General features: G+C 62.6%; 183 protein-coding genes and 3 pseudogenes. 81 read left to right on the plus strand and 105 right to left on the minus strand.

What is annotated here, in order from left to right; translation table 11 throughout:
• Both AC6R19_RS06665 and AC6R19_RS06670 read left to right on the plus strand, forming a co-directional pair.
• A pseudogene (locus AC6R19_RS06665) lies at window positions 1-140 on the plus strand (IS256 family transposase); the annotation flags it as partial.
• Between the two features lie 546 nt (window positions 141-686).
• Window positions 687-1,244 carry a hypothetical protein gene (locus AC6R19_RS06670; protein ID WP_500579012.1) on the plus strand — a complete coding sequence of 186 codons (558 nt, stop codon included), beginning with the start codon at window positions 687-689 and terminating at the stop codon, window positions 1,242-1,244.
• A gap of 283 nt (window positions 1,245-1,527) precedes the next feature.
• Here AC6R19_RS06670 and AC6R19_RS06675 read toward each other — a convergent pair whose 3' ends face one another.
• The 8 genes from AC6R19_RS06675 to AC6R19_RS06710 all read right to left on the minus strand — a co-directional run bounded on the left by AC6R19_RS06675 (window position 1,528) and on the right by AC6R19_RS06710 (window position 11,483).
• Complete coding sequence (locus AC6R19_RS06675) at window positions 1,528-1,764, minus strand: hypothetical protein (RefSeq protein WP_500579013.1); 237 nt, start codon at window positions 1,762-1,764, stop codon at window positions 1,528-1,530.
• 421 nt (window positions 1,765-2,185) lie between these two features.
• Window positions 2,186-2,620: an SRPBCC family protein gene (locus AC6R19_RS06680; protein WP_500579014.1), complete on the minus strand. Its 435-nt coding sequence runs from the start codon at window positions 2,618-2,620 to the stop codon at window positions 2,186-2,188.
• A gap of 445 nt (window positions 2,621-3,065) precedes the next feature.
• On the minus strand, window positions 3,066-5,648 hold the full coding sequence (locus AC6R19_RS06685) for an autotransporter family protein (RefSeq protein ID WP_500579015.1): 2,583 nt from the start codon (window positions 5,646-5,648) through the stop codon (window positions 3,066-3,068).
• Window positions 5,649-7,050: 1,402 nt separating this feature from the next.
• Complete coding sequence (locus AC6R19_RS06690) at window positions 7,051-8,238, minus strand: low temperature requirement protein A (RefSeq protein WP_500579016.1); 1,188 nt, start codon at window positions 8,236-8,238, stop codon at window positions 7,051-7,053.
• A 52-nt stretch (window positions 8,239-8,290) separates the two neighbouring features.
• The gene (locus AC6R19_RS06695) at window positions 8,291-9,214 is read right to left on the minus strand and encodes a pirin family protein (RefSeq protein WP_500579017.1); all 924 of its coding nucleotides are present in this window, start codon (window positions 9,212-9,214) and stop codon (window positions 8,291-8,293) included.
• Window positions 9,211-9,780, minus strand: a complete 570-nt coding sequence (locus tag AC6R19_RS06700; RefSeq protein WP_500579018.1) for an NADPH-dependent FMN reductase — start codon at window positions 9,778-9,780, stop codon at window positions 9,211-9,213. Before AC6R19_RS06700 ends, AC6R19_RS06695 begins: the two co-directional genes overlap by 4 nt.
• A 152-nt stretch (window positions 9,781-9,932) precedes the next feature.
• On the minus strand, window positions 9,933-10,556 hold the full coding sequence (ycaC, locus tag AC6R19_RS06705; protein WP_500579019.1) for an isochorismate family cysteine hydrolase YcaC: 624 nt from the start codon (window positions 10,554-10,556) through the stop codon (window positions 9,933-9,935).
• A 66-nt stretch (window positions 10,557-10,622) separates the two neighbouring features.
• Complete coding sequence (locus tag AC6R19_RS06710) at window positions 10,623-11,483, minus strand: pirin family protein (protein ID WP_500579020.1); 861 nt, start codon at window positions 11,481-11,483, stop codon at window positions 10,623-10,625.
• Window positions 11,484-11,616: 133 nt separating this feature from the next.
• On the opposite strand from AC6R19_RS06710, the gene AC6R19_RS06715 reads away from it, so the two are divergent.
• Window positions 11,617-12,522: a LysR family transcriptional regulator gene (locus tag AC6R19_RS06715; RefSeq protein WP_500579021.1), complete on the plus strand. Its 906-nt coding sequence runs from the start codon at window positions 11,617-11,619 to the stop codon at window positions 12,520-12,522.
• Window positions 12,523-12,526: 4 nt separating this feature from the next.
• Here the strand turns inward: AC6R19_RS06715 and AC6R19_RS06720 are convergent, their stop codons facing one another.
• Entirely contained in the window at window positions 12,527-13,927 is a 1,401-nt protein-coding gene (locus AC6R19_RS06720; protein ID WP_500579022.1) for a YadA-like family protein, read from the minus strand.
• A gap of 147 nt (window positions 13,928-14,074) precedes the next feature.
• Entirely contained in the window at window positions 14,075-14,515 is a 441-nt protein-coding gene (locus tag AC6R19_RS06725; RefSeq protein WP_500579023.1) for a VOC family protein, read from the minus strand.
• Window positions 14,516-14,593: 78 nt separating this feature from the next.
• Here AC6R19_RS06725 and AC6R19_RS06730 point away from each other — a divergent pair, with 78 nt between their 5' ends.
• Complete coding sequence (locus tag AC6R19_RS06730) at window positions 14,594-15,757, plus strand: aminotransferase class V-fold PLP-dependent enzyme (protein ID WP_500579024.1); 1,164 nt, start codon at window positions 14,594-14,596, stop codon at window positions 15,755-15,757.
• 105 nt (window positions 15,758-15,862) lie between these two features.
• Window positions 15,863-16,570 carry an SIMPL domain-containing protein gene (locus AC6R19_RS06735; RefSeq protein WP_500579025.1) on the plus strand — a complete coding sequence of 236 codons (708 nt, stop codon included), beginning with the start codon at window positions 15,863-15,865 and terminating at the stop codon, window positions 16,568-16,570.
• Between the two features lie 144 nt (window positions 16,571-16,714).
• Here the strand turns inward: AC6R19_RS06735 and AC6R19_RS06740 are convergent, their stop codons facing one another.
• A complete protein-coding gene (locus AC6R19_RS06740) occupies window positions 16,715-18,037 on the minus strand; it encodes a metal-dependent hydrolase family protein (RefSeq protein WP_500579026.1) in 1,323 nt (440 codons plus the stop codon).
• 333 nt (window positions 18,038-18,370) lie between these two features.
• On the opposite strand from AC6R19_RS06740, the gene AC6R19_RS06745 reads away from it, so the two are divergent.
• A complete protein-coding gene (locus tag AC6R19_RS06745; RefSeq protein WP_500579027.1) occupies window positions 18,371-18,985 on the plus strand; it encodes a glutathione S-transferase family protein in 615 nt (204 codons plus the stop codon).
• Window positions 18,986-18,996: 11 nt separating this feature from the next.
• Here the strand turns inward: AC6R19_RS06745 and AC6R19_RS06750 are convergent, their stop codons facing one another.
• The 4 genes and pseudogenes from AC6R19_RS06750 to AC6R19_RS06765 all read right to left on the minus strand — a co-directional run bounded on the left by AC6R19_RS06750 (window position 18,997) and on the right by AC6R19_RS06765 (window position 24,424).
• Window positions 18,997-19,293 carry a cation:proton antiporter regulatory subunit gene (locus AC6R19_RS06750; RefSeq protein ID WP_500579192.1) on the minus strand — a complete coding sequence of 99 codons (297 nt, stop codon included), beginning with the start codon at window positions 19,291-19,293 and terminating at the stop codon, window positions 18,997-18,999.
• A pseudogene (gene rimK, locus AC6R19_RS06755) lies at window positions 19,270-20,193 on the minus strand (30S ribosomal protein S6--L-glutamate ligase); the annotation flags it as partial. The pseudogene rimK and the gene AC6R19_RS06750, both read right to left, overlap by 24 nt.
• 64 nt (window positions 20,194-20,257) lie before the next feature.
• Complete coding sequence (locus tag AC6R19_RS06760; RefSeq protein WP_500579028.1) at window positions 20,258-23,074, minus strand: M16 family metallopeptidase; 2,817 nt, start codon at window positions 23,072-23,074, stop codon at window positions 20,258-20,260.
• A 255-nt stretch (window positions 23,075-23,329) separates the two neighbouring features.
• Window positions 23,330-24,424, minus strand: coding sequence for a Glu/Leu/Phe/Val dehydrogenase dimerization domain-containing protein (locus AC6R19_RS06765; RefSeq protein WP_500579029.1), 1,095 nt, complete (start codon window positions 24,422-24,424; stop codon window positions 23,330-23,332).
• Window positions 24,425-24,780: 356 nt separating this feature from the next.
• Here AC6R19_RS06765 and AC6R19_RS06770 point away from each other — a divergent pair, with 356 nt between their 5' ends.
• Window positions 24,781-26,745, plus strand: coding sequence for a VacB/RNase II family 3'-5' exoribonuclease (locus AC6R19_RS06770; protein ID WP_500579030.1), 1,965 nt, complete (start codon window positions 24,781-24,783; stop codon window positions 26,743-26,745).
• 195 nt (window positions 26,746-26,940) lie between these two features.
• Window positions 26,941-28,401, plus strand: a complete 1,461-nt coding sequence (locus tag AC6R19_RS06775; protein WP_500579031.1) for an aminoacyl-histidine dipeptidase — start codon at window positions 26,941-26,943, stop codon at window positions 28,399-28,401.
• Between the two features lie 801 nt (window positions 28,402-29,202).
• Here AC6R19_RS06775 and AC6R19_RS06780 read toward each other — a convergent pair.
• Entirely contained in the window at window positions 29,203-29,664 is a 462-nt protein-coding gene (locus AC6R19_RS06780) for a YccF domain-containing protein (protein WP_500579032.1), read from the minus strand.
• 256 nt (window positions 29,665-29,920) lie between these two features.
• Between AC6R19_RS06780 and AC6R19_RS06785 the strand changes: the two genes are divergently transcribed.
• Window positions 29,921-32,308, plus strand: a complete 2,388-nt coding sequence (locus AC6R19_RS06785) for a TonB-dependent receptor domain-containing protein (protein ID WP_500579033.1) — start codon at window positions 29,921-29,923, stop codon at window positions 32,306-32,308.
• A 90-nt stretch (window positions 32,309-32,398) separates the two neighbouring features.
• Here the strand turns inward: AC6R19_RS06785 and AC6R19_RS06790 are convergent, their stop codons facing one another.
• Window positions 32,399-32,956, minus strand: coding sequence for a hypothetical protein (locus AC6R19_RS06790; RefSeq protein ID WP_500579034.1), 558 nt, complete (start codon window positions 32,954-32,956; stop codon window positions 32,399-32,401).
• 162 nt (window positions 32,957-33,118) lie between these two features.
• Between AC6R19_RS06790 and AC6R19_RS06795 the strand changes: the two genes are divergently transcribed.
• Window positions 33,119-33,907, plus strand: a complete 789-nt coding sequence (locus tag AC6R19_RS06795) for an isocitrate lyase/PEP mutase family protein (protein ID WP_500579035.1) — start codon at window positions 33,119-33,121, stop codon at window positions 33,905-33,907.
• 41 nt (window positions 33,908-33,948) lie between these two features.
• Here AC6R19_RS06795 and AC6R19_RS06800 read toward each other — a convergent pair whose 3' ends face one another.
• Window positions 33,949-36,000, minus strand: a complete 2,052-nt coding sequence (locus AC6R19_RS06800) for a glycoside hydrolase family 97 protein (RefSeq protein WP_500579036.1) — start codon at window positions 35,998-36,000, stop codon at window positions 33,949-33,951.
• 124 nt (window positions 36,001-36,124) lie between these two features.
• Here AC6R19_RS06800 and AC6R19_RS06805 point away from each other — a divergent pair, with 124 nt between their 5' ends.
• From AC6R19_RS06805 to AC6R19_RS06820, 4 genes are all read left to right on the plus strand, one after another.
• Entirely contained in the window at window positions 36,125-36,793 is a 669-nt protein-coding gene (locus AC6R19_RS06805) for an HAD family hydrolase (RefSeq protein WP_500579037.1), read from the plus strand.
• Window positions 36,794-36,833: 40 nt separating this feature from the next.
• Complete coding sequence (gene ybaK / locus AC6R19_RS06810) at window positions 36,834-37,334, plus strand: Cys-tRNA(Pro) deacylase (protein ID WP_500579038.1); 501 nt, start codon at window positions 36,834-36,836, stop codon at window positions 37,332-37,334.
• A gap of 42 nt (window positions 37,335-37,376) precedes the next feature.
• Window positions 37,377-38,369, plus strand: coding sequence for a recombination-associated protein RdgC (rdgC, locus tag AC6R19_RS06815; RefSeq protein ID WP_500579039.1), 993 nt, complete (start codon window positions 37,377-37,379; stop codon window positions 38,367-38,369).
• Between the two features lie 113 nt (window positions 38,370-38,482).
• Window positions 38,483-41,089 carry a S8 family peptidase gene (locus AC6R19_RS06820; protein ID WP_500579040.1) on the plus strand — a complete coding sequence of 869 codons (2,607 nt, stop codon included), beginning with the start codon at window positions 38,483-38,485 and terminating at the stop codon, window positions 41,087-41,089.
• A gap of 12 nt (window positions 41,090-41,101) precedes the next feature.
• Here the strand turns inward: AC6R19_RS06820 and gnd are convergent, their stop codons facing one another.
• A complete protein-coding gene (gene gnd, locus AC6R19_RS06825; protein WP_500579041.1) occupies window positions 41,102-42,622 on the minus strand; it encodes an NADP-dependent phosphogluconate dehydrogenase in 1,521 nt (506 codons plus the stop codon).
• A 356-nt stretch (window positions 42,623-42,978) separates the two neighbouring features.
• Between gnd and AC6R19_RS06830 the strand changes: the two genes are divergently transcribed.
• From AC6R19_RS06830 to AC6R19_RS06880, 11 genes are all read left to right on the plus strand, one after another.
• Window positions 42,979-43,455, plus strand: a complete 477-nt coding sequence (locus AC6R19_RS06830) for an HAD-IA family hydrolase (RefSeq protein ID WP_500579042.1) — start codon at window positions 42,979-42,981, stop codon at window positions 43,453-43,455.
• Between the two features lie 17 nt (window positions 43,456-43,472).
• Entirely contained in the window at window positions 43,473-43,760 is a 288-nt protein-coding gene (locus tag AC6R19_RS06835) for a DCC1-like thiol-disulfide oxidoreductase family protein (RefSeq protein ID WP_500579043.1), read from the plus strand.
• Between the two features lie 103 nt (window positions 43,761-43,863).
• Entirely contained in the window at window positions 43,864-44,928 is a 1,065-nt protein-coding gene (locus AC6R19_RS06840) for a TerC family protein (RefSeq protein WP_500579044.1), read from the plus strand.
• Between the two features lie 45 nt (window positions 44,929-44,973).
• On the plus strand, window positions 44,974-46,068 hold the full coding sequence (locus tag AC6R19_RS06845; RefSeq protein WP_500579045.1) for a PaaI family thioesterase: 1,095 nt from the start codon (window positions 44,974-44,976) through the stop codon (window positions 46,066-46,068).
• 36 nt (window positions 46,069-46,104) lie between these two features.
• Window positions 46,105-46,626, plus strand: a complete 522-nt coding sequence (locus tag AC6R19_RS06850; protein WP_500579046.1) for a hypothetical protein — start codon at window positions 46,105-46,107, stop codon at window positions 46,624-46,626.
• Window positions 46,627-46,775: 149 nt separating this feature from the next.
• The gene (locus tag AC6R19_RS06855) at window positions 46,776-47,312 is read left to right on the plus strand and encodes a DUF2058 domain-containing protein (RefSeq protein ID WP_500579047.1); all 537 of its coding nucleotides are present in this window, start codon (window positions 46,776-46,778) and stop codon (window positions 47,310-47,312) included.
• 6 nt (window positions 47,313-47,318) lie between these two features.
• Window positions 47,319-47,870, plus strand: a complete 552-nt coding sequence (locus tag AC6R19_RS06860; RefSeq protein ID WP_500579048.1) for a DUF1415 domain-containing protein — start codon at window positions 47,319-47,321, stop codon at window positions 47,868-47,870.
• A 53-nt stretch (window positions 47,871-47,923) separates the two neighbouring features.
• Window positions 47,924-48,349 carry an MAPEG family protein gene (locus AC6R19_RS06865; protein WP_500579049.1) on the plus strand — a complete coding sequence of 142 codons (426 nt, stop codon included), beginning with the start codon at window positions 47,924-47,926 and terminating at the stop codon, window positions 48,347-48,349.
• Between the two features lie 136 nt (window positions 48,350-48,485).
• Window positions 48,486-49,421 (plus strand): alpha/beta fold hydrolase, encoded by a 936-nt coding sequence (locus AC6R19_RS06870; RefSeq protein ID WP_500579050.1) that lies wholly within the window; start codon window positions 48,486-48,488, stop codon window positions 49,419-49,421.
• 134 nt (window positions 49,422-49,555) lie between these two features.
• Entirely contained in the window at window positions 49,556-50,509 is a 954-nt protein-coding gene (locus AC6R19_RS06875; RefSeq protein WP_500579051.1) for an MlaD family protein, read from the plus strand.
• The gene (locus tag AC6R19_RS06880) at window positions 50,506-51,114 is read left to right on the plus strand and encodes an ABC-type transport auxiliary lipoprotein family protein (protein ID WP_500579052.1); all 609 of its coding nucleotides are present in this window, start codon (window positions 50,506-50,508) and stop codon (window positions 51,112-51,114) included. Before AC6R19_RS06875 ends, AC6R19_RS06880 begins: the two co-directional genes overlap by 4 nt.
• Window positions 51,115-51,117: 3 nt before the next feature.
• On the opposite strand, the gene AC6R19_RS06885 is transcribed toward AC6R19_RS06880, so the two are convergent.
• Window positions 51,118-51,666: a cytochrome b gene (locus AC6R19_RS06885; RefSeq protein ID WP_500579053.1), complete on the minus strand. Its 549-nt coding sequence runs from the start codon at window positions 51,664-51,666 to the stop codon at window positions 51,118-51,120.
• Window positions 51,663-52,535, minus strand: coding sequence for a patatin-like phospholipase family protein (locus AC6R19_RS06890; RefSeq protein WP_500579054.1), 873 nt, complete (start codon window positions 52,533-52,535; stop codon window positions 51,663-51,665). The genes AC6R19_RS06885 and AC6R19_RS06890 overlap by 4 nt, the downstream gene beginning before the upstream one ends.
• 166 nt (window positions 52,536-52,701) lie before the next feature.
• On the opposite strand from AC6R19_RS06890, the gene AC6R19_RS06895 reads away from it, so the two are divergent.
• From AC6R19_RS06895 to AC6R19_RS06905, 3 genes are all read left to right on the plus strand, one after another.
• A complete protein-coding gene (locus AC6R19_RS06895; protein ID WP_500579055.1) occupies window positions 52,702-53,151 on the plus strand; it encodes a hypothetical protein in 450 nt (149 codons plus the stop codon).
• Between the two features lie 36 nt (window positions 53,152-53,187).
• A complete protein-coding gene (locus tag AC6R19_RS06900) occupies window positions 53,188-54,534 on the plus strand; it encodes a tetratricopeptide repeat protein (RefSeq protein ID WP_500579056.1) in 1,347 nt (448 codons plus the stop codon).
• Window positions 54,535-54,611: 77 nt separating this feature from the next.
• Window positions 54,612-55,946, plus strand: a complete 1,335-nt coding sequence (locus tag AC6R19_RS06905) for a mechanosensitive ion channel family protein (RefSeq protein WP_500579057.1) — start codon at window positions 54,612-54,614, stop codon at window positions 55,944-55,946.
• Between the two features lies 1 nt (window position 55,947).
• Here the strand turns inward: AC6R19_RS06905 and AC6R19_RS06910 are convergent, their stop codons facing one another.
• Entirely contained in the window at window positions 55,948-57,381 is a 1,434-nt protein-coding gene (locus AC6R19_RS06910; protein WP_500579058.1) for an RtcB family protein, read from the minus strand.
• A gap of 15 nt (window positions 57,382-57,396) precedes the next feature.
• Window positions 57,397-57,816: an archease gene (locus AC6R19_RS06915; RefSeq protein ID WP_500579059.1), complete on the minus strand. Its 420-nt coding sequence runs from the start codon at window positions 57,814-57,816 to the stop codon at window positions 57,397-57,399.
• A 168-nt stretch (window positions 57,817-57,984) separates the two neighbouring features.
• Between AC6R19_RS06915 and AC6R19_RS06920 the strand changes: the two genes are divergently transcribed.
• From AC6R19_RS06920 to AC6R19_RS06930, 3 genes are all read left to right on the plus strand, one after another.
• Entirely contained in the window at window positions 57,985-58,683 is a 699-nt protein-coding gene (locus AC6R19_RS06920; protein ID WP_500579060.1) for an esterase/lipase family protein, read from the plus strand.
• Window positions 58,684-58,688: 5 nt separating this feature from the next.
• Window positions 58,689-59,162 (plus strand): GNAT family N-acetyltransferase, encoded by a 474-nt coding sequence (locus tag AC6R19_RS06925; protein WP_500579061.1) that lies wholly within the window; start codon window positions 58,689-58,691, stop codon window positions 59,160-59,162.
• Window positions 59,163-59,267: 105 nt separating this feature from the next.
• Window positions 59,268-64,265 carry a C39 family peptidase gene (locus AC6R19_RS06930; RefSeq protein WP_500579062.1) on the plus strand — a complete coding sequence of 1,666 codons (4,998 nt, stop codon included), beginning with the start codon at window positions 59,268-59,270 and terminating at the stop codon, window positions 64,263-64,265.
• Window positions 64,266-64,323: 58 nt separating this feature from the next.
• Here the strand turns inward: AC6R19_RS06930 and AC6R19_RS06935 are convergent, their stop codons facing one another.
• The 17 genes from AC6R19_RS06935 to cysM form a co-directional block, all read right to left on the minus strand.
• Window positions 64,324-65,796 (minus strand): PepSY-associated TM helix domain-containing protein, encoded by a 1,473-nt coding sequence (locus AC6R19_RS06935; RefSeq protein WP_500579063.1) that lies wholly within the window; start codon window positions 65,794-65,796, stop codon window positions 64,324-64,326.
• 8 nt (window positions 65,797-65,804) lie between these two features.
• Window positions 65,805-66,362, minus strand: a complete 558-nt coding sequence (locus AC6R19_RS06940; RefSeq protein ID WP_500579064.1) for a hypothetical protein — start codon at window positions 66,360-66,362, stop codon at window positions 65,805-65,807.
• A 187-nt stretch (window positions 66,363-66,549) separates the two neighbouring features.
• On the minus strand, window positions 66,550-68,652 hold the full coding sequence (locus tag AC6R19_RS06945; RefSeq protein WP_500579065.1) for a TonB-dependent siderophore receptor: 2,103 nt from the start codon (window positions 68,650-68,652) through the stop codon (window positions 66,550-66,552).
• A gap of 334 nt (window positions 68,653-68,986) precedes the next feature.
• Window positions 68,987-69,322, minus strand: a complete 336-nt coding sequence (locus tag AC6R19_RS06950; protein WP_500579066.1) for a DMT family transporter — start codon at window positions 69,320-69,322, stop codon at window positions 68,987-68,989.
• 67 nt (window positions 69,323-69,389) lie between these two features.
• The gene (locus AC6R19_RS06955; protein ID WP_500579067.1) at window positions 69,390-70,958 is read right to left on the minus strand and encodes an AbgT family transporter; all 1,569 of its coding nucleotides are present in this window, start codon (window positions 70,956-70,958) and stop codon (window positions 69,390-69,392) included.
• Window positions 70,959-71,108: 150 nt separating this feature from the next.
• Window positions 71,109-72,116, minus strand: coding sequence for a tryptophan--tRNA ligase (locus AC6R19_RS06960; protein WP_500579068.1), 1,008 nt, complete (start codon window positions 72,114-72,116; stop codon window positions 71,109-71,111).
• A 355-nt stretch (window positions 72,117-72,471) separates the two neighbouring features.
• Window positions 72,472-73,587: a tRNA-queuosine alpha-mannosyltransferase domain-containing protein gene (locus AC6R19_RS06965; protein ID WP_500579069.1), complete on the minus strand. Its 1,116-nt coding sequence runs from the start codon at window positions 73,585-73,587 to the stop codon at window positions 72,472-72,474.
• Between the two features lie 122 nt (window positions 73,588-73,709).
• Entirely contained in the window at window positions 73,710-74,591 is an 882-nt protein-coding gene (locus AC6R19_RS06970; RefSeq protein ID WP_500579070.1) for an NAD(P)-dependent oxidoreductase, read from the minus strand.
• 101 nt (window positions 74,592-74,692) lie between these two features.
• The gene (locus AC6R19_RS06975; RefSeq protein ID WP_500579071.1) at window positions 74,693-75,490 is read right to left on the minus strand and encodes an undecaprenyl-diphosphate phosphatase; all 798 of its coding nucleotides are present in this window, start codon (window positions 75,488-75,490) and stop codon (window positions 74,693-74,695) included.
• A gap of 14 nt (window positions 75,491-75,504) precedes the next feature.
• On the minus strand, window positions 75,505-76,239 hold the full coding sequence (tsaB, locus tag AC6R19_RS06980) for a tRNA (adenosine(37)-N6)-threonylcarbamoyltransferase complex dimerization subunit type 1 TsaB (RefSeq protein ID WP_500579072.1): 735 nt from the start codon (window positions 76,237-76,239) through the stop codon (window positions 75,505-75,507).
• A 158-nt stretch (window positions 76,240-76,397) separates the two neighbouring features.
• Entirely contained in the window at window positions 76,398-77,093 is a 696-nt protein-coding gene (locus AC6R19_RS06985) for a hypothetical protein (RefSeq protein WP_500579073.1), read from the minus strand.
• Window positions 77,056-77,427: a hypothetical protein gene (locus AC6R19_RS06990; RefSeq protein ID WP_500579074.1), complete on the minus strand. Its 372-nt coding sequence runs from the start codon at window positions 77,425-77,427 to the stop codon at window positions 77,056-77,058. The genes AC6R19_RS06985 and AC6R19_RS06990 overlap by 38 nt, the downstream gene beginning before the upstream one ends.
• A gap of 59 nt (window positions 77,428-77,486) precedes the next feature.
• Window positions 77,487-78,485 carry a ferrochelatase gene (gene hemH / locus AC6R19_RS06995; RefSeq protein ID WP_500579075.1) on the minus strand — a complete coding sequence of 333 codons (999 nt, stop codon included), beginning with the start codon at window positions 78,483-78,485 and terminating at the stop codon, window positions 77,487-77,489.
• Window positions 78,486-78,608: 123 nt separating this feature from the next.
• The gene (gene adk, locus AC6R19_RS07000; protein WP_500579076.1) at window positions 78,609-79,262 is read right to left on the minus strand and encodes an adenylate kinase; all 654 of its coding nucleotides are present in this window, start codon (window positions 79,260-79,262) and stop codon (window positions 78,609-78,611) included.
• 249 nt (window positions 79,263-79,511) lie between these two features.
• Window positions 79,512-80,324, minus strand: a complete 813-nt coding sequence (gene mazG / locus AC6R19_RS07005; protein WP_500579077.1) for a nucleoside triphosphate pyrophosphohydrolase — start codon at window positions 80,322-80,324, stop codon at window positions 79,512-79,514.
• Window positions 80,325-80,520: 196 nt separating this feature from the next.
• The gene (gene relA / locus AC6R19_RS07010) at window positions 80,521-82,767 is read right to left on the minus strand and encodes a GTP diphosphokinase (protein ID WP_500579078.1); all 2,247 of its coding nucleotides are present in this window, start codon (window positions 82,765-82,767) and stop codon (window positions 80,521-80,523) included.
• Window positions 82,768-83,658: a cysteine synthase CysM gene (gene cysM, locus AC6R19_RS07015; RefSeq protein WP_500579079.1), complete on the minus strand. Its 891-nt coding sequence runs from the start codon at window positions 83,656-83,658 to the stop codon at window positions 82,768-82,770.
• A 193-nt stretch (window positions 83,659-83,851) separates the two neighbouring features.
• On the opposite strand from cysM, the gene AC6R19_RS07020 reads away from it, so the two are divergent.
• The gene (locus tag AC6R19_RS07020; protein ID WP_500579080.1) at window positions 83,852-86,788 is read left to right on the plus strand and encodes a response regulator; all 2,937 of its coding nucleotides are present in this window, start codon (window positions 83,852-83,854) and stop codon (window positions 86,786-86,788) included.
• 26 nt (window positions 86,789-86,814) lie between these two features.
• On the opposite strand, the gene acpS is transcribed toward AC6R19_RS07020, so the two are convergent.
• From acpS to AC6R19_RS07060, 8 genes are all read right to left on the minus strand, one after another.
• Window positions 86,815-87,246: a holo-ACP synthase gene (gene acpS / locus AC6R19_RS07025; RefSeq protein WP_500579081.1), complete on the minus strand. Its 432-nt coding sequence runs from the start codon at window positions 87,244-87,246 to the stop codon at window positions 86,815-86,817.
• Window positions 87,236-87,985: a DNA repair protein RecO gene (gene recO, locus AC6R19_RS07030; RefSeq protein WP_500579082.1), complete on the minus strand. Its 750-nt coding sequence runs from the start codon at window positions 87,983-87,985 to the stop codon at window positions 87,236-87,238. Before recO ends, acpS begins: the two co-directional genes overlap by 11 nt.
• A 22-nt stretch (window positions 87,986-88,007) precedes the next feature.
• Window positions 88,008-88,997 carry a GTPase Era gene (gene era / locus AC6R19_RS07035; protein WP_500579083.1) on the minus strand — a complete coding sequence of 330 codons (990 nt, stop codon included), beginning with the start codon at window positions 88,995-88,997 and terminating at the stop codon, window positions 88,008-88,010.
• Window positions 88,994-89,710: a ribonuclease III gene (gene rnc / locus AC6R19_RS07040; RefSeq protein ID WP_500579084.1), complete on the minus strand. Its 717-nt coding sequence runs from the start codon at window positions 89,708-89,710 to the stop codon at window positions 88,994-88,996. The genes era and rnc overlap by 4 nt, the downstream gene beginning before the upstream one ends.
• Window positions 89,703-90,143 (minus strand): DUF4845 domain-containing protein, encoded by a 441-nt coding sequence (locus tag AC6R19_RS07045; RefSeq protein WP_500579085.1) that lies wholly within the window; start codon window positions 90,141-90,143, stop codon window positions 89,703-89,705. The genes rnc and AC6R19_RS07045 overlap by 8 nt, the downstream gene beginning before the upstream one ends.
• A 45-nt stretch (window positions 90,144-90,188) precedes the next feature.
• A complete protein-coding gene (gene lepB, locus AC6R19_RS07050; RefSeq protein ID WP_500579086.1) occupies window positions 90,189-90,950 on the minus strand; it encodes a signal peptidase I in 762 nt (253 codons plus the stop codon).
• Window positions 90,951-91,000: 50 nt separating this feature from the next.
• Window positions 91,001-92,806: a translation elongation factor 4 gene (gene lepA, locus AC6R19_RS07055; RefSeq protein WP_500579087.1), complete on the minus strand. Its 1,806-nt coding sequence runs from the start codon at window positions 92,804-92,806 to the stop codon at window positions 91,001-91,003.
• Between the two features lie 158 nt (window positions 92,807-92,964).
• Complete coding sequence (locus tag AC6R19_RS07060; RefSeq protein ID WP_500579088.1) at window positions 92,965-94,359, minus strand: DegQ family serine endoprotease; 1,395 nt, start codon at window positions 94,357-94,359, stop codon at window positions 92,965-92,967.
• Between the two features lie 171 nt (window positions 94,360-94,530).
• On the opposite strand from AC6R19_RS07060, the gene mpaA reads away from it, so the two are divergent.
• The 8 genes from mpaA (at window position 94,531) to AC6R19_RS07100 (ending at window position 102,992) form a co-directional block, all read left to right on the plus strand.
• Window positions 94,531-95,265, plus strand: coding sequence for a murein tripeptide amidase MpaA (gene mpaA / locus AC6R19_RS07065; RefSeq protein ID WP_500579089.1), 735 nt, complete (start codon window positions 94,531-94,533; stop codon window positions 95,263-95,265).
• Window positions 95,266-95,581: 316 nt separating this feature from the next.
• The gene (locus tag AC6R19_RS07070; protein WP_500579090.1) at window positions 95,582-97,225 is read left to right on the plus strand and encodes a multicopper oxidase family protein; all 1,644 of its coding nucleotides are present in this window, start codon (window positions 95,582-95,584) and stop codon (window positions 97,223-97,225) included.
• Between the two features lie 263 nt (window positions 97,226-97,488).
• Window positions 97,489-98,691 carry an aminotransferase class I/II-fold pyridoxal phosphate-dependent enzyme gene (locus tag AC6R19_RS07075; RefSeq protein WP_500579091.1) on the plus strand — a complete coding sequence of 401 codons (1,203 nt, stop codon included), beginning with the start codon at window positions 97,489-97,491 and terminating at the stop codon, window positions 98,689-98,691.
• On the plus strand, window positions 98,684-99,232 hold the full coding sequence (locus AC6R19_RS07080; RefSeq protein ID WP_500579092.1) for a DUF6190 family protein: 549 nt from the start codon (window positions 98,684-98,686) through the stop codon (window positions 99,230-99,232). Before AC6R19_RS07075 ends, AC6R19_RS07080 begins: the two co-directional genes overlap by 8 nt.
• Window positions 99,189-100,856, plus strand: coding sequence for a dihydrodipicolinate synthase family protein (locus AC6R19_RS07085; protein WP_500579093.1), 1,668 nt, complete (start codon window positions 99,189-99,191; stop codon window positions 100,854-100,856). Before AC6R19_RS07080 ends, AC6R19_RS07085 begins: the two co-directional genes overlap by 44 nt.
• Entirely contained in the window at window positions 100,853-101,104 is a 252-nt protein-coding gene (locus tag AC6R19_RS07090; RefSeq protein ID WP_500579094.1) for a Rieske (2Fe-2S) protein, read from the plus strand. The genes AC6R19_RS07085 and AC6R19_RS07090 overlap by 4 nt, the downstream gene beginning before the upstream one ends.
• A gap of 127 nt (window positions 101,105-101,231) precedes the next feature.
• A complete protein-coding gene (locus AC6R19_RS07095; protein WP_500579095.1) occupies window positions 101,232-101,663 on the plus strand; it encodes a DoxX family protein in 432 nt (143 codons plus the stop codon).
• Between the two features lie 273 nt (window positions 101,664-101,936).
• Window positions 101,937-102,992: a methyltransferase domain-containing protein gene (locus tag AC6R19_RS07100; protein ID WP_500579096.1), complete on the plus strand. Its 1,056-nt coding sequence runs from the start codon at window positions 101,937-101,939 to the stop codon at window positions 102,990-102,992.
• Between the two features lie 145 nt (window positions 102,993-103,137).
• Here the strand turns inward: AC6R19_RS07100 and AC6R19_RS07105 are convergent, their stop codons facing one another.
• Complete coding sequence (locus AC6R19_RS07105; protein WP_500579097.1) at window positions 103,138-103,824, minus strand: glutathione S-transferase family protein; 687 nt, start codon at window positions 103,822-103,824, stop codon at window positions 103,138-103,140.
• A 130-nt stretch (window positions 103,825-103,954) separates the two neighbouring features.
• On the opposite strand from AC6R19_RS07105, the gene AC6R19_RS07110 reads away from it, so the two are divergent.
• The gene (locus tag AC6R19_RS07110; RefSeq protein ID WP_500579098.1) at window positions 103,955-104,866 is read left to right on the plus strand and encodes a LysR family transcriptional regulator; all 912 of its coding nucleotides are present in this window, start codon (window positions 103,955-103,957) and stop codon (window positions 104,864-104,866) included.
• A 9-nt stretch (window positions 104,867-104,875) separates the two neighbouring features.
• Here AC6R19_RS07110 and ycjG read toward each other — a convergent pair whose 3' ends face one another.
• From ycjG to rpoE, 5 genes are all read right to left on the minus strand, one after another.
• Entirely contained in the window at window positions 104,876-105,829 is a 954-nt protein-coding gene (ycjG, locus tag AC6R19_RS07115) for an L-Ala-D/L-Glu epimerase (protein ID WP_500579099.1), read from the minus strand.
• A 43-nt stretch (window positions 105,830-105,872) separates the two neighbouring features.
• Window positions 105,873-106,340 (minus strand): SoxR reducing system RseC family protein, encoded by a 468-nt coding sequence (locus tag AC6R19_RS07120; protein WP_500579100.1) that lies wholly within the window; start codon window positions 106,338-106,340, stop codon window positions 105,873-105,875.
• Window positions 106,341-106,354: 14 nt separating this feature from the next.
• Window positions 106,355-107,296: a MucB/RseB C-terminal domain-containing protein gene (locus tag AC6R19_RS07125; RefSeq protein WP_500579101.1), complete on the minus strand. Its 942-nt coding sequence runs from the start codon at window positions 107,294-107,296 to the stop codon at window positions 106,355-106,357.
• 13 nt (window positions 107,297-107,309) lie between these two features.
• On the minus strand, window positions 107,310-108,011 hold the full coding sequence (locus AC6R19_RS07130) for a sigma-E factor negative regulatory protein (RefSeq protein WP_500579102.1): 702 nt from the start codon (window positions 108,009-108,011) through the stop codon (window positions 107,310-107,312).
• Window positions 108,012-108,121: 110 nt separating this feature from the next.
• Window positions 108,122-108,736, minus strand: a complete 615-nt coding sequence (gene rpoE, locus AC6R19_RS07135; protein ID WP_500579103.1) for an RNA polymerase sigma factor RpoE — start codon at window positions 108,734-108,736, stop codon at window positions 108,122-108,124.
• A 187-nt stretch (window positions 108,737-108,923) separates the two neighbouring features.
• Between rpoE and nadB the strand changes: the two genes are divergently transcribed.
• On the plus strand, window positions 108,924-110,531 hold the full coding sequence (nadB, locus tag AC6R19_RS07140) for an L-aspartate oxidase (RefSeq protein ID WP_500579104.1): 1,608 nt from the start codon (window positions 108,924-108,926) through the stop codon (window positions 110,529-110,531).
• A gap of 76 nt (window positions 110,532-110,607) precedes the next feature.
• On the opposite strand, the gene AC6R19_RS07145 is transcribed toward nadB, so the two are convergent.
• Window positions 110,608-111,060: a protein YgfX gene (locus tag AC6R19_RS07145; RefSeq protein WP_500579105.1), complete on the minus strand. Its 453-nt coding sequence runs from the start codon at window positions 111,058-111,060 to the stop codon at window positions 110,608-110,610.
• Window positions 111,035-111,280 (minus strand): FAD assembly factor SdhE, encoded by a 246-nt coding sequence (locus tag AC6R19_RS07150; protein WP_500579106.1) that lies wholly within the window; start codon window positions 111,278-111,280, stop codon window positions 111,035-111,037. The genes AC6R19_RS07145 and AC6R19_RS07150 overlap by 26 nt, the downstream gene beginning before the upstream one ends.
• Before the next feature lie 115 nt (window positions 111,281-111,395).
• Between AC6R19_RS07150 and ygfZ the strand changes: the two genes are divergently transcribed.
• Complete coding sequence (gene ygfZ / locus AC6R19_RS07155) at window positions 111,396-112,454, plus strand: CAF17-like 4Fe-4S cluster assembly/insertion protein YgfZ (protein ID WP_500579107.1); 1,059 nt, start codon at window positions 111,396-111,398, stop codon at window positions 112,452-112,454.
• Between the two features lie 209 nt (window positions 112,455-112,663).
• On the opposite strand, the gene ung is transcribed toward ygfZ, so the two are convergent.
• The 5 genes from ung to AC6R19_RS07180 all read right to left on the minus strand — a co-directional run bounded on the left by ung (window position 112,664) and on the right by AC6R19_RS07180 (window position 116,138).
• Window positions 112,664-113,386, minus strand: a complete 723-nt coding sequence (gene ung / locus AC6R19_RS07160; RefSeq protein WP_500579108.1) for a uracil-DNA glycosylase — start codon at window positions 113,384-113,386, stop codon at window positions 112,664-112,666.
• Between the two features lie 114 nt (window positions 113,387-113,500).
• Window positions 113,501-114,100 (minus strand): uracil-DNA glycosylase family protein, encoded by a 600-nt coding sequence (locus tag AC6R19_RS07165; protein WP_500579109.1) that lies wholly within the window; start codon window positions 114,098-114,100, stop codon window positions 113,501-113,503.
• Between the two features lie 19 nt (window positions 114,101-114,119).
• Window positions 114,120-115,088: an esterase-like activity of phytase family protein gene (locus AC6R19_RS07170; RefSeq protein WP_500579110.1), complete on the minus strand. Its 969-nt coding sequence runs from the start codon at window positions 115,086-115,088 to the stop codon at window positions 114,120-114,122.
• A gap of 14 nt (window positions 115,089-115,102) precedes the next feature.
• On the minus strand, window positions 115,103-115,585 hold the full coding sequence (locus tag AC6R19_RS07175; protein ID WP_500579111.1) for a YajQ family cyclic di-GMP-binding protein: 483 nt from the start codon (window positions 115,583-115,585) through the stop codon (window positions 115,103-115,105).
• 16 nt (window positions 115,586-115,601) lie between these two features.
• On the minus strand, window positions 115,602-116,138 hold the full coding sequence (locus AC6R19_RS07180; protein ID WP_500579112.1) for a YaeQ family protein: 537 nt from the start codon (window positions 116,136-116,138) through the stop codon (window positions 115,602-115,604).
• 111 nt (window positions 116,139-116,249) lie between these two features.
• Here AC6R19_RS07180 and AC6R19_RS07185 point away from each other — a divergent pair, with 111 nt between their 5' ends.
• The 5 genes from AC6R19_RS07185 (at window position 116,250) to AC6R19_RS07205 (ending at window position 120,986) form a co-directional block, all read left to right on the plus strand.
• Complete coding sequence (locus tag AC6R19_RS07185) at window positions 116,250-116,864, plus strand: LemA family protein (protein ID WP_500579113.1); 615 nt, start codon at window positions 116,250-116,252, stop codon at window positions 116,862-116,864.
• An 18-nt stretch (window positions 116,865-116,882) separates the two neighbouring features.
• Window positions 116,883-117,629 carry a TPM domain-containing protein gene (locus AC6R19_RS07190; protein ID WP_500579114.1) on the plus strand — a complete coding sequence of 249 codons (747 nt, stop codon included), beginning with the start codon at window positions 116,883-116,885 and terminating at the stop codon, window positions 117,627-117,629.
• Window positions 117,629-118,240, plus strand: a complete 612-nt coding sequence (locus tag AC6R19_RS07195; protein WP_500579115.1) for a TPM domain-containing protein — start codon at window positions 117,629-117,631, stop codon at window positions 118,238-118,240. The genes AC6R19_RS07190 and AC6R19_RS07195 overlap by 1 nt, the downstream gene beginning before the upstream one ends.
• A gap of 4 nt (window positions 118,241-118,244) precedes the next feature.
• Window positions 118,245-119,114, plus strand: a complete 870-nt coding sequence (locus AC6R19_RS07200; RefSeq protein WP_500579116.1) for a PDZ domain-containing protein — start codon at window positions 118,245-118,247, stop codon at window positions 119,112-119,114.
• 264 nt (window positions 119,115-119,378) lie between these two features.
• Complete coding sequence (locus AC6R19_RS07205) at window positions 119,379-120,986, plus strand: DUF4139 domain-containing protein (protein ID WP_500579117.1); 1,608 nt, start codon at window positions 119,379-119,381, stop codon at window positions 120,984-120,986.
• A gap of 326 nt (window positions 120,987-121,312) precedes the next feature.
• On the opposite strand, the gene lysS is transcribed toward AC6R19_RS07205, so the two are convergent.
• The 10 genes from lysS to AC6R19_RS07255 form a co-directional block, all read right to left on the minus strand.
• On the minus strand, window positions 121,313-122,803 hold the full coding sequence (gene lysS / locus AC6R19_RS07210) for a lysine--tRNA ligase (RefSeq protein ID WP_500579118.1): 1,491 nt from the start codon (window positions 122,801-122,803) through the stop codon (window positions 121,313-121,315).
• A gap of 100 nt (window positions 122,804-122,903) precedes the next feature.
• A protein-coding gene (prfB, locus tag AC6R19_RS07215) for a peptide chain release factor 2 (protein WP_500579119.1) occupies window positions 122,904-123,999 on the minus strand; the annotation gives its coding sequence in 2 pieces (ribosomal slippage) (window positions 122,904-123,926 and window positions 123,928-123,999; 1,095 coding nt in all).
• Window positions 124,000-124,184: 185 nt separating this feature from the next.
• Window positions 124,185-125,285, minus strand: a complete 1,101-nt coding sequence (locus tag AC6R19_RS07220) for a permease (RefSeq protein ID WP_500579120.1) — start codon at window positions 125,283-125,285, stop codon at window positions 124,185-124,187.
• On the minus strand, window positions 125,278-125,673 hold the full coding sequence (cueR, locus tag AC6R19_RS07225) for a Cu(I)-responsive transcriptional regulator (RefSeq protein WP_500579121.1): 396 nt from the start codon (window positions 125,671-125,673) through the stop codon (window positions 125,278-125,280). Before cueR ends, AC6R19_RS07220 begins: the two co-directional genes overlap by 8 nt.
• Before the next feature lie 65 nt (window positions 125,674-125,738).
• A complete protein-coding gene (locus AC6R19_RS07230) occupies window positions 125,739-126,206 on the minus strand; it encodes a hypothetical protein (protein WP_500579122.1) in 468 nt (155 codons plus the stop codon).
• Window positions 126,207-126,244: 38 nt separating this feature from the next.
• Window positions 126,245-126,880 (minus strand): LysE family translocator, encoded by a 636-nt coding sequence (locus tag AC6R19_RS07235; RefSeq protein WP_500579123.1) that lies wholly within the window; start codon window positions 126,878-126,880, stop codon window positions 126,245-126,247.
• Window positions 126,880-127,797 carry a DMT family transporter gene (locus AC6R19_RS07240; protein ID WP_500579124.1) on the minus strand — a complete coding sequence of 306 codons (918 nt, stop codon included), beginning with the start codon at window positions 127,795-127,797 and terminating at the stop codon, window positions 126,880-126,882. The genes AC6R19_RS07235 and AC6R19_RS07240 overlap by 1 nt, the downstream gene beginning before the upstream one ends.
• A 128-nt stretch (window positions 127,798-127,925) precedes the next feature.
• Entirely contained in the window at window positions 127,926-129,665 is a 1,740-nt protein-coding gene (gene recJ / locus AC6R19_RS07245; protein ID WP_500579125.1) for a single-stranded-DNA-specific exonuclease RecJ, read from the minus strand.
• Between the two features lie 17 nt (window positions 129,666-129,682).
• Entirely contained in the window at window positions 129,683-131,077 is a 1,395-nt protein-coding gene (gene thrC / locus AC6R19_RS07250) for a threonine synthase (protein WP_500579126.1), read from the minus strand.
• Window positions 131,078-131,300: 223 nt separating this feature from the next.
• Window positions 131,301-132,617, minus strand: a complete 1,317-nt coding sequence (locus AC6R19_RS07255) for a homoserine dehydrogenase (protein ID WP_500579193.1) — start codon at window positions 132,615-132,617, stop codon at window positions 131,301-131,303.
• A 393-nt stretch (window positions 132,618-133,010) separates the two neighbouring features.
• Here AC6R19_RS07255 and AC6R19_RS07260 point away from each other — a divergent pair, with 393 nt between their 5' ends.
• The 3 genes from AC6R19_RS07260 (at window position 133,011) to aspA (ending at window position 136,449) form a co-directional block, all read left to right on the plus strand.
• Window positions 133,011-134,024 (plus strand): type I asparaginase, encoded by a 1,014-nt coding sequence (locus AC6R19_RS07260; RefSeq protein WP_500579127.1) that lies wholly within the window; start codon window positions 133,011-133,013, stop codon window positions 134,022-134,024.
• A 40-nt stretch (window positions 134,025-134,064) separates the two neighbouring features.
• Window positions 134,065-134,880 (plus strand): helix-turn-helix transcriptional regulator, encoded by an 816-nt coding sequence (locus AC6R19_RS07265; protein ID WP_500579128.1) that lies wholly within the window; start codon window positions 134,065-134,067, stop codon window positions 134,878-134,880.
• 102 nt (window positions 134,881-134,982) lie between these two features.
• Entirely contained in the window at window positions 134,983-136,449 is a 1,467-nt protein-coding gene (gene aspA / locus AC6R19_RS07270) for an aspartate ammonia-lyase (protein ID WP_500579129.1), read from the plus strand.
• A 43-nt stretch (window positions 136,450-136,492) separates the two neighbouring features.
• Here aspA and AC6R19_RS07275 read toward each other — a convergent pair whose 3' ends face one another.
• The 7 genes from AC6R19_RS07275 to ffh all read right to left on the minus strand — a co-directional run bounded on the left by AC6R19_RS07275 (window position 136,493) and on the right by ffh (window position 142,397).
• Window positions 136,493-137,242 (minus strand): DsbC family protein, encoded by a 750-nt coding sequence (locus tag AC6R19_RS07275; RefSeq protein WP_500579130.1) that lies wholly within the window; start codon window positions 137,240-137,242, stop codon window positions 136,493-136,495.
• A gap of 140 nt (window positions 137,243-137,382) precedes the next feature.
• Window positions 137,383-138,288 carry a site-specific tyrosine recombinase XerD gene (gene xerD, locus AC6R19_RS07280; RefSeq protein ID WP_500579131.1) on the minus strand — a complete coding sequence of 302 codons (906 nt, stop codon included), beginning with the start codon at window positions 138,286-138,288 and terminating at the stop codon, window positions 137,383-137,385.
• A 381-nt stretch (window positions 138,289-138,669) separates the two neighbouring features.
• The gene (rplS, locus tag AC6R19_RS07285; protein WP_500579132.1) at window positions 138,670-139,020 is read right to left on the minus strand and encodes a 50S ribosomal protein L19; all 351 of its coding nucleotides are present in this window, start codon (window positions 139,018-139,020) and stop codon (window positions 138,670-138,672) included.
• A gap of 114 nt (window positions 139,021-139,134) precedes the next feature.
• Window positions 139,135-139,902, minus strand: a complete 768-nt coding sequence (gene trmD, locus AC6R19_RS07290) for a tRNA (guanosine(37)-N1)-methyltransferase TrmD (protein ID WP_500579133.1) — start codon at window positions 139,900-139,902, stop codon at window positions 139,135-139,137.
• Between the two features lie 2 nt (window positions 139,903-139,904).
• A complete protein-coding gene (gene rimM / locus AC6R19_RS07295) occupies window positions 139,905-140,456 on the minus strand; it encodes a ribosome maturation factor RimM (protein WP_500579134.1) in 552 nt (183 codons plus the stop codon).
• A 22-nt stretch (window positions 140,457-140,478) separates the two neighbouring features.
• On the minus strand, window positions 140,479-140,718 hold the full coding sequence (gene rpsP, locus AC6R19_RS07300) for a 30S ribosomal protein S16 (protein ID WP_500579135.1): 240 nt from the start codon (window positions 140,716-140,718) through the stop codon (window positions 140,479-140,481).
• A gap of 284 nt (window positions 140,719-141,002) precedes the next feature.
• Window positions 141,003-142,397 carry a signal recognition particle protein gene (ffh, locus tag AC6R19_RS07305; protein WP_500579136.1) on the minus strand — a complete coding sequence of 465 codons (1,395 nt, stop codon included), beginning with the start codon at window positions 142,395-142,397 and terminating at the stop codon, window positions 141,003-141,005.
• 181 nt (window positions 142,398-142,578) lie between these two features.
• On the opposite strand from ffh, the gene AC6R19_RS07310 reads away from it, so the two are divergent.
• Window positions 142,579-143,379 (plus strand): cytochrome C assembly family protein, encoded by an 801-nt coding sequence (locus tag AC6R19_RS07310; RefSeq protein ID WP_500579137.1) that lies wholly within the window; start codon window positions 142,579-142,581, stop codon window positions 143,377-143,379.
• A gap of 102 nt (window positions 143,380-143,481) precedes the next feature.
• Entirely contained in the window at window positions 143,482-144,765 is a 1,284-nt protein-coding gene (locus AC6R19_RS07315; protein ID WP_500579138.1) for an HlyC/CorC family transporter, read from the plus strand.
• A 25-nt stretch (window positions 144,766-144,790) separates the two neighbouring features.
• Here the strand turns inward: AC6R19_RS07315 and rnhB are convergent.
• The 15 genes and pseudogenes from rnhB to rpsB all read right to left on the minus strand — a co-directional run.
• A pseudogene (gene rnhB / locus AC6R19_RS07320) lies at window positions 144,791-145,411 on the minus strand (ribonuclease HII); the annotation flags it as partial.
• Window positions 145,412-145,496: 85 nt separating this feature from the next.
• On the minus strand, window positions 145,497-146,624 hold the full coding sequence (gene lpxB / locus AC6R19_RS07325) for a lipid-A-disaccharide synthase (RefSeq protein WP_500579194.1): 1,128 nt from the start codon (window positions 146,622-146,624) through the stop codon (window positions 145,497-145,499).
• 133 nt (window positions 146,625-146,757) lie between these two features.
• A complete protein-coding gene (lpxA, locus tag AC6R19_RS07330; protein ID WP_500579139.1) occupies window positions 146,758-147,537 on the minus strand; it encodes an acyl-ACP--UDP-N-acetylglucosamine O-acyltransferase in 780 nt (259 codons plus the stop codon).
• Window positions 147,538-147,636: 99 nt separating this feature from the next.
• Window positions 147,637-148,074, minus strand: a complete 438-nt coding sequence (gene fabZ / locus AC6R19_RS07335; RefSeq protein WP_500579140.1) for a 3-hydroxyacyl-ACP dehydratase FabZ — start codon at window positions 148,072-148,074, stop codon at window positions 147,637-147,639.
• Window positions 148,075-148,157: 83 nt separating this feature from the next.
• Window positions 148,158-149,219, minus strand: a complete 1,062-nt coding sequence (lpxD, locus tag AC6R19_RS07340; protein WP_500579141.1) for a UDP-3-O-(3-hydroxymyristoyl)glucosamine N-acyltransferase — start codon at window positions 149,217-149,219, stop codon at window positions 148,158-148,160.
• Between the two features lie 19 nt (window positions 149,220-149,238).
• The gene (locus tag AC6R19_RS07345) at window positions 149,239-149,754 is read right to left on the minus strand and encodes an OmpH/Skp family outer membrane protein (protein ID WP_500579142.1); all 516 of its coding nucleotides are present in this window, start codon (window positions 149,752-149,754) and stop codon (window positions 149,239-149,241) included.
• A 70-nt stretch (window positions 149,755-149,824) separates the two neighbouring features.
• A complete protein-coding gene (gene bamA / locus AC6R19_RS07350) occupies window positions 149,825-152,407 on the minus strand; it encodes an outer membrane protein assembly factor BamA (protein ID WP_500579143.1) in 2,583 nt (860 codons plus the stop codon).
• Between the two features lie 177 nt (window positions 152,408-152,584).
• Window positions 152,585-153,940 (minus strand): RIP metalloprotease RseP, encoded by a 1,356-nt coding sequence (gene rseP / locus AC6R19_RS07355; protein WP_500579144.1) that lies wholly within the window; start codon window positions 153,938-153,940, stop codon window positions 152,585-152,587.
• 163 nt (window positions 153,941-154,103) lie between these two features.
• A complete protein-coding gene (gene ispC, locus AC6R19_RS07360) occupies window positions 154,104-155,312 on the minus strand; it encodes a 1-deoxy-D-xylulose-5-phosphate reductoisomerase (protein ID WP_500579145.1) in 1,209 nt (402 codons plus the stop codon).
• Window positions 155,313-155,398: 86 nt separating this feature from the next.
• Window positions 155,399-156,244 carry a phosphatidate cytidylyltransferase gene (locus tag AC6R19_RS07365; RefSeq protein WP_500579146.1) on the minus strand — a complete coding sequence of 282 codons (846 nt, stop codon included), beginning with the start codon at window positions 156,242-156,244 and terminating at the stop codon, window positions 155,399-155,401.
• A gap of 68 nt (window positions 156,245-156,312) precedes the next feature.
• Window positions 156,313-157,092: a polyprenyl diphosphate synthase gene (uppS, locus tag AC6R19_RS07370; RefSeq protein ID WP_500579147.1), complete on the minus strand. Its 780-nt coding sequence runs from the start codon at window positions 157,090-157,092 to the stop codon at window positions 156,313-156,315.
• Window positions 157,092-157,649 (minus strand): ribosome recycling factor, encoded by a 558-nt coding sequence (gene frr, locus AC6R19_RS07375; protein ID WP_500579148.1) that lies wholly within the window; start codon window positions 157,647-157,649, stop codon window positions 157,092-157,094. The genes uppS and frr overlap by 1 nt, the downstream gene beginning before the upstream one ends.
• Window positions 157,646-158,383 carry a UMP kinase gene (gene pyrH, locus AC6R19_RS07380; RefSeq protein WP_500579149.1) on the minus strand — a complete coding sequence of 246 codons (738 nt, stop codon included), beginning with the start codon at window positions 158,381-158,383 and terminating at the stop codon, window positions 157,646-157,648. Before pyrH ends, frr begins: the two co-directional genes overlap by 4 nt.
• 156 nt (window positions 158,384-158,539) lie before the next feature.
• Window positions 158,540-159,403, minus strand: a complete 864-nt coding sequence (gene tsf / locus AC6R19_RS07385) for a translation elongation factor Ts (RefSeq protein WP_500579150.1) — start codon at window positions 159,401-159,403, stop codon at window positions 158,540-158,542.
• Between the two features lie 139 nt (window positions 159,404-159,542).
• Window positions 159,543-160,289 carry a 30S ribosomal protein S2 gene (gene rpsB, locus AC6R19_RS07390; RefSeq protein ID WP_500579151.1) on the minus strand — a complete coding sequence of 249 codons (747 nt, stop codon included), beginning with the start codon at window positions 160,287-160,289 and terminating at the stop codon, window positions 159,543-159,545.
• Window positions 160,290-160,632: 343 nt separating this feature from the next.
• Here rpsB and map point away from each other — a divergent pair, with 343 nt between their 5' ends.
• The 9 genes from map (at window position 160,633) to AC6R19_RS07435 (ending at window position 171,433) form a co-directional block, all read left to right on the plus strand.
• Window positions 160,633-161,403: a type I methionyl aminopeptidase gene (gene map / locus AC6R19_RS07395; RefSeq protein WP_500579152.1), complete on the plus strand. Its 771-nt coding sequence runs from the start codon at window positions 160,633-160,635 to the stop codon at window positions 161,401-161,403.
• 303 nt (window positions 161,404-161,706) lie between these two features.
• A complete protein-coding gene (locus AC6R19_RS07400) occupies window positions 161,707-164,430 on the plus strand; it encodes a [protein-PII] uridylyltransferase (RefSeq protein ID WP_500579153.1) in 2,724 nt (907 codons plus the stop codon).
• A gap of 11 nt (window positions 164,431-164,441) precedes the next feature.
• Entirely contained in the window at window positions 164,442-164,582 is a 141-nt protein-coding gene (locus AC6R19_RS07405; RefSeq protein ID WP_500579154.1) for a hypothetical protein, read from the plus strand.
• Entirely contained in the window at window positions 164,579-165,751 is a 1,173-nt protein-coding gene (gene dapC / locus AC6R19_RS07410; RefSeq protein ID WP_500579155.1) for a succinyldiaminopimelate transaminase, read from the plus strand. Before AC6R19_RS07405 ends, dapC begins: the two co-directional genes overlap by 4 nt.
• Window positions 165,752-165,848: 97 nt before the next feature.
• Window positions 165,849-166,517, plus strand: a complete 669-nt coding sequence (gene nth / locus AC6R19_RS07415; RefSeq protein WP_500579156.1) for an endonuclease III — start codon at window positions 165,849-165,851, stop codon at window positions 166,515-166,517.
• The gene (locus AC6R19_RS07420; protein WP_500579157.1) at window positions 166,514-166,858 is read left to right on the plus strand and encodes an ArsC family reductase; all 345 of its coding nucleotides are present in this window, start codon (window positions 166,514-166,516) and stop codon (window positions 166,856-166,858) included. The genes nth and AC6R19_RS07420 overlap by 4 nt, the downstream gene beginning before the upstream one ends.
• A 106-nt stretch (window positions 166,859-166,964) precedes the next feature.
• Window positions 166,965-167,996: a 2,3,4,5-tetrahydropyridine-2,6-dicarboxylate N-succinyltransferase gene (gene dapD, locus AC6R19_RS07425; protein ID WP_500579158.1), complete on the plus strand. Its 1,032-nt coding sequence runs from the start codon at window positions 166,965-166,967 to the stop codon at window positions 167,994-167,996.
• Window positions 167,997-168,222: 226 nt separating this feature from the next.
• A complete protein-coding gene (gene dapE / locus AC6R19_RS07430; protein ID WP_500579159.1) occupies window positions 168,223-169,356 on the plus strand; it encodes a succinyl-diaminopimelate desuccinylase in 1,134 nt (377 codons plus the stop codon).
• Window positions 169,357-169,447: 91 nt separating this feature from the next.
• Window positions 169,448-171,433, plus strand: coding sequence for a prolyl oligopeptidase family serine peptidase (locus tag AC6R19_RS07435; protein WP_500579160.1), 1,986 nt, complete (start codon window positions 169,448-169,450; stop codon window positions 171,431-171,433).
• 60 nt (window positions 171,434-171,493) lie between these two features.
• Here the strand turns inward: AC6R19_RS07435 and AC6R19_RS07440 are convergent, their stop codons facing one another.
• From AC6R19_RS07440 to AC6R19_RS07450, 3 genes are all read right to left on the minus strand, one after another.
• Entirely contained in the window at window positions 171,494-171,877 is a 384-nt protein-coding gene (locus AC6R19_RS07440) for a hypothetical protein (RefSeq protein WP_500579161.1), read from the minus strand.
• Window positions 171,870-172,421 carry a flavodoxin gene (locus AC6R19_RS07445; RefSeq protein WP_500579162.1) on the minus strand — a complete coding sequence of 184 codons (552 nt, stop codon included), beginning with the start codon at window positions 172,419-172,421 and terminating at the stop codon, window positions 171,870-171,872. The genes AC6R19_RS07440 and AC6R19_RS07445 overlap by 8 nt, the downstream gene beginning before the upstream one ends.
• A 311-nt stretch (window positions 172,422-172,732) precedes the next feature.
• Window positions 172,733-173,212, minus strand: a complete 480-nt coding sequence (locus tag AC6R19_RS07450) for a Spy/CpxP family protein refolding chaperone (RefSeq protein WP_500579163.1) — start codon at window positions 173,210-173,212, stop codon at window positions 172,733-172,735.
• A gap of 168 nt (window positions 173,213-173,380) precedes the next feature.
• Between AC6R19_RS07450 and AC6R19_RS07455 the strand changes: the two genes are divergently transcribed.
• From AC6R19_RS07455 to AC6R19_RS07465, 3 genes are all read left to right on the plus strand, one after another.
• A complete protein-coding gene (locus AC6R19_RS07455; RefSeq protein ID WP_500579164.1) occupies window positions 173,381-174,115 on the plus strand; it encodes a response regulator in 735 nt (244 codons plus the stop codon).
• Window positions 174,115-175,488, plus strand: coding sequence for an ATP-binding protein (locus AC6R19_RS07460; protein ID WP_500579165.1), 1,374 nt, complete (start codon window positions 174,115-174,117; stop codon window positions 175,486-175,488). The genes AC6R19_RS07455 and AC6R19_RS07460 overlap by 1 nt, the downstream gene beginning before the upstream one ends.
• A 97-nt stretch (window positions 175,489-175,585) precedes the next feature.
• Entirely contained in the window at window positions 175,586-176,266 is a 681-nt protein-coding gene (locus AC6R19_RS07465; protein WP_500579166.1) for an SRPBCC family protein, read from the plus strand.
• Between the two features lie 74 nt (window positions 176,267-176,340).
• On the opposite strand, the gene rluB is transcribed toward AC6R19_RS07465, so the two are convergent.
• The 5 genes from rluB to AC6R19_RS07490 all read right to left on the minus strand — a co-directional run bounded on the left by rluB (window position 176,341) and on the right by AC6R19_RS07490 (window position 180,973).
• Window positions 176,341-177,198, minus strand: coding sequence for a 23S rRNA pseudouridine(2605) synthase RluB (gene rluB, locus AC6R19_RS07470; protein WP_500579167.1), 858 nt, complete (start codon window positions 177,196-177,198; stop codon window positions 176,341-176,343).
• Window positions 177,195-178,220, minus strand: coding sequence for an SMC-Scp complex subunit ScpB (gene scpB / locus AC6R19_RS07475; protein WP_500579168.1), 1,026 nt, complete (start codon window positions 178,218-178,220; stop codon window positions 177,195-177,197). The genes rluB and scpB overlap by 4 nt, the downstream gene beginning before the upstream one ends.
• Before the next feature lie 64 nt (window positions 178,221-178,284).
• Window positions 178,285-179,238: a segregation and condensation protein A gene (locus AC6R19_RS07480; RefSeq protein WP_500579169.1), complete on the minus strand. Its 954-nt coding sequence runs from the start codon at window positions 179,236-179,238 to the stop codon at window positions 178,285-178,287.
• A gap of 95 nt (window positions 179,239-179,333) precedes the next feature.
• The gene (locus AC6R19_RS07485; RefSeq protein WP_500579170.1) at window positions 179,334-179,957 is read right to left on the minus strand and encodes an L-threonylcarbamoyladenylate synthase; all 624 of its coding nucleotides are present in this window, start codon (window positions 179,955-179,957) and stop codon (window positions 179,334-179,336) included.
• Between the two features lie 128 nt (window positions 179,958-180,085).
• Window positions 180,086-180,973, minus strand: a complete 888-nt coding sequence (locus AC6R19_RS07490; protein WP_500579171.1) for a PHP domain-containing protein — start codon at window positions 180,971-180,973, stop codon at window positions 180,086-180,088.
• A gap of 252 nt (window positions 180,974-181,225) precedes the next feature.
• Here AC6R19_RS07490 and AC6R19_RS07495 point away from each other — a divergent pair, with 252 nt between their 5' ends.
• The 10 genes from AC6R19_RS07495 (at window position 181,226) to AC6R19_RS07540 (ending at window position 191,268) form a co-directional block, all read left to right on the plus strand.
• Complete coding sequence (locus AC6R19_RS07495; protein ID WP_500579172.1) at window positions 181,226-181,969, plus strand: VC0807 family protein; 744 nt, start codon at window positions 181,226-181,228, stop codon at window positions 181,967-181,969.
• A 43-nt stretch (window positions 181,970-182,012) separates the two neighbouring features.
• Complete coding sequence (locus AC6R19_RS07500; RefSeq protein WP_500579173.1) at window positions 182,013-182,312, plus strand: YciI family protein; 300 nt, start codon at window positions 182,013-182,015, stop codon at window positions 182,310-182,312.
• Window positions 182,313-182,338: 26 nt separating this feature from the next.
• Window positions 182,339-183,019, plus strand: a complete 681-nt coding sequence (locus AC6R19_RS07505; protein WP_500579174.1) for a TIGR04211 family SH3 domain-containing protein — start codon at window positions 182,339-182,341, stop codon at window positions 183,017-183,019.
• A gap of 151 nt (window positions 183,020-183,170) precedes the next feature.
• On the plus strand, window positions 183,171-183,749 hold the full coding sequence (locus AC6R19_RS07510) for a peptidylprolyl isomerase (RefSeq protein ID WP_500579175.1): 579 nt from the start codon (window positions 183,171-183,173) through the stop codon (window positions 183,747-183,749).
• Window positions 183,750-183,752: 3 nt separating this feature from the next.
• Complete coding sequence (locus AC6R19_RS07515; protein WP_500579176.1) at window positions 183,753-184,511, plus strand: pyridoxine 5'-phosphate synthase; 759 nt, start codon at window positions 183,753-183,755, stop codon at window positions 184,509-184,511.
• Window positions 184,512-184,513: 2 nt separating this feature from the next.
• The gene (locus tag AC6R19_RS07520; protein ID WP_500579177.1) at window positions 184,514-185,374 is read left to right on the plus strand and encodes a Rossmann-like and DUF2520 domain-containing protein; all 861 of its coding nucleotides are present in this window, start codon (window positions 184,514-184,516) and stop codon (window positions 185,372-185,374) included.
• A gap of 34 nt (window positions 185,375-185,408) precedes the next feature.
• Complete coding sequence (locus tag AC6R19_RS07525) at window positions 185,409-186,191, plus strand: TrmH family RNA methyltransferase (protein ID WP_500579178.1); 783 nt, start codon at window positions 185,409-185,411, stop codon at window positions 186,189-186,191.
• Window positions 186,192-186,318: 127 nt separating this feature from the next.
• Entirely contained in the window at window positions 186,319-188,874 is a 2,556-nt protein-coding gene (locus AC6R19_RS07530; protein ID WP_500579179.1) for a S8 family serine peptidase, read from the plus strand.
• 200 nt (window positions 188,875-189,074) lie between these two features.
• Window positions 189,075-190,130, plus strand: a complete 1,056-nt coding sequence (locus tag AC6R19_RS07535; RefSeq protein WP_500579180.1) for an OmpA family protein — start codon at window positions 189,075-189,077, stop codon at window positions 190,128-190,130.
• A gap of 121 nt (window positions 190,131-190,251) precedes the next feature.
• Complete coding sequence (locus tag AC6R19_RS07540) at window positions 190,252-191,268, plus strand: OmpA family protein (protein ID WP_500579181.1); 1,017 nt, start codon at window positions 190,252-190,254, stop codon at window positions 191,266-191,268.
• Between the two features lie 374 nt (window positions 191,269-191,642).
• Here AC6R19_RS07540 and AC6R19_RS07545 read toward each other — a convergent pair whose 3' ends face one another.
• Together AC6R19_RS07545 and AC6R19_RS07550 are read right to left on the minus strand one after the other, a co-directional pair.
• Window positions 191,643-192,293, minus strand: coding sequence for a hypothetical protein (locus tag AC6R19_RS07545; protein ID WP_500579182.1), 651 nt, complete (start codon window positions 192,291-192,293; stop codon window positions 191,643-191,645).
• On the minus strand, window positions 192,247-193,680 hold the full coding sequence (locus tag AC6R19_RS07550) for a winged helix-turn-helix domain-containing protein (RefSeq protein ID WP_500579183.1): 1,434 nt from the start codon (window positions 193,678-193,680) through the stop codon (window positions 192,247-192,249). Before AC6R19_RS07550 ends, AC6R19_RS07545 begins: the two co-directional genes overlap by 47 nt.
• A 193-nt stretch (window positions 193,681-193,873) precedes the next feature.
• On the opposite strand from AC6R19_RS07550, the gene AC6R19_RS07555 reads away from it, so the two are divergent.
• The 6 genes from AC6R19_RS07555 to AC6R19_RS07580 all read left to right on the plus strand — a co-directional run bounded on the left by AC6R19_RS07555 (window position 193,874) and on the right by AC6R19_RS07580 (window position 201,502).
• Window positions 193,874-195,052 carry an alpha/beta hydrolase-fold protein gene (locus tag AC6R19_RS07555; RefSeq protein WP_500579184.1) on the plus strand — a complete coding sequence of 393 codons (1,179 nt, stop codon included), beginning with the start codon at window positions 193,874-193,876 and terminating at the stop codon, window positions 195,050-195,052.
• A 23-nt stretch (window positions 195,053-195,075) separates the two neighbouring features.
• On the plus strand, window positions 195,076-195,618 hold the full coding sequence (locus AC6R19_RS07560; RefSeq protein ID WP_500579185.1) for an alpha/beta hydrolase-fold protein: 543 nt from the start codon (window positions 195,076-195,078) through the stop codon (window positions 195,616-195,618).
• Window positions 195,619-195,898: 280 nt separating this feature from the next.
• A complete protein-coding gene (locus AC6R19_RS07565; RefSeq protein WP_500579186.1) occupies window positions 195,899-196,144 on the plus strand; it encodes a hypothetical protein in 246 nt (81 codons plus the stop codon).
• Between the two features lie 430 nt (window positions 196,145-196,574).
• Entirely contained in the window at window positions 196,575-198,056 is a 1,482-nt protein-coding gene (locus tag AC6R19_RS07570) for an adenylate/guanylate cyclase domain-containing protein (RefSeq protein ID WP_500579187.1), read from the plus strand.
• 10 nt (window positions 198,057-198,066) lie between these two features.
• On the plus strand, window positions 198,067-199,101 hold the full coding sequence (locus tag AC6R19_RS07575) for a hypothetical protein (protein ID WP_500579188.1): 1,035 nt from the start codon (window positions 198,067-198,069) through the stop codon (window positions 199,099-199,101).
• A 640-nt stretch (window positions 199,102-199,741) separates the two neighbouring features.
• Complete coding sequence (locus AC6R19_RS07580) at window positions 199,742-201,502, plus strand: SLC13 family permease (protein WP_500579189.1); 1,761 nt, start codon at window positions 199,742-199,744, stop codon at window positions 201,500-201,502.
• Window positions 201,503-201,732: 230 nt separating this feature from the next.
• Here the strand turns inward: AC6R19_RS07580 and AC6R19_RS07585 are convergent, their stop codons facing one another.
• The gene (locus AC6R19_RS07585) at window positions 201,733-202,779 is read right to left on the minus strand and encodes an ATP-binding protein (protein ID WP_500579190.1); all 1,047 of its coding nucleotides are present in this window, start codon (window positions 202,777-202,779) and stop codon (window positions 201,733-201,735) included.
• A 533-nt stretch (window positions 202,780-203,312) separates the two neighbouring features.
• The gene (gene guaA, locus AC6R19_RS07590) at window positions 203,313-204,890 is read right to left on the minus strand and encodes a glutamine-hydrolyzing GMP synthase (RefSeq protein ID WP_500579191.1); all 1,578 of its coding nucleotides are present in this window, start codon (window positions 204,888-204,890) and stop codon (window positions 203,313-203,315) included.
• Between the last annotated feature and the right edge of the window lie 291 nt (window positions 204,891-205,181).

Below are 205,181 nucleotides of genomic sequence, written 5' to 3' on the forward strand. Positions count from 1 at the left end.
ACAGCTTACTCAAACTGCTCTATGCCGGTATACTGAAAGCCTCCGAGCGATGGACGCATCCGATTCAGAACTGGAACCTGACGCTATCACAGCTGACGATCCACTTCCCGGACCGCCTGGAGAAATACATCAGCCTGTGAGGCTATTTGGCTGACACAGAGTTTTGAACACCCTCACTTTTCTTCCAGTTACGGGAATGACAACCCATTAATGAAATTCCAGCTTCCTATAAACGTCGATCAGCGATTCGTGGAAGTATAAATATCCTATCAGCAGGAGATTGCAGAACCCGCCCATTACGAAATGGCGTATATATTAAAATCAGACGATACACAGATCTCTTCATGTCATGTCATGTCAAACTTATTATCCACCCCCTAGAAAGCCGCTATAAAAAATAGGACAAAATAAACAAAACAGCCCATTAAAAACAATCTCTTTGACCAAAAACAATTAATAATAAACCCCCACTTTTCATTAAAAATGCCAACCAAATATCAGTTTATGTCGCAATTTGCTCTCGAATAAAGTTGTTTTGAAGATAAAATTACTCACTGTCGAAGAGTAAATTGAATTATGAACCTTTACCTTCGACAGAAGTGCTCTCGCCCTATATTCAATGTATATGCAGTCGCAAAGCCCGCATTGAATTTCCATCGAATCAACAGCCAAAAGGAGAAAACACCATGAAATCTAAAAACCAAATAAATCCATTCTTAGGGTTTTTATTTCTTATTTTATCCCTTTCTACATCACTTTCAACTAACGCTCAAACTGTCGATGCTTCCTGTGCATTAGGTGATGTCACACTTAACTTTAACCCTAACCTTACGTTGACCACTATTTCGACAGATATAAATGGCTCTGGACGTGTCGAAGGCTGCATTTTTGCGTCAGACCAATCAGTACATACCGCAGTTATTAATGAGGTTCAAGGGGTTGGAAATCTATCGTGTCTTTTTAACGGGGAATTGAGTGGGACAGCTCTAGTCACCTGGGATGATCAAGTGACCAGCAATATAAATTGGGAGTCTGCACAGATTGAATTATTCAATATTGAACTCGGCGTGCCGTCAGTACCCCGAGTTTTCATTCTGCAAGGCGAAGTAGAATCGGGACGATTTGCAGGAAGTATTCTCACTCTCAGCTACAATGATATTCCGGAGCTTACCTATCTCGACTGTCTATTCGGAGGACTAGAATCTATAAGTGGCCCAGTAACGGCGCAATTTTTACAGCAATAGTAGAATTGATGCTGTCAGAAGCGGGATGTAACAACCTGTTACCAATGGTTTTCATCTCTTAAAAACATATAAATGGAGATACCTTATCGCCAGCGGTTAAAAAGACAGTCGATAAGGATCTCCCCTGACGGAATGCCTTATTTATACAAATCCATTACAGAGAAAGAAGGACATCTACTCACTGGTTAAGACACACTGGAGCCAGTATGGAAATCGAATGTGGCCACGCGCTCAAGGAGCTATCTAAGGATCTGGTGCACCCCAGTATGTGCCACAACAGATTCTACTTACCCCCATACAAACATCTGGTTTCTGGCACGCAGCGATAAAGACCGTGGATTAAACTGACGATCTTTACTCTACCACCAAACAAGGATCCTGCGCCTATAGTATCTTCACCTTTATTATCAGAAATTCTATAAATATCGAGAATACTCAACGTAGAAACGCCAATTTTTTCAGTCAATCCGGGTGAATTGAGGTAATACAGCGGGTTTAGAGTCGGCGCAACTACTGTCATGACAGCCCCATTTCCGTCAAATGCTCCAGATTTAATGGAACCGGTAAACGTAACAATAGCCCGGCCACCGACGTAGCTCGACGTTCAAGTAAATATAAAAACAGATTTTGGAAATCTGTAAATCAAACCTTGTAACTGCTTTCGATGTCTCCGCAAGCTTCGTGTCCAAGGTCATAGAGTGGCATAACCGGTTCGAGAAGTGGGAGGAAATCTGTGCGCAGGCATCCATAGCGTTGTGCACTACCTGCTCGAATAGGCCGAGACCGGCAATTATTTGTCGGTGTTGATCGGCTCGGTCAGCTTTCACGATTATCGATTCACTGGTCAGAATCGCCCCAAGGATCTACAGGTTGTAGGTTTTCGGCAGGCAGAGACCGCTGCCCCCTTGTCACCAGCCTCGAGTAACACGATATTGTAATTATTAATAAAAATCGTCGTTTTCAATCTCAAGCTTGATACTTTCCATTGCCTGCTCGTGTGCATAGACCACATTTTCAACTGTGAAATCTATGAGAGCAACATTGGCCTCGAAAACGATTTTTTCCGTAACCAGGGTGCCACTATCAACTGCAGTGAATTCGACCTGTTGGTGAGTAACTATATTGGGCAGTGTCCAGCTATCAGTCTGGTAGCTATAGCTGCCCGGAGAAATCCTTTGCCGAACATGGGTCTCGTTGGTTGTGGGAATTCCCGCAACCGGTATCACCTCAATCGCAGTAAAGTTTCGGATCTTCACGCCATTCTGATTGGCATACTCTTCGTGCTCAATCACGTCTGTAAGGAAAGGATGGTGTCCAATATGGTTACTGATGTCTGAATAGATCGAAAAAACCTGTTCGATAGGTGCATTGATCACGCCGCTGACTACGGCCGTTTCTGACCGGCGAAGAGATAGCGGGAGGGGCTAACAATGTGTTCATGAGCTCTGTAGTAGTGCCAGGCTAATTGCCAATCCGCGGCATAAAGTTCGTCCGGCTTGCTGGCAGCGGAAGCTGAAATGCTTGCCCACAGAGCCAGCGTGACAGCCCCAACCCAAGAGGAAGGGAACATACGGGGGCGCATACAATCACCTGAAGTTACAAATCACCCGATCAATATAGAAGAAATTAACACTGCGATTACTGGGGCGGCGGCCGAGTAGGCCTCAGGTTATTGTTATATTTGCGCTGGCACCTGGCTTTCGCATGCTCCATGGCATCGGCGCCTTTTGTAGGCAGCCGGTGTCGATCGCCACTGTTCATTTCTACACCCCGGCTAACGTGCAGTAGCTGAAAGCCACCGCTCGCTTTGCTCGCTCTCGATCACCAACTGCTTCTGAAGCCGAGCTGGGCCTCCAACGTATGGGAGCTGGTGTTGCTGGTACCCTGCTCATAGCCAAGGCTCCCGTAGAGGGTGGTGCCGGTGGAGAATTGCAGACTGGCGCCCAGATTGAACTCAAGCCAAGTACTGTCCAGCTCCGCGGTAAAAGGCACGAAGCCGGCGGCGGAAGACAAGCGGGTTTCCGGCTCTCCTTCGAACTCATGCCACAGGCTCAGCCTTGCCCAGGCGGTATAACGTTGCGGCGCGACACCCCAGGTGCGCGCCAGGCGCGGACCCAGGCGCGCTGCCAGCGAGTCCAGTTCACGGTAGCGCACTCGGGCGAAGCCATCGTTGAAGTTGTCGAGGTCTTGGTCCTGATACACCAACTGCGCCTGTGGCTCCAGTATCCAGCCGTCGCCGAAGCCCGAGGCATAGCCTGTCTCCAGCGAGGCGGCCAGGCCCCTACCGGCCGTATCGCCCGTGCGCAAACCGGGGATGCGGCGCTCGGCGTGCATCTCCAGCTCGTAGCGACTGGCCTGCAGTACCCCGTCCAGGTACCAGCTGTCGACACCGGGCCCGCTGCCAAACCAGGTGCCATACGCGCCGAGGGAATAACTGTCGAGATCGATGTCGCCAGCGCGGAAGCTGGCATCGTCGGGCCTGTCGTGATCCACATCGGCGTCGGCACGACCGGCGGCGATGTACAGGCCGGCCTCGGTACGGCTAACGGTATTGCCTGCGCGGTATACATCGACACCCAACTGCAGTGCGCCCAGGTCGTAGTCGAAGCCGGGGCCCTTGCCCCAGATTCCGCGGTCATCGCCACCGTGCTCGCCGTCGCGACCGATAACCCGCGCCCAGACCCGGCCGGACATTTCGGCAGGCAATTCCGGCCGCGCGGCGTTACCGCCACGGCGCTCGTGCAAGGTATCGAGCAATTGACGTGAGTAGATCAGCGCCAGCGCAGGTGCGCCGGTGTACAGCGACACTTCCTGGCGGTAGTTAGCCGTGGGGACAGGCTCGGGTCCAGGCTCGGGTCCAGGCTCGGGTCCGGGCTCGGGTCCGGGCTCGGGTCCGGGCTCGGGTCCGGGCTCGGGTCCGGGCTCGGGACCGGGCTCGGGACCGGGCTCAGGGCCGGGCTCGGGCTCGGGTTCAGGGCCGGGCTCAGGTTCCTCCAGTGTCGAGCGCAGGAACCAGCTCTCCTCCGATCCGGCGCTGATACCGCCGCGATAGAGGGTGTATTCGTAGGGGCCAGCCAGCAGCGCGTTGCCTTGGGTGAAGGCGCCGGCACTGGTGGTGGCACCATTGACGGCGTCCACTACCAGTATGCCGTTGCCGGTGGTCAGCGCGCCCTCCCCGCCCACCTGGCGGATTTGCAGGCTGCTGTTACCGCTGGCCCTGCCACCGTCGATCACGAGCAGATCGGACGGCGAGCCGTCGCCGCCGAGAAAGGTGTTGAGGGCGACGAAACTGCCGGGGCCGCCCACATAATTCGATACCAGCAGCCGGTTGCCGATGCCGCTGCCGGCGATCTGGGCCAGCGCATTGTTGACCAATCCGCTGTTAATGATGAAATCACCCTTGGCTCCGCCTGCGAAAACCGGGGCGGCATCGGCGACGGCAATAGTGCCGTCATTGGTCACGGTTCCCGTCACGCTGCCGTAGCCGCCGAGGGTGGCGCCGGCGGCTACGGCACCGCCCCCACCGCCGGAAATGGCCGCATCCATATGACTCGCATCGCCCACCGCGAGTGTGCCCTCGAGCACCCTGGTGCTGCCGGAGTAGGGGTTGTCGCCCAGCAAGATAACACTGCCACTGCCGCGCTTGGTGAGCCCGCCCACACCACTGAAGGCGGAGGAAGCATCAGTGGCTACCGTAAAGCCGTTGTCGTCGACAGTTAAACCGCCGGATTCGATATTGAGTTCGGTTCCGGAAAAGCCAGTGACGAAATCGGCATTGTCGGCGAGGGCGCGCAGTATGCCGCCGTCGAAGTTGACTTGGGCCGCGCCGTCGCCAGGCATCAGCGACGAAACATCCAATACGCTGTCGCTGTTCACATCGATAGTGCCGTTACTGCCCGCTTCCGTTGCGACGGCCAGGCCATCCTGCACGGTCCAGACTGTGCCATTTTGCAAGGTAACGCCGAAGCTACTTCCGTCCTCCGTCATGGCCGCCCCGGTGAGTGTAGAGGTATTGGCGGTCAGGTTGAGCGTGCCGGTGTTGATCACCTCGAACAGCACCGTGCTGCCGCTGATGGACGAACCGGTGACGGTCGCGTCCAGGATTCCGCCCACCACCCCGATGCCAGAGGTCTGCTCCGATATCAGGATCGCGTTTTCGAGGGTCACCGTATTAGTTCCCCCGCTACCGCGCAGGGCGTTGGCACTTGCTCCGGCAGCGGTGATCGAGCCGCCGTCGACGTTGAGCGTGCTGCTGCCCGAAAGCTCGGCGCCGTGCGCGAAGGCTCCGCTGGCCGCGACGTCGGTATTGGTCAGGGCTGCAGTGCTATTGGAAAGCAACAGCAGGCCAGTTCCATCGCTGGTGACCGAGCTGTCCGCCAGTGAGAGCCTCGCATCATCTTCCACCAAGGCTCCAAACACGCCGCTATTGGCTCCCTGAATGGTCGTGCCGGTGGCCGTGAGCGTGGAGCCTGCCCCCTTGGCGAAAAGGACAGGCTGTTTATAACCAGAACCTGTCACCGAGCCGCCATCCAGTGCCATGCTGGCGGCAAAAAGTGCCGCGGCACCCCTCGATCCGCTGAGGGTAACACCCGACAAGGAAATTTCGGCTCCACTGCCAGCCACAGCGCCGTAGCCGGCAAAACCTGATCCCGTTCCCGCTCCCGTTGCCGTAGCTGCCACGGTGGAATCGGTGACAGTGATCTTCGTGCCGATGCCCGAAGCGATGAGCCCGTCTCCATGATACCCGGACGCTTGAATCGTGGATCCGCCGAGGATGGTGACCGTTCCTCCGCGCAAGACATAAGCCCCGCACGCATCCACGCCCGAGACCTGAATCGAGGAGTCATTGGAGATGGTGATGCTTCCCCCCCTCGTCGCTGAAACCCCGTGTGCGCTGTCTCCTCCAGTGATTATGTCGAGAGGGCTGAAACTTTCGATGACTCCATTATTGAGCGCATACAAGCCGATACCGTCAACCCCGATAGCAGTGCCGGTATCTATGGTCCCGCTCGCGGTTTCGGTAGTGCCATCGGCCACGACCTGCTGAGCCATCAGCGACTGCGGTGCGGCGGCCGCCAGAACCGTGACGCCGACAAGCACGGCGAAGTACAGGAGCCCGGCACTGAAAGTTCGGCGGTGGGGAGCTGCACCGTAGGCAGCCACCAGGATTCTGTGCGGTGTGTCAACAGACGCTGAAGTAGAACCGTACATCATTTAACTCCCTGTAGTGACCAGAACAGGGAGGCACTCGGGTAGCCCACGGGGCGCTGACCGGACAATCACCTTCCTGAGATGCGACTAACCGGGAAACCCGCAGTAAGCTGTCCCGGCTATGCTAAACCAACCTTGATTTTTAAGTATTCTAGCCACGTTCTTCTGTCCCTACTCCATCACATGGGGATTAACCCACCTGGCACTTTCCCGGGGAACCTCTTCCACCGGCCTCGATTCCATTATGTGTGTCCGGCAATGGAAATTCCCAAAATATATAGAACGCTCTTAATAAAAGTTTTTGAGATAAAACCATAGCCGCTCCGTACAGAAGCAATTTCCAGTAGGCTTTCCAGTAGACAGGAAGCAGTCACCCCGCCTGACCACCAATGGCCGGCGGCATTGCTATCGGGGTGTCGTCACACCCTGTCGACAATCCGCCAGTACAATAAATTCCGGCGCGCGCACGTATCCCCGAAACTCAAGGCCCGGACGTTGCGGCGCGAACATATTGCGGCGGACATTACCGGGGGGGGCGATGTTCCGCGCGGTGAATTGCCGGGCCCAGAATGAGCGAGATCACGAGAAGTGCAGGCTAGCCACCTTTTTGATACCGGGCGGCGGAGACTACCAGCGTCTCGCGAACGCCCACCAACACCAGAATCGCGGAAGCAATGGCACCCAACACCACCGGTGGCATCCACAGGGCACAGGGGATCAGCAGCAACAACAGCAGTATGCCCAAGTAATGGGACAGGGGATGGCTGCGAAATATCAGCCACTTGAACAGTATATTACCTACCAGGTAGATGCCGGCACCGCCGACGATAGTCCAAATCACTTTCCCCGGTGTATGGCCTAGCGGGTGCGCCAGAACAAACTCGTCTGCCGCGGCAATGATCACTATGCCGGCGATGATCAGGAAGTGCACATAGGTGTAGACCAGCCGCCCCACCGCGCCTGTGTCTTCCATCTCGCCGAGCTTTTCGCTGGCGTGTTCGGCGGCCAGGTTGAAATAGATCCACCACATGGCCACGGTGGCCACGAAGGCGCTGACAAACGCGGTGACGGTGGCGGCATCCCAGTCCAGGTCGGCAAAGGTGGAACCGCTCACCAGCAGGGACTCACCCAGGGCGATGATCACCAGCAGGCCACAGCGCTCGGCCATATGTTCACCGGAAATGTCCCACTCGGCGCTGCTGGAACGCCCCAGGAACGGCACATAGAAGGAGGTCATCGCCGAGGCGTATTCCACCAGTACCGCCGCCGACCACCAGAGCAGGCGGGCCGACTCATCCGCGAGAGCGCCGGCAAGCCACAACAGTGCCGAGGCGCCGAACCACACCGCCATGCGCACGAAGGTACTGTGCACCTGCGGTCGCTGCCGGCGACACGCCAGACACATGAACAGCGTCCTGCCCAGCTGCATGAAGATATAGGCGCAGGCGAACATCAGAGCATAGTCGTCGAAGGCGTGGGGGATGGCGATCGCCATCAGCATACCGGCCAACATCATCGCAAACAGCAGCAGCTTTACCGGCACCTTCTGCGGATCGAGCCAGTTGGTGACCCAGGTAGTGAAAACCCAAACCCACCAAACCGAAAGCAGGATCAGAAAAAAGCTGTACACCCCCAGGGGATCGGGATGCTCGATCAGCACATGGGTGGTCTGGGTAATCGCGTAGACGAACACCAGGTCGAAAAACAGCTCGACGAAATCGACCTTGTGCTCCCTGGCCCCACCCTTGAGGCGGAACAGGCCCCCGGACAATGCAGTCAACATACTCAAAATTCCCAAGTCATTCTGTTATGTATTTGAGCACCCGCGGTCGATCTCAGTCGCCGCCCGGGAAGGGAATAAACTCCTCGGTATCGCCCGGCACTTTCGGAAAGCGCCCGGATTTCCAGTCGCTGATTGCGGACTCGAGGCGCGCGTCAGTGGCGGCGACAAAGTTCCACTCGATCCGCCGCGGGCCAACACTCTCACCGCCGATAACTGCAATGCGGCTCTCCTCGCCGGCCTCCAGGACCACACCCTCTTCGGCGGCGAAGATTCCCATCGCGTGCGCCGGAATTTCCATGTCCCTGGCCTTCACCGCGCCACTGGCCACATACACCGCCCGCTCGGCCGCCATCGGCAGTTCGACCGACTGGCCCGGCTGCAGGTGCATCTCCACATACAAGGTTTCGGCGAAGGTCTTAACCGGGGAGGTGACGCCGAAAGCGCTGCCCATGATCACCCGCGCGGCGGCGCCGTCGACCGTCAGCGACGGAATCGCCTCCGACGGGTAGTGGTGAAATTCCGGATCCATCTCGGCGTACTGATCCGGCAGTGCCAACCACAACTGCAGGCCGTGCACCCGGTGCGAGGAATCCCGCACAACCGGGCGTTCGCGCTCGGAGTGCACGACGCCACTGCCGGCAACCATCAGGTTGATATCCCCCGGGCGTATTACCTGCTCGCTGCCGAGGGAGTCGCGGTGGAGGATTTCGCCCTCGAACAGGTAGGAGACGGTGGCGATATTGATGTGCGGATGCGGGCGCACGTCGATACCCTCGCCCGCCAGAAATTCCGCCGGCCCCATGTGATCGAAAAAGATCCACGGCCCCACAGCCTTGCAGGCGGTATTGGGCAGACAACGGCGCACCGAAAAACCGCCCAGATCTTTGTCTTTGGGGTGAATGACCATTGTCAGGGCGCCGCACCCCTGCTCCAGCCGGCACTCCTCCCGTTCAAGGTCTTTTTCCAGGGTACTCACTGCTTCGCCCCCCGCTTCAGTCGATCCGTCCACTCGCATAGCGCCGCCATCTGCTGGCGAACGAAGTCGCGGGTCATGTCGTCTGCCAGCGCGCCGTTGGCATCGAACTTGTGCTGCGCCTGGGCGATCATCACCTCCGGCTTGTTGATAAAGTGCACATCCAGGTAGACCAGGATCTGTCGCAGATCGTAGTGCGCGCGCACGCCGCCCAGCATGCCCATGCTCGCGCTCATCACCGCGGCAGGCTTGCCGGCCAGCGGCTGCGGCGACTGCCGGGAGACCCAGTCGATGGCATTCTTCAGCACACCGGGAATCGAGTAGTTGTATTCCGGTGTGGCGAACAGCACCGCGTCCGCCGACTGGATGGCGTCGGACAGGCGCGCCACCGCGACGGGTACTTCCCGGTCGGCCAGTTCCTGGTTGTACAGCGGGATGTCGGCGAGATCGGCGATCCGCAGCTCAACATTCTCCGGCGCCAGTTCGCCGGCCGCACGCAGTGCCGCCGTGTTGTAGGAATCAGTGCGCAGGCTACCGGAAATACCGAGAATGCGAAGTTTGTCGGACATGGCTCTTTCCTGTTCTTTTAATCTACAGACAAGACAGAAGCCCGGCAGCGAAGCACGCTGCCGGGCCAACTATTCACCCGGCAACCACAAGGGTTGCGGGCTTAGTATAAAGCCACCCGCCTCAGCGGCGGATGATTTTTCCGAGTGGGTTATCACTCGCCCTTGAGGGTGGTGTAGCTGGTAATCAGATTGCGGTAATCCGGAATATGATTGGAGAACAGGTTACCCAGGCCCTCGATATCGTTGCGCCAGTCGCGGTGCAGCTCGCAGGCGGCGCCGAACCAGGTCATCAGCTGGGCACCGGCGGCGGACATACGCTCCCAGGCCGCATCGCGGGTGAGCGGGTTGAAGGTGCCGGATGCGTCGGTAATCACGAAAACTTCGAAGTCTTCAGCCAGCGCCGACAGGGTCGGGAAAGCCACGCAGACCTCGGTCACGACACCGGCGATGATCAGCTGCTTCTTGCCGGTCGCCTTGACGGCTTTGACAAAGTCCTCGTTGTCCCAGGCGTTGATCTGACCCGGGCGCGCGATATAGGGGGCGTCCGGGAACATCTCCTTCAGTTCCGGCACCAGCGGACCGTTGGGGCCGTCCTCGAAGCTGGTGGTGAGAATGGTGGGCAGGTCGAAGTACTTGGCCGAGTCGGCGAGCGCCAGTACATTGTTCTTGAACTTGTCCGGATCGATATCCCGCACCAGTGACAGCAGGCCGGCCTGGTGGTCTACCAGCAGTACCGCTGCGTTGTCTTTGTCGAGTCGTACATAGGGTTTGCTCATGGGTTTCTCCTTCGGGGGTTGGTATGCCGACCAACAGCCGGCATCGTTTGAAAAAGCTAGCCGGCGTTACCGGCCGCCGAAACGACCGCGGCTGAAATCCTCGATCGCCTCGACGATCTCCTGCCGGCTGTTCATGACGAAGGGCCCGTGGCCGACAATCGGTTCATCGATCGGCCGGCCGCTCAGCAGCAGCACCTTGGCGTCGCTACTGGCCCGTATGGACACCTGTTCGCCCTCGCGGCCGAGCACGGCCATCTGCGCCGCACCGGCCTCGGCGACGCCGTTGACCGACACTGTGCCGTCCAGTACCACCAGCGCGGCACTCCAACCATCGGGCAGCGAAAACTCGGCGGTGCCGCCACAGGATAGATGCAGATCCCACACCTGCATCGGTGTGAAGGTATTTGCCGGCCCGGCAGCGCCGGCATATTCACCGGCGATCACCCGCAATTCGCCGGCCGCATCCGGCAGCGACACCTGCGGTATATCCTGCGCGAGGATCGCCTGGTAACCGGGCTCGGTCATCTTGTTCCGCGCCGGCAGGTTGACCCACAACTGCACCATTTCCAGGGTCCCGCCGGACTCGGCAAAGGCGGGCGAGTGATACTCCTCGTGCAGTATCCCTGCGCCGGCGGTCATCCACTGCACGTCGCCGGGCCCGATAACACCGCCTTCGCCGGTGGAGTCCCGGTGGGCCACCTCGCCGCGGTAGACAATGGTCACCGTCTCGAAACCGCGGTGCGGATGCTCCCCGACACCGCGGCGGCGGGTGGTTGGCGCGAAATCCGCCGGACCGGCGTAGTCCAGCAGCAGGAAAGGGCTCAGTTGTTCGGCGTGGGTCTGATATGAAAACAGCGAACGCACCGGAAAGCCGTCGCCCACCCAGTGCGGGCGGGGAGCGCTGTAGACACCGAGGACCTGCTTCATTTCTCAACTTCTCCAGTGGCGGCCGGCATTGGCCGAATCGATGGAGGCAGGATAGTTTTGCAACACCAGAGGTGCTAGCCTGCAGTTTTACACCTCAGTGTCTCAAATTTGGAACAGTAAATGGGCTGGCGCTATGCAGGACCTGAATGATCTCTATTACTTCGTACAGGCCGTTGACCACGGCGGTTTCGCCCCCGCCAGTCGCGCACTGGGCATCCCCAAGTCCAAGCTGAGCCGCCGCGTCGCCGCACTGGAGGAGCGCCTGGGAGTGCGCCTGCTGCAGCGCAGCACGCGGCACTGTTCGGTGACCGAGATAGGACAGACTTACTACGAACACTGCAAGGCGATGCTGGTGGAGGCAGAGGCGGCGCAGGAGGCCATCGATTCGGTGCGGGCGGAACCCGCCGGGGTGATCCGTATGACCTGCCCCATCGCCCTGCTGCACGCGCACATCGGCGGAATGCTCGCAGACTTCTTGGTCCGCTACCCGAAGATCACCGTGCACCTGGAGGCCACCAATCGCCGGGTCGACCTGTTGGGCGAAGGCGTCGACGTGGCCCTGCGCGTGCGCCCTCCCCCGCTGGAGGACAGCGACCTGGTAATGCGCGTGCTCTCCGACCGCGGCCTCTGCCTGGTCGCCAGCCCAAAACTGGTAGAAAGGTTCGGCGAGCCGGCTGTGCCGGCTGACCTGAACGGCTGGCCGAGCCTCGGGCTCGGGGTGCCGCAGCAGAGCTACAGCTGGACCCTGTACGGCGAGAATGGTGCCGAGTCGAGCATCTACCACAATCCGCGCTATGTGACGACGGATATGATCGCGCTGCGCAGTGCGGCTGTCGCCGGCGTGGGTGTGGTGCAACTGCCGATACTGGTGGTGGAGGAACAGTTGCGCAACGGGGAACTGGTGAGGCTGCTTTCCGGCTGGTCGCCGCACCGGGACATCATCCACGTGGTCTTTCCATCCCGGCGTGGGCTGTTGCCTTCCGTGCGCGCCCTGATCGATGCGCTAATCGACTTCTATGCCTCCTTCGAGGAGGATTGAGCGGCTAGAGATCGAAGCCGACACCGATCCCCGCCGAGGATACACCGCTACTGAAGGCGCCGCCGAAGGTCACATAACCCCGCTTCGAGATGGGGCGGCCGTAGCCGATCGACACCGCATTCTCGCCCTCCTGCCAGCCGGCGCCGATGGCAATCCGGCCGCGACAGCTGCGCCAGTCGCGCGGATCGGCGCAGCGGTTGGTGGCGCTATTCGCCGAGACCTGGCTCATGGCCGCCGCCATGGCGCCGGTGCGGTTGATGTTTTCATCCAGCCGGTCGATCTGCCGCTGCTGCCGGTCGAGGCGGTTGCCCAGCTCAATGACATTGTTTTCCATGTTCAATATCCCCTGCAGCTGCTGGTCGGTATAATCCTTTGCTTCCTGCAGCGTCGCATTGAGCTGTCGGACGTTGACCGCGTCGGTATCGTCCTCGCCGTCCTGCACGTTGGTGACGCGGCGCTCGTTGCCCGCGCTACCCACAGAGACGGTATTCTCCTGACTGGCGACAGATCCCCTGCCCAGGGCGACGGAATTGTTGGCGTTGACCTCGGTCCCGTAGCCCAGGGCGGTGCCGCCGGGGGCGGTGACACTGGAATCCGCGCCCACCGCCACAGACTCGATGGCGCCGCTACTGATATTGGCGTTGGCCCCAACGGCGGTGCTGCTGTCCGCATTGACCCGTGCATTGGCACCGAAGGCGGAATCCTTGGCGCCCGCCGCGAGACTGTTCTCGCCGAAGGCAGTGGCGTCATCGCCGGTGGCGGCACTGCTTTCGCCGCCGGCCAGCGCGTTGGCGCCCTGCCGGGTGCCCAGGTGCACTCGATCCTCTATTTCCAGCAGCGCCTGATCGGCGTCCGCCTGGGCATTGTCGGCGGTGGTCTGCGCCTGATCCGCCTTGTCCTCCACCACATTCAACTGGTCCAGGTTGACGGCGTCGGTGCCGTCCACGCCCGGCGCCAGGCCGGTGATGCGGTTGCCACTCATACTGGCGTCGCTGTCGAAGGTCGCCGGCCCCTGTATATCCACGCCGGCCTCGCCGCGAATGGTAACGGTATTGGTGCTGGTGATATTGGCGCCACCGGCGCCATCGCCGCGCATTGTCGCGGTGCCGTCCTTGTCGATGCGGACCTCGCCGGTGGCATTGCCGGGATAATTAGTCGGCGTGCCCGACTCGGCGCCATTGGCCATACCAACTGCCACGTCCCCGGTGCAGGTTTGATCGCCGGTACCGGCATAGCCCAGATTGCGCCCCTCAGCGGTCCCCTCATCCGGCCCCGGACAGATCACCAACTGGCCACTGTCGGCCCGCGCGACATTCGAGACAGCTCCCAGCGAGGTGACCCACAACAGCACTGCGGCAAGCAAAAAATCTTTTGCCAGTGCCCGGCAACTGGTTATACGCGGCATTTTGTTACACTCCCTGTGAACAGAATGGTGGGAGTGTAGTTCAATTTTTACGGGTCGGGCCGGCAGCCCGACCACCTTCCACACCGCGCCAAGTCGGGAGCTAAAGGGGCAATCCACGACCGCGCACAAGCGGATTCAGGCTGCGGATCACCACTCCCCGACATTTCCCATGGACGCCCAGGGCTCCTGCGGTTCCAGCGGCTCGCCCTTCTGCAGCAGCTCGATGGAGATGCCGTCCGGCGAGCGCACGAAGGCCATATGGCCGTCCCTTGGCGGCCGGTTGATGGTGACACCCCCATCCATCAGCCGCTGGCAGATTGCGTAGATATTGTCCACGCGGTAGGCCAGATGACCAAAATTGCGCCCGCCGCTGTAGGTCTCCGGATCCCAGTTGTAGGTCAGCTCCAGGCAGGGGGCCTTCTTCTCCCGCGCCGTGTCCGCGTCGCCCGGCGCGGCAAGAAACACCAGCGTAAAGCGCCCTTTGTCGTAATCCTTGCGGCTGACCTCCTGCAGGCCCAGCTTCTCGCAATAAAATTTCAACGACTCTTCCAGGTCCGATACGCGTACCATTGTGTGCAGATATTCCACGCCTCTACTCCTTCCTTTTCCCAGCCACTACAATCGCGGCACAATTTAAAAGATCCAGTTTGCTGAAACCAGAACCAAATGTATCAGAAATACTATTCACAATTTTTACAGGCGCCCAGCGGCGGTTCCTCCCCGATGCTGCACATGGCGTGCCACTCCCACCACTACTGGCCGGACGTCACCCTGGACGCGGTGCAGCAGTACTGGCGCGACTCGGCCCTGCTGGCCGACGACAAGTGGGGGCCCATCTTCGAGGAGAAGATCCCCGCCTGGCAGAAAGCCGTGGCGAGTGTGCTCAACCTGCCGGACCCGGACCGCATCGCCATTGCGCCCAACACCCACGAGCTGGTCTACCGCCTGATCAGCGCCTTCGACCTGACGAAGCCGCTGCGCATCCTCACCACCGATGGCGAATTCTACAGCTTCGCCCGCCAACTGCAGCGCCTGGAGGAACTGTCCAATGTCGAGGTGACCCGCGTTGCCAAGGAGCCCTACGCGACCCTGGCGGAGCGCTTCGAACAGGAGCTGCACCGCGGCGACTACCACTTGGCCTATGCCAGCCAGGTCTTCTTCGATTCCGGTGTGGTATTCCCCCAGCTGCTGCAGATAGCCGCGCGCAAGCCGGTGCGCACCGAGTTTGTGATCGACGGCTACCACGCCTTCTTCGCCCGCCCGATAGACCTGGGCGAGATTGCCGACAGGGTTTTCTTCACCGCCGGCTCCTACAAATACCTCGGCGCCGGCGAGGGCATGTGCTTTATGAGCATCCCCGCCGACTGCCAGCTGCGCCCGCTGAACACCGGCTGGTTCGCGGAACTGGAGGAACTGGAGAACCGCGCCGACCGGGTCGGCTTCGGCGACAACTGGCTGCGCTTCGCCGGCGCTACCATGGACTACTCCAGCCTGTACAAGGGCCTGGCGGTATTCGAACTGTTCGGGCGGGAAGGCATCACGGTGGAGAAGATCCACGACTACGTGCTGGCCGCACAGAAGCACTTCCTCGACACCATGGATGCCGCCGGCCACCCGCTGCTGAACCGGGACAAGCTGATTTACCACGACCTGGAAAACGGCCACGGGCACTTCTTTACTTTCGACTGCGGTACCGCGGAGAAATCGGAACAGTTGCAGCGGGAACTCAAGTCCCGCGCCGTACTGAGCGACCGCCGCCAGCGGCTGCTGCGGCTGGGCTTTGCGATTTATCACCGGGAGGGGGAAGATTATCGGCAGGTGTTCGGCTGACGGGGTTCGGGAACCAATCCGCTCAGCCTGTGTTCAGAATACAGCGATTACAATCCCACCCACTGTTTTCACTAAGTTTCTAGAACAACCAACAAGGAAAATGTCATGAAGGTTGTAAAAATTTCCACCATCGCCCTGCTCGCGCTGCTCGCCACCGCCTGCGGAGGCGACCGCCACCCCGCACAGAGCGGCACACTGGTCTCCATCTCCGCCACCGGCGAAGCGAGCAAGGTGCCGGACGTGGCCAATATCTCCGCCGGCGTGGTAACCGAGGCGGAGGACAGCGAACAGGCGATGCGCGATAACGCCGTGCAGATGGAGCAACTGATGAAGGCGATCAAGAAAGCCGGCATCGATGACAAGGACGTGCAGACCAGCGGTATCAGCCTGTCGCCGCGCTACGATTACCAGCAGGGCCGCAAGCCACAGATCACCGGCTACCAGGCCAGGAACACCGTCAGCGTCAAGGTGCGCAAGCTGGAGAAACTGGGCGAGGTGCTGGACACCCTGGCCGCCGCCGGCGCCAACCAGATCCACGGCCCCAGCCTCGAAATCGGCGAACCGGAACCGGTGATGGCCGAGGCGCGCAAGCAGGCGCTGGACAAGGCCCGGGGCCGCGCCGAGACCTATGCGGAGTCCCTGGACATGAAGGTGCGCCGCATCGTCAGCGTTTCCGAAAACGGCGGTCCCGGCATTCCGCGGCCGATGATGCGCGCCGAAATGGCCGCGGCAAAGGCGGACGCAAGTACACCGGTGGCACCGGGGGAGACCACGTTGACGGTGAATCTGGACCTGGTTTTCGAACTGAAGTAACCTTTCCAAATGCGGAATGCGGAACGATGAATGCGGAATGCGCGCTAGACATTATGCACACTGTCTGACATATCGTCCGCGCCCGTACTCCCGGAATAACAGCTTGACAGCAAAGCGCAGGCGGCAGAATCTGTCCGTATTTCCTCATTCCGCATTTACAAACACCTTCCCGTCCTTCATCACAAACTGCACCCGCTGCAACTCGGAAATATCCTCCAGCGGATTGCCGGCCACGGCGATGATGTCCGCCTTCTTGCCCTCGCTGACACTGCCCAGTTCGTCCTGAACCTTAAGCAGTTGTGCCGCATTCCAGGTGGCGCTGCGGATGGCGTCGGCAGGGGTCATGCCACCGGCAACCATCAATGCGAATTCGCGCGCATTGTCGCCATGGCGACTGACGCCGCTGTCGGTGCCGAAGGCGATTCTGACCCCGCGCTTGTAGGCGTTGGCAAAGGTATTCTGGATCAGCGGCCCTATGGTGGCGGCCTTGCTGCGCACCATATCCGGGAAGAAACCCTCCAGCGCGGATTTCTGCGTGACCCACTCGCCGGCCATCAGCGTCGGCACATACCAGGTGCCGTTGCGCTTCATCAGCTCCATGGTCTCGCCATCCATATAGGTGCCGTGCTCTATGGAGTCGACGCCGGCGCGGATGGCCCGGTCCATGCCCTCCTTGCCGTGGGCGTGCACCGCCACGGTAAAGCCGTAGTCCTTCGCGGTGGCCACTATCGCCTCCAGTTCGTCGGCCATGAATTGCGGATTCTGGCCGCTCTTGGCCACACTGAGCACGCCACCGGTGGCGGTGATCTTGATCAGGTCGGCGCCGTCCTTGTAGCGCTGGCGCACCGCCTCGCGGGCGCTGGCCGGGCCGTTGACCACCCCCTCCGCCGGGCCCGGGCTGCCCATCAGGTCGCCGCGGTATCCGTTGGTGGGGTCGGCGTGGCCGCCGGTGGTGGCGATGGACTTGCCGGCGGTAAAGATGCGCGGACCCTCGATGGTGCCGGCCTCTATCGCCTTGCGCAGGCTGACGGTGACATTCCCGCTGTCACCCAGGTCGCGCACCGTGGTGAAGCCGGCCTGCAGGGTGCGCCGCGCCGTGTCCACCGCGCGCAGGGTGTAGTCGGCGGGATTCCAGGTAAAGGTCTCCATATAGGTGCGCGGGCCGTACTCGTAGGCCAGGTGGGTATGCATGTCCATCAGCCCCGGCAGTACCGTGTAGTTGCGCAGGTCCACCAGCTTTTCCCGGTCGCGCTTGGCGAAGCCCTTCTGCACCGACTCTATGCGGCCGTCGACGACATGGATTGTGCGATTTTCCAGCAGCTTGCCGCTCTCGCTGTCAAACAGCCTGCCGGCGTAGATGGCTGTCGCCTCAGCCAGTGACTGGGCGCAGAACAGGCCGCTGCAAATTGCCAGCAGCGCGGCGGCGGCGCGGTTGCGGAGGTTGCCCCGATTGGTACTTGTTGTCATTGTCCCACCCGTTAAATCCAACTTAGAGTCGTATAGCTTTTAAAAGACTCAAGTTCCGGTGTTCACGGGGACGGGGATTGGTAGCCCCGCAGAGGCGGCCTCGAGCGGCCCCACTGCCGGTGGTTACCTGGCAAAAAACCTCATCGGTAAACATTTGCCAGGTAACCACCGGCAGCGGGGCCGCGCACAATACCAGCCGGGGACTCTCCGCCCCCGTTGTGAACGTCGAAACTGGAGTTTTTAAGTTGCACAATCTACCCCAAGCGCCCCCCCAACCCAAGGGAAGAGTCCCAGGGGAAGGGGCCCCAGGCGAAGAGTCGAGAGGAAGCCCCGATGAAAATCTACGAATACGCCAGCGCCCCCAACTGCCGCCGGGTGCGCATGTACCTGGCCGAGAAAGGCATAGCGGACGTGGAATATGTACCGGTGGACCTCGCCAAGGGCGAGAACCTCACCGACGAGTACCGGCGCCGCGACATCAACGCCAAGGTGCCGGTGCTGGAGCTGGACGACGGCAGCTGCATCGCCGAATCGGTGGCTATCCAGCGCTACTTCGAAGAGCTGCAGCCGGAGCCGCCGCTGTTCGGCCACGATGCCAGGGAAAAGGCCCTGGTGGAGATGTGGAACCGCCGCGCCGACTTCAACATGATGCTCAATGTGGGCATGTGCTTCCAGCACACCTCCGGCTTCTTTGCCGACCGTATGGCCGTATTCCCGGACTACGGCGAGGACTGTGGCAAGAAGGTACTGAAGTTTTTCGAGGTGCTGGATCAGCACCTGGCAGACAGCCAGTACCTGGTGGGGGATTACTTCTCGGTGGCCGATATCGGCATGCTTTGTTCACTGGACTTCGGCAAGGTGGTGAAATTGCGGCCGGACCCGGAGAAGCACCCGAACCTGATACGCTGGCGCGAGCAGCTGAGTGCTCGGCCGAGCGCCTCTGCATGAGAATCCGGGGTTCAGGTCGAGGAGCCGGCATCGCCACCCAGAGTCGAGATCTCCGGGCGGCGCCGGCGCCTCGTCTTGGCCGGGACCATGCCCCGCATGGCTTCCAGCCTGCCGAAGCAGAGCAGCTTGTCGTTGGGCTCCAGCACCCGCTGAGGCCTGGGATTGGGTATTGCGGTGGCGCCCCGGTACAGGGTCAGCACATTGATGTCATGTTCGTACAGCTTCGTCTCCGCGATGGTACGGCCGACGAAATGTGACCCCTCCGGTACATAGATCTCGCCGACACCGTACCCCTTGCTGACGGTCAGCCGCTGGCGCACATCAATTTCCGGGAAATCCACATGAGCGGCAATATACTCGATTACCGCGCCGGCAACGTCCAGTCCGGTGCAGCGCTCGATCCCCTCCAGCCCGGGAGACGAATTGACCTCCATAATCTGCGGGCCGCTGCTGCCCTCCAGCATATCCACTCCAGCCACCTGCAGCCCCATGATCTGGGTGGCGCGAACAGCGGTTTCCATATATTCCTCAGACAACGACACCTGCTCCGCAATACCGCCCCGGTGCACATTACTGCGAAACTCACGCCCCTGCGCCACCCTGCGCATGGCCGCCACCACACGATCACCCACAACAAACGCGCGAATGTCGCGCCCTTTGCTCTCGGCGACGAATTTCTGGATCAGCACATTCTGTTTCTGGCTCTGCAGCAACTCGATGATGGCCTCGGCGGCCTCCACCGACTCCGCCAGTAAGACGCCGATCCCCTGGGTCCCCTCAATCAGCTTGATCACCACAGGTGCGCCGCCCACGCGCTCGATGGAGGGCAGCACATCTCTCCTGTTGTGCACGAAGGTGGTACGGGGAATGCCGATCTGATGGCGGCTCAGAAGTTGCAGGCTGCGCAGCTTGTCCCGGGAATTATTGATTCCGTGCGCGGTATTGGCACAAAAGACATCCAGCTCCTGAAATTGCCGGACCACTGCCGTACCGTAGTAAGTGATGGATGCACCGATACGCGGCAGTACCGCGTCAAAGTCCTCTAGCCGCTTCTGGCGGTAATAGAGATCCGGCGCTCCCCGCTGCAGCTCGATGGCGAACCTGATGGTATCGAGCACCGAGACATCGTGCCCGCGATGCCGGGCCGCCTCCGTAAGGCGCCGGGTGCTGTAGCAGTCGGGGCTTCTGGAGAGAACGGCAAGCTTCATAAAAGTCGCCTTTTAAGCGGGGAGGCCGCCGTTGGCAGACAGCGGGGCCACCGGCCGGTTCCCATCAGGGCTCCTGGCCGAGGACCTCCACCGGCCCGATATCCAGCGCCTCAATATCTTTTTGGATCTGATCCAGGTCCCCGACAATCACCCAGATAAACTGCTCCGGCGCGAGGAACTCCCGCGCCGAGGCCTCCACCTGCTCCTTGGTCAGAGCGGAGACCCGCTGCGGGTACTCGGCGATATATTCCGGCGGCAGCCCCTTTTCCAGCTGCCAGGTGATGCTGGACAGTAACTGCCCCTTGGTCTGGAAGCGCGCGCTCTGCTTGAGCACCTCGTCGTCGCGGTAGTCCGCCAGCTCATTTTCCCGCACCGGCTTGTCGCCGAGGTAGCTGCGGTATTCCTTCAGCAATTCCTCGATCGCCGGCGCCGTCTTGTCGGTCTGCACCGGCGCGAAGAGGATATAGGGGCGCTGGCCATCGGTATCCATGGATACGGCGCGGGCGCCATAGGACCAGTGCTTGTCCTCGCGCAGGTTCATATTCACCCGCGAGGTGAACTTGCCGGCAATGATGCTCGCCATCGCATCGAAGGCCTCAGCGCCCTCCGGCTGCCAGGGCGGCATCACCAGGCCGGCCATGATGTAACTCTGCTGGGCGCCGGGACGGTCGAGCAGATACACCCTCGCCTGCTGCGGCCGCTCCACCGCCGGCACCTGCACCCTTGCCAGCTCGAATTTCGGTGCCTTCCAGTCCGCCAGTGCCTGATTCAGCAGCGGCTCTATCTCCTTCCGGGTGACGTCACCGACGATAGTCAAGGTGGCGTTGTCCGGGCGCACCCAGGTATTGTGGAACTGCACCAGGTCGTCGCGGGTGACGGCTTTGACACCCTCGACGGTGCCGGAACCGGTCAGCGGCGATCCGTAGGGGTGCTGCTCGCCGAACAGCAGCGGCGGCAGGGTGCGCAGGGCCAGCCCCTGGGGCTGGGCCTTCTCCTGGGCTATGGCGTCGAGACGGTTGGACTTGACCCGGGCCAGGTCCTTTTCCGGGAAGAGCGGCTCCAATACCACCTTGGCGAACAGCTCCAGCGAGGGTTCCAGTTGGGCCTTCAGGGCACTGAACGTAATGCTGTTGTAGTCCAGCCCACTGCCGGCGCCGATGCTCGCGCCCAGCTCCTCCTGGCGCGCGCTGAACTGCAGCGCATCCAGGTCGCCGGCGCCCTCGCTCAGCATGCGCGCGGCGATGGAGGCCAGGCCCGGCTTGTCGCCATCCGCGGCGGCGCCGCTCCTGAACTGCAGGTTCATAAATACTGCCGGCGTGTCGTGGCGTTCCGCCAGCACCACTCTGAGGCCGTTATCCAGGGTGAACTCCTTCTGCTGCGGCAGCTCCAGGTCCACGGTCTTGTCCACCGCCGGCAGTGCACTGCGGTCCACGCCCTGCTCCGCCGCCGAGTATTTTCCCTTGGGCTTGATGACCAGCGTGTAGCTGTTCGGCTTCAGCCAGCGACTGGCCACATCCTGGACCTCCAGCGCCGAAACCTCGGCATAGTCCTCCAGGCCGTCGATCAGGGCCTTGGGATCGCCGTAGTAGAACTCCGACTGGGCCAGGATGTCGCTCTTGCCGCCAAAGCCGCCGATTTTCTCCAGCCCCTTTACCAGGCTGGCGAACTCGCTCTGCTTGATGCGGCGCAGCTCCTCGGCGTCCACACCGCTTTTGGCGAAGTCGCGCAGCTCCTCATCGAGCAACTTCTCCACCTTTTCCAGCGACTGCCCGGGTTTGACGTCCACCACAATGATCAGCTGCCCCGCCAGCTGGCGCCCGTAGTAGAAGGCGCTCACATTGGTAGCCACCTGCTCGTCGCGCACCAGGCGGCGGTATAAAAGGGAGTTCTTGCGGTTGGCCAGCAGGGAGGTGATCAGGTCCAGAGCGTCCTCCTCCTCACTGCCGATGGCGGGCACATTCCAGACTTTGTAGATACGCGTCTGCGGCACCTGGTCGAACATGATCTCGCGCTTGTTGACCTGGGTCGGCAGCTCCCAGCTCTTCAGGCGCGGCTGCACCTCGCTGCTGGGGATATCGCCGAAATACTCCCGCGCCTTGGCCATGGCCTCCTCTACGGAGATATCGCCGGCGATCACCAGTATCGCGTTGGCCGGCTGGTAGTAGTCCTGGAACCACTTTTTCACGTCCTCCAGGCTGGCGTTGTCCAGGTCCTCCATGGAGCCGATCGGCGTCCACGAATAGGGATGGTAGGGAGGGAAGGTACTGCTGGCGATGGTGTCGAAAGCCTGGCCGTAGGGAGTATTCTCCCCCTGGCGCTTCTCGTTCTTCACCACCCCGCGCTGCTCGTCCAGTTTCTCCTGGGTGATGGCGCCGACAAAGTGGCCCATGCGGTCCGATTCCATCCACAGGGCCATATCCAGCGCGCCCTTGGGCACCGTCTCGAAATAGTTGGTGCGGTCGTTGTTGGTGGTGCCGTTCATATCGGTGGCACCGGAGCGCTGGAAGGGCTCGAAGTACTCGCCCGGGTAATTCTCCGAGCCGTTGAACATCAGGTGCTCGAACAGGTGCGCAAAGCCGGTCTTGCCGGGCAACTCGTCCTTGGAGCCCACCTTGTACCAGATATTGATCGCCACCACCGGCGCCTTGCGGTCCTCGTGCACTATCACGGTGAGGCCGTTGTCCAGCACCTCCTTATGGAAGGGAATCTCCAGCTTGGGAGGCTCCACATAGGCTTTCTTGTCCGCCGCTGCCGCGCGGCTGCTGGCGGCGGCTTCCTTGTCCACCTTCATCGCGCGGTGGGACTCCCCCTCCGGCTTGCCGCAGGCACCGAGGAAAAGCGTGCAGAGGAGAAGGCTGATAGGAACACTGCGCAGAGTCATGTTGTTATTCCCTGAAAATGACCGGACTTCGAAAAGCAAAGTGTAGGCAATTATAGGAGGAGGATGTCACGGAATTCGCCGGGAACAAATTTGCGCAACCGCAGGCTGCCCGCACAGCGGGTGAGGCGCAGGGATGCGCCTCATAAAAAAATGGGCACCGAAGTGCCCAAACAAATACATCACAGAGAGAAGCGATGATGCAAATCGCTCGAGGGGAGAAATCGTTGCGCAGAGGCGCAGGCCCCTGCTCAAATATTAAGCGGCTTCCGAGTCAGTTTTTTTTAGCACATCCTCGTGCCCGAAGCGCTCTTCCGCGATGCGGTCGGCCACGTGGGCGGTGGTCTCACCGCTCTCTTCGGCACGCTGGAAAATTTCCTTCATGGTGGTGCCAATGGTCTCGATGTGCATTTTCACCTGCGCCGGATTGTAACTCTCTGTCGGCTCATGGCTGCCCAATTGCTGGTAGTAGACGTCGATGATGCCACCGGCGTTGATCACATAGTCCGGCGCATAGAGGATGCCCTTCTCGCGCAGAATCGCGGCGTGGCGCTCTTCCGCCAGCTGGTTGTTGGCGGCACCAGCGATAGCGCCCACCTTCAGGCGGGAGATGGTGTCGTCGTTCAACACCGCGCCCAGCGCGCAGGGGGCGAAGAGGTCTGCGTCCAAGTCGAAGATTTCGTCGGCGCCGACGGCAGTCGCGCCCAGCTCATTCACGGCGCGATCGATGTTGTCCTGGAAAATATCGGTCACAAACAGTTCAGCGCCCGCGTCCTTCAGCAGCTTGGCCAGGCGGAAGCCGACATTGCCCACGCCCTGCAGGGAGACCTTGAGGCCGTTCAGGTCGGCCTTGCCCCAGCGGTGCTCGACCGCAGCCTTCAGGCCGACGAATACGCCATAGGCGGTGGACGGGGACGGATCGCCGCCGTGCTCGGACTCGGCGATCAGGCCGGAAACGAACTTGGTGCGCTCGCCGATGATATGCATATCCTCGACGCTGGTACCCGAATCCTCGGCGGTGATGTAGCGGCCGCCCAGGGTATTGATGAAATCGCCCATGGCGCGCAGCAGCTCGGGGGTCTTGTCCTTGCGCGGGTCGCCGATGATCACGGACTTGCCGCCGCCCAGCTTCAGGCCGGCCATGGCGGATTTGTAGGTCATACCGCGGGAGAGGCGCAGCACGTCCTTCAGGGCCTCGCCGTCATCGGCGTAGGGCCACATGCGGCAGCCGCCCAGTGAGGGTCCCAAATTGGTGTTGTGCACCGCAATAATCGCCTTCAGGCCGCTTTTGGCGTCCTGGTAAAAAGCCACTTGTTCGTGCTTGTCGTAGGCGGGATGGGAAAAAATACTCATTAACTGTTCCTCTCCGGAGACCGGTTCTACAGCTGGGGAACAACCACAGCCCTTATCTGTTTTATCGGAAGGTAGATTATATCCACCTCACGCAGACAAGGTTTGCAAATTTTGCACAGCAACACGATATAGGGGCTAAATTATCACCAAATATGCCCTAAATTAGGATGGCGGGTCACGCAGGAACACAGTTGACACCCCGGTCATCGATCCGGGGGTGGCGATTCCCGCCAAGCTGCATGGGTCCTGCGACCAAGGCAGTGTAAGGTGGCCCGAGCGCGTTACCCCGCCTTCACAAGGGTCTGGTAGAATCCGCGCCCACTATTGACCCCAGATGACCCGCAGGGACTGTTTAGATGCTGAATGCCGACGCGCTACAACAACTCAAACAACTGAAAACCAATATCCGCTCCAGCAAGGAGTTCGCCGAGGGCCGGGTGCGCGGCAGCAACGGCAAGTTCGGCTTCGTGGTACTGGATGACGGCCGCGAGGCCTTCCTGCCGCCGGCGGAGATGGAGCGCGTCTTCCCCGGCGACCGGGTGCGTGTCAGCCTGAATGAAGAGGACAAGGGCAAGCTATCCGCGGAACTGGACGCGCTGCTGGAGAGCGAACTCAAATACCTGGTTGGCCAGTATGTGCAACGCGGCCAGGGCCATTTCGTGCAGCCGAGCGAGAACGGCCTGAGCCGCTGGATATTCCTGCCGCCCAAGGCCCGCGGCAAGGCGCAGCCGGGCGAATTCATCGCCTGTGTGATCAACCGCCACCCGTTCAAGGACGGCAAGGCCCAGGCCAGGGTCGAAACGGTGATCGGCAAGCCTGATATGCCCGGCATCGAGCACGCCTTCGTCGTTGCCCAGCACCAGTTGCCGGAACAGTTCGGCCAGGAGGCGCAGAAGCAGGCGGAAGAGATCAGGGGCAAGCTGGAGTCCGTCACCGCAGGGCGTCCAGACCTGTCCGAACTCGGCTTCGCCACCATCGACGCCCCCTCCACCCTGGACATGGACGACGCCCTCGCGGTCACCAGGCGAGACGGCGGCTGGACCCTGCATATCGCCATCGCCGATCCCTCCAGCCTTATAGAGGAAGGCAGCCCGCTGGACCGGGAGGCCTTCAGGCGCGCCCACAGCCAGTACCTGCCCGGCGAAACCCTGCCGATGCTGCCCCGCGACCTGTGCGAGAACCTCTTCTCCCTGGTTGCCGGGGAGCTGCGCCCGGTGCTGGCAGTACACATCGACATCGACGGCGACGGCGGCATCGGCGACAGCCGCTACGAATTCGCCGCCATCCGCTCCCGGCACAAACTGAGCTACGAGCAGGTCAGTCGTTTTATTCAAGATGGAGAGAACGAGGGCGACGACAATGCGGTGCCGGAGGAGCAAAAGGAGTCCCTGCGCAACCTGGCCGACCTGAGCGCGGCCCGCGCCTCCTACCGCGCCGGCCACTCGCTGATCATGGAGGACAGGCCCGACTACGCCATCTACCTGAACGACAAGCGCAAGATCGAGCGTATCGTAAAGCAGGAGCGCAACGTCGCCCAGCGCATGGTCGAAGAGGCCATGCTCGCCACCAATATCTCGATCGGCCGCAAACTGGCGGAAATGCAGCAGGGCTGTTTCTCGGTGCACCTGGGCTTCCGCGACGAGCGCATGGGTGAAGTGAAGAGCCTGCTCAAGGAAACCCTGCCAGAATATGCCGAGAAGGACCTGCACCAGCTGGAAAACTACCTGGCCCTGGTAAAATTCCTGGAGACCCACCACGAGCCGCAGATGCAATACCTGCTCGCGGTGCTGAAGCGCATGCTGCGCCCCGGACAGCTCGACAACAAACCCGGCGCCCACCTGGGCCTGGGCCTCGAGGCCTACGCCACAGTCACCTCGCCGATCCGCAAATACAACGACCTCCACAACCACCGCGTGCTGCGCGCCGCCGCGGAAGAACGGAAAGCCAAAGCGCTCGGTGACGAGGATATAGAGTCCCTGCAGGACAGCCTGATCCGCGGCCGCCAGGCCAACCGCGCCCTGGAGCAATGGCTCTATGCCCAGTTTATGAAGGACAAGAAAGGGCAGGAATTCACCGGCAGGATCACCCTGGTCAACGGCGCCGGCCTGGGCGTGCGGCTGGACGAGAACGGCATCGACGGCTTCGTGCGCCTGAACGGCGACAAGAAAAACCTACCGGAATTCGACGGCAAGCACCTGAAACTGACCCATAACGACAAGACCTACCAGCTGGAGCAGCAGGTCACCGTCAAGGTCGCCGCAGTGGATGTGGACAAGCGCCGCATATCGCTGGAGCTGGTGGACGCTGCCAAAGCCGAATAATCTTCACCTACCGGGAGCACTCCGCTCCCCCTGGACCCCGGCCTTCGCCGGGGCGACGCCGGAACCTCAGTCTCGTCGTTCCGGCGCAGGCCGGAACCCAGATATCCCCGCGGCTTCCGGCCGGCACTGGGGCCGCAGCAAAACTGTGCCCCCGGTGACAGCCAATCTCATAAAGAAACAACTCTCGAGGCCCCGATGAGCAATATCGCCGAACTGAACCCGAACCCGCTCTGGAAACACTTCGCCAAACTTTGCGAAATCCCCCGCCCGTCCAAACACGAAGAAAAGGTGGTGGCCTACATCATCGACTTCTGCAAAGAGCGCGGCCTTGATGTAAAGCTGGACAGGATCGGCAACGTCATCATCAAGAAGCCGGCCACCCCCGGCATGGAGGACCGCAAGACCCTCGCCCTGCAGAGCCACGTAGACATGGTGCCGCAGAAAAACGCCGATTCGGACCACGATTTCCTCAAGGACCCCATCCGCCCGCAGATTGACGGCGATTGGGTCACCGCCACCGGCACCACCCTGGGCGCAGACAACGGCATTGGCGTGGCCGCAATACTGGCCCTCCTGGAAAGCACAGACATCCCCCACCCTGCCCTGGAAGCCCTGCTCACCATCGACGAGGAAGCGGGCATGACCGGTGCCAAGAACCTGCAGCCCGGCTACTTCGAGGCCGAGCTGCTGCTGAACCTGGACACCGAGGACGAGGGTGAACTCTACATCGGCTGCGCCGGCGGCGTGGACGTGAACGTGCAGCTGCCCTGCTCCGCCGAGCCGGTACCGGCAGGCCACAAGGCCTTAAAGCTGAGTGTGCGCGGCCTCAGGGGCGGCCACTCCGGCCTGGATATCGACAAGGGCCGCGGCAACGCCAACAAGATCGCCAACCGTATTATCGACGCGGCAAGCCGCGAGATCACCGAACTGTGCATCGCCAGCCTCGACGGAGGCAGCCTGCGCAACGCCATACCGCGGGAATCCTTCAGTGTCGTCACCGTACCGGCGGAACACGCGACGCGCCTGATGGAAATCGCCCTGCAGGAAACCGCGGTGATCAAGGCCGAACTGGACAACGAAGCGAAGCTCGACATTGCGCTGGAAGCCACCGAGACCCCGGCTACGGTAATGGACAGGGAGACCCAGCAGAAACTGATCCGCGCCATCCGCTGCTGCCCCAATGGCGTCGAGCGTATGAGCACCGCGCTGGAAGGCATCGCCGACACCTCCAACAACCTGGCCCGCGTCGTCACCGAAGACCGTCATGTGCGCATCCAGTGTCTGGTGCGCAGCCTGTCCGACAGCGCCCGCGACCAGCACGGCCTCAACGTCGCCGCCGCCTTCGAACTGGCCGGCGCCCAGACCTCACTGGACAACGCCTACCCCGGCTGGACGCCCAATCCACAGTCCCCGCTGCTGGCAATGATGAAGGATGTATACAAGGAGATGACCGGCGAAGAGCCTGAAGTAAAGGTCATCCACGCCGGCCTCGAATGCGGCCTGCTGGCCAAGCCCTATCCCCATTGGGATATGGTCTCCTTCGGCCCCACCATCCGCCGGGCGCATTCGCCGGAGGAGCGGGTGCATATTGAGAGCGTGGGGAATTTTTGGGAGTACCTCCTGAAAGTGGTGCAGGCTATTCCAGAAAAGCACTGACCTCCCTATTATCAGCCCCGCGCCAAAGCTGCCGGGGCTTTTTCTACCCTCAGCCCATATACAAATATTCCCGCGACAAAATCCCACAGCATAGATCAAGCTCTTGGCACAAAAGCAACCCAACCTGCCTAACGAGACTTTTCATCACTCCCAATGGAAAAAAGATTTTTTTTCGCAATATTTGCTAAATAGGAAGAACAAAAATCTCACCCCCTGGTCACAATGACGCATATTTCTGTACAAGGAAGCTTCGATAAAAAAACTGGCTGTTCTGAGCATAATTTTTCCAACCCTTGCCGTGGCTGACGTGGACTCCCAGTTCGGCTTGGGGCTGGGTACCCAGTATGGCGGTTTGGCGGGAATAAAATATTCTGCGACCATAGATACCGACAAAGTTTATCTAGGCGCCGGCCTCGCGAGTCCGTCAGGCGACAGGAACAAGGAGTACGGGATTACACTTGGCTGGGAAAAGGCGCTCACAAACAAGCACGCCCTTGGACTCGCTGTAAGGACAAAAACGTGAAGGAGACGGATATGGCTACTACTGGGATTCCGATGCAACACCTCCAGCCCATATTCCGATGAAGAAACGCTATGAAAGCTTTATCGCTGCCACATATACCTACTACTTCAACAAATCCAGTGAAGCAGGCTTTCTAACCGGCTTTAGCGCAGGGAAGACATAAACCGCGGCAGGGATAGATATGGATACCGCGAAGGCCCGTATTTTGTCCATGCACGGAAAGCACAGGATTCTGACGCTGTTAAAGAAAGCGGACCGGGAGTGCAGAAGGAAATAATTTAGCGGCTCCCACGAATCCCCGCCACCTGCACTTCGGCATTGGCCCTGCGCGCCGCCGCGGCGACCTCCAGGCTCACAATCGTTTTGCCGATCGGCCACAGGGCGATGCCGGCCAGTTTCAGGTGCTGGATGCCGAATGGGATCCCGATAATAGTAATAAAGCAACAGAGCGCACTGCACAGATGGCCGAGCGCCAGCCAGATGCCGGCGAAGATAAACCAGATAATATTGCCGATCGCACCAAGCGGGCTGGTGCCAATATCTCCCCGGTTCGACAGCTCCTCCCGGTTGATCGCCTCGCGTCCGAACGGCAGGAAGGTGAACTGCCCTATCACGAAACAGGCCCTGGCCCAGGGCAGGCCGACGATGGTAATGGCGGCCACTACCCCGGCAAGCCACCACATCAGGCCCATAAACACACCGCCCAGGATAAACCACAGAAAGTTTCCGATAGCGCGCATTTTCCTCTCCCTTTGCCTCTGATCATTTAGGGGATGGCAATCAGGCCCATAAGCCCGCCGGCTCCCACCCTCCCGCATCAATATTTCCGTAACTTTAAATTCACCGAAGTGTAAAAAACAAGTCATCACATCGAGGCATTGTACCCCCGCGAATAATCGGGGCGGTCAAAAACAACAATCACCGGGCACAGCCGTTGACGGATATCCCCAGACTGCCATTGGATTCGCACCACCAAAATATAATCAGGGCATTCCGATGAAGACCACAAAGAAATACCTGGCTTCCGCCATATCACTAACAACCGCGATGGGCGCCGGCCACCTGGCCGCGCAGGAAAACAGCAACAAGACACAGGACGAGAAGCTGGAGGAAGTGGTGGTGCTGGGTACCGGTACCACCTTCAACAGCAGCGCCGTGACCGAGCCGATGCTCAGGCAGCAGTCCACCATCACCAGCGTCAACGCGCTGATCGATAACCTGCCGGGTGTATCCGTGAACGAGGGGGATACCTACGGCTTCGACGACTGGTCGACTAACATAACCGTGCGCGGTTTTGCCACCAGCCTCGACGAGCAGCAGATAGGCACCACCATCGACGGTATCCCCAACGGTGGCTCCGGCTACGGCGGCGGCTCCAAGGCCAACCGTTTTGTCGACCCGGCCAATATCGGCGGCATCGAGGTGTCCCAGGGCACCGCGGATATCGCCTCCCGCTCCCACGAGGCACTGGGCGGCACCATCGACTACAGGACCGACGACCCGCTGGACGACAGCCGCACCCGCGCCGAGATGTCCCTGGGTGAGTTCGATGCGCAGCGCCTCTACCTGCGCTACGATACCGGCACCTTTGCCGGGAATACCAAGGCCTGGATCTCCTATTCCAACCAGCAGGCCACCGACTGGATTACCGAAACGGCCGAGAACGAGCGCGAGCACATCGCCGCAAAACTGGTGGCGACCTACCCGGCCGGCACCGTCAAGGGCTATGTGTCCTACGATGATATCCACGAGGACAACTACCAGCGCCTCTATTCCGATGCGCAATTCGAGCAGTTTCCGGACACCGATTTCCTGACCGGCGAGTGGACTGGCATCCCCTACGTCGACCAGCTGTACCGCCGAGGCTGGTCCACCCTGCGGGAAAACCTGCTGGCCTACGCCCAATTCGATTTCGATATCACCGACACATTGAATGTGCGGGGCGGCTACTACTATCACAGCAATGAGGGGCGCGGCGACTGGCTGCCACCCTTCCTGAAGGACGTAACCAACGACGGCGACAACGGCCAGTCCGAGTTCCTCGGCGGCACCAGGGCCACAGTGGATGGGGAGTTCGACCAGTTCTATTATGTCGACGCCAACGGCAATGCCCTGACCCCGATCGAGGGTTGTGAGTCCTCCATCGTCACCATCTACGGCCCGGCCGGTTCGGACTACGATCCCAGCTGCTATCCGGCCGGCGCCATTCCGGTAATGTCCTACCGCCACACCCACTACGAGAAGGAGCGCTACGGTTTCACCTTCGACTTCACTCATCAAAGTGAAATCGCGGGTCTGCCCAACGAGCTGCGCGGCGGCTACTGGTATGAAGACGCCACCCGCGACGAACACCGCGACTGGCACAAGATTACTGATGCCACCCGGGGCCACGGATTCGACAGCGAGCCCTACTGGGTGCAGTATGACCGCAGCTACCCGCAGGAAACCCACAAGTGGTATTTGCAGGACTCGCTCACCGTCGACAGTGTCACCCTGAGCCTGGGCGCCAAACAGTTCCTGGTGAATGTGGAGCGCGAGGACCTGTTCCACCAGACCCTGGACGCCTCGATAGACTCGGATTCCGACCTGCTTCTCTCCGCAGGCCTGATTTGGGAGACACCTATGGAGGGTACAGAGGTGTTCGCCGGCTACGCCGAAAACTACAAGGCCATCCGTGACGATATTCTCGAGCGCCCGGAGTCAGACCTGGACAATATCGAGCCGGAAATTTCGGAGACGGCCGAACTGGGCCTGCGCTACGCCGGCAATGCCCTGTCGGCCACCGCCACCTATTTCCAGAACGACTTCGACAACCGCATCATCTTCTTAAGCAACGATACCGCCGCGGGCCCCGACTACGATATCGGCACCGAGGGCACCTACTTCAATGCCGGCGGTATCGAATCCGACGGATTGGAACTGCTGGTCAACTATGATCTCGCTAACGCTCTGGACCTCAACGAGGCATTCAACCTCTACGCCTCCTACACGATGATCGATGCCAGCTATCTCGGTACCGGCGACCCGGCCGTGGACGAAGCTCTGGGAATAGTACCGGGCAACGATGTGGTCGGTATCGCAGACCAGCTGTTTGCCGTCGGGCTGGACTGGACATCGGAGCGCTTCTACGGCGGCCTTTCCGCCAAGCTCACCGGCGACCGCTATGTAGACCTGGACAACTCCTGGACGGCGGAATCCTATGTAGTGGCCGACGCCTACCTGGGGCTCAACCTCTTTGGTGCCGGCGACTATCTGAGCGGGCTGAATCTGAACCTGGTGGTGAACAACCTGTTCGACGAGGAGTACCTGGGCACCGTGGTTACCAACGGCGCCTGGATAGGTGCGCCGCGCACTGCCTCCCTCTCTGCCACTGTCGACTTCTAAACCGTTCGGTCACCAGGAGTGAGAACGGCGGCCGGGGTCCTCCCCAGCCGCCGTTATGTATTGGAGATCCGAGGCCAACGGAACTCCACGTTAAGGCGACCTGACCAGTCCCCGGTCAAACACAATGCTCCAGGCGGGACCAAAGACAAACCAGAAAAAGACCAGCCCCTGGAGGATGCCGTCCCAGTCGGAAAGTGCCGTGCTGTTACCGGGCGAACTTACCAGCAGGGCCATCAGGCGGAGCAAGACGAAGGTCATCGCACAGGCCGCCAGGGCCCTCCCCCACAGCTTCAGCTCGTAGAGCAAATTGCCCCAGCCATGGGGCGGTGCCTTGGCCGGCTCGGGTCCACCGGCAAATCGATGGGCGAAACGCGCATCCGCCCAGCCGATGGCCCGCCGCCCAAAGGCCAGCGAAAAGCCGATATAGGCCGCCGCCAGGCCGTGGAAGAATGTCGCCTCGGAGCCGTTGCGCAGATCGACGGCAGTGGCAACCAGCAGGATAAAGTCGATCACCGGCGTGCTGTACAGCAAGTAGAGGCCAGTTTTCTGCCATCCGAATATATAGCGCGCTACCAACCCCAGGAGAAGAACAACCCAAAACGCGATCTCGCATCCCAGGATAAGCACTAGCAGAATATTTTCTGTCATCTGTTGAACCACTGACTGAACGGATCCTCCGCCAAGGATACCGCAGAGGCCGGCGATTTGGAGGGGCAAGCGATTTACTGTTCAGGTCCGAATATGGCCAGTCGGCGAGGAGAAGCGGCCGTATCTTAAGTCGCGTACGACACCCCCGAACAAGGACTTTACATGATGAACAGATACGAACAGCTCAGGTCTCTGCACACTTCCGGTGAAATACTGCTCCTCCCCAATGCCTGGGATGTCCCCAGCGCCCTCGCTTTTGAAAATGCCGGCTTCGATTTTATCGGCACCACCAGCTGGGGAATCGCGGCCGTTCTGGGGTACAGGGACGGGGAGCATATCCCGTTCAACCAGATGTTCACGGTGGTGGAGAGGATACTGAAGTCCTGTAACGCCATGGTGACGGTGGATATGGAGTCGGGTTACTCGGAAGATACCGATACCGTCATCGCCCATATCGGCAGGGTCGCCGATGCGGGAGCCGTGGGCATCAATCTGGAGGACTCTCTGAAGAATACCAGCGGCCGGCTTCGCGCCACAGATCAGCAGTCCGACATTATCCGCGCGATAAAAAACTCCGTGGCAACTGAGGACGGCCCGCTCTTCGTCAACGCGAGAACCGATACCTTTATCGCCGGAAGCGACCCGGAACGCGCCCTGAGGGAGACTATCGAGCGGGCGCAGGCCTATGCGGAGGCCGGCGCCGACTGCCTGTTTGTCCCCTTCCTGAGCGATGAAACTTTCATTGAAGAACTTGTCCGCAGCTGCCCCCTGCCCGTCAATCTACTGGCGCTGCCGGGGGCTGCGGACATGAAGAAACTGCAGGCACTGGGCGTCAGCCGGCTGAGCCTGGGCAACGGCGCTTACGATGTCGCGGTAAAGCGGCACGAACAGCTCGCCGGACAGCTTAGAAATACCGGCTCGGTCGGGCTGCTGTTCGAGGAGAAGCCGTAAGCTTGAGCAGCCCCGGTGTGCCGGGGCCGCCATTCCCGCCGCTAGTCGACAGCGCGAAAGCGCACCGCTGCCCCGCCACTGCGCGCGAGCTTTAGCTGCAGCCAGTCGCCACTGGTAACCGTCTTGCGCTCGATCTCCACATCGTAGGGGTTGCTGACCCAGTCGGCCTCGACGCCGTCGCGGTAGATCTGCGCCTCGTACTTGCGGCCGGGGGCGAGGAAATCCAGGGGCAGGTCCAACTCGCGGGCCTTTTCGTCGGTCAGGGCACCGAGGTACCAGTCGTCACCGCCGCGCTCCCGGCGGGCGAAGGCGACATAGTCGCCCACCTCGCCGGCGATGGCCCGGCTCTCTTCCCAGTCCGTGGGCACGTCGACGATAAACTGGAAGGCGTCGGGCCTGGCCTCGTAATTCTCCGGCAGGTCGGCAGCCATCTGTATCGGACTGTAGAGCACCACGTAGAGCGCCAGCTGCTTGGCCAGCGTGGTCTGCGGGCGGTTTTCCGCATCCAGGCCGCCGTTGAAACCCATATCGAAGATACCCGGGGTGAAATCCATCGGCCCGGACAGCAGGCGCGTATAGGGCAGTATCGCCGTGTGCTCCGGCGGGTTGGGCGGCGAGCCCCAGGCGTTGAACTCCTGGCCCCGGGCGCCCTCGCGGGATATCCAGTTGGGATAGGTGCGGCGCAGGCCGGTATCCTTGACCGGTTCGTGGGTGTTGATGCTGATCCCGCGCTTGGCCGCCTCGGTGACACTGCGCAGGTATTCGCCCACCATAAACTGGCCGTCGTGCCACTCGTTGCGGGCAATGCCGTTTTCGTCGATGCGCTTGATATTGCCGCCGTCCGCCACGTAGCCGGTCTTGACCTGGGTGACGCCGTGTTTTTGATACAGGTCATAGGCAGCAGCCATCTGTTTTCTGTAGTTGGTCACGCTGCCGGAGGTCTCGTGGTGGCCGATCAGGCGCACGCCTTTCTGGCGCCCGTACTCGGCGACCTCCTCCAGGTCAAAATCCGGGTAGGCGCTCGTGAAACTGAAGAGATCCCCGTTCTCAATCCAGTTGCCGTCCCAGCCGATATTCCAGCCCTCTACCAGCACGCCGTCGAAGCCGTATTTCGCCGCAAAATCCATATAGCGCTTGGTCTCGGCGGTGGTGGCACCGTGCTTCTCGCCGGACTCCCAGCTCTTGTCGCCGATATGCATGGCCCACCAGATGCCCACATATTTGCCCGGCTGCACCCAGGAGACGTCGCCCAGTTTGTTCGGTTCATTCAGGTTGAGGATCAGATCCGAGTTCAGCAGCCCCACCGCGTCGGCGGAGATCTGCAGGGTACGCCAGGGGGACTTGAACGGGGCCGCGGCCTTGACCAGGGTGCCATCGTACCAGGGCACCAGCGCCGCCTTCAGGGTGCCAGGGCGGCGCTGGTCCAGGGTCATGGCCGCGTAGTCCACCAACGCCGCCTCGTGAATGCTGAGGTGCGCGCCCGAAGGCAATTTGAAAGTAAAGGGCGTGTGGGCGCGGTCGACGCCGTGCAGCGGCGTGGTGTTGTAAAGATATTCGTAGCGGTTCCAGCCCCGGGACGGAATCCACCAGGCGGTGGACTTGTCGCTGCCGGCGATACGGAACTCGGTCAGCTCATCGACGATCTCCACCGGGCCCAGGCCGCGCTGTTCGGGAACTTCATAGCGGAAGCCGACACCGTCGTCGAAGACGCGAAAGCGCAGGGCGAACTCACCGGCCGACTTGTCGGCGCGGGCGAAATTGACTCTCAGTTCGTTGTGCCTGTCGCGCACCAGCCTTCTCTCGCCCCAGGGCTGCTCCCAGCTGCTGTCGGCGGACGCGCGATCGCTGCCGGAAATCTGCAGCGCCTCGGAAAAAGGCTTTCCCTTCCTGAAAACCAGGCCCAGGCGCGAGGGCTCGATGACCGTCTCCCCGCGGAACTTCACGCTGTAGCGGGGAATGCCCTGCTCGTCACTGACGTTGAGTTCGATAGCGCCGTTCGGGGAAGCTACCTTGAGCTCGCCGGCCGTCGCCGGGGCGCAGACGGCGAAAATGAGTATCCCGAAATAGAGGCCTATAGTCCTGAAATACAGCATTGTTATTGGTCTTCCTGGCAGTGGAACCGGAAAATCGTTTATAACACAGGGGTGGGGGCCCAGCCTCCGCCCGGGTCTACGCCCCCGTCAATACTTGTGCATCAACTTCGACTACAGGTGTCCCTTGTCCATCAAAGCCATCCTCTTCGACCACGACGGAACCCTGGTGGACTCGGAGCCCGCCCACTTCAGGATATGGAGACAGGTGCTCGCGGGCTACGGTGTCGACCTCAGCGAGCGGCAGTATGCCGAGCACTATGCCGGCGTACCCACCCGCGCGAATGCGCAGGATGCGATTTCGCGCTTTTCCCTCGCCGAGACGGCGGAAGCCCTCGTCCGGCAGAAAGCGCGGGCAATGGGCGAGTTCCTGTCCAGGGAAGCCTTCCCGCCGATGCCCGACGCGCTGCAGATAGTCCGCCGCTTCCACGCCCTCGGCCTGCGGCTGGCCATAGTGACCGGCTCGGACAGCGAGGTGGCCGTGGCCACAACGCGCACCTATTCCCTGGAACCGCTGTTCGAAACCATAGTGGCCGGCAACCATGTGCAGCGCAACAAGCCGCATCCGGATGGATACCTGTTGGCAATGCAGCGCCTCGGTGTCACGGCCGGTGAATGCCTGGCCATAGAGGATACCGAGCACGGCCTGAAGGCGGCTACCGCGGCGGGCATCACCTGCCTCGCGGTGCCAAACGCCATGTCCAGGCACCACGACTTTTCCGGGGCCGCAGGCACCTTCGGCGGGCTGGCCGAGGTCGAGCGCTGGATCAAGGAAAACTATCTCAGCCGCCGCTGAATACCGTGCCCTCTTGAATTCCAGCAATATCGAGACAGCTATGACGCCGGGAATCAACATCGCCAGGAAAGCCAAAATAGCCCACAGGGTCCACGAGTACTCACACGATCCATCCAGTGATTCCTATGGGCTGGAGGCTGCGGAAAAGCTGGGCATCGAGGAACCCAGGGTTTTCAAGACACTGGTGGTGTGCCTCGACGGCAAGGAGCTCGCCGTCGGCGTTGTCCCCGTATCTGCAATGCTGAGCATGAAACTGGTGGCCAGGGCCGGCGGGGCAAAGAAGGCGGCCATGGCCGACAGATCGGCGGTGGAGAGATCGACGGGTTATGTCCTGGGCGGAGTCAGCCCGCTGGGACAGAAGAAGCGGCTGAAAACTTTTATCGACACATCGGCCAAAAACTATACAAGCATTTTTGTCAGCGCCGGGCGCAGGGGCCTGGAGATTGAACTGAGCCCGGATGACTTGCAGCGACTGACCAACGGCACCTTTGTCGAAATATGCCAAGCCGACCCTGGCCGAGCCTCCCCCGTTTCCGCATAATTGCCAGCCGCTCACCAAAAACCGAACAAGTGGCCCGATGTAATGTGGTTTAAGAATCTCCGCGTCTACCGCCTCACCAAAGAATTCGCCCTCACTGCCGAAAATTTGAACGAACTGCTGGAGCCGCAGGCCTTCGTGCCCTGCGGCAGCCAGGATGCGGCCCGCTACGGCTGGGTGCCGCCACTGGGGCGCCACGGCAGCCAGTTGGTGCACGCCGCCAACGGCTGCCTGATGGTCTGCGCCAAGAAGCAGGAGAAGGTGATCCCGGCCGCAGTGGTCAACGAAAAGGTGGAGGAGATGGCCCAGGCCATCTCCGAAAAGGAGGCCCGCCAGGTGGGCCGCAAGGAGCGGCAGAACCTGAAGGACGAGGTGCTGCTGGAAATGCGCCCCAAGGCCTTCGCCCGGTCGCGCCTGCAGTACGCCTATATCGCGCCGAAAGACGGTTGGGTGGTCGTGGACGCCTCCTCGGCCTCGGCCGCTGAGGAACTGCTGGAGAACCTGCGCGAAGCCATCAGCAGCCTGGCGGTGGTGCCGCTGGCGGCGAAGAACCTGCCCCAGCAGACCATGACCCACTGGCTGAACGCGCCCGAGGCCCCGTCCCAATTCGACTTCGGCCACGAGTGCGAGCTGCGCGATCCCAAGGACAGCGGCAGCGTGATCCGCTGCAAGAACCAGGACCTCTGCGCGGAGGAGATCCACAACCACCTGGTGGCCGGCCTGCAGGTGCACAAGCTGGGGCTGGTCTGGCGCGGCGGGGTCGAGTTTATCGTCGACGACCAGCTGGCGATCAAGAAACTGAAGTTCAGCGACGAGTTGATTGAGAAGGCGGACAGCGCCGACACCGAAAGCGCGGCCCAGCGCTTCGATGCGGACTTCTCGGTGATGACCCTGGAAATCTCCGCCCTGCTCAGGGACCTGCTGGCGGCCTTCGGCGGCGCCAATACCGAGACTGCCAGCGTCGAGGAGATAGTGGCCCGGGCCAGCCGCGCCGAGGCGGAGCAGGCGGCCAAAGAAGTAGAGGAAGTGGTCTTCTAGCCCCGATCAGTCATGGCGTGCGGTTGAGCCGAGGTCGGGCATTTGGGATCATCTGCCGACGGTCGCTGTTGAAACGCCACCCGATAGACCAAGACAGATAATTCCCGGCCTCCATGAAACTGCTCACCCGACTCCTGCTCGCCACCCTGCTCCTGTCCCTCACCGCCTGCGGTGGCGGCGGAGGCGGCGACTCCTCCCCCTCTTCCACCCAGGACGGCGGCAGCAGCGGTGGTGGCGACACGGGCGGCGACCAGCCCGGAGGCGACGGCAGCGGCCCGCGGATCGCCGGCAGCGTCCACGCCGAGCTCTTCAGCGATACGGATTCCGACAGCAACGATCCCCAGGCACCCTCCACCCCCAATAACGGCCCCGCCGAGGCCCAGCCCCTGGGCAATCCGGTGGTACTGGGGGGATTCGCCAGCGCCGAGGGCAGTGGCGAGGCGACACACCGCTTTCAAGACAGCGGCGACACCGACGACTGGTTCAGCCTGTCCCTGTCCGAGGGCCAGAGCATCCGCCTGACCGTGCATGCGCACAAGCCACTGGCGCCGCTGGAAAACGACCTGGATCTCTACCTCTACAGCCCCACCGATACCAGCGAGCCAATGGCCTCAAGCACCGCCGGGATCACCGGCGAAGAGTCCATCCGGGTGTCGGTGAGCGGCGACTACCTGCTGCGGGTGCAGGCCGTGGCGGGAATCAGCGGCTACACGCTGCAGATCGACAGCAGCGACGACCGTGGCCTGCTCTCGTCGCCCTCGGTGAGCGACGACTTCGCCCCCGGCGAACTGATCGTGAAATGGAAAACCCAAAGCGACGGGCTGCGGCCGCAGGGCCACAGGGCCGGGCTGCCGCGCCGCCACCGGCTGGCCGGAACCCTCGCCGAACCGCCGCGGCTGTCGCCACTGCAGCGAACCCACCCCCGCGCCAGCGCCCGCACCCTGGAGAAACTGCGCACCCTGATGGAGCTGAAGGCCCTGCAGGCAGATCCCGATGTGGAGTACGCGGAGCCCAACTACCGCTACCAGGCCCTGCGCAGCCCCAGCGATCCCCTCTACCTGCGCCAGTGGCACTACCGCAGCATCCACCTGCCCGAGGCCTGGGATATCACCACCGGCAGCGGCGATGCGATCGTCGCCGTACTGGATACCGGCATCTTCAGCGCCCACCCGGACTTCAAGGACAAGCTGGTACCCGGCTACGACTTTATCAGCGACCCGGACAGCGCCCGCGACGGCGACGGCATGGACGACAATCCGGAGGACGAGGGCGACCTCGCCCTGCAGAACCGCAGCTCCTGGCACGGCACCCACGTGGCCGGCACCGTCGGTGCGTTGACCGACAACACCAGCGGCGTCAGCGGCGCCGGCTGGCAGACTCGCGTCATGCCCCTGCGGGTGCTGGGCGTCTCCGGCGGCAACAGTTTCGACACGGCCCAGGCGGTGCGCTACGCCGCCGGCCTGCCCAACGACTCGGGGAAGGTGCCGGCGCAGAGAGCCGGCGTGATCAATATGAGCTTCGGCGGCCCCGGCTTCTCCCAGACACTGCAGGACGCCCTCAGCGCGGCCCGCGCGCAGGGTGTGATACTGGTGGCCGCGGCGGGCAACGACAACAGCAGCACCAGGGTCTACCCGGCGGCCATGGACGGGGTGATCGCGGTCAGCGCCACCGACTTCAACAACGACAAGGCGCCCTACTCCAACTCCGGCGACTGGGTCGACCTGGCCGCCCCCGGCGGCGATATGACCGCCGACGCCAATGGCGACGGCTTCAGCGATGGCGTCCTGAGTACCTATGTGGAGGAAGGCGCAGCGAAAACCGCCAGCTACGCCAGCCTCCAGGGCACCTCCATGGCCAGCCCCCACGCCGCCGGCGTCTTCGCGCTGATGAAGGCGGCCAATCCGGCGCTGACACCTGATGATATAGACGCGCTGCTGATCGACGGCCAGCTCACCAGTGACCTGGGCGATCCGGGGCGCGACCCGATCTACGGTCACGGCCTGCTGGACGCCTACCGGGCGGTGCAGGCGGCCGGACAGGAGCCCACTCAGCCGGTGATCCGGGCCACGCCGGAGGAGCTGAATTTCGCCAATATCCATGAAGTGCTGGAGGTGAAGATTGAAAACATCGGCGCCGATGGCGCCTCCCTATCCGGCAGCCCCCAATTGGGCGCCGACTGGATCACCGGCGTGGAAGCGGTATCCGTGGACCTCAACGGCTTCGGCACCTACAGCGTCAGCGTGAATCGCAGCGACTTGCCCGACGGCATCTATAACAGCGAAGTGGTCTTCCCGATGAGCGGCACCGAAGACGACTTTCGCCTGCCGGTCAATATGCAGGTGGGCCAGAGCAGTAGCGGCCACTACGCGGGGCACCTGTATATCCTGCTGCTGAAACCGCTCGGCAGTGGCGAGTACGAAACCCTGCAACAGCTGGACCTCTCCACCGACAGCGGCGAATACCCGTTCGAATTCACCGGCCTGGAGCCCGGCGACTACGCCGTCGCCGCCGGCTCCGACCTCGACGCCAACGGCACCATCTGCGATCCGGGCGAGGCCTGCGCCATCTACCCCGCCAACGGGGAGGGCAGTTTCGCCCTGGACGGGGACCTGCAGGGGCTCAGCCTGGTCGCCAGCTATTTCGGCAACGCGGAGGCCAGTGCCAGCAGCGCGGGCAGCGACGGCGGGCGCCTCGGGGGATTCAAGATCCTGCGGGACTGAGCACTCGGGAAATCAGACCTCCACCACCGGCCGCCCCGGCTGGCTCCACTGCACGTGGTACTTCTGCCCCTCCGGGCGATCGACCCGCGAGAAGGTGTGCGCGCCGAAGAAATCCCGCTGCCCCTGCAGCAGGTTGGCCGGCAGGGATTCCATGCGGAAAGCATCGTAGTAGCTGAGCGCCGAGGACAGCGCCGGCACCGGAATGCCGTTCAAGGTGGCGTCGGCCACCGCGCGGCGCCAGTTGCCCTGGTGCTCGGCGATCTGGCCGGCGAAGAAGTCGTCCAGCAGCAGGTTGGACAACTTCACATCCCGCTCGTAGGCGTCGCTGATGGACTGCAGGAAGACGGCGCGGATAATGCAGCCGGCGCGCCAGATGCGCGCTATCTCGGCGAAGTTCAACTGCCAGCCCTGCTCCCGCGCAGCCAGCTTCATCAGGTCGAAGCCCTGGGCGTAGACACAGATCTTGGCGCAGTAGAGGGCGTCGTGCAGCTGGTCGATGGCCTCGGCGCGCCCGGCCGGCTCGATCGGCTCCACAGCCGGCCCCTGCAGCTTCTTCGCCGCGCGCGTGCGCAGCACCTTGCGGGTGGACAGCGAGCGGGCGAATACCGCCTCGGCGATACTCGGCGCCGGGCAGCCCACTTCCAGGCTACTGACCGCGGTCCACAGGCCGGTGCCCTTCTGTCCGGCGCGATCGAGGATCACATCCACCAGCGGCTGGCCGGTTTCCGCATCCACCGTGGCCAGCACCTCGGCGCTGATATTGATCAGGTAGCTGTTCAGCGGCCCTTTGTTCCACTCCCGGAACACCGCGGCGATATCCGCCGGCGACATATCCAGCGCACTGCGCATCACATGGTAGGCCTCGCAGATCATCTGCATATCGGCGTACTCGATGCCGTTGTGCACCATCTTCACATAGTGGCCGGAACCGATGGGGCCGATATAGGCCGCGCAGGGCTCGCCCTCTTTCACCGGATTGCCCGGCTCGAAGCGCTCTATCGGCTGCCCCGAGGCCGGATCCACCTTGGCCGCGATAGCGTGCCACACCGGCTCGATACGGCTCCAGGCGTAGGGATCGCCACTCGGCATCAGCGAGGGCCCGAAGCGCGCTCCGACTTCGCCGCCGGAGACGGCAGTGGTGAAGAAGATCAGCTTGCCCTCGTAGCGCCCGCAGCGCTCCACCGAGTCAGTCCACAGGCTGTTGCCGGTATCCACGACGATATCGTCGGCCTTCAGGCCCGCGTCCAGCAGCTTGTTGCAGACATCGTCCACCGGCGCACCGGCGGGTACGGAGAGGATCACCAGGTGCGGCGCCTTCACCTTGGCCAGCAGCTCGGTGTAGGAATTGCAGGCCAGCACCCGCGGTGGCTGATCGCCGCGCTCTTTTTCGTCCTGTTCCAGCAGCGCATTGAGTCGGTTCTGATCCAGGTCGTAGGCACAGACCCGGTAGCCGTTGTCGGCCAGGTTCAGGATCAGGTTCTTGCCCATCACCCCGGCGCCGATAAAGCCAATATCGCATAGTGAATCGGACATGGATCTCTCCGCAAAAGTCGTCGTGCTGCTGTCAGGGGGCGCGGAGTATAGCAACCGGGGCCCGGGGGCGGGAGGCCAAATATTCGCCAGCAGAGATGACTGGGAGACGGTAGAAAAGCGCCCAAACGCGGCACTTAGAGAAATATCCCGCTTACCGTCGCCTACGCACTATTTAGTAACGAAGAGAGGCTCTGTTCCGCGCTTTTGCCCCACTACTCCCAATTGCGGGAATAGTTCGCTATCCTCGGTCAGAACGGGCCGGTCACGGCCAAATTCACCGAATTGCTGAGATTTGAACGGGGAGGGATTCGGGCGAGGAATTCGTCCGGCAACTGAAGATTGATCTGGGCCTAGAAGTGAGTACCGCAGAAATCATAGAGCAGTTCACTCAATGGCCCACAGGACTCTATTACAGAGCTCACGAGCTGCTGCTCAATCTGAAAAAATCCTGCCGTCTGGCCGCACCCACCAATACCAATGTTCTGCACTGGCCACGACTGGTCAACGAATTCCATTTGCGCAAATACTTTACCGAGATCTTTGCTTCACACCAGATAAAGCTGGCCAAGCCGGGTCCTCGCGTCTTCCTCCACGTAGTCGCTACCCTGCCAGTGGCACCGGAGCGGATACAGTTCTTCGACGACAATCCGGACAATGTGACCGCAGCTAATGAGTTGGGCCTTATCAGTCACCAGGTTTCCTCCATGGCGCAAGTCGAGCGGCAACTGTTGGAATTCGGCTTGCTCGCTAAAAGGGCGTTGAAAAAATGTGCGAAAAACCGACAATCAGAGTCTACTTCAACTCCGCCTGCCCGGTATGCAAGGCCGGTATAGAGAGCCAGAAAGGCAAGATGGCAGGCTGTCCGGTGGATTGGAACGACGTACACCTGGACAACGCACTGGTAAAAGATGTGCACGCCGACCTGGAATTGGTGCGCGAACGGCTGCATGTAATCGATGAGAAGGGCGAGCTGCAGGTGGGCTGGGACGCGTTTATCGCCATCTGGCGCAACTCGCCGGGAGAGGAGTATAAGGCCAAGCTGTTCGGCCTGCCGGTCATCAGGCCGCTGTTCAGTGCCTTCTATAAGCTTTTTGCCAGGGCCCTCTATCGCTGGAACCGCTCAAAGAGTCACTGGTAGTGGGCCCGGGATAGGACTGCGCACTTTCCCGCCACGTGTGCGGCACCGGCATCTCGTCTATATACAGGCTTTGACCCGAAGCGACGGAGACGCCACACCCGCCATGATCTGGATCTGGATCGCATTCATCGGCTTCGTGCTGCTGATGCTGGCGCTGGACCTGGGAGTATTCCACCGCAGGGCCCATGTGGTCGGCCTGCGCGAGGCGGCCCTGTGGTCCTCGGTGTGGATCGCCCTGGGGCTGGCCTTTTCCGTCTTTGTCTACTTCGCCTACGAGAGCAAACTGCTCGGACTGGGCACTGAACCGGATGCGGTCGACGGGCTGCTGAACAGCGGGTCCAAAGCCACCCAGAAGTACCTGCTCGGCTATGTGGTGGAAAAGTCCCTCAGCGTGGACAACATCTTCGTTATCGCAGTGATCTTCGACTACTTCTCGGTACCGCGGCGCTACCAGCACCGGGTGCTCTTCTGGGGCATTCTCGGCGCCCTGGTGCTACGCGGGCTGATGATCGCGCTGGGGGCCAGGCTGGTGGCGGAGTTCCACTGGATACTGTACCTGTTCGCGGTCTTCCTGATACTGACCGCGCTGAAGATGCTGCTGCTCGAGTCGAAACCCGCGGAGCCGGGCCGCAATATAGTGGTGCGCCTGGCGCGGCGAATTCTTCCCATCACCGACAAGCTGCACGGGCAGCGTTTTATCCTGCGCGCAGGCTCGGAGGCGTCCCGGCAGGGCGCGGAGCCCGGTGAGGCTCCCGAGCCGGACCCGGTCGTCGACAGGGCCAGCCCCGGCGCCCTGCTGCTGACGCCGCTGGCACTGGCGCTGATCGTCGTGGAGACGAGCGACGTGATTTTTGCCGTGGACTCCATCCCCGCCATCTTCGCGATCACCGCCGACCCCTTCCTGGTGTTCACCAGCAATGTGTTTGCCATCCTCGGCCTCCGCTCACTGTATTTTGCCCTGGCCGGCATAGTGGCCAGATTCCGCTATCTGAAGACGGCGCTGGCCCTGGTCTTGATGGTGGTTGGCGTGAAGATGCTGCTCGCGGACTGGCTGGAACTTGCGGTAGGGGAACACTTTAATCTGTACTTACTGGTGGTGGTGCTGGCCATTCTGGCGGCGGGCGTCGTGGCGTCACTCCTGGCTGAGCCGCGCAGCAAAAAGCGATAGCAGTGGGGCAAACGCCGGGAAACGGGAGAAGGGATTGGAGGTCGTATGGACTACATCACCGACGAGCGCCACCGGGGCGCCATTGGCGACCTGCGCGCCCTGCGGCAACCGGGGCTTGAGACCTTCAAGCGCTATATTCACTGCGACCTGCCCGCCCCGCCAATCTGGCGCCTGACCGGCATGCTGCCCACCGAAGCCGGACTCGGAAAGGCGACCTACTCCATGCCCGTCACCCCCTGGCTCGCCGACGGCACCGGGATTTACTGGGGCGGCATCTACGCGCTTTTCGCCGACTCACCGCTGGCTGCCGCTATCTGGACCACCCTGCCCGCGGGCAGGGTCCTCATCACATCGGAACTGAACATCTCCTACGTGCGCCCCATGAGCGATGACACCCGCAATATCGTCGGCCGCGCGGAAACCGTGCACTCGGGCAGCCAGGTGGGCCTCTCCACGATCGAGATCACCGACCAGGACGGTCGCATGCTGGCGTTCGGCAGCACTCGCTGCCTGATCGCGGATTTCCCGGCCGACCCGGACGAGAAGCAGGAGGAACCGGACCTGGGGCCCACGGAGCCGCCGGACCCCTTCCTGCGCGAGCCGCCGGAATCCGACTTCTGCAAGCTGAAGGAAATCGGCGACCTGGTGCCGATCGAGCTGCAACGGGCAACCATCGAAGAGGATCGCACCCACCCGATATGGCTGCTGACCGGTTACCGCGCCACGGAAATCGAAGACGGCTGCTGCAAGGCCAGCATCCCCAGCTCCCCCTGGTTCTCCCACGGCAGCTTCTCCATTTACGGCGGCCTGCTGGCCTGGGCCGCGGACTTCACCATGGGAGCGGCAGTCTACTCCACCCTGCCGGCGGGCGACATATTCGCCACCCTGGATATGCATATCCGCTTTATCCGCCCGGCCAAAATCGACAGCGGCGACCTCAGCCTGACCGGCAGGGTCCACCACCGCGGCCGGCAGCTGCGGGTCTCCTCCTGTGTCATCGAGGACACAGACGGCAAGCGCGTAGCCATGGCCACCTGCTCTGCACTGGTGATTCCCGGCGGCGCGCACATGCTGGCCGAAGGCAGGAAAGCCGAGGAGATCATCGCCAGCGCGACTGCGAACAGATCCAAATCCGGGTAAAATGCCGCCGCCAACCGAGCAGGCGGGAGCCATCCCTTGATTTCGATTCGACGCTGCCCGATTCCGGAAGACGCCCTCCTCAACCGCTACCGGAAGCCCGGCTGCTACGCCGATTGCTATATGACGGATATCCCCGCTGGGATCTCGCAGGAGCAATATGTAGCGGCCTTCTACACCACCGGTATTTTCAAGCTGGAGCGGCTGATTCTGCAGTGGGCCCTGTCCCGGCCGTCCACGGACGAGGAGGCGGGGCGGCTGGCCGCAGGTAGTATCGACCAGTTCGCCGCCTGGCGCGTCGAAGGGCGCGCGGACAAGCAGCTGTTGCTGTGCGACATCCTCGGCCGCACCCGCTCCTGGCTGATGTCGGTACCGAGGCAGGGCGACGGCGGCCGGGGCACGCGCCTGTTCTTTGGCTCGGCAGTTGTGCCGAAAACAGACCCCGGCACCGGCGCATCCGCTCTCGGCCCCGTGTTCAGCACCCTACTCGGCTTCCACAAAATCTATTCGCGCCTGCTGCTGGCTGCGGCCGGGACGCGGCTGAAGGCCCTGGCTAGCTGAGTGCGGGCGCACCCTGCAGGGCGCCCTCGGTACCAAAGGAGTGCCGACATCGGCTAAAATCCCGCGATCAGCTGGCCCCTCTCCGCGGCAACCGCCGTTCACGGGCCTCCCGGCGATTGCCACCGCACCATGAATTCGCAGGTAACACCATGTCCTCACTGCAAGATCAACTGCTGAAAGCCGGACTCGTCGACAGCAAGAAAGCCAAGCAGATCGGCAAGGAAAAGCGCAAACAACAGAAAGTTGCCAAGAAATCCGCGCAGCCCCAAGTGGATGAAACCAAGGCGGCGGTCCAGCAGGCCCGCGCAGAGAAGGCCGCCAGGGACCGCGCCCTCAACGCCGAGCGCGAGGCCGCCGCGCAGCAGAAGGCCATAGCCGCGCAGATCGTGCAGATGGTCGCCAATAACAAGCAGCCCAGGGGCAACGGCGATGTCGCCTACAACTTCACCTTCGACAAGAAGATCAAGACCATCCATGTCAGCGAGGCTGTGCGCGACCACCTGGCCGCGGGCCGGCTGGTGATCGTCGGCCTGGACGAGCAGTTCGAGCTGGTGCCACGGGTGATCGCCGACAAGATCGCCGAGCGCAACGCCGATATCGTGGTGCAGCCGGCAGCGGACAGCGCGGCAATGGACGAGGACGATCCCTACGCGGACTACCAGATTCCCGACGACCTGATGTGGTAAGCGCCCTTGTCAGCGGAGCAGCAGGTAGTCGCAGCGGTACAGCAGTGGCTCAGGGAGGTGGTGGTGGGCCTCAACCTCTGCCCCTTTGCACGCAAACCGATGCGCGCCGGGCAGATCCGCTTTGCGGTCAGCGAGGCGCGAGACGACGAGACATTGATGGCGGAGCTGCTGGAGGAAATGCGGCGGCTGGACAGCACTCCCGCCGGGGAACTGGAAACCACACTGCTGATCATTCCCCGGCACCTTCAAGACTTCGCCGACTACAACCAGTTCCTCGACCTGGCGGAGTGGCTGCTAGAGACGCACGGCTACAGCGGTGTCTACCAACTGGCCAGCTTCCACCCCGATTACCAGTTCGCCGGCACCCGCCCGGAGGATGCGGAGAACCTGACCAACCGCGCCCCCTATCCGATACTGCACCTGCTGCGCGAGGCCAGTATCGAGCGTGTGCTGGAGAAGTACCCGAATCCTGAATCCATTCCCGGGAACAATATCCGCCGGGTTGAGGACTTGAGCGAAAAGCAGAAACGCGCACTGTTTCCCTATCTGTTCCGTTGATCTTCCCCGCCATAAGTCGACACACGCAGACCAAAGAACAATAAGAGGCCAGCATGCCCACTCAAAGCCCCATCCTAGCCCCGGTCGTCGCCCTGGTAGCCTGGTCTCTGTTCATGTGGCTGTGGATGTACGCCACCCGCCTGCCGGCGATTAAAAGGGCGCATATGAGACTCGATCCCCGGGCTCCACGCGGCGAGCAGATGAGCGCCCTGCCCGCCCGGGTCCGCTGGAAGGCGGACAACTACAACCACCTGATGGAACAGCCCACCATCTTTTACGCCGTCGCCCTGTCCCTGGCGCTTTTGGGGGAAGGTAGCGGTATCAACCTGGCGCTGGCCTGGGGTTACGTCGGCCTGCGGGTAATTCACAGCCTGTTCCAGTCCCTGGTCAACAGGATCGAGGTGCGCTTCCTGATCTTTTCCCTCTCCACGCTGATACTGATCGGCTTGACCGCCAATGCGTTAACTGCTGTTTTCTGATCATTTGTCATCTACCCGCAAGGGTCGCCCATCGAATGGCACTTTGTTGCGCATGGTGCACCGACAGCTACACTAGCGGAAATGCACAGAAATGTATGCGGACAAGATATCTTGTCCGCAGCCAAAGAATTCCAGAGTGACTAGCAATCTGTTCAGCGATGCGCCCGCCCTGCCCGGGTGGCTGGAGGAACAACTGCCATTCCGCCGCAGGATGTATGTTGGCGGCGACTACAGGATGCACTTTATCGACGAGGGCTCCGGCCCCGTGGTGCTGATGCAGCACGGCGATCCAATGTGGTGCCACCTGTGGCGCAAGGTCATCCGGTTATTGTTGGCTGCCCAACCGGTCCGGGTCATAGCCCCGGACCTGATCGGCATGGGATTGAGCGACAAGCCCCGCGATCCAAAGGTGCACACACTGGAGTTCCACGGCCGCCAGCTATCCGACCTGATCCGCGCGCTGGACCTGCGGGATATCACCCTGGTAGGACAGAATTGGGGCGGCCCGGTGACTGGACTGGCGGCGGCGATGAACCCTGAGCGCATTGCCGGCGCCGTGTATTCCAACACTTACATGCGTCAATTCAAAAAGGATCTGAAGCTGACGCCGTTCTTCCGCTTTGCCAATATACCGGTGATTGCCGACGTGGCATTTCGCCTGTTCAACCTTCCGATACCACTTTTAAGCTGGGTCCAGGGAGACCCCAAAAGTATCGGCCCGCGGGAGAAGCGCGCCTATCGCTACCCGCTGCGCGCCCTGCGCGACCGCAGCGGGCCGCTGGCCCTGACGCGCATGGTTCCCACCAGCCTGGAGCATCCCTCCATTGCCGAGTTTGCCATAGTGGATCGGTGGGCACGGGCGTTCGCCGGTCCGGTGGAACTGGTGTGGGGATGCAGGGATCCGATACTGGGCGACGCCTGGCGCGGAAACCTCAGGGTATTTCCCCATGCTAATGTGACCAAAACCGATGCCGGACATTTTATTCAGGAAGAAAAGCCAGAAGAAGTTGCGTATGCGATTCAGCGGGTACTTGCGGCAGACACACTATTTACCCGCCCGCCCAGAACATAAAAGATAAGAAATCCGATTCGCGGCCTTCCGGTAAAGCAACGCAGTTGTCGGCATATCCATTTGTCGGGTTGCGACATGATCTAGACTTGGAATGACCGCAATTCGGGCCAATCATACCTGCCGAGGAACGCTCGATGAACATCAGCATAGCGAACCAGGCAAGATTGGCATTTGCGCTCACGGTGCTTCTCGGCCTCGTGGCGGGGTCGGTCTGGTACTACCGGACATCCGGCCGCTACACGACCTACCAGATTCTCACCCAGGATCCCGTGTCCGGGCTGATTGCCGATGCCCCCGTCGAGTTCCATGGCGTGGATGTGGGGAAGGTAACCAAGGTCGAACTCACCGGTCCCCGCTCCGTGCGCATTCTGCTCGACGTCGAGAAAGACGCGCCCGTCACCAGGGCCACCGTCGCCACCATCACCGCACGTGGGCTCGCCACGCGGGGGTTCACCGGCTATGTCTACATCCTGCTGGAAGACGTCGGTGCGGATCGGGACCCACTCACCGCCGCGCCCGGCGAGCGCTATGCGCGGATACCCGCCACCCCATCCCGCTCCGTGAACCTGGATACCGCGATCAGCCAGGTCAATCAGAACGTGCAACTGCTGACGGAATCGCTGCGCTCCCTGCTGGACGAGGAGACCATCGCGTCGCTCAAGCAAGCAGTGGACCATTTGCAGCAGGTCAGCCGCATGCTCGTCGAGAACCAGGAGAGACTCAGCAGGATCATCGCCAACACCGAGCAGGCGAGCGGCCGACTCGGACCGCTGCTGGATTCCAGCAACGACACCGTGAACGCACTGCGGCAGGTCAGCCGCATGCTTGTCGAGAACCAGGACAGGCTCGGCTCGATTATCGCGAACACCGAGCAGGCGAGCGGCCGGCTCGGACCGCTGCTGGATTCGGGCAACGACACCGTCAACGCACTCCAGCTCCAGGTCCTGCCTGAGGCGTATCGGACGATAGCCAAGCTGAACAGGCTGACCAACTCGATGAACCGCTTGATGGTCAGGATCAATCGCGACCCATCGATTCTCGTGCGCGGCAGCACCCCTCCGCCTCTCGGCCCGGGCGAATTCCAATGAGAGCAAACGGCTGCGGTACCCTGTTGGTTGCACTCGCCGCGGCAGCGGTTTCCGGCTGCACACTGTTTTCCCCGGTGGAAAACGACATCCGGGTGGAGGTGATCAACAAGCTGCCGCCCGAACTCCCCAGGCGGGAAACGCATACCGCGACGCTGCTGGTACTGCCCCCCGTAATCAATCCTGTGTACGACACCGTGCAAATGGCCTACAGGACCCGGCCGTACCAGGTTGACTATTTCAGTCGGCACGAATGGGGCGCGTCACCTGCCCGGATGTTGCAGCCCTTGCTGGTCCGAACGCTGGAGAACACCCGCTACTTCAGCGCAGTACTCACACCGCCCTACTTCGGCCCGTACAGTTATGCGCTGAGGATGGAGATCCTCGAGCTTACGCAGGATTTCATCTCCGATCCGGCAACCCTGCATCTTTCCCTGCGGGTGCAACTCGCCGATGGCGTATCGAACCGGATCATCGCAAGCCAGGCGATATCGCTGCGCGAGCCCATGCTACAGGAGACGCCCTACGCCGGAGTCGTGGCGGCCAACGATGCCACTGCGAAAGCCCTGCAGCAGGTGGCCGGATTTGTGCTTGAGAAGATGCCCTGAGCGCTAGGGCAATATCTTTTTCAGGGTATCATCCCGGAAAAAGAAATGGTGCCTTAATGCCGCTCCGGCGTGCAGCATAATGAAGACGATCAATGCAAAGCCCAGCCACTTGTGAATTTCGATGAATGCACGGAACAGGTACTCATCGCGCGCAATGAAATCCGGTAGCCTGATACCGAAGAAGTACACCGGGATGCCCGCGGCGGAGGACATCAGCCAGCCGCTGATCGGCAAGGCGAGCATCAAGGCGTAAAAGGAAAGATGGACAAACCGCGCAGCCGCCTTCTGCCAATCAGGAAGATGCCCGACCAGCGCCGGCAGCACATTGCCAAGGCGCCACGCCAGTCGTACCGCGGCCAGCCCAAACGCCAGTATGCCGTATTCCTTGTGAGAGAGAATAAGCAGGATTTTTTTCTTGTTAAATCCGACATCGGGCAGGCCGCTCATGTAGAGCCCCTGCACGATGAGCGCAATGAGCAATGCCGCCATAAGCCAATGCAACGCAATGGCCACGGCGCCATAACGGCGATTCGTGTTCGTGAGCCTTGTCATCGACCGTACCGGTCAATCAGGTACTGTTCGCGCAGATGCTCCAACCCCGATTCCCGGCCGCACTGATACCCCCGCTCCAGCAACTCCACTTCGCGGGTAAAGCGTTTCACCGGAAATTCCGCCGGCGGTGCAATCGCGGTTACGCGACAATCCCGCGGCGGCGACTGGATAAAATCCAGCGCCCGGTTGTAACGCGCCGCCCGACCGAGAACCGCTTCAAACAGTCGCGCGTGGTCGCGGAAAAACCGCTGCATCAGTTTCGGCGTCGGGCTCACCCGTTTCCGATAGCCGAGGGGCCGCGACAGCACCACGGTGATGTCCCGCGCGCCCTGTTCGTAGGCCCTGATCACCGGGATGGAATCCGCCAGCCCCCCGTCGGTCATCGGTTCGCCATCGACCCGCGGAAAATCTCGGTAAAAGAGCGGAATGGCGCAGGACGCGGGAAACACCTCGTGCATATTCTCCGCCGTCACCTCCAGGTAGCGGGCCAGCCCGGTATCGACACTGGTAGTGACCGCATAGAGCGGCACCGCATTATCGAGGTAGCGCTGGACGTTCAGGGGCACATCGCCGTAGGAGGCATGCCATAGCCAGCTGACATCGCAGAAGTGCCCCCCTCTCAGGTAGCGCCGCCAGTTGATGAAATCTGCCCGCCGCGCATGATCCAGCAGAATCCTGCGGCTGCGGCCGTGGTCTCCCGCCAGGTAGCCGATCAGGTTGGTCGAACCGGCGGAGACGCCGATCGCAAAATCGAACGGCAGATAGTCCGACTCGATAAAGGCGTCCAAAACCCCCGCCGCGAAGATGCCGCGCATTGCGCCGCCCTCCACCACCAGGGCAGATCGATAGCTGTTGTCGTCTTTAACCATCTCCGGCCTCTACAGCAGCAATTCCAGTCACCTTACCCAGGCCATTGTATAGATAACGTTCAAAGAATTTCCAACCAGTTTTACTGGCTTTTCCGCTCGAATCCGCGCCGGGCCATGTGCTTTACTCTTGGGAGGACTTCCCGAACAGGCATACGGAGGTGAAGCCATGAAATCGAGCAGAAACTATTTGCTCGTGGGGCTGCTGGCCCTGTCCGCTGCGGGCCAGACACAGGGCACAGGTGCCGGGAATTTACTCTTCGGGGGCGGCGGCAATCTCGCCACCTTTGGCGGCACCATCAGCGGCGAAGGCACGGCGACATACAGGGTGAGCGCCACGGCCGGGCAGCATTTGCACGTGATTCTACAGACGGACAATGCCAGCAATCACTTCAATATTTACGCGCCGGGAATGGAGCCCGGCGACGAGGCCCTGTTTACCGGCTCCGTTGAAGGCAATCACTATTCCGGGGTTGTGCCGGCGGATGGCGTCTATACGATTCAGGTTTTCCTGCTGCGCGACGCCGCGCATCGCAATGAATCGGCCAATTACAAGCTGCGGGCAGTACTGAAACCCCAGAGCAAAGCCGCCGCACCGAAAAACAGCAAAAGCAGCTGAATCCCGACCCGGATATCTTCGGCGGGGAAAAGAATCATGCTCACTGACCAACAGGGCAATGCTCTGCCCGGCGCCTCGGCCGACGCAGTAGACCTATACGGCGAGGCGCTGACGTCTTTCAACCTGTATCGCGGCGATCCCTTCGTACCGCTGGAACAGGCGATCCAGGCGGCGCCGCAGTTTGCGATGGCCCATATCCTCAAGGCGTATCTCTACGCCATCGCCACCGAGCCCGCCGCCGCGCTGGCGGCGCAGAAGGTCGTCGTGCAGGCACGGACCCTGCCGCTGAACGAGCGCGAGTCGTCCCATATCGCAGTGCTCACACATCTGCTCGCCGGCAACTGGAGCCGGGCCGCCGAGGCGCTGGACTATCACAATGCGCAATACCCGCGGGACCTGGTCGGCATCCAGTGCGGCCACCTGCTGGATTTCTACCGCGCCAGCGCCCGCGACCTGCGCGACCGTATCGCGCGGGTGCTGCCCCACTGGTCCGCAGAGGTGCCCGGCTATTCGATACAGCTGGGCATGTATGCCTTCGGCCTGGCGGAATGCGGCGACTACGGGCGCGCCGAGGAGTACGGGCACTCGGCGGTGGAACTGGAGCCCTTCGACTGCTGGGCCCACCATGCGGTGACCCATGTGCTGGAAATGCAGGGGCGCGCCGGGGAGGGCGTCGACTGGATGGAGGAGCGGGAGCCCTTCTGGGCCGGCGAGGACAATTTCTTCCGCGTGCACAACTGGTGGCACAGGGCCCTCTACCATTTGGACCTGGGCCAGGAGGAAGAGGCACTGGCCATTTACGACGGTCCGATTCGCGGTCTGCAGAGCGACCTGGCTCTGGACCTGGTGGACGCCTCGGCCCTGCTGTGGCGCCTCGCACTGACCGGCCGCGACCTCTCCGACCGCTGGCGGGAACTGGCCCGGGCCTGGGAGCAGCACGCCGACGGCCGCCACTATCCCTTCAATGACTGGCACGGAGTCATGGCCTTCCTGGGCGCCGGGCGCGACGAAGAAGTGGAGAAAATCACCAATACAATCCGCGCCGCGCGCAGCAACGATAACGAGGTGGCCCAGTGGGCCTGGCACACGGGCCTGCCGCTGATCGAGGGCTTCACCGCCTTCTGGCGCGGCGACTACCTCAAGGCGGCGGAACAGCTGCACGGCGCCCGCTACATCGCCAACAGCTTCGGCGGCAGCCACGCCCAGCGGGACATCATCGACTGGACACTGACGGAGGCGGCGCTGCGCACCGGGCGGAAGGATCTGGCGGAGGCCTTTGCCAACGAGCGCCTGGCGCTGAAACCCCACAGTGAGATCAATCGCCGCTTCCTCTACCGCGCCACTGCGCCGGAAAGTCCAGGCGGGGGCGGAAAACTCGCCTGATACACCCTTCTATACTTTGCCCTGCGCGACCGATCAAATGGCGTGATCACAAACCCCGGGAAAGGAGTCCGATGGCCATGGCCTATTGGAAAAGTGCGCGGGTGTTCCTGCTGCTGGCGATCACCGCGAGCCTGGCACTGCAGGCGCGCGGCCAGGAGGCGCAGCAGGCGGACAAGTCCGCACCAGATGTCCCGCCGGCGGTGATCAACCCGGCCATCGAAAGAGATGAGCTGGGCCTGCGCCTGATCCCCCTGTCCAACGACGAACTGGCGGTCGTGGCCGAGGCCTGGTTCCGTCTGTTCAAGGCGAAAGCACAACAGGTGGTGGAGGCCCAGCTGGCTGCCGCGAGTGCGCCCGAGGAGTCGGCGCAGGCGGCGCGGGAGCGGCTCCTGCAACTGTCCGCCGAGCGCGCCTCGATCGGTGATGCCCTGTCCATGGTGCTGTCCAGCTGGGAGAGCAAGGGGGGCGAGGCGAAAAAAATTGCCGAGTATCGCACCTACCGCCTGGCGGTCGCCGCGGAGCAGACGAGACAGGCGGATCTGCCCACCCTGTGGGAGAGTTTTCGCGATTGGCTCTTTTCTGCAGACGGCGGCCTGCGCCTGGCGAAAAAACTGGGCATATTGCTGGCCGCCCTGCTGGTGCTGCTGGCCGTTGCGCGCCTCGCCGGACGCTGGGCCAAGCACCGTGCACACCGCTCGCCACGGGTCTCGCAGATGCTGGAGGAATTTCTCGAACAAGCGGTTTTCTGGTTGCTGCTGGTGATGGGCCTGCTGCTCGTGCTGGGGGCGCTGGGCGTCAAGGTGGCACCGCTCTTTGCGCTGTTTGGAGGCGCATCCTTTATCGCCGCATTTGCAATGCAGAGCACCCTCAGCAACCTTGCGTCAGGTCTGTTGATCATGTTCAGCCGCCCCTTCGATGTGGGCGACTTCGTCGATATCGGCGGCGTTGCGGGCACGGTGAGATCGGTCAGCATGACTTCGACCAAGGTAGTTACCCCCGACAACCGGGTGATCATAGTGCCCAACGCCAATGTCTGGGGCAATGTGATCACCAACACCACTACCGCAACCCGGCGGGTGGACCTGACCTTTGGCATCGGCTATCGGGACAGTATCGACAAGGCCCAGCGGGTGCTCGAGGAAACCGTTAGAAACCATCCACTGGTACTGAAGCACCCGGAACCCGTGATCGAGGTGGGAGAACTGGCGGCCAGTTCGGTGAACTTCATCGTGCGCCCCTGGACGATGGGCGACGACTACTGGACCGTCTACTGGGACCTGACCCGCCAGGTCAAGGAAGCCTTCGACAGGAACGACATCTCCATTCCCTTCCCGCACCAGGAAATTTACGTGCGCGGTGGAAACTCGCCCTTCTCCCCGTCCGCAGCAATGGAAAAGCCCGGGAAAGGCTGACTCACCCTTTTATGCAAAGGCGCGGCTCCATGCGCGCCACCTTCTTTGCCAGGCCCGCCTTCTCCGCCGCATCCACCACCGCGCGCACATCCTTGTAGGCGCCGGGCGCCTCCTCGGCCACGCCGCGCATCGAGGGGCTGCGGATAAAGATGCCGCGGTCCGCCAGCTCGTCCACCAGGGCGCGCCCCCGCCACTGCCTGGTGGCCTGGTGGCGACTCATGGCGCGGCCGGCGCCGTGGCAGGCGGAATTGAAGGACAGCTCGGCGCCGGCTTCCGAACCGGCGAGGATATGGGACTCGGTACCCATGGAACCGCCGATCAGCACCGGCTGCCCCACCGCGCGTAGCGTCTCGGGAATTTCCGGATGGCCGGGACCGAAGGCGCGGGTGGCACCCTTGCGGTGCACGTACAGCTTGCGTTTGCGGCCTTCCACCAGGTGGTTTTCCACCTTGCAGGTGTTGTGGGACACATCGAACAGCAGCGTCAGGTCCGCCTTCGGCAGCACGTCGGCGAATACCTGCCGGGTCAGGTGGGTGATGATCTGGCGGTTGGCCAGGGCGCAGTTGATGCCGGCGCGCATGGCGCCCAGATAGGCCTGGCCCAGTTCGGAGTTGATCGGCGCACAGGCCAGCTCCCGATCCGGCAGTTCTATGCCGTGTTGGCTGGCGGCCAGCACCATATATTTCAGGAATTCGGTACCTATCTGGTGGCCCAGGCCGCGGGAGCCGCAGTGGATAAATACCACCGCGTCGTTTTCCTCCAGGCCGAAGGCGGTGGCGATGCGCGGGTCGTAGATCTCCGCCACCCGCTGCACTTCCAGGTAGTGGTTGCCGGAACCCAGGGTGCCCATCTCGTCCTGCTGCCGCTTGCGCGCGCGCGCGGAAACCTCCCCCGGATCGGCGCCGGCCATGCAGCCCTTCTCCTCGATATGCTCCAGGTCCTCGGGGTTGCCGTAGCCCTGCTCCACCGCCCAGCGGGCGCCGCCCCGGAGCATGGCCGTCATCTCCCTGTCGTTCAGGTGAATGCGCCCGGTACTGCCGACGCCGACGGGAACATTCCTGAAAAGCGCATCCGCCAGCTGCTTCTTGACCGGCTCTATGTCGTCGATATTGAGGCCGGTGCGCAGGGCGCGCACGCCGCAGGAGATATCGAAACCGACGCCGCCGGCGGATACCACGCCGCCCTCGTCGGGATCGAAGGCCGCCACCCCGCCGATGGGAAAGCCGTAGCCCCAGTGGGCGTCCGGCATCGCATAGGCCGCCTGCACTATGCCCGGCAGGCTGGCCACGTTGCACAGCTGCTCGAACACCTTGTCGTCCATGGCTTTGATCAGCGCTTCATCGGCGTAGATGATACCGGGGACGCGCATCTTGCCGACCGGATCTATGCGCCAGCTGAATTCGGATTCGCGCTTGAGGGGGTATTCGTCACTCATATTCCTCACCTGCCGTCACACGTCGATCACGCATTGCGCCAGCCAGTCGCCGTTTTCCTGATCCGCTACCTTTAACGCCGTGTAGGTCGCGCCCTTCACCTCCACCGCGGGGCTGTGCTTCTCCCAATCCACCTTCTCGCCCCAGGCCCTGCCGTCGAGGCTATCGCCGTCGATGGTCACTTCAAAGCGGGAGAACAACAGCTTGCGCGTGGCCATCTCATAGACCAGCGCATTGATCCAGTCCACCAGCAGGATTTCCGGATCGCCGCCCTCACAATGGATCTCCACACACTGCTGCGGCGCCACCGACTCCAGGTCGGTGACCGTTGCCGTCAGCGCCAGCGCCACCTGCTCGAAGGCCTGCGCCAGGGTCTCGCCGCTGCCCCGCAGGCCCATATCCGCCTCGTGGCTGAAGTGCTCCCAACGACCAGTCACACCGAGTCCCATCCGATTCGTCCGCACACTTCAATGGAATCTAGTTGAAGCCCACCGCTTGTAAAGCGTGCAATTCACTGCCGTTCGCGGATTGCATGGATTTCATTCAACTTGGCAAGCAGGCCCCCGCTCCGCATACTTGTCCCGTTTTTCCAATAGGGCAGAACCATGAAGAAGACCCTCGCACTGCTGTCGCTTTCGCTGCTGTTTTTGTCCACCGGCAGTCACGCCGCCTGCGTCATTCTGCTGCACGGCCTGGGGAAGTCCGACGCATCCATGGGCAAACTGGAAGCCGCCGTGGCCGGGGCCGGGTTCACCACCGTCAATGTCGACTATCCGTCCACCGACCACCCGATCGAGGAATTGGCCGGCCGGACCATAGCGCCGGCGCTGGACCAGTGCGAGGGGCACGACGAGGTCAACTTCGTCACCCACTCCATGGGCGGCATACTGGTGCGGCAATACCTGAGCCGGGTGCCGATCGAAAACCTCAACCACGTGGTCATGCTGGGGCCGCCGAACAACGGCAGCGAGGTGGTGGACCGGCTGGGCAATTTCCCCGGTTTTCACTTTATGCTCGGCGACGCCGGCCTGCAGCTGGGCACCGGCGAACTGAGCGTCCCCAACCGCCTGGGTCCGGCGAACTTCGATCTGGGCATCATCGCCGGCACCCGCAGCATCAACCTGATACTGTCGCAGATGATTCCGGCTGCCGATGACGGCAAGGTCTCGGTGGAGAGCACCAAACTGGAGGGCATGAAGGACCACCTGGAGATGCCGGTGACCCACGTATTCATGATGAAGAACGACAGGGTGATAGCACAGGTTATCCACTACCTGCGGCACGGCCGCTTCAAGCGGGACTGAATGCCATGGCTATTCGCTGGCACTGGTCGACCTTCGACCAACTGACCCGGGACCAACTCTACGAAATCCTGCGCATGCGCCAGGAGGTCTTCATCGTGGAGCAGGAGTGCGCCTATCAGGATGCGGACGGCAAAGACACCTGCGCCTGGCACCTGTGTGGTTGGAATGGCGGGTCGGACTCACCCGCCCTGCTCGCCTATCTGCGCGTGTTATTTCCCGGTAAAAAATACGCGGAGCCGTCCATAGGCCGCGTGCTCACCGCGGCCTCGACGCGCGGCAGCGGCCTGGGCAGGGAGCTGATGCGGCGGGCGATAGAGAACACCGAACGCGAATACCCGAATACCCCAATCCGCATTTCCGCCCAGCAGTACCTGGAGCGCTTTTATGGCGGCTTCGGCTTCGAGCGGGTATCCGATCCCTATGACGAGGACGGCATACCGCATATTGAGATGTTGCGCGGGGCAGCAGCGATAAAATAAGGTATAAATTCCACAGTGCTATCGGCAGCCACCGCACGAACCAGCGCCGGCTGGCCATAATAAAAAGGGGCTCGCTGTGCCAGGGCCCCAAAAGCGGAAGTAAAAATGGAATTACTGGACAGCCGGGCTGCCGCCCTCCCGCTGGGCGAACAGCTCGATAACTATTCCAACCTGTGCAAGCGCGGCCTCTACCTGGACGCCCTCGCCGCCGCCGAGCGGGACTGCGGTCCCCTGGAGCAGTGGCAGCACACGGAGCTGCGCATTCTCGCCGTCAAGGCACTCAATCACCTGGGGTTGCGGCGTTCGGCGGACGCGATCGTCTTCCGCACCTGGAGAAGGAACAATGGCGACCCGTTGATCGTGCCCTATTACCTGCAGGCGGTTATGGGCCGCAGGGGGCCGCTCGACGCCTGGGAGCTGTACCAGCAGCTCGAGAAAGCGGGCTTCCCCGACGGGGTCGACCGCGCATACCTGCTGTGCATCGAGGCCGATATCCTCTCCAGCTACCGGGATTTCGCCACTGCCGACCGCCGCCTGCAGGAGGCCGGAACACTGGACGACGGCAACTGGATCAAACTCCGCCGGGCCCAGCTGTTGCAGGAGGCCGACCAGCACGAACAGGCACTCGAACTCTGCGGGCAGATTCACAGCGGGGACCCCGCCTATATCGGCGCGGCCCACACCTACGCTGCGCTCCTGCAGCGCAACGATCAAGGCCAGCGAGCCCTGGAGCTGCTGCTGCCCTATTGGGATAGCTGCCAGTCCCTACTATTGGGCCGGCAATTGTGCCAGCTGGCCACCGAACAGCGACAGTTCGATACCGCCCGTCGCTGCCTGGAGAGAATGGAGCGGCTGATGGCCCGACGGGGCTGCCCGAAATACCTGCGCCGGGAGCAGGACAATTTATGGGCGGATTACCACTGCGCGCGCGGCGACTACGATGCCGCCCTGCCCTACCTGGAGCAGAAGGACTTCTATCGGGAACGGGTTTCCGAATCGATCCGCCAAAGGGGAGACGACAGCCAGCGCAGGATACTGCCGCTGCCCTATATCCAGCAGCGCCATATGACCTGCGCGCCGGCCAGTATCGCCACGGTCCTGCAGTTCTGGGGCCAGGCCGCGGACCAGGATGAAATCGCCGAGGCCATCTGCTACAACGGCACCTCCAACTACGACCAGCGCGCCTGGCTCCTCGAACAGGGCTGGCACCTGGCGGAATTCGACCTCAACTTTCCCCAGCTCAAGCAGCTGATCGATCTCGATATTCCGGTACTGCTGACCACGGTGGAGCCGGGCAGCGCGCATCTGCAGGTGATCGCCGGCTACGATCGCGCCATGGGCACCTACATACTGCGCGACCCCTCCCACCCGCGCCTGCAGGAAATGCTGATCGAAGAGGGCGAACGCTACTACGCCTCCAGTGGCCCGCGCTGTATGGTCGTGGTGCCGGCGGCAAAGGCGCAGCTGCTGGAGAACCTGGAACTGCGCGCTGCACCCCTGTACGACGACACCTTCCTGCTGCGACGGGAACTGAACAAGCACCGCTACAGCGCCGCCCTCCCCATTGCGGAGCGGATGCGCGTGCGGGATCCCCGGCACCGCCTGACACTGCACGCACAGCTGGACCTCGCCTACTACACCCAGGACGACGGCAGAATCCTGCAGCTGACCGAACGGCTACTGGAGCAGTTCCCGCAGGACGTCAACCTCCAGTTGGGAAAAATACAGACCCTCTCGCGCCTGAACGCCGCGCAGAAATCCCTCGACTATATGGAGGCGCTGGAAAAAGACGGCGAGGCCCACTTCCTGATCCGCAGCCGTCTCGCCGACAGCCTGCGCTTCGACCACCGCAACAGCGGTCGGGTGGCAAAACTGCTGTCCACACTGCTGCGACAGAACCCCCTGCACGCGCAGACACTCTACCAACAAGCCGGCTTTCTCTGGGATTGCGGCGAACACGAGCGGGCCTGTGCCCTCTACCGATTCGTCACCTGCCTGGAGGAGACCAGCGAGGCCTACGCCAGCAGCTACTTCAAGGCGGAGCGCTACCTGAAGCGCACCGATACGGCCCTGGAATTCCTGCGCGACCGCTTCAAGCGCTTCGGCAACAAGTCGGCGGGACCGGCGATCTCCCTGTTCAATGCCCTGGACGCACTGGAGCGGGCCGGGGAGGGTCTGGAAATCCTCCGCAGCGGCATAGAGCAGCGCCCCGGGGACGGCGAGCTGATGCTGTTTACCGCGCGCCGCCTGCTCTACCTGAACCGTGTCGCCGAAGCGGAGGAGCTCACCAACAGGGCCCAGCCTTTCGCCAACAGAAACCGACACCTGGAAGTGGCCGCGGAGATCTGCGCCCACCGCCAGCAGAGGGACAAAGCCATAGCCCTGTGGCAGGAAATACTGGAGCGTGAGCCGCTCAATTACGACGCCTGCAGCACAGTGGTCCGCCTGTATATCGAACTGGACAAGTACGACCGGGCCATCACCTTCCTGAATAAAAAAATCGAGGAGTACCCGGGCAACTACCAGCTGCAGCGCATGCGCCTGAACTCGCTGGCGGACGAGGAAGTGAAGCGGATTGAAGACTGCTGCCTGCAGCTGATCGACAGCCACCCGGACGACAACTGGGCCTACGTCAGGCTGGCCTATATCTGCTCGCAACGATCCCGGCCGGATGACGCCCTGAAGTATGCGCTCGAAGCCACACGCATCTCCCGCACCGACAGCCAGGCCTGGGCCCAGCTGGGCCAGGTGCACCTGCTGCGCGGCGAACGGGGCGCGGCCGCCGAGTCGTTCAAGCGGGCCATAGCCCTGTCCTGCGACTGCACCTCGGCTTTCGCGCCTCTGTTGCAATGCGCCCACGGCCTGGAGCAGAAAAGGGAACTGCTCGCCTATATCCACGGCGAACTTATGCGGCAGGTCAGTTTCGGCGACGGCGTGCTCTGTTACCAGAGCATCGCCCGCGAGTGGCTGCCCGCCGAAGCACTGCTCGACTTCCTGCACCTGGCCCTGCAACAGCGCCCGGATCTCTGGCACTGCTGGCTGGCACTGGCCAACGGCTACCGGTACCAGGACAACCTGGTGCAGGCTCAGGCAACGCTGCTCACCGCGATCAAACGCTTCCCCCTGCTGCCGCGCCTGCATCTGGAACTGGCCGAAATACTCCGCCTGCGCGGGGACCTGGCCGCAGCCGAAGAGCGACTGCGGCAAACCCTGGAACTCAACCCGGACTGGGCGGATGTGCACAACAAACTGGCCGACCTGCTCGAATTCCAGGGCAAATACCCCGAGGCCATCGAGACCCTCGAGACCGCCATCCGCCGTATTCCGGGCGACGCCATCCCCCGCGGCTATCTGGCGGATCTGCTGTGGCGGCGCGGTGAGCGGCAACGCGCCGTCGACGAGGTGGTCAAGTGTATCGAGCTGGCGCCCTTCTACGGCTGGGCCTGGCACAAACTCTGCCAGTGGTCGCGGGAAACCGGGCACGACGACGTTGCCGGAAAGCGCATCGCCGCAGCGCGGCGGAGTTTTCCCAACAGCGCCCTGCTCGCGCGGGTGGACGCGGAGTTCCGGCAGGATCCGCGGGAGAAGGCCGCGGTGCTGGCGGCCTTCGCCAACGTCCAGCCGCAGAATATCGATATCGCCTGCCGCCATATCGAGGCCCTGAGCGATTGCGGTGACTTCGAGCAGGCGCAGCGGCTCTGCGATGCCGACTACTGGAAGGGCGAGGTACCCATCGAAATCCGCGCGCGGCGCGCCTGGCTCACCAGGCAAGAGGGTCACATCCCCCGGGCCATCGAACAGATTCGGGAACTGGCCCGGGAGGCGCCCTACTTCTACGAGGCCTGGCGGCTGCTGGCCAACTGGGCTCTGGACTGCGACGACAAAGAAACCGCCCGCGAGGCGCTGAGCCAGTGCCGGGCACTCCACCCCAACGACGCCTCGGTACTGACCTTCGTCGCCGAGGGGCTGCAGCGGCTGGAGGAAAACAGCGAGGAAACCCTTGCGCTGCTGGCCCGGGCCTTCGAACTGGAACCTTCAGACCAGTACAACAGCCTCACCTACCTGGACCAGCTGATCGAGAACAGGGACTGGCCCAGGGCCCGCGAGGTACTGGACCTGATCAAACTGCACAGCGAAGATGCCTTCGTGCTGACCCGCGAGCTACAGCTGCTCGCCGCCGAGGAGCGCAACGGCGAAGCGCTGCTGCAAAACTGGTCGCAGCTGCTGGTACACGAACAGAGCAATGACTGGGTGATTCACACCGCCTGGAAAGTCCTGACGGGCAGTAAACTGGAGAAGGCCGCGAGCGAAAAAATCGAGGCACTGCGTAGGGAGGATCAAGCCGTACACCCCTGCGCCGGCTACTGCCTGGCAAAACACCAGTTGAAGCGGATGCGTTTCAGGAAATTCGAACAACAATTCCAGAAGCTGCCCCAGGCAGACGCCTTCACCCAGCGGGCCCTGGAGCACTACCTGGATCTGCTGGCGCGCCGCAACGAAAAGCCCTCGGCCCGCTTCGCCCCCAGACTGGAAACGCTGATCGCCGCCGACACCGTCAACTGGGGTACCTACGGTATGCTGCTGGCCCGGCAAAGCCAGTGGTTCAAGGCAAAGCAGTGGTTTTCCCACTGGCGCCGGCACCCGGAGCCCCGCGCCTGGATGCTCTACTTCGCCAGCCTCTGCTACCGCCAGTGCGGCGATTACAAGGCGGGGGTCGAGACGATGGCCGCTGCCTACCAGCTACAGGACGACAACTACCGCGGCGACATCGTCTGCCTGCATACCCTGGATATGCTGCTCGCGGGCCATCCGGAAGCGGCCAAAGTGCTGCAGAACTACCACCTGAACGAACTGGACCCACCGGCCCGCTACGCCCTGGCCCTGTGCCAGGTCCTGCTGGCACTGGGTGACGGGGATTTTGTCGACCGCTTCGGCCAACTGGGCCCCAAGCTGCGCGAAGCCCAGTACTATTACCAGAAAACCGGCAACATCGAGGCCGCGCAGCAATTGAAGCGCCGTGCGCACGCGCGGCTGAAAGGAACAATTCGGCTGACCGGCCTGAAGAGACTCTTCTGGGGCTGGAGGCTGTCGAACCATTTTTAAATGCGCGAACGCCGCCTGCACCCCCAGCTGCGTCGACAACTGGTGCCCCACCCTTTCCTCAAACCGCCAGGCCATCCCGGGCCACTTCCGCGGCCTTGACTCCCGCTCCCTGGCGATAGCCCATCCATACAAACCAGGCCGCCAGCAGCAGCGCTACGGCATTTACGGCCAGCACGTAGCCCAGTCCAAACTGCGCAGGATAGAGCAGCCCGTGCGCGATCACCAGCAACAGCAGCAGGCCGGCGCTTCCACACTTGAGCAGCATCGCACTCCGGGTTTCATCCCGCAGCCACAAGCAGAGCCCTAGGCACCCGGCCAAGCCGGCCAGGAAAAGCGCGATGGGGGACAAATTTCCCAGCACACTGCCGAACGCGGCCAGCGCAATGGCCACTGGCGTGCCCCAGACGCCCGCGCACCAGAGGTCGTTGATCCAGTCGCGCCCGCCGCGACGGGCGAGCCAGATATTCACGCCGGTAACCGAGACCACGGTGAGTGCGATCCCCAGCAGCAGGTAGGCCAGCTTCACCCAGAAAGTCGCCCCCTCGCCGCCGAAATGGCCGAAGTGGATGCGGTAGACGGAATACAGGATCTGGCGCCCGGCGATGCCGTCGGACAATCCCTGGTGGTTAATGAATTTTCCGTCCGCGCCGTAGCGGTAGATTTCCGAGTAGACCAGCCGCCCGGGCAGGCTTGCAGCGATCTCGAGGAATTGCTCGCTGGTATTGGGCTTCTGCACCACCAGGTAAATCGGCTCGGCGTCGGGTACCCGCTGTTCCAGGTCCGCCAGTGCAGCCGCCACATCCACCTTCTGCACCGGCGCCTCCATCACCGGATCGCCGCCGTAGATGTCCGCGATCAGCGCCTCGCGGTCGCCGCCGTAGTAGGCGGGCGCGGCCACCAGCACCAGCAGTCCCGCCAGGCCGAAGAAGGCACCGGTCAGCGCGATCATCAGGTGGAACGGCAGGCCCCAGACCGACAGGCGGTTGTGGATATCCACCTGTTCCAGGCGGCGCGAGCCGCCCAGGCGGAAGCGGAAGGCGTCCTTGAAAATACGCGGGTGCGCCAGCAGGCCGGAAATGATCAGCCCCAGCAGCATGGCACCGAGGGCGCTCACCAGTATCAGGCCGATGCTCGACGGCAGGTGCAGGTAGTAGTGCAGCTCCATCAGCATATGTGCCAGGCCCTCCCTGGGTTCCGGCCCCAGGGAACCGTCCTCACGCAACAGCCATTCCCCCTCCCCGTCGGACAGGTGCATGCGCCGCTCGTGATCGGTGGGGAGCACCACATACAGGGATTCCGGCAGTTGCTCGCGACTGCCCAGGTAGTCGTCCAGTGCGGTTTCTATGGTAGTGCTGTCGAACTCGCTGAACTCCGCCACGTCGGGCTGTTCCCAGCGCTGTATCACATCCTTGAACACGACCAGTGCACCAGTCAGGCAGACCAGGTACATCAGGAAGCCGATCACCAGGCCGACCACCGAGTGGGCGGAGAGGGAGCTTTTTACCAGTGCTGGGGAAGGTTTGAGCTTCATGGGAACACTCACACAAAAAGAACGGCTGCGGCAGCCGCCGCAACCGCAAGGAGAATCAGGGCATTGCGGGCGAGATGCGCGCTCGCGCAGACCCACACGGAGACAGCACCCCAGGCCAGAGGATATGCGAGAGCGGCGAACGTCATGCGATTGCCGGACACAAAGGGCAGGAAGCCGCTCAAGGCGACAGTCGCCAGGCAGGTGGCGGCACAGGCCAGGGGCCCTGCCGCCATAAAGGTGCCCAGCTTGTGCCAGCCGGAGGTATCACCGAGCGTATCCGCCACGACGCCGTCGCCATTGCGTGCCGGCTTGACTTCTCGACGCTCGACACCGAAGGCACAGACTGCCCAGGCAACGAGGCTGACAGCGATCAGCGCATAGCTGGTGCCGAACTCGCCACCCGCCGCATTCGCCCACACCAGAATACCGGCGAGCATTAACAGCCAGCCGGCAACAACGGAGAAGTTGCCGAGCAGCTTCCGGCCGCGCCAAGAGCGCCACAACAAAAACACACCGACGCTGCAGAGCAATGGCGCCAGTGCATTCATCCATAGGGAAGGTGTCATTTAATTGTTTGCCTTAAATTAACTACTCACCCTCGGGGCTCGAAAACAATACCGAAATCTGATGCGAAGGCCCTGCTATCGGTGGCCGTCCGGGAAATGTTTGCCGATCAGGCTTTTTCCCGGACGGCCACCGATAGCAGGACCGCCCAGACCTCGGATTAGTGCCACAGGGGTGAGTAATTACGCCTTAAAAAGTGTACCTGGCCTCCGCCGTTACGTAGCGGCGCTCACCGTAAAAACAGTCTCCCCGGTACAGACAGGAGGTAGTGTGAATCTCATCAGTGAGGTTCTTGGCGTTCAGCTGGAATTTCCAGCTCTCCAGTGTATAGCCAATGGTGGCGTCGTACAGGGTATAGCTCGGGTTGTCCGTAGGGAAGACGTCCGTCGGGATGAGCGGGTTAAGGCTGGTGCCGGTATAGCTCTCGCCCACATGGCGTACGCCCAGGCCCAGGTTCAGCCCCGGAACCCAATCGCTGAATTCGTAATTGCCCCACAGGGAAAACTGCTCTTCCGGCACCGCCACCAGTGCCTTGCCCAGCTCGGTGGGAATGTTGCTGCGGCTGACTTCGGTATTGGTGGTGCTGTAATTGGCAATCAGGTTGAAATCCCCCCACTGGCCGCTGGCTTCCAGCTCCACGCCGTCGATGGTGACCTCCCCTGTCTGTATATCGAAATCGGGATTTTCCGGGTCAGGGGTCAGGCGGTTTTTCTGTTTGATTTCATAGGTGGCAGCGGTAAACAGCAGATTGGTGCCGTCGGGCTGGTATTTGACACCCACTTCCACCTGCTCTCCTTCTATCGGGTCGAAGGGTCGGCTCTCACTGTCGGCACCGCTGACAGGCTCAAAGGATTCGGTGTAGCTGGCATAAGGCGAAATGCCGATGTCGAAAGCGTACATCACACCGAAGCGCACGGTGGTTGCATCGTCTTCCTTCGAGGCTCCGCCGGCAGTTCTGGATTCAGCCTTGTCGCGGCGCAGGCCGCCGGTAAAGATCCAGTTGGAGAGTTTCACCTGGTCCTGAACGTAGAAGCCCAGTTGCTCGGTGGTGGTTTCCGGCAAATCCAGGGGCTGGATTTCCTCACTGGGCAGATTGCCGTAAACCGGGTTGAAAATATCGATTACTCCACCGGCGCCGCGCACGCTGATGCGGTCGTTGTCGATGGTTGCGTCCTGACTGTCGAGACCAAAGGAGAGCTGGTGCTCGAACGGACCAGTGGTGAATGTGCCGGTGGTGCGCAGATCAAAAATCAACAGGTCGCTGCTGGCATCGCTCATATAGACGGTGCGCGAGATCTGGCTGACATTCGGGTTGAGGCGGTTCAGGTCGAAATCCGCATACATGGAGTTGTAATCCACCTCGCCTTCGGAATAGCGCAGGCTGGCATTGATCCCCCAGTTGTCGTTGAGACGGTGATCCGCCCACAGGCTGTAGGCCGTCTGCTCCGTGTCGTACTTGTCCCAGCCCGGTTCGCTCAGGAAGGTGTCGGTGGGTATTTCACCATTCACATTCTCGATACGGGTACCGCCCCAGGGCAGGAACGCAGTGGAAGTGCCGGTTTCGTCGTTCTGGTAGCTGGCCAGGAAGGTAATCTCGGTATCCGCACTCGGGCGCCAGGAGATGGACGGCATCAGCAGCAGGCTGTTGTCCTCCACGTGGTTGACCTGGGCTTCCGCATCGCGCTGGTAACCCACCACGCGGTAGAGCCACTTCCCCTCGCCGTCCAACGCACCGGTGATATCACCGGCAATTACCTTGCGGTCATAATCGCCCGCCTGCACCAGAACCTCGCCGCCGAAATCGCTCCGCGGTCGCTTGGACACCAGGTTCACGATACCACCGGTGGATCCCTGGCCGTAGAGTACCGAAGAAGGCCCCTTCAGTACCTCCACCCGCTCAAACGCATAGGCGTTCGCGCGGGCGCCGGAGTAGCTGCCAAAAATGGACTGCAGACCGTCGATAAAGATCACCGGGTCCACGCCGCGCACCGTGGACCAGTCGCCGCGGGCGTCGATGCCGTAGGTACCGCCATTGACGCCGGCAAAGTGCTGCAGGGCATCCTGTACTGACTTGGCCCCGATCTCATCGAGGAATTCCTTGTTGCGCAGGGATACGGAGAAAGGCGTTTCGGTAACCGGCACATCCAGCTTGCCGATGGAAGTCTGGCGCGACAGGTTCAGCTCGCCGGTCACCGCGACCTCTTCCAGGTTCTCCTGCTGCCCGCTTCCTGTCTGGGCCAGGGCTGTGCTGCTGGCGGCCGCTACGGCCAAAGCCAGCAGTGAGCGGCTCAATGCGGAAGTTGCATTTTGACCAAAAGAAGGGTGATTGCGAGCGGTACCCATGGCGATCCCTCAGTAACGGTGAAGTAAATAATCAAGCGGCCGCCGGAACTGCGGCCACTGCAGACTGCAATCCTAATAGGAATCGTTATCACTTGCAAAATTATTGGAGCTCTCTTTGAGATCAACGTCGCCCGCATGCGACCTGTGCTAGCGAAAAGCTCAATCTCAGGAAGTCGCCTATTTATTAACCAAGAAACCAGCAGATATTGCTGGCGACGAGCCGGAACGGCGAGAGTGAAACAGGGCTGTGTCTACAACATTGGCATTCAGCCAGGAAGCAGACTCAATGGCTGACCGTTCTGGAGAAAACGTTGAGCACCACCACGCCGGCGACAATCAGCCCCATGCCGATCAAGGCCGGGAGATCCGGTATCTGCTTGTAGACGGCCGCCCCGGCGATGGCCACCAGCACAATGCCCAGGCCGGACCAGATGGCGTAGGTAACGCCCACCGGGATGGTGCGCAGCACCAGCGTCAACAAGTAAAACGCTATACCGTAGCCCGCCACGACGATCAGCGACGGGAGGGGTTTGGTAAATTGCTCAGTGGCTTTCAGCGCAGTGGTGGCTGCGACTTCGGCGACTATGGCGATGGCCAGGTACAGGTAGGCTGTTTGCATTGTTTCTCCCTGTCCATAGAAGCCGGGGGCCATCCGGCCCCCGGTCACAGAGACTCTGACCGGTTACTCAGGGGTAGGTGTAGCTGGCCTGCAGCCCCAGCGGAAATCCCAGGGACCAGTAGGCCACCAGGAACAGGGACCAGCAGAGCAGGAACACCAGCGAATAGGGCAACATCATCGACACCAGGGTGCCGATGCCGGTGCCCTTCACATAGCGCTGGCAGTAGACCACCACCAGCGGGAAATAGGGCATCAGCGGCGTGATGATATTGGTGGAGGAATCCCCCACCCGGTAGGCGGCCTGGGTCAGGTCCGGGGAGAAGCCGATCTGCATCAGCATGGGCACGAAGATGGGGGCCAGCAGCGCCCACTTGGCCGACGCCGAGCCGACGAACAGGTTGACGAAGCCCACCAGCAGGATGATACCCATCAGGGTCACCGGGCCCGGCAGGTTCATGGCCGCGAGCAGGTTGCCGCCCTCCACCGACAGCAGCGTGCCCAGGCCCGAGCGGGCGAACTCGGAGATAAACAGCGCGCAGAAGAACGCCATCACGATGTAGTAGGCCATGGAGCTCATGGTCTTGGACATCGCATCGATCACGTCCTTGCTCTTCCGGAAAGTGCCGGCGGCATAGCCGAACACCACGCCGGGGATAATAAACAGCAGGAAAATCAGCGGCACGATGGACCTCATCGCCGGGGCCGCAAAGGACGCCAGTTGTCCCTCGGCATCGCGCATGGCGGAAGTTTCGGGCAGCATCCAGGCCACCAGGCCGGCGATACCAGCCACCATCACCGCCACCGACAGGTAGAGCGCCCTCTTCTCGCGTCCGCCCAGGTCGTGCATCGCCGGCATATCTTCCTCGTCGCCGTCGATAGCGACACTTTTCAGGCGCGGTTCAATCACCTTGTCGGTCAGCCACCAGCCCAGCAGGGTGATCACCAGGCAGGAGGCGGAGGTGAAGAACCAGTTGTTGAGCGGGTTCACCTGCATGTCGGTGTCGACGATCTGCGCCGCCGTCTGGGTAAAGCCCTGCAGCAGCGGGTCGATTGCTGAAGGGACGAAGTTGGCCGAGAAGCCGCCGGAAACGCCGGCAAAGGCGGCGGCGATACCGGCCAGCGGGTGGCGCCCGGCGGCATAGAAGATGACCCCGCCCAAGGGAATCACCAGCACATAGCCGGCGTCCACCGCCGTGTGGCTGACGATGGCCACCAGGATGAGCATGGGCGTCAGCAGCAGCTGTGGCGTCACCGCCAGCAATTTCTTCAGCACCGCGTTGATAAAGCCGCTCTGCTCCGCCACGCCGACGCCGAGCATGGCCACCAGCACCACGCCCAGAGGTGCGAAACCGGTAAAGGTGGTCACCATGCTGGAGAGGAAGCGGGCAAACTCATCGCCGGAGAGCAGGTTGTTCACCCGGATGGCCTCGCCGGTGGCCGGGTGCAGTGTGTCGAAGCTGACACCGGACAGCATCCAGGACAGTCCCCAGACAACCACCATCAGGATCAGGAAGAGCACCGCCGGATCCGGCAGCCGGTTGCCCACCACTTCGATAAAGTTGAGTGCCCGGTCAACCCAGCCGCTTTTGGCGATGCCGTCGTTGGCCGAGCCGGGATTTGCCTGAATGTTTTCCATGATTTATCCCCGTTGTTATTGGATTTTCTGATTATTTCTTCGTAGGAGCGGCGGGGCGGCCATCCGCCGTTGGCCGCGATCGGGCTTTGCAAATAGCAGCCGAAGATCGCGGCCAACGGCCGCTCCTACAGAGGGGGGCTTCGGCAGCTGTCAGCCGATCTTGCGGATACCCACCGCGTGGCGCAGCTGCTCGATAAAGGGCGCCGCATAGGCGCGGGCCTTTTCGGCGCCCTTCTCCAGTTCCACCTCTATCTGCGCCGGGTTCGCCAGCAGTTCGTTGTAGCGTTCTCGGGCCTCGCCTATCTGGCCGTTGATCAATTCGAACAGCTGCTTCTTGGCCTCGCCCCAGGCAATGCCCTCCTCGAAGGCTTTGCGCATTTCCGCTGTCTGCTCTTGTGTGGCGAAGGCCTGCCAGATCTGGAATACGGTGGAGGTATCCGGGTCCTTGGGCTCGCCCGGCTCCAGCAGGTTGGTCACAATCTTGTTGATATGCTTCTTGAGCTGCTTTTCCGGCAGGAACAGCGGGATGGTGTTGCCGTAGCTCTTGCTCATCTTGCGGCCGTCGAGACCGGCGAGCACGGCCACGTGGTCGTCCACCACCGCCTCCGGCAGGGCGAAGTGCTCGCCGTAGTGGTGGTTGAAGCGCTGGGCGATATCCCGGGCCATCTCGATATGCTGTACCTGGTCCCGGCCCACCGGCACCTTGTTGGCATTGAACATCAATATGTCCGCGGCCATCAGTATCGGGTAGCTGTAGAGGCCCATGGTGATGCCGAAATCCGAGTCCTCGCCGTCGGCGCGGTTGGCATCCACCGCCGCCTTGTAGGCGTGGGCGCGGTTCATCAGGCCCTTGGCGGTCATGCAGGTGAGCAGCCAGGTCAGCTCGGGGATCTCGTGGATATCGGACTGGCGGTAGAAGACCACATTGTCGGTATTCAGCCCCAGGGCCAGCCAGGTGGCGGCGATCTCCAGGGTGGACTGGTGCACCTTTTCCGGTTCCTGGCATTTGATCAGCGCGTGGTAGTCGGCCAGGAAGTAGAAGGACTGGTTCTCCTCCTGCTGGCTGGCGGCGATGGCGGGACGGATGGCGCCCACATAGTTGCCCAGGTGGGGGGTGCCGGTGGTGGTGATACCGGTCAGTACGCGCTGCTTGGTCATAAATCCTTCGTCTTCCGTGCTGCATTCTCGGGAAATGAAGGGCGAATAATAACCTTTTCGCGGCTGGGGTTGTATGGGCGGGTATTGCGGGACTCGGGGCTCGGGACTCGGGACTCGGGACTCGGGACTCGAATCAATTATGTCCCATCATGTAGGAGCAGCCGTTGGCCGCGATCGGTGCCTGCTCCGGGCCACCGAATTCAAAGACTTCGATCGGCCCTGTCACCGGTGGCCCTCCGGGAAAAAGCCTCATCGGCAAACATTTCCCGGAGGGCCACCGGTGCCAGGGCCTTGCTATGTTGCCACTCGAATAGTGTCGAGGCTTCTCGGAGCCGATCGCGGCCAACGGCCGCTCCTACAGGCGGTGCCCCCTTCCCGCCACCAGGTTGGCAAGCAGCTCGCGGTAGTCGGCAGCCAGGTTCGTCCAGCCGAGGGATGTCACATCCGGGACCTTCAGCTGCTCGCCGCGCTCGATCCTGTCGGCGCACTGGAGCATGGCCTTGCTCAGGTTGGCCGCGCAGGACTCCACGTCATCGGGAAAGTGATAGCCGCTGCGGCCGAGCCATTCGGGGTAGGCGAGGCTGTCCGGCACCAGCGGCTGGCAGCCGGCAGCCACCGCCTCCAGCACCGCCAGGCCCTGGAAATCGTGGCGCGCGGTGGACAGCACCGCGTGGCTCTGGCGCAGCAGGCGCCGGTAGTCCGCCGACTGGATCTGGTAACCCCAGGCCCCGAGCGCGTCGTGTTTCTGCAGCAGCTTGCGGATCTGCGCAAACTCGGACGGCTGGCGGCGGAACTGCTGGCCGACCAGGTGCAGGGTAAAGGGCCTCTTGTGCTGTGCGAAGCGGCGCAGCGCCGCCAGCAGTATGTCCGGGCCCTTGTCGTACTCCCAGCGGTGGTTCCAGATAAACGTCGGTCTGCCCGGGCGCTCCCCGGGTTCGGCAAATACCGCCGCCTCCAACGGCACCGGCAGCACGCGCGACTTGCGATCTATCTCCGCGCAGAGTCCCGGCGGCACGCAGTCGGGAAAGCGCTTGAGCAGTTCCGTTGCCCCTTCGAGCAGGGTGCGGCGGTTGTAGTCGGAATTGAACAGCAGCAGATCGCCGGCGAGTGCGGTGTAGATATTCAGCAGCTGCGGCTCCACCGACTGGAAGGCGTCCTCGCTGACGGGATAGGCGAACTGGTTCTCATGGAAGTAGACAGCGGTGGGCACGCTGGCAATCTGCGGCACCAGGCCGCGCAGGGCCGCCAGGTCGGTCATCGAGGTGGCGACGACCAGGTCCCAGGGCCGGCGCAGGGTTTCCTGCGCCTCCCCCCTGCCCCAGCTGAGGCTGTTGCCGCGGATACGCCAGCTGAAATAGCGCGGCGGCAGGGTGAGTAGCGTCCACTGCCATTCCGGAATGGCGGCGACCAGGCCGCGGCGCCAGCGTTTGTGGCTGTCGGCATCGTAGGCGGAGAGCAGCAGGACTTTCATGACTGAATCAACTCTATGCAGGAGCGGTCCGGCTGGGAGCGGCCGATGTCCGCGATCGGGCGCAGTTTAAGGCCCGGACAGCGATCGCGGCCATGGGCCGCTCCTGCAGCGGAGTGTAAGTCTCAGTCGAAGGAACGCACATTGGTCAGCCGCGCGAACAGGCTGGAGGTGTCCCAGCGCCCCCCCCCCAGGGCCTGCACTTCGCTGTAGAACTGGTCCACCAGGGCGGTGACCGGCAGCAGGGCGCCGTTGCGGTTCGCCTCGTTCAGGACTATGGCCAGGTCCTTGCGCATCCAGTCCACCGCGAAGCCGTGTTCGTAATGGCCTTCGAGCATGGTCTTGTAGCGGTTTTCCATCTGCCAGCTCTGGGCCGCGCCCTTGGAGATGACGTCGATCACCTGCTCTGCATCCAGTCCCGCGGCCCTGGCGAAATGCAGGCCCTCGGCCAGCCCCTGCACCACACCGGCGATACAGATCTGGTTGACCATCTTGCACAGCTGGCCGCTGCCCACCGGCCCCAGCAGGTTGACGGCGCGGGCGTAGCAGTCGATCAGCGGCTTTGCGCGTTCATAGTCGGCCTCGTCGCCGCCCACCATCACGGTCAGGGCCCCGTTTTCGGCGCCCGCCTGGCCGCCGGATACCGGTGCGTCCAGGAAGCCGATGCCTTTTTCTTTGCCTATGGCGGCCAGCTCGCGGGCCACGTCGGCGGAGGCGGTGGTGTGGTCGACGAACAGGCTTCCGCTGTCCATGCCGGCAAAGGCGCCCTGCTCTCCTGTCACCACCTGGCGCAGGTCGTCATCGTTGCCGACACAGGCAAATACGATTTCCGCTCCAGCTGCGGCTTCCGCCGGCGTCGCACAGGCCTCCCCCGCATAGTCCGCCAGCCACTGTTGCGCGCGACCAGCTGTGCGGTTGTAGACGCGCACAGAGTGGCCGGCCCTGGACAGGTAGCCCGCCATGGGATAGCCCATGATCCCCAGGCCGATAAATGCGACTGTTGCCATTTGGTTGCTCCTGTTTTTCGATTCGATCGTTCGTGTGGGAGCTCCGGGTCGCCGGCCAGCCCCCTCCCCCGGCCCCTCCCCCGCAAGCGGGAGGGGGGAGCTTAAGCGAGCAGCATCCAGATCAGCGCCGCACCCAACAGCAGGCGATAGATCGCAAAAGGTGCCATGCCGATACGGCTGATAAATTGCAGGAAGAAGTGAATGCACAGATAGGCGCTGATAAAGGACAGCACCGTGCCCAGCAGTATGTCGGCCCAGGCTACCTGCTCCAGTGACAGCAGGTCGAAGGTCAGCAGCATGGCGCTGAGCGCGATCACCGGGATTGACATCAGGAAGGAGAAGCGCGCGGCGGCCTCTCGTTTCATGCCCAGCATCAGGCCGGCGGTCATGGTGATGCCGGAGCGGGAGGTGCCGGGGATCAGCGCCAGTGCCTGGGCCAGGCCGATCAGCAGCGCCTTTTTCCAGTTCAGCTGGGCCAGGGTCTGGGTGCGCATCCCGCGCACATCCGCCCACCACAGCAGGACACCAAAGCCGATAGTGGTGGCGGCGATCACCGCGGCGGAGCGCAGATGGATCTCGATAAAACCCTTGAAGGCGAGCCCGGCCAGGCCGGCGGGAATGGTGGCGAGTACTATCAGCCAGGCCAGGCGTCCTTCGTCGGTAAAACGGTTGTTCACCAGGCCGCCGAGGCCATCGCGCAGCAGCGCCCAGACCTCGTGGCGGAAATACAGCACCACCGCCAGCAGCGAGCCGAAGTGCACGGCCACGTCGAACGCCAGCCCCTGGTCCGGCCAGCCCAGCACCTCCTTGGGCAGGATCAGGTGCGCGGAGCTTGAGATGGGCAGGAATTCGGTCAGGCCCTGGATCAGGGCCAGGATGACAATCTGAAATATTTCCATGGGAATCGCTTCAGCTACTTCGAGCGGATTTTTTGTCGTTTTTGCCAGGTGATTTCGTTGCGCAGGTACAGGGGCTCCAGCGCCTCCGCAGCCACGGCGGCGCCATTCTGCCAGAGGGGCAGCGCCAGTTCGGCGACATCCCGCGCGTGGATCGGGGCCTCGATTACGGTTTCCGCCACCGGCGCTTCCGCGAAATCACTAGGCGCCGCGGCCCCTGAAAAATAGTGCCAGCCGGGACCGGCGCCGTACAGCGGCTGCGGCAGTTCGCCACCAGCCTGAGCCTGCCGCAGCCGCTGCACCAGTTGCTCCGGATCCTGCACCGCTTCCGGCCACAGGCTGTCATTGGGCGCCTCGGCGGAATAGGCACCCCAGTAGACCTGGTGCATGCGCGCATCCAGTGCCGCGACAATGGGGGCCGACCGCCACCGGGGCCGCGCCCTGCGCGCGCCGGCCGCCAGGGCGGCGAGGCTGGAAACGGGTATCACGGGTTTGTCGGCAGCAAAGGCCAGCCCCTGGACACAGCTGATGGCGATGCGCAGCCCGGTAAAGGAGCCGGGGCCACGGCTGACCGCCAGGGCATCCAACTGGCCAAGGGAAAGCCCGGCTTCCGCCAGGACCTGGTCGACCATGGGCAGGATCCGGCGGGTGTGGTCCCGCTCCGCCCGCACGAACTGTTCGCTGGCGTGCCCGTCGCAGTGCAGGGCCACGGAGCAGGCTCCGGAGGTGGTGTCCAGGGCGAGAATCTTCACAATACACTCGGTCGAATACGGAAAGGGGCGAATTGTGTCACGGTCGACGCGGCGAGTCATGTGCAATGCGACCGCCGCCCCAAAAACGACGGAACCCCGGCAGGGCCGGGGTTCCGGGAAGATCGAAGGTGCCACCCGGTGCGGGTGGTACCCGTGCGCTAGGACTTCTTGGGCGGGCGGCCGCGACGGGCAGCCGCCTTCCTGGCGGCCGTCTTCTTGCCAAATGTCCTCTCGGCCGCAGACTTCGGCGGGCGACCGCGGCGCGCCGACTTCTTGGCGGTGCCCTTTTTGGCCGCCGACTTCTTCGGGCGACCCGGCCCCTTGCCGGCGGCCTTCTTCTTCGGGCGACCGGCCTTCTTCTTGGCCGGAGCCTTTTTCTTCGCGGCCCTTTTCGCTTCCTTCTTCGCCTCGGCCTTGGCCTTGGCTGCCGCCTTCTTCTCTAGGGCCTTGGCCTTGGCGGCGGCCTTCTTGGCCGCGGCCTTGACTTTGGCCTCCGCCTTTTTCTCCGCCGCCTTTATCTTCTTGGTGTCGGCCTTGCTGCGGGCCTTCTTCCAGCGGGCCTCGAACGCCTTCACGGCCTTGGCCATATCCTTTTCCGCCTTCGCGGAAAGATCCTCGGCCATTTCAGAAATTTTCTGCTTGGCCGCCGCTTCAGCCTGGCGCACCGCATCCATCGCCTTGGCCTTGGCCAGATCCACCTTCACAGAGGCTACCTTGGCGCGTAATTCTTTTGCCTTGGCATTGGCGCTGGTCAGAGATTTTTTCGCTGCAGCGGTACCGCTTTTCTGCACCCTGGCGCGCGCCTTGGCGACGCGATCAAGCTGCGCATCCAGCGACTTGGTCGCCGCATCCACCGCTTTCTGCGCCCTGGTAACGGCCGGGGATACCTCTGCCGGTGCCTTTGCTTTCACCGCGCGTTTGGCCCGCGCTTTCTTTTTTGCTACTCGTGCCATCCTTTGTCTCCTCTCTGAATAAGAAGAAGTACATCCAGAAGTGTGCTGGCGATATTGCCGTTTTGCTACTGAAGAAAAGCCGCCGCAGAGGCAACCTTTGATGATTCCAGAGCAGGTTGCATCGTTTAATTGGATGCAACTGTATCAAAGTTAATAAAAAAAACCCGCATTGCAAGAAAAAAGGGCAAAAATGAGAAAATTTTTCTTGAAAAGTACGGCCTTTTTGCCAATTCACCCCGCAGATTCATTTTCGGGTGGGGGTGAGGGGCAAATATTCTGAGGTTTTGGCGGGTATTAGGGAGCGGGGGGCAATCTTTGCCCGGCGATCGCGGCGAGCGCCTCGATATGGTCGCGGCGCAAATTCAATGCGGGGATATAGTGATATTCCTTCCCCCCTGCATCGAGAAAATTAGCGCGATTCTCTACCGAAATTTCCTCCAGGGTCTCCAGGCAGTCAGCGGAGAAGGCCGGGCAGATGACATCGACACTGGCAATACCATTTTTTCCCCACTCCACCAGCGTCTTGTCGGTATAGGGTTGCAACCACTCCGCCTTGCCAAAGCGGGACTGGAAGCTGATCTGCCACTGCTCCTCGCCCAAATCCAGCTCTGCGGCCAGCTGTTCGGCGGTTTCGCAACACTGCTGGTAGTAGGGATCCCCTTTGCGGATATTGGCTTTGGGAATACCGTGAAACGACAGCAACAGCTTTTCCGCTGGCCCGCGCTTCTCCCAGTGCTCCCGCACCGAGTTTGCCAGGGCGCGAATATATAAAGGATGGCGGTAATAGTCGCGAATCACGCTGATATCCGGAATATCCCGGCTGCGCCGATAGATTTGCGCCACCCGATCATAAATCGCAGCAGTGGTGGTGGCGGAATACTGCGGATAGAGGGGAAAAACGATAAAGGACTCAAATCCTTCCCGGCGCATGCGCTCGACAACAGACTCCAGGTCCGGCTGGCCGTAGGTCACCGCGTGGACAACGGTAATATCGGGCCGCTTATCGGCCAGGTGCTCCTGCAGTAGTTCCGCCTGGCGGCGGGTGTAATAGAGGAGTGGCGAACCCTCTACCGGCGCACCGTCGGCACTGCGATTCCAGATGTCCGCATAAGCCGGTGCGATGCGCCGCGGCCGCAGGGGCAGTATCAGGCCATGCAGAATCGTCAGCCACAGGGGGCGGGGAATCTCCACCACGCGCGGATCCGAGAGGAAGTCGCGCAGAAACTTCCGTACCGCCGGAACGGTCGGTTCCGCCGGCGTGCCCAGGTTCATCAGAATAACGGCTGTGGACATACATTGGATCCGTTGGCGTTTTGAGCGGGGAGATATTACCTGCAACGGCGTCGACTTGCTAAAGCCCCCTACAAAAAAGGCCCCCATCAGGGAGCCTTTTTGCGCAATTCGGGGATTGCCGGATCAGGACAGGGCCTCGAAGACCTTCTCGCGGATCTCGTCCATGGAACCGATGCCCATCACCTTGCTGTACTTCGGTGCGCTTTCCGGGGAGCGCTCCGCCAGTTCGCGGTAAAAACCGACCAGTGGCTCTGTCTGCTCGTGGTACACCGCCAGTCGCTTGCGCACGGTTTCCTCGGTGTCGTCGCTGCGCTGGATCAGGGGGTCGCCGGTGACATCGTCCACACCTTCTTCCTTGGGAGGGTTGTAAACGACGTGATAGACGCGGCCGGAACCCTCGTGGACGCGGCGGCCGGACAGGCGCCGGACGATCTCTTCATCATCCACGGCGATTTCCAGTACGTGGTCGATGGCGATATCCGCATCCAGCAGCGCCTGTGCCTGGGGAATGGTGCGGGGGAAGCCATCGAACAGGAATCCGTTGGCACAGTCCGGTTCAGCGATGCGCTCCTTGACCAGGGCGATGATCAGGTCGTCAGAGACCAGTTTACCGGCCGCCATAATATCCTTGGCCTGCAGTCCCAGCGGAGTGCCCGCCTTTACAGCGGCGCGCAGCATGTCACCGGTGGAGATCTGCGGAATGCCGAATTTCTCTGTAATGAACTGAGCCTGAGTGCCCTTGCCGGCCCCCGGCGCCCCCAAGAGAATGATTCGCATAGTCAGATAGCCTCCCCAGTATTATCGGCATCAGTGCCAATGGGCCAATGCCCGCGGCGCCAAAAGAGCGCTACCTTACACGCTGGCCCACTATTGGGCAAGGCAGGGAAGACGTGGTCCGCAGGTGGACATTTGTAGTTAAACTACCGAGCGGTCGGTGGATAAGCACTAGGCGCATCCGCCACGATTGGTGGATGCGCTTGACGCTTATTCACCCTACCCACATATCCCACAATCACTGACCACTCGTCACTCACCACTCTTCGCTTGATCCCAGAGTCGGTCCAATTCCTCCAGGCTGGCGTCCGCCGGCTGGCGACCCTGTTTCCTTAACCCGGACTCCACCACATTGAAGCGGCGCTCGAACTTGCGATTGCAGTGGCGCAGGGCGGTTTCCGGATCCACTTTCAGGTGACGGGCGGCATTGACGCAGGAGAAGAGCAGATCCCCCAGCTCCTCGCGAGCGTGTTCCAGGTTGTCCGCCGCTATTGCCTCGCGCAGCTCGGCGATTTCCTCTTCGATCTTGTCCAGCACGCCGCCGATGCTCGGCCAGTCGAAGCCCACATGGGAGGCGCGCTTTTGCAGTTTGGCGGCGCGGGTCATTGCGGGCAGGCCCCGGGCCACACCCTCCAGCGCACCGCCCTCGCCCTTGGCGCCGCGCTCGGCGGCCTTGATCGCCTCCCAGTTCTCCTTGACCCGGACCTCATCGATCGCCTCGCCCCGGTTGTCGCCATAGAGTTCCCCGCTGGGGAAGACGTGTGGGTGGCGGCGCAACAGTTTGCGCACCAGGGTGTCGACGATGCGGGAGAAGTCGAAGTGGCCCTGCTCCCTGCCGAGCTGGGCGTAGAAGATGACCTGGAACAGCAGGTCGCCCAGCTCCTCGTGCAGATGCTCGAAATCCTCCGCCTCTATCGCCTCGGCGACCTCGTAGGCCTCCTCGATGGTGGAGGGGACTATGGTGGCGAAACTCTGCTTCAGGTCCCAGGGACAGCCGCCGTCGGGATTGCGCAGCTGGGCCATCAGGTGGAGCAGGTCTTCGACCGTGTATTTTTCTGGTTGCATGGTAATCGCTCCCTGTTGCCAGTAAGAGAGGCCGGGGCGGCCCTGCTACCGGGGGCCATTTGGGAAAAAGCCTCATCGGCAAACATTTCCCAAATGGCCCCCGGCATCAGGGCCTCGGCATCAGGCTCTGGCATTCTTTCCCGGGTCCCGGGTCCCGAGTCCCCAGTCCCCAGTCCCCAGTCCCCAGTCCCCATCATCAATGCAGTATCCGCCGCTTGGCCGAGGCCACATTGGGCAGCTGGTTGATGCGGTGCAGCACCCGGGAGAGTTCCTCGAAGTTGTGGATCTCCGCGGTCAGCACCATGTCCACCGTGTGCTTGTGCTTGTTGGAGCGGGTCTGCATGGCGGTGATATTGATGCGCTGGCTGTCCAGCATGGTGGTGATGTCGCGCAGCAGGCCGTGGCGGTCGTAGGCCTCGATCATGATTTCCACCGCGTAGAGTTCCCTGGGCTTTTCCGCCCATTCCACCTGCAGCACCCGCTCATACTCCTCGGCCTGCATGCGCAGCATATTGGCGCAGTCCTTGCGGTGAATGGAGACACCGCGACCGAGGGTGATATAACCCATGATGTCGTCACCGGGCAGCGGGTTGCAGCAGCGGGCGATATGGGTCATCAGGTTGCCGACGCCGTCGATATAGACATCCGCCTTGCCCTCGCCGCGGGCCACCGGCGCGGTCAGGGAGGGCACCGGCTCGACCCGATCGACTTTCACCATGCGCTGGGCGGCGTTCAGTACCTGTCCCACGCCGATATCGCCGGCACCGACGGCCGCATAGAGATCGTCCAGGGAGTGCATGTTCAATTTCCTGGCGAGCTTCTCGAAGTCGAAATCGATCAGCGCCAGCTGCTTGAACTCACCGTCGAGGATGCTGCGGCCGTCGGCGACATTCTGGTCGCGGGCCTGTTGCTTGAACCAGTGAATGATCTTGGCGCGGGCACGGGAGGTGGTGATATAGCCCATGCCGGCGGAGAGCCAGTCGCGGCTCGGCGCCTCGCGCCTGCCGGTGAGTATCTCCACCTGGTTGGCGGTCTGCAGTTCATGGTTCAGGGGCACTATGCGCCCGTCCACCTTGGCGCCGCGGCAGCGGTGGCCGATTTCGGTGTGGATCTTGTAGGCGAAATCCAGCGGCGTGGCGCCGCGGGGCAAGTCCACCACATGGCCGTCCGGGGTGAAGACATAGATGCGCGTGTCCACATCGCTGGACTGCAGGTCGTCCTGCAGCGGATTGCCACCCACCTCCTCGTGCCAGTCGAGCACCTGGCGCAGCCAGGAGATTTTCTGCTCGTAGCTGTCCGCCCCTTCCGACTTCCGGTCGGTACCCTTGTAGCGCCAGTGGGCGCAGACCCCGTACTCCGCCTCCTCGTGCATGGCGACAGTGCGTATCTGTACCTCGAGCACCTTGCGCTCCGGGCCTATCACCGCGGTGTGTAGGGAGCGGTAGCCGTTCTCCTTCGGCGAGGCGATATAGTCGTCGAACTCGTTGGGGATGTTGCGCCACAGGTTGTGCACTATGCCGAGCACCGCGTAGCAGTCGCGCACCGTGGGCACCAGTATGCGCACTGCGCGGATGTCGTAGACCTGGGAGAAGCCGATATTCTTGCGCCGCATCTTGCGCCAGATGCTGTAGATGTGTTTCGCGCGACCGTAGACCTCGCCTTCGATATCCGCCCGCGCCAGCTCATTGCGCAGCAGTTCCAGTACTTCGTCGATATATTTCTGCCGCGCCAGGCGTTTCTCGTCCAGCAGCCTGGCAATCTGCTTGTAGTCGCTCGGCTCCAGGTAACGGAAGGAAAGATCCTCCAGCTCCCACTTGATATGGCCGATCCCCAGGCGGTGGGCGAGCGGCGCGTAGACGTCGGCCACTTCGCGGGCGACCCGCCGGCGCTTGGCCGGCTCGGCATTCTTGGCCGCGCGGATGGCGCAGGTGCGCTCGGCCAGTTTGATCAGGGCCACGCGCACATCGTCCACCAGCGCCACCAGCATGCGGCGGATATTCTCCGAGTGTTCCTCCACTGCGATGCTCTGGCCCTCGGAGCCGGTGTCGGCGCTGCGGCTGCGGATCGCGGCCATGCGCAGCACGCCGCGGATCAGCTTGGCCACCGTCTTGCCGAAGGCCTCCTCGACGGCCTTCAGCGGCAGGCGCTTTTCCCGCACCGCGCGATAGAGCACCGCCGCACACAGGGCCTCGGCGTCTATCTGCAGGTCGGCGAGTATCTCGGCCATCTCCAGGCCGGTGCGGTAGCTGCTGGCGCCCTCGGCCCAGATATTCTCCGCGGCTATGGCCCGCTGCTCCGCCTCGGAGCTCATCTCGGCAGCGCGGCGCAGGGACACCAGGGCACCGCCGTCGAGGCCGGCCAGCGTCTGGATATGGCGCAGCCAGGACTCGAGGTCCAGTTCGCCGTCGCCGCCGACGGAGTGGTGTTTTCTTACTTGAACCATCTACTTATCAAACAGGCCCGAAGACAGGTAGCGATCTCCCCGATCGCAGATGATGGCGACAATGGTGGCGTTCTCCACCTCCGCCGACAGGCGCAGGGCCCCGGCCACGGCGCCGCCTGAGGAGACGCCGCAGAATATGCCCTCCTCCCGCGCCAGGCGGCGCGTCATGGCCTCCGCCTCCGCCTGGTCCATATCGAACACCCGGTCCACCTCTCCGGGCACGAAGATCTTCGGCAGATAGGCCTCGGGCCAGCGGCGGATCCCCGGGATGCTGGAACCCTCGGTGGGCTGCAGGCCGACGACCTGGATCTCGGGGTTCCGCTCCTTCAGGTAGCGGCCGCAGCCCATGATGGTGCCGGTGGTGCCCATGGAGGACACGAAATGGGTGATGCGCCCATTGGTCTGGCGCCAGATCTCCGGCCCGGTGCCCTCGAAATGTGCGCGCGGGTTGTCGTCGTTGGCGAACTGGTTCAGCACCAGGCCGCGCCCTTCCGCCTGCATTTGCAATGCCAGGTCGCGCGCGCCCTCCATGCCCTCTTCGGTGCTCACCAGTATCAGCTCGGCGCCGTAGGCGCTCATGGCCGCCTTGCGCTCGTCGGTGGCGCTCTCCGGCATGATCAGGACCATGCGGTAGCCCTTGATGGCCGCGGCCATGGCCAGGGCTATGCCGGTGTTGCCGCTGGTGGCCTCGATCAGGGTGTCGCCGGGTGCTATCTGGCCGCGCGCCTCGGCGCGCCCGATCATCGACAGCGCCGGGCGGTCCTTGACCGAACCGGCCGGATTGTTCCCCTCCAGCTTGAGCAGAATCGTGTTGCTGGTCTCGCCCTGCAGGCGTTGCAGCCGCACCAGCGGCGTATTGCCTACGCAGTCGGCAATCGTGGGGTAATCCATAGTCGATCCGGTAGCAGATACAAATAGGTGCGCCATTCTACCCGCCAGACCGGGCCCTGCGAACCTCGGGTATATACCTATTCGTTAGTGCGATATTCTGCCGAGCCCGGGATACTACACCCTGACCCGGTGCAATATCCTGGCTGGAGGCGTAGAATCGGACAAAAATAAACCAATCAAGCACCCCTTAGCCATGGCTGTATCCAAGCTCCCCCAGCCGGCACCGGATTCGCCGCCCCGCCTGCGCTCCCTGCGCGCGATCCTGTTCCGCTTCACCCTGGCGCCAGCGCTGGTGCTGGCGCTGGTGCTGGGAGTGGTCTTCACCCTGCAGCAGATGCACGACCGCCGCCAGCTGCTGCTGAGCCACGGCCGCGCCAGCGCCGAGCAGCTGGCGGAGCTGATAGAGCTCACCGATGGCCAGCCCCTGGAACTGCGCATGGAGTGGCTGGACCAAAGCCTGCTCACCCTGATGCTGGAAAAGGACATGGTGCGCTCGGTGCAGATCTATTCCACCGAGGCCGCCCCGGGCAAGCCGCTGGATGCGGATACCGGCCTGCGGTTGCTGGCCTCAGTCGGCCCCAGGCCGCGGACTCCGATCAGCGCGGAAAACCTGGGCGAGCGCGAGGCCTTTGTCTTCGAGAGTGACGAGAGCCTGCAGGTCCTGCAGCCCCTGAAGGGACAGCCCCTGCACTGCTGGATCGCCATAGAACTGCACCGCCCCTATTTCCTGGTCGGCACCTACCAGGTGGTGCTGATCGGCCTGCTGGGGCTGATCATCTGCACCCTGGCGGCGCTGGTGTGGTCGGTGTTCCTGTCCGAGCGCATTGCCCACAGCCTGGCGCGCCTTGGTCACACCCTCGAGGCAATAGGTCGCGGCCAGTTTCACCGCCGCGCCGAGGAGACCGACAATCGGGAGCTGAACCGCCTGGCGGGACAGATCAACGAGATGGCGGCGAACCTGTCCAGCTACCAGCAGGAGTACAAAGCCAACCTGCTGCAGTCGATGGAGGACCTGCGCCAGTCCCTCGACAGCATGGAGGAGCAGAACATCGAACTGGATCTGGCGCGCAAGAAGGCGCTGGAGGCGAGCCGGGTCAAGTCCGACTTCCTCGCCAACACCAGCCACGAGATACGCACCCCGCTAAACGGCATCATCGGCTTCACCAACCTGCTGCTGAAGACGGATATCGACGAACTGCAGCAGGACTACCTGCAGACGATTCTGCGCTCGTCGGAAAACCTGCTCACCACCATCAACGACATCCTGGATTTCTCCCGCATAGAGTCCGGCAACCTGGTGCTGGACCATATCCCGATGAACCTGGGCCAGTTGCTGGAGGAGACACTGCAGATACTGGCGCCCTTCGCCTACGAGCACCGGCTGGAGCTGGTACCACTGATCGACACCCAGTTGCCCGGCACCCTGGTGGGCGACCCGCTGCGCATCAAGCAGATACTGACCAACCTGGTGGGCCACGCCGTGCGCAGTTCCGAGGACGGCAATATCCCGGTGCGCATGAGCGTGCAGAGCGGCAGGGATTCGGAGCTGCTGGTGCGCATCAGCGTCACCGACCTGGGCAACCGGATCGACGAACAGGGCCGCCGCGAGCTGCAGCAGCTGCTCGGCGGCAAGACCCGGCAGCAGAACCAGCAGATCAGCTCGAGCGGCCTGGGCCTGGCCATTGCCCGCAGTCTGGTGGAGCGGATGCGCGGCAGCATTGGCATCGACGAGGCCGCCGGCGGCGGCTGCACCTTCTGGGTTCACCTGCCGCTGTTGCTGGAGCGCAACCGCTCCTTGCCGGTGCGCGACCAGTTCCCCGGCTGCCGCCTGCTGATCGCCGATCCCAACCGCATGACGCGTATGCAGGTGGCGCAGATGCTGAAGTACTGGCAGGTGGAACCCATCGAACTGGGAGACACCGACACGCTGCAGCCGGCGATCGAGCAGATGTGGCGCCACGACGCGCTGCCGGATGCGGTGATCATCGACACCGCCATCGCGAGCGCCGGCGGCGACCCGGGCAATGGAGAGTTCGACCTCTTCATCAGTAACATCCAGCAACTGGTGGACACCTACCAGTGCCGGGTCATCCTCCAGGGTTCACCGGTAGAGCTGCGCCGCTGCTATGAGCAGTTGCGCACCCGCGTGCTCACCTTCCTCGGCAAGCCGGTCACCCGCGACAATCTGCTGCGCGCGCTGAAGCGCGCGGCGCCCCAGCAGGGCCAGGGCCAGAGCCGCCCCAGCGGCGCCCACCCGGCGCTGCCCTGGCCCGCGGCGCCGCGGGTACTGGCGGTGGACGACCACGAGGCCAACCGGCTGCTGGTGGGCGAGCTGCTGCGCGCCCAGGGCATTGAGGTGACGGTTGCGGCCAGTGGCCAGGAGGCCCTGGCGCTGTGGCAGCAGGCCCGGGATCAGGAACAGGGTTTCGACCTGATTTTCATGGACATCCAGATGCCCGGCATGGATGGCATAGAGGCCACCCGCCGCATCCGTGAAAAAGAATCGGGAGAGCAGGCATCGGGCCGGCGTATCCCGGTTGTCGCCCTGACCGCCCACGCCGGCGCCGAGGAAAAGGCGCGGCTCCTCTCCGCCGGCCTCGACGACTACCTGAGCAAACCGGTCAGCGAGGCGCAGCTGTCCCATATGATCAAGCGCTGGATGAAGATTCTGGCCCCGGCGGCACCTGAGCAGGGAATGTTCGAAAGCCCGCGCCTGGTGGATATCGGCGAGAGCCTGAGCCTCAGCAACAACGACGCCGGCCTGGCCCGGGACATGCTGCAGATGCTGGTCAAGGGGCTGGCATCCGACGAGCAGGAACTGAACCGGCTGCACAACGCCGGCGACCACCGGGGCCTGTTCGAACTGGTACATCGCCTCCACGGCGGCTGCTGCTATTGCGGCGTGCCGCGGCTGCACGGGGCCACTTCGAGGCTGCAGGAGGAACTCCGCCCGCTGCAGGAGCGGGAATCCGCGCAGATCAACGACAGGAGTGTGGAAGCGGTAGCGCGGGAGATCCGCGCGCTGCGGGAGTGGGCCTCGGAGCAGGATCTGGACGCGCTGTTCGGAGTATCGGGACTCGGGGACGCGAGCAAAGCCCCCGCCATCGACGAGCCTCTCGCCCGCGATTGAACACCGCAAAGCGGACAAACTCCCACTCAGCTGGAATCCTGCCCCCCGAGTCCCGAGTCCCGAGTCCCGAGTCCCGTTTTTTCAAAAACCACAAACGCCAGCGCAAAGTCCTTCTCGTCCGACAGGCTGAGATGGATTCTCCCCACCCCCATCGCCTCCGCCCGCGCTTTGGCCTCGCCGGACAGGAACACCTGCGGCGCCTCGCCCCTGCGGCGCCTCACTTCGATATGCTGCCAGGAAATACCGGCACCGATTCCGGTGCCCATCGCCTTGCCCAGTGCCTCCTTGGCGGCAAAGCGCTTGCACAGGTAGGCGGCGCGGTTCGGGATCGCCAGTTCGTAAAAAGCCTGCCGCTCCCCCGCCGACAACACCCGCTCGACAAAGCGGTCGCCGAAACGGCGCCAGGCGGATTCGATACGGGTCAGGCTGCAGATGTCGGTGCCGATACTAACGATCATTGTTGTTGTAAACCTGTCTGAAAAGTTCGCGGCTGGCGAGCGGCCTGTCGCCCAGGAGCGGTGCCAGCAACAGGCGGGCCAGGCGCTTGGCGGTTGCCAGCAGTTCACGCTCGATACTGCCGCGCTGCACCGCCTCCTCCAGCGCCAGCAGGTCGGCGCCGGAGAACTCACCGGTCCGCTCAACGCCCCTGCGGAGGACCGGTACGAAGCCGGTTTCGTTTTCCAGCCGGTAGCGACCATCGGCGGACACGGGGCCCTGGCTGTGGGCGCAGTAGTTCAACTGGGGACAGCTGCCGAGTTCGTACAGCAGTTGCAATTCGAAACGCCGCAACGGCGCTTCCAGTTGCTCGGCGCTGCTGCCATCCAGCTTCGCCAGGGCCTGCAGCAGTTTCTGGTAGCAGGCGAATATTTCGTACTGCGCCTCCCCCACCGCCAGCAGCCGCACCAGCAGTTCATTGGCGTAGAGGCCGGCATAGACCGCCCTGCCCTTCAGCCACAGGGCGCTGCCGGCGTTTTCCACCGGCCCCAGGGTCTTTAGGTCTCCGCGGCCCAGCAGGCTCACCAGCAGCGGCGCGAAGGGCTGCAGCGACTGGGCGCGCCGCTGCTTGTCCCGCCGCGCGCCGCGGGCGACGCAGCCGATGCGGCCGAACTCCGGCGTCAGCAGTTCCAGTATCAGGCTGGAGTCGCGATAGGGGCGCGAGTGAAGTATGTAGGCGGGCTGTAGCGGCTGCTGTTTCATACCCAGGGAAAATAAATCCGGTCTATTCGTCCCGGTAGCCGAGGCTGCGCAGGGCGCGCTCGTCGTCGGACCAGCCGGATTTCACCTTGACCCAGAGGTTGAGCATCACCTTGCTGTCGAACAACCGCTCCATGTCCTGGCGCGCCTGGCTGCCGATCTGCTTGATGCGCTCGCCCTTGTTGCCGATGATGATGCGCTTTTGACCTGAGCGCTCCACCAGTATCGCGGCGCTGATATGCAGGACACTGCCTTCCTGGGCGAACTCCTCCACTTCCACGGTGACCTGGTAGGGCACCTCGGCGCCCAGCTGGCGCATGATCTTTTCGCGCACGATTTCCGCGGCGAGGAAGCGGGAGCTGCGGTCGGTGATCTGGTCTTCGGGGAAGAAGTGCTGGCCCTCGGGCAGGTGTTCCAGTATCACATTTTCCAGTGTGTCCAGGTTGATGCCGCGCAGGGCGGAGATGGGTACTATCTCCGCCTTGGGGTGGCTTTCCGCCAGGGCCTGCAATTGCGGCAGCAGTTCGCCCTTGTCCTCCAACTGGTCCACCTTGTTGACGGCGATGATTAGCGGGCATTTGATGCCTCGCAGCTTGTCCGCCACCAACTGGTCGCCCTCGGTCCAGCGGGTGCGCTCCACCACGAACACCACCGCATCCACGTCGCGCGCGGCGCTGGCGGCGGCGCGGTTCATATAGCGATTGATGGCCCTGTCCTGGTCGGCGTGCAGGCCGGGGGTGTCCACGAAGATGATCTGGTTGGGCCCCTGAGTCTTGATGCCGAGCATATTGTGGCGGGTGGTCTGCGGCTTGCGCGAGGTGATCGCCAGCTTCTGCCCCAGCAGATGATTCAGCAGGGTGGACTTGCCCACATTGGGGCGGCCGACGATGGCGACATAGCCACAGCGGGACTCGGGACTCGGGACTCGGGACTCGGACGCGGCAGAATCTTGCGACCCGCGTCCCTCCCCTGCCCGCGACCCGGCACCGGAAGTCTTCCCACTCTTTTCGCTCATTTGGAGTTCTCCTTCCCGAGTCCCGAGTCCCGAATCCCGAGTCCCGTCAGTTTTTCATAGGCCTCAGTGGCCGCTGCCTTCTCCGCCGCCCTGCGATTGGCCGCTTCGCCGCGCACCGGCTGGCCCAGACCGCTGACTTTACATTCCACGATAAATTTCTGCGCGTGCTCGACGCCGGCGATATCCACCACTTTATATTGGGGCAGTGGCTTACCCCGCGCCTGCAGCCACTCCTGCAGCCGGGTCTTGGGATCCTTGGCGGTCTCCAGGGAGAGGTTCTGCAGCCTGGGGGCGTACCAGGCCAGAATCCGCTCGCGGGCGGTCTCCAGGCCGGCGTCCAGGTAGATGGCGCCGATCAGGGCCTCCACCGCATCGGCAAGAATCGACGCGCGGCGGAAGCCGCCGCTTTTCATCTCGCCCTCGCCGAGGCGCAGGCAGTCGCCCAGTTCCATCTCCCGTGCCAGTTTGGCCAGCGTCTCGCCGCTGACCAGCTGCGCGCGCAGGCGGCTCAACTGCCCCTCCCTGCCCTGGGGGAACTGTTCGAACAGGGCGGCGCCTATGGTGAAGCCGAGTATGGAGTCGCCGAGGAATTCCAGCCGCTCGTTGTTGCGGCTGCCGTGGGAGCGGTGGGTCAGCGCCAGTTCCAGCAGGTCCCGGCGCTCAAAACTGTGGCCGAGGCGCCGGCACAGGCGCTCCAGGGAAATGTCAGTCACGTTTGCGGAATTGCTCCAGGTCTACCAGCGGTTCGCAGCAGAGTTCCGGCTTGGCGGTGTTGAGCTGCTTGTCGAACTTCATGACCACGTCGATGTTGTGGATCAGCGGCTGGCGCAGTTCGTAGTCGACGCTCACCAGTACGCTGTCGGCGCCGCGGATGACCTGCACCGCCTCGGTGGGCTCACCGCGCACATTGTTGATCAGGAAGAAGCGGTCCAGTTCTTTCTTGATATCCCCGCGGGACATGTCGCGCAGGCCGGGATTCTCCGCCAGGTTGCGCAGGCCCTCATCCACATAATAGGCATCGATATAGGCCGGCCCCATCTTGGACACGCAGGTCAGGATGAAGCCGAATACTGCCACAATCAGCATCCAGCCCCAGTAGCTCATGCCCCGCTGGCGGATGAGAGAAGAATGGAGTTGCCCACCCATGGTCTTTGCCCTCGATAGTTATTGCTGTAATTGATTCGATTGCGGTTACTCGATGGTGCCCACGCGCTTGAAGCTGGGCAGGCTCAGCAGTTTGTCCCAGTGCATCCAGATGGCGAAGGCCTTGCCGACCACGTCCTGCTCGGGCACAAAGCCCCAGGCACGACTGTCGAGGCTGTTGTCGCGGTTGTCGCCCATCATAAAGTAGTGGCCCTCGGGCACTGTGGCACTGAAGTTGCTGTAGCGGCTCGGCGCTATGTCTCTCGCCATCAGGTGGCGGCGACCGTAGATTTCCTCCCACATCACTTCCACCTGCGGGCTGGCCGGCGGCAGCACCTGGATCAGTTCCTGCGGGGCGCGCTCGCCGTTGATATAGAGCACATTGTTTTTCAGCTCGATTTTATCGCCGGGCAGGCCTATCACCCGCTTGATGAAGTAGGTGTCGTTCATGTGCGGCGGGAAGAACACCATCACGTCGCCGCGCTTCGGCTCGCCGATATCCACCACCTTGGTGCGCGACACCGGCAGGCGCAGGCCGTAGGCGTACTTGTTCACCAGGATAAAGTCCCCCACCTGCAGGGTCGGCACCATGGAGGCGGACGGGATCTGGAAGGGCTCGACGATAAAGGAGCGCAGCACGAAGACGATCGCCAGTACCGGGAAGAAGGACTTGGCGTACTCCACCATTACCGGCTCTTCCGCACCGGCTTTTTGCCGGCGCCGGCGTGCGAAAAACAGGCTGTCGACCAGCCAGATACCGCCGGTGATGATCACCAGCCAGAGCAGAATCAGGGGGAAATTAATATCCATTCACTATTCTCTGTTGTCCCTCAAGACCATCCGCAGGGCGCACGGGCGCCCTATTGGTCCACTTTCAATACGGCGAGGAAGGCCTCCTGCGGCACCTCCACGCGGCCCAGCTGTTTCATGCGGCGTTTGCCCGCCTTCTGTTTTTCCAGCAGTTTTTTCTTGCGCGTCACGTCGCCACCGTAACACTTGGCGGTGACGTTCTTGCGCAGCGCCTTGACCGTGGTGCGCGCTACCACCTGGCCGCCGATGGCGGCCTGGATGGCCACATCGAACATCTGCCGCGGAATCAGTTCTTTCATTTTCTCCGCCATGGCGCGGCCCTTCTGCTGGGCGTTCTCGCGGTGCACGATCAGGGCCAGGGCGTCCACCCGGTCGCCGTTGATCAGGATATCCAGGCGCACCAGTTTTGCCGGGTCGAAGCGCACAAAACTGTAATCCAGCGAGGCGAAGCCGCGACTCACGGATTTGAGGCGGTCGAAGAAGTCCATCACCACTTCGCTCATCGGCAGTTCGTAGCGCAGCGATACCTGGCTGCCCACATACTGCATGTCTTTCTGGATTCCGCGTTTCTCCACGCACAGGGTGATGACGTTGCCCAGGTACTCCTGCGGCACCAGTATATTGACCTCGGCGACGGGCTCGCGCATCTCCGCAATGCTGCCCGGGTCCGGCAGGCGCGACGGGTTGTCCACCGAGACCACTGTCCCATCGTTCATCTCCACCTCGTACACCACGGTGGGCGCGGTGGTGATCAGGTCCAGGTCGTACTCCCGCTCCAGGCGCTCCTGGATGATCTCCATGTGCAGCATCCCGAGGAAGCCGCAGCGGAAACCGAAGCCCAGGGCGTCGGAGGTCTCCGGCTCGAAGAACAGCGAGGCGTCGTTCAGGGACAGCTTGTCCAGGGCATCGCGGAAGGCCTCGTAGTCGTCGGAGCTGACCGGGAAGAGGCCGGCGTAGACCTGCGGCTTCACCTTCTGGAAGCCCGGCAGCATGGCCACCTCCTCCATGCCCTTGGCGTGGGTCAGGGTATCGCCCACCGGGGCGCCGTGGATGTCCTTGATACCGGCCACCACGAAGCCCACCTCGCCGGCGCGCAGTACACCTGTTTCCTTGCGCTTGGGGGTAAACACACCGACGCTGTCCACCACATGGGGACGGCCGATGGATTTGGTCACTATCTTGTCCTTGTTGCGCAGGGTGCCCTGCACCACCCGCACCAGGGACACCACGCCCAGGTAGCTGTCGAACCAGGAGTCGATGATCAGCGCCTGCAGCGGCGCGTCCACGTCGCCTTGGGGGGGCGGCACCAGGCGCACCAGGTCCTCCAGCACATCCTCGACTCCCAGGCCGGACTTGGCGCTGCAGCGGGTGGCCTCGGTGGCGTCTATGCCGATGATGTCCTCGATCTCCTCCGCCACCTTGTCCGGATCCGCCTGGGGCAGGTCCATCTTGTTCAGGACCGGGATCACCTCCAGGCCCTGCTCTATCGCGGTGTAGCAATTGGCCACCGATTGGGCCTCCACGCCCTGGGCCGCGTCCACCACCAGCAGCGCGCCCTCGCAGGCGGCCAGGGAGCGGGACACCTCGTAGGAGAAGTCCACGTGACCGGGAGTGTCGATGAAGTTCAGCTGGTAGGTCTTCCCGTCGCGCGCGGTGTAGTCCAGGGTCACGCTCTGGGCCTTGATGGTGATACCGCGCTCCCGCTCCAGGTCCATGCTGTCCAGCACCTGCTCGGCCATCTCGCGGTCGGACAGGCCGCCGCAGACCTGGATAAAGCGGTCTGCCAGGGTGGATTTGCCGTGGTCGATATGGGCAATAATGGAGAAATTGCGGATATGGGAGAGATCTGTGGCCACGTGAGGGATGAAATCCTTTGAAAATCAACTCGTTAGCCGGCAGACGTGCCGGCTGTGTGGCGCAAGTCTATCAGAGTGAGTGGTGAGTGGTTAGTGGGTAGTGGCGAGTGAAGCCGCCACCGACCACTAACCACTGATCACCGACCACTCACCACTGATCACTCATCAATCTGGATGGTGCGGAAGGTAGGCTGGCCGGCGCGGAAGAAGCGGATCGGCAGCAGTTCGTCGGCGGGCAGCTCCTCGACCACCTTGCCGTAGTCCTTCAGGTCGGCCACCTCGTCGAAGCCCAGTTGGGCGATGATGTCGCCGCTGCGCAGGCCCGCCTTGGCACCGGGCTTGCCGGGCACCACCTGCTTGACCAGAACCCCGGAATCCACGCCCCAGCGCTGCTTGAGCGTATCGGGAATCTCGTCGACGACCAGGCCCAGGCGCCCGCCGACGTCGGTGGTCGGGGCGGCCTCCGCCTGCTGCTCACCCTCCTCGCCGGGCAGGGCACCCACGGTCACGCGTACCGTCTTGTGCTTGCCCTCGCGCATCAGGTCCACTGCCACTTCGCTGCCGGGACGGGTCCGGCCGACCACGTGGGGCAGATCGCCGGAAACCATGATCTTGTCGCCGTCGAAGCGGGTGATGATATCCCCCACCTTGATGCCCGCCTGGGCCGCCGGCGCGCCGGCCTCAACTTGCGCCACCAGGGCGCCACTGGGCTTGCCGAGGCCCATGGCCTTGGCAAGGTTGCGGTCCACATCCTGGATGCCGACGCCCAGCCAGCCGCGGTCCACCCGGCCCTTCTCCTTCAGTTGGGCCACCACATCGCGGGCCAGGCTCGCTGGAATGGCGAAGGACAGGCCGATGGAGCCGCCGCTGCGGGTGTAAATCTGCGAGTTGATGCCGACCACCTCACCGTCCAGGTTGAACAGCGGGCCGCCGGAGTTGCCCGGATTGATGGCCACATCCGTCTGGATGAAGGGTACATAGTTCTCGCGACTCTCGTTGGGGATGCTGCGGCCCATGGCGCTGACGATACCGGCACTGGCGGAATAGTCGAGGCCGAAGGGCGAGCCGATGGCCACCACCCATTCACCGACCTTCAATTCCTCCGAATCGCCCCAGCGGATCGCCGGCAGGTCCTCGGCGTCGATCTTCAGCAGCGCCAGGTCGGAGCGGGTGTCGGTGCCTATCACTTTGGCCTCGTATTCGCGGCGGTCGGTCAGGGTCACCACCACCTCGTCGGCACCGTCCACCACATGGTTGTTGGTGACCACATAGCCATCCTCGGAGATGATGAAGCCGGAACCCATGCTGGCGACCGGGCGCTGCTGGCGACGGCGCGGCTCCAGCAGGTGGCGGAAAATATCCGGGATTTCCTGCTGGTACTGGGGCGGCTGGCCGCCGCGGGCCACATGGTTGCGCTCCACCGTGTTGATTTTCACAACCGCCGGGGAATTCTGTTCTATCAGGTCGGTGAGTTCCGGCAACCCCCGGGCACAGGCAGCCGCCGATATCAAAAGACACAGAGCCAACAAAAACTGCGTACAGCGTGTAACCATAAATTTGTTACCCCTAATGATCCCTTCTACTATGCAATCAGTGGTTATTCATCCCCCGCCGGGGTCCCACCCCAGAGATAGGGGCGGCGACGGGGACAATCAAGATAGTTCTTAGTGGCGTTTTGGCCACAAAAGTTCTCTCATCTGTGTAAAACAGTGTAAAGGGCCGCCATGTCCACACTGCGCCCCCGCACCGAACGCGGCCACTTCAGCCACCCCCGCATACAGTACGGGCAATCCGAGCTGGGGGCACCCCTCTTCTATTTCCCGGCCCAGAGCGGCACCGGGCACGGCCTGAGCGGTAGCGGTCATGGACTTGTGATGGCCGGCACCCACGGTGACGAGGTGGCCGCCGTAGTGGCGCTGTCCTGCGCGCTGCGCTCGCTGCCGCCGGAACTCTTGTGCCATCACGTGATACTCGCCGTCAACCCGGACGGCTGCCAGCTGGGGCTCAGGGCCAATGCCCGCGGCGTGGACCTGAACCGCAATTTCGCCACCGCCGACTGGGACGGGAGCGGTACCGTCTACCGCTGGAACAGCGAGGCGGAGGAGCGCGACGTGCGCCTCGGTACCGGCAGCGGCGCAGGTTCTGAAGCCGAAACCCACGCCCTGTGCCAGCTGATCGAGCAACTGCAGCCGGCATGGGCGGTATCCATCCACGAGCCCCTGGCCTGTATCGAGGACCCCGACGGCAGCGCCCTGGGGCAATGGCTGTCCCAGAGCCTGCAGCTGCCACTGGTGACAGATGTGGGTTACCTGACTCCCGGCTCTTTCGGCACCTGGTGTGCCGAGCGCAGGCTACCCTGTATTACGGTGGAACTCCCCCCCGTCTCCGCCGACGCCGCCAGTGAGGATTACCTGGACACACTGATAAGGCTGCTCGGCGAATCCCACCCCGCCCGATAAATCCATCATTTCAAAATCTGCAAGCGGCATTTGCAAATTTCAAAAGCGGCTTGTCATGTTTTTAATAATTTAATTCCGCAAAATAGCCCGGCCATTAAGAATAGATCATCAATAAAATTCATTTATGGGACTGACGCTCCATTTTTGGGGCGGACATTTTACCAATGGCAACCGGAAGTGCAGAGGGCATCAGCTCCACTGCCGCTAAATAATTAAAAATTCAGTTCAGGAGGAACCAGTGAGCTTTCACTGCAAAATGATATGGGGGGTCGGGGGTCTACTTTTTTGGCTGTCGGCACAGGCGAGTGCGACCCAGATGGGAAGCCCCATTTCGGACTACCGAGCCGAGCTGTTGTCGGCCATCGATTTTATCGAAACCACCGCGCCCGCCAATTTTTCCCCGGCGGATCCCGTCAATTACCAGCACCCGCGGCTGCCCCAGGCACCGGTGATCCGCTCCAGCCCCGATACCGGGGAGCTGCGCGCGGAGCTTATCGCCGCCTACGCCAGCCACAGCTTCACTACCTTTCGCAACGGCGAGGCGGTGACAAAACAGCTGCAACTGCGCAGTTACAATGGTGCGCAGATGGGCCCGACACTGGTGGCGCGCCCCGGCGACACATTGAGAATCCGCCTGGTCAACCAGTTGCCGGCAGAGGCACACCCGCCTCACTGCAACGCAGACGGGCACTGCGAGCACAATGTACCGCACAACTTCAACACCACCAACCTGCATACCCACGGCCTGCATGTGGACCCCACCGGCCGCGGCGACAATGTCTTTATCAAGCTCGCCTCCGGTGAGGCCTTCGACTACGAAATCCACATCCCCGAGGACCACGCCGCCGGCACCTTCTGGTACCACGCCCATATGCACGGTGCCTCTTCGGTGCAGGTGGGCAGCGGTATGGCCGGAGCCCTGATCGTCGAGGGGGACTACGACAGCATCCCGCGATTGCGTAGCGCCGACCAGCGCACAATCCTGTTCCAGGAAATCGCCTTCGACGAAAACGGCCGCATCGAAAACAACCAGACCTTTGCCCCCACCGCCTGGGATGACCAGGCCACGGAGCGCGGCTGGCATATCTCTCTGAACGGCGCGGTGATGCCGGAGATCCGCATCCAGCCCGGGGAAATGGAACTGTGGCGCCTGGTGCACGCCGGCGTGCGCAAGTTGCTCAACCTGCGCCTGGTGCCGGCCTGCAACGGCCCCGCAGTACCGCTGGTGCAGCTGGCGGCGGACGGCATCCCCTTCCGGAGCAAACGCCTGGCCGGGGACCGCGGTGTTTTTCTCGCCCCCGGCTACCGTAGCGATATCGCCGTGCGCGCCTTCCGTCCCGGCGTCTACTACCTGGTCGACACCCTCGACCCGCAGGCGGCCCCCGAGTTACCGGCCGGCTACTGCGACAGCCAACGGCTCGATGCACCGCTGCTGCTCGACGATCGGGCGCAGAGCATTCTCGCGCGCGTGGTTGTCGGCGGCCGGCCGCGCCCCATGTGGTTGCCAGCCAACGAACAGTTGGCCGCACTCCAGCGCCCCGAGTCCGTCGCCGACAGTGAACTGGCAGCGGAGCCGCAGTTGGTGGAGTTCGATATCGATATCAGCGTCGATCCCTGGGTGGGCCTGATCAACGGCAAGCCCTACGATCCGAGCCAGCCGCGGCTGCTGAAACTGGGAGAGGCGCAGACCTGGTACCTGTCCTCGGTCTTCTCCCACCACCCCTTCCACATCCACGTCAATCCCTTCGAAGTCATAGAGCGGGACGACAGCGGCAACATCGTCGACCGCTACTGGAAGGACACCATCAATGTGCCGCAGTTCGACCCACTGAACCCGGCGGACACCCTGATCGAGGCGCGCATGCGCTACGCGGACTACGCCGGCGCCTTCGTCACCCACTGCCATATTCTCGATCACGAAGACCACGGCATGATGGAAAAAGTCGTCATCGAACCCTGACAAAAAATAAAAAGACGTAACTACTCGCGCCTCAGAGCCCGGAGAAGAATGCCAGTGTCAGATGCGAAGGCTCCGATGCCGGGGCCGTTTGTGAGAAACGCCCGCGGCTGGAAACTGCCCGATGAGGTTGTTGAGCAAACGGCCACTGGCAGCGGGGCCGCCCTGGCCTCTCTTACTGGCAAGGAGCGAGTGGGCCAAACTTTTCATTAACTCCGCCGCGGCCTGTCCCTGGCGCGGCGACCTTCGTCACCAAGGAGGACGCCATGTCCATGTTTATCGACCTGTCCCGTGAGACAGCCCCGAAAGTGGTAACGCGTAAGGAAGACATCACCCAGCACGAAATCGAGGCGCTGAAGACGCGCTTCAACCTGGCGGATGCCCACACCCACCAGAGCCAGAGCCCGAGCCAGCGCGAGATAGTCGCCAGCCTGCCCGACCTCTGGTACCAGGCGGAAAACCAAACCCAGTACCAGAGCGAACAGGAATTCATCGAGACCTTCTACGGTTTCCACGGCCAGCACACGGCGCTGCAGCGCCGGGACGAAATCTACCTGGTGTACGCGGCCTCCATCGCCATGCACATCACCGCCACCTACCTGCGTAAGCAGCGCATGAGCGTCGGCCTGATCGAGCCCTGTTTCGACAACCTGCACGACCTGATGAAACACATGGAAGTGCCCATGTCGCCGCTGGATGAATCCCTGTTCCGGGACACTGCCGCCATCTACGACAGGTTGGTGGAGCAGGCCTCGGAGCTGGATGCGGTAGTGCTGGTGGACCCCAACAATCCCACCGGATTCAGCCTCTTCGCCGAGGGGCCGGCTCCCTTCCTGGAGGTGGTGCGTTTCTGCAAGGACCACGACAAGCTGCTGGTCCTGGACCTCTGTTTCGCCGCCTTTATGCTCGCCTCGGGCCAGGAGCGCTGCGATGTCTACGCCATTCTCGAGGACGCCGGCATCCGCTATATCGCCATGGAGGACACCGGCAAGACCTGGCCGCTGCAGGACGCCAAGTGCGCGACCATCATGGCCAGCCGCGATCTCAACGAGGATATTTACAACATCCTCACCAGTGTGCTGCTGAATGTCTCGCCCTTTATCCTCAACCTGGTCACCCGCTATGTGCAGGACAGCGGCGCGGACGGCTTCGCCTCGGTGCGGGACCTGCTGGAAACCAACCGCGCCCTGGCCAGGGTGAAGCTGGACGGCGGCCTGCTCAGCTACTGCGAGCCGATGGTGAAAACGAGCGTGGCCTGGTTCCGTATCGAAGACCCCGAAATCTCCGCCGACGAACTGCAGGCCTACCTGCAGCAAAAGCACATCTATGTGCTGCCGGGCAAATATTTTTACTGGCACAACCCGGAGCGGGGCCAGCGTTATATCCGCATCGCTCTGGCGCGCAAGCCGGAAATCTTTGCCCAGACCATGGACGCGATGCGGGGCGCGCTGGAGGCCTACCGTGACTGAAGAAATTCCCGTGATCGACGCCGGTGTATTTCTCGGCATGCACCACAGGGACAAGGCGCTGCGGCACAAGTCCCTGGCGTTCTTCCGCAGCCACTACGGCCGGCAGGTGCGCATGAACTTCGAGCAGGTTGGCATCTGCGACGCGGTCATCTGGAAGCAGTCCCGCCAGGTGCAGGACGACTACTACCCGTTTATGGACAGGCTGCACAGCGACATGCAGATACTGCGCGAGGGCTATTGCCCGCGCGTACTGGCGCTGGCCTCAGGCGACTCGCGCCTGCGCGGCCTGCGCCCGGACCGGGCGCTGCTGGCGGCACAGGTACTGTGCAACGACTGGACGCTGTTCACCCATGACCCCGAACTGCGCACCCTGCCATTTCTGCGGCCGCGGCTGGGCGACTTCTCAACGCTGAGCGAGTCGCTGCTGTTCCCGCCGGCACTGGAAGCGCTCTACCAATCATCGAAGGTCTACATACACACGGACAAGGACTGGGAAAATGTCGAGACAAGGTATCTTCATCCCCTTGATCACCCCGCTTGATCACAGCGGTACCGTCTGCCGGCAGAGCGTCTGTCGCCTGCTGGCGCAATCCCGCCATCTGGCTGCCGGTTACATCCCGGCGCTGACATCCGGCGAGGGCTGGAGGCTCAGCGCCTCCCAGTGGGAGGCGATGGTGCGCTACACCCTGGAGGAGGCCGGCGATAGGAAAGTGATCGCCGGCGTAGAACGGCCCAGCACCGACGAGGTGCTGGAATATGTCGCCCGCGCCGAGCAGTTGGGCGTGAGCGCGGTAATGATCACTTCCCCCTTCGGCGCCGACGTCAGCCAGGAGGAGATATTCGCCCACTACCGGCGGGTCCACGAGGCCAGCAAGCTCGAGATCTACATCTACAATGAGTCGGCCCTGTCCGGCAACGAGACTGCCTTCGACACGCTGCTGGCCATCGCCGAACTGCCGCGGGTGCTGGGCATCAAGGACTCCCCCGAGGGGGAGCGCTGCCCGGCCCAGGTCGACGAGCTGCGGGCCCGCGGCCTGGCCTACTACATCGGCTGGGAGAATCGCCTGGCGGGCGGACTGGCCGCCGACGGCAACGTGGTGTCCCTGGCCAACCTGGAAGCCGCCCTCTGCCGCACCGCCCTGATCGCCCCGGGGCCCGCAGTGCAGGAGGAAATAGACCGATTGAGCGAGACCTACAACCTCTTCGCCGAGGACTGGTACCGCCACGTGAAGCGGGAACTCAGGGCCCGCGGCGTCATCTCCTCCGCCCTCTGCGCAACAGAGAGCGGGGGTGGCGATGATCGTGGCGAAGTGCCCGGACAGAAACAGCTCTACCTGTACAACCGCGCACGTATCCAGGACCCCCTGGGCACGGACCCGGCGTTACTCGCCTTCGAGCAGCGATGGATCCAAGGCTATCTCGACAGGCTGCCGCCGGAATCCGCCGGCGACCTGCCCACCCTGCGGGGCAAACTGGCCGAACTGATCGACAGCGAGCAGCGGGAAATACCGGACAGCGCCGACTATGTGGCCAACCGGATGTCGCGGGAGGAATTCCGCATCCTGGTGCAGGAGTTCGCGGTGGACGGGTTGACCGAGGCGCAGTCTTTCTACTATGTGCTGCCACGTCTGGCGTTCGAGGCACAGATGCCGATGCTGCGCATCATGATCGACGAGTTCGGGGCCGGCAATCCCAGGCGGGCCCACACCAGCCTGTATATCCGGCTGCTGCAGGAACTGGAGATGCCCACCGAGCCCGACGCCTACTTCGAGCAACTGGAGCCGACCAGTTTCGCCTTTGTCAATCTGTTCTTCTGGCTGGCACAGCGCGCCGACGATCCCTCCTATTTCGCCGGCGCCATCACCTATCTGGAAACGGCGATTCCCGCTTTCTTCGAGTGCTATGTACAGGCCTGCACGCGCCTGGGCATTTCGGCGCACCACTACTACAGCGAGCACCAGCATATCGACGCCTTCCACGCGCAGGAGGGGCAGCGCCTGCTGCGGGCCATGGATGCCACCGGCACCCTCAACGCCGCCAAGGCCTGGGCTGGCGCCCAGTTGGCCAGTGCCGTGACCGCAGACGCCTTCGAGAATGCTGTGCGCAAGGCGCGCCGGTACTGCGCTGTCGCGGTGGAAGAAGCACTGGAGGAGGTAGCGCAATGACGGAGACGGACGACTTTCGCGAAGAGGGCAGCTTCACGGTGCGCCTGGATGGCGAGGAGTACTGCCTGCCCCGCTACTGCCCGCACCGGGGCGGGCGACTGGACTACGGCCACGTCAACCCGCAGCGCAAGACCGTTACCTGTCCGCTGCACCACTCGGTTTTCGACCTGGAGACCGGCGAGCAGCTGGGCGGGCCCGCATGCGGGCGACTGGCCGTGGAGAAAAAAATTGCGGAGGCCAGTGAGTAGTGACAGGCAAGCCGGCAATTTTCCGCAAGCCGCCCTTGCAACTTTTTGGAATCCCCCGGAGGTGACTGCGGCGCTAAACTGATCGCCATACATTTGTCACCCGAGCAACAAACCAAGGAGACTTTAGATGGACCAACTATCCAAACAGGACCAATTCCTGAATTACGGGGCCCTGCTGCTGCGGGTATCCCTGGGCATAGTGCTGATCGCCCACAGCCTCTACCTGAAACTGGTGGTCTACACCCTGGGCGGCACGGCCCAGTTCTTCACTTCCATCGGCCTGCCGGCCTGGCTGGCCTACGTAGTGTTCCTGCTGGAGGCGGTCGGCGGCATCCTGTTGATCCTGGGCTACAAGGTCAGGACTGTGGCGCTGGCGATGATTCCGGTCCTGCTGGGCGCCACCTGGGCCCACTGGTCCAACGGCTGGCTGTTTACCGCGGAAAACGGCGGCTGGGAATACCCGCTGTTCCTCGCCGCCATGTCCGGTGTGGTGGCACTGATAGGCGCCGGCTCACTGGTTTTCGTTCCCGGTGAAAAACACAGCCTGAAGCTGGCCTAACCACCACTTAATTAATACCCAAGTTTCGGAGTTCACAGGGGTTGGCAATGCCGGAGTGAGATGGCTTCGAACGGCCCTGCTGGCGGTGGTTACCTGGCAAAAAACCTCATCGGTAAATATTTGCCAGGTAACCACCGCCAGCAGGGCCTTGTGCAGTGCCACCGGGAGTGTCCCAGACCTCGATATGAACCTCCGAAACTTGAGTTAATAGCCCCCCCATTTTTCCGGCAGCCCAAGCTGCCGGCTTTTTTCATGGATTTCAGGAGATCCGGAATGAGCAATTACAGCGCCGAACAGGTATGGCTGCCATTTTCCGAGACATTGCTGGACTGGGATGAAGAGTTTCACCAGTTGATGCTGGACGATCAACTGCGCATGGATGCCTATCGCGCGGCGATACACGACGCGGTCAAACCCGGTGACATTGTGCTGGACCTGGGCACGGGCACCGGCATTCTCAGCCAGTGGGCACTGGAGGCCGGCGCCCGCTATGTGTACGGCATAGACCTGAACGCCCCCATCCTCGAGCAGGCGGTGCACCGCATCTGCAAGGCGGGCTTCGCCGAGCGTTTCGAGCCGATCAACAAACTCTCCTACGACGTGGCGCTGCCACAGCGGGTAGACCTGCTGATCTCGGAGATCATGGGCAATATGGCCGACAACGAGGATTTCCAGCCGATTCTGCAGGATGCCATAGCGCGCTTCCTCAAACCCGGCGGCACCGCCCTGCCCTTGTCCACCGACTCTTTCCTGGTGCCGGTCGCAGCTGCCGATGCTCACCGCAACCTGCGCGATGGCAGTATCCACACCCTCGGCTCCCGCTACGATATCGAGGCGCTCTACAGGGAGAAGGGCATCACCTCGCGCTTCAACCTCTACTACGATGCGATCCTGCCCGAACGGCTGTACCTGGGCCGGCCACAGCGGATGAGACACTACGGCGGCACCTGGGACCAGCCCTCCGAATACAGTGTCGACCTGGATTTCCCGATCGAAAGCCCCGGCACCCTGACCGGTTTCAAATCCTATTTCATCGCGCAGCTTACGGCGACGGTTCCGCTGGATATTTCCGGCGGCGATATCGAGGGGCGCAAAACCTCCGACAGCTGGAAGCACGCCTACCTGCCCATAGAGCAACCGATCGAGGTTTTGCCGGGCGACCGGCTGCGGGTGAGTTTCAGCCGCAGTTACCCGCAGGAGGCCTCCGCCTTCCGCCAGGTCTATCGCTGGCGCGGATGGGTCGAGCGCGGGGGCGCGGTGGTAGGGCGCTTCGACCAGTGTATGGATGAGTTGCTGCTGCGGGAGCAGACAGAAATGGCGCTAAGCTAAGCCAAGCTCCCCTCTTTTCCAGGCTGGCACCATGCAAGGCCCTGCTGCCGGCGACCACCCGGCAAATATTTACCGATGAGGTTTTTTACCGGGTGGCCGCCGGCAGCAGGGCCGATCGGAGCCCTCCACCTGTCGGCACTCAGGTTCAGGCGGTGGCCCTGTCCTCCGCTTCGATCCTCCGGCTGATAACACTGTCGCGGCGCAGCAGGAAATCCTTCAGCAGCGCTGGGTAGTCCTCGCTGACCGCCGCGCGCACCGTCGCCCGCGCGGCCAGCTGCTGCCGCCAGGACTGCACCTGCGGACAGGCCTCGAACAGGCCCCAGGGCAGATAGCGGTCGAGGGTGTCGAAATAGCGGAAGATGGGGCCATAGGCGGCGTCGACCATGCAGAAGTCCGCGCCGGCAAACAGGGGGCCCGTCACCACCTCCTCCAGGCGCTGCAACTTGTCGCCGATCACCTGCACGCACTCCATAAACGCCTCCTCGCTCTTGGCGTTGTACAGCCGCGCAATATCGTTCAGCAGCTGCGAACCGAATTCGATCCAGGAGCGGTGCTGTGCCTTGAGCAGCGGATCGGCCGGGTGCAGCGAGCCCGGGGTGATTTCGTTCAGGAATTCGCAGATGACCGCGGACTCGAACAGCACATTGGTCTTGTCCACCTGCAGCAGCGGCACTTTGCCCAGCGGTGACAGCGCCAGGAACCAGTCCGGCTTGTTGCCCAGGTCCACGTAGATGCGCTCGTGAAGGATGCGCTTCTCTTTCAGGGTGATCACCGATCGCTGCACATAGGGGCACAGGTGATGGCTGACGAGAACCAGGTTGTCGTAATGCATGGCAATCCCTCCGGCTTGGCCTGTTTCATTCAAACAGGCAGGGTATGGCTTGACGCCGGGAGCCGGAACCGCAAAATCTGCAAACCGCGTTTCCATCATTGCGCACTGAAAAAGGGATTGTGAACGAAAAATGGAACTGACAGACCTGAACTGGAGCGATCTCAAATTCTTTCTCGCGGTGTCCCGCTGCGGCTCCCTGGCGCGGGCGGCGGACAAACTCGGGGTCACCCACTCCACCGTATTCCGCAGGATCAACAGCCTGGAGAGTACGGTGGGCGTCAAGCTGTTCGCGCGCCTGCCGGAGGGCTACCGGCTGACGGATACTGGCCGCGAGGTGATGGACCATGTGGAAGCCGTCTCAGACCGCATCGACGAATTGCAGCGGCTGCTGGACAATCGCGACGACAAGCTGAGCGGTGTGATCAATGTCACCGCGCCCCACAACCTCGCCTACCGCTACCTGCCCGGCTACCTGGCCGAATTCCGCCAGCTCTACCCGGATATCCACGTCAACCTGCTGGTGGGCAACAACGACCTGAACCTGTCCCGCCGCGAGGCCGACCTGGCGATAAGGGCCACCTCGGCGCCGCCGGAACACCTGGTCGGCTGCAAGCTCTTCTCGCTGGCCTGGGGCGCCTACACAGCGGAGGGCTACCTGGAAAGACACGGCGCGCCAGCCGGCGAGGCAGAGCTGCGCCAGCACGCGGTCATCTCGTCCCACCAGGAACTCCTGCGCCTGCCGGCCTTCGACTGGGTCGAGCGGCAGATACCCGCAGAGCGGATTGTCGCGCGGGCCAGCGACCTGATGGCCATGTCGGCCCTGGCGGAAAACGGCATCGGCATAGCCCTGCTCCCGGACGACCAGGCCAAACCCCAACTGCAGCGCCTGTTCACCTTTGCCCCCGGCAAGACCAGTGACATCTGGGTGCTCAGCCACCCGGACCTGCGCGAAAACGGCCGGCTGCAGCTGTTCAAGACATTCGTGATCGAGAAATTCCGGGCAGACCCGGTATTCAGGGAATTCGGGATAGCGGCCGGCTAGTCGGCGCCATTATTCCGCATTCCAATACACCCGCCCGGCAGCAAAGCGCAGCGGCGGCTCCACATCCCTCGCCAGCCAGGTGGGGCCGTCCAGGTCCAGGAAGCGCACCCTGTCCCCCAACGGCCAGGCCGCGCGTATCGCGCGGGAAGTGCACAGCATGCAGCCGAGCATCAGCTCGAAACCCTGCACCTTCGCCTCCTCCGCCAGCGCCAGCGCCTCGGTGATGCCGCCGGTCTTGTCCAGCTTGATGTTCACCATCTCGTAGCGGCCGCGCAGGCGCGGCAGATCGGCGCGGGTGTGGCAGCTCTCGTCGGCGCAGATGGCTAGCGGGTGGGAAAAGGTCCCGAGGAAGGCGTCGTCGTCCACCGGCAGTGGCTGCTCCAGCATGGCCACGCCCTGCCCGGCCAGTTGGCGACAGCGCGCCTGCAGAGTGTCTGCGGACCAGGCCTCGTTGGCATCGATCACCAGTTGGGTATCCGGCGCTGCAGAGCGCACCGCGGCGACCCGCTCCAGAACCTGCCTGTCGTCCAGTTTCAGCTTCAGTACAGTCACCCCCTGCGCCACCGCCGCCCGGGCCGCATCGGCCATGGCGTCGGGGGTGTCGATCACCAGGGTCTGTACCGTCGCCAGGGACTCCGGTCCCGCAAAGGCCGCACCGCTGCGCTTAGCCTCCCAGTCCGCCAGGGCACAGTCCAGGGCGTTGCGCGCCGCACCGGCGGCCAGGCGCGACTGCAGCTGTTCCCGCGTGAGCCCCTGTTCCACCTCTCGCAACAGCGGCTGCAGCTGCTGCTGTACCGATTCCACACTCTCGCCGTAGCGCGGATAGGGCGTGCACTCACCGACGCCGGTTGCGCCCTCGCCGCTCACTTCCACCACGACCACCTGGGCCTCGGTACGCGCGCCGCGGGAGATGACAAAGGCGGTACGCAGGGGCCAACTTTCCGCATAACAGCGGGCCTGCATGGGCGTTCTCCAAAGCCGATCGGAGATAAAAGTTTAGGAGGGATCAGAGCGGGCGGGAGGGCTCGATACGCAGCAGCATCGGCGCATAGGCCGGGTTGGCGGCGTGGCGGCGACTGTGCCCCCGCACCAGGGCGGCGCCGCCGAGCAGGCCGGCCAGGGCACCGGCGATGGCACCGGCCTCTCCGACCAGGGCCTCACCGCCCAGCGCCGCCAGCAGCAGGGACACCAGTGGCAGCAGGTAGATTAGCAGGGCGCTGCCGGCCAGGGCGTTTTCGCCGATACCGATCACCGCCGTGTCATTGAGGGAAATATCCTGGGAATCCCAGCTGTGCAGGGCGACGCGGATACGTGACGCTGAGGCGAAGGCGCCGCGGCTTGACAGATAGTCGCCGAGCAACCCTGTGCCACAGCCGGTCTTGGCGGAGCAGCCGTGGCAGCCGCTGCGCTGGACGGTCTCGACCCAGATGGCCCCGGGCTCTATGGCCACAATCCTGCCGCGCTCCTCGACCAACGCCCTGTCCCCGTTCAACCTTCGGCGGCCACAGAAGCGGCCACCCGCTGCGCCGTGGTATCGGGGATCTCACCCACCACGGTCACCGTGTAGTTGACGCCTTCCACCTCTATGCGGTCCATATAGGCCACGGTGGCGCCGCGAATGGCGCGGCCCTTGAAATCCAACTCCGGGCCCAGGCGCTGCACGAAGACGGTGAATACGCTGAGGCCGTCGCTGTAGACCAGCATGTCGCCGTCGGACAGGGGTTTGACCGACACCGACTTGAAACCCTCCGGCAGCCAGCGCAGCTGCCAGCGGCTCTGCGCATTACTGCAGGGATTGCTGTTGTCTATCCGGCGCGCGCCGGCGGACTGGGGTTGCAGGTCGCTGTCCTGTACCGGCGACAGGTCCAGCTGCACGAACTGGTAGCGCTCCAGCACCCGCCCCTGGGGGCCCACCAGCATGGACTTCAGCGGCAGGCCCGTCTCCCGGTCCAGGTTGACTACCAGGCCCAGGCGGTGGTGATCCCGCGGGCGGGCCTCGATCACTACTGTATCGCGGTCAGCGATGCGCTCCTCACCGCGCAGAATGAAATGGTAGGCGCGCTGCATCTCCTGCTGGCCGGCGCGGCTCCAGAGGGCGGCGCGCGCCATGGGCCCTGAGCCCCGCTCGCAGTTCCGGTCGCTGCCGTGGCTGATCAGCTCGCGCGGCTCGCCGCTCAGGTAGCGCACCCGCTCCACCTGGTCGCCGTCGCGCACCGCGTGCACAACCTGCAGCGTCTCCAGCATTCCGGCGTGCTCGAAGGTCACCAGGCCGCTGTAATCCAGTTCGGACACGGCGCGGGCCAGCTTGCCCAGCCACTGCTCCACCTCATTGCCGCCTTCGGCATGGACAGCGGGCGCCAGCAGAAACAAAGCCAACAGCAGGCTGTTGGCTTTGCGGATGATTCGGGCCAGGGGCCTGCGCTTGCTCACGAATTCCCCCACGCTACATATCAACCTGTTCGCCGTAGGTGGCGCGGGCAAAGGGCACCATACCCTGGCTGCCCACATGGGCGGCCTGCTCGGAGTGCTGGATCATCACCCGGTTCAGGTGGCGCATCAGTTCCGGTGTGGGCACCTGCTGCATCACCGCCTGGCCGGCGACACCGGGCTGGGAGTCGGGCACCAGGCGCGGCCCGGCGGTACTGACCGAGCGGGTGCTGGGGGCGGGAACGTAGAAACCGGAGGGCTGGGGTGCGGACTGCACCGCCTGCTGCACAGGGCGCTCCACTTCGGCGACCAGTTCGCCGCCGGGCTGGGCGCCACTATCTGCAACCTGCAACTGCTGCACACCGAGGATCGCGGCGAAGGCCACGGTCGCCGCCACAGCGCCCCTGGTCAGGGGCCGCCACCAGCGACTGCCGGCCACACCGTCCGCCGCGCCACCGCCTCCGCCACCGGAGCGGGTCGGGGGCTCTTCCTGGGCTATGGCCGCGGAAATGCGCGCCGCCAGGTCGCTGTCCACCGGGGCCACCGGCTCGCGACGCAGTACGCTGGCCGCCAGCTGGTAGCGCGACCAGCGTTCGCCGACCTCCGCCGAGATCTCACTGGCCTTCAGCAGCCGCTGCAGCTCAAGCTCGCCGGCCTCACCGTCCATCAGCGCCGACAGCGACTCGTTCAGACGTTCCTGATGCTTCCCGTGGGACATAGGGGTTAACCCTCTCTGTGCAATCATTTTTCGGCGCCCGCAGGCACCCCTTGTGGCTATCTGTTATGACCCGGGTTCCGGTGGTTTGTTTCGCCACCGGCAAAAATTTTCTAGCCGCGGTCGTCCAGTGTCTCCGGCTCCCCGGCCATCACCGCCTGGATGGTGCGGTCTATGGCCTCGCGGGCGCGGAAGATGCGCGAACGCACCGTGCCCACCGGGCAGGCCATCACCTCGGCGATCTCCTCGTAGCTGAGCCCCTCCATCTCGCGCAGGGTCACCGCCGAGCGCAGGTCCTCCGGCAGGGCGCGGATGGCGTCGTGAACGGCGGTCTCGAGTTGGTCGCGGAACAGCTGGTTCTCCGGGGTCTCGTTGTCCCGCAACATATCGGCGCCGGAGTAAAACTCGGCGTCCTCCAGGTCCACGTCCGAGGACGGTGGGCGGCGGCTGCGGGAGACCAGGTGGTTCTTGGCGGTATTGATGGCGATGCGGTACATCCAGGTGTAGAAGGCGCTCTCGCCGCGGAAGTTGGCCAGGGCCCGGTAGGCTTTGATAAAGGCCTCCTGGGTCACGTCCTGCACCTCGCTGTGATCCTTGATGAAGCGACTGACCACCGCGACTATCTTGTGCTGGTATTTCAGCACCAGCAGGTCGAAGGCGCGCTTGTCCCCTTTCTGTACCCGCTCCACCAGCTGGCGGTCACTCGGCGACGCCTGTTGCGCTGTCATCCCCTACTCCCCCTACTCCTAAAACCAGCAGCCGCACCGCAGGCGCCACTCGAATCGAAGGCGGGCCTGCCACAGGCGTATGTTCTGTTGTGTTGATGACACTGGCGATAGGACATAAGTTCCGGGTCAAATCGACGAATTACAGGGAGGCGCTATACTACGCGACCCCTAAACATAAATGAAATGTATGAATGCATTAGCAAAGTACGACGTACTGGTTATCGGCAGCGGCGCCGCGGGCCTGACCCTGGCCCTGCACCTGGCGGCGCGCCACCGCGTGGCCCTGCTGTCCAAGCAGCGGCTGCAGGACGGCTCCACCTGGTTTGCCCAGGGCGGCATAGCCGCAGTGCTCGACGAAATGGACTCGGCAGAGTCCCACATTGCTGACACATTAGACGCGGGTGCCGGCCTGTGCCACCCGGACGCGGTGCGCTTCACCGTGGAGAACAGCACCGCCGCCATCCAGTGGCTGATCGAGCAGGGGGTGGACTTCACCCGCGAGGAAGACGGTTACCACCTGACCAAGGAAGGCGGTCACAGTCACCGCCGTATCATCCACAGTGCCGATGCCACCGGTCGCGCCGTGCACAGCACCCTGATAGAGCGGGTGCGCGCAGCGGAGAATATCGACTGCTTCGAGCACCATGTGGCCCTGGACCTGATCCGCCAGCCGGACCCGGGCAAGGGCCGCTTCCGCTGCGCCGGGGCCTATATCTACAACAAGGATACGGAAGAGGTAGAGCTGTTCCAGGCCAAGGCGGTAGTGCTGGCCACCGGCGGTGCCAGCAAGGCCTACCTCTACACCAGTAATCCGGACGGCGCCAGCGGCGACGGCATCGCCATGGCCTGGCGCGCCGGCTGCCGGGTGGCGAACATGGAATTCAACCAGTTCCACCCCACCTGCCTCTACCACCCCAAGGCCAAGGCCTCCCTGGTCACCGAGGCCCTGCGCGGCGAAGGGGCGCAGCTGAAGCTGCCGGACGGCAGCCGCTTTATGCACCGCTTCGACAAGCGCGGCGAACTGGCGCCGCGGGACATAGTCGCCCGCGCCATAGACCACGAGATGAAGCGCCTGGGCGCCGACTGCGTCTACCTGGATATCTCCCACAAGGACGCCGACTTTGTGCGCGAGCACTTCCCCACCGTGTACCAGAACTGCCTGCAGTACGGCATCGACATCACCCGGGAACCCATCCCGGTGGTGCCGGCGGCCCACTACACCTGCGGCGGCGTTATGGTGGATGAGTACGGGCGCACCGACCTGGACCAGCTCTACGCCATCGGCGAGACCACCTTCACCGGCCTGCACGGTGCCAACCGCCTGGCCAGCAACTCGTTGCTGGAGTGCCTGGTCTACGGCCGCTCCGCGGCACTGCACCTGGACGAGACCCTCGACGCGGTGCAGCCGCCCCGCCCGGCCCCGGCCTGGGACGCCTCGCGGGTGACCGACTCTGATGAGGACGTGGTGATCTCCCACAACTGGGACGAGCTGCGCCGCTTTATGTGGGACTATGTGGGCATTGTGCGCACCCGCAAGCGCCTGCTGCGCGCCCAGCACCGCATAGGCCTGCTGCAGCGGGAGATCCGTGAGTTCTATGCCAACTACAAGGTCAGCAGCGACCTGATCGAACTGCGCAACCTGTCGCTGGTCTCCGATCTGATTATCCGCTCGGCGCTGGACAGGCGGGAGAGCCGCGGCCTGCACTACTCTCTCGACTACCCGGGTCTGCGGGAGCTGGCAATGGACACCATCCTGGTGCCGGAGAACTTTGCAGACCAGCGGCAGTTTGTTTGATTTTTGGGGACTGGGGACTCGAAAGATTAGCTCCCCTCTCCCGCTTGCGGGGGAGAGGGCCGGCGGGAAGAACACTTCAGCGCGAAAAGCGCAACGCCGCCTGCAACCTGCGCCAGTCGTCCCGGTCCATCGAGTCCCGTGCCAACACCAGTCGCAGACGCCCACCCCGCAGATCCCGCCCGTTGATCACAATCAGCCAGCGCCACAGCACCAGTTCGCCGCGAAACTCGAATTCCCGCTGCTCCCCGCCGCCCGGCTGCCAGAACCAGCGCCGCTCGCGGGTGCTCAGCGTCCCCTGTATCGAACGCAACCGCCGCCATTCGATTCCCACATAGACCAGCACCAGCAGCGCCGCCGGCAGGAACAGATACAGCGGCAGGCGGCACCACCACAGCAGTGCCAAGGATTGCAGCGCAACCAGAATCAGCAGAACAGACAGGAGGCGGGACGGCGCCGCGGCGCAAGTGAGCCGGGCGCTGCGCTCGAGAAACCGGGGATAGGGACTACTCCTGGAGACCTGTGTTGTCACGGATAATCTGCACTATGCGCAGCAGCTCCGGATCGGCGGGATCCTCGCGGCGCAGGAACCAGGCGAACAGGTCCTGGTCCTGCTCGTCCAGCAGTCTGACATAGCGCTGCTGGTCAGCCTCATCCAGGGTCTCGTAGACATTCTCCAAAAACGGCAGCAGCACCAGGTCCAGCTCCAGCATGCCGCGGCGGCTGGCCCAAAAAAGGCGGTTGCGATCCATACTTCATTCCAACCCGGTTAAAAGTGCGCGCAGTATACCCCCTGCCCCATCAAACTTGAAAAGCCCGCGCCAATCCCCAAATAATCCCCCCAATCAACCCCGAGGTGGCAGGACTATGGATCAGCAGCAGTGGCAGGAATTTCTCGCAGGCGAAGGCGCCATCTGGGAGGGCGCCGATACCCAGAGCCCCTGCGCCCACTTCCCGGAGACGGAAGCCGAGCTGCACCTGATCGACCTGAGTCCGTTGGGCGCCGTCTCCGTCGCCGGTCCGGACAGCCAGAAGTTCCTGCAGGGCCAGCTCACCTGCGACCTGGTCACACTGCCGGATGGGCACAGCACCCTGGGCAGCCACTGCAATCCCAAGGGCCGCATGATCAGTGCCTTCAGCGCTCTCAAACTGTCCCAGGGCGAATTCATTCTTCGACTGCCGCGGGACCTCACCACCGTCGCGCGCGAGGCGCTGGCCAAGTACGCGGTCTTCTTCAAGACGGAACTGACCGATATCGGGGGCACTAACACCGGTGAAAGGCACCGCTGGCTGGGCCTGCAGGGCAAGAACGCCGCCGAGCGCGCCGTTCAAATCCTGGGACTGGATAGCCTGACCGCCGGCGAACTGCGCCCCTTCGACCTGAACGGCGAGCGCGCCATAGCCCAGGCGCTGAACGAGCAGCAGGTGGCGATCCTGGTTCCCAACGAACAGGCGCAGAATCTCTGGCGGCAACTGGACACCGAGGCCGACGCCGCCAGCTACGACCGCTGGCAGCAGTTGCAGATAGCCGCCGGTATCCCCCAGCTGCACGCCGCCACCAGCGAAATGTTTATTCCACAGATGGCAAACCTCCACCTGCTCGGCGGCGTCAGCTTCAAGAAGGGCTGCTATACCGGCCAGGAAATCGTCGCCCGCATGCAGTTCCGCGGCTCGGCCAAGAAGCGCATGTACCGCGCCCGCTGCACCTCCGGCGAAATCCCCGCGCCGGGGCTGGAGATCTACGGCGAGGGCGAGCAGAGCATCGGCAACCTGGTGGAGGCCTGCCGCGGCGAGAAGGGCATTGAGCTACTGGCGGTGCTGACCATCGCCAAGGTGGCCGCCGATGAGGAACTGAAACTCGCGGATGGTCGCAAGCTGGAATTACTCGAACTGCCCTACGACGCGGATGCGGACCCACTGGCATAAATCAGGTCAATATTTGTAAGCGTGTGTAGACAAACGGGGGCGCCCTCTACATCGCTGACTCGCGCCATCCCAGCGCTAGCCCTCCGGGCGCCTTCGGCTTCCAAATTTGTTCCCCACCAATTTGTCGCGACCACGGGCCGCTCCTCCAGGCACCGGTTGTCATCCAGCGACAGCTGCGAACTCCTGAGAAATGCGGGCTAGCCGCCCCCTCACACCTCCACCGCCACATGATCCAACTCCGCCGCCACCGGCAGACCCCAGTCGATCGGCTCCTGGCCGTTGTTCTGCAGATAGGCGTTGGCCTGGGAGAAGGGACGGGTGCCGAAGAAGCCGCGGTGGGCGGACAGGGGCGAGGGGTGGGGGGCGCGCAGGACCAGGTGTCTGTTGCGATCGATAAAGGCGCCCTTCTTCTGCGCGTAGCTGCCCCAGAGGATAAACACCAGTCCCTGACGCTGCTCCGCCAGCTTGTGAATGGCGGCATCGGTGAACTGCTCCCAGCCGCGGCCCTGGTGGGAGCCCGCCCTGCCCCGCTCTACCGTGAGGGTGGCGTTCAGCAACAGTACGCCCTGCTCCGCCCAGGGTTGCAGGCAGCCGTGGTCAGGGGGCTCTATTCCCAGGTCGGATTGCAGTTCCTTGAAGATGTTTTGCAGCGACGGCGGCAGGGGCACGCCGGGCTTTACCGAGAAGCAGAGGCCGTGGGCCTGGCCGGGGCCGTGGTAGGGGTCCTGGCCGAGGATCACCACCTTGACCTCGTCGAAGGGGGTGGAATTGAATGCGTTGAATATCTGCGGACCCGGGGGGTAGATCACCTTGCCCGCGGCCTTTTCCGCGCGCAGGAACTGGCGCAGTTCGGCCATATAGGGCTTGTGGAATTCATCACGCAGTACCGCGTACCAGGAGGGATGGATTTTTATGTTTTCCGGGACCTGCATGTTTTTTCCTTGAGTTTCGTAGCAGTCCCCTCTTCCCTTTGGGGAGAGGGTTGAGAGGGGAAACGGCGGTAAGCCCTCTCCCCCAGCCCCTCTCCCACAAGTGGGAGAGGGGAGTTAACGCAAAGCTTTCTTCACCTGCCGGCGCAGTTCGGGCACCACTTCTTCTTCAAACCAGGGCCGCTGGCGCAGCCACAGGGTATTGCGCGGACTCGGGTGTGGCAGCGGGAAATAGCCCGCGGGCAGCGCGTCGTGGTAGTGGCGCACATTCTCGGTGATGCTGCGCCGTTTTGGAAAAAGAGCCTGCGGCAGGTAGTGGCGCTGGGCGTATTGTCCCACCAGCAGCGTGAGTTGCAAATTCGGCAGCAGCGCCAGCAGGCGCTTGTGCCAGGTTTGGGCGCACTCGGGGCGCGGCGGCAGGTCGCCACCCTTGCCGCGGCCGGGGTAGCAGAAGCCCATGGGGACAATGGCGATACGGGATTCGTCGTAGAAGGTTTCCCACTCCATCTGCAGCCAGTCGCGCAGGCGGTCACCGGAGGGGTCGTTCCAGGGGATGCTGGTGGCGTGCACCCTGGTGCCCGGGGCCTGGCCGACGATCAGCAGGCGCGCGGATTCGGCGGCGCGCACTACCGGGTTTGGGCCCAGGGGCAGGTGTTCTTCGCAGAGGCGGCAGGAGCGAATTTCTTCGAGCAGGGTCGGCAGTCGGTCGGCGGTCAAAATTTACCTCAAGGATTGTTCAATCGAGCGGGCCTTCGGCCCGAGCCCTCTCCCCTAACCCCTCTCCCGCAAGCGGGAGAGGGGGAAAATCGATATGCAGCAGCAGTGCGCGCCTGTCTTCGGGATCCGCGGCGCGGCCGACGTTGTTGTTGTCCAGCACCACATAGATGCCGCTGGCGTCCACCGCCAGCCCCTCACCCTTGCCGTATTCAGTTTCCTCGTAGACGAATTCGGGCGCCTCTTCGATAGCGCGGTAATCGATACACCATTCGGCCTGCAGCTTTTCCAGGGAACGCCGGCACACGGCGAAGGCGTTGCGCTCCAAGGTAAAGAGGGCGCCGTCGTAATAGGCGAGACCGGTGATATCCTCGGAGCGGTTACCGAAATCCAGGCCGTCGACCGCGGGAATGGCGAAAATCTGCGGCTCGGCGCCGGGGCTGAGGCGCAGCAGCCCGCGAGGCTCGCGCTCCAGGGCGATCCAGAAATCGTCGCCGGCCTTGACCAACCCTTCGGCACCGGCATTGAACTTCTTCAGGTAGCCGCCCGCCCGGGCAAAAGCGGCCCAGCGCTGCGGCTGCCAGCCGGTATCCCCGCCTTCCATTTTTGCGATGCGGTTGTGCCGCTCGCTCACCAGATAGACGTTGCCGCCATCGCAGCTGATGCCCTCAAAATCCATATCGGCATCCGGCCGCACCATCTCCAGCAGCCCGGCGACCAGGCCCGCGGATTCCCCCTCCGGCACATCCAGCCCGCTGATTTGCTTTCGGGATTTCAGCGCGGCCTCGACCAGATCCACCGAATAGATTTCCGCGGAGTTCTTGTCGGAGGCCGCCAGCAATTCGCCGCCGCAGAAGCTCAGCCCGGAGATATCCAGGCCGGCGCTGCCGTCCAGCCAGTGGCTGGCGAGCAGCTGCGCCGGGCTGACGGGAGCCGCTGCCGCGAACGGTGACAACAGCAATAGAGTGGAGAGCATCAGTTTTTTTAACAAGGGAGCTCCCTGGATCAATCGCGGAAGTTATCGAACTGCAACGGCTGCTCCAGCTCCTTGTCCCTGAGCATCGCGATCACCTGCTGCAGGTCGTCGCGCTTCTTGCCGGTAACCCGCACCTGGTCACCCTGGATGGCAGCCTGCACCTTGAGTTTTTCGTCCTTGATCATCTTGACGATCTTTTTTGACAGTTCCTTGTCCAGGCCATTTTTCAGGGTGACGGCCACCTTGACCTGCTTGCCGGACTGCTCCTTCTCGCCCACGTCCATCGCCAGCGGGTCGATACTGCACTTGATCAGCGCCGCGCGCAGCATGTCCACCATCTGGTCCACCTGCATGTCCGATTCGGCGCGCAGTGCCAGGGCGAAATCGTTCATCTCCACTTCCGCGTCCACGCCCTTGAAGTCGAAGCGGTTGGTCAGGGTGCGGTTTACCTGGTCCACGGCGTTGGTCAGCTGGTGTTTGTCCACTTCGGATACTATGTCAAAGGAAGGCATCTTTTATCTCCGTTCTCTATTTCAATATTCCGGGCACAATCTCCACACTCTGTTCGGCGGAGCTGAGCCAGATATGGCCATCCTGGATGGTCACATTCAAATCCATATTGCGCTCGGCCATGGCGGCCAGCTGCTCCGTGGCATCCGCCGGCAGCAGATACACACGCAGATTGTCGAAACGCGCCGGCGCGTCCCCCAGCTTCTGCCACCATATGGGCGCGGTGCGGCGCCCGTAACTGTACACCAATACCTGCCTGGCGCGGTTGCAGGCCTTGCGCAGCCGCTCCTCCGCCGGCAGGCCCACTTCTATCCAGAGGTCGATGTCGCCACCGAGGCTCATCTGCCAAAGGTCCGCCTCGTCGTCGGAGGAGAGGCCGCGGGTGAACTCCAGGCCGTCGGAGGCGTTGAGGGCGAAGGCCAGGAGGCGCACCATCATGCGTTCGTCGGTTTCCGACGGGTGGCGCGCCAGGGTCAGCGGGTATTCGCCGTAGTGGTCCCGGTCCATATCGGCGATCTGCAGCCGGGCTTTGAAGATAGTCGCTTTTAACGCCATTTCGGCTCCATTACAGCTCAATAATTGCGTCGATCCCGGCAGTGGGGGGACGGCGGGCTATTCTAGGTGAGTTTCCCGGAAAACTCTTTTTGAACCACAGGGATATTCGGTATGAACTCTGTATTCCCCCGGGGTCGCCGCCTCTGCACTGGCGCCCTGCTCTGCCTGCTGGCGCTGTGGCTCAGCGGCTGCGGCATCAACAATATCCCCGCCTACGACGAACAGGTCAAAGCCGCCTGGGCCCAGGTAGAGAACCAGTACCAGCGCCGCGCCGACCTGATCCCCAACCTGGTGAAGACCGTCAAGGCCTACGCCGCCCACGAGCGCGAGACGCTGCAGGCGGTGACCGAGGCCCGCGCCAGGGTGGCCTCCATGCAGGTGGACGAGAATCTGCTCAACGACCCGGCCAAGCTGCAGCAGTTCGAGGCGGCCCAGGCCCAGCTCTCCAGCGCCCTGGCGCGCCTGATGGTGGTGGTGGAGCGCTACCCGAACCTGAAGGCGGACCAGAACTTCCTCGCCCTGCAGTCACAGCTGGAGGGCACCGAGAACCGCATCGGCGTGGCGCGGCGGGATTATATCCAGGCTGTGGAGCGCTACAACCGCGAGATCCGCACCTTCCCAGGACGCATCTGGCATATGATCCTCTACAGCGACATGCCCCTGCGGGAGACCTTCCAGGCCACCAGCGAAGATGCGGAAAAGGCCCCGGAAGTCGATTTCCAGTAACCGACCCGCCGATCCGCCATGACCTGCCGCCGGCTCGCCATCGCCGCTGCCGCCCTCGCCGCGCTGCTCTGCACCGCGGGGGCGCTTGCCGATGTGCAGTTCCCGCCCCTTTCCGGCCGGGTGGTGGACAGGGCCAATCTGCTGAGCCCGGAGACGGAGTTCAAACTGACGGAAATCATGCAGCAGCACGAGAAGGAGACCAGCAACCAGCTGGTGGTGGTCACCCTGCCGGACCTGCAGGGACTGACCATCGAGGAGTACGGCTACCAGCTGGGGCGCGAATGGAAGCTGGGAAAGAAAGGCAAGGACAACGGCGCCCTGCTGATAGTGGCGCCCAATGAGCGCAAGGTGCGCATCGAGGTGGGCTATGGCCTGGAGGGCGCGCTGACGGACGCCCTGTCGGCCAATATCATCCACACCAAGATATTGCCGAAATTCAAGGCGGGCGACTTCGACGGCGGCGTCACCGCGGGCATTCAGTCGATGATCGCCGCGATTGGGAACGAGTATGTGGCCGAACCCACGGAAACCGGCGGCGACCGCCGCCTGGCCCTGCTGGTGGGCCTGTTACTGCTGCTGGTGATGCTGCAGCTGTTCGGCGCTTCAGTGCTGGGGGCCCCGGCCGGCAGCCGCAACTACCGTCGCGGCCGTTATGGCGGCTATTACGGCGGCGGCGGCTTCGGCGGTGGCGGCGGATTTGGAGGCGGCGGCTTCGGCGGCGGGGGCGGCGGCTTCGGTGGTGGAGGCGCCTCGGGGGGATGGTGATGCTCAACAGCCAGTACCGGCGAAGGCTCGCCGACACGATAAAAGAGGTGGAGTCGCGCACCGACGCGGAGCTGGTAACGGTGTTGGCGCGGCAGGCGGACAATTACCTCTATATTTCCACCCTGTGGGCCGCCTTCCTGGCCCTGCTGCTGGCGCCACTGATGCAGTTCCTGCCCTGGTGGCTGGATTACCAGCAGGCATTTACCCTGCAGTGGATACTGTTTATCGCCCTGGCGGTGCTCTTCCGCTGGCGGCCGCTGACCATGCGCCTGGTGCCGAAAAAGGTGAAGTTCTGGCGCGCCGCCAACCTGGCCCGGCGGCAGTTCCTGGAGCAGGAACTGCACAATACCGAGGGCCGCCTGGGACTGTTGATCTTCGTCGCCGAGGCGGAGCACTATGTGGAGATACTGGCCGACCGCGGCCTGGCCGAGCAGATCACCGACGAGAACTGGCGGGAAATCGTCGAGAATTTCATCCGCGAGATAAAGCGCGGCAAGACCGGCGAGGCCTTTGTGCACTGTATCGAGAAGTGCGGCGAGCTGTTGCAGGAGGCCGCCCCGGCGACGGCGATCAAGAACGAACTGCCCAACCACCTGATCATCCTGGATTGAGCGCATGAAGATTGGAAAACCCACCCTGATAGCCGCAGTCACCCTGCTGCTGATCCTGGTCACCTACGCCGTCAATGGCGCCCTGACCCAGAGAAATGCCTCGGCCGCTGAAGACCGCGGGGGCAAGTCGCGGTTTGCGCGCCTGTTCGAGCGCAGCGATGTCAGCCTGGAGCAGCGGATACTGAAGCTGGAAACCTCTCTCGACAGTGCCAACCGGATCCAGTCGGAGTTGCTGGAGCTGGTCGAGGACCTGCACCAGCGCCTGGACCGCTACGCGCCGCAGCTGCCGGAGGAGCCCGGCACCGCCGCGGTCAGTGTGGCGGAAGAGCACCACCTGGAAGACGAACAGCTATCCCGCCGGGACCACTACAACCGGCACCGGCAAATGCAGCTGCAGCGGCTGATCGACGCCGGTCTCAATCCGGACAGGGCGGAGTTTGTGCTGGACAAGCAGGAGCGCTTCCAGTTCGAGCATATGAAACTCGCCTACGAATACCGCCACCTGAAAAACAAGTCCTCCGAGGAGGCCGAAGCCCTGCGGGAGCAGCTCAGCATCTACAGCCACCCGCGCAAGATGTTCGAGCACGAGCTGAGCGAGCAGGAGTTTGAACTCTACCTGGAGGCCAACGGCGGGCGCCAGGAGATGCAGATCGACAGGGTGGTCGCAGATACGCCCGCGGCCAGTGCCGGCCTGAGGCCGGGGGACAAGATCATCTCCTATAACGGCGAACGGGTCTTCCATATGGGCGACCTGCGCACGCAGGTCTACCGGGTGGAACCGGGAAAAACCGTCGCCGTGGAGGTGCAGCGGGCGGGGAGTTCGAGCAGGGAAGTGATCTATGTGCCCAGCGGGCCGCTGGGAATCCAGGGCTGACAAATCCGTAGGAGCGGCCGTTGGCCGCGATCGGGTTCTCGGGCTACCCCAGACATCGATCGCGGCCATGGGCCGCTCCTACTTTTGCCCTCTCCCTCGGTCCTGTTTACTCGCGCCGTCCATGGCACTCGCCCCAGCCCCCAAGTTGCCACTGAACCAGCCGGGGCGATAAGGTAGAAGCTTACCCCGGCGATCGCGGACAGGGGGAAACACAAACTCCCGCGGTACCGGTGCACTGGAAAATAAGAAAAGGAGAAAGGTACCGTGCGTAATCCCACAACAAGAATACTTCCTCTTCCCGGCTATCTGCTGCTGGCTATCAGCTGCCTGCTGTCCGCAGCTGCCGGCGCCGATACCCTGGAGGTAAAAGCGCCGGTCACCGAAGCCGTGTTGTTTCCCGATCAGGCACAACTGACACGCAGCGCCGTGCAACGGCTCCCCCGGGGGCGCCATCAGCTGTTGGTAACCAATCTGCCGGAACTCGACCTGAACTCGCTGCAGGTGGAAATTCAGGGCGCGGCCCTGCTCGGTGTGCGCGAAGGCGAAGCCAGCGAAGCCGAAGACGTCTCCCGCAACCGCCGGGAACTGGAACAGAAAATCACCGGGCTGCAACAGGCCCTGAAAGCGGCGGAAGCGGAAGACAAGCTGGACCGGCAACAGATAGAACGCATGCTGTCACTGCTGGGCCAGGGCAACGAAGGGCCCGGTTTCTACGCGCAATTGCCGATTGCTGAGTGGCCCAAGGCCTGGGCAGAGATCCGCGAGGCGGTGGACCAGCGCCAGGCGGCCATCAACCGGCGGGATCTTCAGCGCCTTTCCCAGCAGCGCGAACTGGAAGCCCTGCGCCAGCAGCATCAACTGCTGGGACGCTCGCAGCGGAAGCGCACGCAGCTGCTGCTGGAAGCCGAGGCCCCGCAGTCGCTGCAGGCGGAACTGAAACTGCGCTATTTCACCGACATGGCTTACTGGGACAACCAACTGGACATAAACCTGGCCAGCGCTGCTGAGGAGGTGGCGGTCAGTAGCGTGGCACTGATCAGCAACGAGACTGGTGAGGACTGGCTGCAGGTGGCCCTGACCCTGGGGCTGGTGCCCGCAGGCTACCGCAGCCTACCGGAACCCACTCCCTGGGTGGTGGATCTCGCAACCCGAAGAAAAAGTTCGGACTTGATGATGGTGGCGCAGCCAGAACCAGTCGCCGAGTTGGAAGAAGTGGTAGTTACGGGCCTGCACATGCCGCAAGCCCGAGCCCACGGCTTCGACATGCGCATCCCCCTCGAACCAATGGACCTGCCCAGCGACGGCAGCAGTGCGCGCGTGTCCTACCAGCGCGCCACCTTCCCGGCAGTCCTCAGCCGCGAGAGCTACCTATGGCAACAGCCGGCGGTGCTGCTGGTCGGCGAGTGGCAGAACCGCGCCGAGCTGCCCTGGCTGCCCGGGGAAGTCACCCTGCTGCGCGACGGCCAGCGCCTGGCCAGCTACCGTCGCGATTCCACCATCGAACCGGGTGAGACCCTGCGCATGAGCTTCGGCGACGACCCGCGCCTGCAGGTGGAGATCGCGCGCGAACCTGCAAGCCGCGGCAAAACAGGCCTGATCAACCGGGAGAACACCTTCTCGTCCCTGCAGAAGATCACGCTCAACTCCAGTTACGACAAAGCCGTTTCTGTGGACGTCTTCGACCGCTTGCCGGTTGCCGCCGACAGCAGCATCAAGGTTGCCGCCAAAGGCGACCCCGCGGACGAGACGAACGTGCGCGACGTCAAGGGATTGCAGCGCTGGCAGCGCCGGGTGGAAGCTGGTTCTTCGGCGGTTCTCAGCGCGGGCTATGAGATACGCTATCCGCGGGATGAACAGCTGAGTGGCATCTAGTGTGGTGTAAGGTACTAAATACGGTTATCAGCGGGCCGCTAAGCGGCCAGATGCAAGACGCATTTGCGCAGGCGTAGTTGTTCTACGTCAAGCAAATGCAACGCCGCAGATGGCTGCTTAGCGGCCCGCCCGAAGGGAGCCCCCCAAAATGCCCACAGCGGCGTTGCCGCTCTTGGAAAGGGCGTGCCATTCCCTGCGAGCGGCGCCTTGCTGTGAACATTTTGGGGGGCTCTGATAACCGCATTTAGTACCTTACACCACACTAGGTGCCGAGCCGGGCTCGGCGTTCCCAGGGTGCGCTATTGCAGGGATGATAGGGATATGCGTTATTCCGCAGCTTCCGGGCGCATATGCGGAAACAGCAGCACATCGCGGATCGACGGCGAGTCGGTCAGCAGCATCACCAGGCGGTCTATGCCGATGCCCTCGCCGGCGGTCGGCGGCAGGCCGTATTCCAGCGCGCGGATGTAGTCGGCGTCATAGTGCATGGCCTCGTCGTCGCCGGCGTCCTTCTCCGCCACCTGGGCCCTGAAGCGTTCCGCCTGGTCCTCGGCGTCGTTCAGCTCGGAGAAGCCGTTGGCGATCTCGCGGCCGCCGACGAAGAACTCGAAGCGGTCGGTGACGAAGGGGTTGTCGTCATTGCGCCGCGCCAGCGGTGACACCTCGGTGGGGTACTCGGTGATAAAGGTCGGCTGGTCCAGGCGGTGCTCGACGGTCTTCTCGAAGATTTCTATCTGCACCTTGCCCAGGCCCCAGCTGTCCTTCAGCGGGATCCCCAGCTTCTCTGCCACCCTGCGCGCGCGCTCCAGGTTGTCGATATCGGCGTGGCCGAGGCCCGGGTTGTAGCGCAGGATGGAATCGAACACCGACAGGCGCGCAAACGGCTTGGCGAAATCGTAGCTGCTGCCCTGGTACTCGACAGTTGTGTTGCCCAGCACTTCCGAGCAGATGCCGCGCAGCATCTCCTCGGTCAGGTCCATCAGGTCGTTGTAGTCCGCGTAGGCCTGGTAGAACTCGAGCATGGTGAACTCGGGGTTGTGGCGCGTGGACAGGCCCTCGTTGCGGAAGTTGCGGTTGATCTCGTAGACCCGCTCGAAGCCGCCCACCACCAGGCGCTTCAGGTACAACTCCGGCGCCACGCGCAGGTACATATCGATATCCAGCGCATTGTGGTGGGTGATAAACGGCCGCGCCGTGGCGCCGCCGGGAATCACCTGCAGCATCGGCGTCTCCACTTCCATAAAATGGTGGCCGTTGAGGAAATTGCGGATGTACTCGATGATCTTCGAGCGGGTGCGGAATACCTCGCGGGATTCCGGCGTCGCGATCAGGTCCACATAGCGCTGGCGGTAGCGCAGCTCCTGGTCGGCGATTCCGTGGAATTTTTCCGGCAGCGGGCGCAGGGCCTTGGTCAGCAGCGTGTACTCCTCGCAGTTGACGTAGAGGTCGCCCTTGCCGGACTTGTGCAGCGCACCTTTCACGCCGACGATATCGCCGATATCCCAGGCGCCGAAGCGCTCCTTGATATCCCGCTGTGCGGCCTTGTCCGCGTACAGCTGGATGCGACCGGACACATCCTGGATCACCATAAAGGGGCCGCGTTTGGCGAGGATGCGCCCGGCCACGCAGGCGCTTTTGCCCAACTCTTCCAGCTCTTCCTTGGATTTTTCACCGAACTCAGCCTGCAGGTCGGCGGCGAGGTTTTCGCGGCGGAATGCGTTCGGGAAGGCATTGCCCTTCTCGCGCAACGCAGACAGCTTGGCGCGGCGCTCGGCGATGAGTTTGTTTTCGTCTTGCTGGGTTTGGGTATCAGTCATGGTGAATCGTCATTTGCGATTTAAAAGGTTCTTGTAGGGTGCGCCGCGCGCACCGCTACGTTGAGTGGGCGCACGGCGCACCCTACGCGGGTTCAGATTCTTACAATCCCGCCTTGAGGCTCGCCTCGATAAACTGGTCCAGGTCGCCGTCCAGCACCGCCTGGCAGTTGCTGGTCTGCACGCCGGTGCGCAGGTCCTTGATGCGCTGGTCGTCGAGGACATAGGAGCGGATCTGGCTGCCCCAGCCGATATCCGCCTTGCTTTCCTCCATCGCCTGCTTCTCGGCGTTGCGCTTCAGCATCTCCTGCTCGTACAGCTTGGCGCGCAGCATCTTCCAGGCCTTGTCGCGGTTCTGGTGCTGGGAGCGCTCGCTCTGGCAGGCCACGACGATACCGGACTCGATATGGGTCAGGCGCACCGCCGAATCGGTCTTGTTCACGTGCTGGCCACCGGCGCCGGAGGCGCGGTAGGTGTCCTCGCGCACCTGGGACTTGTCCACCTCGATCTCGATATTGTCATCGATCTCCGGTGACACGAAGACAGAGGTAAATGACGTGTGACGGCGATTGCCGGAATCGAACGGCGACTTGCGCACCAGGCGGTGCACGCCGGTCTCGGTGCGCAGCCAGCCGAAGGCGTGGTCGCCCTGAAAGTGGATGGTGGCACTCTTGATACCGGCCACTTCCCCCGCAGAGGCCTCCTCCAGGGTGGTCTTGAAGCCGTGGGCCTCGCCCCAGCGCAGGTACATGCGCAGCAGCATCTCCGCCCAGTCCTGGGCCTCGGTGCCGCCGGAGCCGGCCTGGATTTCCAGGAAGGCATTGTTGGGGTCGTTCTCGCCAGAAAACATGCGACGAAACTCGAGCACACCCAACTGCTGCTGGAGGCCCTCGATCTCATTGGAAACCTCGGCCACCGAGTCCTCATCGCCCTCTTCCACCGCCATTTCCAGCAGCTCGCGGCAGTCGGAGATACCAGCGTCCAGAGTCTCGATGGTTTTCACCACCGTTTCCAGAGAGGAGCGCTCGCGCCCCAATTCCTGGGCGCGCTCGGGATCATCCCAGACACTGGGCTCGGCCAGTTCCAGCTCGACCTCGGTCAGGCGCTCTTTCTTGCCGGCATAGTCAAAGATACCCCCTAAGAACGTCGGTGCGCTCTTCGAGGTCTTTCAGTTGATTGAGGAGGGGGTTGATTTCCATGAATTCTCGGATTCCGGGCTGTGTATAAAGCGGCGCGCATTCTACCGCAGCGCGCCGGGGGGGTTCCAGTGGCCCCAGGTTCAGTGGAGCTCCGTAGCGGGCTCCGGGCGCCTAGCCCGTGTCCCGCAAGCAGCCACCGGTAGCAGGACCACCACCACACCCACTATGCGCCCGGTGGATCTGATTCAGGTACCAAACCAGTTCATCAGCAGCCCCGCAACGATAATCTGCGGCAGGGTCAGCAGCGGCAGCGCAAAGGCGATCCTCCAGGAGCCGCTGGTGTCCCTGATCGACATCAGCTCCGTGTAGTCGGTGGATACGCCGGCCATCAGGAAGGAAAAGGCGTTGCCGGGCGCGCTGGCGCGGCTGAAGATATCCGCCGCCAGCGGCGTGGCGCCCTCGGAGCAAACCTCGAGGATGGTGGCGGCCACCAGGGTAGCGCCCAGGCCCAGCAGCGACGGGCCGAACCACTGCTGGAATACCGCCGGGTCCACAAAGGCGCGCACCAGCACCGCCAGCACTATGCCCACCAGCAGCCAGCGCACTACCATCTGCGAGCCGCGAATACCCTCCCACAGCAGGCCGCCGATACTGGTCGGCGTCAGCTCGGCCCGCTGCCAGAGCCCCGCCACCTCAGCGCGCCAGTCGTAATCCTCCGGCAGCTCCACGCTGTTGGGATTGGAAGGCAAGCGGCCCCGCTCCACCAGCCGATCCGCCAGGTAGCCGGCAACCAGTGCGATCACCGCCGAGCAGAGGATAAACAGCAGGGTCCACCAGAAACCGATCAGCGCGATCAGGATCACCGTCAGTGACAGGGAGTTCCAGGGGCTGGCGATCAGGAAGGCCATCACCTGCCCCAGACTGGCGCCGCGCTTGTACAGCTGCATGCCCACCATCAATATGCCGTGGGAACACAGGTCGAAGAAGAGCCCCGCCAGGGTGGCGCGGAACAGGCCGCGCTTGCTGCCGCCGCGACCCAGCGCCTCGATTACCAGCTCCTGGGGAATACGCCCCAGCAGGCCGACAAACAGCGCGCCCGCCGCCACGCCCCACCACATGGTGTGCACCAGCTCCACCACGCCGGTGGACATATGGTGCAGCCACTCCGGCATTGCCGACAGATCCAGCACCCAGTAGCTGAAATAGAGAATCGCCACCAGCGACAGGCTGCCCCACAACAGCCAGTCGATGCGCCCGTGGGGCTCATCCGCACAACAGGCGGAGGTGTGCGATTCCACCACCACCGCCTCCGGCGGCGGCTGGGGTCCACAGCACTTGTCAGTCATGGGCACCTCCGGAAAGGCTGTCCAGGATCGCGCACTCCGGCGACTCGTCGCCAGCGCAGCTGTCCGCCAGATTGCGCAGGGTCGCGCGCATCTCACGCAGATTGCGCAGCTGTTCCTCGATATGCGCCAGCTTCTCCTTCACCAGCAACTTGGCATCGTGGCTGCGGCGCGCCGGATTGCGGTACAGCTCCAGCAGGTCGCGCACCTCGTCGATGGCAAAGCCCACCGCGCGGGCGCGCTGGATAAAGCGCAGCGTCTCCAGGTCCCGCTCGCTGTAGTCGCGGTAGCCGTTCTCCGAGCGCCCCGGGGACAACAGATCGATGGACTCGTAATAGCGCAGCGCCTTGGCCGTCAGGCCCGAGCGCCGCGCCGCCTGGGAAATATTCATGCAACCTCCCGCTTTCTTGCGATTTGACACGATGCAGGAGGTTAGAGATTACCTCAAGGGGAAGGTCAAGTGTCGTGGGGAGAGGAACCGCCACCGCCGTTTTCCGGGCAGCTGCCGCGCTGCTGGTACTGGATCTGGTCAGCGGGATCGAAGCCCAGTTCCAGGGCCGCGTCCAGCGAATCCATGGAGATCAGATGCAGCAGAATATCGCCGGTGGGTCCGCCGCAGACCGCCGGGTACATGCGGTCAGTGCGGGTGCCACAGCGGGACTCCTGCACCTGTACGCCGCTGTCGGTCAGTTTGGCGCTGCTCTGCTCGAGGGAAGTGCCGCCGCCTTCACACTGGCGGTTGCCGCGCCCCTGGAACACCCAGACCAGCTCCTCCGCCTGCACTGCCGGTTCTTCCGCTGCCATCTGCTCCTCCTTGCCGGGAGACTCGGTGGATTCCGTTTTTTTATCCGCCCGCTGGCCACAGGCCCCCAGGGACAGGGTGAGGACAGATACGAGCAACAGTAAACGTGTATTTCTCTTCAATTGAGCTTCCTCCGTAAAGCTTGGGACCGGCTTTCGGGTCAGCCGAGCGCCAGCCAGGCGCCGACACCCAGCATCAGGGTGCCCGCAATGCGGTTGATCAGGCGCAGATTCTCGCCGCTCGCCAGCAGGCGGCTGAGGGTGCGCCCACCGCCAGCGTAAATCAGCAGGCACAGGGTTTCCAACAGCAGAATGATAGCAAGCAGCACCGCCAGCTGCGGCGCCAGGGGATGGCTGTCGCTGATAAAGGGCGGCAGCAGCGCGACAAAGAAGGCCCAGCCCTTGGGGTTGGCCACCGCGGTGACGAAGCCCTGGGCCGCCAGCGCCCGGCGCGAGGGCGCCGGCGCACCACTGCGGTCCTCCGGCGCCGCCATCGCCATACGGCCCCGCGCGCGCCACATCTGCACGCCGAGCCAGGCCAGATAGGCGCCGCCACAGTATTTGAACACCTGGAAGGCACCGGGGTATTTCAGCATGAAGGCGGCGATGCCCAGCACCGCGGCCACCGCCACCAGCGCCACGCCGGTCAGTTCCCCGGCCATCATCCACAGGGTGCGGCGCACCCCCAGGGTCATGCCCATGGTCAGCGCCAGGGTCATGCACAGCCCGGGCGTCACTGAAACAAAAAAGAAAGTGGGCACGAACAGCGCCAGCAGCGAGAGGTCGATTGCGCTCATCAGTGATGGGTTCCCGTGTGGTTACCGTAGTGGCTCACCAGCATGCCGGCCAGCATCAGGCCGCAGCCGAGCAACTCGCGGGCGCTCAACAGTTCGTTGAGAAACAGCCAGCCCGCCGCCAGGGCGAACACCGCTTCCAGGCTCATGATTACCGTGGCGTGGGAGGGAGCCGCGTGGCGCTGCGCCAGCAGCTGGAAGGTAAAGGCGATGGCGGTGGAGAAGACCATCATATAGGCGATGGGCCAGGCGGCGTCGACGGCGGACTGCAGGCTGGGCTGCTCTACGAGCAGGGAGGCCACCGCCGACAGCAGGCCACACACCAGGAACTGCACACAGGCCAGCCGCAGCGCATCGTAGCGCCGCACCAGGTGATCCGCGGACAGCACCTGCACCGCGAATACGAAGGCGCTGGCGAATACCATCAGGTCCCCCACCAGCTGCGACTCCTCGCTGAAGTCCGCCAGCCAGTAGAGTCCCACCAGCGCCAGTGCTATGCCGGCCCAGGTCCAGCGGTTGGTCCTGTGCCCCAGGGACAGGCCGATCACCGGCACCAGCAGCAGGTAGAAGCCGGTGATAAAACCCGCGCGGCCGGCGGTGGTGTACAGCAGGCTGGCCTGCTGCAGGGCGGCGCCGAGAAACAGCCAGAAGCCGAGAATGGCCCCGCCCGGGAGGCAGGCCCGCCAGGTGAATTTGATCCGGTGACCGCCCTCCTCGCCGGGCTGTATCTGGATGTCGCGGCGCGACGAGAGCCAGTAGACGATCGGAACCAGCAGCAGGCCGCCGAGAAAGAAGCGCCAGGCGTTGAACGCCAGCGGCTCAATATGCGCCATGGCGACTTTTTGCGGCACGAAGGCCACACCCCAGAAGAGGGCGGCCAGTAGCAGGAGCAGTTCGGCTTTTGCCTGTTGTCCTTTCATTACATCACTTCCAGAAATTCCATTGTCCGCAGGAGCGGCCGTTGGCCGCGATGCCGGGAGCACCGAGTTCCAGTTCGGCAATCGCGGCCAACGGCCGCTCCTCCAGGGGTATCGGCCCGTTCAGTCAATCAGATGGCCTCGAGGTGGCTCACCAGCAACTGCAGGGACTCGCGGCCGCGATATTCGTTGATATCCAGCTTGTAGGCCAGCAAAACCTTTTCCGCCGGTTGTGGCCACTGGTCGGTGTCCACGTTGAAGGCAATCGCGTCCAGCGCCAGCTGCGGGTTGCCCTGCGGGGCCACCACCATCTTCAGGTGGCGCTCGCCGACGATGCGCTGCTGCAACAGCAGGAATTCGCCGTCGAACAGCGGCTCCGGAAACGCCTGGCCCCAGGGCGCACAGGCGCGCAGGGTGGCCGCCGTCTGCATGGAAAACTCCGCCGGCTCCAGCTCGCCGTCGGAATCTATCACCGCCTGCAGCTGCTTCTCTGTCAGGCGGTTGCGCACCGCCATTTCGAAGGCGTCGACGAAGACGGGGAAGTTTTCCAACGGCAGGCTGAGGCCTGCCGCCATCGCGTGGCCGCCGTACTTGGTGATCAGCTGTGGGTGGGCGGCGGCCACATCGCTCAGGGCGTCGCGGATATGCAACCCGGGAATGGAGCGCGCCGAGCCCTTGATCAGGCCCGAGGTTGAGGTACTGTCCCCCTCGGCGAAGGCGATCACCGGGCGGTGGAACTTCTCCTTGATGCGGCTGGCGAGTATGCCCACCACTCCCTGGTGCCAGTCCTCGTCGTAGAGGCACAGGCTCCAGGGGACTTCGCCGTCCAGCTGCAGCTTTTCCAGCGCCGCCATGGCCTCCCGCTGCATGCCCTGCTCTATCGCCTTGCGGTCCCGGTTCAGGGCGTCCAGCTCGGCTGCAAGTTCGCGTGCCTCGGTCGGATCCCGGGTCAGCAGGCAGCGGATGCCGGTGCCTATATCGTCCAGGCGCCCGGCGGCGTTGATGCGCGGGCCGAGGATAAAGCCGATATCGGTGGTGGACAGCTTGCGCTGGTCGCGCCCGGCCACCTCCAGCAGCGCGGCGATACCCGGGCGGCAGCGGCCGGCGCGGATGCGCGCTATGCCCTGGTGTACCAGGATGCGGTTGTTGTGGTCCAGCGGCACCAGGTCCGCGACCGTGCCCAGGGCCACCAGGTCCAGGTATTCGGCCATATTGGGGGGGCTGATGCCGCTATCGGCGAACCAGCCATTCTCCTCCAGTGCACTGCGCAGGCGGCTCAACAGATAGAAGATAACCCCGACGCCGGCCAGGTTCTTACTGGGAAAATCGCAGTCGGGTTGGTTCGGGTTGACGATGGCATCCGCATCCGGCAGCTCGGCCCCCGGCAAGTGATGGTCGGTAACGATTACCGTCATGCCGGCGGCCTTGGCCGCGGCCACACCGTCGATACTGCTGATGCCGTTGTCGACGGTGATCAGCACGTCGGGCCCATATTCCCTGGCCACCTCGACGATTTCCGGGGTCAGGCCGTAGCCGAAGTCGAAGCGGTTGGGCACCAGGAAGTCGACGCCCGGCGCGCCCATGGCGCCGAGGGCCAGCACCGCCAGGGTGCTGCTGGTGGCGCCGTCGGCGTCGAAGTCGCCGACGATCAGGATCTTCTTCTGTTCGCGCACCGCATCCACAAGCAATGTCACCGCGGTTTCCAGGCCGCGCATGGCCAGGGGCGAGTGCAGTCTGGCCAGCCGGTGATCCAGCTCGGCCTCGCTGGTGACGCCGCGGCCGAGCAGCACCCGCTGCAGGATTTTCGGGGTATCAGAAGCAAAACGGCCAGTGGAGAAATCCACTGGCCGCCGCTGAATTCTTGTGGTCATTCTTGCTCAGCTGTTTTCTAGGTATCGAGTGCCGTCGCGATAAAGTCGTGGACCTGTTTGAGGTCGTTGGGCAGCACTTTCATGCGCTCTGCGCGCTCGAACAGGTCCTGCATATGCGCCGGCAGGGGAATTTCATGGGTGGGCAGCGCGCGGGCCACCGCCTCGGGGAATTTTGCCGGATGGGCGGTGGAGAGGCAAACCATCGGCTGCTCCGTCGATTTGCGCACTTGGCGCGCCGCCTCGACGCCGATGGCGGTGTGCGGGTCCAGCAGGTACTCGCAGGACTCGTAAACCTCGCGGATCACCTCGACGGTGCACATATCGTCGACCCGGCAGGAGGAGAAGACCTCCCGCGCCTTGCCCAGTGCTTTCTCGCTCAGGTGCATGGGTGCGCTGCGGTCCGCCAGCAGTTCCGCCACCGCAACGCCGTCGCGGCCGTATAGATCGAACAGCAGCCGCTCGAAGTTGCTGGACACCATAATATCCATGCTCGGTGACAGGCTGTGCACCAGCGGCTTCGGCGAGTGGTCGTTGTCGCTGATGCAGCGGTGCAGGATATCGTTGGCATTGGTGGCGATCACCAGCTGGTCGATGGGCAGGCCCATCTGCCGGGCCAGGTAGCCGGCGAAGATATCGCCGAAGTTGCCAGTGGGCACGGAGAAGTTGACCGTCTTCTGTGGCGCGCCCAGGCGCAGGGCGGCGTAGAAGTAGTAGACGATCTGCGCCATGATGCGCGCCCAGTTGATCGAGTTGACCGCCACCAGGCGGCGGCCGTCGGGAAGAAAGGACTGGTCGGCAAAGCTGGCCTTGACCATGTTCTGGCAGTCGTCGAAGTTGCCCTCCAGGGCGATATTGAACACATTGTCCGACAGCACCGTGGTCATCTGGCGGCGCTGCACCTCCGACACGCGGTTGTGCGGGTGCAGGATAAAGATATCGATATTGTCGCAGTGGCGGCAGCCCTCGATGGCAGCAGAGCCGGTATCGCCGGAGGTTGCCCCCATCACCACCACCCGCTCGCCACGCTTTTCCAGCAGGTGGTCGAACAGCTGGCCGAGGAACTGCAGGGCGAAATCCTTGAACGCCAGGGTCGGGCCGTGGAACAGCTCCAGAATCCACTCGTTGGTATCCGTCTGCACCAGCGGCGCCACGGCGCTGTGGCGGAAGCTGCTGTACGAACGCTCGATAATGCCGCGCAGCTCCTCGCCGGAGAGATCATCGCCGACGAACGGCTGGATAATGCGGAAGGCGAGCTCGCGATAATCCAGCCCCGCCATTTCGGCAATTTCCTCGCGGGAAAATTTGGGCAGGCTTTCCGGCACATAGAGGCCGCCATCGCTGGCGAGGCCCGTCAGAACTGTGTCGGCGAATGAGAGAGACGGCGCGCGGCCGCGGGTGCTGATAAATTTCACGGTGTGGTTCGTTGTCTAGATTGAAAAACCATTTGTAGGAGCGGCCCGGCCGGGAGCGGCCGTTGGCCGCGATCAATGCCGATCGTTTGGCACAATATGAAGCCCTGACGCCGCCGGTGGCCATCCGGCAAACGTTTGCCGATGAGGCTGTTGCCGGATGGCCACCGGCGGCAGGGCCGATTCGGAGCCACTGTATTCGGCCCTGCAGGGAACAGGAAGTCAGTTAGCCGAGCGTCTCGACCCGAATCCGCACTACCTCGCCCTCGACGGTATCCAGCGCCTCTATCTGCGTCACCGCCTCGCGCAGGCGGGCCTCCTTGGCGCGGCTGGTGAGTATCACCACCGGCACCAGCGCCTCGCCCTCGGCGGGCTCGTGCTGGATCAGCGCCTCTATGCTGATGCCCTGGTCGCTGCAGATCTTGGCCACCTGGGACATGACGCCGGGCTTGTCGTGGGCGGAAATACGCAGGTAGTAGCTGGTCACCACCTCGTCCATCGGCAGCACCTGGGTGCCGCCCTGGTTGCCCTTGGCCACGCCGGCCGCCGGCACCCGCTGGTCCGGCCTGGCCTCCAGGGTTCGGGCCACATCGACGATATCGGCGATCACCGCGGAGGCGGTGGCCTCGGCGCCGGCGCCGGCGCCGTAATAGAGCGTCGGACCTACGGCGTCGCCGTTTACCAGCACCGCATTCATCACCCCGTTCACATTGGCGATCAGGCGGCGCTGGGGAATCAGGGTCGGGTGTACGCGCAGCTCCACACCCCGCTCGGTGCGCCGCGCTATACCCAGGTGCTTGATACGGTAGCCGAGTTCATCGGCGTAGCGGATATCCTCACTGGACACACCGCTGATGCCCTCCGTATACACCTTGTCGAACGCCAGCGGCATCGCGAAGGCCAGGGAGGCCATGATCACCAGCTTGTGCGCCGCGTCTATGCCCTCGACATCGAAGGTAGGGTCCGCCTCGGCGTAGCCCAGCTGCTGAGCCTGGGCCAGGGCCTCTTCGAAGCTGCGCCCCTTTTCGCGCATCTCGGTGAGGATATAGTTGCCGGTACCGTTGATGATGCCCGCCAGCCACTGGATGCGGTTGCCCACCAGGCCCTCGCGCAGGGATTTAATGATCGGGATACCACCGGCCACCGCCGCCTCATAGGCGATGGTCACGCCCTTTTCCGCGGCCGCGGCGAAGAGTTCGTTGCCGTGCTCGGCGATCAGCGCCTTGTTGGCGGTGACCACATGCTTGCCGTTATTGATGGCGGCCAGCACCAGCTCCCGGGCCACGGTGGTGCCGCCGATCAGCTCCACCAGTATGTCCACGTCCGGGTTGTTGGCCACGTCGAAAATCTCGCGGGTGACCTTCAGCTCGCTGGTATCGCAGGCCGGATTGTCGCGGCGCGCCCCGACTTGCACTATTTCCAGCGGGCGCCCGCAGCGCGCGGCAATCTCGCTGCCGTTGCGCGCCATCACGTTGACAGTACCGCTACCGACGGTACCCAGGCCGCAGATGCCGATGCGTGCCGGGCGCCGCGGGCTCTCCACCTGGAGAGGGTTTGCCAGTTCGGTGGTTTCTTCGACGGGTGCGCTCACAACTTCCCTCCGCGCAAACAGCTCAATCCCAAAAGGACCCGGACGGCCCGGGCGCCGGACTCAAGCCAGGCAACAGCGCAATAAGTGGTAATGAAAAACGATAAAAGGACGACAACCTTACTGAGGTGAAGGGGAAAATGTCAATAAAATTGCGCGCTCGTGCCGACCCTTTGGCGCGCCTGGGGCCCCTTCCGTCACCCTTTCATTCATTGACAGACAAAGGCGCTACCAGATGCTATAAAGGCATCTACTAGCATCAGGTACCGCCACCCTGCGAAATTGCGCCAGCGGCCGCTTTGCGCAAAATAGGCGGCACCTGAGAGCGGCGCAACCAGCGGTAAATCGATGAAGAAAACCCTGATCCTCTACACCGGCGGCACAATGGGCATGCGGCGCAGCGCGTCCGGCTATGTACCGGATGCGGATCTGGAGGCCCTGCTGGCAAGACTGCTTGCCGGTATAGCCAGCCAGTTGCCCGAGTACGATTTCCTCGCCCTGGAGCGCCTGCTGGACAGCGCCAATATGCAGCCGGCCGACTGGTACCGCATCGCCGCCTGTATCCGCGACAGGTACGGCCATTACGACGGCTTCGTGGTACTGCACGGCACCGACACCATGGCCTATACCGCCTCCGCCCTGTCCTTCGCCCTGCAGGGGCTGGACAAGCCGGTGATAGTCACCGGCTCGCAGATACCGCTGCGGGAGATGCGCAGCGATGCCCACAACAACCTGATCGCCGCCCTCCTGTTGAGTGCCGACGAGGCGCTGACCGAAGTCTGCCTCTACTTCAACGGCAAGCTGCTGCGCGGCAACCGCGCCACCAAGGTCAGTTCCGGCTCCCTGGATGCCTTCGCCTCCCCCAACTATCCATTGCTGGGCGAAGTCGGCATACAGGTGGATATCGACAGCAGCGCCCTGCTGCCGGCATCGGCGCGGCGCAACTTCCAGATCCCGGCGTTTGCCGATGGCGGCGTGGTGGTACTGAAACTCTTCCCCGGCATATCGCCATTCTTCCTGAACAAGATGCTGGAATACCGCCCCCGGGGACTTGTGATGGAAACCTACGGCACCGGCAATGCGCCGACGGAAGACAAGACCTTCACCGGAATATTGGAGAAAGCCGGCAGCCGGGGCACCATCTGCGTGGCAGTATCCCAGTGCCTGGAGAACCGCGTGGAGCTGGGCAAGTATGCGGCCGGCTCGGCACTGCTGGAGGCGGGCGTGATCGGCGGCCTGGATATGACCACCGAGGCCGCCTACACCAAGCTGAACCACCTGCTGGCCAGGGGCCTGCCGGAGACGGAGGTGCGGGAACTGATGCAGACTTCGCTGTGCGGGGAGTGCACCCTGCTCCACTAGCGGAAAAAAGTCCGACGACTTCGCCAGACACGGACCACCAATGAGCAAAGACTTCTCGCAAAACCTGCGCCTGCTGTGCAGCTACTACCGCTCCATCGCGGATGTGTGCCGGCGCATGGGCGTCAACCGGGCGCAGTTCAACAAATACCTGAGCGGAGACACCCAGCCCTCCCGCTACACGTTGACGAAGATCTGCGACTTCTTCGGCGTCGAGCCGCACGAGATACTGATGCCCAGCGAGCAGTTCGCGCAGATAGTGCGGGTGCGCAGCACCCCCGGCAGCAGCCAGGCCCCGCGGCGGCCATACAGCGCGGATATAGAGCGGCTGATGCAGGAATCGAAGGGGCGTGCAGACAAATACCTGGGTTTCTATTTCGAGTACCACTACTCGATGACCTTCCAGGATCACATTATCCGCAGCCTGCTGCACATAGAGTCCGATGGCGACGGCTACTACTTCCAGCGATTCGAGCGCATGCGCTACCCGGACAGGGACGAGTGGTACAAATCCCGCTACCGGGGCATGCTGTTCTTTCTCTCCGAACGCATCTTCCTGATCGGCTACGAGGCGCTGACCCGCAATGAGATAGCCCAGACCATTCTCTACCCTACCTACAAGAGCCGGGTGAGCTACCTGTCCGGCCTCAAGCTGGGCGTCTCCGCCAGCGACAGGCGCGAGCCGGTCTGTACCAAGGTGGTACTGGAATCCCTGGGGCGCAATATCAGCATCAGGAGCGCGCTCAAACTGTGTGGCGTCTTCGGCCCGGAATCGGAGGAGATCAATCGCAATATCCGCGAGAACATTCGCGCGACGAATACAGAGGGGCCGCAGAGTTTCTTTGCCACGCCGCTTTAGAAAAAATGCTGATTAACAACGTCGACAGCCAGATGTGAAGACCCTGCCGCCACCCAACTACCCAAACACAGGCATACCGGGCACGGCCCATAGGAAGCAGTAATGACAAGCGAATTCCACACCCTGAAACCCACACCGCTGTTCACCGCCGGCGCCGCCCTGCGCCGGGAGCACGACCTCCTGGGCGAGCGCGAGATACCCGCCGATGCCTACTTCGGCATACAGACGCTGCGCGCGCTGGAAAACTTCCAGATCACCGGCATCACCCTGAATCACTTCCCAAACCTTGTGAAGGCGCTGGCCATGGTCAAGAAGGCCGCCGCCCGCGCCAATCGTGAACTCGGCTACCTGCAACCGCAACTGGCCGATGCCATTGGCAGTGCCTGCGATGAGATTATCGCCGGCGAACTGCACGACCACTTCCTGGTGGACATGATCCAGGGCGGTGCCGGCACCTCGACCAACATGAACGCCAACGAGGTGATCGCCAACCGCGCGCTGGAACTGCTCAGCCACGAAAAGGGCGACTACAAAAAGGTGCACCCGAACAACCACGTGAACCTGTCCCAGTCCACCAACGACGTCTACCCCACGTCCATCAACCTGGCGATACTGCTCAGCTACAGCGACCTGGTGCACTCGATGGAACAGCTGTGCCTGGAATTCGACAAGAAGGCCGCCGAGTTCGCCAGCGTGATCAAGATGGGCCGCACCCAGTTGCAGGACGCCGTGCCCATGACCCTGGGCCAGGAATTCGCCGCCTTCGCCGCCACCGTGCGCGAGGACGTGGACCGGGTTAAGGACCTGGTGGTGCTGTTCAAGGAAATCAATATGGGCGGCACCGCCATCGGCACCGGTATCAATACCGACCCGGACTACCGCCAGCTGGTGGTGAACGCCCTGTCGGAAATCTCCGGCATCGATTTCGTCTGCGCTGAAAACCTGGTGGAGGCCACCTCGGACATGGGGGCTTTCGTGATTTTCTCCGGCGTGATGAAGCGCATCGCGGTGAAGATTTCCAAGATCTGCAACGACCTGCGCCTGCTCTCCAGTGGCCCCCGTGCCGGCATCAACGAAATCAACCTGCCGCCGATGCAGCCGGGCTCCTCGATCATGCCCGGCAAGGTCAACCCGGTGATCCCCGAGGTGGTGAACCAGGTGGCCTACCAGGTGATCGGCAACGACCTCACCATCACCCTCGCCGCGGAGAGCGGGCAACTGCAGCTGAATGTGATGGAGCCGGTGATCGCCTTCAACCTGCTGCAGTCCATGCGCCTGATGACCCAGGCCATGGACACACTGGCACACCGCTGCGTCAACGGCATCACTGCCAACGTGGAGCGCTGTCGCGAGCTGGTGGAGAACAGCATCGGCCTGATCACTGCGGTGACGCCGTTTATCGGCTACGAGAACGCCACCCGCATCGCCAAGGAAGCACTGATCGGCGGGCGCAGTGTCAAGGAACTGGTATTGGAGGAGGGATTGCTGAGCGATGAGGAGCTGGGCGATATCCTCGCACCGGAGAATATGACCCAACCGCGCAAGGTAGCGCTGAAAGCAAAGGCCTGATGACAGAGGAAGCCGGCAGCGACCGCTGCCGGCGAACTCGCAATCAGATACCCAGCGCCTTCACCATGGTCTCCGGCGGCAGGTAGCCGGGCACCACGCTGCCGTCCTGCATCACTATGGTGGGCGTGCCGCGTACGTCTATCGCCTCGTTGCCCAGCTTGTACTGCTCCGCCACCGGGTTGTTCTTGCACACCTTCAGCGGCACATTCTCGCGGTTTTTCAGCGCGGTCAGGGTGCTGTTGCGGTCATCCGCACACCAGGCGGTGGCGATCTTGCGATAGCCGAGGGAGTTCAGGCCGGCGCGGGGGAAGGCCAGGTAGCGCACCTCGATACCGCGCTTGTTCAGCTCCGGCACATCGTTGTGCAGCTTGCGGCAGTAGCCGCAGTCCACGTCGGTAAACACGTAGATATGTGCCTTCTTCTCACCCTTGGGAGAGAAGACGATCATATCGTCGACGTTCTGCGCCTCCATGATCCTGGCGCGCTGCGTGGTGCGGCGCTGCTCGGAGAGGTTCGTCAGGCCACTGTTCTTGACCTGGTAGAGGTCACCGAAGATGAAGTGGCTGCCGTCCCTGGAGACGAACAGCGTATTGGCGCCGCCGTCCACTTCCACTTCGTACAGGCCGCTGATCGGGCTCTCGCGCACTTCGCCGTAGCTGGCCTTGGGATTACCGGCCGCGAGGCGCGCCTTGATGGTTTTCACCACTTCGGCGTCGACTTCCGCCTGGGCCGCCGGCCCCAGCAACGCGAGCAGTGCGCCGACCAGCATCAGCGGCTTGTTGAATAGCGTCATTCCCGATAGCTCCTTCAATTCTTCGTAGACTTCGACTGGTTCACCGGATTTCGGTTCCAGCCAGTATGGCACCATTTGGCGACAATGGATTCCTATGGCGCGTTTTACCATATCCGGCTGGCCGAGACCATGAACCAGCGCTACCCCCTCGGGTGGTGCTCCCGGTGCAGCTCCTGCAGGCGCGCCTTGGCCACCTGGGTGTAGATCTGGGTGGTGGACAGGTCCGTGTGTCCCAGAAGCAGCTGGACAACCCTGAGATCGGCGCCGTGGTTGAGCAGGTGGGTGGCGAAGGCGTGGCGCAGCGTGTGTGGCGACAGCGGCTTCCCGATCCCGGCCACCCCGGCCCAGTGCTTGATCCGGTACCAGAAGGTCTGGCGGGTCATCGGCCGACCGGCGCGGCCGGGGAAGCAGGTGTCGCCGTCCCCCGGCGGCAGCAGCTGCGGCCTGGTGGACTTCAGGTAGCGCAACATCCAGTCCTGGGCCACCTCGCCCATGGGTACCAGCCGCTCCTTGCCGCCCTTGCCGAACACCCGCACCACTCCCTGGCGCAGGTTGACCTGGGACACGCTCAGCTCCACCAGTTCGGTGACACGCAGGCCGCAGGCGTAGAGCAGTTCCAGCATGGTGCGGTCGCGCATGCCGATGGCGGTGTCGGTGTCCGGCGCATCCAGCAGCGCCTCCACATCCGCCTCGGTGAGGGACTTGGGCAGCGGCTTGGGCAGTTTGGGGTTCTCGATCAGCGCCACCGGGTCTTCCTGTATCAGGCCCTGGCGCAGGCAGTAGCGGTAGAAGCTGCGCAGCGAGGCGAGGGCGCGGGCGCTGGAGCGTGCAGAGTGTTTCAGTTTGTGCTTGTGGGCGAGGAAGCCCTGTACCTGCTCCCGCCCCGCGGCCAGCAGCTCCCTGCCGCCATGCGCCTTACAGAATTCCGCAAAGGCGCGCAGATCCCGGCCGTAACTGTCACGGGTATGCTCGCTGGCGCCGCGCTCGGCCCAGAGCATATCCAGCCAGCGGGTGATCAGGGGTTGCTGTTTGGCGGTGGTTTCCATAGGCGCATTAAAGCACAAATGTCGCAAGGCATTCGCAGTCCCGGGTCCCGACTCGAATGCCGCCAAGTTAGGGTTTTCGATTCGGCTCTACCACCGGTGGCCGCCCGGGAAAAAGCCTCATCGGCAAACATTTCCCGGGCGGCCACCGGTGGCAGAGCCTTACATTGTGCCGGAGGAAAGATTATTGCCCGCTTAATTTAGTGCCATTCACCAGGGTGCCAGCTCCCATCGAGGGCGAACACAAGGTTCGCTCCAGCCGCTCCAGGCACTCGCGGCGCATTCGCCCCCTACAGACAAGCCCTGTGCCGGACCGGAATCCCCAGACACAAAAAAGCCGGGGCATTTCTGCCCCGGCTTCTTCGTTCGCGATCAGAGAAAAACTTAGCCGAGCTTCTCTTTGATACGCGCCGCCTTACCAGTCAGGTTGCGCAGGTAGTACAGCTTGGCCTGGCGCACGTCGCCGCGGCGCTTGACAGTGATACTGTCCACCAGCGGGCTGTGGGTCTGGAAGGTACGCTCTACGCCGACACCGTGGGAGATCTTGCGCACGGTGAAGGAGGAGTTCAGGCCGCGGTTGCGCTTGCCGATCACCACGCCTTCAAACGCCTGCAGACGCTCGCGGTTACCTTCTTTTACCTTTACCTGAACGACGACGGTGTCGCCCGGGGCAAAGGCCGGAACTTCGCTTTTCAGCTGTTCCTGTTCCAACTGCTGAATGATTTTGTTGGTCATTTGGAATGCTCCCAAATAGATTGTGTAGCTTCTCAGCTAGTTCACCGAACTGTTCACGCCTCCCGGCGAGTCCGGCATCATGGATACCCCAAACCTTTAGAGGTAGGGGCACCTTTAAGTTTCTTCGGACTTCCGCTCCCGCTCTATCTCATCGAGCAGCAACTTCTGTTCCTTGTCCAGCTCCAGCTTCTCCAGCAGGTCAGGCCGGCGCTGTTGCGTGCGCGCCAGCGCCTGTTTCAGGCGCCAGCGGCGAATTCGCTCGTGGTTGCCGGAAAGCAGCACCTCCGGCACCGCCCTGCCCCGGTACTCTTCCGGGCGGGTGTAGTGGGGGCAGTCCAGCAACCCTTGGGCGAAGGAGTCCTCCACCGCCGACTGATCGTGCCCCAGGGCACCGGGAATCAGCCGGGTGATGGCGTCCACCATCACCATGGCGGCGAGTTCGCCACCACTCAAAACATAGTCGCCGATGGACCACTCTTCGTCGATCAGCGTTTCGACGATGCGCTCGTCGACACCCTCGTAGCGGCCGGCCAGCAATACCAGGTTGCCGGCTTCGGACAGCTCTTCCACGCCGCCCTGGTCCAGCTGCCGCCCCTGGGGCGACAGGTAGATGCTGCGTACGGCCGCGCCGTCCTCCCCGGCCCAGGCGCGCGCGGCGCCCAGCGCCTGATAGAGGGGCTCGGCCAGCATCACCATGCCCGGACCACCGCCGTAGGGGCGATCGTCCACGGTGCGGTGTCTGTCACCGGTGAAATCCCGCGGATTCCAGCAGCGCACCTCCAGCAGGCCGTCTTTGACCGCCCGCCCGCTGATACCGTAGTCGGTCAGTGCGGCGAACATCTCCGGAAAGATACTGACCAGGGCGATGCGCTTGGGGCGCATCGCTAAAACTCCGGATCCCAGATGACGGTGATAATTCCGGCATCCAGGTCGATATCGGTAATGTACTCGCCGGGCAGGTAGGGGATCAGGCGCTCGCGCTTGTCCTCGCCGCCGCGCACCACCAGTACATCGTTGGCGCCAGTTTCCATCATGCGCACCACGGTGCCGAAGTCGTACTCGTCTCCGCCGAAACGGCTGACTACGCGCAGGCCCTCGAGCTGGTGCCAGTAGTACTCGCCCTCGCCGAGTGCCGGCATCAGATCCCGGCTGACAGCGATATCGCGCTGGCAGAAGCGGGCGGCCAGGTCGCGGTCATCGACGCCCTTGATATGGACGATCAGCCCCTTGCCGTGGCGCTTGCCGCTCTCGATCTGCAGCGGCTCCCAGCCGTTCGGCTCCCGCAGCCACCAATCGGAAAACTGCAGGATATTGTCCATCGGCTCGGTATAGGAGTGCACCTTCACCCAGCCGCGGACACCGTAAACCGCGGTTATGCGCCCGACAGTGACCAGTTCACCGGATTTGGATCCGCTGCCGTCAAGGTCCAGTACCACGGGCGCAACCACCTGGTTCGACTTAAGCGGTTTCTTTCAGCAGTTTGCTGACGCGATCGGAAACCTGCGCGCCCTGGCCTACCCAGTAGTCGACGCGCTCGCGGTCGATACGCAGACGCTCTTCCTGACCGCGGGCGACCGGGTTGAAGAAGCCGACGCGCTCGATGAAACGACCGTCGCGGGATTTGCGGCTGTCGGTGACTGTCAGGTGATAGAACGGGCGCTTCTTAGCACCGCCACGAGCCAAACGAATGGTTACCATGTAGCTTTCCTGTAGTTTCAACACACTTCGACCGCCAGGGGCGGCCGAACAAAAAACCGGGCGCCGGCAACCTGGCCGGCTGAAAGGCGGCGTATTCTAATGGACGCGCCGGGGTTTGTATAGCGTCTGTGACGGGACTCGGGACTCGGGACTCGGGACTCGGGACTCGGGACTCGGGACTCGGGACTCGGGTAAGAGTAACGGCGCAAGATGCGAAGGCCCTGCTGCCACCGAGTCAGCTACAGAGTTCCAAAGCGGGCGAACACACAAGGTTCGCCCGCACGTCATTTCTTGCGGAAGCCGGGAGGCAGGCCGCCGGGCATGCCGCCCCCGCCGAGACCCGGCATGCCGCCCATACCGCGCATCAGCTTGCTCATGCCGTTGCCCTTGAACTTCTTCATCATCTTGCCCATCTGCTTGTGCTGCTTGAGCAAACGATTCAGGTCCTGGATCTGGGTGCCGGAACCGGCGGTGATGCGGCGTTTGCGGGAGCCGGTGAGGATATCCGGGTTGCGGCGCTCGGCGGGCGTCATGGAGCCGATGATGGCGTCCATGCGTTTGAACTCCTTGCCCATATCGGCCTGCTGCGCCGCCTGAGCCAGCCCGCCCATGCCCGGCATCTTCTCCAGCAGGGAGCCGAAGCCGCCCATATTCTGCATCTGTTGCAACTGGTCGCGCAGGTCCTCAAGATCGAAACCCTTGCCCTTCTGCACTTTCTTGACCAGCTTTTCAGCCTTGGTCTTGTCGATCTTCTGCTCCGCCTCCTCGATCAGCGACAGGATGTCGCCCATACCGAGGATGCGCGAGGCGATGCGGTCCGGATGGAAGATCTCCAGGGCATCGGTCTTCTCGCCGACACCGATAAACTTGATCGGCTTACCGGTCACATGGCGCACGGACAGGGCCGCGCCGCCGCGGGCGTCGCCGTCCGCCTTGGTCAGGATCACGCCGGTCAGCGGCAGGGCCTCGTCGAAGGCCTTGGCGGTGTTGACCGCATCCTGGCCGATCATGGCGTCGATCACGAACAGGGTTTCCGCCGGATTCAGCGCACTGTGCAGCTCGCGGATCTCGTCCATCAACTGCTCGTCGATATGCAGGCGGCCGGCGGTGTCCACGATCAACACATCGGCGAACTGCTTGCGCGCCGCGTCCACCGCACCCCTGGCGATATCCAGGGGCTTTTGTTCTGCGCTCGAAGGGTGGAAGAGCGCATCCACCTCGCCGGCGAGGGTCTCCAACTGCTTGATGGCCGCGGGGCGGTAGACGTCCGCGCTCACCACCATCACTTTCTTCTTCTCCCGCGCCTGCAGGTATTTGGCCAACTTGGCCACGCTGGTGGTCTTACCGGCACCCTGCAGGCCCGCCATCAGGATCACCGCCGGCGGCTGCACCGCCAGGTTCAGCGGTTGCGCCGCCTCGCCCATCACGCTGACCAGCTCGTCCTGTACTATCTTGACGAACTGCTGGCCCGGGTTCAGGGCCTTGCTGACCTTCTGGCCCACCGCCGCGGTGCGTACCTGCTGCACAAAGGCCTTGACCACCGGCAGCGCCACGTCCGCCTCCAGCAGCGCCTTGCGCACCTCGCGCAAGGTATCGCGGATGTTGTCGTCCGTCAGGCGCGCCTTGCCGGTGACTTTCTTTAACGCCGCCGATAAGCGGTCGCTCAGGTTATCGAACATAGGTACGTCTCGATCTCTCTGCTAGCGGGCATAATAGGTGAAAGGTACGCCCGCGGTCTCTGCGGAAGCCGGACCGGGCTCCCCTCTTCAAGGCGCGGGAGTATAGCGCAGGCGGCCTTTCCAGCACAGGCGCACTGTGACACACTGCCGCCCTATCGCAACCGAGATACGGATTTTATCGATGGCGGCATTCGCCCACTGGACGGCTATTGCACTCTATCTGGCCACTACCATCGTGGCCGCCCTCGCCTTCGCCCGCAAGCGCCAGCCCGACAACCGGCTGCTGCTGGGTCTGCTGGCGACTGCGCTGCTGGCCCACGGCATCTCCCTGCATGACACCCTGCTGTCGCCCGCCGGCTACCGCTTCGATCTGCTGGCGATGCTTTCCCTGATTGCCTGGGCCGTGAACCTGCTACTGCTGATCCTCGCTACAGGCCGCCCGCTCACCCTGTTGATACTGATACTGGCCCCGCTGGGCGCACTGACAGAGCTGGCAGCGGTGCACTCCTGGGGCGGCGTCGCGCCGCGCCAGCAGCTCTCCGCCGGCATTGCGGTGCACGCCCTGCTGTCCATCGCCGCCTACTCCCTGCTCGCCCTGGCCACCCTGCAGGCCATCTACCTCTACTACCTGAACCAGCAGCTGCACAACCACAGGCCCGGCGGCATCAGCCGCCTGCTGCCGCCGCTGCAGAGCATGGAGTCCCTGCTGTTCGGCCTGATCGCCTTCGGCCAACTGCTGCTTACCGCATCGCTGCTGACCGGATTCCTGTTCGTGGATGACTTCTTCGGTCAGCACCTTGTGCACAAGACCGCGCTGTCGATCGTCGCCTGGGTACTCTACAGCATCCTGCTGTGGGGGCGCTGGAAGTGGGGCTGGCGCGGCAACACCGCGGTGCGCTGGACCCTGACCGCCTTCGCGGCGCTGATGCTGGCCTATTTCGGCAGCAAATTGGTGCTGGAAGTCATTCTGCAGCGGGGATAGGTGAATGCCTCCGGGTTGCTGCCCGGACCGAAGCGTCCGAAAACTTGCGAGCGCTGGAATTCTGTTTCAATATCTCTGCTTCGCCATAAAAAGAGTTCTCCCTTGAACGAGATAGCACCCGGCCTGCTGTTTGCACTGATAGGCCTGCTGATAGTCATTTCCGCCTTCTTCTCCAGCTCCGAAACCAGCATGATGGCGCTCAATCGCTACCGCCTGCGCCACCAGGCCAAGAGCGGCCACCGCGGCGCCAAACGGGCGATGGAGCTGCTATCGCGCCCGGACAAGTTGATCGGCGCCATCCTGATCGGCAACAACCTGGTCAATATTCTCGCCACCGCTATCGCCACCGCCGTGTTCACCCGCTTGTACGGCGATGCGGGCCCGGCCTATGCAACCGCAATGCTGACGGTCGTCATCCTGATCTTCGCCGAGGTCACACCCAAGACCATCGCCGCCCTGCGCCCGGAAACCATCGCCTTCCCCGCCTCGCTGGTCCTGCGCCCCCTTCTTTGGCTGCTGACGCCGTTCGTTTGGCTGGTCGGCAGCATTTCAAACGGCCTGGCGCGGCTGGTCGGCGTGGAGGCGACCGCCGGTACCGAGACCGAGCACCTGGCGCCAGAGGAGCTGCGCACCGTGGTGTTCGAGTCCGGCGCCCTGCTGCCGAGCAAGCATAAGGGCATGCTGCTGAACGTGCTGGACCTGGACCAGGCCACGGTGGAAGACATCATGATCCCGCGCAACGAGGTGGTCGGCGTGGATCTGGAGAACAGCGGCGACGAGATACTGCGGCAACTGGCGGAGAGCAGCTACACCCGCCTGCCGGTCTACCTGGGCGATATCAACCGCGTGGTGGGTATACTGCACCTGCGCCGCGCCGCACAGATACTGCGCGACGGCCCGGAGGAATTCAGTGCGGAGCGGCTCAAGTCCTACACCGACGAACCCTACTTCGTACCCGAAGCGACACCACTGCCCACACTATTGATGAACTTCCAGAAAAAGAAACGCCGCATGGGCCTGGTGGTGGACGAGTACGGCGAGGTGATGGGCATCGTCACCCTGGAGGACCTGCTGGAGGAAATCGTCGGCGACTTTACCGCCAGTCCCGTGCCCAGCGAGGACGAGGAGATAGTGTCCGCCGGTGAGGGCTGGTACCTGATCGAGGGCGGCACCTCCATCCGCGATATCAACCGCACCCTGCACTGGGAACTGCCCACCGACGGCCCCAAGACCTTCAATGGCCTGGCGATGGAGCATCTGGAGAGTATTCCCGACGGCAATATCAGTTTCTATATCCTGAATTATCTGGTGGAGATCGAGGAAGTCTCGGAGAAGATGATTACGCGGGCGCGAGTCAAGAAAATGAATGCGGGCAGGTCGCCCTGACCGCCCCGAGCAATCAAATCGGCGATCAGGCGAAGTCCATCGACAACTGCTTCACCGGCGCAAAGCTCTGCCGATGTATCGGGCTGGGCCCCAGCTGTTCCAGCGCCTGCAGATGGGCCTTGGTCGGATAGCCCTTGTGGCCGGCCAGGCCGTAGCCCGGATACTTCCGGTCCAACTCCACCATCTCCCTGTCCCGGGTCACCTTGGCCAGTATCGAGGCAGCGGCAATGGCTTCCACCCGGCCATCGCCCTTGACCACTGTATCGCAATCGTAGTGCCAGTCCGGCTTTTTATTGCCGTCCACCAGCACGAACTCCGGCTGCATGTGAAGCTGCTCCACCGCGCGGCGCATGGCCAGCAGGCTCGCGTGCAGGATGTTCAGCCGGTCGATCTCCACCACTGTTGCGCGCGCGACGGCAAAACAGAGTGCGCGCTCGCGTATCTCATCGAACAGCGACTCGCGTTTTTTCTCGCTCAGCTTTTTGGAATCCGCCAGCCCCTCGATCGGCCGCGCCGGATCGAGGATTACCGCGGCCGCCACCACATCCCCGGCCAGCGGGCCGCGCCCGACTTCGTCCACGCCGGCCAGCAACTCTCCTTTGTAGGGGCAGGTATAGGGCGGCAGAGCTTCCTGTTTTTTCATGGTTCTTTCTTGTTCTTCGCAGGAGCGGCCGTTGGCCGCGACCCCAGTTGATCAATATACGGAGATCGATCGCGGCCAACGGCCGCTCCTACGGGGATTCAATCAATTTGCAGACGGCATCGGCAGCGCGCTCCGAGGCGTTGCGCCGCAACTGCTGGTGCAGGTCGTCGAATTCGCGCTGCAGTTGGTCGTACAGCAGCGGGTCGTCGAAAAACTGCAGCAGCGCCGCACCGAGGTTTTCGGGGGTCGCATCCTTCTGCAGTATCTCCGGCACCAGCTCCCTCTGCGCCAGCAGGTTCGGCAGGGCCACCCAGGGGGTGTGTAGCATGCGGGAAAAAATCGCGTAGGACAGCGTTGCCATCTTGTAGGCCACCACCATTGGCTTCTTCAGCAGCATGGTTTCCAGGGTGGCGGTACCGGAGGCGATCAATACATTATCGGCGGCAGCCAGGGCCTGATGGGAATTGCCATCGAGCAGTGTCACCGGCAGATCGGAAAACTCCTCCAGCAGCGCTGCCAGCTCGGCGAGTCGCTGCTCGTTGGCCGCCGGCAGTACGAACTTCAATTCGGGGCGCCGCTGGTGGCACCAGCGCGCGGTCTGCAGGAACAGCGGACCCAGCAGTCGCACCTCGCCACCGCGACTGCCCGGTAGCAGCGCGATTACCCGGTCGCCCTCCGCGAGACCCAGTTCGCGCCGCGCCGCCGCCGTATCCACCTGCAGCGGAATCTCATCCGCCAGTGGATGGCCGACAAAGGTGACCGGCACCTGGTGTTCCCTGTAGAAGCTGGCCTCGAAGGGTAGCAGCGTCAGCATATGCTCCACCGCGCGGGCTATCTTCTTGATACGGCCGCGGCGCCAGGCCCAGACGGAGGGACTGACGTAGTGCATGGTGGGAATGCCGGCAGCTTTCAGGGATTCCTCCAGGGAGAGATTGAAGTCCGGCGAGTCGATGCCGATAAACAGGTCCGGGGGATTGCCGATAAAGTGCTGGCGCAACGTGCGGCGGATTTTCAGCAGTTCCGGCAGGCGCTTGAGCGGCTCCACCAGACCCATCACCGACAGCCGCTCCATCGGGAACAGGGTCTTCGCACCCAGTGCCAGCATGCGGGGCCCGGCGATGCCCTCCACCTGCAGGTTCGGGAAGCGCTTTTGCAGGGCGGCGATCAGGCCGGCGCCGAGGATATCGCCGGAGGCCTCGCCGGCGACGATTCCCATGCGCAGTGGTTTATCCTCGGCTGTCACTCAGTTAAGTCCTCTCTTTGCAGGGCCGAAGGTGCCCGAACGGTCCGATCGCGGCCACCGGCCGCTCCTGCAGGGTGCGTGCAACGGCAAAAATGAATCAATCAGGTTAGCGGACTATGCCGCGGGTGGAGGATTTGAGGGAGTCGATCCAGGGCTGGATCACCGGTGACTGCTCGCGCAGCTCGGCCAGCGCCTCCAGCGCCTCCTGCAGGGTCAGGCCGCGGCGGTAGACGATTTTGTATGCCTTGTTGACCAGCGCGATTTCGTCGCGGGAAAAACCGCGGCGGCGCAGGCCCTCGGCATTGATGGTCTTGGCCTCCGCCGGGTGGCCGGCCACCATCACATAGGCGGGCACGTCCTTGCCGATGGCCGCGCCCATGCCGGTGAAGGCGTGCTCGCCGATGGTGCAGTACTGGTGCACCATGCTGAAGCCGCTGAGAATCGCCCAGTCCCGCACCACGACATGGCCGGCCAGGGCGACATTGTTGACCAGGATGATGTTGTTGCCGATGACGCTGTCGTGGCCCACGTGGGCATAGGCCATGATCAGGTTGTCGTTGCCGATGGTGGTCTCGCCGCGGTCCTGCACCGTGCCGCGGTGGATGGTGACCCCCTCGCGAATCACATTGTTGTCGCCGATCACCAGGGTGGTGTCCTCACCCTTGTATTTCATGTCCGGCGTGTCCTGGCCCACCGAGGAAAACTGGTAGATGCGGTTGTTTTTACCCAGCTTGGTGGGTCCGCTCAGCACCACATGGGAGGCGATTTCGCAGCCGTCGCCAATCTCCACGCCCGGCCCCACCACCGTGTAGGGACCGATACTCACCCCGGAACCGATAACCGCCGATTCATCGACAATGGCAGTGGGGTGGATATTCGTCTGCATTCTGCGCCCTGCTCCTCGGAAGCTGAAAAATCCGGCCAATTTAAATGCGATTCTAATACAAAGGAATCGAATCGATCACAGCGCTGCGACGGCGACCGATCAAACCTTCTTCACGGCGCAAAGGATATCGGCGGAAGTGGCCAACTCGCCGTCGACGCTGGCCTTGCAGGAGAATTTCCAGATACCGCGGCGATCCGAAACCACTTCAGACTCCAGCTGCAGGCGATCGCCCGGCACCACCTGGCGCTTGAAACGCACATTGTCGATGCCGCCGAACAGGTACAGATAGCCGTCTTCGGGTTTCTGTCCCAGCGTCTTGAAGCCGAGGATACCGGACACCTGGGCCAGCGCCTCCACGATCATGACCCCGGGGAAAATGGGGATCTCGGGAAAGTGACCATTGAACACCTCCTCATTGACGGAGATATTCTTGTAGCCCTTGATATATTTGCCCTCTTCCAGCTCCACAACCCGGTCCACCAGCAAAAACGGATAGCGGTGCGGCAGGTATTGACGAATTTCGCGTACGTCCATCATTCCAAAAGTCCCCAGAAACCACTTCGGGGCGTCAAAACGCCCCGAAAACAACAAACCCAATCGTGTCTCCGGCTAAATGCCGGTTAATCTTCTGTCCCGTTCCGATGCGCCAGCTTCTCCAACTCCGCCTCCAATTCCTTCAGGCGGCGCGCCATCTGGTCCAACTGCCCATAACGCACCGCATTGCGGCGCCAGCTGCGGCTGTCGGAAAAGGGTGTACCGCTGGAGTAGGAGCCGGCGCTGTCGATGGACTTGGTCACCAGCGTTCTCGCAGTGATATGGCTGCCATCGGCCACCGTGACATGCCCGACCACGCCGGCACCGCCGGCAAGGGTGCAGTGTCTGCCGATGGTGGCACTGCCGGCGACCGCTGAACAGGCGGCAATGGCTGAGTAGTCACCAATTCGCACATTGTGCGCGATTTGCACCTGGTTGTCGATCTTGACCCCGCGGCCGATCACCGTATTGCCCAGGGCGCCGCGATCGATACAGGTCACGGCCCCTATCTCAACCTCGTCGCCAATCTCGACACCACCGAGCTGATGGATTTTCGTCCACTGGCGTTGATGAGGTGCGAAGCCGAAGCCGTCGGCGCCGATGACCGTCTGGCTGTGAATAATGCAATCGCGGCCGATAGAGCAGCCGTGATAGACCACCACGCCCGCGTATAGGCGGCTGCCGGCACCTATTTCGCTGCCCTCTCCCACCACACAGTTGGCGCCTATCACTGCATTGGCACCGATGCGGGCAAAAGCCTCAATCACCGCGCCGGCGGCGACACTGGCGCTGGCGTCCACCACGGCATCCGGGTGCACCGTCGCCGAGGGGTGAACACCCGGCGCCGGCTGCGGCGCCGTGTCGAACAGCGCCGTGGCACAGGCAAAGGCGTGGTAGGGATTGTCGACCACCAGTGCCGAAACCGGACACTCATCGGCCAGGTCCGCGTTGAGAAGCACCGCGCAGGCACGGGTGTCGGCGAGGAAACGGCGATAATTGGCGCTGGCCAGAAAGCTGACCTGGGAGGATTCGGCGTCCTGCAGCGTATTGAGCCCGGAGACCGACTGGTCGGCGTCGGCTCCGGGCGCAAGGCGCAGCTCGGCGCCCAGCTGTTGCGCCAGCTGGGCGAGGGTTGGCTTGTCTGTCATCAAACGGACCGCGCGCGATTTACTTGTCGGCGTTCATGCGCTTGACCACCTCGGCGGTCAGATCGGTCTCGGGGTTGGCGTAGTAGGCGGAACCGGCGTCCAGCACCAGGTCGATCTTCTTCTCCTTGATGATCGCCTCCAGTGCGGCCTTGGCCTTGGGCGCCATGGTCTTCTGGATATCCTGGCCCACCTGGGCCTCCATGGCGCGCAACTTCTTCACCGCGGTCTCGAAGTCGGAGCGCTTGAAGTTCATCTTGCGCTGGTGCTCGGCCTTCTGCTCCTCGGACCAGGTGACGGCGTTCTTCTGCGCGTCTTCCGCCAGCTTCTGCACTTCGGCGCGGATGGATTCCGCACTGCTCTGCAGCTTGGAATACTCGGAGCTGGTTTTCAGCGCATTGACTTTGGACTTGGCAGCCTCAGTGCTCATGATGGCAGCCTGCAGATTGAAAACCGCCACCTTGCTCTGCGCAACGGCGGCGCCCGACAGCAGGATTCCAGCGAGCAGGACTGCGGTGATTTTTACATTTTTAAGCACGTCGGATTCTCCATATTGCTTTATTTTTACTTAGCGGCAACTTGACCCTAAGAAATCAGATTCAGCTTCCTTAGAAACTGTTACCCAGTGAGAACTGGAAGACCTCGATTTCGTCTTCCTCATTTTCCTGCAGCGCCTTGGCCAGGCTGAAGGTCAGCGGGCCGAAGCCGGTGATCCAGGTCAGGCCGACGCCGGCAGAGACGTTGATATGATCCAGGTCAACGTCAAAGCAGTTTAGCTGGTCAGACTCACAACTGGAATCAAACACATTGCCCGCATCGATAAAGAATGCTGACTGCATGGAACGCTGGTCCTTGACGAAGGGGATCGGGAAAATAATTTCCGCACTGCCCTCGATCAGGATATTGCCGCCGAAGGGTCTCGGCTCGCCTGTACTCACCGGTTCGGATACAAGCATACCGGTATCCGGATTTATCTGATAACAGAGCTCGGTAGTTACACCATCGGCAGTGGCACAGGGAAGGGGCACATAGTTTTCTTTGAAGGTGGATCTCGGCCCCAGTGTATTGCGCTCGAAACCGCGCACCGAGCCAAAACCGCCGGCGTAGAAGTTCTCGAAGAACGGCAGTCCGGTGGTGTCGCCGTAGCTGTCGGCATAGCCGAGGCGAGTGCGCAGGCGCAGGGTCAGGTCCTTGGTCAGCGGGCGGAAATACTGGCCGGTATAGATTCCCTTGTAGTATTCCAGGTCCCCTCCCGGGAGGGCCACTTCCAGCGAGAAGCGCTGCGAGGTGCCACGAGTGGCGAGAATGCCGCGGTTAAGGGTGGAGCGCGCGTAGGAGCCTGTAACGGTGAATGAATCAAACTCGTCGCCGTTCAGGTCGACAAAGCCGTTGAAATCGGTATTCAGCAGAGACGGGTCGAGCGGCATTGCCAGATCCAGGTCAATGGGATCCGGGTTATCATCAGCATCCTTATTGTCTCGAGCGGCCACGACCTTCGCACTCTCCGCCTCGGTAATAACCGCATCAATGCCTTCGATTGGAACCGGGCTGCTCTTGATCTGCTGGACTGGATTGTTGCCGATGCCCAGCTCCATATGGCTGACCCCCAAATTCAGGCCCACCCGGGAAATCTCCGATATCGGATAGCCAAAACTCAGGCCGGCACCATAGGTTGTGCTGTTAAAGCTCGAAACGCCGATCTCGGAGTAATCGCGCTCCTGATAGAAAATATTGAAGCCCCGACTGACCCCATCCGGCGTAAAGTAGGGGTCCGTGTAGGAGAAATTGAGCACTGTCTGGTAACGGGAGGTGTTCACCGCAAAGCCGACGGACTTGCCGGTGCCCAGCCAGTTGTTCTCCTGCACATTGGCACCCAGCACCACGCCGCTGCGCTGGGCGTAGCCGACGGTGCCGCCGATGGTGCCGGAAGGCTGCTCCTCCACCGTGTACTCGACATCGATCTGGTCGGAGGTGCCGGGCACCTCGGTGGTCTCCACCTTTACTTCCTTGAAGTAGCCCAGGCGCTCCAGGCGCACCTTGGACTGCTCGATGCGCGCGGAGGACGCGGAGGCGGATTCCATCTGGCGCATCTCGCGGCGCAGCACCTCGTCGGTGGTTCGGGTGTTGCCGCGGAATTCGATGCGGCGCACATAGGCGCGCTTGCCCGGGTCGATAAAGAAGGTGACCTTGACCGTCTTGTCTTCCTCGTTGGGCTCCGGTATGCCATTGACTTCGGCGAAGGTGTAGCCCTCGTTGCCGAGGCGCTTGGTGATGTAGTCGGAGGTGGTGGTCATCAGCACCTGGGAGAAGGTCTGGCCCTCGCGCACCAACAGCAATCGCTTGATCTCCTCCTCCGGCACCACCGGGTCGCCGGCCAGTTCCACTTCACTGACCTTGTAGACATCGCCCTCGGTGACATTGACGGTGATGAATACGCTGCGCTTGTCCGGGCTCAGGGACACCTGGGTGGAGTCGATCTTGAATTCCAGGTAGCCGCGGTCCAGGTAGTAGGACTCGAGGCGCTCCAGGTCACCGGTGAGTTTTTCCCGGGAATATTTGTCATCGCTCCTGAGCCAGGACAACCAGCCGGTGGTCTGCAGCTCAAAGATCTCCGCCAGCTCCTCGTCGGAGAAGGCGGTGTTACCGACGATATTGATATGCTTGATCGCGGCGACGGAACCCTCGTCCACGATCACCTTGAGTTCCACCTGGTTGCGCGGCAGCTCCTTGACCTCGGTCGTCACACTGGCGCCGTAGCGGCCCTGGGCCACATACTGACGCTGCAGTTCCTGGGCCAGGCCCTCCAGAGTGGCGCGCTTGAAGATCTGCCCCTCGGCCAGGCCGTTTTCCGCCATGCCCTTCAGCAGGTCTTCGGTCTTGATGGCCTTGTTGCCGGTGATCTCGATCTTGGAAATGGCAGGTCGCTCGCGCACGGTGATCACCAGCACACCGTTTTCACGCCCTATCTGGATATCCTGAAAGTAGCCGGTGCTGAACAGTGCGCGGGTGGCGCTCTGGATTTCCAGGCTCTCGATCTGGTCACCCACGCGCACCGGCAGCGCCGCGAACACTGTGCCGGCGGAAACCCGCTGCAACCCTTCCACGCGAATATCGTTGACCACAAACGACTGGGCGATGGCAGTCAATGGCAGGGCCAGGCCGAGCGAGGCCGCTTTCAGAAAATGATTCATCTACTGTCTGTTCCAGGTTCTTTATTCGCAATTCCAATTGGTGGGGAGGTAGCCTGCGGCTGCCCTCTCCCGCCCCTGCGGGGCATTCTCTGTGTAGGAGCGGCCCATGGCCGCAATCGGGCTTGAGGGCTCCCTCATATTGATCGCGGCCATGGGCGGACGGCCGCCCCGCCGCTCCTACAGGCGCAATATGTCGTTGTAGAGCGCCAGGCCCATAATGCCCAGCACCAGTGCCATACCCACCTGCAGCCCGATCATCTGCACCCTCTCCGAAACCGGCGAGCCCTTGATGGCCTCGATGCCGTAGTAAAGGAGGTGGCCGCCGTCGAGCACGGGGATGGGCAGCAGGTTCAGCACGCCGAGACTGATACTGAGCAGCGCCAGCAGCGACAGGAACGACTGCCAGCCGGCCTCCGCCGAAGTGCCGGCCACTTTAGCAATGGTGATAGGGCCGCTCAAGTTCTTGGTCGAGAGCTGGCCGAGGATCAGTTTCTTCAGGCTGTTGAGGGTGAACAGGGTCTTGTCCCAGGTCTCCTGCAGGCCCTTGCTAAAGGCCCCGGCGGTGCCGTAATGGTAGGTGCGCACCCGCTCCTCGGGCCAGGTTTCGACTACCGGCAGCACACCGATCTGGCCAATGCGCTCACCGCTATCGAGCGTCACCTCCCTCGGTGTCACCGGCAGCCGCAAGCGCTCGCCATCCCGTTCCAGCTCCACAACAATCTCTTCGCCCGCGCGGGCGCGCACGTACTGGGTCCAGCTGTCCCAGTTGTCGAATTCCCGGCCGTCGGTCGCGAGTATCCTGTCCCCCGCCCTCAGCCCTGCCCTGTCGGCGGCACTGTCCGGAGTCACCTGGGACAGGGTCATGGTGATCGGCGGTGTCCATAGTTCGAGCCCCACTTCCGCCAGCGGATCGGGCACTTCCTGCCCCGCCAGCCAGCGGTCGATATCCGCCACCATATGGTATTCGAGCTCGGAATCCGGATAGCGCACCGAGAACTCGATAGTGCCAGTGTCGCCGAGGCGGTTCGCCAGGCGCCAGTTGAGGGCCTGCCAGGTGGGCGTCTCCTCGCCGTCGATGGCGACAATCTCCTGTCCCGGCTCGAGCCCGGCGCGCGCGGCGATACTGCCCGGCTCCACCGACTGGACTATGGGCACCGGGCCCGCAGTGCCGCCCATGAATACGGCCCAGAAGAGCACTATCGCCAGCAGGAAATTGGCCAGGGGACCGGCCGCGGCTATGGCGATACGCGCCCAGACGCTCTTGCGGTTGAAGGCCATATGTAGCTGGTCCCGGGGCACGGCACCCTCGCGCTCGTCGAGCATCTTCACATAGCCGCCGAGGGGAATGGCGGAGATGGTGAACTCGGTGCCGTGGCGGTCGTAGCGGGACAGCAGGCGGCGACCGAAGCCCACGGAGAAGCGCAACACCTTGACCCCGCACAGGCGCGCCACCAGGAAGTGGCCGAACTCGTGGAAGGAGACCAGAACGCCGAGGGCGACCAGGGCCCAGATTACCGTCTGAATAAAATCCATACTCGCTTAATTCGTCTGTTGCGCGATTTAGCCGCCAGTGCGAAGGCGTCTGCCAAGTCTTTCAGTCGCTCCGATGCAAGGTCCTGTCGCTGGTGGTCGCCCGGGAAATATTTGCCGATGAGGCTTTTTCCCGGGCGACCGCCAGCGGCAGGGCCGATCGGGTCTACAGGGCGCCAAGCACCTGCTGCGCCAGCAGTCGCGCATTGCGATCGGCTGTTTCGACTGCGTCCAGGCCGGTCAGTTCAACCGCTTGCGCGCTTTTCATGACCCGCTCTATCACAGCGGGAATACTGGTAAATGCCAGCCTGCCCTGAAGGAAGGCCTCCACCGCCACTTCGTTGGCGGCATTCAACGCCGTCGGCGCGCTGCCGCCGACAGCCATTGCCTCCCGCGCCAGGCGCAGGCACGGAAAACGCTGCATATCCGGCGCCTCGAAGTCCAGGCGCCCCTGGGCGACCAGGTCCAGCGCCGCCACACCGCTGTCGATACGCTCCGGGAAGGCCAGTGCGTGGGCGATGGGCGTGCGCATGTCCGGGTTGCCCATCTGCGCCAGCAGCGAGCCGTCCCGGTACTGTACCATCGAGTGCACGATACTCTGCGGGTGCACCACCACGTCAATCTGCTCCGGGCGCGCATTGAACAGCAGGCAGGCCTCGATAAACTCCAGCCCCTTGTTCATCATGGTGGCGGAATCCACCGAGATCTTGCGCCCCATGGACCAGTTGGGGTGGGCGCAGGCCTCGTCCGGGGTGACCCGGTGCAGGTCATCCACCGCGCGGGTGCGGAAGGGGCCGCCAGAGCCGGTCAGCAGAATCTTCTCCACCCCGGCGTCCTCGAGGTCAGCGCCCACGGCCCCGGGGCAAAAAGCGGGCTGCGGCAGGCACTGGAAGATGGCGTTGTGCTCGCTGTCGATCGGCAACAGCCGGGCGCCACTGGTTTCCAGGGCGCGCATAAATACCGGCCCCCCCATCACCAGGGATTCCTTGTTGGCGAGCAGCACCTTCTTGCCCGCCGCTACCGCCGCCAGCGTCGGTCGCAACCCGGCGGCGCCGACGATGGCCGCCATCACCGTGTCCACCTGCGGATCCGAGGCCACCCGGCAGAGGCCTTCGACACCCCACAGAATCTCGGTGGACAGCGCCTCGCCGTCCAGCAACTGGCGCAGCTCTTCGCCCCCCCGCTCGCTCGCCACCACCGCAAAGCGCGGCTCAAAACGGCGGCACTGCTGCGCCAGTTCGGCGATGCGCTCCCGGGCGGTCAGGGCGTAGATGGAGTAACGCTGCGGATGCCGCGCCAGCACGTCCAGGGTGCTGACGCCGATGGACCCGGTGGAGCCGAGGACAGTTACGGATTGCGGTTGCAGGGATTGCATGGGCTCGTCGTATACCTCTCGGGCCTCCGTGTCTCTCGACCCTTGGTTGCGGCTTTGGCTTGTGGAGTACTTCTTACAGGCACTTTTTATAGGTACTTGGGCAGTTCGCTGGCCAGCGCGGCCATGGTAAAGACCGGCAGCGCCGCGGAGAGGCTGTCCAGCCGGTCCAGTATGCCGCCGTGGCCCGGCAGTATACGGCTGCTGTCCTTGATGCCACGGTGGCGCTTGAACATGCTCTCCACCAGGTCGCCGATCACCGACGCCAGCGCCGTTACCAGTATGCCGAAGGAAAAAAGCACCGTGTTCTTGAGAGGCAGGCCGAGCAGGAAGGAAACCGTCAGGGCCAGGATCAGGCAGGCGCCGAGGCCCCCGAAGAAACCCTCCCAGGACTTGCCCGGGCTGACTTCGCGGGCCAGCTTGTGCTTGCCGAAACGGCGCCCCACGAAGTAGGCACCCACGTCGGCGGACACCACCACCGCGACCACGAACAGTACCAGCCAGGCGCCGTGCTCCTGGCCGCGCAGTATCACCATCGACAGCCAGGCAGGCACCAGCACCACCAGGCCGATCAGTCCCCGCGCCCAGCGGTTGCCCCACAGCATGGCGCTGGCCGGGTAGCTCTGCACCCACAGGAAGGCCAGTGCCCACCAGCCACAGGCCACCGCCAGAACCTGGCGCGCCCGGTCGGTGTCCGGATTGCCGAAATCCATCGCGAATACGTATTGGGCAGTGCCAATCAGCGCGACACCGAGGGCGGCGAGGAACACGAAGCGCAGGGCGCGGTTGAGATTGGACAGGTTGGCCCACTCCCAACCGCCCAGCAGGATCACCGCCACCGTGGCCAGGGTGAACCACTGAATGGGGAGCAGGAACAGGGCCCCGAGAAACAGAGCCACCAACACCAGCGCAGTAATTATTCTTTGTTTTAGCACCGTCTAACCTTTTGTACTCGTTAATTGGTCGTCGTTGTCCCGGAGTGCTGCTCTCACGACCGCCGGCTTCACGCCTGCGCGGCCACCCCATCGTCACCGCGACCGCACCCATTTCGGGAACCAAAGCGGCGGTCCCGCTGGCGATAGGCCGCGATGGCGGCATCCAGCGCGGCCTCGTCGAAATCCGGCCACAGTGTATCTGTGAAATAGAACTCGCTGTAGGCGGCCTGCCACAAAATAAAGTTGCTGATGCGCTGCTCGCCGCTGGAGCGGATCAACAGGTCCACCGGCGGCAGGTCCGCCAGCTGCATATGGTCGCCAAGTGTCTGCTCGGTGATGGACTCCGGCGAGCGCTTGCCGGCCGCGACCTCCTCGGCCATGGCGCGCGCAGCCTGGGCTATATCCCACTGGCCGCCGTAGTCCGCGGCGATCACCAGGTCCCCCTGGGTGCCTTCCCGGGTGATCTCCTCCGCCTCGCCGATGGCGCGCTGCAGCCGCGGGGAAAAGCGGTCGCGCCGGCCGATGACTCGCAGGCGCACACCCTCCTCCAGCATGCGGCGGGCCTCCTTGCGCAGGTAGGAGTGGAACAGGCTCATCAGCAGCTCCACCTCCTTCGGCGGGCGCTGCCAGTTTTCGCTGGAAAAGGCGAACAGGGTGAGCGCCTCGACCCCGCGATCCCGGCAGGCTTCGATCAGGTCGCGGATGCGCTCGACACCGGCCTTGTGGCCGGCGGAGGGGGGCAAACCCCGACGGGCGGCCCAGCGCCCGTTGCCATCCATGATGATGGCAATATGGCGGGGACTGTGGCGCGGGCCGGATTCGCTCAACTCGGTACCACCGGCAGACATCAGATTTCCATCAGGTCTTTTTCTTTGGCCGCCAGCGCCTTGTCGACATCCGCCACAAACTGGTCGGTGATCTTCTGGATCTCGTCGCCCGCACGGCGCTCGTCATCCTCGGAGATTTCCTTCTCCTTGAGCAGGGCCTTCACCTCGGCCAGGGCGTCGCGGCGGATATTGCGGATGGATACACGCGCGGTTTCCGCCTCGCTCTTGGCCTGGCGGATGAAGTTCTTGCGGGTTTCCTCGGTCAGCATCGGCATCGGGATGCGGATCACGGAGCCGGCGGTACTGGGGTTCAGGCCCAGGTCGGACTTCATGATGGCCTTTTCAATGTCCGGCACCAGGTTCTTTTCCCAGGGGGTCACGGACAGGGTGCGTGCATCCTCCACGGTGATATTGGCCACCTGGGACAGCGGTGTGTCGGAGCCATAGTAGGACACCTGGACGCCGTCCAGGATGCTGGGATGCGCGCGACCGGTGCGGATCTTGTTGAAGTTACTGCCCAGTGCGTCGAGCGCCTTGCTCATGCGCGCTTTCGCGTCTTTCTTGATATCTTCAATCACTGTTTCACTTCCTCTTCGATTAGCGTGCCCTCTTTGCCGCCCACAACTATATTGAGCAGCGCGCCGGCCTTGTCCATGCGGAAGACCCGCACGGGCATATTGTGTTCGCGGCACAGGCAGATTGCGGTTAAATCCATTACCCCGAGCTTCTTGTCCAGCACCTCGTCGTAGGTCAACTGGTCGTAGCGGGTTGCAGTGGGGTCCAGCACCGGGTCAGCGGAGTAGACGCCGTCCACCTTGGTGGCCTTCAGCACCAGTTCCGCATCGATTTCGATACCGCGCAGGCAGGCGGCCGAATCGGTGGTAAAGAAGGGGTTGCCGGTACCCGCGGCGAAGATCAATACCTCGCCCCGCTCCAGGTGACGGATGGCCGCACGGCGGTCGTAGTGGTCGACGATGCCGCTCATCTGGATGGAAGACATCACCCGCGAGGAGATGTTGGAACGCTCCAGCGCATCGCGCAGGGCCAGTGCATTCATCACAGTGGCCAGCATGCCCATATGATCGCCGGTCACCCGGTCCAGGCCCGCGGCGTTCAGCGCGGCTCCGCGGAACAGGTTGCCGCCGCCGACCACCAGGCCCACCTGCACGCCGATGCCCACCAACTGGCCTATCTCCAGCGCCATTTTGTCCAGCACCTTGGGGCTGATCCCAAAGCCCTGGTCGCCCATCAGCTCCTCGCCACTGAGCTTCAACAGGATTCGCTTGTACTTGCGGTCTTTAACACCGGGCATCCATTGGTCCTCTTATAGCGCGGGCAGGCATTGCCGCCGAACATTACAACAATTTCGGTCATTTACACAGAGGGGTGCCCCGGTGCAGCCCAATTTGAGCCCACCGGAAGCACCCCACTGCGAACGGGGCCCGCAAGGGACACCCGATAAAGGCGATCAGGAAGAGGACTTAACCTGCGCGGCAACTTCCGCGGCAAAGTCCACTTCTTCCTTCTCGATGCCTTCGCCCACTTCAAAGCGGACAAAAGAGACCACGTCGGCACCGGCGTCCTTGACCAGCTTGCCGATGGTCAGGTCCGGGTTCTTGACGAAGGGCTGCTCCACCAGGCTGTTTTCCTTCAGGAACTTCTTGATACGGCCACCCATCATCTTCTCGACGATCTCTGCGGGCTTGCCTTCCATATCCGGCTGCGCCTTGATGATTTCCTTTTCCTTCTCCAGCACGTCTTCCGGCATATCTTCCGGCTTGTTCACCTGCGGGTTGACCGCAGTAACGTGCATGGCCACATCTTTGGCCAGCTCCACGTCGCCGCCGCTCAGGGCAACCAGGGCTGCGATGCGGTTGTTGGAGTGCACGTAGGCACCGACAACCGGAGCTTCCACCAGCTGCACGCGGCGCACGCCGATGTTCTCGCCGATTTTCTGCACCAGCGCTTCGCGGGCAGATTCCAGCTCGCCGTCCATCAGGGCGGCAACGTCCTGCTGGCGATCGGCGAACGCCTTGTCGACAACCTTGGCCACGAAGGCCTGGAAGTTGTCGTCGCGGGCGACGAAGTCGGTCTCGGAGTTGACCTCAACCAGCACACCGTAGCTGCCGTCTTCGGCCACTTTTGCTGCAACAACGCCGTCGGCGGCGGTGCGACCGGCCTTCTTGGCCGCTTTCAGGCCGGAGGCTTTGCGCAGATCTTCAATCGCTTTCTCGATGTCGCCGTCCGCCTCGGTCAGTGCCTTCTTGCACTCCATCATCGGCAGGCCGGTGCGCTCGCGCAGTTCTTTTACCATAGACGCGGTAATCGCCATGACTCAATCCTCGGGGTTCTGTCACTAGGAAATTAGAAAAAAGGGGCCGATTGTGGGGGCCCCTTTTCGAGTTCGCAGGAGTGTAACGATTCTGTGTTACACCTCTGCCCCTCAGTTACACCTCTGTGCGAAGTGCGAATTACTCCGCAGCGGCCTCGTCGTCGTTCGCCTCGACGTACTCGTTCTTGGCCGCGCTGCCGCCGGCTTCAGCGGCGCCGGCAATCACGGCATCCGCTACAGCGGTGGTGTACAGCTTGATGGCGCGGATAGCGTCGTCGTTGCCGGGGATCACGTAGTCAACGCCAGCCGGATCGCTGTTGGTGTCGACAACGCCAATCACCGGGATGCCCAGCTTGTTGGCTTCCTGGATGGCGATGCGCTCGTGCTCCACGTCGATCACGAAGAGCGCGTCCGGCAGACCGGCCATATCCTTGATACCACCGATGGAGCGCTCGAGCTTCTCCATGGTGCGGGTGCGCATCAGTGCCTCTTTCTTGGTCAACTTGTCAAAGGTGCCGTCCTGAGACTGGGTTTCCAGGTCCCGGTAGCGCTTGATGGAGGCGCGAATGGTCTTGTAGTTGGTGAGCATGCCGCCCAGCCAGCGGTTGCTGACGTAGGGCTGGCCTGCGCGCTCAGCCTGTTCGCGAATGGACTTCTGAGCGGCGCGCTTGGTGCCGACGAACAGGATCTTCTTCTTCTGAGCGGCCATCCCCTTGATCACCTGCAGGGCCTCGTTGAAAGCCGGTACAGTGTGCTCCAGGTTGATGATGTGAATCTTGTTGCGGGCGCCAAAGATGAATTGACCCATCTTCGGGTTCCAGTAGCGGGTCTGGTGGCCAAAGTGCACACCAGCCTGCAGCATATCGCGCATGCTGACTTGCGGCATAAGTAAAACCTCAATATGTACGGGTTAGTCCTCCACACATCCCATGCATCAACCCCATCGCTCGACAGAGACGGGGCACCCAGACGCATGTGCCGATGTGTGTGCGGCATTGGTTCCGCTCCGGGACAGCCCCGAAGCGGCGCGCTTTATACCACAAACCGGCCCCGCACGGGAAGAGCGCCCTCCGAATCCAGGCGGACATTGTGACGTCCCTGCTGCCGGCGGCGCGAATCCGGCAATGGAAGCCCCTTCGGCCCGATCGCCCATCGGCGCCCAATCCGCTACAATAGCGCGCCTTTGCGGGCGGACCCGCCGCCAGACAACCACCTAGCTAGGGATACCCATGACCTCAGCCATCAAGACACCGGAACAGATCGCCAAGATGCGCACCGCGGGCCGCCTGGCCGCGGAAGTACTGGAAATGATAGGCGAATATGTGGTTCCCGGCGTCTCCACCGAGGAACTGGACCAGCGCTGCCACGACCACATAGTCAACGTACAGAAAGCCATCCCCGCCTGCCTCGGTTACCGCGGCTTCCCCAAATCCATCTGCACCTCGGTCAACGAGGTGGTCTGCCATGGCATCCCGTCCGAGAGCAAGATCCTGAAGAAGGGCGATATCATCAATATCGATGTCACGGTGATCAAGGATGGCTGGTACGGTGACACCAGCAAGATGTACTTCGTCGGCGACCCCGCCCCCCACGCCGAGCGCCTGGTCAAGGTGACCCAGGAGTGCCTCTACAAGGCCATCGAGATCGTTCGCCCGGGCACCACCCTCGGCGATATCGGCCACGTGATCCAGCAACACGCCGAGAAGAACTACTACTCGGTGGTGCGCGACTTCTGCGGCCACGGCATCGGCGATGTCTTCCACGAGGACCCGCAGGTACTCCACTACGGCAGGCCCGGCACCGGCGAGGTATTGAAGGAAGGCATGACCTTCACCATCGAGCCGATGATCAACGCCGGCAAGGCCGCCACCCGGGTACTCGGCGACGGCTGGACCGCAATCACCAAGGACCGCCGCCTGTCCGCGCAGTGGGAGCACACCATGGCGGTGACCAGTGACGGGGTGGAAGTACTGACGGCGCGCAGTGAAGAGAATTTTTGAGATTCGGGACTCGGGACTCGGGACTCGGGACTCGGGACTCGGGACTCGGGACTCGAAAAACAGCGTAGGGTGGGTAAGCGCCAAGCGCATCCACCAACCACTGCGGCGGATGCGCTTGGCGCTTATCCGCCCTACAGTTCGAAAAGAATACTGAAGCTCGATGCGAAGGCCCTGCTGCCGGGGCCATTTGGGGAAAGCGCCTGCGGCTGGTAAACAGACCGATGAGGCTTTTTCCCAAATGGCCACCGGCAGCAGGGCCGCCACTGAGCCGAAAGCAGGCACCACCTCCGAAACGGACACACGATGCAGCCGGCCAATATCCCCTACTTCGAACGCCCCCTGTTCTTCTTCGACCAGGCCCGCTTCCGCAGGGCCCTGGTCGAAGGTGCCAAGCCCCTGCTGACGATCTTCAAGGACGCCGCCGGTGCCGCCGACGCGCAGATGGCCGAGCGCTTCCGCGAGGGCGAGGACGTGCGCACCCTGGTGCACGAGCGGGCACTGTTCGTCGACTGCCTGTTGCACTACGCCTGGCACCAGTACGACTGGCCGGCCGGTATCAGCCTGCTGGCGGTGGGCGGCTACGGCCGCGGCGAGCTGCACCCCCATTCGGATATCGACCTGCTGATTCTCACTCGCGACGGCAGCGCCCCCGATACCATCGACAATATCGAGCGCCTGGTGGCCTTCCTCTGGGACCTGGGCCTGGATATCGGCCACTCGGTGCGCACCATCGACCACTGCCTGGAACTGGCCGCCGAGGACATCACCGTGGCCACCAACCTGATGGAGTGCCGGACCGTCGTCGGCGACGACCAGCTGCGGGCGCAACTGGTCGAGCGCATGACCCCGGACAAGCTGTGGCCGGCGGAAGAATTCTTCGCAGCCAAATACGCCGAGCAGCGCGAGCGCCACAACAAACAACAGGCTGCCGAGTACATACTCGAACCCAATATCAAGAACGCACCCGGCGGCCTGCGCGACATCCAGACCATCGGCTGGGTGGCCAAGCGCTACTTCCAGGTTCGCACCCTCAGGCAACTGCAGGGCAAGGGCTTCTTCACCGAAGAGGAGTTCGCCATACTCCAGTCCGGCGAGGACTTTCTCTGGCGGGTGCGCTACGGCCTGCACCTGCTGGCCGGGCGCGCCGAGGAGCGGCTGCTGTTCGACTACCAGCGCGAACTGGCGAAGCAGTTCGGCTATGTGGACAGCGGCACCCAACTGGCGGTCGAGCAGTTCATGCACAGCTACTATCGCATCGTGATGGCGCTGCGGGAGCTGAACGACGTGCTGCTGCAGTTCCTCGACGAGGCCATACTGCAGCGTGGCGAGCGCCAGTCGGTCACCCCCATCAACGAGCGCTTCCAACTGCGCGACAACACCATCGAAGTCACCCAGACCCGCGTTTTCGTCGAACAGCCCTCGGCATTGCTGGAAATCTTCGTGCTGATGGCGGAAAACCCCGAAATCCAGGGCGTGCGCGCCTCCAGCATCCGCCTGATCCGCGAACACCGCCACCTGATCGACGACCGCTTCCGCGCAAACCCGCGCAATGCCGAACTCTTCATGCAGCTACTGCGCTCGCCCCGCGGCCTCTCCACGCAGCTGTCGCGCATGACCCGCTACGGCATATTGGGCCGCTACCTGCCGGAATTCGGCCGCGTCACCGGGCAGATGCAGCACGACCTCTTCCATATCTACACGGTCGATGCGCACACCCTGCAGGTGGTACGCAACATGCGCAGCTTCCGCAGCCCCGAGGCCTGGCAGAAGTTCCCCATCGCCGCGGAAATACTGTCGCGCCTGCGCAAGCCGGAGCTGCTGTATATCGCCGGCCTCTACCACGATATCGCCAAGGGCCGGGGCGGCGACCACTCCAAACTGGGCGTGGTGGACGCCGACGCCTTCTGCCGCCGCCACCACCTGTCCGCCCGTGACCGGCGCCTGGTGTGCTGGCTGGTGGAAAAACACCTGCTGATGAGCCAGGTGTCACAGAAGCAGGACATCACCGATCCCGAAGTGGTGCACGACTTCGCCCGCACAGTGGGCGACCGCGAGCACCTCGACTACCTCTACGCACTGACCGTGGCAGACATCAACGCCACCAACCCGGAGCTCTGGAACAGCTGGCGCGCCAGCCTGATGCGCCAGCTGTACCAGGCCACCCAGCGCGCCCTGCGCCGCGGCCTGGAGAACCCCATCGACCGTGAGGAGATCATCGAGGAGACACGGGCACAGGCGCGCAATATGCTGCGCGCCATGGGCCTGCCCATGGCCTCGGTGGAAAATATCTGGGCACAGATGGGCGAGGACTATTTCGTGCGCGAAAGCGCCGACAATATCACCTGGCACACCGCCGCCATCCACCAACTGCACAGTAGCGGCGACGACAGCGGGCAGAGCGACACCCTGGTGCTGACCCGCAACTCAGGCCCCGGCGAGCACGACGGCGCTACCGAGGTATTCGTCTACACCCCGGACAGGGCCAACGTCTTCGCCGCCGTGGTCACCGGCCTGGACATGCTCAACCTGAACATCCACGACGCGCGCCTGTACAGCTCCGCCTCTGGCTACACCCTGGACACCTTCTACGTGCTGGACGAATCCGGCCAGCCGCTGCTGGACGAGCCCCAGCGCCTGGAACAGATCCGCAACACCCTGCAGCGGGAGCTGGCGCTGGTGGAGGACTACTCCAAAGTCATCCAGCGGCGAACCCCCCGGCGCCTGAAAATGTTCGAGCTGAAGAGCCGCGCCCAGGTCTCCACCGAGCCCGGCGCCAGTTACAGCACATTGGAAGTGACCAGCGCCGACAGGCCCGGCCTGCTAGCGCGCATAGCGCGTATCTTTATCGCCCACGACCTGCGCCTGCACAACGCCAAGATCTCCACCCTGGGCGAGCGCATCGAGGATATCTTCCACATTACGGATGCCCAGGGGCAGCCGCTGCTGGACGAGGCCGCCAATCGCGAACTGGAGGAGGCGATCTGCCGCGAGCTGGACGCCCATCAGGTCAAACATCAACAGCAGTGACTCGGGAAAGAATGACAGAGTTCTATGCGAAGGCCCTGCTGCCGGTGGCCATTTGGGAAATGTTTGCCGATGAGGCTTTTTCCCAAATGGCCACCGGCAGCAGGGCCGCCACCACCCCTTTTAAAGGCCGGGGACTGGAAACACGAAAATGAACCCGAATATCGAAAAATTACAGCCGTATCCGTTTACCAAGCTGGCTGCGCTGAAAAAAAACCTGGTGCCGGCGGACAAGCCCCATATCGCCCTGTCCATCGGCGAACCCAAGCACAGGCCGCCAGCATTCGTGCGCGACGAGTTGATCGAAAACCTCGACAAGCTCTCCGCCTACCCGGCCACCAAGGGCATAGATCCGCTGCGCGAGGCCATTGCCCGCTGGCTGTGCCACCGCTTTCAACTGCAAAGCGTCTGCGCCGACAGCCAGGTGCTGCCGGTCAACGGCACCCGCGAGGCCCTCTTCGCCTTCGCCCAGGCCGCGGTGTCGCCGGGCGCCAAAGTGCTGATGCCGAACCCCTTCTACCAGATCTACGAGGGTGCCGCCCTGCTCGCCGGCGCCACCCCGCACTTTATCAACTGCACTGCAGATACCGGATTCAAGCCGGACTTCGCCTCGGTACCCGAACAGGTGTGGCGCGACTGCGAGCTGCTGTATATCTGCACCCCCGGCAACCCCACCGGCGCCCTGCTGGAAGCGGAGGACCTGCGGGAACTGATCCAACTCGCGGACCGCTACGACTTCACCATCGCCTCCGATGAGTGCTACTCGGAGCTCTACTTCGACGAGGGGAATCCACCCATCGGACTGCTGCAGGTGTGCGAGCAGATGGGCCGCAGGGACTTCGCCCGCTGCGTGGCATTTCACAGCCTGTCCAAGCGCTCCAACCTGCCCGGACTGCGCTCCGGCTTCGTTGCCGGCGACGCCGCGGTCCTGGAAAAATTCCTGCTCTACCGCACCTACCACGGCTGCGCAATGCCGGTGCCGAGCCAGTACGCCTCCGTCGCCGCCTGGCAGGACGAGCAGCACGTACGGCATAATCGCGCGCTTTACAAGGAAAAATTTGCCGCGGTACTGGAGATACTCGACGGCTGCCTGGACGTGCGGCAGCCCCAGGCGAGCTTCTACCTTTGGCCGCGGGTCGGAGACGGCGAGGACTTCGCCCGCGAGTTGTTCCGCCAACAGCACATCACCGTACTGCCCGGCGCCTTCCTGGCCCGCGAGGCGGACGGCATCAACCCAGGCCGCGAATATGTGCGCATGGCCCTGGTGGCGACGCTGGAGGAGTGTGTCGAGGCGGCGAGGCGCATCAAAGACTTTTGCCAGTAGCGGCACCTATCGCGGCCATCGGCCGCTCCTACAGGAGGACCACATCACCTCGCAGGAGCGGCCGGTGACCGCGATCAAAAGCAGAAAAACCACAAAAATGGCAGTAAAAAACCTACTCAAAAAAGAAAGGGTCGAGTTCATCCTGCAAAAGCTCGAGGATCTTTACCCGGAAACCCCGGTCCCACTGGACCACAAGGACCCCTACACGCTACTGGTGGCGGTACTGCTCTCGGCCCAGTGCACCGACGAGCGGGTCAACCAGGTCACACCGGCGCTGTGGAAACTCGCGGACAACCCCGCGGATATGGCGAAGGTGCCGGTGGAGAAAATCCAGGAGGTGATCCGCCCCTGCGGCCTGTCGCCGCAGAAATCCAGGGCCATCAGCAAGCTGTCGCAGATACTGGTCAACGAGTACCACGGCAGGGTGCCGGAAAACATGGCCGCGCTGGAAACCCTGCCCGGCGTCGGCCACAAGACCGCCAGCGTGGTCATGGCCCAGGCCTTCGGCCACCCGGCCTTCCCGGTGGACACCCATATCCACCGCCTGGCGCAGCGCTGGGGCCTGACCAGCGGCAAGAACGTGACGCAGACGGAAAAAGACCTGAAACGCCTGTTCCCGCGCGACAAGTGGAACAAGCTGCACCTGCAGATTATTTTCTACGGCCGCGAATACTGTTCGGCGCGCGGCTGCGACGGCACCGTGTGCGAGATCTGCACCACCTGCTACCCGAACCGCAAGAACCCGAAAAAGACGAAGAAGGCATGATTACTCTCTACGGCATCAAGAACTGCGACACCGTCAAGAAAGCCCGCAAGTGGCTGGAAAAAAACGGCATCCAATACCGCTTTCACGACTTCCGCGAAGACGGCATGGAAACCGTGCCCCTCGCATCCTGGCTGAAAGATTTCGGCTGGCAGGAAGTGCTGAACCGCCGCTCCACCAGTTGGCGCGCACTGGGCGACGATCAGAAGAACGGGATGGATGACGAGACTGCACTGGCACTGGCCGCCGAGACGCCGACGCTGATCAAACGGCCGGTCACCGTCTCCGGCGGCACCACCTTGTTCGGCCTCAAGGAAGCCGACTACAAAAAGTTGACGAAATAGAGCGAATTGCAGGGTGGATAAGCATCAAGCGCATCCACCGAACAAGCTGGCGGATGCGCTTGATGCTTATCCGCCCTACGACAATACCGAGCAAACAGGAAGATTCATGAGTGACATTTACAGCATCGGCTTTGGCGTCGGCACCTGCAACAGCAAGGGCGACTGGCTCGAGGTCTACTACCCGCAGCCGCTGTTCAAACCCAACGCGGACATAGCCGCCGCGGTCACCGAAACCCTCAATATTTCAGGCGGCAACCACAGCCTGGCCCTGGATCCGGCGCAGCTGCAACCACTGGCAGACAGACTCGCCGGCGCGGGCGCCGTTGAGCAGGCGGAAATCCTCAGGCAGTTCGCCAGCAGCCAGCGGCCGCTGGTGGCCGTGGTACTGTCCAGCGACGAGGCGCCGCAGTCGGTGCCCGAGGCCTACCTGAAACTGCACCTGCTCTCCCACCGCCTGGTGAAGCCGCACCAGACCAAGCTGGACGGCATCTTCGGCAAACTGGTCAACGTGGCCTGGACCAACAGGGGCGCCATCGACCTGGAGGAGCTGCCACAGCGCCAGCTGGAAGCGCGCCTGAAGGGCGAACACCTGGACGTGGCCTGCGTGGACAAGTTCCCCAAGATGACCAACTACGTAGTGCCCGCCGGCGTGCGCATCGCCCACACGGCGCGGGTGCGCCTGGGCGCCTACCTGGGCGAGGGCACCACCATCATGCACGAGGGCTTCGTCAACTTTAACGCCGGCACACAAGGCCCGGGCATGATCGAGGGCCGCATCTCCGCGGGCGTCTTCGTCGGCGCCGGCTCGGACCTGGGCGGTGGCAGTTCCACCATGGGCACCCTGTCCGGCGGCGGCAACATCGTCATTTCAGTCGGCGACAACTGCCTGCTCGGCGCCAATGCCGGTATCGGCATTCCGTTGGGCGACCGCTGCACCGTCGAGTCCGGCCTCTACGTCACCGCCGGCACCAAGGTGGCGCTGCTGGACGACGGCGGCAAGCTGGTTGAACACGTCAAGGCCCGCGACCTGGCCGGCAAATCCGATCTGCTGTTCCGCCGCAACTCCGTCAGCGGCGCAGTGGAATGTTTGACCAACAAGAGTGCTATTGAGCTGAACGAAGCGCTGCACAGCAACTGAGTTCGGGACTCGGGACTCGGGACTCGGGACTCGGGACTCGGGACTCGGGACTCCAGTAGGGTGCGCCGTGCGCACCATCCAGCCAAGGTGCGCACGGCGCACCCTACGGCCCGGGACCCGGGAAGCATCGTGGGTAAGCGCCTAGGTTGGGGTGAGCCCCGCGAACCCCAACATTGCCCCAGCGCCTGAACCAGGCCCTGCCCCTCCGAAAAGGAATCGAGAATTGATGACACCCACAGTAGAACTCGCCAGCGACCTGATCCGCCTCAGATCGGTAACACCGGAAGACGCCGGCTGCATGCCGCTGATGATCGAGCGCCTGGAAAAAATCGGCTTCGAGACCACCCGACTGCGACGCGGCGATACCGACAACTTCTGGGCGGTGCGCAGCGGCAAAAGCGAAGGCCCGCTGTTCGCCTTCGCCGGCCACACCGACGTGGTGCCCACAGGCCCGGAGGAAAACTGGCAGCACCCGCCCTTCGAGCCGGTGATCGAGGACGGCTACCTCTACGGTCGCGGCGCAGCGGACATGAAGGGCTCCCTGGCCGCCATGGTGGTGGCCTGTGAGGAGTTCGTCGCCGCGCACCCGGATCACAAAGGGCGCATCGCCTTCCTGATCACCAGCGACGAGGAGGGTCCGGCCCACGACGGCACCGTCAAGGTGGTGGAGTGGCTGGAAGAACAGGGGGAGAAAATCGACTGCTGCCTTGTAGGAGAGCCGTCGAGCACCGAGCGGGTCGGCGACGTGATCAAGAACGGCCGCCGCGGCTCCCTGGGCCTGGAACTGACTGTCTTGGGCGTACAGGGGCATGTGGCCTACCCCCACCTGGCGGAAAACCCGATTCACGAACTGGCACCGGCGCTGGCCGAACTGGCCGCCGAGGAGTGGGATCAGGGCAACGACTTCTTCCCGGCCACCAGCTTCCAGGTATCCAATATCAACGGCGGCACCGGCGCCACCAATGTGATTCCCGGCGAAGTGAAAGTGGTGTGCAACTGGCGCTTCTCCACCGAGACCACGGCGGAACAGCTGGAGGAGCGCGCGCGCAAAATCCTCGACAAGCACGGACTCAAATACCGGGCCGGCTTCAAACTCTCCGGCCAGCCCTTCCTGACCGCCGAGGGCCCGCTGGTGGAGGCCGCACAGGCGGCGATACTGTCGGTCAGCGGCGAGACCACCCAGCTCTCCACCGCCGGCGGCACTTCCGACGGCCGCTTTATCGCGCCCACCGGCGCCCAGGTGGTGGAGCTGGGGCCGGTCAATGCCACCATCCACAAGGTGGACGAGTGCGTAAGAGCGGAGGACCTGGACAGACTGAAGGATATGTACCGGGAAATACTCTCCCGGCTGCTTGCCTGATTGCTGTAATCGGCTGTAAGCGCATTCGCTTGCCCCGGCGGATGCGCTTTTTCATAATAAGGAAAAAAACAAAGCAAGTCAGGGACGTTTTATGCACCACGCTCGAGTGATCTCTCTCGCTTTTCCGCTTCTCCTCTTCTTCTCTACCGCAGCCTTCTGCAAGAGTCCGGTTCCCCTAGAGGATCTGGTCAAACACGCGAACATCCAGCAGGTAAAAATTTCCCCAAAGGGCACCCACCTCGCTGTGCGCAAGCTCTACGAGGGGGAGCACATGCTGGTATTCATGTCCCTGAACCCCCTGAAAATCACCGGTCACTTGCGCTTTCGCGGCAAGGAGGAAGTGGGCGATTTCTACTGGGCGAATGACGAGCGGGTGGTGGCCGAGGTTATCTCCCGCAAGGCGGCCCTGGATGCGCCGGTCAATTACGGTTCTCTCTTTGCCATCGACTATGATGGCTCCAGAGGCAAAAACATCTTCGGCTGGGCCGCTGGCGAGCAGCAGACGGGTTCGCGCATCAAGAAAGCGGAGAGCACCTACGCCCACGCCACCCTGATCGACATGCTGCCGGACAACGACAAGGAAGTGCTGGTCTCCACCTACCCCTGGGCGAATGACTGGGAAACCCACGGCGAAGTCTACCGAATCAACATTTATACCGGCGTCAGGGACAAGGTGGCCGGCCTGCCCCAGGTGGGAGGGAGGGCCTTTACCGACGGCAATGGCAACCTGTTGTTTGCCAATGGCACCGACCGCAACGATGACTACCAGCTCTTCCGGAAAGAGAAAGTGGGCTGGAGCCGGATCGAGGACCCGGTACTGGAACGCGGGACGCCGGTGGGTTTCGACCCGGAAACCGGTGAAGCCTACCTGGTCCTGGACCGCAAGGGGCAAACGGAGCAGCTTGTTAGATTACAGCCCGGCAGCGACCAATATGCGCCGGTGTTCCAGCACGAATTTACCGATATCAACGGCATTATTCGCCACCCTGTCAGCGACAAGCCCCTGGGCGTCTACCTGCACCCGGATTACCCGGAGGAACACTTCTTCGACGAGGGCGATGGCTTTGCGCCTTTTTTCCGCGGATTGAAAAAAGCCTTTGACGGCTACCGCATCTCATTTACCAGCTTTACCGAAAACGGCGACAAGGGCATCCTGAAAGTCCACGGGGACCGCCTGCCCGGCGACTATTTCCTGGTGGATATGAAGTCCCGGAAAGTGGACTTTATATTATCTTCCGCCGAGTGGCTGGACCCGCAAAACATGAATCCCATGCGCGCCGAGTCATTCACCACCGGGGATGGGCTGCGTATCGGCGTCTACCTCACCTTCCCAAGGAATCTGACGGAAAAGCTGCCGATGGTGGTGATGCCCCACGGCGGCCCCCATGCGCGCGACTACTGGGGCTACGACCGACAGGCACAGATCCTGTCCCAGAACGGCTACCTGGTGCTGCAGGTCAATTTCCGCGGCTCCACCGGCTACGGCGATGGTTTCTATGCCGCGGGCAGGCGCCAGTGGGGCGACAAAATCCAGCGGGATATCGCCGAGGCCGTAGAGTGGGCCATCAATCAGGGCCATGCAGACAGAGAACGCATCTGCATTTTCGGCGGCAGTTTCGGCGGCTACTCGGCGCTGATGAACCCCATCCGCTACCCCGAGCTATACCAGTGCGCCATCGGCTACGTCGGCGTCTACGACCTGCAGATGATGTACGAGAAGGGCGATATCCAGCGCCGCGACCGCGGCATCTCCTACCTGCAGCGCGAACTGAGCGGGGACGAAAATTTCCTGCGCGCCCACTCGCCGCTGTACAACACCGACAAACTCGACTTGCCACTGTTCATCATCCACGGAGAGCAGGATGAGCGGGTGCCGGTGGAGCACGCCGAGGCGCTGCTTGATAAATTGGCAGAGGAAAAGAAGCCGGTTAAAACCCTGATAGTGGCGAACGAGGGGCACGGCTTTTACAGCGAGAAGAACAACGAGCGACTGTACACCGAGCTGCTCGGCTTTCTCGACCGGCATATCGGCATCGGCGCTGCGGAAAAGTCCGAAGGGGAAAGTGGTGAGTGGTGAGTGTACCGGGGAGAGGCGCGGGGCAAACATCACCGGCCACTCGCCACCGATCACTCACCGCTAGTGCAGCCGCCCGTGCCCGCCCTGCCCGTTGCGCTCCGACTCCTCGAAGGCGTGGGTCAGCACGAAGTAGTAGATCACCTGTGGCTGGCCCTGCATCTCGGTGACCAGGTCGAAGTTGTACTCGCCCTTTTCGCCGGGAGTTACCTGCACCGAGGTGACGTGCTCCGGCTCGATAAACAGCTCCGCCACCGGGCGCTTGCCGCGCATCACCTGGACCAGCAGGGTGCGCACATCCTCTTCGCTGAAGCGCCAGTAGTAGTCGTCGTCATCGTAGACGACGGAGTCGGCGGTGCCGGCGCGCAGTATGCAGTTGGGGTGCTCGGTCAGCCAGGGCCAGAATTCCTTGAAGGAGAGGGAGCTTTTCATAGGCCGATCAGTCATCCAACGGCTCCACACTGTCGGCGCCGCCCTCGAGGCCAAACTCCCCGGCGATCTGCCGGCACCAGCGGTTCAGGCGCTCGCCGGTCAGTTCTTCCTGCTGGTCCTCGTCGATGGCGAGGCCGACGAAAATACCCTCGCCCTCTACCTCCGCCTTGGAGGCCTCGAACTCGTAACCCTCAGTGGGCCAGTGGCCAATAATGGTCGCACCGTTAGCGACTATCACGTCGTGCAGCATGCCCATGGCGTCGAGGAAGTAGTCGCCGTAGCCGAACTGGTCGCCCAGGCCGAAGAGGGCCACCGTCTTGCCGCCGAAGTCTATCTCCTGCACATCCTCCCAGAACTCCTCCCAATCGGACTGTATCTGGCCGAAGTCCCAGGTGGGGATGCCGAAGATCAACTGGTCGTAATCGGCGATCTCCAGCTGGGTGACGTCGGCGATATCGTGCACATCCACCCGTTCCGCGCCCAGGCGGGCCCGGATGCGCAGGGCCACCGCCTCGGTGTTACCCTCGTCGCTGCCGTAAAACAAGCCGATTTTGCTCACAATCACTCCTCTTCGCCTGTATGCAGGCCCTATATTCTGGTTTGAGCGGCGGCGTATTCTCCCAGCAATGACGGGGTGCGGCAAGCTGAGGGCGGTCGGTGGTCGGTGGTCGGTGGTCGGTGGTCGGTGGGGTTGTAGGGGCGAATCTTGTGTTCGCCCAGGGGCGCCCCCTCCCCCAGCCCCTCCCCCGCAAGCAGGAGAGGGGAGCAACAGCAAAAAAGCCCCCGCGATGCGGGGGCAAGGGACTATGAATCTTTCGGGCCGTTGGGGTAGGAAGCTGCCCGATCGATCGCACAGGAGATGATGATTGATTACTGCTCGTCGTCGAGCCAGCGCTTGTGGCGCTCCTTGCGGTGCTCTTTGCGCTCGGCCTTCAGCTGTTCCAGCTTGGCCTTCTGCTCGTCGGTGAGAATGGCCTCGAACTGCTGGCGCTGCTTGTGCATCTGCTGCATCCTGGCCACCTGAAGCTTGCCCAGTTCGGCGCCCAGGCTGTCCAGGGTGGCCTGGCCGGCACCTGACTCTATGGCCTCGCGCAGCTGCTTGTGCAGATCGCGCATCTGCTGCCGCTGCGCCTTGCGCGCCTCCTTGGTGGCCTCGCGGTTGGCCTTGAGTTGCGCCTTCTGGCCCTCGGTCAGATCCAGCTCCTCGGCCATATGCTCAAAAAAATGTCCCCTGAAATGGTGCGGGCCCCGGTGATGATAGTCGCCGCCGCCGAAGGCCAGGCTCATTCCCGGTATCGCCAGGGCGCCTGCCAGTACCAGGCTGCCCGCCATCGCTTTCCAGTTTTTCATCGACGCTTCCTCGTGTTTGGTGTCAGTAGCTGCATAGTAGGGTCGCGCCGTGTAAAGGGGGGCAAACCGCGGTAAACATTTGTTAAGAACGGTTAAAGGCCCGGAAGACCGTCGCAAACGGCGCCGGGGCTTTGCATATAATGGCCTCACTCAATTCGAGAGCAGACTATGAGCCGTATCCTACTGGTCGACGACGACACAGAACTGACCGATCTCCTGCGGGAATATCTCACCGGCGAGGGCTTCGAGGTGACCGTGGCCAACGACGGCGGCCGCGGCCTGGAGCTGGCCCAGAGCCACAACTTCGACGCGCTGGTACTGGACGTGATGCTGCCGGTCTACAACGGCTTCAACCTGCTGCGCAAGTTGCGCGAGGAGGCCGGGCCCGCCAGCCGCTCGCTGCCGGTGCTGATGCTGACGGCCAGGGGCGATACCGTGGACCGCATCGTCGGCCTGGAAATGGGCGCCGACGACTACCTGCCCAAGCCCTGCAATCCCCGCGAACTGGCCGCGCGCCTGCGCGCAGTGCTGCGCCGCGGGCGGGTCGAGGCGGAGGAGCCGGACGACCTCTCCAGCGGCACCCTCTCCAGCGGCACCCTTTCCAGCGGTTCCCTGCGCCTGCAGCCCTCGGAGCACCAGGGCTACTGGAACGACCGGCTGCTGTCCCTGACCGGCGCCGAATTCGCCGTGCTCAAGGTGCTGGTGCAGCACGCCGGCGAAGTGGTCAGCAAGGAGGTGCTCACCGAGACGGCCCTGGGACGCAAGCTGATGCCCTACGACAGGTCCATCGATGTACACGTCAGCAATATCCGCAAGAAGCTCGCCGAACAGGGCGCCAGCCGCGACCTGATCATCAATATCCGCGGCGCCGGCTATATGCTGACGCAGAGCCAGGGCGGCTGATGCGCAGCCTCTTCTGGAAGATGTTTGCCGGCGCCTGGATCACCGCCATGGTGATGGTGGTGGCGGCCATCTACATCACCCACTTCGGCGAGTTTGGCGACCCGCGCCACGAGGAGCGCTGGGAGGGACCGGCACTCTTCCGCGAGGTGGTGCGCAATATGCGCCGGGCCCGCCGTCACGGCCCGGAGCACTTCCAGCACTGGCTGGAGCGGCTGCCGCCACCGGTGCAAAAGCGGGTCTTCGCCATCGACCAGCACGGCCGCGAACTGCTCGGCCGGCCGCTGCCGCGGGACATGGCGCCGCTGTTCGAGGGCCTCAACTTCCGCAATCGCGAGCTCCACCTGCTGGTGGACAAGAAGCCCACCGTGGGCTTCTTCCTGCCACTGCGCGGCGGCGACAGCCTGCGGGTCGCCATCTCTGCCGGGCACAGCAAAGAGGGGCTGTTGCTGCGCTTCCTGTGGCGCAACTTCTGGCCGATCCTGTTGCTCTCCATGCTCGCCTCCGGCGCCGCCTGCTACTGGCTGGCGCGCTACCTGAGCCGCCCCCTGGACCAGCTGCGCGCCGCCACCCGCCGCGTGGCCGCCGGGGAACTGGACTACCGGGTGGCCCCCGGCCTGCACAGCCGCGGCGACGAACTGGCGGACCTTGCGCGGGATTTCGATTCCATGACCGCACAGCTGCAGGAATCCATGGCGGAACAGCGCCGCCTGATCAAGGACGTGTCCCACGAGCTGCGCTCGCCGCTGGCGCGACTGCAGGTGGCACTCGGCATAGCGCGGCAGAAGAATGTCAAAGCCCTGGACGCGGAGCTGGACAAGATCGGCAAGGCCGCCGACTACCTGGAGGACATCATCGCCGATGTGCTGTCCCTGCCGGTCGCCGGCCAGGACCAGAGGCCTCTGGACGACGTGGTGGAAATCAACGGCCTGGTGGAGGCGCTGCTCGAGGATCTCAAAGGCGAGGCGCAGGAAAAGAACCTGCGATTCGACCTGGCCTCCAGCGGCGGGGAGCTGCTGGTCGCCACCCGCGGCAGCTCACTGACGGCGGCGCTGGAAAATATCCTGCGCAATGGCATCAAATACAGCCCGTTTGGTGGCCGCGTGGGTATCGCCATCGACGAACTGGGCGAGCAGTGCCGGATTCGGGTGATCGACTCCGGCAGTGGCGTTCCCGAAGGCGAACTCGAAGCGATCTTCCGCCCTTTCTACCGCACCGACAGCGCCCGCACCCGCGAAAGCGGCGGCTTCGGCCTCGGCCTGGCCATTGCCCAGCGCACCATTCTCCACCACGGCGGCAGCGTCCAAGCCGGTAACGCGCGCGATGCCGGCCTTTGCGTGGAGATCCGGCTGCCGCTGCTCGCGATCGGCGAGTAGCGGTCCCCGCCCGATCATTGATAAATACCTATCGATCCCTGATCATTGGCCGACGGCTGCGGTTTGAGCCACCCATCAATAACGAAAGGGCTCCGCTATGCGCTGGATACTCTATATTCTGGTTTTCCTGGCACTGCTGGTACTCGCCGGCTTCCTGTTTCCGCGGGAAGTGGCACTCGAACGCAGCGTCTACATCGCCAAGCCGCCGCAGGCAGTCTTTCCCTACGTCAACAACTTCCGCAACTTCAACAGCTGGTCGCCCTGGTATCAGCTGGATCCCAATACCCAATACGAATACAGCGGCCCGGACGAGGGCGTGGGCGCGGTGATGCGCTGGAGCAGTGACAATCCCAATGTGGGCAGCGGCAGCCAGACGATCACCGCCAGCGAACCCTATTCCCTGGTGCGCACCGAGCTGGACTTCGGCGAACAGGGGGACGCCACGGCGGAATTCCGCCTGCAGGCCCAGGGCAGCGGTACCAATGTCACCTGGCAGTTCAGCACCGATATGGGCGGCGGCCCCATCGCCCGCTGGATGGGCCTGCTGGTGAAGCGGATGGTGGTCGAATCCTATGAACAGGGGCTCGACAAACTGAAAAACCTGGTGGAGTCCGAGACGACGCCACCGCCGGCGGAGGAAATCGACAACGGCACGGACACCGAGCTGCCGCCGGACGTGGACGACACCATGGGTGCGGATCCGGAGGATATGGAGTCGGATACGGAAGTCGAGATCCTTGAGGAGGAGGGTGAGGAGCCCGTCGAGGAGGATCAGTAGGTTGGGCTGAGCGCAGCGAAGCCCAACGCCTCGCCGGAGTCGTTGGGGTTCGCCAGGCTCACCCCAACCTACGCCTATTTCGGAGATTTGCCCCGGCGTGGCGCCGGGGGCTTGCGCAGCTTGCGCCGCTGGCGCTGCAGGTTCTGCTTTTCACTCTGGGTCAGAGGGCGCTGGCCCAGCTTCGGCAGGCCGGCGGTCACACAGAGATCATCGATTTCCCGCGGCTCCATCTCTATCCACTGGCCGACGCGCACGTGTGACGGAATAAACACGCTGCCGTAGCGCACCCGCTTCAGGCGGCTGACGCGCACGCCCTGGGACTCCCACAGGCGCCGCACCTCGCGGTTGCGCCCCTCCATCACCACGCAGTAGAACCAGCGATTGTTGCCCTCGCCGCCGCTCTCGACGATATCGGTAAAGCGCGCCGCGCCGTCTTCCAGCAGTACGCCGGTGAGCAGGCGCTTCTTCATCTCGTCGTCCACCTGGCCCTGGATGCGCACCAGGTATTCCCGGTCGATCACCGACGAAGGGTGCATCAGCTTGTTGGCCAGTTCGCCGCTGTTGGTGAACAGCAGCAGGCCGCTGGTGTTGAAGTCCAGGCGGCCCACGGAAATCCAGCGCCCGGATTTCAGGCTCGGCAGGCGGTCGTAGACGGTCGGGCGGCCCTCGGGGTCGTGGCGGGAGCAGATCTCACCCACCGGCTTGTTGTACAGGATCACCCGGCAGCGGTTCTCTTCGGTCGTCGGCAGGCGGCGGCCGTCGAACTCTATGCGGTCCTCTTCGGTCACCCGCTCGCCCAGCTCCGCCACCACGCCGTTCACGGTCACCCGGCCGGCCTCTATCGCGCGCTCCATCTCGCGCCGCGAGCCCAGGCCGGTGCGCGCCAGTACTTTCTGCAGTTTTTCGCCCGCAGGCGAAGTGCCGTCACTCATAGGATGGTGTTTTCCGCTTGCGGTTCTTCCCGGGTTTCCTCGTCGGTGTTCTCGCCTCCGGGAAATTCGGTTTCTGCGATCTCGACATTATTTTCCGCCGGTTCGGTGCCCGACTCTTCGGCGGGTATTTCGGATTCACCGCCGTCGGCAAACAGGCTGCTCGGCGGCAGCTCCGCGGACAGGGAGGCCCCGCTCACTTCGCCGCTGACAACAATTTCGGGGGATTCGCCCTCACTGGCAGTGAAGGCGGTCTCTTCTTCCGCATCGCCATCCGATTCTTGCGGCTCGGAGAATTCATCCTCGGCCTCGGCGGCCTCTTCCGAAGAGTCCTGTTCGACAGAAGCCTCTTCGCCCTCCTCCGCCCCGGCGGCGTCCGCATCTGCCGATTCCGCCGTCGGCTCGCCGGCTTCCGCCTCGCCATCGATGCCTTCGGCCAACCCGGTTTCACCGCCGTCCTGCTGGCCAAGGTCCAGCGCCTGGTTCAGGCTGTCGATATCGCGGATTTCCGCCAGGGTCGGCAGGTCGTTCAGTGTGCTCAGGTTGAAGTAGTCGAGGAATTCCTTGGTGGTCGCGTAGAGGGAGGGCTTGCCCGGCACATCCCGCTGGCCCACCACCTTGATCCAGCCGCGCTCGGACAGCGTCTTGACGATATGGGAACTGACCGCCACGCCGCGGATCTCCTCAATATCGCCGCGGGTGATGGGCTGGCGGTAGGCAATGATCGCCAGCGTTTCCAGGATCGCGCGAGAGTATTTCTGCGGCTTTTCCTCCCACAGGCGGTTGACCCAGGGCGCCAGGTCCTCGGGCACCTGGAAGCGCCAGCCGCTGGCCACCTGCTTCAGTTCGAAGCCGCGCTCGCTGCAGTTTTCGGCGATCTCTTCCAGGACGGTCTTCAGTTCCGCCTTTTCCGGGCGCTCGCCCTCGTCGATCAGCGACAGCAGCCTGTCTTCCGACAGCGGTTGCCCCGCCGCAAGCAGCGCGCCCTCGACGATGCGGCGCAGTAATTCCGGAGCGATTGTCATCTTCTAACTTCTAACCTTGGAATTCTGAAAATTCTCTTGTTGTAGGAGCGGCCATGGGCCGCTCCTACATAATGGAGGCCAACTCGGCTTCTGTCTCGCCTTCCGGCTCTTCGGCGGCTTCCCCGCCCTGCCCCGCGGCGCGCACGTGAATCGGGCCGAAGGCCTCGTTCTGCACCAGTTCCACCAGGGATTCTTTCACCAGTTCCATCACCGCCAGAAAAGTGACTACCACGCCCAGGCGCCCCTCCTCCACGGTAAACAGGCTGACGAAGGGCACGAACTGGCGGTGGCGAATCCTGTCCAGCACCTGGGTCATGCGCTCGCGGGTGGACAGTTTCTCCCGCTCCACCTGGTGGCTCTCGAACATGTCCGCGCGCCTCAGCACATCGGCCAGGGCCAGCAGCACTTCCTTCAGGTCCACGTCGGGGTCCGGGCGGGTGATGCTGCGGTCCGGGGCCTGGGCGCTGGCCTGGTGGATATCGCGGCCCATGCGGGGTATCTCGTCGATATCCTCGGCGGCGGTCTTGAAGCGCTCGTACTCCTGCAGGCGGCGGATCAGGGCCGCGCGGGGGTCCTCGCCCTCCTCTTCCTCCTCCTGGGGCGGGCGCGGCAGCAGCATGCGCGACTTGATCTCCGCCAGCATCGCTGCCATGACCAGGTATTCCGCCGCCAGCTCGAAGCGCATGGCCGTCATCATCTCCACATAGACCATGTACTGGCGGGTGATGTCGGCGACATTGATCTCGAGGATATCCAGGTTCTGCCGGCGGATCAGGTACAGCAGCAGGTCCAGGGGCCCCTCGAAGGCCTCCAGGATCACTTCCAGCGCATCCGGCGGGATATAGAGGTCGGCGGGCAGTTGCGTGTAGGCCTGCCCTTGCACCATTGCAAAGGGCATCTCCCCCTGGCGCGGGGACTGACCGGCAGCGGGCTCTTCGGAAGCCGCTTCGGCCTCGGCAGCGGCCACTTCGGCAAGTACCTGCTCCTCAGCCTCGGCTAGTAGTTCTTCAGTGGCCACTCTGCCCGCCCCTCGTTTTTCACCAGCCCCAGAGGGGCAAACGCGCGATTATACATAAGACCTGGATCCGTGACTCCAGGTCAGTGCCGGGCCTGTCAGCCCATGATTTCGTCAATGGGACCGCAGCCCTGGCGGACCAGCTCCGGCTCGTCGCCAGTCAGGTCCACCACTGTCGTGGCCTCGAGGCCGCAGAAGCCGCCGTCGATCACCAGTTCCACCTGATGCTCCAGGGTGTCGCGGATATCGTAGGGGTCGGTCAGCGGCTGCTCGTCGCCGGGCAAGATCAGGCTGCAGCTCATCAGCGGTTCGCCCAGGGCCTCGATCAGCGCCAGCACAATGGCGTTGTCCGGCACCCGCAGGCCGATGGTCTTGCGCTTCGGATGCACCAGGCGCCGCGGCACCTCGGCGGTGGCGGGCATGATGAAAGTGTAGGGACCCGGGGTGTGGTTCTTGAGCAGGCGGAACATCTGGTTGTCCACCTTGGCGTAACTCGCCAGTTCCGACAGATCACGACACATCAGGGTGAAGTTGTGCTGCTTGTCCAGCTGGCGCAGGGCGCGAATGCGCTCCACCGCCAGCTTCTCGCCCAGGCGGCAGCCGACGGCGTAGGCGGAGTCGGTGGGAAAGACGATCACGCCACCGGCGGCGACGATATCCGCCGCCTGACTGATCAGCCGCCCCTGAGGATTATCCGGGTGAATCTGGAAAAACTGCGCCACAAGTATCCCCCTAATATCAATTTCGGCTAGTGTGCCACAAATGCTCCGTGCCAAGCAGCCATCCATGGAGCTGCCGCCGGCCCGGCCATCCATGGCCGGTCGCAAAACTGCGCAGCGAGCAGTGCTCGCTAAGCGCGCAGTTTTGCCCACAGATTCCAAACCGGCTCGACGTCCTCCGGCAGGCGCGCACAGCCCAGTTCGCGCCAGGGCTGCCCGGGCTGGTGGAAGTCGCTGCCGACCGAGCAGTGCAGGCTCGGGCGCTGCAATTCCGCCGCCACCGAGTCCATCAGCTGGCGCAGTTCGCGGGTCTGCACCGGGTTCTGGCGGCCACACAGCAGCTCCACCGCCCCGCCGCCGGACTGCACAAAGTCGCACAGCAGGCGGCGCAGCAGAGTACGGGTGAGACTGTACTTGAGAGGATGGGCCAGCACAGCTGTGCCGCCGGCGGCGCGGATGCTGGCGACGGTTTCGTCCAGCTGCGGCCAGTCCACCTTCACATCCCCCACCTTGCCGGCACCCAGGTAGCGTTTGAAGGCCTGCGCCTCATCTTCCACGCGGCCCTGCTGCACCAGCCAGCGGGCGAAGTGCGGGCGGCCGATAACACCGTCGCCGGCCAGCGCCCGGGCACCTTCAAGGGCACTGCCGAAACCGCGCTTTTCCAGCCGCTCGGCGATCCGCCCGGCGCGCTCCCCCCGCAGCCGATCCCGCAATGCTATCGCCGCCTGCAGGTCCGTGGACGCCGGGTCGAGGTTGAGGCCGACAATATGTAAGGGGCGCTTGCCCCAGCGGCTGGAAAGTTCGATGCCCGGAAGAACGGTCACACCCAATTGGTCACCGGTTTCCCGCGCCTCGGCCACGCCGTCCAGGGTATCGTGGTCGGTGAGCGCCAACAGGGTCACGCCCTGGGATTTTGCCCTCGACACCAGTTCTGCAGGGCTTAAAATACCGTCCGATGCGGTGCTGTGGCAGTGCAGGTCCGCCAGACCCGTATCCGCATCCAGTGGCAGGGCTTTCAAAGCAGGGCTCTCGCTCAGATTCATCCTCGATCGGGTAGTGACACCCGGTTTTGAACAATTGCCGGCCGCCGCTGTCATACGGGCGCCCGGCGGATCCAGGGATAAGGCCCCATTGAGGGTTTCCGTACGGAACCCCGGGGAGACCGGATTCTGACAGCGGCACCGTCAGCCGGGAAGCTATTTTGAATGTTAGGGTCGTACAGGTAGTGGCCCGGCAGAAACTTCCCGCGGGCATTATCACCGGAACCAGGCATGACCGAAACCAACCCGACCACCGAAGTGACCGAGCAACCGAAAAAGGAGGAGAGCCCTCAGCCGAAAAAAGAGGGGCTTCTCGGAAACCTGCTGCTCAATATCGTCATACCCACACTGATCCTGACCAAGCTGTCCGGCGACGACTGGCTGGGCACCAAGTGGGCGATTGTGGTCGCGCTGGCCTTCCCGCTGGGCTACGGCCTGCGCGACCTGATACGGTCCGGCAAGGTCAACTTCTTCTCCGCCCTGGGCGTGATCAGTATCCTGCTGACCGGCGGCATCAGCCTGCTGGAACTGGACGCCAAATATATCGCCATCAAGGAGGCGGCCATTCCGGGCCTTCTGGGCATAGCCACCGTGGCATCCCTCTATACCCGCTGGCCACTGGTGAAGACGCTCCTCTACAACGATAGGATCCTGGATACCGGCAAGATTGCCCGGGCCCTGGCGGGCAAGGGCAATGAGAGCGCCTTTGAGCGCACCCTGCAGCAGGCCTCCTGGATGATCGCCGGCTCCTTCTTCCTGTCCTCGGCATTGAACTACATCCTCGCCGAGGTACTGCTTCAGAGCCCACCCGGTACCGAGGCGTTCAACGAGGAACTGGGCAAGATGACCGCACTCAGCTTCCCGGTAATCGCCCTGCCGGCGACCATTATCCTGATGCTGGTGCTCTTCTTCCTGTTCCGCCGCATCGGCAGCCTGACCGGCCTGAAGCTCGAAGAGATCGTGGTCCAGCAATAAATTCATCGAACACCGACAACACCGATAAGAGCATAAATTACACATGTGGTACGCAATCATCAGCGAAGATGTCAAAGACAGCCTGCCGCTGCGCAAGGGCGCGCGCCCCGATCACCTGGCCCGCCTCAACCGCCTGAAGGACGAGGGCCGGCTTCTGATCGCGGGCCCCCTCCCCGCCATCGACAGCGAGGATCCCGGCGACGCCGGTTTTACCGGCAGTCTGGTGGTCGCGGAATTTTCCTCACTGGAAGAGGCCAAAGCCTGGGCGGACGCGGATCCCTATATGGATGCCGGTGTCTATGCCTCAGTGACGGTAAAACCGTTCAAGCACGTCCTTCCGTAAATCGATATAAGAAAAGCTGTATCACAATGATGAAACAACTGACCGGTCTCGCGGCCGCCGCCCTGATCGCCGTAAGCACACCTGCCAGCGCCCTGGGCGCAGACACCCGCTATATCACCGACCAGCTGCACGTGCCCATGCGTTCGGGCAAGGGCAACGAATTCCGTATACTGCACCGCGGCCTGCCCAGCGGTACCAAACTGGCCCTGCTGGAAGACGCCCCCGACGACGGCTGGGCGCGGGTGCGCACCCCTGGCGGCGAGGAAGGCTGGGTGCGCCGCCAGTACCTGGTGTCCGAACCGGTGGCGGAGATCAAGCTGAAGAAGGCGGAGGCCGACCTGGCCCGCTTCGAGGCAATGGACCTGGGCGGTGAAGTGCGTCGCCTGGAGGAGGAAAACCAGAAGCTGAGCACCGCCCTGACCGCCGAACAGGAAAAGTCCCAGCAGCTGGCCAAAGAGCTGAAGGAACTGAAAGCCCTGTCCGCCGATGCAGTGAGCCTCAACCAGCGCCACCAGAAGCTGCTGCACCAGCACGAACTGCTAAAGCAGGAGCAGATGATGGCGGAGGCGGAGATACAGCGCCTGTCCGGCAGCGAAACCCAGAAGTGGTATATGTACGGCGCCCTGTCCGTGGGCCTGGGTGCTATCCTCGCCATGATCGCCCCGCATTTCCGGCCCCGCCGTCGCCGCTCGGAGTGGGCCAACTGATTTTCGGGACTCGCAGAATTGTGATGTAGGAGCCTGCTTGCAGGCGAACAGCTACGGAGTAGCTCTCTTTTCGCCTGCAAGCAGGCTCCTACAGAAAGAATGTAGGTTGGGGTGAGCGCAGCGCCCCCCAACAAACAAAGAGACAAGGACGATGCGCAACTTAATCACACTTTTTTTAACCTGCCTGCTCGCCCTGCCGGCACTGGCCGACAATCCGAAGGTCGAGCTGAAGACAGACCTGGGCACTATTCGAGTGGAACTTTTCCAGGACAAGGCTCCGGCCACGGTGGAGAACTTCCTCGCCTATCTCGACAGCGGCTTCTACAACGGGGTGATTTTCCACCGGGTGATCCCCGGCTTCATGGTCCAGACCGGCGGCCACACCTTCGACTTCCAGTTGAAGGAAACCCGCGAGCCGGTGGCCAACGAATCCGCCAACGGCCTGGAAAACCTGCGCGGCACCCTCGCCATGGCCCGCAAGAGCGATCCTGATAGTGCCACCTCACAGTTCTTTATCAACCTGAAACACAACGATCACCTGGACGCGCAAGAAGACAAACCCGGCTATACCGTCTTCGGCAAGGTGACCGAAGGCATGGACGTGGTGGACAAGATACTGACGGAACCCCGCGGCCTCTACCGCGCATTTCCAAATGCACCCAATGCGCCGGTGCGTATCCTCGAGGCAAAGCGCATCGACAGCGATGCCGGCAAAAACCAGGGAGAATAAGCGGTGATAGCCCTCAGCGTAAACCTCAACAAAATCGCCCTGATCCGCAACTCCCGCGAAGGCAATTACCCGGACGTGGTCGCCCACGGCCGCATCTGCCTGGACGCGGGCGCCCAGGGGCTCACCGTGCACCCGCGCCCGGACCAACGCCATATCCGCCCCGGCGACGTGCGCGACCTGGCCGAACTGTGCAGGGGCCGCGAGGGTGTGGAGTTCAATGTGGAGGGCAACCCCTTCGCCGAGCCGCTGGCAGATTACCCGGGCCTGATGCCACTGGTGCTGGAAACCCGGCCTGACCAGTGCACCCTGGTGCCGGACAGCAACGACCAGCTCACTTCCGATCACGGCTTCGACCTGAAGCGCGACGGCGCGCGACTGGAACCGCTGATCAGCAGACTCAGGGATGCCGATATCCGCGTCAGTCTGTTTATGGATCCGGACCTGGAGCAGATCGGACTCGCAAAAGAAGTCGGCGCCGACCGCATCGAACTCTATACGGGGCCCTATGCGGAAGCGGTGAGCCGGCAGAGCGATGCAGTGGAATCCATTTTTGCCGCCCATTGTGCCGCCGCCGAACACGCGCGCCAGCTTGGCCTCGGCGTCAATGCGGGCCACGACCTGAACCTGATCAACCTGCCCCGCTACCGCACCCTGCCCGGCCTGCAGGAGGTCTCCATCGGCCACGCCCTGACCGTGGACGCAATCAGTATGGGGCTGGACAACGCAGTGACCGCCTATCTCAATTGCCTTAGCGGCAATTGATTATGCGGACCCTCAATATTGTTGGCGCCGGCAAACTGGGAAAGACTCTCGCGCACCTCTGGCAGCAACGGGGCTTTTTCCGGGTCCAATCAATTTGCAGCCGCACACCGCAGAGCGCCGAAGCCGCAGTCGATTTCATCGGCGCGGGAAGCGCCTGCCCCGGAATCGAGGCCATGAAGGACGCCGACTGCTGGCTGATCGCCAGCGGTGACGGGCAGATAGCACCACTCGCCAGAAAGTTGGCCCCGCGACTGGCGGAGGGCAATATCGTCTTCCACTGCAGTGGCGCCCTCAGTTCGGAAATACTCTCCCCCTGCCGGCCGGCCGCCATCGCCAGCGCCCATCCGGTGCACAGCTTTGCCGACCCCGGGCTGTCCTTGCAGACTCTTGCCGGCAGCAGTGTCGCCCTGGAGGGAGATGAAAGCGCGGTCGAATTATTGCAGCATGCCTTTTCCGCAATCGGCTGCGAAACCCTCACCATAGCAGCGGAAAACAAACACCTCTACCACGCCGGATCTGTGTTTGCCTGCAACTATCTCACCGCACTGATGGACCTCAGCCTGCGCACTTTTTCCGCGGCGGGCATCGACAGGCAGCAGGCCCTGAAACTGCTGAAACCCATCGTCTTGCAGACGGCGGAAAACAATATGCAGCTGGGCCCGGAAAAATCCCTGACCGGCCCCATCGCCCGCGGCGACCTGGAAACGGTTACCGCGCAGCTTGCTGCGTTGCAAAAAAACGATGCGCAACTCGCGCGCTGCTATCGCCAACTGGGCCTGGCCTGTGTAGAGTTGGCCCGGCGCGGCCCGCTGCCGGAGGAGGCCGCGGCCCGACTGGCCGAATTGCTGAGCGAGCCAACTTGAAAGACTGTCAAATAATGGTTGAGGACTCCTAAATATGGCTGAGGGCTCTCCCCAAGATTCAAAAGAGTACCTGCGAAAGCGCGCTTTCTACGACAGCCTGCTGACCATCTACGGTCGCAAACCCGTGCTCGAGGCACTGGAGGACCTGTCGCTGCCGGTGCACAAGCTGCACCTCGCCGACAGCAACCGCCGCGACCAGCTGATCGCGCGCATCGAGCAATTGGCCACCGAGCGGCAGATAGAAATTGCCCGCTGGGATCGCAAGGGGCTGTCGCGGATCTCCAAGAATGCCCGCCAGGACCAGGGCGTCGCCCTGGACCTGGCCCTGCCCCACTACGGCACCACCGATGCCTTCCTGTCCGAGGGCGGGAAAAAGTACGAACTGCTCGCCCTCGACGGCATCACCAACCCGCAGAACCTGGGCATGATCATCCGCTCCGCCTGTGCCGGCGGCATGGACGGAATCATTCTGCCGCGCAAGGGCTGCGCGCAGATAGATCCACTGGTGATCAAGGCCAGCACCGGCACCCTGTTCAAAATGCGCCTGTTGCGCTGCGAAAAACTCGCCCCGGCACTGGCGGAATTCAGGCAGCAGGGCGCGCGCATCTGCGGTCTCTCCTCCCACGCGCGGATGACACTGTCGGAACTGGAGGGAGATGCGCCCACGATTTTTGTGCTCGGCAACGAAACCCGCGGTGTCAGCGATGACGTCGCCGAACTGTGCACACACAAGCTGCGCATCCCGATGCACAACAATGTCGAAAGCCTGAATGTCGCCGTCACCGCAGCCCTGATCAGCTTCAGGCATCAACGGTAAAGCCCCGCCGTCCCGAGCCGGCACCGAATTCCTTCACTGGCACTGCGAACTGTCCCTCGTCTAGACTGAAACTGATACCACGAGTGGTATGTTTTCAGCAGTAAAGGGATTTATCGCGGGCGCAGTCATGAAGTTTTTGACCCGCATTCTGGTATCCGTTGGCGTATCCGCGCTGGTGGCTTGTGGAGGGGGAAACGACGGCTCCAGCCGCAGCCAGTCCAGCGACAGCGTCCTGTTCAACGTCTCCGGCACCGTAACGGCGGCCCGGTTCAGCGGTGTCGACTCGGATACCAACGACAGTCAGGCGCCGTCGTCGAGCAACGACGACGCGGACTACGCCCAGCTTCCGGGCAACCCGAGCCTGCTGGGAGGCTTTGTCAGCGCCGAGGGCTCCGGCCAGGCCGGCCAGCGTTTTTCCGGCAGCGCCGACCGGGAAGACTGGTTCAGCATCTCCGCCTCACCGGGGCAGAGCCTGGAACTCCGCATTCACAAATTTGACAGCCAGGACTCCTCGGCAGTCGACCTGGATCTCTACCTCTATTCCCCGGACGACACCGGCAATCCCATCGACTCCAGCACCGGCTCCGGCGCCAGTGAATCCATTGCGATTCCCTCCGAAGGCGACTTCCTGCTTCGCGTGGTGGCCCAGGCGGGCATCAGTAATTACACGCTAAAGCTGGACACAGGCAACGGTGCCGCCGCCAGCCCTTCGGTGGGGCAGGAGTTCGTCCCGGGGGAAATGCTGATCAAGTGGAAATCCCGCCCCTCCCCACAGTGGCTGGCTGCCAGGGGGCTGGAACCGCTGAGCAGGAAAGTCGCCACCGACATATCCGCCTACCGGCTTGTACGCAGGGATCTCGCACCCATTGTCGCCGGGATGGAATTCCTGCACCTCACCGCCAGCGAGGCACTAAGGAACAAACTGCACACCCTGGCAGCGGTAAAGAGCCTGCAGTCGGAGAAATTCGTCGAATGGGCGGAACCCAATTATGTCTACCGCAGTGCAGTGACACCCGACGACCAGCACAATTACTTGCAGTGGCACTACCGCCAGATTCGCCTGCCCCAGGCCTGGGATGTCACCACCGGCAGCAGCGATGTCATCGTCGCCGTGCTGGACAGCGGCATTTTCAGCAGCCACCCGGATCTGCGCGGCAAACTGGTCGCCGGCTACGACTTTGTCAGCGACGCGGGGGAGGCAGGAGACGGCGACGGCATCGACGGCGACCCGGAAGACCCGGGCAACCAGACACAACAGAACGGCACCGCCTGGCACGGCACCCATGTGGGCGGCACTGTCGGCGCAGTTACCGACAATGGCACGGGGGTCAGCGGCGCCGGCTGGAAGACCCGCATCATGCCCCTGCGGGTGCTGGGCAACGCCGGCGGCAGCAGCGCGGACATCGCCCAGGCGGTGCGCTACGCCGCCGGCCTCTCCAACGATTCCGGCACCCGGCCGGCGAAGCGCGCCGATATCATCAACATGAGCTTCGGGGGTGGTGGCTATTCGCAAACCCTGCAAGACGCCATCGACGACGCGCGCGCCGCCGGCGTGATAGTTGTGGCCGCAGCGGGCAACGACAGCGCCGAAGCCGAATACTATCCGGCGGCGATGAGCGGCGTAGTGGCGGTAAGCGCCACCGACTACAATGGCGACAAGGCCCCCTACTCCAACTTCGGCAGCTGGGTGGACCTGGCTGCACCCGGCGGAAACAGCAGCATGGACGCCAACGGCGACGGCTACGGGGACGGGGTGATCAGCACCCATGTCGAGAAGGGCTCGACACCGTCGGCGACCTACGGTTTCATGCACGGCACCTCGATGGCCAGCCCCCATGTGGCGGCGGTAATCGCATTGATGAAAGCGGTGAACAAAGAGCTGTCCCCCGACAAGGTGGACGCGCTGCTGGCGCAGGGAAAACTGACCAGGGACATCGGCGACGCCGGTAAGGACAAGCTGTTCGGCATGGGGCTGATCGACGCCTACAAGGCCATCGAGGCAGCCTCGGGTCCCGTCACGGTACCCGTACTGGTGGCCGAGCCGGACAGCCTGAACTTTGGCAGCACGCACACGGCGCTGGATGTGGAAATAAAGAATATCGGCGCCGAGGGGGCGAAAATCAGTGGCACCCCTACCGCCGCCAAATGGATCAGCGCCGTCGAGGCGGTGCAGACCGACGGCAACGGCTTCGGCCGCTACCGCATCGGAGTCGACCGCGCGGGGCTGGGAGACGGCACCTACACCGGCAGTGTCCGCTTTCCGGTAGAGGGTTCCGGCGATTTCGAGCTCCGCGCCAATATGAAGGTGGACACTTCGGGCACGGATGCCGATGCGGGCTACCTGTACATCCTGCTCCTCAAACCCGGGGACGGCTCCGCGGACATGGAAATAGTGGCCCAGACGGCAAAATCCGTTAGCGGGGGCAAATACCGCTTCGATTTTTCCGCCGTGCCGGCCGGTGAATACCTGCTCGCCGCCGGTGCGGATATCGATGGGGACGGCTCTATCTGCGGCCCTGGAGAAGCCTGCGGGATGTTTCCCGCAACGGACTTCTCCAGCCCGATCAAGCTGGACAAAAACCTCGACGGCCAGGATTTTTCCGTCGGCTACGACAGCGGCATCGAAAGCGGCGCGCCGGGACCTATTCGCCTCCGGACGAGCTCCCCGGTAAACGCACGATAGTGCCAATACCTCTGCAAAATCGCCGCCATTGTCCCTAAGTTCCTCCTATTCCAAGTTTTTAACGACAAGTTAGTGGAAATATCTGCTCGGTAGGCTACATATTTTCTTGGAACAAAATACCCGCCCCAAAATGGACTTTGGGAATAATTCCCCGCGACGCTCCGCGGATCCAATAACACCGACAAAAGGATTTTTTCCGTATGCGCCTTTTCTTTTTCCTTATTGCGTCTGCCGGGGTCATCGCCACACCGCCGGCTGCGGCCGAAGGGCCGGAAGACGCCTACTTCGATCTGACACCCTATATCAGCCGCGTCGACAAGGACCGCAATACCGATCGCCAGGCCGGCGGCCTGCGCGCCGCCTACGGCTGGGGCTGGCAGGGACCCTGGTATTCCGAGGTGCAGGTTTTCGGTTCCATCCTGGAAACGGAAGACTTCGTGGACACCCAGCAATTCTCGGACCAAACGGACTTCTACATGTACGGCGTCGGCTTTGACGTGGTGTACAACTTCGGCGACCGCGACGGCTACACCCCCTACCTGCTGGGGGGATTCGGCGCCGTCTACGACGACGTGCTGCCGGACGAGGACGACACTACCAGCGCTTTCCTCAACGTTGCCGCCGGCCTCACCACCCAGGAAATCTCCCGCCGCGGCGTGCGCCTGCGCGCCGAAGTGCGTTACTTCTACGACTACTTCAAGGACAACATGGAAGACTGGCAACTGGCCTTCGGCATCAGCATCCCACTGCGTTGCCCGCCCCCGCCCATCGTCGCCATGGCACCGCCACCGAAGGACTTCGGCCCGGTGGAAGTGAACCTGGCGGACTCCGACGGCGACGGTGTCCTGGACCGCGACGACCGCTGCCCCGACACACTACCCGGCGCCCAGGTCGACAGCGAGGGTTGCGTGATCGCCAACCAGGTCATCACCCTGGAAGACATTCATTTCGAGTTCAACTCCGCCACCCTGACCCCCAATGCGCAGAACGCTCTGCTCCGCGTGGTCCGCGCCCTGCGCAGCCAGCCGGACAGCGAAGTCGAGATCGCCGGCCATACCGACAGCCAGGGCAACGACAGCTACAACCTGAGACTCTCGCAGAGCAGGGCCAACTCGGTACGCACCTTCCTGATCAGGAACGGCATCGACGCCGGCAGGCTCTCCGCCAACGGTTACGGCGAACAGCAGCCGGTGGCCTCCAACGCGACCGAAAGCGGCCGTGCACAGAACCGGCGCGTGGAAATGCGCTTCCGTTAAACCCCGGCAAGATAAAGAAGGGGCTACCAAACGGTGGCCGGGAGCCAACTGGCGGCAACAATCGACACTGTGCCGAATTGCAACAAGGACGTTTCACAAAATGCAAAGGAAATCATTCAAAATGAAAAAGGCTGTTCGGGTACTCCCTCTGACCCTCTGTCTCGCCGCCTCCGGCGTCCTGGCAGATACTGGCGATAACTATGTGGATCTGATGGCGGTGATCAGCCGCATGGACAGCGACCGCAGCAGCGACAACCCCGCCTATGGAGCGCGCGTCCTCTACGGGCACGGCTGGGGCGGCCCCTGGTATATGGAGGTGCAGGCCTTCGGCCTGCGCGCCGACGGCGAGAGCATCTTCCGCGGCCGCAACCTCTACACATCCGGGCTCGGCGTGGACGCCGTCTACGCATTCGGGGACCGCACTGGCTACACTCCATTCCTGCTGGGCGGCATAGGCGCGACAGTCAATAACGGTCGCCCCGGCAGCTCTGATACCGACGCTTTTCTCAACCTCGGCGGCGGTTTTGTCAGCGCCCCAATCAATAATGCCGGCCTGAAGGTGCGCGCCGAAGTCCGCTATCTGCGCGACTACTTCGCCGGTGACATGAACGATTGGCATTTCGGCCTGGGGCTCAGCATTCCCCTGTCCAAGCCACCGGCGCCGGTCCCCCCGCCGGCTCCCGCACCGGTGCCACAGCCGCCGCGGGACTCGGACGGCGACGGTGTCATCGACGACAGGGACCGCTGCCCGGACACCCTGCCCGGCACCCAAGTGGATGAGTTCGGCTGCGCCCTCAAAGAACAAACCATCACCCTGGAAAACATTCATTTCGAGTTCAACTCGGCCAAGCTGACTCCCGCCGCCGCTGCGTCTCTGGACAAAGTGGTAAAAGCACTGCACAGCCAGCCGGACAGCAATGTGGAAGTCGCCGGACACACCGACAGCCGCGGCAACGATGCCTACAACCTGCGCCTGTCGGACCAGCGCGCCAAATCGGTGCGCCAGTATCTTGTCGATCACGGCATCGCCGCCTCGCGCATCACCGCCAAGGGGTACGGTGAACAACAGCCGGTTGCCAGCAACGATACCGACGCGGGCCGCGCACAGAACCGGCGGGTGGAACTGCGCTTCCAGTAACCAGAGCAGCAATGCTCCGCAGGACCCGGCCTTGCCGGGCTCTGTGGTTCCCTTACGCAGACTACCCGGTCGTTCACATTTTCAGCCTCACGATTGGATAAATGTCCGATCCCGATCTATCCCCGTCCACAGAATCTGTGGATATCTCTGTGAACAATCCCCGGGAAAATGCCGCCAGCGCCCGTGACACCGTTGTAACCCTTTTGTGAGGAAAATTTAATCAAAGCCAGAAGCGTTTAAAAATCAACGAGTTACAAAGCGTAATAAATCGGGCTTGACAAAAAGAAAGGCTAAATACCGGTTGTCACCGGCTGTAATCTGGCTGTGGAAAGTGTGGTGGCTGGGCGGGCGAACCCCGACACTCATAATCCCCTCTACTCGGCGATCTCAACAATCTCCTTGCGGGCCGAGATACCCTGAACCGCCAGCAACTGATCGTCGCGGACATCACTGAGCCACCAGATCTGTGGATCCAGCTCCAGGACAATCTCGAACCGATCGCGAATCAAGTCGTAGCGCCACAGCCGATCCTGCCAGTTGATGCCGTAGAGAGCGCCATCGCGCAGCGCAAAGGTCTTGCCGTAAAGTTGGCCGGACGGCAATTCCAGGGTCCGCTTGCCGGACCCTGATTGGCGCCAGAGTATCCGCTGCGAGTCCAGGTAAACCAACTCGTCGCCGGCAAAGCCCGCCCACCTGACACCGCCGATGCCGGTTTCGTCGATCTGCCCCCCGGCCATGTCGTAGACCAGAAGTTGTTCGATACCGGATGAACGGCCTTCGAGCAACAACCGATCGTCCGGGCCCCACTGCCATAGCTGCTCGATCGGCATTGCGGTCTCGAGCTCCATGGACTCACCTTCAAGGGACACTATCATCAGCCGATCGTCGACCACGGCGGCCAGCCGGTCGCCGACGGGCGCCCAGTCGAAACCCGCCACGCGGCTGCCTGGCTCGAAACGGCTCAGTTGCTTACTCCGCTCACCATCGAACAGCCACAGCTGGCTCGAACCCGAGCGCTCGGACATCACCACCCGGCTGGAAGCGGCCGGCACTGTCGAACGCCGTGGAGCGGGCGAGACTGGGATAGGGCTGGAACACTTCGTTGAAGCCCACAGGTGCGGGCTGTGGCGGCCCGGCTGTCAGAGGGATCCGGGCGATGTCAGTGTCCACCAGGCCGTGGGTGGCCACCAGGGTGTTGCGCTGCGGGTGAAACCTGGCACCGTACAGGCGCTGTGTGCGCGGCACGGCGACGGGGCTGAGTCGGCCGTCAAGCGACAGCCGATAAAGCCCGCGGTCGGTGGTCACCAGCAGGCGGTCGCCGTCCGGGTGAAACACCGGCTCCAGTTCCTGGTAAAAAGACAATTCTTTCGGGCGCCGGATCTCGACCCGGCTAAGCGGTTTGCCCGCCGGGTCCACCAGCACCAGCCAGGGCTCCCCATCGGCGGAAAGCTCCACCACCGCCAGCAGCTCGAGCGCCGGCGAGTAATCGTAGCCGGAGATCTCCCCCGCCGGCGGGGTGTAGAGCGTTTTCAGTCGGCCCCGGCGATTGTCGTAGCGCATGAGGCTGGCGCGGTCGTCCGCGTACTGGAGCATGGCGATGCGGCCGTCGCTGAGCCAGCGGGGGGATGAGATGCGGCGGGTTTCGCAATCCAGGCGTTCCACCACCGGTTGCGGCGAGCGCAGGGCGGCGGCGAAATCCAGCGTCTGCAGGCGCCAGCACTGTTTCCGCTCGACCGGTTCCCGGCGGCAGTTGACCTGTTGCGGGAACGCCAGTTGATTGCCGTCTGTCGACCAGCCGTGGGAGCCGTAGTGGCCGGGCTTTTCCGTCAAGCGGAATTCCCGGTTGGTCTCCAGGTCTTTGGCCCAGAGGTGGTTTTCGCAGACACCGCGATAGCGGTGGAACACCAGGTAGCGCCCATCCGGCGAGTAGCTGCCGTAAAACTCCTTCTGGTCGCTGGCGGTGACCGGAGTCATCTGCCGGTAATTCGCGGCCTGACCCCGAAAGCCCAGGACCGCCGCGATCACCAACAGTGCCACAGCCACCAGCGCCGGCCAGCGCCAGCGCGCCTTTCCGGATGCTCTCGACGGGGCCCGACTTTCCCAGCGGACCTCCACCTCCAGGCTGTAGCCCTGCTTGGCGTGGGTTTTGATCACGCCCTGCGCGCGGCTGTCGTCCCCCAGAGCCTTTCTCAATTGGGCGATACAGCGCTGCAGAGTGTTGGGTGCCACATAGCGGCCGGACCAGACTTCCGACATCAGTGTATCCTGGCTCACCACCTGTCCCGCGTTTCGGGCCAGGAGCGTCAGGACTGCCAGCACCTTGGGCTGCAGAGACAGGCCCAGCCCCTGGCGTTCGATGTGATTTCTGGACAGGTCCACGAAACAATCGCCGACCCAATACTGATTCTTCACGGCTCAGGAATCCGTCAGCTATACAGCGGCACAATATCCAACATATCGCCACCCTGATCAATAACACACCCGTTAAGATCACTTGTTATACAAATCAGGTAAAAATCAGGCAAAAATCAGCCATATTTCAATTTAACGAAAGGCGCATTCCCTATTGTCTCGCTCGACAAGAACCCCGATGCGGAGATGGCCTATGAAAATTTTGACTGCCGGGCTGTGCGGCCTGCTGTTTCTTTTCTCCCTGATCGTTCAATCCCACGCGGGTGAGCCAGTGGTGATCGGCGAGCGCACCAGCCTTCATTCCGAGGTCCTGAACGAGGAGCGGCCGCTGCTGGTTCGGCTGCCGGACAGCTACCAAAGCAGCGGCGACAGGCGCTACCCGGTGATCTTTGCGCTCGACGGCGAAACCCATTTTCACTTGTTGACCGGCATCGTGGACTGGCTGAGCCAGAGATCGACGCAAATGCCGGAAGTGATTGTGGTCGGCATCCACAATGTCGATCGGGTGCGCGACCTGGCCCCTTCCGTCGACCCGGAAAACGGCCGGGGCGGCGGCGCCGACCGTTTCCTGCGCTTTCTGTCCGACGAACTGATTCCACACATCGACAAACACTATCGCACCCGGCCCTATCGAATGTTGACCGGGCACTCGCTGGCAGGCCTGTTCACGCTGCACGCGTTGATCCGGGAACCGTCGCTGTTCCAAGGCTATATTGCCATGAGCCCCTGGCTGGCGCGAGGCGCTCCCGAGCCGGAACTGATTGGGCGCGCGAAGGGCTTTTTCAAGCAGCGCGACAGCCTGCCGGTATTTCTCTACACCACCATGGGCGACGAGCCGGCGCTGAAGCCCCACTACGACAGTTTCATCGGCCTGCTGGGGGATGCGCCGAAGGATCTCGACTGGCACAGTGACATCTATCCGGCAGACAACCACATGTCGGTGGTGAGTCGGTCGCTGAACAATGCCCTGCAGAAACTGTTTGCCGACACGCGGATCGATCCGGAGTCGGATCTCGCGAAGAAAGGCGCCGATGCCATCCGGGCGCATTTTCGGCGCCTGTCGAAGGAAAAGTATGGCTATCCCCTTTCCCCCGAAGCGGCGATCAACCGGCTGGGCTACCACGCGCTGGGCCAGGGGAAACCCGACCGAGCACTGACATTCTTTCGCGCCAATGTGGAAATCTTTCCCGACTCCGCCAACGCCTACGACAGCCTGGCCGACGCCTTACTGGCGAACGACGAACTCGAAGCGGCGGTTGCCGCACTGGAGACCGCAGCGCGCAAGGGACGGGAACAAAAGCACCCTTCCCTCAACCACTACCAGCGACATTTGCAACAGGTGAAAGCCCGGCTGGCAGCGCGGCAGCAATAAGACTCCAACAAAGCGTCGAAACCGTGAAAATATACAGTTTACTGGCCGGGCTTATCGCAACTCTGACCTGTGCACCCTACTCCGACGCAGAACCGGGCACGCCAGCAAAGGTAACGACGGGTATCCAGGGCGAACCCATACACTACGCCGAGCGGATTACGCTGCCCTCAAAGGTCCTGGGGCGGGAAGTCAGTCTTCAGGTGTTCCTGCCGGAGACTTTTCGCGAGGCCTCCGGCGAACACACCTACCCGCTGATTGTCGCCAATGGCGCGCACGGAACCCACTTTTTCCACACCCTGACCGGCATCGTCAAACATCTCGGGGAACTGGACCGTATGCCCGAATCCATCGTGGTCAGCCTGGATTACGGCGGAGATATTCCCGAGATACACACCAACGGCATGTGGGAAAGCCGGGATCAAATCGGCCCCTACGGCGATCCGGCGCGCTTCGAGCGTCACCTGCGGCAGGTGCTGATTCCTTTTTTTGAAAAGCACTACCGCGCCGCGGATTTCCGCATGCTGATCGGGGTGTCCGGCAGCAGCCTGATCCCATTTACAACCTGACCCACGCCCCCGACCTGTTCCAGGCCCACATTCTCTACGCCGCCGCGGATATGATCGGCATGGGCTACAAACCCGGTGAGACCTTTGTCGAGCCCATCGAACAGAATATCGCCGACGGCGGGACGGGCTGGCTGTATGTAGGCGCCGCCGACAGTGACACCGCCAAGAATCCGGCCTATATCGACAACCTGAAACAACTGGAGGTCCGACTCGCCCGGCATATGACCAAAAGCCGCTTTAACATTACGCCGATTGGCGAATTCCCAACCTGGCCAATCTGGTGGAAAGCGGCAGCACGGCCATCGTCGACGCGCATTTCGAGCAACTGTCGGAGATTCCCAGGTCCGCCAACGCCTTCAACAGCCTGGGGGACGGTTACCGGGCGGCGGGGCAATTCCGACAGGTGAAGACCAGCTACGCCCGGGCCGTCGAACTGGCCAGTGCCGTCTCGGATCCCGCACTGGAATACTATCGCTCGAAGCTGGCGATGGCGGAGAAACTGCTGATCAAGGCCGCCGCCGAATAATCTTCCACTCTTCAGACGTGGCTGCCGATCACCAGCCGCTCCCCAGAGGGTCCCCCACTCGCTCTTGAAGCCCTTTAACACCTCGTCCCCACAGCCGGCCATCAGGATATGCGGCGGAGCAGTTGATTCCGGTTGCGGATTTCACACACCAATCCGGTGCGGTTGTCATCAGCCCCACGCCCGTCCTCGGCGAGCAGGCGATCGTTGGTGTTCGCCCCCCTGTTCCGGCAGAATAAGCGCACGCCGTCTGTGGCGATACAGTATGTCGTGGAGCCGGGTGGAGGCCCAGGCGGTCTGGTCATCCTCCAGCTTCGGACGCGAGGCGTGATCCTCGCCGGCGACAGTCCAGGATGTATTCGGAGTTGGCTAGCAATGGGGAGCACGCCAGTTGAAAACCAGGATCAAAGCCGCCCTGCGGAACGTCATCAGCGTGTTACAAACTCGTCTGGATCGGTTGTTACCCGACCATATCCCGATTGCGTTCAAACTGGCGCTGGTCATGACCCTGTTGCTGACACTGGGGATGGCGAGCCTGGGCCTGTTTATCGCCAATAGCCAGAATCGCCTGATGCGCGCTCAACTGGATGATTTCGGCCATACCATGGCGCTGCAGCTGGCGAAACTGGCCAGTGAGCCGATTTTGTCGGAGGACAGCCTGAATCTGCGCATGCTGACCGCCAACCTGGGCCAGGATGAAAAAGTCCTCGGCGCCGGTATTTACGCCCATAACGGCGAATTGCTGTCGGCGGCCGGTATCCAGCCGGGCCGGGCAGATACCGTTTTCGATACAGCCGGGGTCCTGTCCCGGCCCTGGTTCCGGCGCACGGCGGACAGCCCGCCGGAACGGCTGATCAGCTTTATCGCACCGGCTACCTACCGGGATGTCCGGGTCGGCTCGGCGGTGGTGACCTTGTCGGCGTCCCTGATGGATCGGGCCGCGGCCAGGGCCCGCGATGCGATTATCTACGCCACGCTGGCCATGACCTTACTGGCATCCCTGCTGGCCTATTGGCTGAGCCGGCGCCTGTCGCTGCCGATCCACCACCTGATGGAAGCCACCCGGGCCATCGACCGCGGCGACCTGGCGATCCGGATCGACGACCGGCGCAACGACGAAATCGGCTTTTTATTCGAAGGTTTCAACAATATGGCGGCCGGGCTTCTGAAGAAATCGCAGGTGGAGCAGGTCTTTTCCCGCTATGTGTCGAAAAACGTCGCCGACAGGGTATTGGCCAATCTGGACGAGATCCGCCTGGTCAGCCGGCCGGTCGAGGCGACCGTGCTGTTCGCCGATATCGTCGGTTTTACCGCGATGTCGGAAAAGCTGCGACCGAGTCAGGTCTCCGAACTGTTGAACGAATATTTCTCTTATATTTCAAGTGCCTGCTCTTTGTACGGCGGGGTGGTCGACAAATTTATCGGCGACTGTGCGATGCTGGTATTCGGCGTGCCGGAGGACGATACCGAGCACGCATTCAACGCGGTCAGCTGCGCGGTGTTGATCCAGCGGCTGGCGGCGCAGCTAAACGAGCAGCGCCGCGCCAACCGTCGGCCCGAGGTGCATTTTCGCATCGGCATCAACTGCGGTGCGATGCTGGCCGGCAACCTGGGTTCCGACGAACGGATGGAATACACCGTGGTCGGGGATGCCGTCAACCTCGCTTCCAGGTTATGCTCCGTGGCCCGGCCGGATCAGATCATTGTGCGAGAAGAACTGCTTGACATTCTGCAGTCCCGCGTCATCGCGCAGGCCGGACAGACCTTGCCGATCCGCGGCAAATCGGCGCCGGTGAGGATCTATTCGGTGCAGGATATCCACCCAAAATTTCAGCCGCTGCTGCAGGCCAATCTGCAGGAAGTGCTGAACTATCAGGCCAATCAACAAAACCGGTGGGCTATCGGCCATGCCTGATACCAGGTCAATGCTGCTATGGCTGTTACTATTGCCGCTGCTGCCGGCCTGCAGCCTTCTACCGATGCAACAGCAGGCGCTGGACGGTTTTCCGCCCGACGCGCTGCAACAGGTCCGCCGGCAGTCGGCCGAACTCGACCGGTTGCAGAAACTGGATATTGTGACGCCGGCCCAGCAGCGACAAATCAAACAATTGCACAGCGGGCTCCAGCAGTTTGAGCGTAACGTCATCCGCGCCGCGAGCCGACTCGAGCAACGGGACGACTGGCGCGGCGCCGAGCGGATTTTTCGTACTGTCATCCGCGCGCTGCCGGACAGCCGGATACTGAGTTCAGCGCAGCAGCAATTGACCGAGCGGCGCCAGTTGCGCGAAGAACTGGTGCGTATGGACCTGGCGATCCATCGCGGCGAGCAGTTGCTGAAAGACGCCGAGCTCTACCAGCGCCTGCGGCAGGTCAGCCGCGGCCCGTTGACCTGGCTGGAATTGAACAGCTATCAGCGCAAATGCCGTAAATCGGCAAAAGCGCTGCAGCGTCATGCACAGCGGGCATTGGAACGGCAGGACTATTCGCTGGCCCGCCGCGGTTTGCAGATTGCACAGCGTTTGTACGGCGACGACTATCAGAGCGACGATGTCGAGCGCGACCTGGCCCTGGTCAACCGCCAGCTTCGCCAGGCGAAGCACCAACCAGCCAAGGCCTCCGACAATGGGGCTGTCACGGAGTTGCAGCGGGCGCTGGACGCCGGCGATCTGCTCAGTGCGCGACGGCATCTGAGCCGGCTACGACAACGGTCGCCGCGGCATCCGCAACTGTCGCCCCTGCTATCGCAGTTCCGGGCGCAGTTAAACGCCCGGGTCGAAACTGCGATCAAGCGGGGCAATGATTTATACAGCCGTGGCGATATCGATCGGGCTCTGGACGTCTGGCGCGCAGCCAAAACCCTGGATCCGGACAATACCAAATTGCTGGCCAACATCGCCCGGGCCGAAAAAGTACTGCAAAACCTGCGAAACCTGTCGACATCGCCCACCACCGAGCTTTAGTCGCCAATCACGCCTTACCACAAATGTTACGATTGGAGACATTCTCAATCAGCCCCTAGTGCAGGCGCGCACGGGCGCAGGCTCACACGTACGATTAATGCGGTACTGGCGAGCGCTCCCCTGTAGAACGGCCCTGTGCCGGCGAGCCTGGCAGAAGCTGCATGCGGGCGCCTGATATCACCTATGTCGGGATAAAGGAGGGGTCTGTCTATCTATGGATCTATCCTTGCGTAAGAGTGTTGGGTGGGCATTCCACACCGCCGTGACCAGCTGCCTGATCACGGATTCTCCCGAGGCAGTAGCCAGGCAGAGGCCCGGCTGGCCCTGCATTCCGACGGAAGTGTCCACTAGCGTTCCCGCGAATATCGGCACCTACTGTTCTCGGGAGTTATTCGCGCCAGAGGGGTCGAAAAAGCGGACTACCGGATCACCAAAGCAATGGAACCATTCTTTACCGGAATTCAGGTCGAGTCGATCTACGCTGAAAACGTGACCAACGAACAAGGCGGAGTTCAGCGTAATAAGGCCCAGCAAATACATACGGGAACACTTACGACGACAGATGCGCCTAAAACATCGCGCGACAATTTTTACTAATCTCTTATGGATCTCTGCCAAGGACATTGGAATACAGAAGAAAATGGATCTTCAACAAATCGGCCTTATCACCATACTGGTTGCTGCATTATTTTTATTCGCATCTGGCTTTCTTCGCTATGATCTGGTGGCTGCACTAACCTTGATGGTCACAGTTCTTTTGGGGATCATCCCCTTTTCAAAGGCATTTTCTGGATTCAGCCATGCCGCAGTCATTACTGTCGGGGCAATATTTGTGATCAGTCGATCGGTTGAAAATACCGGAATCTTAACTGAGTTGGCCTCAAGCTTAGCGCTACGCAAGAAAGTCATCTGGAAGCAAATCGCCATTTTATGTACAGCAGTTGCTTTGCTTTCGGCGTTTATAAATAACGTTGGAGCCATCGCCTTGATGATTCCAATCACCCTGAAAATCGCAAGAACGAAAAACATTCCCCGGGGATTGATGCTAATGCCGCTGGCCTTTAGCTCTTTGCTGGGAGGATTAATGACACTAATTGGAACCCCACCGAACATCATTATTTCAAATTACCGGGCGACATATGAAACCGAACCATTCGGCTTCTTCTCCTTCACTCCAGTCGGCATCGGGTTGACCATACTTGGAATTATATTTATTTCCAGCTTAGGATGGCGGCTGATCCCTCTAACAAAAACCAAAAATAAAGACATCAATCGAGAACGATTTACCGTTGAATTAAGGGTTTCCAGAAGCTCACCACTGACCAAACTTAAGCTGGCACACTTAATCAATCAATATCAAGAAAAAATACAATTAATAGCACTGATAAGGGAAGAGGAAGCGATCCATGAAAATCTAGAACATTATTCCGTCAAACCGGATGACCTTCTGATTTTGGAAACTGACAAGTGGACACTCGGCATAATCTCAGATGAATATAAGCTGGCATTAGAGCCTCGACGACAAAAAAAACGCCCTACCGATCATTACTTAACGGAAATAACGTTACTCCCAAACTCTTTCCTGTGCCGCAACAATATCCGAGAATTAGAACTACAAGAAAAATATGGTTTTGAAGTGGTAGCGATCTCCAGGGGCGAGAAGACCATTACCAAACGTCTTAAAGAAATCGTCTTGGAACCTGGCGATGTACTATTAATCAAATCTGCCAATGAAATAACGCATGAACAGGCCACACAAATAGAAAGCGTTATCATTGACGAAACACGTGTTCGACCTTTCTCAATGAGAAAAACACTAAAGGTTTTTATTGTTTTTGGCTCTGCACTACTGTCGATTATAACTGGAATGGTAACGGTCGACGCGGCTTTTTTCTCGGCGGCAGTCATCATGTTATTGTTGGGGTGCTTGCGGCTTGACACAGCTTATCGCAGCATCAATTGGCCAATAATCATACTGATTGCTGCACTTATCCCAGTTGGTGAAGCAATCGAGTCGACAGGAACGGCAAGGTTAATCGCTCAATCAATATACTACTACGGACAGAATTTCCCAATCTATATCAATCTTTTTGTTTTAATAATGATTACCATGTTGCTTTCAAATTTAATCAACAACGCCGCCGTTGCCTTGATATTTGCACCTATTGCCATACAGATTGCCGGCGACTGGGATGCGTCGGTTGACCCTTTTTTAATGGGGGTTGCAGTGGGTGCCTCCTGTGCATTTTTAACCCCAATTGGTCACCAGTCAAATGCGATGGTGTTAAGCCCAGGCGATTATCGGTTTTCTGATTATTGGCTAATGGGGTTGCCACTGAGCCTTATCGTGGGAATCATGGGTACGATTTTCACCATGCTTGTTTGGCCATTTTTCCCTTAAAATTGCATTGGACATTTGTCAGGTCCATGGTCGTCGTGGAGAGGAGGACGATGGGCAGATCTCACAGGGCGTCGCCCCGCAGATCCGCCCGGCAACCTCCAGCCCCGTCATCCCGGGCATCACCTGGTCGAGCAGCACCAGGACGTAGGGCGCGCCCGCCCCGGCAGCCCGCGGCAGTTCGTCCAGGGCCATGGGGCCTGCGCTCCAGATTCAACAGGCTGCAGGAAACCTCAGACATAGGGAATCACAATCTTTATCGCTGTGCCCTTGCCCACTTCCGTTTTGATCTGGATACGGCCCCCGTGCTTTTCCACCGCGTACTTCACCGCGTCCATGCCGACACCGCGACCGCTGACTTCCGTCACCTTTTCCTTCAAACTGAAACCCGGCAGAAAAATCAGATTCACCAATTCATCCTGGCTGGAGCGGGCTGCATCCCGTTTGCTGATCAGGCCGCGGCGCACGGCAATGTTGCGCACCTGGCGGCTATCAATACCGGCGCCATCATCGGCGATGCACAGCACAAACATGCCGCGGTGCTGCCGCGCCATCAAGTGCAGGCGGCCGCGTTCCGCTTTGCCCGCAGCCAGTCGCTTCGGTGAGGATTCAATGCCGTGGTCCACTGCGTTGCGAATCAAATGCAGGAGGCTGGCGAACAACAAAGTCATGCCGGTTTGCGGCAACGGCACTTCGCCGCCGCTAAAATGGATGTCGATTTTCTTGCCCAGTCTGCGCGCCAGCATATCGGCGGTATCCAAATACTTTTTTAACACCGGCGCCATGGTGGTGTTAGGTGGTACCTGCACCTTGTCGTAAAGAGTGGGGATTGTCTGGTTTTGCAGCTTTTCTGCCGAGCCCTGTTGCGGTGGGATGGGAATCAATGGCCGGGCATCCACCGCCAGTTGCTCGTTCGGCTGCGATCTCCTGGGCGATTTTCTGTTCTTCGCCGCAGACAGCTTGCGCAAGCCGGCAACAACCTCCCTGCCCACCTTCTGCGCCGACTTTTGCAGCCGCAGCCGCTCCATTTTGGTCAGGGGCTCCCGGCGGGTTTGCAGTTTGTGCAGATGATCCTCCATGTTATGGGCCGCCGCCACCGCTGCATCCAGGGCGTACACCGCCAACACGCCTTTGAGGGTGTGGACAAAACGATAGAGATCGTTCAAATCGATATGGTCGTGGGGTCGCTTCACGCCGGTGGAAATACAGCGCAACAGTTCCTGCACTTCGCTGACAAAAATGGAATAACTTTCGCGGTCGAGGGCCTGTTCACTGCTCATATGCACTCTTCTTCTTGTTGCGGCCTTGAAGACGCCGGCGACAGATCGTGACCCGACTGGGCAGTGCAGTTTACAAAAGGAACCGCGGAAGGATGATGCCCCAGGCAAATACCAAAATGGAAACGCCCCGATACGCGCCGCCACAAGGCAGTGTAATTTTTAATCATCCCCAAAACGGATATCGGCGTCACAGATTTTTAAGGACTTGCGCGACTCGTCCTTGAAGAGTTCGCGCAGCGGCTCCCCCCAGTTCGAACTGCATGGGCGTGCGCAGAGGTCATGGCTCATGCTGGCCGGGAACAGGGCTTGGCGCAGCTGGCCGCCTCCCCGGGCCTCCCTGAACTCGTTCTCGCCCCGCTTCAGTCCGGCGGCTCTATGGTGACACGCGTGGTGTCATCCCGATATGGACCTTCAAGTGGTAGCGGAGGGTTCGGGCTGGATGACAGCCGCGTTTCCGGGACTGCCGGGCGACTGGGAGCCCTATTCCAACCGCCCGCATTGGATGTATGCCGACCGTGCCAGTCACGGGCAGGTCACTCCCACTCGATAGTCGCCGGCGGCTTACTGGACACATCGTAGGTCACCCGCGAGATATGCTCTATCTCGTTGATGATGCGGTTGGAGACCTTCTCGATCAGCTCATAGGGCAGGTGCGCCCAGCGCGCGGTCATGAAGTCGACGGTCTCCACCGCGCGCAGTGCGACCACATATTCGTAGCGGCGGCCGTCGCCGACCACGCCGACGGATTTGACCGGCAGGAACACCACAAAGGCCTGGCTGGTCTTGTGGTACCAGTCCGCCTTGTGCAGTTCCTCGATAAAGATGGCATCCGCCTCGCGCAGTATATCCGCGTACTCCTTCTTCACTTCACCGAGGATGCGGACCCCCAGGCCCGGGCCCGGGAAGGGGTGGCGGTAGACCATGTCGTAGGGCAGGCCCAGTTCCAGGCCGATCTTGCGCACCTCGTCCTTGAACAGTTCGCGCAGGGGTTCCACCAGTTCGAACTGCATGTCCTCCGGCAGGCCGCCCACATTGTGGTGGGACTTGATCACGTGCGCCTTGCCGGTCTTGGCCGCGGCGGACTCGATCACATCCGGGTAGATGGTGCCCTGGGCCAGGAACTTCACGTCCTTGAGCTTGGACGCCTCCTGGTCGAAGATTTCGATGAAGGTGTTGCCGATAATCTTGCGCTTGGCCTCCGGCTCATCCTCGCCGGCCAGGCGCGACAGGAACAGGTCCTCGGCATCGGCGCGGATCACGCGCACGCCCATGTTCTCGGCGAACATCTGCATCACCTGGTCGCCTTCGTTCTTGCGCAGCAGGCCGTTGTCCACGAACACACAGGTCAGTTGGTCGCCGATGGCCTTGTGCAACAGCGCAGCCACCACCGAGCTGTCGACGCCGCCGGACAGGCCCAGCAGTACCTTGCCACTGCCCACCTGCTCGCGCACCCTGGCGATGGAGTCCTCGATAATGTTCGCCGGCGTCCACAGTTTTTCACAACCGCACAACTCGATTGCGAAGTGCTCGTAGATACGCATACCCTGCAGGGTGTGGGTCACCTCAGGGTGGAACTGCACACCGTAGAAATTCTTCTCCGCGCAGTACATGCCGGCGATAGGACAGGATTCGGTGGAGGCCATCAGCTCGAAGCCCTGCGGCATCTTCACCACCTTGTCGCCGTGGCTCATCCACACGTCCAGCAGCGCGTTGCCGTCGTCGTCGATATGGTCCTTGATATCGTGCAGCAGCTTGGACTCGCCCTCGACTTTCACCTGGGCGTAGCCGAATTCGCGGACATTGCTGCCCTCAACGATGCCGCCCAACTGGTGCGCCATCGTCTGCATGCCGTAGCAGATGCCCAGCACCGGTACGCCAAGCTCGAACACCACCTGCGGCGCCCGTGGCGAGCCGGGTTCCGGCACAGACTCGGGGCCGCCGGCGAGAATGATGCCCCGGGGGTTGTACTCTCGGATCTCCTCGTCGCTCATATCGAAGGCGCGGATCTCGGAGAAGACCCCCAGTTCGCGCACGCGGCGGGCGATCAGTTGGGTGTACTGGGATCCGAAATCGAGGATCAGGATGCGGCTGGCGTGGATATCTTGGCTCATGGTTTACTCAACTTTTACGAGGTGAGAGTTCCTAAACGTCAAACGGACCCGGCGGGTCCGTTTGTTATTAAAATCTGATGCTTCTTTGTAGGAGCGGCCGGTGGCCACGATCTGGTTCCGGAAGCCCCCTCCCCCAGCCCTTCCCCCGCAAGAGGGAGAGGGGAGCAGGATGGCGGCCGCCCCGAGTCCCGAGTCCCGAGTCCCGAGTCCCGAGTCCCGAGTCCCGAGTCCCGAGTCCCGAGTCCCGAGTCCCGAGTCCCGAGTCCCGAGTCCCGAGTCCCGAGTCCCGAG

This window comes from Microbulbifer sp. SE14 (assembly GCF_059834885.1).

Coding starts and splice junctions, on each gene's coding strand:
- AC6R19_RS06670 (WP_500579012.1), top strand. CDS start 687: ATGAAATCTAAAAACCAAATAAATCCATTCTTAGGGTTTTTATTTCTT.
- AC6R19_RS06675 (WP_500579013.1), bottom strand. CDS start 1,764: ATGACAGTAGTTGCGCCGACTCTAAACCCGCTGTATTACCTCAATTCA.
- AC6R19_RS06690 (WP_500579016.1), bottom strand. CDS start 8,238: ATGTTGACTGCATTGTCCGGGGGCCTGTTCCGCCTCAAGGGTGGGGCC.
- AC6R19_RS06700 (WP_500579018.1), bottom strand. CDS start 9,780: ATGTCCGACAAACTTCGCATTCTCGGTATTTCCGGTAGCCTGCGCACT.
- ycaC (WP_500579019.1), bottom strand. CDS start 10,556: ATGAGCAAACCCTATGTACGACTCGACAAAGACAACGCAGCGGTACTG.
- AC6R19_RS06710 (WP_500579020.1), bottom strand. CDS start 11,483: ATGAAGCAGGTCCTCGGTGTCTACAGCGCTCCCCGCCCGCACTGGGTG.
- AC6R19_RS06715 (WP_500579021.1), top strand. CDS start 11,617: ATGCAGGACCTGAATGATCTCTATTACTTCGTACAGGCCGTTGACCAC.
- AC6R19_RS06720 (WP_500579022.1), bottom strand. CDS start 13,927: ATGCCGCGTATAACCAGTTGCCGGGCACTGGCAAAAGATTTTTTGCTT.
- AC6R19_RS06730 (WP_500579024.1), top strand. CDS start 14,594: ATGTATCAGAAATACTATTCACAATTTTTACAGGCGCCCAGCGGCGGT.
- AC6R19_RS06735 (WP_500579025.1), top strand. CDS start 15,863: ATGAAGGTTGTAAAAATTTCCACCATCGCCCTGCTCGCGCTGCTCGCC.
- AC6R19_RS06740 (WP_500579026.1), bottom strand. CDS start 18,037: ATGACAACAAGTACCAATCGGGGCAACCTCCGCAACCGCGCCGCCGCC.
- AC6R19_RS06745 (WP_500579027.1), top strand. CDS start 18,371: ATGAAAATCTACGAATACGCCAGCGCCCCCAACTGCCGCCGGGTGCGC.
- AC6R19_RS06760 (WP_500579028.1), bottom strand. CDS start 23,074: ATGACTCTGCGCAGTGTTCCTATCAGCCTTCTCCTCTGCACGCTTTTC.
- AC6R19_RS06765 (WP_500579029.1), bottom strand. CDS start 24,424: ATGAGTATTTTTTCCCATCCCGCCTACGACAAGCACGAACAAGTGGCT.
- AC6R19_RS06770 (WP_500579030.1), top strand. CDS start 24,781: ATGCTGAATGCCGACGCGCTACAACAACTCAAACAACTGAAAACCAAT.
- AC6R19_RS06775 (WP_500579031.1), top strand. CDS start 26,941: ATGAGCAATATCGCCGAACTGAACCCGAACCCGCTCTGGAAACACTTC.
- AC6R19_RS06780 (WP_500579032.1), bottom strand. CDS start 29,664: ATGCGCGCTATCGGAAACTTTCTGTGGTTTATCCTGGGCGGTGTGTTT.
- AC6R19_RS06785 (WP_500579033.1), top strand. CDS start 29,921: ATGAAGACCACAAAGAAATACCTGGCTTCCGCCATATCACTAACAACC.
- AC6R19_RS06790 (WP_500579034.1), bottom strand. CDS start 32,956: ATGACAGAAAATATTCTGCTAGTGCTTATCCTGGGATGCGAGATCGCG.
- AC6R19_RS06795 (WP_500579035.1), top strand. CDS start 33,119: ATGATGAACAGATACGAACAGCTCAGGTCTCTGCACACTTCCGGTGAA.
- AC6R19_RS06800 (WP_500579036.1), bottom strand. CDS start 36,000: ATGCTGTATTTCAGGACTATAGGCCTCTATTTCGGGATACTCATTTTC.
- ybaK (WP_500579038.1), top strand. CDS start 36,834: ATGACGCCGGGAATCAACATCGCCAGGAAAGCCAAAATAGCCCACAGG.
- rdgC (WP_500579039.1), top strand. CDS start 37,377: ATGTGGTTTAAGAATCTCCGCGTCTACCGCCTCACCAAAGAATTCGCC.
- AC6R19_RS06820 (WP_500579040.1), top strand. CDS start 38,483: ATGAAACTGCTCACCCGACTCCTGCTCGCCACCCTGCTCCTGTCCCTC.
- gnd (WP_500579041.1), bottom strand. CDS start 42,622: ATGTCCGATTCACTATGCGATATTGGCTTTATCGGCGCCGGGGTGATG.
- AC6R19_RS06835 (WP_500579043.1), top strand. CDS start 43,473: ATGGCAGGCTGTCCGGTGGATTGGAACGACGTACACCTGGACAACGCA.
- AC6R19_RS06840 (WP_500579044.1), top strand. CDS start 43,864: ATGATCTGGATCTGGATCGCATTCATCGGCTTCGTGCTGCTGATGCTG.
- AC6R19_RS06845 (WP_500579045.1), top strand. CDS start 44,974: ATGGACTACATCACCGACGAGCGCCACCGGGGCGCCATTGGCGACCTG.
- AC6R19_RS06855 (WP_500579047.1), top strand. CDS start 46,776: ATGTCCTCACTGCAAGATCAACTGCTGAAAGCCGGACTCGTCGACAGC.
- AC6R19_RS06865 (WP_500579049.1), top strand. CDS start 47,924: ATGCCCACTCAAAGCCCCATCCTAGCCCCGGTCGTCGCCCTGGTAGCC.
- AC6R19_RS06875 (WP_500579051.1), top strand. CDS start 49,556: ATGAACATCAGCATAGCGAACCAGGCAAGATTGGCATTTGCGCTCACG.
- AC6R19_RS06880 (WP_500579052.1), top strand. CDS start 50,506: ATGAGAGCAAACGGCTGCGGTACCCTGTTGGTTGCACTCGCCGCGGCA.
- AC6R19_RS06885 (WP_500579053.1), bottom strand. CDS start 51,666: ATGACAAGGCTCACGAACACGAATCGCCGTTATGGCGCCGTGGCCATT.
- AC6R19_RS06890 (WP_500579054.1), bottom strand. CDS start 52,535: ATGGTTAAAGACGACAACAGCTATCGATCTGCCCTGGTGGTGGAGGGC.
- AC6R19_RS06895 (WP_500579055.1), top strand. CDS start 52,702: ATGAAATCGAGCAGAAACTATTTGCTCGTGGGGCTGCTGGCCCTGTCC.
- AC6R19_RS06900 (WP_500579056.1), top strand. CDS start 53,188: ATGCTCACTGACCAACAGGGCAATGCTCTGCCCGGCGCCTCGGCCGAC.
- AC6R19_RS06905 (WP_500579057.1), top strand. CDS start 54,612: ATGGCCTATTGGAAAAGTGCGCGGGTGTTCCTGCTGCTGGCGATCACC.
- AC6R19_RS06910 (WP_500579058.1), bottom strand. CDS start 57,381: ATGAGTGACGAATACCCCCTCAAGCGCGAATCCGAATTCAGCTGGCGC.
- AC6R19_RS06920 (WP_500579060.1), top strand. CDS start 57,985: ATGAAGAAGACCCTCGCACTGCTGTCGCTTTCGCTGCTGTTTTTGTCC.
- AC6R19_RS06925 (WP_500579061.1), top strand. CDS start 58,689: ATGGCTATTCGCTGGCACTGGTCGACCTTCGACCAACTGACCCGGGAC.
- AC6R19_RS06930 (WP_500579062.1), top strand. CDS start 59,268: ATGGAATTACTGGACAGCCGGGCTGCCGCCCTCCCGCTGGGCGAACAG.
- AC6R19_RS06935 (WP_500579063.1), bottom strand. CDS start 65,796: ATGAAGCTCAAACCTTCCCCAGCACTGGTAAAAAGCTCCCTCTCCGCC.
- AC6R19_RS06940 (WP_500579064.1), bottom strand. CDS start 66,362: ATGACACCTTCCCTATGGATGAATGCACTGGCGCCATTGCTCTGCAGC.
- AC6R19_RS06950 (WP_500579066.1), bottom strand. CDS start 69,322: ATGCAAACAGCCTACCTGTACCTGGCCATCGCCATAGTCGCCGAAGTC.
- AC6R19_RS06955 (WP_500579067.1), bottom strand. CDS start 70,958: ATGGAAAACATTCAGGCAAATCCCGGCTCGGCCAACGACGGCATCGCC.
- AC6R19_RS06960 (WP_500579068.1), bottom strand. CDS start 72,116: ATGACCAAGCAGCGCGTACTGACCGGTATCACCACCACCGGCACCCCC.
- AC6R19_RS06965 (WP_500579069.1), bottom strand. CDS start 73,587: ATGAAAGTCCTGCTGCTCTCCGCCTACGATGCCGACAGCCACAAACGC.
- AC6R19_RS06970 (WP_500579070.1), bottom strand. CDS start 74,591: ATGGCAACAGTCGCATTTATCGGCCTGGGGATCATGGGCTATCCCATG.
- AC6R19_RS06975 (WP_500579071.1), bottom strand. CDS start 75,490: ATGGAAATATTTCAGATTGTCATCCTGGCCCTGATCCAGGGCCTGACC.
- hemH (WP_500579075.1), bottom strand. CDS start 78,485: ATGTCCACAGCCGTTATTCTGATGAACCTGGGCACGCCGGCGGAACCG.
- adk (WP_500579076.1), bottom strand. CDS start 79,262: ATGCGAATCATTCTCTTGGGGGCGCCGGGGGCCGGCAAGGGCACTCAG.
- mazG (WP_500579077.1), bottom strand. CDS start 80,324: ATGCAACCAGAAAAATACACGGTCGAAGACCTGCTCCACCTGATGGCC.
- relA (WP_500579078.1), bottom strand. CDS start 82,767: ATGGTTCAAGTAAGAAAACACCACTCCGTCGGCGGCGACGGCGAACTG.
- cysM (WP_500579079.1), bottom strand. CDS start 83,658: ATGGATTACCCCACGATTGCCGACTGCGTAGGCAATACGCCGCTGGTG.
- AC6R19_RS07020 (WP_500579080.1), top strand. CDS start 83,852: ATGGCTGTATCCAAGCTCCCCCAGCCGGCACCGGATTCGCCGCCCCGC.
- acpS (WP_500579081.1), bottom strand. CDS start 87,246: ATGATCGTTAGTATCGGCACCGACATCTGCAGCCTGACCCGTATCGAA.
- recO (WP_500579082.1), bottom strand. CDS start 87,985: ATGAAACAGCAGCCGCTACAGCCCGCCTACATACTTCACTCGCGCCCC.
- era (WP_500579083.1), bottom strand. CDS start 88,997: ATGAGCGAAAAGAGTGGGAAGACTTCCGGTGCCGGGTCGCGGGCAGGG.
- AC6R19_RS07045 (WP_500579085.1), bottom strand. CDS start 90,143: ATGGGTGGGCAACTCCATTCTTCTCTCATCCGCCAGCGGGGCATGAGC.
- lepB (WP_500579086.1), bottom strand. CDS start 90,950: ATGGATATTAATTTCCCCCTGATTCTGCTCTGGCTGGTGATCATCACC.
- AC6R19_RS07060 (WP_500579088.1), bottom strand. CDS start 94,359: ATGGTTACACGCTGTACGCAGTTTTTGTTGGCTCTGTGTCTTTTGATA.
- mpaA (WP_500579089.1), top strand. CDS start 94,531: ATGTCCACACTGCGCCCCCGCACCGAACGCGGCCACTTCAGCCACCCC.
- AC6R19_RS07070 (WP_500579090.1), top strand. CDS start 95,582: ATGGGAAGCCCCATTTCGGACTACCGAGCCGAGCTGTTGTCGGCCATC.
- AC6R19_RS07075 (WP_500579091.1), top strand. CDS start 97,489: ATGTCCATGTTTATCGACCTGTCCCGTGAGACAGCCCCGAAAGTGGTA.
- AC6R19_RS07085 (WP_500579093.1), top strand. CDS start 99,189: ATGTCGAGACAAGGTATCTTCATCCCCTTGATCACCCCGCTTGATCAC.
- AC6R19_RS07090 (WP_500579094.1), top strand. CDS start 100,853: ATGACGGAGACGGACGACTTTCGCGAAGAGGGCAGCTTCACGGTGCGC.
- AC6R19_RS07095 (WP_500579095.1), top strand. CDS start 101,232: ATGGACCAACTATCCAAACAGGACCAATTCCTGAATTACGGGGCCCTG.
- AC6R19_RS07100 (WP_500579096.1), top strand. CDS start 101,937: ATGAGCAATTACAGCGCCGAACAGGTATGGCTGCCATTTTCCGAGACA.
- AC6R19_RS07105 (WP_500579097.1), bottom strand. CDS start 103,824: ATGCATTACGACAACCTGGTTCTCGTCAGCCATCACCTGTGCCCCTAT.
- AC6R19_RS07110 (WP_500579098.1), top strand. CDS start 103,955: ATGGAACTGACAGACCTGAACTGGAGCGATCTCAAATTCTTTCTCGCG.
- ycjG (WP_500579099.1), bottom strand. CDS start 105,829: ATGCAGGCCCGCTGTTATGCGGAAAGTTGGCCCCTGCGTACCGCCTTT.
- AC6R19_RS07130 (WP_500579102.1), bottom strand. CDS start 108,011: ATGTCCCACGGGAAGCATCAGGAACGTCTGAACGAGTCGCTGTCGGCG.
- rpoE (WP_500579103.1), bottom strand. CDS start 108,736: ATGACAGCGCAACAGGCGTCGCCGAGTGACCGCCAGCTGGTGGAGCGG.
- nadB (WP_500579104.1), top strand. CDS start 108,924: ATGAATGCATTAGCAAAGTACGACGTACTGGTTATCGGCAGCGGCGCC.
- AC6R19_RS07150 (WP_500579106.1), bottom strand. CDS start 111,280: ATGGATCGCAACCGCCTTTTTTGGGCCAGCCGCCGCGGCATGCTGGAG.
- ygfZ (WP_500579107.1), top strand. CDS start 111,396: ATGGATCAGCAGCAGTGGCAGGAATTTCTCGCAGGCGAAGGCGCCATC.
- ung (WP_500579108.1), bottom strand. CDS start 113,386: ATGCAGGTCCCGGAAAACATAAAAATCCATCCCTCCTGGTACGCGGTA.
- AC6R19_RS07175 (WP_500579111.1), bottom strand. CDS start 115,585: ATGCCTTCCTTTGACATAGTATCCGAAGTGGACAAACACCAGCTGACC.
- AC6R19_RS07180 (WP_500579112.1), bottom strand. CDS start 116,138: ATGGCGTTAAAAGCGACTATCTTCAAAGCCCGGCTGCAGATCGCCGAT.
- AC6R19_RS07185 (WP_500579113.1), top strand. CDS start 116,250: ATGAACTCTGTATTCCCCCGGGGTCGCCGCCTCTGCACTGGCGCCCTG.
- AC6R19_RS07190 (WP_500579114.1), top strand. CDS start 116,883: ATGACCTGCCGCCGGCTCGCCATCGCCGCTGCCGCCCTCGCCGCGCTG.
- AC6R19_RS07195 (WP_500579115.1), top strand. CDS start 117,629: ATGCTCAACAGCCAGTACCGGCGAAGGCTCGCCGACACGATAAAAGAG.
- AC6R19_RS07200 (WP_500579116.1), top strand. CDS start 118,245: ATGAAGATTGGAAAACCCACCCTGATAGCCGCAGTCACCCTGCTGCTG.
- lysS (WP_500579118.1), bottom strand. CDS start 122,803: ATGACTGATACCCAAACCCAGCAAGACGAAAACAAACTCATCGCCGAG.
- AC6R19_RS07220 (WP_500579120.1), bottom strand. CDS start 125,285: ATGACTGACAAGTGCTGTGGACCCCAGCCGCCGCCGGAGGCGGTGGTG.
- cueR (WP_500579121.1), bottom strand. CDS start 125,673: ATGAATATTTCCCAGGCGGCGCGGCGCTCGGGCCTGACGGCCAAGGCG.
- AC6R19_RS07235 (WP_500579123.1), bottom strand. CDS start 126,880: ATGAGCGCAATCGACCTCTCGCTGCTGGCGCTGTTCGTGCCCACTTTC.
- AC6R19_RS07240 (WP_500579124.1), bottom strand. CDS start 127,797: ATGAAAGGACAACAGGCAAAAGCCGAACTGCTCCTGCTACTGGCCGCC.
- recJ (WP_500579125.1), bottom strand. CDS start 129,665: ATGACCACAAGAATTCAGCGGCGGCCAGTGGATTTCTCCACTGGCCGT.
- AC6R19_RS07260 (WP_500579127.1), top strand. CDS start 133,011: ATGAAGAAAACCCTGATCCTCTACACCGGCGGCACAATGGGCATGCGG.
- AC6R19_RS07265 (WP_500579128.1), top strand. CDS start 134,065: ATGAGCAAAGACTTCTCGCAAAACCTGCGCCTGCTGTGCAGCTACTAC.
- aspA (WP_500579129.1), top strand. CDS start 134,983: ATGACAAGCGAATTCCACACCCTGAAACCCACACCGCTGTTCACCGCC.
- AC6R19_RS07275 (WP_500579130.1), bottom strand. CDS start 137,242: ATGACGCTATTCAACAAGCCGCTGATGCTGGTCGGCGCACTGCTCGCG.
- xerD (WP_500579131.1), bottom strand. CDS start 138,288: ATGGAAACCACCGCCAAACAGCAACCCCTGATCACCCGCTGGCTGGAT.
- rplS (WP_500579132.1), bottom strand. CDS start 139,020: ATGACCAACAAAATCATTCAGCAGTTGGAACAGGAACAGCTGAAAAGC.
- trmD (WP_500579133.1), bottom strand. CDS start 139,902: ATGCGCCCCAAGCGCATCGCCCTGGTCAGTATCTTTCCGGAGATGTTC.
- rpsP (WP_500579135.1), bottom strand. CDS start 140,718: ATGGTAACCATTCGTTTGGCTCGTGGCGGTGCTAAGAAGCGCCCGTTC.
- ffh (WP_500579136.1), bottom strand. CDS start 142,397: ATGTTCGATAACCTGAGCGACCGCTTATCGGCGGCGTTAAAGAAAGTC.
- AC6R19_RS07310 (WP_500579137.1), top strand. CDS start 142,579: ATGGCGGCATTCGCCCACTGGACGGCTATTGCACTCTATCTGGCCACT.
- lpxB (WP_500579194.1), bottom strand. CDS start 146,624: ATGGGAATCGTCGCCGGCGAGGCCTCCGGCGATATCCTCGGCGCCGGC.
- lpxA (WP_500579139.1), bottom strand. CDS start 147,537: ATGCAGACGAATATCCACCCCACTGCCATTGTCGATGAATCGGCGGTT.
- fabZ (WP_500579140.1), bottom strand. CDS start 148,074: ATGATGGACGTACGCGAAATTCGTCAATACCTGCCGCACCGCTATCCG.
- lpxD (WP_500579141.1), bottom strand. CDS start 149,219: ATGACAGACAAGCCAACCCTCGCCCAGCTGGCGCAACAGCTGGGCGCC.
- bamA (WP_500579143.1), bottom strand. CDS start 152,407: ATGAATCATTTTCTGAAAGCGGCCTCGCTCGGCCTGGCCCTGCCATTG.
- rseP (WP_500579144.1), bottom strand. CDS start 153,940: ATGGATTTTATTCAGACGGTAATCTGGGCCCTGGTCGCCCTCGGCGTT.
- ispC (WP_500579145.1), bottom strand. CDS start 155,312: ATGCAATCCCTGCAACCGCAATCCGTAACTGTCCTCGGCTCCACCGGG.
- uppS (WP_500579147.1), bottom strand. CDS start 157,092: ATGTCTGCCGGTGGTACCGAGTTGAGCGAATCCGGCCCGCGCCACAGT.
- pyrH (WP_500579149.1), bottom strand. CDS start 158,383: ATGCCCGGTGTTAAAGACCGCAAGTACAAGCGAATCCTGTTGAAGCTC.
- tsf (WP_500579150.1), bottom strand. CDS start 159,403: ATGGCGATTACCGCGTCTATGGTAAAAGAACTGCGCGAGCGCACCGGC.
- rpsB (WP_500579151.1), bottom strand. CDS start 160,289: ATGCCGCAAGTCAGCATGCGCGATATGCTGCAGGCTGGTGTGCACTTT.
- map (WP_500579152.1), top strand. CDS start 160,633: ATGACCTCAGCCATCAAGACACCGGAACAGATCGCCAAGATGCGCACC.
- AC6R19_RS07400 (WP_500579153.1), top strand. CDS start 161,707: ATGCAGCCGGCCAATATCCCCTACTTCGAACGCCCCCTGTTCTTCTTC.
- AC6R19_RS07405 (WP_500579154.1), top strand. CDS start 164,442: ATGACAGAGTTCTATGCGAAGGCCCTGCTGCCGGTGGCCATTTGGGAA.
- dapC (WP_500579155.1), top strand. CDS start 164,579: ATGAACCCGAATATCGAAAAATTACAGCCGTATCCGTTTACCAAGCTG.
- nth (WP_500579156.1), top strand. CDS start 165,849: ATGGCAGTAAAAAACCTACTCAAAAAAGAAAGGGTCGAGTTCATCCTG.
- AC6R19_RS07420 (WP_500579157.1), top strand. CDS start 166,514: ATGATTACTCTCTACGGCATCAAGAACTGCGACACCGTCAAGAAAGCC.
- dapD (WP_500579158.1), top strand. CDS start 166,965: ATGAGTGACATTTACAGCATCGGCTTTGGCGTCGGCACCTGCAACAGC.
- dapE (WP_500579159.1), top strand. CDS start 168,223: ATGACACCCACAGTAGAACTCGCCAGCGACCTGATCCGCCTCAGATCG.
- AC6R19_RS07435 (WP_500579160.1), top strand. CDS start 169,448: ATGCACCACGCTCGAGTGATCTCTCTCGCTTTTCCGCTTCTCCTCTTC.
- AC6R19_RS07440 (WP_500579161.1), bottom strand. CDS start 171,877: ATGACTGATCGGCCTATGAAAAGCTCCCTCTCCTTCAAGGAATTCTGG.
- AC6R19_RS07450 (WP_500579163.1), bottom strand. CDS start 173,212: ATGAAAAACTGGAAAGCGATGGCGGGCAGCCTGGTACTGGCAGGCGCC.
- AC6R19_RS07455 (WP_500579164.1), top strand. CDS start 173,381: ATGAGCCGTATCCTACTGGTCGACGACGACACAGAACTGACCGATCTC.
- AC6R19_RS07460 (WP_500579165.1), top strand. CDS start 174,115: ATGCGCAGCCTCTTCTGGAAGATGTTTGCCGGCGCCTGGATCACCGCC.
- AC6R19_RS07465 (WP_500579166.1), top strand. CDS start 175,586: ATGCGCTGGATACTCTATATTCTGGTTTTCCTGGCACTGCTGGTACTC.
- rluB (WP_500579167.1), bottom strand. CDS start 177,198: ATGAGTGACGGCACTTCGCCTGCGGGCGAAAAACTGCAGAAAGTACTG.
- scpB (WP_500579168.1), bottom strand. CDS start 178,220: ATGACAATCGCTCCGGAATTACTGCGCCGCATCGTCGAGGGCGCGCTG.
- AC6R19_RS07495 (WP_500579172.1), top strand. CDS start 181,226: ATGACCGAAACCAACCCGACCACCGAAGTGACCGAGCAACCGAAAAAG.
- AC6R19_RS07500 (WP_500579173.1), top strand. CDS start 182,013: ATGTGGTACGCAATCATCAGCGAAGATGTCAAAGACAGCCTGCCGCTG.
- AC6R19_RS07505 (WP_500579174.1), top strand. CDS start 182,339: ATGATGAAACAACTGACCGGTCTCGCGGCCGCCGCCCTGATCGCCGTA.
- AC6R19_RS07510 (WP_500579175.1), top strand. CDS start 183,171: ATGCGCAACTTAATCACACTTTTTTTAACCTGCCTGCTCGCCCTGCCG.
- AC6R19_RS07520 (WP_500579177.1), top strand. CDS start 184,514: ATGCGGACCCTCAATATTGTTGGCGCCGGCAAACTGGGAAAGACTCTC.
- AC6R19_RS07525 (WP_500579178.1), top strand. CDS start 185,409: ATGGCTGAGGGCTCTCCCCAAGATTCAAAAGAGTACCTGCGAAAGCGC.
- AC6R19_RS07530 (WP_500579179.1), top strand. CDS start 186,319: ATGAAGTTTTTGACCCGCATTCTGGTATCCGTTGGCGTATCCGCGCTG.
- AC6R19_RS07535 (WP_500579180.1), top strand. CDS start 189,075: ATGCGCCTTTTCTTTTTCCTTATTGCGTCTGCCGGGGTCATCGCCACA.
- AC6R19_RS07540 (WP_500579181.1), top strand. CDS start 190,252: ATGAAAAAGGCTGTTCGGGTACTCCCTCTGACCCTCTGTCTCGCCGCC.
- AC6R19_RS07545 (WP_500579182.1), bottom strand. CDS start 192,293: ATGTCCGAGCGCTCGGGTTCGAGCCAGCTGTGGCTGTTCGATGGTGAG.
- AC6R19_RS07555 (WP_500579184.1), top strand. CDS start 193,874: ATGAAAATTTTGACTGCCGGGCTGTGCGGCCTGCTGTTTCTTTTCTCC.
- AC6R19_RS07575 (WP_500579188.1), top strand. CDS start 198,067: ATGCTGCTATGGCTGTTACTATTGCCGCTGCTGCCGGCCTGCAGCCTT.
- AC6R19_RS07580 (WP_500579189.1), top strand. CDS start 199,742: ATGGATCTTCAACAAATCGGCCTTATCACCATACTGGTTGCTGCATTA.
- AC6R19_RS07585 (WP_500579190.1), bottom strand. CDS start 202,779: ATGAGCAGTGAACAGGCCCTCGACCGCGAAAGTTATTCCATTTTTGTC.
- guaA (WP_500579191.1), bottom strand. CDS start 204,890: ATGAGCCAAGATATCCACGCCAGCCGCATCCTGATCCTCGATTTCGGA.